Raw genomic sequence first — 230,686 nt, 5'->3', positions numbered from 1 at the left:
ACGAAACGGGCATACAATATTTTAATCAGGCTAAAGCATTAAATATCGAACTAAATGATAGTTTACGTTTAGCCAATGTTGATTTTAATATTGCTGAGTGTTATATTCAATTAAACAACAATGATAAAGCCTTACAAATATTGAAAGAGCTTCGTAATTATTATCTAAATGTTCGAATGTTCGAAGATGTTGCCCAAGTAAATATTCAGATTTCCAATATATATCGATTTGGCAACCACAATAATCAGGCGCTGACATATGCCCTTGAAGGATTAACATATTCCGATACCACTACTTTTTCGCCTGAGAATCAAACTTTATATAGGGCACTCTCAAGCTGCTATGAAATTAATGGCAATTATAAACAAGCTTTATATTATTCAAAAAAACGTCAGCAAACTGCAGATAGTTTAGATATTCAAAACGTACTTTATCAGGTTAAACAAAGCGAATTGCAAATGCAGTTTAACAATCTTCATATAACCGATAGTGTTACCGCAGCAAATAAAATACAATTACAAGGGGCAAAACTAGAGCAGCGCAAAAAACAAAACTATTTCCTTATCTCCATTATTTCTGTTGTAATTGCTGCTTTGCTTATCATTTATAATCGTTTAAGAATAATCAATAAACAGAAAAAAATTATCGAAGAAAAAGAAAGAATTACAAAAATTCAAAACCGGGAAATTAGTATACAAAAGAAAGTAATTGAAGAAAAACAGCAAGAACTTATTGAGTCTTTACATTATGCACAACGAATACAAAAGGCACAAATGCCCAGTGTAAAAAGAATGATAGCTTTATTTGAAAGAATTAAGCGTTAGATCAAATTTCCAAAGCATTAAAATCATCCCTTTACCCAATGAAATTCTGATAAATATACTTTTTTATCCCAATAATTTTGCTTTAATTTAAGTTTGTAAAAACCCATCCCATGTCAAGTAAAAACAAAAAAAAATCTAAGAGTATTTTGAATTCGAAATCCACTCAATTTTTATATAATTATCTCAATAATTCTTCACCAACCGGCTTTGAAAGTACAGGTCAAAAAATTTGGTTGGACTATTTAAAACCATACATAGATGATTATATGGTTGACACCTATGGTACAGCTGTTGGTATTATTAATCCGAAAGCTAATTATAAAGTAGTTATAGAAGCGCACGCAGACGAAATAAGCTGGTTTGTTCACTATATCACAAAAGACGGTTTTATTTATTTGTGCAGAAATGGCGGAAGCGATCATCAAATCGCTCCATCTAAGCGAGTAAACATTCATACGGATAAGGGCATTGTAAAAGCTGTGTTTGGCTGGCCTGCCATTCACGTTAGAGAGCCGGGCAAAGAGGAAACGCCTACCTTAAAAAATATCTTTTTGGATCTGGGCTGTAAATCTGATAAGGAAGTTGCTGAACTGGGTGTACATGTTGGATGTGTTGTAACTTATGAAGATGAATTGATGGAACTGAATAATCGTTATTACACTGGCCGGGCTCTTGATAACCGTATTGGTGGATTTATGATTGCTGAAGTAGCCCGTTTGTTAAAGGAAAATAAAGATAAATTGCCTTTTGGACTTTATATTGTTAATGCCGTTCAGGAAGAGGTGGGCTTAAACGGAGCTACAATGATTTCACGAACAATAAAACCGAATGTGGCTATTGTAACCGATGTTTGCCATGATACGCAAACACCTATGATGAATAAAATAAGCAGTGGTGATTTAAGTTGTGGTAAAGGTCCGGTTTTAAGTTACGCACCAGCTGTACAAAATAACTTACTCAAATTAATTATTACTGCCGCTAAAAAAAGTAAAATTGATTTTCAGCGCTTAGCTGCCGCACGTGTTACAGGAACAGATACCGACGCTTTTGCTTTTTCGGCTGAAGGAGTAGCCTCTGCATTAATTTCTCTTCCGCTTCGTTATATGCATACCACCGTGGAAAGTGTTGATAAAAACGATGTGGAAAATGTAATTAAACTGATTTATGCCTCCCTCAAAGAAATTAAAAATAATCAGGATTTCAGATACATCAAATAACATTTACTGAAATGGCCATCATCGGTTCCATCATAAAACAAATGATTAACGTAAGGGCAAAAATCCCCTCGCGTAGAAGTGTGTATAAATCTCAAATACGGGAACTGAGAAAGCTGATGTTGAAAGCGCAATTTACTTCGTTTGGAAAAAAATATGAATTCAATGAGCTGGTTCTTTTAGAAGACCCCATTAAAATTTTTCAAAGCAAAGTACCGTTACATGATTATCAAATAATTTTTGATGGTTGGTGGCACCGCGCACTTAAAGGAGAAAAAGATGTGTGTTGGCCCGGTAAAATAAAATACTTTGCTTTAAGCAGCGGCACAGCTGATTCTTCAAGTAAACATATTCCGGTTACCAAAAACTTAATTAAATCCATTCAAAAAGGAACACTTAAACAAATTTTATCTACTAAACATTTAAATTTATCTGAAAAACAGTATGAAACTGAAATTTTATTTGTTGGCGGAAGTACCAACTTAAGTTATAACGGAACTTACTTTTACGGAGATTTAAGCGGAATTACAACAGGCACGCAACCCAGGTGGTTTCAAAATTTTAGTTTGCCCGGACCCAATATCACCGCAATAGCAACTTGGGAAGAAAAAATACAAGAAATTGTTTTAAACGCTAAAAAATGGGACATCGGTTTTATATGTGGTGTTCCGGCCTGGATTCAAATATTATTTGAACGAATTATTAAGCATTATAACTTAAAAAACATTCATGATGTCTGGCCTAACTTGGCTATTTATGTTCATGGCGGAGTAGCTATTCATCCGTATAAAAAAAGCATCGATTCGCTTTGCGGAAAATCTATTATTTATTTAGATACTTACCTTGCGTCTGAAGGTTTTATTGCTTTTCAGGAAAGGCCTAACGAACATCAGGCTATGAAATTACTAACGGATAATAAAATGTTTTTTGAGTTTATTCCATTTAATGATAAATATTTTGATGCTGATGGTAATTTAAAACCGAACGCAACGGCCTTAAATATTACACAGGTTGAATTAAATACAGAATATGCTTTAGTCATAACAAATTGTGCCGGTGCGTGGCGTTATTTAATTGGCGACACCATTAAATTTACCGACTTGCAACGATGTGAAATAATTATTACCGGAAGAACCAAACATTTTTTAAGTCTTTGTGGAGAACATGTTAGCGTTGATAATATGAATCAGGCCATAAAACTAGCTGCCGCAGATTTGAATATTATTATTAATGAATATTGTGTTGCCGGCATACCGTATGAAGGAATGTTTGCGCACCATTGGTATATCGGATCTGATAAAAAAATAGATGCTGAGTTAATTGCCGAAAGTATTGACACGCATCTTAAAAATTTAAATGACGACTATATAACGGAAAGAAAACACGCCCTAAAAAATGTAATTGTAACCGTATTACCCAATCAAACATTTATTGATTTTTTGGCCAGTAAAAACAAATTAGGCGGTCAAAGTAAATTCCCAAGAGTAATTAAAGGAAAACATCTAAACGAATGGTTGGCTTTTTTAGAAAATAATAAAACATTTTAATTTGCTATTAGCTCTTATATATCAAACTTTCCTTATTGTTCTATTTCTGACCTTTTCATTTGGTCCTGCCTTTTTCGCACTTATTAATACCGGCATTAAGCATGGTTACCGAGCGGGTTCATTACTGGCTATTGGTGTTGTAATCAGTGATTTTTTACTTTGCGTTTTAATGATTTTTTTAATTGATTACGGAGCCACCAACTATATTAAAGATGAGAAAACACAACGATTTATGGGCATTATTGCCGGCTTAATTTTAGTCACCTTTGGTGCATTTTATTTTAAAAAAACGGCGCCCGTAAAAAAAGATGCGGAAGTAAACGTATATGTTCCTTCAGGGTTAGCTATGTTGTTTAAAGGTTTTTTCTTAAACATTTTAAACCCGGCCGTTTGGTTTATTTGGCTTGGTAATGTTACGGCTGTAAGCAACACGTTAAAGTATAATACATTTAGTATGATTCTGTATTTCGGAATTACACTAGGCATAGTACTATTAGTAGAATTAGCCAAGGTTTCAGCAGCAGAAAAGCTGAAAAAGTTTTTAACTGAAAAAATAATGCGTGTAATTAATGTTTTAACAGGAATACTTTTAATAACGTTTGGTGTTATTTTGGTATACACACATTACTTTAATTGAAGTGAAAGAAGAAGACTTGGATAAATTTAAACAGCGTTTGGTGGAAACCACCTCTTTCCCTACAATTTATATGTTTAAATTCATTGTAGAAAGCAGCAACAGAAATATTGCTTTAGTTGAAAATTTATTTGATGAAGATGCCGATATACATATCAAAGAAAGCGAAAATGGTAAATATACCAGCATTACCGCCAAACAAGTTACTGTGGCAGTAGATGATATCATAAAAGTTTATCGAAAAGCCATGTTAATTAAAGGCATAATGTTTCTATAATGATTATAAAGTTAATTCCAAATATAATTTTTGTTCTTTGTTTGTTTCTTTATAACCAATCCTTATCGCAAACCAAAGAATTTACTATTACCATACCTGAATCCCGCGATTTTACATCACAGTACAAATCCATAGATTTACTTGACTTAAGATACGACACCCTTGATAACGGCTTTATTCTAAGCAATCGTAAAAAAACAAACATTGTTTTATCATTAAGTTTCAGAAATCAATTGAACAAAGCCCTTTACGCTTCTGACACGGCAAATGCAAAACACAAATTACTACTGGTGTTACGAAAATTTAAACTTGTTGAAAAAAACGATATTGATTTTGAATATGGTTTCTGCTTTATGAGAGCTATTATTTTTGCCAATATAAATGAAAAATATTATCGCTTACAAGATTTTGACACGCTTATTACACTCAATGGAACAGATGTAACAGATACTTTATTTCACGATGCTTCAACTAATTTTGTGCGTTTGATTGAAGCCGGAATCGAAATTAATCCGGTAGACAAAATTGCTTACGCTTATTCGGATATTGTACGAATTGAAAATGATGAAAAAAGAATAATTCCAGTTTATTCAACTGATAAATTCACTGATGGTGTTTATTTGTCGTTTCATTCATTTAAAAATCAAAAACCGGATTATGCAATTGAAAAAATTCAATATAAATGGAACACAAATCCCAGAATTAAAGTAAAAAACAAAGAAGGACGATTAATTACTTTAACCGGAAACGATGTTTTTGGATTTGTAGACAAAGGTGTTCCATACGCTTGTACCGATCATGGATCGTGCATTATCGAAAGAAAAAACAACGAATTGTTTTATGCTGCCAAATCCAAGGTAACAAACGATAATGCGGAGTATGAAATAAGCGTAGCTGTTGCAGAAAAGTTAGGCTCGGCCACAGAAAAGGCGTTATCCGCCGTAAAACCTCCTTACGGAATATTTGTTAGTCGAATAGATTATATCGACGGGAGTTTTATGCGCGTTAAAAAAATAAAATAATGTTTGTTGATCTCCATTCGGAATATTTAACCGTAAAACTAAATCATCAAGGCGCTGAAATTGTTAGCATAAAAAATACCCAACAACATGAATATATTTGGCAAGCCAACCCGGAAATATGGGGAAGGCACGCCCCTGTTTTATTTCCAATTGTTGGGAAATTATTTAATAACCATTACAGCGTTAACAATTGCAACTATACATTACCTCAGCACGGTTTTGCGCGAGATTCAACATTTGTTTTAATTCATTCCAATAATGAAGAATGCTTGTTTCAATTAAATCATTCAGATAAAAGCCTACAATCATTTCCCTTCTTTTTTGAGTTAAATATTAATTATAAGTTAAATAAAAATAAACTTCAAATAACCTATACCGTAGTCAACAAAGACACTCAAACAATCTATTTTTCCATTGGCGCACATCCCGGCTTTAATATACTGGATAAAAATGCAAAAAATTTGCAGAATCATTATTTGGAATTTGAAAAAAACGAACTAGAACTCTCTGAATTAAAAGATGGATTATTGGCTAACAACAAACGCATTCTACAGCTAGACAATCATAAACTTTGGTTAAACACAAATTTATTTGATAACGACGCATTGGTTTTAGAAAACAATCAAATTAATAAAATTAGTTTTGGATCAACAGAATCGGATCGGAAAATAATTATTGAATGTGAGCGCTGGCCTTATTTCGGAATTTGGAGCAAAAAAAACAACGATCAGTTTATTTGCTTAGAACCCTGGTACGGAATTACATCTTCTGTAAATAGAGATAGTGATTTTACAAATAAGAAAGGAATAATAAAATTAGAAATAAATTCATTCTTTGAATGTGTTCATTCCATTTCAATTCTTTAAATAGAATGATATTCCAGATTAACAAACTCCATTAACTCCTTTACATATTCCGGACTAAAATCAAATTTTATTCCGCCGGCAGCATATATATCAGGAATACTAGCCGTATATCCTAATGAAAGTGCTTTTTTATAATTTTCAATTCCTTTAACCGGATTTTCCTTGTACTGTCTCCACATAGCAATTGCTCCTAATTGAGCAAAACCATATTCAATATAATAAAAAGGTACCTCAAACAAGTGTAATTGCATTTGCCATTTCCTTTTTAAATTATTTTCCAAGCCAGAATAATTTACTACACTACTTCCAAACTCCTTCATAATTTCCAACCAGTTTTCATAGCGCTCTTCGGTATTGTGCATTGGATTTAGATAGATCCAATGCTGAAATTTATCTACAGCCGCAATCCAAGGCAATGCATCTATCACACTTTGTAATTGTTGTTGTTTAGCTTTTTTTAAATCGGATTCATTGGTAAAAAAAACATCCCAATGTTCCATACTTATCAGTTCCATGCTCATGCTTGCTAATTCTGCTACTTCACTTGGTGGCGATTTAAACTCCACTAATTCCAAACCTGCATTTAAAAAAGAATGTATGGCATGTCCTCCTTCGTGAACCATGGTTACTAAATCTCTGTGTAGTCCAACTGCATTCATAAAAATAAAAGGCACTTCAGTTTCATAAAGCGGATATTGATACCCTCCCGGGGCTTTACCAATTCTGCTGTCTAAATCAAGCCGTTTCATTTCATGCATTGTTTTAATGCATTCACCAAAAAAAGGATCAATTTTTTCGAAGCACATTATTGTTTTTTCAATCAAATCTAGTGACCCATTAAAGGGTTTCAGAGGAGCTTCTCCATCCTCATCCACCGAGGTATCCCAGGGCCTGTAATCAGATAGTTTTAATTTTTCTTTTCTTCGTAAATCATTTTGTACTATTAATGGCGCTACAAATTTTTTAACTGAATCGTGAAATGCCAAACAATCCTTCACTTGATAATCAAATCGAGCTAAAGCTTTATGTTTATAATCTCGGTAATTTTCGAATCCGGCATTATTTGCAATTTGATGTCTTAACGCAATTAATTTAGTGAATAAATCATTTAAGGCCGATTCATCGTCCATTCTTCTGTTTTGGATAAGGTGATAGACTTCTTCGCGTATATTTCTATTTAAATCTTTTAAATAAATTGAAGCTTTTTGAAGCGTTATTTTTTCGCCCTTATATTCTATACTTTGTTTCCCGGATATTGCTCCAAACTCCTGCTCTAGTTCTTGCATTTGGGTTTGCAAGGGAATATTTTCCGTTCGGAATAATTCTATTGCATTTTTAACGCCACGCAAATAAATAGCGTAGCCCTGTTTGGTTAATTTGCCGGCAAATTCACACTCATATAGTTTTTTATTGAGTTCATTAGATATTGGAGCAATGTTGGGTTCAATATTCTGAATAAAATCGTTAAAGCTATTGCGTAAACTTTCGTTATTGGTATCACAAGTCATCTTAATATAACGCCAGGCCATGTTTTCGCTTACTACTGCTGATAATTCAGAATTATCTTTAAGCCATTGCTCAAGTTCTGAAATTGAATTAATTTTTCTGCCCAACAATTCGTCGTAATAGGGTTTTAGTAATGCCCAGGTTGTAACGGAGAAATCTTTTTGAATGTATTTTCTAATCATAAACTAAATGTGAAAAGTGGATTTATTACCGATGTTATCATAATTTAATTTCACCCATTGATCGCAGGCCTGATATCCCAAATTTTTTAAATGCATTAAAAAATCCCAGTTGGTGTTTAATTTACTGGAAAGATTAAATTCTTCCAGATTTTTGTCTGCGCTTAAACAGTGTAAATTTATTTTTTTGAAATCTCCATCCGGATTAATTCCTTTTTCTATTAAATTATTTATAAAAGTAAGCTGTTTTATTTCGGAAGCTAATGACGAGTTAAAGCTTATTTCGTTTACCCGATCTTTAATTTCTTCCACATTCTCGGGAACTTTATTTATTTTAAAGGGATTAACTTTAACTAACAAGATGTCATCTGTTTCAACAGTTCCTTGTGTTAATGGCCAAAGTGGAGGATTGCCCATATAACCACCATCCCAATAATGCTCTCCATCAATTTCAACGGCTTTAAACAAATACGGTAAACACGCGCTGGCTAATATTGCTTTTGAAGTGATTTCAGTCGGGCCAAAAACTTTAGCTTCGCAAGTTTTTACGTTAGTTGCGCAAACAAAAAGTTTTGGCGGATTTAATTTTTGTAACTCTTCAAAATCTATTAAATCATTTAATATTTTTTCAAGTGGATTATAACCTAACGGATTGAATTGTGAAGGAGATAAAGTTTCGGCTGTTAAATTAAAAAATCGGTACATGGGAGAAAAGTCCATGTTTCCGGGGCTAACCATTTTATCTAACCAGGAAGGTTGTGGGGCGGATAATTTGCCAACTTCTGAAATGCGGTGCCAAAATTTTACCAATATATGCTTCGCTAAATTTTTGCCTCCTTTTTTAATTCCATATACAGTACATACGCCGTTCATTGCGCCAGCGCTAGTTCCGCAAACTCCATCTATTTCGATTCTTTCATCATCCAGCAATCTATCTATCACGCCCCAGGTATACGCACCGTGTGCGCCTCCTCCCTGAAGGGCAAGATCAATTTTTTTCACTTTACTCATTTTTTAAATTTAAGGAAAATACTTTTTTAAGATTAAAAAAACCCGCATCTGCGGGTTCCTTTCTTATTTTTCGACTTGTGTATCGCCAATGTATGCGCCGTTTTTATAAACAGCTATTCTCGTGAGTATGCCATTATCATTATAAAAGTAAGCTTTACCATCCATGAACGTATTATTCACAAAGTTTCCGTCTTTAGTAATCTGTTTGTTTTTATTATATAAGGTGTGCATTCCATTTAATACCATTGGGCCTTTCCCCTTTTTTTCCGCTTCATTTGGGGCTTCATCCTTACCCACCATAATTTTTGGCGCATTATCTAATGGTTTGTCCGTTTTTACTATTGGTTTTTTAGGCTCGTATGTTTTAATGGAAGCAACATCTACATCACCTTCAGCAAAATTCTTTTCCGCTTTTAAATCGCCGTTTTCATGAAATTCCTTAATTAATCCGTTTTCGCGTCCATTCACAAAATTACCTTCAATGGCCATTTGACCATTTTCATAAAAGTATTTTTGATTTCCTTCACGTTTACCGGATTGGTTAAACACAAACTCATGCTGAACTACACCATTTGGGTAATATAATTTATAATTACCTACCCATTTGCTAATTTTCCAATTACCTTCTTCAGAAATTTTTCCGTTTTCATGGTACATGATGGCATAACCATCAGGTCTGCCGTTTGCGAAAGTAAGTTTGTTCTTTAAATTGCCGTTGCAATAATATTCAACCCAAATGCCTGTTTTTCTGTTATCCAAATATTCTCCTTTTTCAATTTCTTGTTCGGGTTTAAAACACGTGGCGGATGGTTTATGTTTGCCTAACAATATCCATTTACCTTGCTTTTTACCGTCGGCATCAATTCTGTTGCATGTATCACCATTAATTATCTCTGATGTTTGTGATTGTGCAAACAAAGCAGACCCAATTAAAGTTATCAATATGCATAAAACTCTTTTCATGACTAATCAAAGTTAAAAATATAATACTCCCTTGATTCTGCTTTTAGATTACTCTTCTGTTTTTGTCGATTAACAGGTAGCCGAAATAGGGCGTATGTAATACTTTTACGCCCAATAAATTGAAAGGTTACACCTAAAGTGCCTTATTATTCGTTAAAATAAATTAAGCCCCTATTTCTTTAAAAACGGGATTTTAACAACTTTGGCCTTTATCGGTTTTTCGCGAATAATAACAAAGATTTCAGTATCAGGCTTTGATAATGAGGTAGTTACATATCCCATGCCTATGGCTTTATTTAAACTTGGAGATTGAGTACCGGAGGTAACTTTACCTATAATATTGCCACTTGCATCAGCGATAGGATAATCATGGCGAGGAATTCCTCTTTCAATCATTTCAAAACCAACCAGTTTTTTACTTACGCCATTCGTTTTTTGTGATTCTATAGCGGCTCTATTCGTGAAGTCCTTGGTAAACTTGGTTATCCAACCTAAACCAGCCTCTATAGGAGATGTGGTATCATCAATATCATTTCCGTACAAGCAAAATCCCATTTCAAGTCTTAGCGTATCTCTTGCTCCAAGCCCGATTGGTTTAATATTAAATTCTTTTCCAGCTTCAAAAATTGCGTCCCACATTTTCTCTGCATCTTTATTCAAAATATAAATTTCAAATCCACCCGCTCCGGTGTAACCGGTATTTGAAATAATAACATCATTTACTCCGGCCATTTGTCCAACTTTAAAAGTGTAATATTCCATTTGCGATAAATCCACTTGGGTTAACTTTTGTAAAGTTTTTATAGCATTTGGACCTTGCACTGCAAGTAAACTCATCTCTTCAGAAAGGTTAGTCATTTCCACACCAAAAGAGTTAAACTTAGAAATCCAGTTCCAATCTTTTTCAATATTAGATGCATTTACTACTAAATAATACTCGTCTTCCTTAAAACGATAAACTAATAAATCATCTACAATGCCGCCATTTTCGTTAGGCAGGCATGAATATTGAACTTTTCCATCCTCTAATTTAGCCGCATCGTTTGACGTTACCTTTTGGATTAAATCCAATGCTTTACTTCCCTTAAGTCGAAATTCTCCCATATGACTAACATCAAACACACCAACACCTCCGCGAACCGTTAGATGTTCTTCATTTAATCCTGCGTAAGAAACCGGCATATTATATCCGGCGAACGGAACCATTTTTGCACCCAATGCAATGTGTTTATTAGTTAGCGCCGTTGTTTTCATTGTTTCTGCTGATGTTGTCATATTTTAATATTTTAATTACATAATTCAATTACCATTGCACTGGCACCACCACCCCCATTGCAAATACCCGCCGCACCATATTTGGCTTTATTTTGTTGAAGAACATGGATTAAAGTTACAATAATTCTGGCACCGCTGGCTCCTAATGGATGACCAAGAGAAACGGCGCCTCCGTTTACATTCACTTTAGCCGCATCGAGTTTCATTAGTTTAGTATTTGCAATACCAACCACACTAAACGCTTCGTTTAATTCAAAATAAGAAATGTCTTCCATCTTTAAACCCGCTTTAGCAACGGCTTTTGGAACAGCAAGACTCGGCGTTGTGGTAAACCATTCAGGGGCTTGTTCAGCATCGGCAAAGCTCTTTATTTTAGCTAAAGGTTTAATGCTTAATGCATCTGCTTTTTCTTTGCTCATAAGAATAACAGCGGCAGCACCATCATTCATTGTACTGGCGTTGGCTGCTGTAACGGTTCCGTCTTTTTGAAACACAGGTTTTAATCCCGGAATTTTTTCAAAGTTTACACTTTTATATTCTTCATCCTCTGCAAAAACAACATCACCTTTTTTTGTTTTAATAGTTACCGGAATTACTTCGTCTTTAAATTTTCCTGCACTCCACGCTGCTGCGGATCTTTTATACGATTCAATGGCAAAAGCATCTTGATCTTCTCTTGAAATTTTATGTTCCTTAGCACACAGTTCAGCGCAGTTTCCCATAGGAACATTACCATATACATCTATTAGTCCATCTTTCGCTAAGCCGTCCGTTAATGTTACATTTCCGTATTTTGCTCCCCATCTTGTGCTATCCGAATAAAAAGGAACCGAACTCATGTTCTCCATTCCTCCTGCAACAACGCAATCATTATCTCCTAACATAATACTTTGTGCCGCTAGCGCAATTGATTTCATACCGCTCGCGCAAACTTTATTTACAGTTGTGCAATTAACATTGTCCGGTAATCCTGCAAATTTAGCAGCTTGCCGGGCCGGGGCCTGACCAAGATTTGCCTGTAAAACCGACCCCATAAATACTTCTGTAACCTCATTTGGGTTTAATTTAATTTTATCGAGAGCGCCTTTAATGGCAGCTGCTCCTAATTGTGTGGCTGAGGTAGCAGCAAGAGTTCCACCAAACGAGCCCATAGCTGTTCTAACAGCTGAAACTATATATACTTCTTTCATATCTTTTCATTTTTGAACGGCCTAATTTAGTATTTTAATTATAAGAACGGCGTTAAATGTTTTAAACAGTTTTTTTTTCGCTTTAACCATTAAAATTACTTTTTATAGAATAAAAATAGAGTTTTTTTGCTATTTTTATGTTATCAAACACTTTTTCTAAAATATTATCATCTTATGTTGTTTCATTTTAGGAAAATAAAATTGATCTTTTTTTTAATTATCCAATTTTCCACAACCCACTATACTATCGCGCAAAAGGGGAAAGATGGGCCCAATGTAATTAATCTCAACGGTGTAATTTATAATAGATATACCAACCTTGCAATCAGTGCTATTAGTGGTGGCACATCTATCGTTATTACAAACGTTAATGATTTAGATGGCGCTGCTATTCCTGGTCCACAAAACAATCCTTATGGCGAAAGTGCTTTGGCGAATTGTGATTTATTAATGATTATCAAATGTCAAGGTGCAGGAATGTCAAGTTTTAATATTAATTCTTACGGAACAATATTTTCTTATAATGGTGTTGGTGATTATGAGTTAATTGAAACAGGATCAATTAACGGCAACACTATAACTTTAGCTAATCAATGCCAACTTGTAAACAATTACATTGTAAGTAACACACAAAGAGTTCAAGTAGTCCGAATTCCAAGATTCACAAATCTTACTATTAATGCAGGAGCATCGCTAACATCAAGGCCATGGGGTCAAGTAGCAAATAATGGGGGTATAGTTGCCATAGAAACATCAGGTACAGTAATAATAAACGGAACTGTTTCTGCAACGGGACAAGGTTTCAGAGGCGGTTCAGCTGTAACAAACTCCTCCCTTTCTTCAGTTTTTAATTTTGTAAGCCCATTTGGAAACAACGGTGGCGAAAAAGGTGAAAGTGTAGTTGGAAATCAATCCGATTATGATTTGTTAGGAGGGAGATATGCGCGGGGTGCGCCTGCAAACGGCGGAGGTGGAGGAAATTCTAATAATTCCGGGGGCGGGGGTGGTTCTAATGCCGGACTACTTTTAGGTTATACTGGCAACGGAATTCCAAATAATGCTATTCCGGCTTGGACAAATTGTTGGAATTTAGAATCGCCTGGTTTTGCAGGAAGTTCATCGCCCGGGGGCGGACGTGGCGGATACTCCCAATCTACAGCAAACGGTGATGCAACAGCACAAGGCCCGGGTAATGTAGCCTGGTTAGGTGATAATAGAAATAATATTGGTGGATATGGGGGAAAACCATTGGACTTCGCCGGGAATTCAAAACTTTTCATGGGTGGCGGAGGTGGTGCCGGACATAGCGACGATGGATTTAGTCAAAATGCAGCTAATGGAGGCGGAATAATTTATTTTACATCAGATGGAGGAATTACGGGAAGTGGCATAATTGAAGCGAACGGCGATAATGGCTTACCTACTATCTCCCCTTTTACAGATGGTGCCGGTGGCGGTGGCGGTGGCGGGTCTGTCATTTTATATTCCGGCGCTTCAATTTCTGGAATAACTGTTAATGCAAATGGAGGAACGGGAGGAAATCATCCTGCAACAGCTGCAGAAACTAACGGTCCTGGTGGTGGTGGTGGTGGTGGATATATTTTAACTACCACAACCGGAGTAAGCAGAAATGTAAATGGTGGAACAAACGGAACAACTACTTCTCCAAGCTTAAGTGAATTCATTCCCAATGGAGCTACGCAAGGCGCAAACGGAACAATAATAAATAATGTTGTTTATCCAAACAATTCAGCTAAAGTAAATTTGGCGTTAAGTATTTCAGGTAATTCGCCGCCAATTTGCTTAGGGGGCTTAAAAACATACACTGTTGTTATTTCAAATATGTCTTGCAATGCGGCTAGTAATGTAAGTGTAAATATTCCCACTCCATCCGGTGTTAATTTCACACTTACTAATCCCAGTTCGGGCACTTTTATTTCTCCTCTTTGGACTATTCCTTCGCTGAATCCTTTTGGAAGCGCAACCCTTACTATATCAGGAATTATTACCTTAACAAACATATCGGCTTTTTCGGGTACTGCTACTTCCCAATCGATGGAATGCGCAATTGCCAATAACACCGCCGCTGCCTCTTCGGCAACCGTTATAGAGGTATTATTAGGCGCAGAGGCAACCCCTTCTGTAATTTGCATAGGAAATACCGCTGTGCTTACAGCAACCGGCGCAAACACTTACACCTGGCAACCCGGAAATTTATTAGGTCCCGTGCAAACCGTTACACCGGGTGCAACTATTGTTTATACTGTTTCAGGTAATATTCAGGTATGTTCTGCGTCAAAAACGGTGATGGTTGTAGTAAATCCATTACCTACACTCACTGCAGTTTCGGGTCCAACGTTAATATGTGCCGGAGGCACCGGAACGGTTAGTGCAAGTGGCGCATTATCTTATACTTGGTTTCCAGGAGGGCTTGTCGGTCCAACACACACCGTTACCCCTTTTGGAACAACTATTTACACCGTTATTGGCACCAATGCTTTTGGCTGTACAAATTCGGTTGTAACCGTACTTTCTGTGTTTATTCCCACAATCACTGCGTTCCCTTCTATTGTTTGTTTAGGCCAAAGCAGTACACTCACCGCATTTGGAGGGGTTTCTTATACATGGACCCCCGGAAATATTGTGAGTCCCACTGTAGCAATTACACCCTCTGTTTCTACATGTTTTAATGTTGCCGGAACGCATATATCCGGTTGTGTCGGTTTCACTAATGTCTGCGTATCAGTGGTTCCTAATCCAACCATTACTGCTATTGCCTCCCCTACAGGCATTTGTCCGGGAAGCGTAAGTACATTAACAGCATTCGGGGCTTCGGGATATTATTGGTTACCTCCTTTAAATATTGCTGACTTTACTGTTACTGTTTCTCCAAGCGTTACCACTATTTACACTGTGGTTGGCTATAATATTGCCGGATGTACTGACACTACAACTGTTCAGGTTACGGTTTATCCTGTACCAACCATTACGGCAGTTGCAAACCCAAGTGCAATTTGTAGAGGAAGTACAAGCACCTTATCAGCCGGAGGTGCCAGCACTTATGTTTGGTTTCCTACGGGTCAATCTGGCTCTACTATTGTTGTTTCACCAAGCGTTACTACACTTTATACAGTTGTTGGTACAAATTCATTTGGTTGTTCAAATTTTACTACTGTATTGGTTCTTGTTGGGCCTGATATAAGTGTTGTAGCTAATCCTTCAGTATTATGTGATGGACAATCTAGCACTCTAACTGCATTGGGTGGGGTCACTTATACTTGGTCACCGGGTGGGCAAAATGGTTCAACACTAGTCGTCAGCCCCCCTGTTGGAAACGCGATTTATACAGTTAGCGGTACTGATGCTATTGGCTGTGTTGGTACAGCTACAGTTGAAATAATTGTTCATCCCAACCCAACAATAACAGCCGGCGCAACACCCAGTGTGATCTGCTCAGGAGCTCCCGTCACATTTACTGCATCTGGAGGAACTACATACAACTGGAGTCCGTTAGTATTAGGTGGAAGTAGCGTGACTGCTTTCATATTGTCTGGCGGAATTTATACAGTTACAGGATACAATATATTTGGTTGTTCAGACTCCAAAACTTTAGAAATTATTGTGAATAATTGTACGCTAACTATACCCGTAGGTTTATCTAAAAAAGCATCAGAACCGCTGATATTGCCCGGTGAAGATTATGCCGTAGATTTTAAATTTACAGTTAAAAACTTTGCCACTTTTAATATTTATAATATTCAAGTTTTTGATACGTTAGATAAAGTCTTTCCACTTCCGTCTACATACACATTAATTTCGCCTCCCATTTGTTTAGCCAATATTCTTACTCCTAATCCGAATTTCAGTGGGAATGGAAACAATACCGAGTTATTAATAAGCTCTACTAGTTCGTTGTTGCCGGGGCAAAGTGATACTATTTCATTACGTATTAAATTTTCTCCAAATGGAATTGAGTCTTACACAAATTCTGCCATTGCCTATGCAACTTCTCAACCTACAGGTGGATTTTCAGGAACAGATATTTCAACAAACGGAGATGATCCGGATCCAGATGGAGATGGCAATCCTCAAGAAATAAATGAAAGTATTCCCACCGTATTTCAAGTATTAATTGATTTCTTCATCCCTCAAGGGTTTTCTCCGAATGCAGATAACGTAAACGACTTGTTTGTGATAAGGGGAATTCAATTTTATCCTGATAATGAATTTATCGTATTAAATCGTTGGGGAAATAAAGTGTATTCAAAAATAAGTTACGATAATTCGTGGGACGGAAAAACAGTTGAAGGAATATTGTTGGGAGGAAACGATTTGCCGGAGGGGACATATTATTACATTTTACACTTGAAAAAAGTAAATAAAACTTTTAAAGGATTTTTATATTTAAATAGGGGTTTAACCAAATGATTAAAAAGTTTATTTTAGTTATTGTTCTTGTTTCATTTCGATTGGTAATGGTTTCACAACAAGACCCCATGTTTACCCATTATATGTTTAATACATTATGGTTAAATCCAGCTTATGCCGGAACAAGAAACAATCTTACATTTACCGGCATACATCGTTCACAGTGGGTAAGCTTTGAAGGGGCGCCAATAGATCAATCGTTTACTTTACATAGCCCAATTCATTCTGAAAAATTGGGTATGGGATTGAGTATTATTAATGATCAAATTGGTCCTACAAAAAGCAGTTGGATTGCTCTTGATGCTGCTTATCATTTAAAACTCAATAAAAAAGCTAAACTTTCCGTAGGACTAAAAGGGATGGTTAACATTTTCAGAAACAATGTCTCTTCACTTAAATTAGATGTTCAAAACGATCAGGCTTTTTCTAATAATGTTCAGTCCATCCTTCCTAATGCCGGTACAGGAATTTATTATTCTACCAAAAAATTCTATGTTGGAATTTCATCTCCACGTTTAATAGAAAACAAATTAGGCACTTCTTCAGCTGTTCTCTCGAAAGAGCAAAGGCATTATTTTCTGATTACAGGATATGTATTAGATATCAATAAAAGTATTTTGCTGAAGCAAACAGCATTTGTAAAAACAACATTTGGCGCACCGGTAGAAGCAGATCTTACCTCTGTATTTATTATAAATGATAAATTGCATTTAGGCTTAATGTACAGAACCGGAGATGCGCTGGGGGCTTTGTTAGGAATTCAGGCTCACAAACAGTTTTTCATTGGCTATTCTTTTGACTGGTCATTTGCAAATACTACCGGCCGATATAATTCCGGAAGTCACGAAATAGTTCTTCGATATGATGTGATAAAAAAACCAGAGGGAAAAATTAAATCTCCAAGATATTTCTAAATTGAAAAGTTTTATTTATATTATTATAATCATTCCATTTTTTTCAGCACACACTGTTGCTCAACCCAATATTAAAAAAGCAAAACGATTTCATACAGAATATGATTATCAATCTGTCATTACAGAGATTACTTCTACTGAAGGACTTGATGCAGATATGCTAAGAAGATTAGGTGAAAGTTATAAAATGTCAAGTGAATTTCAAAAGGCGGAATTGGTTTATTCAGTATTGGCAGAAAACGATAATCGAACAAATGAAGATCTATTTCAGTATACACAATTATTAAAAATGAATAAAAAATTAGATGATTTTGTTGTGCACATGAAAGAATTCAGTAAAACTTATCCAAATGAAATTAGATCACAATTGTTTTTGAATAACCCTCATTATTACAGTGAATTGCAAAAAGATCAAAAACAATTTGTAATCCATAAAATAAAAGGCAATAATTACAATCAAGATTTTGGAGTAGCTTTTTATAAAAACAAACTTGTATTTGCTTCTACTCGCCAACCTTTGGGCCCATTGACTAAACTTTGGATTGGTAACCGTTTGCCCTATTTAGATATATATACGGCAAAAGTAAATCCTAAATATGATTTAAAATCAATTTCCAAATTTCCTGTATTTAATAATAAATATCATGAAGGTCCTGCTTGTTTTAATAAAAAAGGAAAGCATCTGTTTTTCACATCAGACAATTATCATGGAAAAAGTAATGAAGGTATTCGTAAACTTAAAATCTATGAAGCTAAAATAGAAAAGGGCGGAAAATGGGGTTCAAAAACGGAATTGCCTTTTAATAGCGACGAATACTCTTGCGGTCATCCCTCTTTAAGTTCCGATGAGCTAACTCTTTACTTTGTTAGTGATATGCCCGGTGGGTTTGGGGGAACTGATATTTACAAAGTGAGCAAATCTGTAAAAGGTCATTGGGGAGAGCCGGTTAATTTAGGAGAAAAGATTAATACGGAAGGAAATGAAAGCTTTCCGTTTATTCATGAATCCGGTTTGCTTTTTTACGCAAGCGACGGTAAGCCCGGATTAGGAGGATTGGATATTTTTGTAAATAAAATAATTGACGACTTTATAAGTAAGTCCATCAATATTGGGGCACCAATTAATGGTAACGCTGACGATTATAATATGATACTGGATGCTGAACAAAAAAAGGGATACTATTCTTCGAATAATATTTCAGGAGAGGGGAGTGATGATATTTATGCATACGATTTATTAAAACCTTTCCGGTTTGGAAAAATTATTAAAGGCAAAGTTCAAGACGAAAATGGATTGCCTATGCATGATGTTGCTATTTATTTGATGGACAAGCGTGGAAAAATTGGCGATAAGGTTTGCACAAAAAAAGACGGTTCGTATTTACTATTTGTTGATGAAGGAAAACAATTTAAATTATTAGCAAAGACAGAAGATTATTATGATTCCAGAAAATTAGTTAGCACTTCTGTTAATGGAGATGAAATAACGGCTAATATAACCATGGAAAAAGATCCTGGATTTATTTTGTGTGCATTAATTACCAACACAAAGGATAAAAAACCGTTAGCCGGTGTTCAACTAATACTTACTGATAGAACCGGCAAAATAATGAAAACGCACACTCCAATTAATGGAGAATATAGACTTCCACTACCCAATAATAAATTAGGAGATACCTTAAAATATAATATTGAAATAAGTAAACCCGGTTTTGTATCAAAAAGTATTCAATTAAAATGGCCCTTGTTAAAACGTGGAGAACAAAAAATTCATGAAAAGTTGAATATAAGTTTGGGGAAAGTTGAATTAGGGGGGGATTTAGCTAAATTAACTAATTTGCATTCTATTTATTTTGATTTTGGAAAGTCGGCAATTCGTTTAGATGCTGCAATAGAATTAGATAAAATTGTAAAGATTATGAATGAGAATCCGGATATGGTTGTTGAACTTGGTTCTCATACAGATTGCAGAAGCAGCAAAGCCTACAATTTAAAATTATCCGAACAACGAGCAAAAGCAAGTGCCTCATATATTAAAAAAAGAATTAGTAAACCTCAACGGATTACCGGCAAAGGTTACGGTGAAAGTAAATTATTAAATAATTGTGCCTGTGAAGGCAAAAAACAATCCACTTGCACTGAAGAGGAACATCAAAAAAACAGAAGAACAGAATTTATCATTATTAAATTTTAATTTGCAAAATATTTTTCGTGAGCGTAGAACTAAAAGGCCTTGTAATAAAATCAACCGGTAACAATTATAAAGTTAAAACTGATACTGAAATTCTGATATGCAGATTAAAGGGTAAATTACGATTGGAAGGTAGGAAAACCACTAATCCGGTTGCAGTTGGAGATATTGTGGATATTGAAAAAGAAGAAAACGGTGAAGCCTGTATTGTACACATACATCAACGCAAAAATTATATTATCCGCAAATCTATTAATCTTAGCAAACAAGCACATATTTTAGCAAGTAACTTAGATCAAGCGGTATTAATTGCAACATTGGTTGCTCCCAGAACAAGCCTGGGTTTTATTGACCGATTTTTAATTACAGCTGAAGCTTATCAGATTCCTGCTAAAATTATTTTTAATAAATGTGATTTGTTAGTGCCGGAATTATTAGAAATACAAAGTGAAATCATAAAAATTTATACTGACGTTGGATATCCTTGCTATTGTATAAGTGCTCAAAATAAAAATGACGTTGAACAATTAAAAACAATTTTTAAGGACAAGACAACCTTAATTGCCGGACATTCTGGCGTGGGAAAAAGCACTTTTATTAATTCTCTTGAGCCCGGCCTTAACATTAAAACTTCTGAAATTTCAACTGCACATTTAAAAGGAACACATACTACAACTTTTGCAGAATTATTTCCATTAAGTTTTGGTGGAAATATTATTGATAGTCCGGGCATAAAGGAATTAGGATTACTTGAAATGAAAAAAGAAGAAGTGGGCCATTTTTTTCCGGAAATACGAGAGCGAATGAATAACTGCAAGTTTAATAACTGTTTACACATCAACGAGCCCGGTTGTGATGTAAGGCTAGCGGCTGAAAATGGAGAAATTAGTGCAGAGCGTTATGAGAGTTATTTAAAAATACTTGATGGAGAAGAAATGGACTGGAAAGAATGGGAAGTGAACTAATTATTTAAATACGCTAATAATTTATTTACGGCCATAGCACGATGACTGATTTCACTTTTTACTTTCTCTCCTAACTCTGCAAAAGTGCTTCGGTATCCTTGTGGAATAAATAACGGATCATATCCGAAACCGTGTTCTCCTTTAGGCACAAAGGCAATCGTTCCTTTCACCTCACCTTTAAAAATCAATTGCTTGTTTTTTTCAACTAAAGCAATTATCGTAACAAATTTTGCCTTGCGATTTGTTTTATTTTGAAGTTCATCCAATAATTTTTTATTGTTTTCCTTATCGTTTTTTTCTTCGCCGGCATATCTCGCGCTATAAACGCCCGGCTTTCCATCCAACGCCTCTACCTCTAATCCACTGTCATCTGCTATAACTATCGCATCCGAATTATTGATTACACTTTGTAAATAATTTGCTTTTAATAGGGCATTTTCCTCAAGTGTTTTTCCGGTTTCAGGAATGTCTACTTCAATTTCTAAATCTTTTAATCCTTTTAATAAAAAATCAGCAGGCAATATGGATTGTATTTCCTCTAGTTTATGAGCGTTAGTTGAGGCAATATAAATGGTTTTCAAAGAGGACACTATTTTCTTAATTCAAAGTTTTGGCCTAAGTATACCTTTCTAACCTGTTCATCATTTGCTAAATCTTCCGCTGATCCGGATTTAATTACACTTCCCGAATATAAAAGATAAGAACGATCCGTTATACTTAATGTTTCATGTACATTATGATCGGTAATTAATATCCCTATATTTTTATCTTTTAGTTTGCGCACAACAGCCTGTATATCTTCAACAGCAATGGGATCTACGCCGGCAAAGGGCTCATCTAATAAAATAAATTTTGGGTCAGTGGCCAACGCTCTTGCAATTTCAGTTCTTCTTCTCTCACCTCCACTTAATTGATCACCTAAATTTTTTCGTACATGTTGTAATCCAAATTCATCTAAAAGAGTTTCTACTTTATTTTCCTGTTCAGCTTTTGTTAGTTTAGTCATCTCCAGAACTGCGCGTAGGTTATCCTCAATACTTAATTTTCTGAAGACAGAAGCTTCTTGTGGTAAATAACCAACACCAAGTTGCGCTCTCCTATACATAGGTTCCTTAGTGATATCAACATCATCTAAAAATATTTTTCCGCTGTTAGGCTTCACCATGCCAACTATCATATAAAACGAAGTTGTTTTACCCGCACCGTTAGGTCCAAGTAATCCAACAATTTCTCCTTGTTTTACCTGAATAGAAACGTTATTGGCCACAGTTCGGCTTTTATATTTTTTGACCAGGTTTTCGCTTCTTAGTATCATTTACATCAAAGTTAAAGTTTTTTCATGTTTAGCGAATATCATTTTCTGAAAAATAGAAATCAGAATGATAAATAAAGTTAAGGCTATAATTAAATTAAAGGGCCAATTGAAATCCAAACTTGAATCCGAAATTATCAATCGCCCTGGGTAATTGATAATTTAAACGCCAAAATGCATCTACTCTGAAGATTTTAAAAATATTCTCTATACCAACGCTAGCTTCCAAATAAGGTCCTTTATCTAATGATTTTAAGGTGGAGGGGAAAAGCAAGGTTTTTCTGTTGACTTCATTTACTATTCCCCACACTCCTTTAACCGTTGCCACTTCACGCCATTTTAATTTGCGTAATAATGGTATTTTATTCAGAAACAAACCTTCAAAATGATGAAACATAGCTGCAGAAACAAACTGATCGCTGGCAAACTCATAATAGTCCATCATATTAAAGGCCAAATAATCGTAAATATAAGTTTCATTACCGCCATGAAGTTCCATTAACGGATAGGGAACCGCTCCCCAAATTTTCCCGGCCTCAATCGTATAATCTGTATATCCTAAAATTGGGGTGATTCTAAATCTATCACTTATATTCATAACTAATTTATGATAATCATATTCCCCTTTAAACGCGTTGGCTAATGATTTTGCATAAGTCATTTGAATAACCGGATAGGTTGTTCCCAAGTATACTCTGGTAAATCCTGTACCCACATACTTTTCTTTCCAGGCAAAACGGATTTGTTGTCGCACTTCTGTATTGGTGATATTTTCTTTTTCTGACCGCGTGCCGTCTTTTTTTAAATACTCATATTTATTTGTGCCTAATGGAGTGAATTGTCTGCCCGCTAAAAAAGTTTTGGTAATAAGTCCGGGAAACCATTCTCGCTCATAATACGCTTCCGTTTTGTCAACACGGGTTAAATTAGTTAACGGGTTTGCCCGGAAGAATGACGCTAATACGTTGTCTTGTGAAAATCCATTTGAACTTTGCCCTAAAATTTCGTAATCACTTTTATAATTTACACCTATGAGTTGCCGGACGGGTTTTTTGGATAAAAAACTTTTGAAGCCGATATAATACTTCCACTTTTCATCCAGAACGCCATAAGCAACATATCCTGACAACTCATACCATTTACTGAATATTTCGCTGGTTCTTCCTCCGAAACGCAATCGAAGGCCTTCAACTTTATTATAAGATACTAAATTAGAATATGGGCCAATTTCGAAATTGTTGAATTTTTTATACCCCGCCACCAATAAATAAAAAACATCAACCCAAGTGGTATAAATTGGTAAGGATTGAATAGTGTCGATCATTTTAAATATCTTTTTCTCACGTATCGTTAAACTATCGTGTCTGTTTTGCGCCCAAAATTCATCCGAGCGGTTAGAAACGCTATCGTCTACTACTATGCGATCGCCAAACTCATAAAACTTATCCGGTTTAGGTTCATTAAACTTTATTTTTTTGTATGAAGTTGTTTTACGTCCGTAAAATCCAATTGCTTTTTTGGTAGGTGCAAAATCAATAACAAGCCTATCTTTTTGTAAAAACCAAATGCTATCGAAATAATTATACTCTTGTATAACATTAACGCTATTAATAAAATTTATGTTGGCTTCTTTAGGCATACTCATCTCCAAACGTTTGATGCCCCAGGTAGTATCGGCAATCCACATATTTCCGGTAAAACTTAATTCTTGAGTTCGTTTAGGTTTAAACCGAATGTGATAGATGTATTGATTCCCTTCAAAAGCGCTGTCTTCCAAATAATATTTATAATAAAACAAACCGTTATCGCTAATAGGGCTTGGCATTTGTTTATTAAATACAAGAATATTGTTGTCGTAAACATTAATATTCTGATACATGTCTCCGAGAACCTGTGAAACGCTCGAATTTTCCATTCCGGTAATTTTGGAAGCAATTACCACTTCTTTTTTTCGGGTTGGGTTTTTTTTATAATAAAATTGAGAAAGGTTTTCTACGATAAAAAAGGGAAGGGAAGGTTTTTCGCCACTAAATGCACTATCCACATTATCAAAAATAAAACTAATGGGTTTGAGTAATTTTTTCTCTCGCATTTCTTTTGGAATTCTATTTAAATCAAACTCCAGCTTATTATAGGTTTCGTATTCAAAAGATTCCAAACTAGTTCGATTGTTTACATCTTTTCTCTTTACACAGTTTCTCACAATTCGGTGTGCTGGATTTTCACCGGCCTTTACAACAACCTCATCCAACGATAAACCACCCACATCTTCCATTGGAATATTGATAACTTGCTGTTGTAGGTTTTTATTTATTGCCCGCGCTGATCTTTTATAGCCAACGTATGATGCAATGATAGAATCACCCAATTTAGAACAATTGATTACAAAATTTCCGTCAAAATCTGATTGAGCGCCTTGCGTTGTGCCTTTAATAATTACCGGCACAAAGGGTAAAGCTTCTTTATTAGTGTTCGAATAAATTTTACCGGTAATTTTATATTGACCCAATGCTTTGAAACCACCAAATAAAACACACAACAAAAATATTTGTTTTTTAAAAGCCAATAAACATGCGTTAGGTTGGTTATACAAATTATTTGTCATTGGCATTTAAATAAAAAATATGCCGAACGACGTTATTGTTTGGGCTCATCCACTATATCTACTTGCGTAAAATCATAAAAACGCAATGCATTAGTATAAAAATTTTTAATTCGGAAATTAATCAATCGGCAATTACTATCATACCACAACGGAATAAGTGGGGCATCGTCAATTAATATTTGCTCGGCAATTAAAAAATATTTTGTTGCTGAATCGGTATTCACTGCATCTCTCCCCATTTTATAATACCGATCAAACTCTAAGTTTTTATATTTTGTTGTGTTTGGAAATGCCATTTGGCTTGTGTCGTTAGTAACGGGCTCTCCATAAAACACGGAAAGAAAGGATTCCGGGCTAGGATAATCGGCAACCCATCCTTCACGAAACATTTCTGCTTTTCCTTTAACTTCTAAATAAAACTTTTCTGAAATTGGAATAGATTCAAATCCAATATTTACATTTATATTATTCTTAAGTTGCTTTTGAATTTCAACAGCAACTGAATTATTTATTGAGTTTCCTGAATTTACAAGTAATTGAATCTCCGGTAAACCTTTTCCTTCCGGATAACCGGCTTCTTTTAAGAGTGCTTTTGCTTTTTCAACATCAAACGTGTATCCTTTAATGGTATGAGAAGGATAATAAGAAAATGAAGGAGGAACAATTCCGTTTTCAGCCGGACCATGAGCCTGGCCAAACAATACTTTTTCAATGATTCGGTTTCTGTCTATTGCATAATTAAAGGCCTGTCTTAATTTTAAGTTATTAAACGGCTCCTTATTCACATTAAAAGCATAAAAAGAACTAAGCATTTCCGGTTTTTGTTCAATAATATATCTAGGAGATTTACCTTTAAAATCTCCAATATTTTCTTCTACCAAACTTTTTAATTGATTACTTGGAACGGATGTGATTAAATCAAACTTTTCGCTTTTAAATCCTTGTAATGCCTCTTCAGAAGAAGCAACCACATCAATAATTAACGAGTCAATTAAAGGCAACGATTCACCTTTAGCGTTTTTTGCGTAATAATTCTTATTTCTGTATAATACATGTCTTTTTTTGTTTGAAGCTTTATAATCATAAATAAATGGCCCCAAGCCTGTATTTAAACTATCCTTTCTGCGATCATATACTTTTTTATTGATGATTGAAGCCACCGGATTTGCAAGTATCTGTAAAAAGATTTGAGGAGAATTCAATAACTCAACGGAAAAAGTATAATCATCAATTATTTTTAAACCTTTAATTTCATTTTTTTCTGCTTTATCGCTATTTACATAGTAATCATTTGCGCCCACTAGCCTGTCCTTGCATACTGTTTGAAAATGATAATTATCCTTTCTATTTGTACATAATAATTCAAATGTGAACTTTACATCCTTTGATGTAACCTTATAATTCGAGCCTTTTACCTTCTCATCTTCCTGAAATTGAGCGTCTTTCCTTAAAAAGAAGGTGATTGTTTTGCCATCCGGGCCAATTTCCCATTTTTCGGCAATTCCGGGCATAATGCTCAAATCTTTAGGGTTTATTTTAACTAATCCTTCGTGGATTTGAGAGGCAATAAGCGCTTCTACGTTGTTAGTTAACTTATGAGGGAAAATACTTATTGGCGCATTCACTTCAGCAATTCTAAGCACCTTATTGCCACTTAAACGCTCGTTACTCCCCTTGTCCTGATCTCCTCCGCAAGCAGTAATCACCATAATACTAATCGTGGAAACAAGAAATAGACCGAAAATCCTCATAAATACTTAGTTTTTAGTAAACAAAACTATACATTTTACTCTAATATTAGTGAAATATTCATGAAAATATATTTTGATATTCAAAAATAACGTTATAATATTGCAACGCTAACTTCTTTAGTTTAGTCGATGAAAAATTTTGTTTTGTCTCTTCTTTTCCTTTCAGTAGGGTTTCACCAAGCTAAGGCTCAGGGTGGAGTAATAATTCTTGAGGGTAACTATCAGGGAAAGAATTTATATGTTCAAAATCCTTATGCCAGTAGTAGCGGAGTAGGTTTTTGTGTTACTGAAGTAAAGGTAAATGGGAACATTACCACCGATGAGGTGAACTCAAGTGCATTTGAAGTTGACTTTAAACCTTGGAAATTAAACATTGGTGATAAAGTAGAAATTAAACTCATTCATAAAGAAGACTGTAAACCAAAAATATTAAATCCGGAAGTTTTAAAACCAAAAAGTACATATGAAGTAGTAAGTATGACCGCTGATTTAGATGGAACCATTAAGTGGACAACTAAATCAGAAACAGGTAAACTTGCTTTTTCAGTTGAACAGTTTCGCTGGAATAAATGGGTAAAAGTTGGTGAAGTTGACGGAGTAGGTACGCCAACCAGCAATCAATATTCCTTTAAAGTAGTTCCTCATAGCGGAAAAAATCAAGTGCGTGTTCGTCAAACGGATTATAGCGGACAGCCTCGTTTAAGTAAGCCGGTAGATTTTGTAAGTGACGTTTCGGAAATTGAATTTGCTCCGATTAAGGCCAGCAAAAACGTTAACTTCTTTTTGAAAGGTAAATCTGATAAGCCTATGGAAACTTTATATGAAATTTATGATCAATACGGTAATGTGGTTAAAAAAGGATTTGGAAGTATAGTAGAAGTTCAAAATTTACCTAAAGGCGGATACTTTTTGAATTATGATAATAAAATGGGTGAATTTATTAAAAAATAAATTTTTCACTTAATATTTTTTTAAAACCCTCTTCAATTGAAGAGGGTTTTTTGTTTTAATGAATTAAATTTGTAAAACATGTATAATATAATCATTAACAGCCAAACCTCTATTAAAACCAACATCCAAATTAATGGAGATGCTTTTCAAGGAGACATTCAGGATTTATTTTTAAAGGGGTCTTTCATTAAAATAAATAACAATCAATTTCATTTGATTTATAATAACCAATCATTTAATGTTGATTTATTGAAGTTAAATGCTGAAGAAAAAAGCATGGTTTTAAAAATAAACAACACTAAATTCAATATTCAGTTACAAGACAAGTACGATTTATTATTGAAAAATTTAGGGATGGATAATTTATCAACCAAAAAAATAAGTGATATAAAAGCGCCAATGCCCGGAATGGTTCTTAGTATTTTGGTGAAAGAAGGAGAAGAAGTTAAAAAAGGAGATGCTTTAATTATTCTTGAAGCCATGAAAATGGAAAATATACTTAAAAGTCCAAGCGACGGCTTGGTTAAAAAAGTTGTTGCCAACAAAGGGAAAGCTGTTGAAAAAAACGAAGTACTTATTCAATTTTAAAAATGAATAGCAGAAGATTATTTCTTAAAAAAAGTGGGTTATTAACCTTAAGCCTAATTATTTCTAAGACTTGGGGTGCAAAAAACTTTTATGTGGCACATCAAAATGCTAATCTTTCCAATTCCCCATTTCAATTACCCGAATTACCTTATGCGTATGATGCTTTAGAGCCATTTATTGATAAAGAAACTATGCAAATTCATTATACTAAGCACCATCAATCCTACGTAAACAAATTAAATGATACTTCTTCAACAAATATAGATTACCAATCAAGCGACGAAGTAAAATGTACGCATATTGATAAATTCACAAGTCCTGTTATCCGGAATAATTTAGGAGGGCATTATAATCACTCCTTATTTTGGACCTTATTAAAATCAAACCCTGAGAAAAAAGACAATAGTCCTAGCGGGAAAATATTAAAAGGTATCATCGCAAGCTTTGGCAGCTATGAAAATTTTAAAACTGAATTTGCAAAAAATGCATTATCACAATTTGGGAGCGGTTGGTGTTGGTTAATCTTAACGTCCGAAGCGCAATTAAAAATTACAACAACCCCCAATCAGGATAATCCACTTATGAAATTAGAGGGCGTACAGGGCAAACCTTTATTAGCTTTAGATGTTTGGGAACATGCTTATTATTTAAAATATCAGAATAAACGCGCTGAATATATTGAAAACTGGTGGAATGTGGTAAATTGGGATGAGGTCAATACTAGATACTCGAATATTTCTACCCGGTAATTTTTTTTAAACTAAACAATATTCCCCCGGTTAAAAACATGCAACACAAAAACTTCAAAAATATAGATAAGGTAACATACGGAAGAGGTTCTTTCTCACAATTAGCAGAAACCATAGCCCCTGTTAGAAAAGAAAACAAACAATATTTTGTTTACCTAATAGATCATTTTTTTAAAGACAAGCCGTTGTCCGAAAAGCTGCAAAACAAAAAAGAAGATTTAATTTATTTTATTGATGTTGACCCTTATGAACCCACTACGCAGCAAGTTGACAGCTTACGCGATGAAATTTTAAATAAGAAAGGTTTGCCAAGTGGTGTAATTGGAATAGGTGGTGGAAGTATTATGGATATAGCCAAGGCCTTATCTTTAATGTTAACCAATGAAGGATCTTCAGTTTTATATCAGGGTTTGAATTTGATAAAAAAACCAGGTGTTTATCATTTGGGCATCCCTACAATAAGCGGAACAGGGGCTGAAGTTTCAATGACTGCAGTACTCACCGGGCCTGAAAAAAAATTAGGTTTAAAATGCGATTGGACGGTGTTTAATCAGGTTATTTTAGATCCGGAGTTAATAGCCACGGTACCTACTAATTGGTGGTTTTATACAGGAATGGACACTTATATACACTGTATTGAATCCCACGGTGGAATCAGAAATAATGCCTTTAGTATTGCATATGGAGATCAAGCTTTATCCTTATGTCGTGAGGTATATCTGAATGATTCCGCCGGACAAACAGAAGAAAATAATAACAAATTAATGGTGGCTTCATTAATGGGCGGTTTAAGTTTAACATACAGCGAGGTTGGTGTTTGCCATGCCCTAAGTTATGGTCTTTCAAAAATTCATGGTACCAGACATTGTTTTGCTAATTGCGTATTATTTCAACATTTGCAAGACATTTATCCACAAGGTGTAAAAGAATTTAAGGAAATGATCAAAAAACATAAAATAGTTTTGCCACAAAATTTGAGCCAAAATTGGGATGAAAATACTTTAAACAAAATGGTTGACGTTAGCATTAATCTACCATTTATGTGGAATCATGCATTTGGTGACAATTATAAGGAAATTGCAACGCGTGATTTTATTAAAAACCTTTTTCTACGCTTGTAAAATAAGTTGGCTAATCAAATTTGAGAATAGATTTCTTTTATTTCGCCCAAAGTATCCAAAATCTCTTCATGTTTATTTAATGTCACCAATTTCGTTCTCATTTCTTTGAAATTCGGAATCCCTTTAAAGTAGTTTGCATAATGGTTTCGCATTTCCAATACGCCTAACTTGTCACCCTTCCATTCTACCGATTTTAGCAGATGTTGCTGACAAACTTCTACTCTATTTTCAATAGTCGGCTTTGGTAAATTTTGACCAGTTTTATTAAAATGTTTTATTTCATTAAATATCCATGGATATCCAATTGCTGCTCTTCCAATCATTATTCCGTCTACACCGTATTTATTCTTATAAGCAATCGCTTTTTCAGGTGAATCAATATCACCATTGCCAAATATTGGAATTTTTATTTTAGGATTACTTTTTACCTCTGCAATTTTTTCCCAATTCGCTTCGCCCTTATACATTTGTGCCCGGGTCCTTCCGTGAATAGTTAATGCTTTTATGCCTTCGTCTTGCAACCTTTCTGCAACTTCTAAAATATTAATGCTTTTCTCATCCCAGCCTAAACGGGTTTTCACCGTAACCGGCAACGAAGTTGACTTAACAACAGCCCGGGTTAACCTAACCATTAAATCAACATCTTTTAATACCCCGGCGCCGGCGCCTTTACAAACTACTTTTTTTACCGGACAACCAAAATTAATATCCAACAAATCTGGTTGCGTTGCGTCAACAATTTTAGCAGAAAGCGCCATAGCCTCTTCATCTCCTCCAAAAATTTGAATGCCTATTGGTTTTTCATATTCAAAAATATCAAGCTTTTTTCTGCTTTTTATCGCATCGCGTATTAAACCTTCGCTACTGATAAACTCGGTATACATTAAATCAGCGCCATATTTTTTACAAACGTATCGGAAAGGCGGATCGCTAACGTCCTCCATTGGTGCGAGCAATAACGGAAAATCGGGTAGTTGAATATTTCCGATATTAACCAAAATAAAAAAATCAGGAATTTACTTTATCACCATCATAGGCCCATTTCACATAAATGGCACCCCAGGTGAATCCGCCGCCGAAGGCGGAAAATATTAAATTATCACCCTTTCTCAGTTGTTTTTCATAATCCCAGAGAAGTAATGGAATAGTTCCTGCCGTGGTGTTTCCATAACGTTCAATGTTCATCATTACTTTTTCTGAACCTATCCCCATTCTGGAGGCTGTGGCATCAATTATTCGTTTATTGGCCTGATGAGCCACCAGCCAATTCACATCATTGGAAGAAAGTTTGTTTTTCTCCATAATGTTTGCGCTTACTTCTGCCATATTATAAACCGCATGTTTAAATACGGTTTGACCTTCCTGATGTACATAATGCATTTTATTAGTCACCGTGTCCATCGAAGCGGGATTTAAAGATCCTCCGGCCTTCATGTGTAAGTGTACAGCTCCATTTCCATCATTGTGTAATACAAAATCTTGAATGCCGTTATCGTCAACAGATGGTTCTAAAAGTACTCCTCCTGCCCCATCTCCAAAAATTACGCAAGTTGTTCGGTCTTCAAAATCTATAATTCTACTCATCATGTCGGCACCGATTATTAAAACCTTTTTATATCTGCCGGATTCAATAAACTGTGTACCTGTTGCTAATCCGTAAATAAACCCACTACAGGCCGCCGACAAATCGTAGCCCCAGGCTTTTGTTAAACCGGCCTTTGCGCAAACTACATTTGCGGTTGAAGGAAAAACCATATCCGGAGTCACTGTACCGCAAATCAACAAATCAATTTCATCGGGCGTTATTCTTCGCTTCTTACAAATCATTTTTACAACTTCAACACACATATCTGAAGTTGCCTTTTTGGGGTCCTTTTCAATATGTCTTTGCTTTATGCCGGTTCGCGTGGTAATCCACTCATCTGTTGTATCTATAATTTTTTCTAAGTCTGCGTTAGTTACAATATTGTCAGGTAAGTATCCGGCTACGGTGGTAATTGCTGCTCTAATCATTATTGAAAAACTTGCTTTATTTTTTCTTCGAGTTTAGTATTTACCATTTCTTTCGCCAGAATTAACGCGTTTTTTATGGCAACAGGACTTGAATGACCATGACAAATAATTACGTTCGAGTTTATTCCTAAAATTGGCGTGCCGCCATACAATTCATAATTAAATCGATCAAAATACTCATCGCTTCTGTTTCTCTTTTTTATAAGTTTATAAAATGACTCAGCGTTTTTTAATAAAACGTTTCCAACAAAGCCTTCACAAACGATTACATCTGCTTTATCAGAATATACGTCATTCCCTTCAATATTGCCTATAAAATTATACTCTTTTGTATCCTTCATTAAATTGAAAGCTACTTGAGAAACTAAATTTCCCTTTTCAGGTTCTTCTCCGATATTCAACAGTCCAACTTTTGGATTTGGTATTTTATTTATTTCTTTGGCCCAAATAGAACCTAAAAGTCCAAATTGATAAAGCACATCAGGTTTACAGTCAGCATTCGTGCCCACGTCTAATAATATACCGTAACCTCCGTTTTCTTTCGGTACAACACCGGTAATACAAGGCCTAATAACACCCGGTACAGATTTTACGGTAAACATGGAACCAACTAACATTGCGCCTGTATTTCCCGCACTTGTAAATGCATTAATTTTACCTTCCTTCAGGTGTTTAAAGCCTAAAAAAATACTGCTATTCGGTTTTTGAGAAAAAGCTTTTGTGGGATGCTCCCCCATTTCAATATTTTCGGTTGTGTGTACGTAATCAAATAAATCTGCATTTATTCCTTTATTTTTAAAATACGCTTTAGCATATGATTCATCGCCAAATAAAACCAGCTTTACATCATTGGCTAATTCTTTTGATGCAAGAATAACTCCATCCAGGCAATGGTCGGGAGCGTGATCACCGCCTAATATATCAAAGCCTAATCTCATACCTAAAATTCGTTAAAATTCAAGGCTACAATAATACAATTTTAAATTCTGAATAGGTAGCATTATTTGCCTGAATATTTAAATATTTACAGTGAAAATGTTGAAAATAATTTATTAAGAACCGTAGTAAACTCTTAAGGGCAAAGTGTCATTATGCGATTTAATAATTAAAACCACCCCTTTTATCCCTTCAGCCCCCCCAGCGTTTAAATACATATTTTTAGCTATTTTGTTTAGTATTTCGAAGTTCTTGTCTTTTTGACTATTTCCGTTGTTTATTCCAAGAGCATACGCATTCCTTTCAAATACTGTTGCGGCATTAGTAAGTGCCAAAACCGACGATTCTTGGTCAAAAATTAAATTTTTACCAAAGCCGGAAACGTAATAATCATTTAGACTTTCGATTTTTCCGTTAGTTAAAATCAATTTTACTTCATAATTGTTTTTCGGAGGGGGAACAAATAACCTCCAGTATTGGTGAAATAAAGGATATATATAGTTTTGAGATATAGGGTTGGGTCTAAGGTCATACGTTATAATCATTAAAAAATGAAAGGCCAAGCCGCTTAATAAAAAATAAAAAAAAGCTTTTCGCATAACGTTGAATTAGTTTTAAAATTAAAAAAAAATTACTTTTATACGCTTAAGCTTTGCTGAATTATGAAATTAATTGTTATTACCCCTTCTAAAGACAAAGAAAATGAAATTGGTTTTATAATTAAAATGTTTGAGTCGGGGCTTAAAACACTACATATTCGTAAACCTCGTTATTCCACAAATCAACTAAGCAATTACATTAAAGAGATTCCTGAAATTTATCACAACAGAATTGTTATACACTCTCACCATAAATTAGCTTTAAAATTTAATCTTAAAGGTATTCATTTAACAAGTGTGCATTTGGTTAAAAAGTGGAAATATTGGTTTGTTCGACAACGCTTAAAACTAAAATTTCAAACCACGCTTAAGTCTAGATCTTATTCCCGACTTCAATATGTTTATACAGAGGAAGATTACAATTTTAATTATTATTTCTTAGGAACCATGTATAACAGCATTACCGGCGGATTTTACAGTGGTTATTACGAAGAGGGTGTTGTAGCTGCAATAAAAAACAGTAATAAAAAGCTAATTGCCAGAGGAGGAACTACCAGTGATACCGTAACAAAAACATTTGATTTGGGCTTTGATGGTATTGCGTTCAACTCGTATATTTGGGAAAGTGAAAACGCATATGATACTTTTATAAAAATTTTAAGGGTTTTTAAAGAAAACAATATCCCGCTGGATTAAAACAAAAAGAATCATTTTTACTGGTTTCTTAGCACAACTTCATTTTGCTTTTTTATACCTATTTTTTGTTGATTCTTTTTAGCAATCCAAAGTACTAAGCCGGGAAAATAATGTGTTAAGAAAAACATGAATTTACCGGTTATGCCTAAGATCATTTTTGATCTTCGAAATTGAACCATTTTAATTATTGAACCGGCCACTTTTTTCTGTGGCTGTTGAAGAAATTTATTTCGGTTTGGTACAGCCACTTGCATTCCCGTTCCATTAAATGTCGTTTTATTTTTATCATTTTCTATAAAGCCAAGGTAAATTATACCTAAGTGCAGGTCATACATACTTAATTCTGCAGAAATTGACTGATATAAGGATGTAAGTGCCATTTTCCCAACACAATATGCAGAAGCCGTTGGTAAACCATGTAATGCAGCTACTGAACTTATAATGATAAAACTTCCTGATGTTTTTTTAAGGTGGGGTAAAAAAGTAAAAAGTGGCATTATTACGCTATAAATATTACTATCTATTGTTTCTTTAAAGACATGAGGGCTTGAATCTTCAAACCCCGCGTTCATACTATAACTTGCGTTGGCTATAACGATATCAATTTTACCGAATGTATCTAATACGAAATTGGTTAATTTACAACAGTCTTCATATATAGAACAGTTGGCTACAAAATAATTCGCTTCAAATCCGAGCATTTTAAAATCGTTTTGCGCTTTTTTGAGCTTGTTCTCGTTTCTGCCATTAAGGATTACCTTAGCCCCCTTAGCGCAAAATTCCAAAGCCGTTACTTTTCCCAAACCAGCGCTTGACCCAGTTATTAATACTACTTTGTTTTTAAATTTGTCGCCCATTTTTTGATTTTAGTTTTATTTATGATAACACAAACTTCACCATTTCAAAAGGGCTTCATTTATCGAATATTACAATTAAGTTTTTGGCATTGGGATAAAATAATAAAACAATTTTTTTGCCTATTAAAAAACATCTGCTTAAGCCTAATTTACTTTTTTGTGTGGCTAATTTGGTTTTATTGCAAATATTTAATGAATTAGGAATAGAAAAACATAAAAGTATTCCGAATTAAATTAATTAGTACTGATTCATGCATAAAATAAATATTCTGCTTGTTTTTTTACAAGAAGTAATTTTCAAAGATTTGACAGTAAAAGCAGATTGACTAATTTCTAGTTCAGCCTAACAAATAATCCTGTTTTATTCATATTTAGAATACGAATTTATTTAATTCATCAAAGTTATTTTACCACTAAATTCTTTGGCTTTTCCTATAACGCTCATGAGTTTAATGCATAGAAAAAAGATGTAATTCATAATTAAATTGAAAAATCATCAAAAATAAATAACTTCAAGTATAGCACTCAATAACAAAAAACTTGTCGATGTTTTGGCTTAAATTGTCGATTAAAAAGAAAGGGCTTTTTGACAATGACGTTTAAGCTGAAGTATAGCATATTACTTTTACTTAAATTAGTGAAGGTTTGTTATTAAACCGATCGTTATTTTTATTTAAGTAACCAAAACGTTCATTTTTTAAGCCTTGTGCACTGCGCCAGTTCGCAAATTATAGTATATTCCTCAGGAGCAACGTCGCTAACGCTTAATCTTGAAATTTTTACAAGTTTCATGCTTTTTAATAAGGGGTGAGATTTGATTTCGTTTAAACCAATTGGTTTTTTAAAAACACTGTGTGGTTTAAATTCAACAGCAACCCAGGCTTCTTCTAGAGTGGTAGGATCCTGAAAGCTTGCTTTGGTAACTTCCGCTACCCCAACTATATTCAATCCAATGTTACTGTGATAAAACAAAGCCAAGTCGCCCCTTTTCATTGCCTTTAGGTTATTTCTGGCCGCGTAATTTCTGACTCCGTCCCAAACCACTTTTTTATCCTTCACAAAGGTATCCCAGCTATATACATTAGGTTCAGATTTTATTAACCAATAATTCATGTTTTTCCTTATTTAAAGAGTGGTTTTCCGGTTTAAAAATTAGGTAAAAGATTGGAACAGTTTAACTTATAAAAGAGGCGAATTAAACTTAGTTTTCAACAGAACGCGATGATTAATATCACCTGTATTATTCTTTAAAAAATTCTTTTAAAATACTTTAAAATGCATACATTTGCACCCGAAAAAAGTAGCATTGTATAATGAGTTCGATTGGCAGTACATTTTGGAAAATTAAAAGCGTTTATCTGTTAATTCTATGTTTATTAGCAGCGCCTACATTTTCATCTGAGCCGGACGAAGTTGAACACGCCGCTATTGCCCACACCGAACACAATGATGAGGAAAAAGTAAATATAACCAAAGTAGCTTTTGAACACATTTTGGATTCGCACTCTTGGCACTTGTGGGGAGAAGGACACGATGCCGTTGCTATCCCACTTCCGTGTATAATTTATTCTAACACCAAAGGTCTTCAGTTTTTTTCATCTTCGGTTTTTGAGCATGGACATGCAGAATATAACGGTTACCGGTTAGTGGAAGAGGAAATTGTATCAAATGATGAAGCTGAAAAAATTTATGATTTTTCGATTACAAAAAATGCTGCGCAATTACTTATTTCGGCCTTTGTCATGTTTTTACTTTTCACATCCATTGCCCGCGCTTATCAAAAAACCGGCGTTACCTCCGCTCCTAAAGGAAAGCAGTCTTTTTTCGAGCCTTTAATTACTTTTGTTAGAGATGATATTGCGCAAACCAATATTGGTCACGGATATGAAAAATACGTTCCCTACCTGTTAACGGTTTTCTTTTTAATATTGATAAACAACGTATTCGGAATGCTTCCTATTGGCGCCAACTTAACCGGTAATATTGCATTTACTTTCGTGATGGCTTTAATTACTTTATTGGTAACCAATTTAGGGGCCAACAAATATTATTGGGGACATATTTTTATGCCACCTACACCCAAAGCGCTATGGCCCATGATGATCCCTTTAGAAATTGTAGGTATCTTCACAAAGCCCTTTGCTTTAATGATACGTTTATTCGCTAACATGACAGCCGGGCACATCATCATAATTAGTTTAGTTGGCCTGATATTTATTTTTAAAACTTTATGGATTTCTCCTTTGTCCATCGCATTTGGATTGTTTATTGACGTATTAGAATGCTTAGTTGCGCTTTTACAGGCTTATATTTTTACATTATTAACCGCATTATTTATTGGTTCCGCAAGGGTTGAACATCACCATGAAGAATCAGGAGAAAAACATTAACACAAATAAAAACAAATAAAAAACAAAAAAAATGACTGGAAGTATCGCAGCAATCGGTGCAGGTTTATCGGTGATAGGAGCCGGAATCGGTATCGGACAAATCGGAGGTCATGCAGTAGAAGCTATTGCACGTCAACCTGAGATGTACAACAAAATTCAAACAACAATGATTATTGCAGCAGCTCTTATCGAGGGTGTTGCTTTATTCGGTGTAGTTGTAGCCTTAATGCAAGGCGGAAACTAAAAAAATTGCTCCGTGCGGTTGGCGCGGAGCTTTTTTTAAAATTAAATTAAATACTAAAACATGAATAATCTTTTAATACTAAGTTCGCTTACAACTCCCGGAATAGGGTTAATATTTTGGACAACCATTGTATTTATTTTATTGGTTGTATTGTTAAGCAAATATGCATGGAAACCTATATTAAGCGCAATAAAAACGCGCGAAGAAGGAATTGAAAAAGCTTTAGCGAGTGCGCAAAGTGCTTTAAATGACATGCGTGAGTTAAAAGAAAACAATGAAAAGATATTGGCACAGGCCAGAGAAGAGCGTGATAATATGTTGAAAGAGGCCAGAGACACCAAAGAAGCTATTATTGCCGAAGCTAAAACTAAAGCTTCTAAAGAAAGCGAAAGAATAGTAGCAGCTGCAAGAGAACAAATAAATAACGAAAAAAATGCAGCGATTACAGAATTAAAAAATCAAGTGGCTACTTTATCTATTGAAATAGCTGAGAAAATATTAAAGTCAGAACTGTCGAGCGACGAAAAACAAAAAACGTTGGTAAACAGTTTTATGAAAGACATAAATATGAATTAATATGATTGTTGCTTCACGATACGCTAAATCCCTTCTCGATCTTTCCATCGAAAACAAACAACTGGAAGTTGTCAGAAAGGACATGCAAATCATTGACTCTTTATGTAAGTCTAATCGTGAGTTTGTTTTGTTGTTAGAAAGTCCGGTAGTAAATACCGATAAAAAAATAGCCATCTTAAAATCTATCTTTGAAAAAAATATTTCCACCCTTTCTTTAAGTTTTTTAAACCTAATCGCCTCCAAGCGCAGAGAAAATTATATTTCACACATTGCTTCATCATTCGACGCTCAATATAAAATTTATAAAAATATCACAACAGTTAAAATTGAAAGTGCTATTGCTTTGGACGCGAAACTAAAAGAAAGTGTTTTAAGTTTAGTAAAACAAAATGTAAAGGGAGAAATTGAATTAATGGAAAAAGTAAATCCTTCCTTAATTGGCGGCTTTATTTTAACTATTAACGATAAACAAATTGATCAAAGCATTGCAAGCAAATTAAATAAATTAAAAAAAGATTTTTCAGGGAACCTATTTGTTCCTAGTATGAATTAATAATAAAGGATAATTACAATAAAATGGCTGATATAAAACCCGCAGAAGTATCTGCAATACTTAGACAACAATTAAGCGGCTTCAAAAGCGAAGCTGAATTGGAAGAAGTTGGTTCTGTTTTACAAGTAGGAGACGGAATTGCTCGTATTTATGGATTGTCTAAAGTACAGTCCGGTGAATTAATTGAATTTGAAACAGGATTGCAAGCAATTGTATTAAACCTGGAAGAAGATAATATTGGAGCTGTATTATTAGGACCAAGCGAAGGAATTAAAGAAGGAAGTTCTGTAAAAAGAACCGGAAGAATTGCCTCCTTAAATGTGGGTGAAGGTATGTTGGGCCGTGTTGTGGATACATTAGGAAATCCGATTGATGGAAAAGGCCCTATTCAAGGAAAAACATACGAAATGCCTTTGGAAAGAAAAGCCCCGGGTGTAATTTATCGTCAACCGGTTACTGAGCCTCTACAAACCGGAATTAAAGCCATTGATGCCATGATTCCAATTGGTCGCGGACAACGTGAGTTGGTAATTGGCGATCGTCAAACCGGAAAAACAGCAGTTTGTATTGATACCATTATTAATCAAAAAGAGTTTTTTGAAGCGGGTAAGCCGGTATTTTGTATTTATGTTGCCATTGGTCAAAAAGGATCTACCGTTGCAAACATCGTGCGTGTATTAGAAGAAAACGGAGCTATGGCTTATACCGTTGTTGTTGCAGCTAACGCTTCTGACCCTGCACCATTACAATTTTACGCTCCATTTGCCGGCGCTGCTATTGGAGAATTTTTCAGAGATACCGGAAGACCTGCATTAATTGTATTTGATGACCTTTCCAAACAAGCAGTAGCTTATCGTGAGGTTTCCTTATTATTACGCCGACCTCCCGGACGTGAAGCTTATCCCGGTGACGTGTTTTACTTACACAGCCGTTTATTAGAAAGAGCTGCAAAAATTAATGCATCTGATGTAATTGCTAAAAGCATGAATGATTTACCTGAATCTATCAAAGATTTGGTGAAAGGCGGAGGATCATTAACCGCATTACCAATTATTGAAACACAAGCGGGCGACGTATCTGCATATATTCCAACCAACGTAATTTCTATTACCGATGGACAAATATTTTTAGAAGGTAATTTATTTAACTCCGGTGTTAGACCGGCCATTAACGTAGGTATTTCCGTATCTCGTGTAGGTGGAAATGCACAAATCAAATCAATGAAAAAAGTTGCCGGAACTCTTAAATTAGATCAGGCACAATACCGCGAATTAGAAGCCTTTGCTAAATTTGGTTCAGACCTGGATGCGGCTACTAAATCTATCTTAGATAAAGGCGCACGAAATGTTGAAATTTTAAAACAAGGTCAATTTTCGCCTTTGCGCGTAGAACAGCAAATTGCTATTATTTATTTAGGAACTAAAAATTTATTAAGAGCAGTGCCTGTAAATAAAGTGAGAGAGTTTGAAAAAGAATTTTTAGATGTTTTGGAACGTAAGCACAAATCAACTTTAGACGAATTAAAAGCCGGAAAATATACAGACGAAATAACGAATGTATTGGAGGCAGTTGCTAAAGATTTAACAGGTAAATATAATTAATATTGAATATCCGGTTTTAAAATGCCAAGTTTAAAGGAAGTCCGAAATAGAATTGTCTCAGTTGGTAGCACCATGCAAATTACCAGCGCCATGAAAATGGTTAGTGCTGCTAAACTTAAGAGAGCCCAGGATGCGGTTACTCAAATGCGTCCTTATGCAAATAAATTAAAAGAGATTCTAGAAAACGTAAGCGGCAATTCTGATAATAATGAAAATGTTTATTCTTCATCTAGAACCGGGAAAAACACGTTAATCATTGCGCTCTCATCCAATAGAGGATTAGCCGGTGCATTTAATTCCAATATTATTAAACGCGTAAATTCATTAATTAAAAATGAATTAAACGGTCATACTATAACAGTTCTTCCGGTTGGTAAAAAAGTAAACGATGCTTTTCGAAAAACCAGTTATATCGTAAACGGCTCTGATATGCCTCACAATGGTAATCATTTGTACGATAAACTAACTTTTGAGGCCGCCTCTGCGGTGATGCAACAAGTAATGGATGCTTACAAAAACAATCAGTTTGATAAAGTGATATTGGTTTACAACCAATTTAAAAATGCGGCTGTTCAATCTACAATTGAGGAAACGATGCTTCCTATTCAACCGGGTAATGCTGAACAAAAAATCGCAGATTATATTTTTGAACCCAGTGAAGCCGAAATATTAAATAACTTAATTCCCCTAAGTTTAAAAACTCAATTTTATAAAGCTTTATTAGATAGTGTGGCTAGTGAACACGGCGCACGTATGACAGCCATGCACAAAGCAACCGATAATGCTATGGCCATGCAAAAAGAATTAAAAATTACTTATAACAAAGCCCGCCAAGCTTCCATTACCAAAGAAATATTGGAAATTGTGGGTGGTGCCGAAGCTTTAAAAAATTAAAATAAATTTTTAAAAATAAATAAAGGAGGGCGATTGCTCTCCTTTTTTTTATTTGGGCGGCTTACGGGCTCTCACTACTCGCCCCGCTGAAAAAGCGGGGGCTCAAACAAACCGTTCGATCCCTGCCGCGAATCCTCAATTCTCTTTTAGCTCCCTTAACATCTCGCCAAAATTTTGTTTTTTATACATGGCATTTATCACATTTACTAATCTGTTTGCTTTGGTATCGGCACCTTTCGCCGAATAAATATATCGGTGAAAATAATTTCGATGCGATAAGGGTAAACTTTCAAATTGCTTTTGTGCCACTTTATCTTCCTTCAAACAATCTAATAATTCCGGAGATTGTAATGCAGCACTTTTATCTAAAGTAAATTTAATACTTACCTGATCCCCTTCACTCTTTTTTATTTTTTTTCTAACTTCCGCATTTAACGCAATGATGTAGGTTCCGTTTTTAACCGGGTAACAAACTAATCTTTTAATTTGCGCATCATCAATCCAGCCTTTTATTTTAAATTCTCTTCTGTTTTTTAATTTCAATTGGCTGATAATATCCAAAGGCATTTCAACAAATGTCCAACCGGTTTTATCTCCCTTTTTACCGTATTTGTATACTGTAGCAATAAATTGAGGCATTGATCTATACTTCTTTTCGCATTCTGCCAACCGGTATATCCAGTTGTTCGCGGTATTTAGCAACGGTTCGGCGGGCAATGGAATACCCTTTCTCTTTTAATTTATCGCACAATTCATCATCCGTTAAGGGCTTACTTTTATCTTCGGCCGCTACAATATCCTGCAAAATCTTTTTAATCTCTCGTGTACTAACTTCTTCTCCACTATCGGTACTCATGCTTTCGCTAAAAAATGTTTTGAGTAAAAAGGTACCATAAGGAGTTTGCACATATTTGCTGTTGGCCACCCGTGAAATGGTAGAGAGATCGAGTCCAACACGATTAGAAATATCTTTTAAAATCATAGGTCTGATTTTGCTTTCGTCACCGGTTAAAAAATATTCCTCCTGATATTCCATAATGCATTGCATGGTTAATAACAAGGTTGTATAGCGTTGCTGAAGCGCTTCAATAAACCAGCTTGCATTTTCAATTTTACCTTTAATAAATCCGGTTGCTTCTTTGCCACTTTTGTCTTTGCTTTTTGAATATTCTTTGAGCATTTCAATATACTCTTTGCTGATTTTTAAATCAGGCATATTTCTGCTGTTTAAATTGAGCTCTACTTTTCCGTCGCTTACCGAAACGATGAAATCAGGAACCACTTCACTTACCCCTAAATCTTTTGAATCGGAATTTCCTGGACGAGGATTTAAATGTTTGATTACATCAATAATTTCTTTCAGTTCTTCATTATCAATTTGTAGTTTCTTTAAAATTTTATCGTAATGTTTTTTTGAAAACTCTTCCATGTAGTTTTTAACTACATCTATTGCCTGTAAAACATCCTTCGTTTTTTCAGGTTTTCTTTCCAGTTGAATTAATAGACATTCTTGTAAATTGGTGGCCGCAATTCCGGGAGGATCTAATTCCTGAAGAATACCCAATACTTTTTTAACTTCAGTAATGTCGGTTTTTACATTGTAATTAAATGCAATATCATCACTTATTAATTCTACTTCTCTTCTAATATATCCATCCTCATCAATACACCCAATTAAATAATTACCTATAATAAATTCCTGGTCGCTTAAGTTCCGCATAGCTAATTGTTGTTCCATCAACTCTCTGAATCCCGGACCTTCAACAACTACGTATTCTCTTTGGTCATCATCTTTTCCTTTGTTAACCACCTCATATTTATACGAATCTAACTCTTCAGCATCCATATAATCTTCCATCTCCACATCATTTACTTGTTCCTGTTCCTTTAAATCTCCGTTTTCATCAAATTCCTCTTCTGCTACTTCTTCGTTATCAAATTCTTCTGATTCTACCTGTTCAGCTTCTTCCTCCAGGGCCGGATTTGTTTCGAGCTCTTCTTTAATTCGTTCTTCTAAGGCTATAGTAGGTAATTGCAATAATTTCATCAGCAAAATTTGTTGCGGTAACAGCTTTTGAGAAAGCTTTAATTGCTGTGAATGTTTAAGTGCCATTGCTAATTTATATTACACAAATAATAATTTTTTTTACCTTTTTGGATTAACAAATATTTATTCTTTATTAATGATTTTGCGTTCACTATGTGTTCAGGCGCGTTTATTTTTTCCTTATTAATACTTACCCCGCCTCCTTGTATCATTTTTCGGGCTTCTCCTTTACTGCTAAATATATTTGTTTTTTCAGCTAATAAATCTAATACACCAATTCCGTTTTCCAATTCAGATATAGAAATATTGAAAACCGGCACACCTTCAAGCACATCATTAAATGTTTCTTCATCTAAGTTACTTAAATCAACAATTGTGCCATTAAATAAAATCTGGCTGGCTGCAAGGGCTGAATTGTAATCCGCCTCAGAATGAACCATTACCGTTAACTCCTTAGCCAGGGCTTTTTGCAAAACTCTTTTTCCGGGGTCAGTATTGTGGTCCTGAATCAATTTTTCAATTTCAGTTTGGCTTAAAAAAGTAAAAGTTTTAATAAAATTTGCGGCATCATCGTCTGCGGTATTAATCCAGAATTGATAAAATTTAAAAGGCGAGGTTTTTGATTTATCCAACCAAATATTTCCGCTTTCGGATTTTCCGAATTTACTCCCATCTGCCTTTTTTATTAATTGCGTAGTGAGCGCATAGGCTTCTCCCCCACACTTTCTACGAATTAATTCAGTGCCTCCGGTTATATTTCCCCATTGATCTGAGCCGCCTAATTGTAATTTACAATTTTGATTTTCATACAAATAAAAAAAATCATAGGCCTGTAACAATTGGTAACTAAATTCAGTGAAGCTCATTCCGTTTTCAAGTCGGTTTTTTACAGAGTCTTTGGCAAGCATATAACTAACGGTTAAGTGTTTGCCTGCATCTCGTATAAAATCCAGAAAAGAATAATTTTTCATCCAATCGAAATTATTCACAAAAACTACACTGTTTTTTTCGTTTCCTGATTTTAAAAAATGTTTTAGTTGCTTTTGAATGCCTTCAATATTTTTTGATAAAGTAGTCGAGTCTAATAAATTTCTTTCTGCCGATTTTCCGCTTGGGTCGCCAACCATACCTGTAGCCCCGCCAATGAGGGCAATGGGTTTGTGCCCGGCATTTTGTAATCGAATTAATGTAATGATTTGTGTAAGGCTTCCCACATGCAAGGAATCAGCGGTAGGGTCAAAGCCAATATAACCGGTAACCATTTCTTGAGCCAGTAATTCTTCCGTGCCCGGCATGATATCGTGTATTACTCCGCGCCAGCGAAGTTCATTAACAAAAGTGCTGTACATATAGCCTTAAAGTTACAAATATTCTTTATTTAATATTACTAATTAGGCCTTTAAGCCGAAGGAACATGCAAGTAATTATTTATAATTTTTTACTTTAGTCGAATGTTTATTTACAATGTAACCATCAATATTACCCATGATGTGCATGAAGATTGGCTTGACTGGATGAAGCATGTGCACATACCCGATGTTTTAAAAACCGGTTGTTTTATTGAGGCTAAAATTCATGAAGTAATGTATGTTGAAGATGAGGGTAAAACCTATTCCGTACAGTATAAATTTCAAAGTATTGAGGATATAGAAAAATATCAAAAGGATTTTGCGCCCGGTTTACAAAAAGAACACTCGGAGCGTTATAAGGATAAATATGCCACATTTCGCACTTTACTGCGGCAGGTAGATTAATACCACAAAAAATGCCGGTAATTAACCGGCATTTTCTGAACCAAAGCAAACAATTGCTAACCCTTAATTAATCAATTGAAGCTTACTATTTTTAATTCATTTTGAAAGGAGGGATTTTACCATCTTTCATCATTTGAACACTCTTTTTCTTATGCTCTTCAAAACTTCCAAACGCTAAAGCGTCTAACATTTCCTGACGAGTCATATCCGGATTTCCGAATTGCTTTTTTATATCCTCTCCGCAACGATCAACGTATTTTTCAAAATTTAAAGGCGCCCAAACATATTCCTTTTTGGTAACATCTTTTTTTATGGCAAACTCTTTAGGTAATTGACCTTCGATTTTTGCTTTAATTTCTAAACCCTCATAGGTTTTAGGAAGCTGTCGATTGTCAAACATAAATGGCTTACTAACCATGATTACGTGTTTTTTTCTTTTCGGATCAATCATTGATAATCCTTCAATGCGCAAACCTTTCTTTTTCAGGCTTCCGTACTTACTTTCAAAGTGTTTTAAAATTTCGAACATGGTTAAAAAATTGGGACTATAAAGGTACTGAGAAATCTGTTAATAACTTTATTTTTTTCGACGAACAGAAAAGCTTAAATGCCCAGAACTGGATTTATTTCAAATAAGGCCGGTTAATAATCTAGTTGAAATAGCGTTAATTAATTGTTAACTTTATACGCTTCAGATAGTTATAGGAGTGCCGGATTGTTCATTTAGTCGGAAATAAATGAACGTTAAAATTTGATTTTAATCGTCTAAATTATTCGGCCTTATATACCAATACATTAAAAATGTATGGGTTCATTCGTTTAAGCTGCTCGGCTCTTTTAATGCCTTTTAATCCGGATTTTTTTATTGAATTTATAATGATAGTATCTGCGCTTAATTCACGAATAGACTGCAAAATTTTTGCTGATTTAATGGCAAAACTTGTTCCTTCCGCGCCGGTAATTTTACCACGAATAACACCAACTATATTTCCATTCTCATCACATAGTGGCCCACCACTATTACCCGGATTCACCGGAATAGAAACCTGATACATACACGTATCGTTATTATAACCCGAATTTGAGCTTAATGATCCCTCGCCATACACAATGTCTTTACGAGGGAAACCAAGTGTAAATACTTTTTCACCTACTTCAATGTTTTTTTCCGAAAAATTAAATGGCACTTGCCAATTAGCAAAAACCTCGGGCCTTTCAATTTTTAAAACGGCCAAATCTAATTTTGCGTCGGTAAATAAAACTTTAGTATTAGTTCTAGATATTAATTTGTTTTCTACAAAAACACTATCTGCCCCTTTAATCATGTGCAGGCTGGTAACAATGTAACCGGAGTTATTTAAAGCAAATGCACTTCCTTCTAAGTTAGCAGGTGCATAAGTGGTTTTTTGTGTGTTACGCGTAAGGCCCTCAACAATTCCCTCGTTAGTAGCTTTAAGCTTTAATCCCAGCTCTGTAATTTGATTACTTTGCTGCTTAAAAAAATAACCACCTGTACTCAATATTGTTATGGTACTTAAAACTGCAATTATTGCGGCACTGGCCGCCACCATAGCCGTACGACCTGCTCTTTTTCCAAATGTTTCAGGCTGATGATGAATTGAAATTATTTTTGCTTGACCGGCATACTCCTTTTCGTGAATAGACTTTAAAAGTGATTTAAAGATTTTTGATTTGCCGTGACTTTTTAAAGTGTTGATTAATGATGCGTGCTCGCGAAAAGCCTTAGAAAATATTTCATCATGCTGTAATCTTTCTTCAAACTGTTCTTGTTCTTCGGAGTTGAGTTTTCCCTGCAGATACTTATCAAATATGTTGCTATTTCTCATTAATTTTCTTTCTCTTCGTTTTCAAAAAAATATTTTTTTAACCGCTGTAAACATTTATATTTTTGATTTTTAGCATTATCGGCATTGGTATAACCAAACTTTTCCGCAATTTCTTCCATAGTTAATTGATCAATATAAAAATCTTTAATTAAGGTGGCGCATGGTTCTCCTAATGCCTCAAGACTTTTTTCAATTCGCATAAAATCATTTTCCTTTTTTATATGAAGGGATATATCCTCATTTACATCTACAATGTTATTTTCATCGTTTTCCTTCATTAAAAATGATTTTCCTTTTTTCTTCAGTTGTTTTAACCAAAGTCGTTTAGCAACGGAATAGATATAGGTTTGCAGCTGGCATTTAAGTTCAAAGTCCGGTTTACAGGCATTTTCATATAAAACGATAATGCTTTCCTGATAAATATCCGCGGCTTCATCAGAAGATCCGCTATTGTTTACAACAAGTTTAAGAACGATATTATAATGTTTCTTATACAAAGCGCTCAATACTTCACTATCTCCCTCCCGCATTCCAACTAAAATTTGCTGGTCGGTTAATAGGGAGTAAGCTTTTGATGTTTGCCCTTTGTTGCTGTTAATACTCATGTACAACAAAGGTAACCTCTTTAATACAATAATTTCCTACACTGCAACGATTATATGGGTTTTTTATAAAAATAATTCAAATTTAATGTACTGATAATCATGTAGTTAGTTCGTGGTTTTTGTTTTTCTAAGAAAAAAGGGGGTTACATTTTTAAGGAAGCGGTATAAACGTAAAATTAAAACAAACCTACAATGAAAAAAGTTATGTCAATTATCGCAGTAGCATTATTTGCTGTTGCAACTGTTGCTTGCGGACCATCTGCTGAAGAAAAAGCTAAAATGGAAGAGCGTGCAAAACAAGTTACTGATTCAATTGCAAATGCAATTTCTGAATCTATGGCTGCTCCAACTGAAGAAGCTGCTCCTGCAACTGATTCTGCTGCTGCATCTACAGAAGCTGCTCCTGCTGCTGAAGCGGGACACTAAAAAAATTGTGTTTAGTTAGCTGATTAGCCCCATTACCTTTGGTATGGGGCTTTTCTGTTTTTTATGTACTTTAGCTATCTGATTAATTCGTTATGAAAAAAAGTTCATTTATTTTTTTAGTTATTATAGCTATAATTTTTTCTTTTTGTGGTCCGCCCGCTGAAAGCAGAGAGGTGATGCATTCCCGAGCAAAAACTATTGCCGACTCTATGGCTAATCTTATTCGCACAGCATTGGATGAGGCTAAAATGCCAGTTACAACCCAAACCATGATGTTGGGTGAGCCGGCATCGACACCCTCAAACAACCCTGCACCTCCGCAGCAAGGTGCCGGAACTTCAAGTATTAAATAATTTACAAAACAAATTCGAATGGCTATTACTTCTGAACAGGTTATTGATGCGCTGAGATATGTTGATGATCCGGATTTGAAAAAAGATCTGGTAACTCTTAACATGATTAAAGATGTTGTTGTGAATGGAAAAGAAGTTTCCTTTACTGTGGTTTTAACTACACCTGCATGTCCATTAAAAGAAATGATACACAATGCCTGTGTAAATGCGATTTTACATTATGTAGATAAAGAAGCAAAGGTTAAAATAAACATGACCGCTAATGTTACTACCAAAAAAGGAAAAGATGAAACTACGCTGAAAGATGTAAAAAATATTATTGCGGTAGCCAGCGGAAAAGGTGGTGTGGGTAAAAGTACGGTTGCTGCAAATTTAGCTTTAGCACTTACAAAACAAGGCGCAAAAGTAGGAATTGTGGATGCCGATATTTATGGCCCCTCGCAACACATCATGTTTGGAGTTGAAAATGATGCGCCCGGACCCGGAGAATTTAATGGGCAAAAAAAGATGGCGCCGGTTGAAAGCTACGGGGTAAAAATAAATTCTATTGGATTTTTAGCTGGCCCTAATCAAGCCGTTGCGTTAAGAGGCCCTATGGCCACCAAAGCGCTTACCCAATTATTTTACGATACAGTTTGGGGAGAATTAGATTATTTAATAGTTGACCTGCCGCCCGGTACAGGTGACATTCAAATTAGCCTGTGTAGCCAGATTCCATTAACCGGCGCATTGATTGTCTGCACTCCGCAGAACGTTGCCATATCCGACGCAAGAAAAGGAATTGCCTTATTTCAATTAGAATCATTAAACATTCCTATTTTAGGATTGGTAGAAAACATGGCTTGGTTTACGCCGGAGGAACTTCCTCAAAACAAATATTATATTTTTGGAAAAGATGGGGTAAAAAAATTAGCCGAAGAGTTAGATTTACCTTTGTTAGGTCAGTTGCCTTTAGTTCAAAGCATACGCGAATCTTCAGATGAAGGAAAACCCAGTGTGTTGAATGAAAATACCGAAGAGGCGGCGCGATTTACAGAATTAGCACAAAATGTAGCACAACAAATAGCCATTAAAAACGCAAAAGAGGTTTTGGTTAGTTAAACTTAATTTTATTAAAATGAAAAAGCCGTGAACAATAATTTACGGCTTTTTGTTTTTATATTTTATTTTTAAGATTGCTCAACATGTTATCGGTTAGCCCGGCTAAATCATATTTTTCTTTCCATCCCCAATCCTTCCTGGCTTGTTCGTCGTTTATACTCTTGGGCCAGCTATCAGCTATTGCTTGCCTGAAGTCGGGCTTATAAGTGATATTAAACGAAGGTAGGTGTTTTTTTATCTCCAGTGCAATTTCTTTCGGGCTAAAACTAATGCCTGAAAGGTTATAACTACCCCTAATTTTAATATTTTCTGAGGGGGCATGCATTATTTCAATTGTTGCGCGGATGGCATCATCCATATGCATCATGGGTAAAGTGGTATTCTCAGATAAGAAACACTCATAGGTTCCGTTTTTTAATGCTTCATGAAAAATATGTACTGCATAATCAGTTGTTCCTCCTCCCGGTGCGCTTTTCCACCCTATTAATCCCGGATATCGTAAGCTTCTGACATCAACCCCGTACTTTTTATTGTACCACTCACACCAACGTTCTCCGGCTTGTTTACTGATTCCATACACTGTTGAAGGTTCCATAACCGTATATTGAGGCGTGTTGATCACAGGCGTTGTTGGACCAAACACAGCTATTGAACTTGGCCAATATATTTTTGAAATGTATTTTTCTTTGGCCAAATCTAAAACATGAAATAAACTTTCCATGTTCAGTTTCCAAGCAAACATCGGATTCTGCTCACCGGTTGCAGATAAAAGAGCGGCCAAGTGATAAATTTGAGTAATGCCATGCTTTTTAACAATATCAAAAAGTTTGTTTCTATCCAACACATCCAGTTCCTCAAAAGGGTTATTCATAAAAGCGTTTGAATTTTTTAAATCCGAAGCAATTACATTGCTGCTTCCATATAATTCAGAAAGTTTAGCAGTTAGTTCTACGCCAATTTGGCCCCCTGCCCCGATAATCAAAATTTTTTGATTTTCTTCTTGCATAATACCTTAATTTGAATGCTAATTTGTACCTTTGCAAACGTAAACAATATTTTTGAGTTGTTGTATGATTACCCCGGTAATTCAAAACTTAACTCAAAAGATAAATAGTATAACCTGCAATTATAACTATTATGTCATTATTAGTAAATCGTATAGACAAAAACGTTTTAAAACAGCGTTTAAAAGAAGAAAAAACTGAGCGTAAAACCATTTCGTTTTATCGTTACGTTAACATTGAAATGCCTCAGAAACTGCGGGATGAATTATTTATTGCCTGGACAACTTTAGGTTGCTTCGGGCGAATTTATTTGGCCGACGAGGGGATTAACGCTCAAATGAGTGTGCCGGCCCAGCATTGGGATAATTTTGTTAAACACCTATATGCTATTCCGTATTTTACTGACGTGCCTTTTAAACACGCAGTTGACGGTAACGGTAAATCGTTTTACAAATTAATTGTAAAGGTTCGTCCAAAAATTGTTGCCGATGGCATAAACGATCCAACATTTAATCCATCAAACACCGGAAACTATTTAAACGCAATAGAATTTAACAAAGCCTTAGAGGATGAAAACACCATAGTAATTGATATGAGAAATCATTATGAGAGTGAAGTGGGTAGATTTGAAAAAGCTTTTTGTCCCGATGCCGACACTTTCAGAGAGGAGTTGCCCTTGGTAATTGAGCATTTAAAAGGTAAAGAAGATAAAAAGGTGTTAATGTATTGCACCGGAGGAATACGTTGTGAAAAGGCCAGCGCTTATTTTAAACACAAAGGATTTAAGGATGTAAATCATTTAAAAGGCGGAATCATTCAATATGCCAAAGAAGTAAAAGAGCAAAACCTGGAAAGTAAATTCAAGGGGATAAATTTTGTATTTGATGAGCGTATTGGCGAAAGGATTACTTCCGATGTTTTATCTAAATGTCATCAGTGCGGCCAAAATTGTGATACGCATGTTAATTGTAAAAACGACGACTGTCATTTATTATTTATTCAATGCGACCAGTGCGCTGAAAAAATGAAAGGCTGTTGCACACCCGAATGCGTTCGCATTTCACAACTCCCTATTGAAGAACAAAGAAAATTAAGAAAAGGAAGAATTAAAAATGGTCCCGAATGTTTATCCGTTTATAAAAGTCGATTAAGGCCGAATTTAGCGGAAATATTAAAAAATGACTTATCTTTATTTACAAAAAATGAATAAAACCTTAACCATATGTTTCTTGACTCTTGTCCTTTTTGTTTTTAATGGTTGTAAAAAAACAAAAGAAGAGGTTGATGAAATAACTGAATTTGACATCAATTATTCTAGTAGTGTATCCGTACCATCTAACACCATTAGTTTAAACACGCCTGTAAATTTCACAACTCCTGAAATTCCAACTGCATCGGCCGGTCATCTGGCAACCAACAAAACAACGCAAAGTTTGGTAGAATCCATTAAACTAACCCTGTTTAATGTTTCGGTTGGAACAGACAATCTTGATTTTTTAAAATCTCTTACTATATATATAAAAGCATCGGGAATGAGCGAAACGTTAGTTGCATCAAAAAACAACATCCCTTCCGGCATTACCTCAATTGCGCTTGATTTAAACGATGTGAACATTAAAGAATATATTTTTCAACCCGGCATTCAATTTAGAGTTGCACTCGAAATTGACGCCAGTACTTTAAACGGACAAACTTTAATTTTAGATCAAACGGTGCATGTTAAAGCCACCATAATAAAATAAAAACTATGCCTATCTACCATAAACTTGGAAAATTCCCGCAAAAAAGACATGTTGTTTTTCAAAGCGATAATAAACAACATTACTATGAACAGCTTTTTGGCACCGAAGGTTTTAGTGGCATGTCGTCTTTATTGTATCATGTGCACCGACCAACTCAGGTAAAAGAAATTATCAAAAGTTACTCCCTAGCTCCGGAAGTAGCTATTGAAAATAATATTAAATCTTTGCTGTTAAAGGGTTTTGAATTAAAACCTACTGATGATGTATTAGAGAGTCGTAAAATATTATTATTCAATAATGACTGTAACATTGCGCTTGCGGCTCCTAAAAAAAGTCAAACCGAATACTTTTATAAAAACGCCGATGCCGACGAGATGATTTTTGTTCATAAAGGAAGTGGCACGCTTAAAACCTTTATGGGAAATATTTCATTTGTGAGTGGTGATTATTTAATTATTCCGCGCGGCATGATTTATCAGATGCACTTTGATAACAGCGATAATAGATTATTATACTGTGAAAGTTATGCACCTTATTATACGCCAAAGCGATATAAAAATTCACAAGGACAATTGCTTGAACATTCACCTTTTTGTGAGCGTGATTTTAAATTGCCCACCGAATTAGAAACACATGATAAAAAAGGAGACTTTCTGATTAAAATTAAAAAAGAAGGCATCTTGCATGAAATCATTTATGCTACACACCCTTTTGATGTGATTGGCTGGGACGGATATAATTTCCCTTGGGGCTTCTCTATTCATAACTTTGAGCCCATAACGGGCCGCGTACATCAGCCCCCTCCGGTACATCAAACTTTTGAAACTTCAACTTTTGTAGTTTGTAGTTTTTGTCCGCGCTTATATGATTATCACCCACAGGCCGTGCCGGCACCTTATAACCACAGCAACATAGACAGTGATGAAGTATTATATTACGTTGACGGAGATTTTATGAGCCGCAATAATATCAAGCCCGGACACATAACTTTACATCCAAAAGGCATACCTCACGGTCCTGCTCCCGGCGCCATGGAAAGAAGCATAGGACAAAAAGAAACCGTTGAGTTGGCTGTAATGATAGATACATTTAGGCCACTTAAGGTTACTAAAGAGGCCATGCAAATTGATGATGGGGTATATTATAAAAGCTGGGTAGAGTAATTAATAAGCTGAATAAATCAATCCTCCTTTAGTTTTTTATAAACTTTATCTGACGGATTGATTCATTTCCCTGGAGCCTAACAAAATAAAGTCCTTTGTTAAGTGTGGTTAAATCAAGTTCGTGAAAATTATTTCCCGAAACAATTTCAATTTCCTTTTTAAACACAAGTTTATTAAGTATATCATATACTTCTAAAATAGAAATCAAATTGTTATTTGAATTAAAAGTAACAGCAATTTTATCCTCAGCCGGATTAGGCATAACGTTTAATTCTAATAGCGCTTCGTCTGAATTTACTGCCTGAATATTAGAATAAGAAAATGAATTATTAAAATCGGTTTGTTTTAATCTATAATAAGAAACGCCTTTGTGCGGGTTAATATCCGATGTTTGATAGGACTGATTAAATTTGCCTTTGGAGTTTATTGTGTTTAGCTTTTCGAAATTAATTCCATCAATTGATCGCTCAACCGTAAAAAAATTATTATCTGTTTCAGATGCGGTTGTCCAATTTAGGTTAACAATATCATTCGAAAATACGGCGGAAAAATTCAACAAATGAATTGGTAAAATAACTGGACAAGTTGTGCTATTCGGAGCACAGGTTGGGGGTAGGCCTGCAGCCACAGGGGCAATCCAAACATTATCTACCAAATAATAAGCTGCAGCGTTTGCTAAAGCACAGCTACTTGCAGAGCTACCAAAATTAAATATGGTTAAACTGGCATTATTATAGTTTACGCCAATAGTTACATAATTTTCTCCGCCGGCGGCAACAAATGTTCCGCTAACCTGAGTCCAGTTTACTTTGTCAGTTATTAAACCGGCTTCTATTTGAGGCGTGACAAGGATGGGTTGATTAGAACTGGGTTGCGCTAAAGAGGTAGTTGCAACATGCATCCCCATTCTATTTACCCCATAACGCGCATAAGGTGCCAACTTGGTATGAAATGATAAAAAATAAGTTGTACCCGCTACCAATGGTGAAACTAATTGTCGCCTTAAATATTCTCTGCAATTTGTACATGCAGTATAATACGCAATTTGGCCGGTATACTTATCTCCTGTACAGGGGTTGGAGCAGCCGGCCATACTTCCTGCTGTATTAAAATTTGAACAAGTTACTCCTGTACTGGCGCAAGGAGTATATAAGTCTGCAATGGTAATTCCGCCAGGAGGCGCACTCCACCCGGTGGCTTGTGGCATTTGTCCATTACCCCCACAACCTGATGTTGTTTCAAAACTTGGATTACCCACTAAATTTTGAGCATTGGTAAACGAATACAGAAAAAACAAGAATATAACAATAAGCTTTTTCACTATAAAAATCTTACTTAAAATTACGATAAAAGAAGATTAAATGAATAGTTTCCTAAAAATATTCCCAACTAAATGATAAAAAATATGAAAGGCAAGAAGTTGATTTAAGCGGAGCCGCTTAGTATCCAATTAAACTTCTAATTAGTTTTAGTTTGGCGTTTGCTATATCATTAGCTTTTTGTTCACCAATTAAAAGCGCATTTTCTAAAAGTTCCGTTTTACTCATTAAGCGATTATACTCTTCTCTTTCTTTAGAAAACTTATTTAAAATTAATTCGAAAAGCGCTGTTTTTGCATGACCGTAACCATATCCGCCCTTTAAATAATTTTCTCGCATTTCACTGGTTTGTTCCTTTGTTGCTAAAAGCGAAAACAATTTAAAAGTATTATCTGTATCCGGATCTTTAGGGTCCTCCAAACTTTTACTATCGCTAACAACGCTCATAATAATTTTTTTAAGTTCCTTTTCCGGAAGGAAGATATTAATAAAATTATTGTAAGATTTACTCATTTTCTGACCGTCTGTTCCGGGCACAACCATTACGCGTTCATCTGTTTTAGCCTGAGGAATAACAAATACTTCAGTGCCTACTTTTCTGTTAAAGGCCCCGGCTATATCGGCTGTCATTTCCAAATGTTGTACCTGGTCTTTTCCCACGGGAACAAAGTGAGCATCATACAACAAAATGTCAGCGGCCATCAATACGGGATAAGTAAATAATCCGGCATTCACATCTGACAGCTTTGAACTTTTGTCTTTAAACGAATGAGCGTTTGCTAACATGGGGTACGGCGTAAAACAGTTTAAATACCAAGTTAGTTCTGTTACTTGCGGAACTTTGCTTTGCCTATAGAAAACAGTTTTGGAAACATCCAGACCACAGGCCAACCAAACAGCCGCTGTAGCGTAAGTACTGTTTCTAATAAACTGAGGATCTTTTTGAGATGTGAGTGTATGCAAATCCGCAATAAATAAAAAACTTTCCGTTTCTTTTTCGTTGCTCATTGCTATTGCAGGAAGTATTGCGCCCAACACATTTCCCAAATGCGGCACGTTGGTGCTTTGAATTCCCGTAAGTACTCTTTTCATAATTTCAAACAAAAATACAAAATAAAAAGATGTGGCCGCAATAACAAAAAAAGCCCGACTCAACCAACCGCAAGAAGCGCGCTGTTTAAGTCGGACTTTAATAACATTAAAAAACTATTGTAAAATTAATGTATTTACTATTCCTAATGCTCACCCTATATACGTGAAAAAATCATTAAATGTATTTGCTTTTTTTAGCCTTTTCGATGGCTTCTGCCTTTGAGTGTACTTCCAGTTTTAAATAAATATTTTTAATGTGTGACTTAATAGTTTCTTTATCTACAAAAAGTTGATCGGCAATTGTTGAATAACTTTTTCCGCTGGACAATAATTCCAGCACTTCCAACTCTCGATTGGAAAGAGGCGATTGGCGATTTTTATGAAAAGACTGTACCACCATACGGGCCACGTTAGTGCTCATGGGGGCGCCACCGTTTTCTAATTCCTGCAATGAATCTATTAATTTATTAAGCGGCATGTTTTTTGTTAGATAGCCCGAAGCCCCTTCGCAAAGTGCCTTAAAAACTAAATCGTCATTTTCATATACAGTTACTACCACTACTTGCGTTTGTGGCCGTATAGCTTTAATTTTAGAAATAGCTACTATTCCATTCATGCCGGGAAGCTCAATATCCATCAAACAAATATCCGGCTCGTCGGTTTTAATATTCTTAATAGCAGACTCAGCGTCTGAATACGCGTTAATTACCTCGTATTTCTTATCTTGTTTAATTAAGGTGACAAAAGCATTTCTAATAATGCTATCGTCTTCTACTATTGTAATTCGTTTAGTCATGGCTTTCGTTATTTGTTGCGTTAATATTAATAATTACTGTTGTTTTTGTTCCTTTTGTTAGTACAGAATCTATTTTAAGTTCGGCTGATGATCTCATGGCTCTTTGATACATATTGCTTATACCGAAACTATTTTTATAATCTTTCATTTCAAAGCCCACCCCATTATCTTCTAAAATTAGTTTTACGCGATCGCTTTCTTTTTGAATACTAAATGAAATTTCGTTTGCCTTTGCGTGTTTTAAAATGTTTGAAAGACATTCCTTAAAAATCATGGTAATGTTTCTACCGGCTGTGGGAGTTTGCCTAATATTTTTATATTCATCAAGCAAGCCTTCCTGTTTAAAATTAATATTTGTGCCGTACAAAACCTCATCGGCATAATCTTTTATACGGATTACAATTTCATAAATATTATCTTTTCCCGGGTTAATCGACCAAATAAAATCTTTAGTGCCCTGATATAATCTTCCGGTGTTTTGAGAAATAACTTCTAAAAGTTTATTTGCTTCGCCGTTTTCTTTATTCATTTGAAGCTTTATCATTTCAATAAGCATGGATATTCTGGTAAGACCGTTTCCAAACTCATCATGCAAATCCAGCGCGGCGGCTTTTCTTACTTTTTCGCTTTCCTCTTTTCGTATAATTTCTATTTGTTGAATATATTCTATTTTACGACGTAATCTTGTTCGGTAAATAAGCCAACTTAATATAACGGTGAATGCTACCAGTATCAAATAAAACCACCAGGTTGACCAAAAGGGCTCTGAAACCGAAAAACTATAATTAAAAGGAGCAGACTTGGCGCCCTCTTTGTTTATGGCAATAACTTCGAGGTTATAACTTCCGGGCGCTATGTTAATAAAAGAAAGTGTAAATAATTTAGAAGTATTGACCTTAATTAAATTTGTATCTCTATTTTTAAATCGATAGTACAAATCAATATTATTTTCGCCTGAAAAATCAGGTATAGAAAATTCAAAATAAATATCATTTTGCCAATAGGGAATATTCAATTTAACACCGGGATCAACGTTTTGAAATGCCGGAGTGCTAATTCTTCTTAAAATGATTGATGAAACATTTTTATTTAATACCTGTTTTTGAGGATAAACACTTACTATCCCGCCTAATCCGCCGAACAACAATTCTCCATCTTCTGCCTTATAAAATCCATTAGAGTTAAATTCGTTAATAAAAATACCATCGGACGCGGAATAACTTTTAAATTTTTCAGTTGTTGGGTTGTAAACAGAAAGTCCGTAGTTTGTGCTCAGCCAAAATTTTCCGGAATCATCATTTAAAATCCCGTAAATAAAATTATTGCTCAGGTTTTTATCCGAAAATATGTTTTTAATTTTTTCCCCTTTAGAATTAATTACACTTAACCCTTTTGTTGTAGCTAAAACTATATTTCCATCAGCAGATTCTTTTATATCTAAAACCCGATTTGAAAGAATGCTATTTGAGTCGCTATTATTATGGCGTAAAATAAATGTGCCACCGTCTTTTCTTATGCAATAAACGCCTGCTGCTCCTCCGAACCACCAATTTTCTTTTGAATCAGATAAAAAAGAAATCACGTTTTCGATTTTTACCGGATTATCGGCAACAATTACTTCGTCAGTTATTTTTGTTTCATTGGATTTAATATTATACTTAACCAATCCTTTTGCAGTACAAATTAACAGCTCGTTTTCATTGAGCACGCTAATTTTAGAAACCTGATTATTTTTGCCAGGAATAAGTTGTTCTATTTTTTGAATATAAATATTATTCTGTTTGTCCATCAAATACAAACTATTACCATAGCCAAACCAAACTCTATTTTCTTTATCGGTACACAATGCTTCTACCGGCCTGTTTAATCTTTTGAGTGGCTCTGATAACGAAATAAGTGAGTAGGCCTTCTTTTCTCGGTTAAGCTTTAATATCCCTGAATTATATCCGGCCCAAATTATTCCATCTTTATCTTTGGTTATTCCAAAAAAGTTTGGGTCGGACGTGTTTACAAATGATGTTGGAATGGAGAATGAATTTTTTGAATAGCTGTAATTAAAAGCGCCGGCGTCTCTGGTTCCAATCCACACCACATCGCTGTTATTTTTGCTATTTTGATATAAGCTTGTAATTTGATTGCTTTGTAGGCCAAACCTTGAGTTTGTTTTACTAAAATGTCGGTCAATGCTTAATGAGTCATTTAATCCGTCCTTAATAAGAAAAAGGCCGTGGAGTGAAGTTCCCAACCAAATATTATTTCTTTTATCAACCGTAATGCAAGAAATAGAGTTGTACGCTTCCAGGCTTAAGCTGGTGATTGAATTTTTAGTTTCGTTTAAACAGAATAATTGTTTTGCGTTGGCAAAAAGTATTTTATTTTGGGAAGAAGTAAGACAGGAGTAAATTTCGTCGTGTGAAGCTTTAGGTAATAAGGGATTTGCTATTTTCTTAAACAACTTTGTTCCTTTCTTATTAATAAATAATCCACGGTTGGTTGAGGCGTAGGTGTTTCCGCTTTCAGTTTGACAAATGGAAAGCACAAATGGATGTACTATTTCAACTGAATCTTTAAACTCCAGCGGCTTAGTAATAAAAGTGGTGTCTTTTATTTCGCAGGTAAATAAACCTTCGCGATTGGATAAATAGATTTGATCATTAATATTCCATATCCTAAAATAAACCGGCTGGTTATTGATTTGAGAATTTTTGTAATTTATTATTTTAAGATTTATTTGGTTAATAGCATCCAGCCCCTTATCATTTAATAAAAACAATTGGTCTCCTCTTTGACACATTGAAAAAACATCGTCGCCGGAAATAGATTCTTTTGCAAAAGGTTTAAAGTTGAAATGATCGATAACCCTTCCATCGTATCGATTTAAACCATCTTGTGTGGCGAACCATACAAAACCATTTTTATCCTGAAGTATAGAATTTATACTACTTTGAGAAAGGCCCTCCTCAAGCCAAACTTGATTAAAAAATCCATGATCTTGGGCTTGTGTACCATTATAGTATAACAAGAATAATATATACAGCCAGAATCTATTAATCATCTTACTCACCATCTAATACAAAGTTCTAATAATTTCATGGATTAACTTAACGTAAATTGGGGTATTTTTTTTTGTAATAGTTTATAAACTCAGGTTTTAATAACGGCTCGATGTTAAAGTTTACTAAGGCTTTTACATATTCAAATTCGTTTTCTTCTTTTAAAACGATTAATTGATTTATATCACGTATATTCTTTTTGGATAGCTTATTTAAGTTTATACAGAAATAAATGAGTGAAGACCATTGAGCATAAGCATTCTTGTTTCCTCTTTGGTTAATACCCGCTTGATTTAGTTTTGTGTTAATTTCAGCACTTGCATTTTGTCTGTCTCCTTTAAACTGAGATGTAATTTGCATTGTAATATAATTACTAAACACAATTGGATTTAATGTAATTTGATCGTTCTTTAATTGAACATAAATATTGGACTTAGTAAATGCTTTTAATGTACTTTTTGAAGATCTATATCCTTTTACTGTAAAAATTTTATTTGCTTCTTCTTCGGCCAATTTTTTTAGTTGGAGATTAACGGGTTTAAAGCCGAATTTATAATAGAACCAAAACGCTCCGGAATTTATTCCTTCGGGGTTTCCTTTTCCAAACTGATAAGGTTCAACCTCAAAATAGCTTGCGCCAAAAACCTGATGATAGGACCGAATTAACTGAGCAAATAAGAATGCCGACTCGCCCCCACGAAACCATTCAAAAATATTAATTCCAATTAAGGCTCTTTTTCCAAACAACCAAGCGCCACCATATGAAATCGGATAACCATTTTTATACATCATAAATCCGATGTAAGATTCATAGGGCAGCCTTCTTGAGGGCTCAGCGCTGAAAAAAGCAATACTCAAACCCCGATTTAATTCCACAAGTTGGAGTTGGTGTTTTTCATTAGTATCACAATATGTTATTGGATCTGTTTCTCTGTTTAATAATAGTAAAATAGCCCTTGATACATTTACAACATGCCATTTTTCCTTATCGTTTAGGGTTTTGCTGTGCTTTATTTTTTCTTTAATAATCTTATTAAAATCTATTTTTTTCAGCAATTCCTCTTTGTGATAAAAAAATTTTTTTTTGTTTAATTTGCAGCCGGCCAAAGAAAAAAGCGGATTTGAAGATTTTACTTCAATAAAGAGCTGCATGGATTCAAACAAATTATCGCGGATTAAGGAAGTACATTTTAACGCGTTAAAATTTGATATTAACCACTGTATCTGTTCGCTTTTGTTCTTTTTTCCACTTGCCACTTCAATCCATTTTTCTGCAGTTAGTTTTTCATTTAAGCTTAATTCAAATTCAGTTGGAAAAAGATTGTTCTTTATAATTTCTCTTGGATGAACTCCATTACCGAAAGAATATAAATAAATGTCGTCAGGAAAATTATTTAATAACCAGCACACCAAAGTATAACTAAACGCACCCCTAACCGGGCTGTTTAAAATACCCGAACCGCTTACTTTTTCAAGAAAACCTTCTTTTTCGGCTATTGCTATTTCAATTCTGTTTATTTCTGCAACTGCTTCTTTATGTGCTTTATCATTGTTGGCGTGCGCCGCCATAAAAATTAAAGTTTCATAATACAGTTTTGCGTCTGTTTTCAGAAGTATTTTAGACTTAGCAATTCTCTTCAGTAATGCCGATTTCTTTTTAATGGACTCTTCGGTAAAAACCGAAAGGGTTGATTTAAGTTCTGATATAGCTTGACTTACATTCATTTTTTTATTTCAAAATTTAATATTGCATCAGCACATCTTTCCCCGTCCATTGCAGCACTAACTATTCCGCCTGCAAACCCGGCGCCTTCCCCACATGGATATAAATTTCTAATCTGAGGGTGTGCGCACAGTTCTTTATCGCGTGGAATTCGAACCGGAGTTGAAGTGCGTGACTCAACGCCAACAATTACAGCCTCATTGGTTACGTAATTTCTCATTTTTTTATCAAAACTTTTAAATCCAAGCTTAAGCGCATTGCTTAGTTCTTTTTCTAACAATTCGTGCATGTCAACACTTTTTACTCCCGGCACGTAGCTGCATGTAGGCAAAACTGAACTTTGTTTTTGCTGAACAAAATCCGCCAAAGCTTGTGCGGGAGCAGTTTGTGTTTTACCCCCAAATATCCAGGCCTTGTGTTCAAAATATTTTTGAAATTCTAATCCCGCAAGCGCACCGTATTCTTTATAGGGTTCAAAATCTTTTTCATTTACCCCAACTACAATACCGCTATTGGCATAGGGATTGTTTCTTTTACTGGGACTCCATCCGTTTGTAACAATTTCTTCTTGAGCTGTTGCGCAGGGTGCAATAATACCGCCGGGACACATACAAAAGGAATACACCCCTCTTCCATTTACCTGCTCCACTAACGAGTAAGAAGCGGCAGGCAAATATTCACGAATATCTTTAAGTTCATTTTCTGAATTACAGTGGTATTGTATCGCGTCTACATAAGATTGACTATGTTCTACCCGCACGCCAATGGCAAAAGGCTTCATTTCCAACAAAACTCCTTTTTTATTTAATAGCTCATAAATGTCTCTAGCCGAATGACCGGTGGCTAAAATTAATTGTTGGATGGCATGTTGTTTTATTTCAAATTGATCCTTTATCTGTATAGCGTGTATGATATTATTTTTAATCTCAATATCCTCGAGTTTGGAATTAAAATAAATTTCTCCACCAAAATCTAAAATAGTTTTTCTGATATTCTCAATTAGTGCAGGAAGTTTATTGGTTCCGATGTGGGGATGTGCATCTATTAATATTTCTTGACTTGCTCCGTGATAAACAAATAATTTTAATATTTTCTCTATACTTCCCCTTTTGCCTGAACGCGTGTAAAGTTTACCATCGCTGTAAGTTCCGGCACCGCCCTCTCCAAAACAATAATTACTTTCAGGATTAATAAGATGTTCCTTATTGATGGCCGCTAAATCTCTTCTTCGATCTTTTACCGTTTTCCCTCTTTCGAATAATATAGGTTTTATGCCGTTTTCTAAACAACGTAAAGCCGCAAATAATCCGGCGGGCCCTGCCCCAATTATGTGACAGTTTTTTTTAGCACTAGAAACATCTTTAAAAATTGGCGTGAATTCGAATTCCGAAAGCGCCTCATCCACCGCCGCTTCAATGCTCAAATTAATTTTTATTTTCCTCCCTCTTGCGTCAACACTTCGTTTAGAAATTTTGATGGATAAATCAATTTCTTCATCAAGTCCCAATTCATTTCTGACTTGTTGTTTGATTAAACTTTCGTTAATTGCGTTTTGCGGTGAAGTTTGTATTTGAATTTTATGAATCATACGGGCGGAAGATTTTTATTCTTCAATGGTTTGAATTTACAAAATAATCTCTTTGGTTTTTAACCCTCAAAAGTTATGGTAAAAGCTACCATGCGAGAGCGTACTTTTTCCAGACTATTTGAAAAAACGCTGTTTTCGGGCCTCAGTAAGTTTTTAGTCCCAATGAGTAATTTAATTTCAAGTCCTAATTTAAAATATTCCAGATAAAAATCAACGCCAGCGCCAGCGCTATAAAAAAAGTCATCTCTTTTTAGTTTTACATTATTATCTAACTGATTAGCCCCGCCTGTAGTTCCGGCCGTTTTCTTTTTCGCATTTAAATCGAGCATATATCCTCCGCCGCCAATTGCATACGCGCTAAAATTATCTAATCGTTTAGATTGAACTTTTACTTCCAGCGGGAAAATTAAAAAAGTGGATTCTACAGTTTTTTGATATTTACGGATCGTATCGCGGGTTTTGTTAGCCAGAGTATATTCAATTTTACGAGAGCCAAAACTTATGCTGGGTGTAAATCGCAGCCGAATATATTCGTGCAAGCGAAAATCGCTAACTAAGCCAATAGCAAAACCCGGTGCCGGATCAGAAAAAACAGTTATTACTTTTAAACGCGTAGTATCTTTATTACTGATGAGTACCGTATCCGGAAATTGTGAAGTAGGAACGGGATTAAGTCGGAAATCGGTACTATTACCCGCAATGGTAAAACCAAAATGTAATTTAGATTTATAAAATTTGGGCAAATTAACTCCATAACCTTCGCCTTGCTGCGAAAAGCAACCGGAATAAATCAGGATAAAAAAGAGTATGAAATTGTACCTAATCAGGAGTATATAAATAACGTAAAATTTGGTTTAAAATTGCCTAAAGTTATTTATTTTTAACGGCATTTGTACTCGTAAGTAACAATAAAAAAGGCTAAATTTGCCCCGCTATGGAAATTCAAGTAATGAAATCTAAACTTCATGGTGTAACCGTAACTCAGGCTGAGTTAGATTACATTGGAAGTATTACGATTGACGAAGATTTAATGGACGCAGTTAACTTGATTGAAAATGAAATGGTTCATGTATTAGACAAAAATAACGGTGAGCGCTTAGTAACTTATGTACTAAAGGGGGAAAGAGGAAGTGGTGTAATTTGCATGAATGGACCCGCGGCGTTAAAAGTTAAACCTGGGCATGTTGTTATTGTTATTTCTTATGCAAACATGGCTTTTGAAAAAGCTAAAACTTTTAAGCCCTGGGTTGTTTTTCCGGATGTAACTACCAATAAATTAAAATAAGTGCAGGGCAGTAAAACCAAGTCGGTTATACAATTTATTATTCTGCTTTCAATAGGAGTTTTATTGATTTGGCTTTCGTTAAGGCAAGTTGCTCCTGAAAAAGACAATATCCTTAAAGCATTTTCAGAGGCTAATTACTTTTGGGTTTTTGTTTCTCTCTTGATTGCTTTTTTTAGTCATTTTTTAAGAGCTTATCGGTGGAATTATTTATTGGAGCCTTTAGGATATAAAACCAAATTACTAAATGCTAATTGCCATGTTATGGTGGGTTATTTTGCTAATTACGGCATTCCCCGCATGGGAGAAATTACACGCTGTACGTTGGCTGCAAAATATGATAAGGTGCCTTTTGAAGTGGCCTTGGGTACGGTTATTACTGAGCGAATTGTAGATTTTTTCATTTTCATTATCATTTTTGTAGTCACCCTATTTGTTCAGTTTAATGAGTTAATAGGTTTAGCCAATGAACTAATTTTTGATAAAATATCTTCATCGTTTTCCGGGCTAATGAATAAGCCCATTTTATTAGGCTTAATTTTATTTTTTGGAATTGGGCTTGTGGCTGTTTTCTTTTTATTTCGAAAAAAAATTGCAGCTAAGTTGAAAGGAAAATTTGGCAAAGTAATTTTAGGTATGCTAAACGGATTGAGCTCCGTACGTAAAACTAAAAACCCAATTCAATTTATTATTTTGAGTTTACTCATTTGGGCCAGTTATTTTTATTCGCTTTACTTTTGTTTTTTTGCGATTGACGGCACTTCTCACCTCGGGCAAAAAGAATGTTTATCGCTTTTATTATTTGGAACGCTGGGTGTAATTTTTGCGCCGGGAGGATTAGGAGCATATCCCTTTATTTTGTATACCATACTTTCCGGAACCTACGGCGTAGAAGACGCGCCTGCGTTTGCCTTACCTTGGCTTTCGTGGACCGGTCAATTCGTATTAATTTTGGTGTTAGGAATTCTAAGTTTATTAATTTTACCTTTATATAACAAAAATAAAGATGTCGTTCAATAAACGTTTAAAAACTAAAATTCAAGACCTGGATAATGCGGTAAGAATTATAAACGGACTTCGATTAAAAGGTAAAAAAATTGTTTTTACCAATGGTTGTTTTGATATTTTGCACAAAGGGCATGTAACACTTTTGGCAAAGGCGCGGGATTTGGGAGATATTTTAGTTTTAGGATTGAATACTGACGAATCTGTGAAAAAGCAAGGTAAAGGAGAAAACAGACCGGTAAATGATCAAAATGCGAGAGCATGTGTTTTGGCCTCATTGGAGTTTGTTGATTACATAGTGTTGTTTAACGAAGATACGCCCCTGGAATTAATCAAAACATTAAGACCGAATGTTCTTGTGAAAGGCGGTGATTACGAGAAAGAAATTGTAGTTGGCTATTCGGAAGTTAAAAGTTTTGGTGGTGAAACGGTGATCATTCCTCTAGTGGAAGGTTATTCAACAACTTCTACCATTGAGAAAATGAAAAAATAATCTTTTAACTTGTATTTGTTTTTTTGAACATGAAAAAAACCCTTTTTTCCGAAGGGATTTGCGCCATTTGAATTCGCCGCGCATAATGAATTGAATCTAGTATTTCATTTTGTTTCACTTCAACCAAATGTTTTTGCTTTTCCACTTCAGATTTTTGGAGCTCTATAATCTTACGTTGTCTCTGGCTTGTTTTATACCTTTTGAAAAGCAATACAGAAAAAAACATCACAAGTATAAGTACAGTGCAAACTGAACCTATGATAATATTTTGTCGTTTTTTTTCAGCCATAGACTTTTCCGTTTGAAGTAATAGATCGGAAGCATACTTTTCTTGTGCTATGGCCTGTTTTTTTTCATAAATAAGTTTTTCTTGTTGTTGAATGCTTGATTTTTGAACATCAATATTACTTAGACTATCACGCATCTTTATGTAAATTTTAAAATATTCAAAAGCCTTTTTGGAATTGCCTTTGAATTCATATAAATCAGACAACAACTGGGCAGAATTTCTTATATTTTCAGGATATCCAAGTTCCTTAGCTATTTCAAGAGATTTAATTGTGTATGTAATGGCCTTATCAAACTCCTTTTGTTCTTTATATAAACCTCCAATATTGCTATAAGAGAAAGTTAGTCCGTTCTTGTCCTGAATCTTTAATTGAATATCCATACTCTTGTGGTAATACTCTAACGCCTTTAGTTTGTTTCCGATTAATCTATTTAGTTGTCCTAGGTTATTATATGTAACCGCTAAGTTTGGAAGATCATTAATTTTTTTTTGGATTTCCAACGCTTTATTATAATAGCTAAATGCTTTATCATAGTCAGATTTTTTTTTCATAACCTTACCAAGAGCTATGTAGCTTTCACCAAGCCCAAATTGGTCGTTAAACTTTATTCTATTAGTCAAAGCGCGCTGATAATACTCCTCTGCTCTTTCAAGATCATTCAGAGCTTCATAAACCGCACCAATATTGTGTGTTACCCCTGCAAGAAGCCTTAAATTATTTGATTTTTCACTGTATCTTAAAGCCTCAAAGTAAATTTCTAACGCCTTAGCATAGTTGCCTTGATAATCATATGTTACTGCCAAAATATTATATGATACTGTCAGATAATAATTACTATTTATCTTCTTGAAAAGCAAAATGGCTTTTTTTAAATAATAATTTGTGCTGTCTGCTTTGCCGATCATTTGAAACAACTGAGCTTTGTTAGAGTATGCCACGCCAATTCCTTGATCGTCATTTAATTTAGAAAGCACCCCTAATCCTTCATTTGTCCTCTTAAAGGCCTCATCAATTTCGCCCTTATACATGCTAACATAGCCTAAAGAAATAAGTAGGTTCCCGGTGTACTTTTTAAAAACATTTTTCACTTGTAGATTTGAATTATTCTTATTTGATTCTTTTTCACAAATTTGAGCGCCAATCATTAAAGTTCGTTCAGCGGAATCTGGGTTCTGATAAATCAGATGTTCTGTTATATTCAACAATAAACGAACTCGAATGGAGTCATGATTAACAGTGTAAAACAAATTAGTTAACGAATCTATGTTTTGTGAATTAAGAGAATAATTAAATAAAAACAAGAAAAAAATTGATAAATACATTTGAAGATCTCTTTTCGTCATAAAGTAAATATACCAAATTAAATTTTATTCGTTTTTGGATAAAAAAATTTTGTTTGATGAGGACGCGCCTATTGAATTAATTAAAAAAATCAAGCCAGACTTTTTGGTTAAGGGCGGAGACTATAAAGCAGAAAACGTGATTGGATATAATGAAGTAAAATCTTATGGCGGAAAAACTGTAATTATTCCCTTAGTCCCAAATTTTTCTACAACAGCCTTGCTCAAAAAAATCAATTCTTAGTTTGCTTTGATATATTCATGAGAGAAATTAATTGTTTATCGTTGGGCAGTTGCGCTTTTTGTATTCGTTGTGCGTAATGAATGCTTGCTAAAATTTCCTTTTGTTTTTCTTCAACTATTGTTTTTTGGTGTTGCGCTTCTTTTTCCTTTGATTCAATTATTCCCTTTTGCTTTTTAATAATTAAAAGACGGTTAAAAATAATTATTGAAAAAACCACAACTAAAAGCAACCCGATAAACAGAGCCTTTTGTTGGTTTTTCTTTACTTGAATTTCTGCTTTTTGTTTATTTAATTCTGCATTTTTTATTTTGGTGGCGTTTACATAAGCGACGCTATCTGCTGCTGCCTTTTTTTCGTATTCAAATTTTACGGCAGCCTGCATGGCTGCTTTTTGAGTTGACAAGCTTTGTAAGCTGTCTCTCAAATTAAAATACAGTTTATACATTTTTAGTGCCTCCATTCCCTTGTTTTGTTTCTCATATATACTTCCAAGTAATTTAGATGCGTTTTTAATTTGTTCGGGATATTTTATTTCTTGGGCTTTTTTAAATAATAAGTTTGCTGTTTTTAATGCGTCTTCCGTTTTACCGGTTACTAAATAGATTTGCCCAATGTTTTGTAGGGCATTATTAGAACCTACTATGTCATTCACTTGTTTTTTTAAATCAAAACTTTTTAGAAAATATTTTAGAGCTTCCGTATATTGCTTTTTAGAATAATATACTCCACCCAAATTATTAATGGTTGAAGACTGACCCTTTAAATCATTAATTTCTTCCTGAATTTTTAATGCCTCTTCAAAAAATGACACGCTTTTATCGGTTAAGTCATTTCTGTAATTCAATAAACCAATATTATTTAAACTTCTGGCCTCGCCCACTCTGTTCTTCATTTTTTTATAAAGGGATAGTGCCTTCGTATAAAACTCCAAGGCTCTTTTAATATCGTGCTGACCTTCATAAATTATTCCTACGTCATTATAAATGTTAGCTAACTCTCCACTTTCGCCGAAACCCTCTCTTATTTTTAATGCTGCGTGATAATAGATTAAACCTTTCTCTACATAACCCAAATTATAATACATGCTTCCCGCATTTCTTAGGGCCGAGGACTCTAAAAATTTTTCGTCAGCTTGCTTATGATATTTGTGACTTTTAAGATAGTGAGCTAATGCGTCGTTGGCTTTGCCTTCATTTTCTTTCAGAAAACCAAAATTATTTTCGGCTTCACCTAAAAATTTATAATAATACTTTTTTTGTTTGTCGGTTTTTGCATCTTTTATTTTTTCAGATGCCAAGGAATACATTTGACTATTAAATTCCGGCCATTCAGCTTCAGAAGCGTTCATGGACAATTGATACAATGTCTCACACTTTATAGAATCATTTTTTATAATGGATAGAACTTTTTTTAAAGAATCAATGTTAATTGAATTTACAGCAAGACAATTTATTAATATTAAAATAAAAAATAATAGTTTCTTCATTTAGTCCAGTTTAATTCCAATTAAACAAACATCGTCTGTTTGTTCATGATTGCCCTTCCAGTTAGCAAAATCTTGTTTTAGTATTTCGTGTTGTTGATCCATTGATATATCTGACAAGGCTTCTAATACCGTTTTAAGCTGACTTGTTTTGTATTTTTTAGTTTCGGGTCCACCGAACTGATCAGGAAATCCATCACTCGTTAAATAAATCGTATCTCCTTTTTGTAATTGAATAGTTTGTCCTACAAATGGAACCCGGTCGTTAATGTGTGTGCCAATTGGTATTTTATTTCCTGCATAAGCCTGAACTTTAGCATTTCGCATTAATAATAAACCGTTGTTAGCACCGGCAAAGTCCAATGAGTTATCCATTTTGTTCCAAACACATAATGCGATATCCATTCCATCATGTGTATCACCAATCCCTTTCTGCTCAAGAGATTTTATAACTTTTTCTCTTAGCTTATTTAAAATAATTGCCGCATTAAATATTTTATTTTCAACAACAATTTCATTTAAAAAACTATTCCCCAGCATGCTCATTAATCCACCAGGCACTCCGTGTCCCGTACAATCGGCAACTGCAAACACAGCTCTTCCATTTTGTAAAACATGGGCCCAATAAAAATCTCCGCTAATAATATCTTTAGGCTGATAAAAAATAAAGTAACTTTTTGAGATTCTTTTCCAAACTTCTTCGCCGGTTAATATTGCCGATTGAATTCTTTGCGCATAGTTTATGCTTGAAATCATTTCGTTTTGTTTTTCAACCACTAATTTTTTTTGTCTTTGTATTTCATTGTTTTTAATACTCAATTGCCTTCTTGCTTTTTGAGAATTTTTTAGGTTAATATAAATTAAAATGGATAATATGAGCAGAAATGCAGAACCGGCAATTAAAAAGTTTTTAATGAATTTTTGATTGTTTATCTCCGTTTCGTGTTGCGCTTGTTTTAAAAGGTATTCTGCCTCTTTTTTATCAAAATCAAGTTGAAGTTCTAAATTTAAAAGAGAATTATTTAATTGGCTTTTGTATAAATTTTCTTTTAAATCGAAAAGCTTTTGTAAATATTTGTTACTGTTTTTATAGTCGTTTAAGCTATCACAATTCACTTTCATGAGTTCAACAGTAGTGCGCAATCCTTGTAAATCATTTATTGAATCAAAAATCTGATAAGAGCGATTAAAATAGTTTGAGGCCAATTTATAATCTCCTTTTTTGTGTTGCATATAACCATAAGCATAATAGCCTGACGCTAAAATTGGAAAATTGTTTTGGCTCAGTGCTAATTGAATTGTTTTGTCAATGTAAACAGATGCGCTGTCTGGATTGTTTGTGTTGATAAAAACCAGCCCAATTGCATCATAAGCGTCTAATTTTTTATGCTCTAAATTTGTTGAATCAGCCAGCAACAAGGCCTTTCTAATATAATAAATTGCGTTCTTGTTGTTTTTTGAGTTGTAATAGGAAGTGCTTAGATTAATATACGTTGAAAACAGCGCTTCCGGATTATTAATTTCTTCGTAGCATTTTATAGATTTTTCATAATATTCAAGTGCTTTTTTAGAATTTGAAAGGTTATCATAAATGGTTGCTAAATTATTTAATATAACAGCTCTCACTTCAGGATTCGGAAATCGATCTTCTTCCTTTATGGCTAATAAATAATTATCTATTGCCTTATTCAGTCTCCCTAGATTCTCCATGGCGGCCCCTGCGTTTGAATAGATGTCGGCTAGTCCTTTATGAATATTATATTCTTTTCTGATTTCAATAGCATTTTTAAAAATGTTATTCGCTTCATATATTTTATTTTCTTGTAATAAAATATATCCCTCGTTGTTAAGTGCTTTTGCATAAATATCAGCCACAATCGCAATGCTTTGTGTTCTGTTGTTTTTTAATAATTTTTCGCTTTCGCTTAGTGCCAAAGCATTGTATTTTTTCCACTCTGCATCATCGGCGCTGTTTTCGGCAATAAATAAATAAAGACTTGCCCGCTCGATTTCGGACTTAGTATTGTGAATTTGTGAAATAGCCGAATCAATGTTTGCTTGCGAAAAAATAATTAAGGGTAAAAATATTATACTAAAAACAAGCCTAATCATTTTTTATCCAAACAATAAATTAAACGCTTCTTCTATTTTGGTAACAGGTAAAACTTTTATTTTACTGTTTTTTAAATTCAAGCCCTTCATGTTAAAAGAACTGATAATAATTTTTTCAAATCCAAGTTTTTCCGCTTCACTAATTCGCTGATCTATTTTATTCACCGGCCTTATTTCCCCGGTAAGTCCAACTTCAGCAGCAAAACAAGTGTTTTGTGGAATTGGTAAATCTTCATTGCTGCTTAGCACCGCGCACATTAATGCTAAATCTATTCCGGGATCTTCTACCCGAATTCCACCTGCAATATTTATAAATACGTCTTTAATACCAATTCTAAACCCACAACGCTTTTCAAGCACAGCCAGCAGCATATTCAGTCGGCGTAAATCATATCCTGTGGAGCTTCTTTGTGGTGTGCCATATGCAGCAGTACTAACCAGCGCCTGCGTTTCAATTAACATTGCTCTATTGCCTTCTAAAGTGGATGCAATAGCTACTCCGCTTGTAGGGTTCTCGCGATTCGTAATTAATATTTCTGACGGGTTGTTAACTTCTCTCAACCCCTCGCCTTGCATTTCATAGATTCCAATTTCATTAGTACTTCCAAATCTATTTTTAGTGGCGCGTAGCAAACGGTAAATGTGATTTCGGTCTCCTTCAAACTGAAGTACGGTATCTACCATATGCTCTAATACTTTTGGTCCGGCTAAACTTCCCTCTTTGGTAATGTGTCCTATCATAAAAACAGGCGTGTTAGTTTCCTTTGCAAACCGCAAAAATTCTGCGGCACATTCGCGCACTTGGCTTACCGAGCCGGGGCTACTTTCAATAAAGTTTGAATGAATAGTTTGAATAGAATCGATTATAACCAAATTTGGTTGAATTTCTTTAATCTGAAGAAAAATATTCTGCGTGTTTGTTTCTTGCAATATAAAACAGGATTCGGTTGTAATTCCGAGCCGGTCGGCGCGCATTTTTATTTGTTGTTCACTTTCTTCGCCACTGACATATAATACTTTTAAATTTTTTAAACGAAGCGCTAATTGCAGCATTAGTGTTGATTTACCTATTCCGGGCTCCCCGCCAAACAAAACGATGCTGCCCGGAACAATACCACCTCCTAAAACCCTTGCCAGCTCTTTACCCGGCACTTGAATTCGCGGATAATCCTGCGTACCCACTTCTTGCAATAATATTGGCTTATTGGATTCTCCTTTTTTGTTTGCTGAAAAAATATGAAGTTTATCGTTTTTCCCTTCTTTATGCACAACTTCCTCCACATAAGTGTTCCATTCGCCACACGAGGAGCACTTGCCCACCCACTTTGCAGATTGCGCTCCACAATTTTGACAAAAAAAAGTTGTTTTAGTTTTAGCCATAAGAAGTAGTGCTAAAATAAACCTTAAGCTCGAGAAACGCTAATGAGAAAAATAAAACAAATGAATAATTTTCAAATAAAACGGAGGGATAAAATTAAAGTAAATTTAATTTTGCCATCAACTCTTCTCTATATGAACCTCCAACAGGAATAGTTTTCTTTTCATTTTCGAGAACAACATTTTGTGAATCTATGCTTTGAATTTTATCCAAACGGGCAATAAAAGAGCGATGTACTCGAGCGAAATCAGTATTTCCCAATTTCTTTTCTATATCTTTCATTGTACTATGTACTGTATAGCGGGCGTATTGTGTATTGATGATCACATAATCTTTTAAGGCCTCAACATAATAAATATCCTTAAGTAAAACTTTTACCAAACGGCTGTTTGCCTTTACAAACAATATATCTTTAGAAGCATCGTCTTTAGATTCAACCAAAGAATATAAAAAATCGCGTTCTTTTTGAAGGGCCGCGTCTTTTTTGTGTTTATACACCGCCATTTCAATAGTAGAGTGTAAATCAATTTCTTTAAACGGCTTTAATATATATCCATATGGTTCTGTAATCTTTGCTTTAGCTAAAGTTCCCTCATCGGCGTAGGCTGTTAAAAATATTACCGGTGCAGATACGGTTTCTCTAATTTTTTCACTTACATCTATACCTGTTAAATCGCCCTTAATCATGATGTCCATTAAAATCAAATCGGGCTGCAATTCTGTTATTTTTTCTATAGCTTCTTTTCCGTTGTTTGCAATTCCTAAAACATTATAACCTAATTTAATTAGGCTGTTTTGAATGTCTTTAGCCACAATACTTTCGTCTTCAACAATAAAAATATTCAATTTTTCCATGTATACACTTACATTTTAAATACAACAACAACGCTGGTTCCCTTGCCCGGTACTGAATTAAATTTTATAGATGCACTCATTTGATCAACCAGTGCATTTACAAGCTGCAACCCCAACGAATTAGTGTTGCTTAAATCCAATTTAGGATCAATCCCTTTGCCGTCGTCTTTAACTTCTAAATATACAGTGTTATTTTCAGATTTCAAACTTATAATTATAAGCCCTTTTTGGGCGTTTTTAAACCCATGTTTCAGTGAGTTTGTAACCAGTTCATTAATAATTAATCCTGCAGGAATTGAGTTATCTAGACTTAAGTTGATTTTTTCAATATTTAATTCCAGCTTTATTCTTTCCCGATCAGCCACATAAGACTGAATAATATTATTAGTAAGCGTAGTTATATAGGATGAAAAATTTACGGAAGTAAATGATTTATTTTGATATAAACTTTCGTGAATATAAGCCATTGTTTTAATGCGATTTTGACTTTCTTTTAATAGTGCCAGCGTATATTCGTCGGTTACATAAGAGGATTGTAGGTTTAAAATGCTACTGATTACCTGCATGTTATTTTTTACCCGGTGGTGTACTTCTTTGAGCAGAACTTCTTTTTCTTTTAAAGACTGCTCCATTCGTTGTTGCGCCGTTTTCTTTTCTGTAATGTCATGGGCTATTCCGCTCACTTCTATAACCCGGTTTTCTTCCATAATCGGATTTAAAAAAACATCCAAATAAATTCTGTTATAATTTTTATCTACTGTTTCTAATTCAAAATTGGCGGGTTTACCGGCAAAAGCTTTTGCGTAATTTATTTGTAAAATATCATTATAATTCGCATCGTTTGACAGCACCCCTCTGTTAAGTTCAAGCCCAACATGAGGCTGTGTGTTGTATAACATAGCCACCAAATCACTATAATTTTTATTGAAAGAGGTTAATTTTTGTTTTAAATCAACCGCCCAAATATAATGGTGACTGCTCTCAAAAATAGCGTTTAGTTTTGCTGATTGAGCCTGTAGCTTTTGCTCATATACTTTAGCTGCCGTAATGTTGTGCCCAATACATGAAGCTTCGGTAACCACGCCCTTTGCATCATATATTGGATTTATAAAAATTTGACGATAGGTGGTGTTTTTTTTGGAAGTTTCTACTCGTTCAAACTCTAAACTTTCACCATTAAACGCTTTTTCATACTGTAATTTCCAAAATTTCATTAATCCCTTATCCATTAATTTCATTATGTCGTTAAGACTATCGCCCTCCTTAATTTTTGTTTTATACTTTTTTAAAATTTGATTTTGATAGTTTTTATTAAAAGACACAATTTTTCTTTCGCGATTAACGGACCATATGAGGTGATTTGAGTTTTCAAGAATTGCAGTAAGTTGTGCGGTTTTAGTTAACAATGTTTTTTCGGCAATTTCTTTTTCTTTAATTTCTTTTTGTAATAATGCATTGGTTTGTTCGGTAATTTCATTGCGAACCCTGTCTCTTTCCATTTGTCTTTGATGGCCAACATTAATTACAGAAGACAGAATGCACAAGGTGTTGTTGTATTTTGTAAGAGAAGAGCGTATTTCAACCTCGGCCTTTTTACCGTTACTTTTCAGTAAAAAATAAGTATTGGGCTCGTTTAATTTTTTTCTATTGTAAACATCTTTTATCCGATTAATTACTTTTTTCCTTTGTTCCGGAATAAAAAAGTCGACGGCAAATTTACCCAGGACGCTTTTTTTATCCTTATACCCTAATATTTTTAATAATTCGTCATTACAGTGAATGATTATTCCCTGGTTGTGAATAACGTATGCAATTTGTGCGTTATCTATCAGGTTTTCATAGTTTTCGTTTTGTGTTTGAATTAATAACTCCTTTTCTTTTCTTTCTGTAATATCTTTAATTACGTTTAAGATAAACTCTACTTTACCTTCTTTATTCGCAATAGGCGTTAAGTTATTTTCAAGCCAAATTTCTTCCTTTTTCTTTTTTAAAATTTTAAATGTATAGGAGTAATTTTCGGTGCTGTTTCTTTTTTGAATATCTTTAATTACGCCGTCTAATTTTAAAAATTCTCTTTTATTAAAAATAACTCTTTTATTAAAGAAATTATGATCGCGCAGAAGTTCTTCCGGTTTAAAACCTAATATTCTTTCAATATTTGGACTAACATATAAATAACGCTCGGGTTCAATATAGCTATAAAAGCATATAATTTCATTTGTGTTGTTTGTAATTAATTCAAACTTGGTTTTAATTTCGTTTAAAAACTGAAATTCGTTATTCAATTCTGTTTGATTAATAAATGTAGCCTGAATTGCTTTTTTTTCGTTATGAAAAACTATTGAATAAATAACCTTAACAAATAGTTTTTTGCTTTTTTTAATTTGGAAAAAATAATTCTGTTCGGTTGTTTTTTCGCTTTGAATTATTTTTTTATGAAGGCTTGTGGCCTTTTTTTTATCACTCTCTGATAAATACTTAAATACATTAAATAGTTTGGTCGATTTATTTTTTACTATAGGTAAATTAAATAATGTCGCCGCCTCTTTATTAATTAGGTATATATTTTTTAAATCAAAAACTATTGTAGCTAGAGGTAAAGCGGATAGTGTATTAAAATCCACATTTGTTTGTTTTATTTTTTTACTAAACATTGCCTCTATTCCAAACTATACGGCTCTAAGGTATTATTTTCTGATGGTTTGTGTTCTGTTTTCGTCGATTTTGATATTATACGTCCGTAAACTTTCTTCGTAGGTGGGTTTAATTTTTACACCTTGCCATTTTATTTCAATATCGTTTTTATAAAATATCGTTAAATAATTCATGCCATATTCGTCGTAATATTTCCAATCCCCTTCTTTCATGCCGCTTACATATTCGCCTGATTCCATTTTTTTTCCATTGGGATAATACATCGTGTGGATCCCAACCGGATCTCCTGCGCTATATTTTCCTTCATATCTTTTTATTTTAGAGGGCATGTACCAACTTCTCCACAGGCTGTCTCTTTGATCGTTACTGTATTTCCCTTTTTCCATATAATCCGGTGTTTCATATATCCAAATACCTTCTTTATTGTTATCTACAAAATTTCCTTGTAAAATAATTTTTCCTGATTCATCTTTATCCGTTAATAAACCTTCCCTTCTTCCATTTATATAATTTTCTTCACGCATAATGGTACCTGATTCATAATACCATTTCCAAACACCTTGCGCTCTTCCTTTTTTATCGTACTTACCTTTTTGTTCAAGCTTGCCCGATGAGTAATAAAACTCCCACTCCCCTATTCTATGATCATTTTTGTAAACTCCTTTCCCTTTAAATTCACCGGTATAATGAAACTCATTCCAAAAACCAATTCTGTTTCTGGCGCTATCACACGCGCCTTTAGCCACAATAACACCATCAAAATATTCAATACAACTATCTGGCACAGGTACGTTTCGGCAAACCAAGCGGTTTATATATACCGGTATTTTACTGGTATCATCTCTTAAAAATAAACTGCTATCGCATTCATATTTTTGTTTGTATTTATAGTGAGAACCAATTGCAACACCGTCGCTATAAACACCTTCATATTTTAAAGTACCATCTTGAAAAACCTCTCGATACACTTCCACTTGTGCAATTTCGGGAGCATTTAATATTTGTTTTCCGTTGTTGTATTTTTTGGTCGCAATTAAATTTCCTTTTTTATCATATTCTTTCACATACCCATCCAAAGAATCATCGTAAAATTTCATTTCTTTTTTAACTTCTAAGTTATCATGAAACTCTTTCCATATACCTTGCTTTTTATTATTTAGATCCTTTTGATTTATACGTTCATAACTTTGTAAAATTCCTCCTTTATACAGCATAAATGCTGTAATTAATGAGTCGTTGCTATATTCATATCCTGCGCCTTCTTGTAAACCTCTATCGTATAAAACAAAAGATTTTGTTTTTCCGTTTGAATGAAATGTTTTTGCAAACCCTTGTTTAATGTCATTACTATATGATTCAATACTTGTTATTTTTTGTGCCGTATCATAAATAACAATTAATCCATTTTTCTTTCCTTCTCTGTATTCAATCGTACGAGTAATTTTTCCGCGTTGATCATAAAATTTCCAAACACTATCTAATAAATAATTTTTTCGGTTTCCTTCTATTTTTAATTTTCCGTTCTCGTAATAATTTTTCCAATATCCATCTGCTTTACCGTTTTTCATTGTTCCTTCACTACTTATCTTTCCGTTTTCATAATAAAATTTATTATAGCCGTTTTGATTTATGGTTTGAGAAAAACCTAAATTAACTGAAAATAAAAAAAATAATATTTTTAAAAAGTATTTCAAATTATAATCCAAATTTAGCACTTAATTCCATCATTTTAAGAATAGGGTTTTTTGCTTTGTTTAATAAATCATCACTCATATGTAGTTCGGGTTGTTCATGTTTTAAGGTTAAATATATTTTTTCGAGTGTATTCAATTTCATGTGCGGACAATCATTGCACGCACAGTTGTTTTCGGGTGGAGCGGGTATAAATGTTTTATTAGGACTATTCTTTTGCATTTGATGCAATATTCCGGTTTCCGTTAAAACGATAAATTCATTAGCCTTATTGCTTTTGGTATAATTTAATAATGCAGTAGTACTTCCAATAAAATCAGCATAATTTAAAATTTCTTCTTCACATTCCGGGTGAGCAATAATTTGAGCATTGGGATTATTTAATTTTAACTCCAATAATTTTTTTAAGCTAAATATTTCATGAACCATACATGCTCCGTCCCATAAAACCATATTTCTTCCGGTTTTTTTATTGATATATGCTCCCAAATTTTTATCAGGAGCAAATATTATTTTTTGATCTTTTGGAAATGATTCAACAATTTGAACCGCATTAGTTGAAGTTACAATTACATCTGATAATGCTTTTATTTCGGCAGTACAGTTAATATAAGTGATAACAATATGATCAGGATGAGCTTTTTTGAATTCACTAAAAATTGTTGGCGGACAAGAATCTGCTAAACTGCAACCTGCATTTAAATCAGGAATAAGAACTTTTTTTTTAGGGTTTAAAATTTTTGCGGTTTCTGCCATAAAATGTACCCCGGCAAATAAAATTATTTCTGCATTAGTTTTTGCTGCTTGTTGCGCTAAGCCTAAACTATCACCAATATAATCTGCTATATCCTGGATATCTGCATTCTGGTAGTAATGCGCTAAAATCACCGCATTTTTTTCTTTTTTCAGTAAATTTACTTCATTAAATAGATTAATCGAAGGGTTAATTTCAGCTTCAACGTATCCGTTCTTTAATAACATATAATATTTTTAAATTTTTAAATATTTTATTTGTATTATATATATAGCTTGTTAGTTCTGTTCATTAACCAGCCTAAATAAATTAGGTTTTAAAGCAACACACACATCATTAACAGCCTATTAACAAATGTAAGGCTTTAATTAATTGAATTTGATGTATATAATTACTATTAACAATTGTTAGAATTAATGAGTATGGATAAAAAGTTTGTTATTTTACTTGTCAATAATTCAGTATGGATGTATAAAATTAAATGTAAAATTAAGGAATAAGGCTTGTTTCTTAGTTAAAGAGGCTGGTATATGAATTTATTTGAATTAATCTTAAAAAAACTATAGAAACAAATGAGTAGGATAAATTCTAAAATACTCAAAACATGTTTATAAGTTGACTTTTAATATTGTTCATTTACAGTTAGTTAATTTTTGAGTGTTAATTAACGAGTATTACTATTTTTGAACAATGACTTTAAACCCTCAAGCCTTACTTATTGCCATTGGAAGTGATCATGCCGGATATGATTTAAAAGCACACTTAGTTGGCTATATAAATGAACTAGATATTAAGTGTATTGATAAGGGGTGTTTTAGTTCTGAAAGAGCCGATTATTCGGATTACGGTCACGCGGTTTCATTGGGAATATTAAATAAAGAGGCAGATTTAGGCATATTAATTTGTGGTAGTGGTAATGGAATAGCAATGACCGCAAACAAACATAAAGGAATAAGAGCAGCCGTATGTTGGAATAATGAAGTGGCGGCTTTAGCGAAACAACACAACAATGCTAATATATTAGTATTACCGGCCAGGTTTATAAGCTTAGAAGAGGCCCAAAAATGTGTTGACCGCTTTTTGAACGAAACGTTTGAAGGAGGAAGACACGAACAAAGGGTACAAAAAATAGACATAAAATAAACACATATGAAAAATATATTATTAATCGCAGGGCTTTTAATTTCAGGAATTATTTCAGCACAAAAAGGAAAAATGTTTCCCCCTATTGAGGGCGTAGATTTAAATGGTAAAACCATTAAAATTCCTATTCCAAACGGAAAAGAAACTGTTGTGGCTATGGTATTTCAAAGAAGCGCGGAAGACGATCAAAAAAAGTGGTTAAACCCACTTCATTCCACTTTTAGCGCACCGGATAAAAAAAGCTCACAATTTGATATGACTAATTCATACGACGTTAATTTTGTTTACATTCCTGTAATAGGGGGAATAAAAAAGGTAAAATCTGAATATATGGAAAGTACGGATAAGGGCTTTTGGCCATTTATTATGGATACGGATAAAACAGATATGAAGCTATTAGCAAAAAATATGGGAATAAGCGATCGCGAGCAGCCTTATATTTTTGTTTTAGATAAATCAGGTAAAATTCTGGAAGTTCAAAGCGGAAAATTTTCTGAAGATAAAATGGACAAGATTGAAGAAGCTTGCGGAGGAGATTAATTATAGTTTAAAAGCAAGGAAAGTAACGTCATCGGTTTGTTTTAACCGACCCCTCCAACCCTCAAAAGAGGAAATAATTTGTTTTTTAATTACACTCGTCTCTTCTGAAGCGTTAGTTTTTAAACATTGTTCTAATCTACCGGAAAGAAACTTTTTATTTTGTGGTCCGCCAAATTGATCACTAATCCCGTCGCTAAATAAAAAGAAAGTGAGGTCTTTTTGATAGGGTATAATTTCAGGAGTAATAATTTCGTTAGGTAATAAATCAAATACACCATTAATGGAATTAATTTGCGGTTCTATTTTGTTTAATTCACCATTATTATTTAACACGTATAGCGCTTGATTAACACCAATAAAATGTAACTCTTTATTGGGTAAAATACAGCAAATAGAAATTTCCATGCCATCTGTATAAAAACCATCGTCGTTTTTTTTGAAGGCTGTTTTTAGATTGTTTGAAAAGGAAAGTAAAATTTGTTTAATGTCAGCTGTTTTTTTATACAACACTATTTCATTAATTATACTAATTCCAATCATACTTAATAATGCACCAGGCACGCCGTGGCCGGTACAGTCTGCTAATAACACAACGACTGTGCCATCTTCGAGTTTATGAAACCAATAAAAATCGCCGCTAATAATATCTTTTGGTTTAAAATATAAAACCGAATCAGGCAAAATATTTTTAAAATCAGCTTCGTCTTTAATTAAAGAACGTTGAATGTTTTGGGCATAATTCATGCCATCAATCAACTGCTGTTGTTTTTGCTCAATAATAAGTGCCTGCTTTTCAGCGTTTAATTTTTGATCAACTATAATTTTCATGGCGCGTTTTTTCTGACGCAACGCCTTGTAAATAAAAAAAGCTCCTGTGGTTACTAAAACAAAACCTAAAATAAAAAAGTTCTTAAAAATTTTTTGTTTTTCCAGGTCTTTTGTTTTTTCTTTTTCTTTTTGGTGCATGAGCTGTTTTTGCTCAAGGGTTTTTTTATCAAACTCGTATTTTAGAATAGAGTTTGCTCCTGATAAACTTGTTCCATTTAATAAGGTGTCGTTATATTTATCATAAATGAGGTAATAATCATAGGCGCCTTTATAATTTCCTTTTATTCTTTCCAATTCAGAGAAGCCAAAGTTGGCCCTTTTTAAAACAGCCCGCTTATTATAAATTTTTCCAACATGTTCCACATTTTTATATTGTGCATAAGACAAGTCTAGGTATTTATTTTTTTGTGCCGGCGATTTTTCTGATTGTGCTTTTTTCAAATATATTTCCGCCATGATAATATCTTCAAGTGCCGGATTATCTAAGTCTACTATTCCCCCACTAAGGTCTTTAGCCATTCGGGCGTAACTTAAAGATTGGTCAATATTAATATTTTGATAATAGATTGCCAGGTTAGCGTAAGCAGCCCTCAATCCATTATTATGATTTATTTTTTTAAAGCAGCCCGCGGCACTTAAACAATAAGCTATTGCCGATTTATTATCACCAAGCGCCGAGTGGATTCCATACAAGTTTAAATAACTTGCGCCAATTAAAAGCGTGTCGCCCGTTTGTTCCGTCTCTTTATGTCCCCGGCTATAAAAAGTTAATGATTGTTCATAATTATTAAATGAGTAATAAATAAATGCTATTTCATTTAAAATTACAGCTAAACGCCTATGATCACCGTGTTTTTCTTCTTCTTTTAGTAGCGCAAACGACAGCGCCAAAGCATCGTTGTAATTTTCGTTTCGCTCTAAAATGTATATTCTGTTTAATACTGTGTTATAATTCGCATTTCTTAAGTAAATACTGTCTTTACTGTATTGTTTTATTTTTAAATAATATAAATTTTGAATTTTATTATAATGCAACGCTTTCGCAATTTTATTTTCTTCTAAAAACGCTTTACTTGCTTTAGCGCTTAAATTAAACATAAGCGTGTCGGCACCTAAACCTTCTCTTTTTAATTCGTATTGTCTTTTGTGTTCAAGCGCTAATGAATCAGGATTGTGTGCTTGAATAGTTTGTAGAAGGAAAACGAATAAGTATATAAAGTAAGGTTTTACCACTGTAACTACCCTCTAAGTTACTGAAATTTGTTATAGATAGTACTTTATGTTTCTATTCGGGAGTTAGTCTAACTTTTAATTATCTTTGTTCTTCGTGAATGAAGTGTACGATATTATAGTAGTTGGGGCAGGTCATGCGGGTTGTGAAGCCGCCGCTGCCGCAGCCAATATGGGATCTAAAGTCCTACTGGTTACCATGAACATGCAAACCATTGCACAAATGAGTTGTAATCCGGCTATGGGCGGTATTGCTAAAGGACAAATTGTAAGGGAGATTGATGCGATGGGAGGATATAGCGGAATTGTTTCTGATAAATCAAGCATTCAGTTCAGAATGCTTAATCGCAGTAAAGGACCCGCTATGTGGAGCCCGCGTAGTCAAAACGATAGGGCTTTGTTTGCCGCGTTGTGGAGAGAAATGTTAGAAAAAACGAGTAATGTAGATTTTTGGCAAGATGCGGTAAAGGAATTGATATTATCGGAAGACGGCGGTTCTGTTGTTGGTGTAATTACCGGGCTTGGATCTAAATTCTATTCCAAGGCCGTGGTTCTTACAAACGGCACATTTTTAAATGGAGTTATTCATATTGGTGAAAAACAATTGGGCGGCGGAAGAACCGGCGAGCCGGCCGCAAAAGGAATTACAGAACAATTAGTGCAACTTGGTTTTATAAGCGGAAGAATGAAAACCGGAACTCCCCCGCGAATTGATGGAAGAAGTTTGGATTATTCAAAAATGGAAGTTCAGGAAGGAGATGAGGTTGTAGATAAATTTTCTTACTTAGCAAATACCTCCCCTTTTATTGGAGAAAATGCTAAAAAACAAATTCCATGTCATGTTAGTTATACCAACGATAAAGTTCATGATATATTAAGGACGGGCTTTGAAAAATCACCCATGTTTCAAGGAAGAATTCAGGGACTTGGCCCAAGATATTGTCCAAGTATTGAAGATAAAATTACCAGGTTTAGTGAAAGAGAAAGACATCAACTTTTTGTGGAACCCGAAGGGTGGAATACCGTAGAAATATACGTGAATGGATTTTCAACCTCTTTGCCCGAGGACGTTCAGCTGAAAGCATTGCGATTAATTCCCGGATTTGACAAAGCCAAAATGTTCAGGCCAGGTTATGCAATCGAGTATGATTATTTCCCGCCAACGCAATTAAAATTAACTTTAGAAACACAACTTATTCAAGGATTGTATTTTGCCGGCCAAATAAACGGAACTACCGGATACGAAGAGGCGGCATGTCAAGGCTTAATGGCAGGTATAAATGCGCATTTGAAAGTGCAGGAAAAAAATCCGCTCATTTTAAATCGCTTTGATGCTTATATAGGAGTTTTAATTGATGATTTAGTGATGAAGGGTACTGATGAACCTTATAGAATGTTTACTTCCAGGGCGGAATATAGATTGCTTTTGAGACAAGATAATTGCGACGTGCGTTTAACCAACCTTTCAAATAAAATAGGATTAGCAAATCAAGAAAGGGTTGATGCGGTAGACCAAAAAGTTAAAAATTATAATCAAATTATCGATTATTTTAGAGCCACTAGCGTTTCACCCGAAAGCGTAAATCCATTTTTAGAAAGCATTGGCTCTGCCCCCATTTCGCAAAAAGTAAAATACGCATCAATAATTTCAAGGCCTAATATCGGCATAATAGATTTATATAGGAACGAACGTTCCGTTTCGGAATTTCTATCACGTTTTACAAAAGAAGAAATAGAGCAAGCTGAAATTTTAATGAAGTATGAAGGCTATATTGAAAAGGAAAAAGATAATGCCTCAAAACTTCAAAGGCTTGAAGAGTTAAAAATACATGATGCTTTCAATTATGATGAAATTGCTAGTTTAGGATTGGAGGCCAAAGAAAAGCTTAAAAAGTTCCGTCCGGGTACAATAGGCCAAGCTAGTCGAATTTCAGGTATTAATCCGGCTGATATTTCAGTATTGTTAGTTAGTTTGGGTAGATGAGAAAAGTTGTTTTTTTAAAATTGTTGTTAGCTTGTTTTATTGCGTTCGGTCAAGTTCGAAGCACCGAAGAATTAAGAGAAATTCTTAACGCGGAGCCAAAAGACTCGATTAAATGTCTTTTACTAATTGAGCTAATTGAGGGAGAATCAAACGATAATATCTGGCCCAAATACAATCAACAACTGTTTGATATTTCTTCAAAGTATATACACGATAAAAATAATATTACACGTTTATATTATTTAAAGGTTTATTCTGATGCAATAGTGAACACGGGCTTTCACATGCAAAGAAACAACAAGGCACAAGAAGCATTAAAAAAGTATCACGAAGCCTTAAGCATTAAATTAGATATAGGCGACCGCCGCGGCGTTTCTACTTCTTTAATTAATATTGGTTTTCTCTTTCAAGACGCACAAAATTTCAAGAAAGCAATTTATTATTATAATCGCGCTTTAAGCGTTCAAAATGAAATTGGAGATAGTTCAAGCGCGGCCATAACTATGATTAACATTGCCAATATTGCCATTCGACAAAAAGATACCACCACATTTAAATCCTTAACCAAAAAATCGTTGGAGTATAGGATCGCGATTAATGATGAAAGAGGGGTTGCTAAATGCTATAATGGATTAGGCGTTTTAGCGCTTAGAGAAGGTAATTTTAAAATGGCTAAAGATTATTTGCAAATGGCAATTCAACTTTCAAAGAAATCACAGGACCAAGAGGGCTTAGGTAATTCTTATAATAATTTTGGCGGTTTGTTTGTTAAACAAAATCTATACGATTCAGCTATTCATTATTTTAATATGGCCCTAACCTTAAACAGTAGTTTAGGACACCTAAGAAAGGAGAGTGTAACTTATAATTTAATGGCCGGGTGTTATAACGCAATGGGTGATTATAAAAACGGCTTGAGCTGCGCAAATAAATCATACCAATCGGCCATTAGTAATGGTAATTTAGAAGAACAAAATAATGCCGCCGTTTCTTTAATTGAAGCATATCGCGGACTTGGTGATCAAAAGAAAGCAGACTTATATGGTGATATTGTAAAGAAGATAAAGGATAGTTTAGGGTCTTTTGTGCCTGTTAGACTTGAGGATATTTCACTAGATACCGTTGCCGCTTCTAAGCCTACACTTATAGCGGAGGCCTCAGATCCGTCCACAGAATCGCCGGTTATTAAGTACACGCTTGGACTTTTAGCCCTTTTGATCATTGTTGTAGTTTGGTTTTTATTGAAGTTAAAGAGAAAATAGTTCCACGTGAAACATTAGTTTATATGCATTCTATACAAAGCTGTCCTGTTTGTCATAATAATGACTTTAAAGAAGTAATCACCTGTAAGGATTATACCGTATCCGGTGAGTTATTTAATATCGTTGCTTGTGCTAAATGTGATTTCAGATTTACTAACCCGCGACCGGAAAATGAAGTGCTGGGGGAATATTATAAATCGGAAGATTATATTTCTCATTCCGATACTAAGAAGGGAATTGTATCGAAGCTATATCATCTCGTAAGGGATTATACCTTAAAAAAGAAAGAAGGCCTTTTAAGAGAGTATGTTTCACGTGGAACTTTATTAGACTATGGCTGTGGTACAGGAATGTTTTTACAAACTTGTAAAAAAATGTCGTGGAAAGTTTATGGGTTGGAGCCTGACTCCGGGGCCCGAAAATTGGCCGAAAAACATGGTCTGGAAATAAAACAAAACCTTAATGAATTAAACCAAACTATACCGGAAAGAAGTTTGAATGCAATTACATTATGGCACGTTTTAGAACATGTTACCGAGCTTGATCAAACCTTATCCTTCTTTCACAAAAGCTTAAACTCGGACGGGGTATTGGTTATTGCCGTGCCCAATTACTGTAGTTACGATGCGAAATATTATGGAGAATATTGGGCGGCATATGATGTGCCACGACACCTTTATCATTTCAATTTAAACTCTATTTCAAACCTACTTGCTAATCACGGCTTCAAATTGCTTCAAACAAAACCCATGAAGTTTGATAGTTATTACGTAAGTCTTTTATCTGAGAAATATAAGTCAGGAAGGCCCTCGCTTATAAAGGCTTTTTTAAGGGGCTTTATTTCCAATCTAAAAGCAAAATCAGCCTCAGACTACTCTAGTGTAATTTACACCTTCAAAAAGGCTTAGATTGCCTCAATTTCTATAAATATTTTATAGAATAACTATGCTTATTCACTAGGAGTATCTCTTCTATTATTATTTATTCCACAAATAACTTAAGGTTTCCCGATTTTGTCATGGCAGTTATGCAATTACTAATTGTAAAAGCTTATTAGCTCATCAAATTCAAAAACAATGTAGTGTTACTATATCTTTAGTTATATTATTGATTCTACTGCATCAACAGATTAATAATGTTACAAATTGTAAATTCAATAATATTGAATATTTGCGATACTAAGCAAAAGCTTTCCGGGCCTAAGCAAGGAAGTTTTAGTAAATCCTTAACTTAAGTGTTGATTAAATCGTGGAATTAAAACTAAATAACCAATGCTTTTATTCCAGAAACGTGTTTCAAAACAAAACAAGCGCATCATAAAAGCGATTTAAGGCGGTTTAATATAATAGAATGATGAAAAGCACTTACTAAACTTAATGCGCGTTAAAAGCGCGGTTTAATGAAGTATAAGAAGCTTTAATTGGCGCTGAGTTTGGCCTTCGACTATTTTAAGAAAATAAATTCCCGGCTGAATATCAGATGTTGAAATAGAGTCAAACGGACCCGCAATAAATTTGACAACCTTTCCGTTTAGATCTATAATTTCTAAAAAAGAAGGGTTGGCTCCCAATATGCAAAAATGCTCATTTGCCGGATTCGGGTAAATGTTAACCTGATTATTGCGGAATGAGCGTTCCAAATAAGAAGTGGTTAGGTAATTATTGAGAAAATTATTCAGGTTTAGCTTATGAATTTTTTGGGATGTATTAATTGGGCCATTAACGAATTTTTCGTTAGTAACAATAAATCTTTCTCCACCTGTATAAGCAATTCCTTCAATTTGGTGGAAGGGTAAGTTGAGGTTTAATTTTCTTTTGTTTCCGCTGCCAAAATTATTTCCAGTATAATCGTATAATAAAAAAAGAAATGGTTGTAAGGTATTGTTATATCCGCAAAGCACAATAGCAGATTTGTTTTCTATTTGAACCGCACCCGTGATTAGCCCCTGAACATTGATTGTTCCCCTCAAATTAGCCGTATAAGTTCCCGGATTTTTTGATAAAGAATAAAAAGAGGTGTTGTTGCTTCCCCACTGTTTGGTAAATAGATAAATGCTGTCGGAGCCCACTATAAATGCTTCGCAATCAAAATCGGTGCTGTTAGGAGGTGGATTAAAGTTTACTTGATTACTATAAGAAAATTGAATGCTGTCAACAATAATATTGTTCTGCAAAAGAGCCGCCTTATTAAACCGAAAAATTTTTAAATTGGTTCGATTGCCAGCATTATTACCAAAATCACCAACGTAAATATAATTTGCATCCTGCGAAACTTCTTCCCAATCAATATTTCTTACCGTTAAGTTTATTGTGTTTATTTTAACACCACTAAGCGTATCTAATTGATAAAGTAGCTTATCGGTATTGTCATTATGGGTAAATAAATTTCCGTTCCAAAAGATTAAACCCGATGTCTCAATAATACTATCGCTAATGCTATACGAAGAATATGGTGTAATTGAACTTGCTGAATAAAGGCAGCTGCCATCATTTAAAGTTGCCAGTGAATTAAAGTTGGTTGCCAAGGGATCGGTGCAACCGCTTATTTGTGCATAAAAAGAAAAATGAAAAAAAAAGCAAAAGGGCGGAAGTATTTTTTTAAAAAACCTCAAGAGCAATTTAAAGTTTTGCCTTTATTTCGACCATATCATAACCTTCAATAATATCTCCAACTTCAATATTATCAAAACCATCAATATTTAATCCGCACTCATAGCCCGTAGCCACTTCTTTTACATCATCTTTAAATCGCTTAAGCGACCCTAAAGTTCCTGTATGAATTACAATTCCATTTCGAATAACTCTTACTTTGGTATTGCGGCCAACTTTTCCGTCAAGCACATAACAACCGGCAACGGTTCCAACCTTAGTAATTTTAAACACCTCTCTAATTTCAATATTACATACAATTTTTTCTTCAAATTCAGGAGCCAACATGCCTTCCATGGCCGCTTTAATTTCATTAATTGCATCATAAATGATAGAGTAGAGGCGTATATCAATTTCTTCCGACTCAGCTAATTTTCTGGCACTGGTTGTAGGTCTAACCTGGAAGCCAATAATGATAGCGTTGGATGCTGAGGCTAATAAAACATCGCTTTCGCTAATTGCACCAACTGATTTGTGAATGATATTAATCGCAATTTTTTCAGTAGACAATTTTAATAAGGAATCAGAAAGAGCCTCGATCGATCCGTCCACATCACCTTTTACAATTACGTTTAATTCTTTAAAATCACCAATAGCCAGTCTTCTTCCAATTTCATCAAGGGTGATGTGTTTATGTGTACGAATACCTTGTTCACGTTGTAACTGAAGACGTTTATTGGCAATTTCTCTGGCCTCTCGTTCATCTTCCATCACATTAAATTTGTCGCCGGCGGTAGGGGCACCACTTAAACCTAAAACTTTTACCGGATGAGAAGGTTCGGCAAAATCTACTTTTTGACCGCGCTCATTAAACATGGCTCTTACTCTTCCGCTAAATGAACCCGCCAAAATTATGTCACCAATTTTTAAGGTTCCTGTTTGTACTAAAATAGTAGAAACATAACCTCTTCCTTCTTCCATACTGGCTTCAATCACACTACCCTGAGCTTTTCTTTTTGGATTTGCTTTTAAATCCATCATTTCTGCTTCGAGAAGAACTTTTTCCAATAATAAATCAATGTTTAATCCTTTTTTAGCAGACACTTCCTGACATTGAAATTTGCCGCCCCACTCTTCCACTAAAATATTCATAGCCGATAAGCCTTCACGTATTTTATCGGGATTTGCACCGGGCTTATCAATTTTATTAATTGCAAAAATCATGGGTACTCCGGCAGCCTGTGCGTGATTTATGGCTTCTTTAGTTTGAGGCATTATCGAATCATCGGCAGCCACAACAATAATAGCAATGTCGGTAACCTTAGCTCCACGCGCACGCATTGCGGTAAACGCTTCGTGACCTGGAGTATCTAAAAAGGTTAAACTTTTTCCATTCGGAAGACCAACATTATAAGCCCCGATGTGTTGGGTAATTCCTCCAGCCTCACCGGCAACTACATTGGCTTTACGTATAAAGTCAAGCAAAGAAGTTTTACCATGATCAACGTGACCCATTACGGTTACAATAGGAGGACGAGAAATTAAGTCTTCGGGTTTATCCGTTTCTTCTATTACTGTTTCAACATCTTCTGCCGAAGCAAATTCTACTTTATAACCAAACTCTTCAGCCACAATAGCTATTGTTTCAGCATCTAATCGCTGATTAATAGACACAAATAAGCCCAATGACATACAAGCTGAAATAATTTGTGTTACAGGCACACTCATCATTTGAGCCATTTGATTAGCGCTTACAAATTCAGCCACGCGAAGTACTTTTTTGTCAGCCTCCATCATTTCGGCTTCTTTATCTAAACGCTCTCTTACCTCATCTCTTTTTTCTCTTCTGTATTTAGAGGTTTTAGATTTTGAACCTTTTTCGCTTAAGCGCGCTAAAGTATCTTTAATTTGTTTTTGAATTTCTTCGTCAGTTAATTCGTGTCGCGGTTTATTTTGATTTTGATTTGTTCCGCTGCCACTATTACTTTTTTGTCTTGCCCTTGGGTCACCGTATTTTTCTTTAGCTCTTTCTTTGGCAATTTTTGCTTGTTCGGTACCTACTTTTTTAATTTCCTCTTCTGATAAACCGCCCTTACGAATACGCTTACGTTTTTTCTTCTCGGCCGAGTCATCTCCTCCTTTTTTAGCCGGCTCTTTAGCCACAGGTAATTCAACCTTTCCTAAAATTTTTGGCCCTTCTAGTTTTTCAAATTTTGTCTCGATGTGTTCGGGCGCTATTTCTTCCGTAGTTTCAACTACACGCTCTTCTTTTATATCCTGAATTTTATTTATTTCTTTTTCATCTTCTTTTTTAGAAACGGCGTCTTCTTTCTTCTTTTTTGATGATTTAGAGTTAATAGAATCAAGATTAACCTTACCTACAACTTTAGGGCCATCTAAGTTTTCAATATCTTGCTTAATGAGTTCGGGCTCCGCTTTTTCCTTAATTGCAGGTTCTGATTCTGTTTTTGGTATAGTCAGATCTTTAATTACCACTTCGTCGGCAATTTCTTCTTCCTTAGTTTTCTTCGCTTTTATTTCATCTAAAATAATAGTTTCGCGTTTAACTTTGCTGATGTTTTGAGAAACACTTTCTGCCTCTTCTTTAGCAGACTTATCGCCCGAAAACTCTTTTAATAAAAGTTTATACTCATCATCGCCAATTTTTGCATTGGGATTACTTTCAATTTCGCGACCCTTCGAGGCCAAAAATTCCACAATCTTACCTAACGAAAGATTGAATTCTTTAGCCACTTTGCTTAATCGAAGTGTTTTACCTGCTTCTGACATATTTTATTATTCTCTTGTTATAAAGTTGACGGCAAGTGCCGCCAACAAAATTTTATCTGTACAAATTAATCTTCAAATTCCGATTGAAGAATTTCTCTAACGCTTGCTAAAGTGTCTTCATTAATTCCTGTTCTGCGAACTAATTCTTCATCACTTAATTCAAGAACCGCTTTTGCAGTATCACAGCCAATTGACTTTAACTGATCAATTACAGCACTTTCAATCTCGTCTGAAAACTCATCCAGATCTACGTCTTCGGTTTCAACTTCAGCGCCTGTATCTCTAAACACATCGATTTCATACCCGGTTAATTTGCCGGCTAATTTTATATTATACCCGCCTTTTCCAATAGCTAAACTAATTTGATCAGGTTTTAAAAACACTTCGGCGCGCTTAGTATCTTCATCAATTTTAATAGAAGTAATTTTGGCCGGACTCAAAGCGCGTTGAATTAACAGCGTTGAGTTTGCGGTAAAATTAATTACATCAATATTTTCATTTTTTAATTCACGCACAATGCCATGTATACGAGAGCCCTTCATTCCTACACAAGCGCCTACAGGATCAATTCGATCATCATAGCTTTCTACTGCTACTTTAGCTCGCTCACCGGGCTCTCGAACAATTTTTTTAATGGTGATGAGTCCATCAAAAATTTCAGGAACTTCATTTTCGAATAATCTTTCTAAGAAAACAGGAGAGGTACGGGAAACAATAATGCTTGGTGTTCCGTTTTTTAGATCTACTTTAGAAACAACAGCTTTAACCGTATCGCCTTTTTTAAAGAAGTCAGAAGGAATTTGTTCGGTTTTAGGCAACAACAATTCGTTACCCTCATCATCAACCAACATGATTTCTTTTTTCCAAACCTGATATACTTCGGCGGTGATTACATCGCCAACTTTTTCTTTGTATTTATTATAAATTTCGCTCTTTTCAAGCTCAAGAATTTTTTGTACTAAATTCTGACGCACAGAAAGCACGGCTCTTCTGCCGAAATCTTCTAATTTAACTTTTTCAGAAACCTCTTCGCCAATTTCAAAATCCGGCTCAATTTTTTGAGCGTCGGTATAGCTAATGTGTTTGTTTTCGTCAAAATCAAATGAGTCCTCAGCAAACTCATCATCTACTATTTTTCTGTTTTTATATATTTCAACATCTCCTTTATCGGGGTTAACAATGATATCAAAATTTTTATCGCTGCCAAATCTTTTAATCAGCATGCTTCTGAAAACATCTTCAATAATACTCATCAACGTAGCGCGGTCGATGTTTTTGATGTCTTTAAATTCTGAAAACGATTCAATAAGGTTTACGCTTTCCATGTTTTTTAGTTTTAAAATTTAAGTTTAATTTTTGATTCTTTTATTTGTTCGAATTTTAATTGTATTTCTTTTTCTACTGTAATTTTACCTTTTCCAATGGGCTTATTTTCGCGAACGCTGTATTTTAAGTGTAACCCCTCCTCGTTGCAATTGACAAGCTCTGCAGAAATTTTTGACCCGTCGTTTAATTTAATATCAAACTCCCTGCCCACGTGCCGTTTATATTGACGAGGAAATATTAGCGGTGCGCTTGCCCCATGTGAACTCACATCAATGCTATAATTTTCATCATCTCCCAGTTCGGATTCAATATAACGGCTCAAAGCCACGCAATCGGCAATTTTTACGCCCTCGTCTCCATCTAAAAAAACGGTAATATTGTTGTTATCGGAAATTCTGATTCCGGTTACATAAATTACCTTATCTTTCAGATACTCTGTAGTTATAGCTTCTATTTTATCTGTTGTTATCAAAAAAATTTCAATAAAATAGGGGACTCTTGTCCCCTTCCTTAATTTCTATTTTACCCCACAAAGGTAGATATTTATTTTGAAAGAAAAAAATTATTTCAAATGAAAAAATAAGTTAAAACGCCAACCTTAGGCACGGTTATTGCGTTCTAGTAATAAACAAGCATTAATTAATTCGTAAAACCTAAATACTATGAAAACATTATTAAACAATAAAGCAGTTTTGTTCCTGGTGGGAACAATGCTTTTATCGACACAAAGAGCAAGCGCAGGGATAGTTGAAAAATTTCAAACCTTTATAGGTAATGAATTTTCAAGCTTTGAAGGTTTGTATATTATGGCAGGAGTGATAATTGGCGGTTTGGTTTTCTATATCGTTTCAAATCACTTTGTAAAAGAAGAGAAAAAAGAGAGCAGGCCCAACTTGAGCGTAGCCCGCGAACGCCGAAACCACCACCAAAGAGTCATTAAAAAGACCGCCTAAGCTTTTAATACGGCAGTAAAAAAGCGTCTAGCCCTAATAATCAGTGGGTTAGGCGCTTTTTGCGTTTATTCTGATGGTATTATTCACTTTTGAAAAAGAAAATTGCTCTAAAAATTTTGATTTAGCTATGATTTATTATTTTTGTGCCAAATTTAAATTAAACTATAATGTCTGACATTGCAAACAAAGTAAAATCGATCATCGTTGATAAATTAGGAGTTGACGAAAAAGAAGTATCTGCTACGGCTAGTTTTACAAACGACTTAGGAGCTGACTCTTTAGATACTGTTGAGTTAATTATGGAATTCGAAAAGGAATTCAACATTGCTATACCTGATGAGCAGGCTGAAAAAATTAGCACTGTAGGTGATGCAATTGCTTATATCGAAGCAAACGCTAAAAAGTAAAATTCAATGCAATTAAAACGTGTAGTAGTTACCGGACTTGGTGCCGTAACCCCATTAGGCAATAATGTAAACGATTATTGGAATAATCTAATTGTAGGGGTTAGCGGTGCGGCGCCTATTACACGTTTTGATGCGTCTAAATTTAAAACCCGATTTGCCTGTGAAGTAAAGGGGTTTAATCCTGAAGAATATTTTGACCGTAAGGAAGCAAGAAAACTTGATACCTATACTTGGTATGGCATTGCCGCAAGCGTGCAAGCTATTGCTGATAGCGGAATAGATTCTGAAAAAGTGGACAAAAATGAAGTTGGTGTAATTTGGGGCAGTGGAATTGGCGGTTTAGATACATTTCAAACGGAAACCTTTGCATTCGCAAAGGGCGACGGAACACCTAGATTTAATCCTTTTTTTATTCCTAAAATGATTGCGGATATATGTAGTGGCCATATATCCATGCGATTTGGATTACGCGGCCCAAATTTTACAACGGTTTCGGCTTGTGCTTCGTCAACAAACGCTTTAATTGATGCTTTCAATTATATTCGAATGGGAAAAGCAGTAGCCATTGTTAGTGGCGGAAGTGAAGCTGCAATTAATGAAAGCGGAATTGGTGGATTTAATGCCTGCCAGGCCATGAGTACTAGAAACGACAATCCAACTAAAGCATCACGCCCATATGATAAAGACCGAGATGGTTTTGTTTTAGGTGAAGGTGGAGCAGCCATAATACTTGAAGAACTTGAACACGCTCTGGCACGAGGTGCAAAAATTTATGCTGAAATTATTGGTGGAGGAATGAGCGCAGATGCTCATCATATTACAGCACCTCACCCGGAAGGATTAGGCGCAACTTTAGTAATGACAAGAGCCTTAAAAGATGCCGGAATTACTCCGGATCAAATTGACTATATCAACACACATGGAACTAGCACACCGTTAGGCGACTTAGCAGAATTAAAAGCAATTAAAAATGTTTTTGGAGAAAGCGCATATAAAATGAACATAAGCTCAACCAAAAGTATGACCGGCCACTTATTAGGAGCGGCAGGGGCCATTGAAGGTATTGCTACTATTCTCGCCATAAAAAACGGAATTATTCCTCCAACTATTAATAATGAAAACCCCGATCCAGAACTGGATCCAAAATTAAATCTTACGTTTAATACAAAACAAACCAGAGAAGTAAGAGCTGCTATCAGTAACACTTTTGGTTTTGGCGGACATAATGCCGCAGTGGTTTTCAAAAAATACAACTAACATTGGCATTAAAAAGTTTTTTGTCGCGACTGAACTTTAAAAATTCTGCAAGCGATAAGGAATTTAAAAGTTGGATAAAAAACACTTGCGGTTTTGTTCCTAAAAATCTTAGTTTATATGTGCAAGCCTTATCACACAGTAGTGTAACAACAAAAAAAGGCAATTATCAAACCAGTAACGAGCGTTTAGAGTTTTTAGGTGATGCGGTACTAGGTGCAATTATAGCAGAACATTTATTTAAAAAGTATCCATATAAAGATGAAGGGTTTTTAACGCAATTGCGCAGTAAAATTGTTAATGGGCAAAACCTTAAAAACCTGGCCTTAAAATTTGGCTTTAATAAATTTTTAAAAACCAGCTTGAATAAAGAGGAAAAAACAAAATCAAGCGCGTATGGCGATGCATTTGAGGCTTTTATTGGAGCGGTTTATTTAGACAAAGGGTATAATGCAACTAAAAAGTTTGTACTTGAAAAAATTATTAAGTTTCACATAGATTTAGATGAGCTTGTAAATACAAATGAGGATTATAAAAGCCAGTTGCAAATATGGTGTCAAAAAAATAAGGTTTCACTGGAATATAAATTAGTTAGTGAAAAGAGAGTGGGGGCAAATAAAATTTATGCAGTTCAGGTTTACGTTGACAATAAAGCCGGGGTGATTTTTGAAAATCACAGTAAAAAAAATGCAGAACAAAGGGCCGCACAATTAACATTGGAAGATATTGAAAATGGCAAAATACGTATTAAATAATAGTGAGGAGAATTTTAATTTTTTGCTTTTTGGAATAATCAGCGAAGAGAATCAGTATAGCATTGTTTCAAAAATTAACAGGACTTTGGTAATTGATTTGGCGCTGAGTGATAATATTTCTTACAATTTAAAACCGGGTAACGTTTTTAGTTTTTCGCTGTTCAAATATTTTGATGAGGAATTAGGCTTGGAAATTAATTTAATAGCTAACGTTAGTAATTTAGAAACTCAAAAATCACAAGAGGGAAAAGCAGATGATTTATTTTCAGGAACCGCTGTGGAAGAAAGTGCTAAATTAATTAAAGAGTTACCTAAAATAAATTATTTTATTTTAATTAAGGGAGAAGATTTGCATTTGTATAAGTTTAAAATAGCAGATAAGTTAAAGTCAATCAAAGAAATTTTACAAATTCAGCACATTGAACCACAGCAATTAAGCAGCCGCTCAAATCTTGTTTTTTAGTATTTATCACTACCTTTACTTGCTATGTTAATTAGTACTAGGTCGATAATATTATTTATATGTGGTTTAATTCAAACCCTTACCTTTTTGATTAACGCACAAACAAAATTTGAATTGGAAGGAACCTGGCTAATTACCGATAAAAACATTTGTGTAAACCTGATAAAAAGTGGCAATGATTATTTAGTAAAAGGTTGTGAAGATAAAGAAGCACAAAACAAGTATAATCATATAGCTAAAAATAAATACAAAAAAGACGAATTCGAATTTGTGGCAACAAGCGAATCGCAAATTATTTTTATAAATGGATCAAAAGAAGTTTGGACAAGACAAAGCCAAATTAAACCTGTGCGCCGCGCACCTCCAATTTTAAGTATTGAAGAAATCACACTTTCTAAAAATAGATTACAAGGAGGAGAAACTATTCAGTTGTCGGTGAAAGTGAAAAATTCGGGAGAAGGAGACGCAACGGATGCGCAATTGAATTTATATTCAGTAACCAAAGAAATTGAATTTATATCGCCAACAAAATTTAAGAATATTAAAAAAAGCGGAGGGGTTGAAATACTTACCGTTGATATTAATGGCGGACTGCTTTTAAAGGCCGGAGAAGCAGAGTTAAAATTGGAAGTGACAGAATTAACGCATAAAATCAAAATCATAGGCCAATCGGTTAAAATAAAAACAGATGAGTACGTTAAACCCGAATTGCTATTGGCAAAATTTGCAGTTCTTGAAAACTTATCGCCAAACCCAAATAATAGAATTGATTTAAATGAACAGATAGATGTTTTGTTTATAGTACAAAATGTGGGGGCGGGGAGAGCTGAGAATATTCAAATTAAAGTAGACAACAATCAAAAAGGTGTTGTTTTGCTGGGAGCTATTGATGAAGAGGGAAAATTAATAAGAACAGATAAACGAATTAGCGAATTAAATTCAGGCAAACATCAAACCGTTGCCTACCGTTATTTTATTAATAGCGAGCTTCAAAGTAGTAAATTATCATTTAGTATTACTGCAAAAGAAAAGCATGGTAAATTCGGATTCTCTCAAGCCAAAACGGTTGACATAAACAGTAAATTAACGGAAGAAGGATATATACGAACGCTTGAAAATGTTCAACCAAACCTGGTTAAGAAGTCTGAAAAAGAAAAATTGCCCGACCTTGTTTCTGATGTGGATGTAGAAATTCCGATCACCGGAAAATCAAATGAAAAAACCTTTGCACTGATTATAGGCAATGAAAAATATTTGAATGAAACACAAGTTGAGTTTGCTTTAAATGATGCTTTAATATTCAATTCTTACCTTGAAAAAACGATGGGGATTCCAGCCAAAAATATACGGCTTTTGAAAAATGCAACCTATGGGCAGATGCTGGATGGTATTAAGTGGCTAAGCGACGTTGCTAAAGCTTTTGATCAAGACGCTAAATTTATAGTATACTATGCGGGACATGGATTACCTGATGAACAAAGCAAACAATCTTTTATCTTGCCCACAGACGGAAACGCGGAAAATATTTTAACCGCAATTAATTTATCAGATTATTTGAATTCAATTCAAAAAGCAACAGAGCAACCTATATTTGTTTTTATTGATGCATGCTTTAGTGGCAACGCGAGATCTGAAGGAGCCGACATGTTAGTTCAAGCAAGGGGAGTAAAGATAAAACCCAAAGGACTTGCTGTTTTTGGAAAAACAGTTTTGTTTAGTGCCAGTACAGGCGACGAAACTGCCTTTCCTTTTTCTGAAAAAAAACATGGCATGTTCACTTATTTTTTACTTAAAAAAATTAAAGAATCAAAAGGGGAGTTTAGGATAGGGGAGTTGTCGGATTATATTCAAACTAATGTTTCGCAACAATCCATTTTGATTAATAAAAAATCTCAGTCGCCGCAAACCCTTGTTGGAAAAGATATTATTGATAACTGGAAAGATATGGGACTATAGGCTTAATTTGGAATTACTTTAACCTAGTTCTTTTTAATTGAAGTTCCACTCTGTTTTCATTAGGAATTTGAGCCATTTGAATTCTTCGAGCGTACTGCATAGAATCTAATATCTCCTTTTGTTTTTCTTCAATTATTTTATTTTTATGTTCGAGTTCGGCTTTCTTTTTCTTTACAAGCATTAATGATCGATAAATGAACAAAACAAAAATGGAGATTAAGGCAAGAACAATGATTACACCCGTTAGGATAATTTGCTGTTTTTGAAGTGCGGCATTGTGTTTTTCTTTGGCTGCAATTTCTTCCAATTCTTTTAACTTTTCATTTTTTTGTTTTTCATAAAATAATTTTAGTTCTGAAATTTTATTTAAATTATAAGCACTATTTAAAGAATCATTTAATGAATGATAGGCTTTATTGAAATGATAAGCCTTTTCAATATTTCCGGTAGCTTTGTATAAAAGTTCCTGAACCATATAACAAGTCTTGAGAAGTTCGGTCCAGTTGTCTTTGGTTGCGAAGGTGTATACCGTGTCAATAAATCTTTCAGCGTTATTATAGTTTTTTTGATGAACCAAGATTTCGGCTAGGCCGGCATAATGCCATATAACACCACCTCTTGAATGATTTTCTCTAAACAAATCAATAGCCTTTTTTCGATATTTTAATGATTCGTTATATTCACCTATGTTGGTATATATTTCAGAAATATTTCCATAGACACGTGCAAGCTTGGACCAATTATTTTCTTGCAAAGCAAGTGCTGCGGCCATTTTATAACATTTTATACTTTTAGAGTAATCTTTTAAGGATGAATAGATACCGCCTAAATTATTATAGCAATTACTTTTTACTTTATCTATTCTGTTTTTTTCAGCCAGATCAAGCGCTTTTAAGGTATAAACAAGGGCTTCTTCATTGTTTCCGGAAAGATGATAAAACCAGCCCATCAACTGATAGGAAGTCGAAATTCCTTTTATGTCTTTTAGCTCCTCATAGCATGCAAGCGCCTTGTAACCCATTTCAATTCCTTCGTAAGGATTAGGACTTTCAGAGTTTAAAATGTGTTTGCCTTTTAGCAAGTATAAAAAACCTTTACCTTTTAAGTTATTGGTACTATCGGCGTAGTGAATGGCCAAGTCATTTAACACATGCGCTTCTTCATCGCTAATTTTTATAGATTGATGAGCAATAAGACGACCAATCATTTCAAAGCGCAGCGAATCGTTTTTTTCATTGTAAAATACGCGAAAAAGTGAATCAATCCGATTACTCCATATATTTAATGTTAGAAGAAGGAAAGATATAAAAAGTAACGGCCTATTCATTTTTGTATGGAACAATATTACATTATTTATTTAGGGTAAAAAAGTATAACGTGCATTTTAAGAAATTAAAATTTCGCTAATGCCTCGATGTGGTTTTGTTTAAGTGTGCTAAAACTCTTTTTTCACTTGGTATTTGCGCCATTTGAATTCTGCGAGCATAGTGAATGGAATCTAAAATCTCTTTTTGTTTTTCTTCCACTAATATTTTTTGTTGTTCTACTATTTCTTTCTGTTTTGAAATTATATCATTGTCTTTTTTCTTATTAGTATAACTTTTGTAGGATACAAGTCCAAGTACAAAGAGCAGCAACATGCCACTGTAAAGGGCATATTTTTGTACACGATCTTTCTCTAATTGCGCTTGTTGCTCATTAATTTTCATGGCACTTAGCGCATTTTTTTGTGCAAATTCCAAACTATCTTTTAGCTTGGCTTTTGTAAAATTAAAATTCATTATTTTTCGTACAGCTTCTTTTTTGTTTTCTTCATTGGAAATAGAATCTCTTAATAAAATGGACTTTTTATGAAAATGCAAAGCTTTTTCAAAATCTTTAGTGTTTTCGTAAGCAGCACTTAAACACTCACAATTGAATCTTTGCCCATCTAATTGGCCGGTGCTTAAGGAAACTTCAAGGCCTTCCGAACAAAGTTTAATGGCTTCTTTGTTATTTTGTTTTCTAATATGCAATTTGCCATAGGCCCCCAGAAATCTTGCCAAACCATATTTATATCCCGCCTCTTTGGCAGTTTCTATTCCTAATTTATAATATTCTTCTGCCGTATCAAATTTTCTCATCGTTAAGTAAATTGTACCTAAACTAGAGTACGTAATGGCCAAATTGGATGTATTCTTGTATTTTTTGTAAACTTCTAGGGAATTTTTTAATAAGGAAATTGCGGTATCAAACTTTCTTTCAGTTTCAAAATAATTTGAAAGATTACTTTGACAAATGGCTATTCCCAATTCATCCTTCAATTTTATTTTAATAAAATAAGCTCTTTCATAATACTCTTTCGACATATCTATATCTCCTAAGTCTTCATAACAACCGGCAATGTTAATGTATGAAACAGAAATGCCTTTCTGGTTGTTTGTTGATTCAAATACTTTTAGCGCTTTAAAATAATAGTCGAGGGCTAACATAATGTTGCCTTCTTCCTGATTAATTAAGGCCAATTGATTAAGCGAACGGCCTATATTTTCTTTGTCGCTCTTTTTTTCAAAATAATCTAAGGCCAAGTTGTAAAAGTATTTTGCCGAATCATATTTAGCTATTTTATAATAACCAAAAGCAATATTATTTAAAGCATTAGCGTAATTACCTTTTTTCCTTATACTATAAAGTGTAAGTGCTTTTTTGTAGCTTTTGATCGCCTCTTGGTGATTGTCTTTCATTATTTGAGTGAAACCGTGATTAAAAAAAGAATAAGCAATCCAAGAAGTGTCTTTACTTGAAAGCGCAAGTTCAACTTGTTGCTCTGATAACCAAACGGCTGTATCTATTTTATATGTATTTTGGTAATGTCTAAGCAACACTTCATTGGCTAAAAGTCTAGTGGTATCGGTCAAGTGTAAGTTGTTATGAACTTTCCATAAACTATCCAAATTTTGTGAAAAACAACTGAATGGCAAAGAAACTTGAGCAATTAAAAATGTGAGCAAAATATTTTTCATATTGTTTACTATGGTAAAAGCTAAATAGAGATTAATATTAATCATAATTAGAGGAAATACCATAGAAAATGTTAGTTTTAACGGCATCAGTTTCAGTTTTTAGACAAATTAGAGAATATCTAAAAAGGAAAAAACAATTTTGAAGGATGCTTTGAATAAAAAAATTATTTAAGCGGAATTAATATATGCTTCAAGATTTTAATTTGGCTAATATCCTCTCTACTACTTTTTCACTTGGTATCTGCGCCATTTGAATTCTTCGCGCATAATGTATGGAATCCAACACTTCCTTTTGCTTTTCTTCCACTATTTTCTTTTGACTTTCTACTTCTGACTTTTGACTTTCAATTATTCCTTTTTGTTTTTGAGTTACTTTAAAGCGATTGAACATGACTCCAGCGAAAATTAACACTAAGCCCAAACCGCTAAACAATGCGTATTGCTGATTTTTTTTGGCTTTAATCTCGGCTGTTTGTTTGGCAAGTTCGGCATTTTTTATTTCAGAGTCTTTGGCGTGCGCAACAGAATCGGCGGCGGCCTGTTTATCGTACTCGTATTTAAGCTGGTTTTTTATACTCGCTTTGCGAGTTGATTCGTTGTTAATGCTATCACGCATTTTTATGTAAAGTTCGTAATTTTCTAAAGCGAGTTTGTAATTGCCGGTGGCTTTGTAGATTTGATTGAGTCGTTCGGATGCGTCTCTAATATATTGAGGAAAACCAATTTCTCTGCTGGCCTTCATGGATCGTGTACAAAAATCAAGAGCTTTACTGTATTTCTTTTGTTTTATGTAAATAACCCCTATGTTATTTAAAGTAGCAGCTATTGCTTCTTTATCTCCGATTTCCTCTCGTATTTTTAAACTCTTACCGTAATACTCCAAAGCTTTAGTGAAACCGGCACTAAGCGCATCTTCCTTAGAAGATGTAACCGAAGGATCACCATGCTCGGAGTAAATAACTCCAATGTTGTTTAACAAATTAGCGGTTCCTAATTTATCACCAATCTCTTCCTTAATTTTTAAACTCCTGTCAAAATACTCCAAAGCCTTAGTGAAACCAGCACTGAGCGCATCTTGCTTAAAAGATGTATTCAAAGGATCACCTTGATCATAGTAAATAGCCCCTATGTTGTTTAAAACAGTGGCTATTCCTTTTTTATCTCCAATTTCCTCTCGCATTTTTAAACTCATACTAAAGTATTTCAAGGCATTTGGGATATCGTCTTGTTTTTGGTAAATAAACGCAAGATTATTTAAAGAAAAAGCGATTCCGCTCTTATCTCCTATCTCTTCTCTTATTTTTAAACTTCTGGCATATTGTTCTAAAGCTTTTTGGATATCACCTTGATAAAAGTAAATAACTCCCAAGTTGTTTAATAAAGTGGCGATTTCTTTTTTATCTCCTATCTCTTCACATATTTTTAAACTATTATTGAAATTTTCTAAAGCCTTTGGAATATCACCTTGACTTTTGTATGTATGCCCGATTCTATGAAGAGCTACGGCCAAATGCTTATTAAAAATTTTGTACACCGGGTGGGTTTGTGGAGTTTTTTTGAGATTTGTTTCTGCAATTCCCTTTAATTGATCATTGTATTTAGGCCACACCGCATCATCATTTTCTGATTCAATTATTGCGTTTAGAATATTGCAACGCGTTGTATCATGCTTAGCATTTTGAAGAGCGAGTTTTAAAGAATCAATTACATGGTCTTGCGCATTAACTTGTAGATGCTGAAACAAGTTCAGCATGACCATCAATAAAAATATTAATCGGAAATGTTTCAAAACATAAAGCTATAAGAAAAATTCAATTCCTCAAACGATTCAAGGTACTTTCTACCCTCTTTTCAGACGGTATCTGCGCCATTTGAATTCTTCGCGCATAATGTATGGAATCCAACACTTCCTTTTGCTTTTCTTCCACTATTTTCTTTTGACTTTCTACTTCTAACTTTTGACTTTCAATTATTCCTTTTTGTTTTTGAGTTACTTTAAAGCGATTGAACATGACTCCCGCGAAAATTAACACTAAGCCCAAACCGCCAAACAATGCGTATTGCTGATTTTTTTTGGCTTTGATCTCGGCTGTTTGTTTGGCTATTTCAGCGTTTTTAACTTCTGATTCTTTTGCGTGTGCCACTGAATCGGCTGCAGCTTGTTTTTCGTATTCGTATTTGAGTTGATTTTTTATACTCGCTTTACGGGTTGATTCGCTGTTTATTGAATCGCGCATTTTTATTTCTAATTCATACATCTGCAAAGCTTCTTTGTATTTGTTTTGTTTTCGGAAAATTGATTTTAGGAGCTCAGACGAATTTTGAATATTTTTCGGAAATCCCAATTCCATGGCTAATCGCATACTTTTATTGGCATAAGTAAGTCCATCTTTTAGATTGCCTTGACTATAATAAATATTCCCAATATTGTGTAAAGAACTTGCGATTCCATTTTTATCTCCAATTTGCTCTTGAATTTTCAAACTTTTATGAAAATACTCTAAAGCTTTAATGTTTTCGCCTTGGCGCTTATAAAGTATTCCGATGTTGTTTAATGAAGCTGCCAATTCATGTTTATTCCCGACCTCTTCTCTAATCTTTAAACTTCTTTGAAAATAAACCATTGCGTTGGAAGTGTCGCGATTAGAATAATAAACTCCTCCAATGTTGTTCAAACAAATTGCTACTCCACTTTTTTCCCCGATCTCCTCCATAAAAATTAAACTCTTCTGATAATATTCTATTGCTTTAGAATGATCGCCCTGATCTTTATAAATATTCCCGATGTTGTTTAAAGAACCTGCTATTCCTATTTTATCCATAATCAGCTCATGCATCTTTAAACTCTTGTGGTAATAATCCAATGCTTTTGGGATATCGCCTTGCATAAAATAAACAGTCCCAATGTTATTTAAAGAAATTGATATTCCAATTTTATTCCCAATCTCCTCAGAAACCTTTAAGCTCTTGTGATGATAGTTTAAAGCCTTAGATATATCGCCTTGTTCTTTATAAATAAGTCCAAATTGGTTAAAGCAGGCACCTTTTTGTTTTAGAAAAAAGTTATGGTCTGTATTGTTATTCTTAGCAAGATTTAATTCTGCAATCTGTAACCTTTCTTTGGTCAGTTCCATTTTAACTTTGTTATCACTCTCTGCATAATACAAGGACTTAAGTATTAAGCATTTTGTACTATCATGCTTTGCATTATTAAGAGCGAGTTTAAGGGAGTCGATGTTCTGCCCAATTGTATTGAGTTGAAACTGAAGAATTAATAATAGCGCAAAGTTTCTCATCCCCCTTTCAACAATTTATTGAACATAAAAGAAACCCTCTTTTCAGAAGGTATCTGCGCCATTTGAATTCTTCTTGCGTAATGGCCAACTTCAATGAGTCAATCGTTTTGTTCTGCGAAAAGAGATTGCTCCAAATGAAAAAAAGAACTACAAAAGTTTTTAAAAATAAAATTTTTATTTGTGAAATCAGTGGCATTTACCTTCACAAAATACCAAAATTTATACAATAAAAAAACCCCGCCCTAAAGCGAGGTTTTTAAAATGTCATTCCGACGTAAGGAGGAATCGGAGCTATATAATTCTAAAGAACAGATGCTTCGTTCCCATCGACAAGCTCAGGGTTTCACCTCAGCATGACATTTGAAATTTAGTATCTATAAGCATCCGTCTTATACGGACCCTCTACTTTTACACCAATATAATCGGCTTGTTCTTTGTTTAAGGTATCTAATTCCACACCAATTTTTGCTAAATGTAAACGAGCAACTTTCTCATCTAATATTTTTGGCAATACGTATACTTTTTTCTCGTAAGCTGCTGTATTAGTCCACAATTCTAATTGTGCTAAAGTTTGATTTGTAAATGAATTACTCATTACAAAACTTGGATGTCCGGTTGCGCAACCCAAGTTCACTAAACGACCTTCTGCCAATACAATAATATCCTTTCCGTTAATAGTGTATTTATCCACCTGAGGTTTAATGGTGTCTTTGGTTTTACCGTATTTACTATTTAACCAAGCCATATCAATTTCAGTATCGAAGTGACCAATGTTACAAACAATAGCACCGTGCTTCATGGATTCAAAATGACGACCAACAACGATGTCTTTATTTCCTGTTGTAGTTACAATGATATCTGCATTCTTCACAGCATCATCCATCTTCTTCACCTCATATCCATCCATTGCAGCTTGTAATGCACAAATAGGATCAATTTCAGTTACTGTAACACGAACACCTTGTGATGATAATGATTCAGCACTTCCTTTACCAACATCACCATATCCGGCAACAACAGCAATTTTACCTGCCATCATTACATCGGTAGCACGACGAATAGCATCCACTAAACTTTCTCTGCAACCGTATTTGTTATCGAATTTTGATTTGGTTACAGAGTCGTTGATGTTGATAGCCGGAACCAACAAAGTTCCCTTAGCCATACGCTCATGTAAACGATGTACACCTGTTGTAGTTTCTTCTGAAAGTCCTTTTATGCCTGCGGCTAATTCAGGGTATTTATCAAATACCATATTAGTTAAATCTCCACCGTCATCTAAAATCATATTTAAAGGTTTACGATCTTCCCCAAACCATAATGTTTGTTCTATACACCAGTCAAATTCTTCAGCAGTCATACCTTTCCAGGCATAAACCTGAATTCCTGCAGCGGCGATTGCGGCGGCAGCATGATCTTGCGTAGAGAAAATATTACATGAGCTCCAGGTAACTTCTGCACCTAAAGCAGTAAGTGTCTCAATAAGTACCGCTGTTTGTATGGTCATGTGTAAGCAACCTGCAATACGTGCACCTTTTAATGGTTTGCTCGCTCCGTATTCTTTACGAAGACTCATTAATCCAGGCATTTCTTCCTCGGCTAATTTTATTTCTTTTCTACCCCATTCTGCAAGGCTCATGTCTTTAACCTTACTTTTGATAAATTTTGTTGCTGTTACTGCCATTTTATTTTAGTTTAATTATTTTATTTTTAAAGGATTACAAAGATATTCATAAGTTTGTAATCAACAAAGCATACATTGGTTAAAATTGACAAAATAAATGAAAAATTAAGTTTAGGAATACTTGATTTGCAGCAATTTATAGAGGAGGGGAAAATATTAACGAAAAGGGAGGCTGAAAAAAAGGGGGTACAGTTTTTATTGAGTAAAATGCTTGATAATCGACTTTTTGAACTGTGTTATACGCCGGAGAAAAAACCGTATTTGGCAGGAGAAAATATTCATATTTCTATTTCACACTCACACGATAAGTTAGTTATTTTAACAAATAATAATGAAAGTACGGGCGTGGATATTGAATTACTGAGAGATAAAGTGATTAATATTCAATCCAAATTTTTAAATGAAGAAGAGTTGGCTTGCTGTAAAAATAACATTGAAATGTTAACCTTGTTTTGGTCAGTGAAAGAATCAGTTTATAAGGCTTATGGAAGAAAAATGCTTGACTTTATCAGACATATCCGTGTAAAAAAACCAATGCCTGAAAAAAATCAAATTGAGGCTGCTTTAATTTTACCCAATTACCACAAGGAATATTTGTTACATTACGAAAAGAGAGAAAATTATATCTTGACCTATATTTTGAATGAAATTTAAAAAATTCATAACGCAATTAAATTTTAAAAAAGCACAGTTGGCCGTGTTAATTGATCCGGATAAATTTAATCCGCAATTAATCAAAATGGCTGAACTAAACAGCGCCTCTTGCTTTTTGGTGGGAGGAAGTAAACTGAAGTCAGATAATTTTAAATCTACTATTCAAAAAATTAAAAAAATAACAAAGTTGCCGGTTATTATTTTTCCCGGCGACGAAAAGCAATTATGTAAAGAAGCCGACGGAATTTTTATTTTAAGTTTAATTTCAGGCAGAAATCCGGAGTACTTAATAAATAAGCATATTAAAGCTGCACCTTATATTTTAAAATATAAATTACCTTCTATTCCGGTAGCGTATGTGATGATTGATGGGGGCAACAAAAGCACCACGTCTAAAGTGACGAAAACAAATCCTTTAAAAAACAATCAAATAAATTTAATAAAAAACACCTGTATTGCGGGAGAGCTATTAGGTTTTAAGGCTATATATTTGGAAGCCGGAAGCGGCGCGAAAAACACAATTAAAGCCCAAACAATAAAAAAAATTAAAAAAAATATAAATATTCCTTTAATTGTAGGCGGAGGCATCAGCTCATTCAACTCTGCAAAGCAAATAATAAAAGCCGGCGCCAATTTGGTGGTGGTGGGTAACGCACTTGAAAAAAATAGTAATTTAATAATTGAAATAGGTAAAGCATTTAATTAATATGAAAAAAACAGCATTATTAATATTTTTAGTATTAAACGCCTCCGTTTTTTTGGCACAACAGAAGTTATTGACAGTGAAAGAAGCGGTATTGAAAGGCAGAACAAGTTTAGCTCCGGCCCGATTAAAAAATTTTCAATTTATACCGGGCACTCAACAATATGCTTACGTTGAAAACACTTCACTTTCCATCTATGATAATGGTTCGGCCAAAAAAGTAAATGAAATTAAATTGAATGATATCAATGCTGCACTAAAAGGAAAGTCAGATTCATTAAGTGATTTTCCTAATATAGCTTGGATAGACGCAACCCGGTTTTTTTTCCCGAATAATAAAGGAGAATTTTTTACCTACAACATAAAATCAAAACAAACCGGCATTAAAGAGTTTCCGTTTTTTTCAGAAGAGAATAGGGAAGAATCACCGGATAAAAAACAAGTGGCTTTTACCAGAGAGAATAATTTGTTCATAGGGAAAGAAAAGGAAGAAATCCAAATCACAAAGGATGGTAGCTATAATGTAGTTTATGGAACTAGTGTGCACCGAGACGAGTTTGGCATTCACAAAGGAACCTATTGGTCGCCTAAAAGTAATTTTCTGGCTTTTTACCGAATGGATCAATCAGACGTAACAGATTATCCCATTATAGATTGGACCACTTACCCCGCTCAGAATAAAAACATGAAATACCCCATGGCCGGTAATAAAAGTCATTACGTAACCTTAGGTGTTTATAATCTTACCACTAAAACTACAATTTACCTGCAAACAGAAGGCCCTAAAGACCAGTATTTAACTAACGTTTCTTGGAGTCCCGATGAAACAAAAATATATATCGCTGTTTTAAATCGAGAACAAAATCATTTTAAATTAAATGAGTATAATGTGAGCGACGGCAAATATGTTAAAACCCTATTTGAAGAAAAGGATGATAAATACGTTGAGCCACAAAAACCTATGTTTTTTTTAAAGAATAATTCCTCACAATTTATATGGCATAGCCGGAAAGATGGGTACAACCACTTATATTTATACGACAGAAATGGAAAGGAGTTAAAACAACTTACCAAAGGAAACTGGGAAGTAAAAGAATTTAATGGTTTCGATGAGAAAGGTGAATGGGCCTTTTTTCACGCAAATGAACAATCGCCGGTGAATCAAGATTTTTACAGCGTAAATATTAAAAGCGGACAAGTAAAACGCCTTACCTCAGGAAACGGCTTTCATTCATGTTTTTTAAACGAAAACAAAACTTTTATAATTGACAACTTCACGTCGTGTAATATTCCACGCGAATACAATGTAATTCAGGTAAAAAACGCAAGCTCAAAAAATATTTTTAAGGCAGATAATCCGGTAAACGAGTATCAATTGGGCAAGTGGAAAATGTTTACCTTAAAGAATAAAGAAAACGTAGATTTATACAGTAGAATGTTTTGGCCGGTCAATTTTGACAGCACAAAAAAATATCCGGTTTTAGTGTATTTGTATAATGGTCCCCATTCACAACAGGTAACCAATACCTGGATGGCGGGAGGAGAATTATGGTATCAATACATGGCGCAAAAAGGATTTATAGTTTTTACTTTAGATGGAAGAGGAACTTCTTATAGAGGTAAAGCTTGGGAGCAGGCAATTCACCGACAAATTGGAACTTGCGAAATGGAAGACCAGTTAAAAGGAGTTGAATATCTCAAATCGTTACCCTATGTTGATGCAAACAGAATTGGCGTGCATGGCTGGAGTTATGGGGGGTTTATGACCACTTCGTTAATGACCCGTAATCCGGGAGTATATAAAGTAGGCGTGGCCGGCGGTCCGGTGATCGACTGGAGTTATTATGAAATCATGTATGGAGAACGTTATATGGATACGCCGCAGGAGAATAAAGAGGGCTATGAAAAAAATAATTTATTAAATCATGTTCAAAACCTGAAAGGTAAATTATTAATGATTCACGGTGCCCAAGATAATGTGGTAGTTTGGCAACACAGCATTTTATATCAGAAAAAGGCAGTTGAAAAGGGGGTACAACTTGATTATTATGTTTATCCCGGCCATGAGCATAATGTGCTTGGCAAGGACAGGGTACATTTAATGGAAAAAGTTTGCAATTATTTTATTGATAATTTGTAAATAAATGATCATAGTAAGATTACAAGGAGGATTAGGGAATCAAATGTTTCAATATGCGTTTGGTAAAACACTTGCACTCAAAAACAACACTGTTTTAAAATTAGACCTTACCTTATTAAACTCTTCCAATAATGCTGACAATGCCATAAAAAGAGATTTTGAACTGGATATTTTCAATTTTAAATATGAATTAGCTAATGAAAATGAAATTGCTTTTTATAATGGGTATCCTAATGGTAATATTTTTCAAAGATTACTTTACAAATTTCAAAAATTCGTTCATCCCAGAAATTTGATTATTCAAGAGGGGAATCTTTTTAATCCAGTCTATTTAGAAACTTCAGATAATGCCTGTGTTGTTGGGCGTTGGCAAAGCGAAAAGTATTTTGAAGCATGTAGAGGAGAAATTATAAATGAATTGACTATAAAGGAAGAATTGCTTACTAATTCTAATTACGAACGGGAAATTTTAAATAGTAATTATGCGGTTTCTTTGCATGTTCGCAGGGAAGACGTTGTATTGGACAATCAAAAAAAGGTTAAGCGAGTGCATTTGGGTTATAATACACTGAGTATTGAATATTATCAAAAAGCGATTAATTATTTTATTAACGAAAATAAAAATTGTAAATTTTTTATTTTTTCAGAAGATTTAGATTGGTGTAAAAAGAATTTGGACTTCATTACTAATGCCGTTTTTGTTGAAACCGAAAAATCTAAAAAAGGAATGGCTGCTGATTTGCATTTAATGAGTATATGTAAAAGTTATATTACCTCAAACAGCACTTTTTCTTGGTGGGGGGCGTATTTAGGAAAGCACCAAGACAAAAAAATAATAGCTCCAATAGAATGGGTTAATTCTACTTTCGAATTGTCACCTCGAAATATATTCCCGGAAAGCTGGATTAAAATTTAAAGATTCAAATTTCAAAACGAATCCTCATTACTTTACACCAATTAATCGGGCGTTACCAAATCCTAAAATTTTATCTATAAATTCGTAAGGTTTGTATTGGTTGATTGCTGCCTGATGAAAGATGCAGGTTGCAGGCGTCATGCCGGGTAAAGAATTTACTTCAATAAAAATTACTTCTGTTTTGCAGTTTTCAAAAATTCTTACAAAAGCATCAATTCTGCAATAACCCGTTACACCAAGTACTTTTGCGGCAGCACCAAGTTGTTTTTTAACTTCATCACTGATTTTCTGACGCTCAAAAGAGTTTTTTGAATAACGTGCCGGAGTAATATTTTGTCCTTGTCCGGCTAAAAACTTTTCTTCCAAACTTAAAACATCTCCGTCAGCCAATGCTTCTGAAGCTTCAAAAACTTCATATTCAATTTGATGTTTCTCGTTAAATCTCGTTAGCATTCCGCCGGTAATTTCTAAAAAGTGTGTGGCGTCTTTTTTGCTAATTAATTCTTCAACCAGTATTACATTTTTTTGAGGGAATTCTTCTTTTGCTTTTATGTGTAGGAGCTCAGAAGCTGCCGCATCCAACAAATCATCACTTCGAAATATAAGTTTACAAAATGCCTCAAACTCAGCAAAGGTTTTAATTTTTTTCACCGCGCTACTACACCCATCATCAACAGGTTTGGCGATAAAAGGATATTTAATGGTGTTATTTAAAAGAGTTTCTACTTCTGTTTTATTTTTCTCCCACATTACTTTACTTACCAGGGCGTGTTCGGCGACCAAAAATCCATTTGCTTTTAAAATTTCGTTTGTTTTATATTTATCAATGGTTAATGATGAACTTTCCCTGTCAGATCCGTTGTAAGGCAGGCCAATTACTTCAAGCTTTTCCTGCACGGCTCCGTCTTCTCCCGGCCTGCCATGTAGGGCAATAAATACTTGTTGAGCTTTATCTTTTAGGTTTTGATAGGTTATTTTTTCAGGTGCTGATATTAAATTAGCGGCCGCATATTTTTGAGTAATGGATTCACATTGCTTTCGGATATTTTCTATCACAGGATGAATTTTGAAGTTTTCTACTTTTTCTTTTATGTCATCTGCGTTGTCTTTTAATAATAAATTGATAGGGAGCTGATACATTTGATGGTCTTCCGCATTTCCCGTAAGAAAAACCGGGATTGGAAAATATTTTTCGGAAGAAGCTAATTTCTCAAATACATTTCTTCCGCTTTCAACAGAAATATGTCGTTCAGATGAATAACCACCTAAAATTACCGCAACATTAATTTTATTAGATAAGGCGTTTTTATCACTAAAAATTAAAGCATCCAGCTGTGATAACAGATTCTGAAAGTGCGTATTACCTTTAGACTGTAAAAATCTTTTAGCTAAAGAAGTTCGAATAATGAAGGTTAAAAACTGTGAAGGATTTAATCCTATTTCGGCAGCCTGATGAAAAAAGAAAGAGGACGGCATCATTCCGCTGGTGGTGTTTGGATCATTTAAAAATATTTTACCCGATTTACTTAGAAATCCATCAATTCGGGCATATACATCAAAATGCAATTCACCAAATAGTTTTTCGCACTCCATTCGTATAGCTTCAATCTGCGTATCCGGTAAATCAATTGGAGTTATTTTTCGGGATAATCCCGGTAAGTATTTACTGCGGTAATCAAATAATTCTTTTCCTTTTCTGATTTCTGTTGGTGGTAGTGCTATGGCCTTTCCCTCTTCATTTTCCAATACAATACAACTAAACTCTTTTCCATCTATAAACTCTTCAATTAGCACCGTACTTTCTCCGTCTAAACTTTCCAGCACAAATCCATTTTCTTTTGTGGGAAGTAATTCAGCTTTTAGATGAGCATCTAAATACTCTATTAATTTATTGGGATCATACAGTACAGGTGAATTTAATTCTTTTGGAAATGTAATTTGAATGGGCATTCCAATTCCCTCTCTGATATCACTCAGCGTTTTAATAAAATTTATTTTCTGCTCAGATGTTAATGTTTCCCACGCTTTGGCGTCCATCCATTTAGTGAACAAAGCTTTTTCGATGGCGCTCATTAATTCTAGCTCATTGGGATTATTTAAAATACTTACCCCAATACTGGAACCCTGATTAGCCGGTTTTATCACACATGGAAAACCCACTTTGCTTTTAACCAGCTCTACAATATTTTTTATTTTTCCTTCAATCCAATCTTTTTTAGCAATGGTTAAATATTTAGGGCTATTAAATCCCTTGTTTACCATTAATTCTTTTTGTACACTTTTATCAATTCCTATAGCAGAGGCTAATATTCCGGAGCCGCTGTAGGGTATTTGTACATATTCAAACAAACCTTGTATTCTTCCGTCTTCACCGTAAGGCCCGTGTAAACACAAAAATGCGAAGTCAATTTTTTGTTTTAATTCTACTATAGAAAGTCTTTTTCCGATTTTAGAAATGAGTGCATTTTGTTGTTCTTGACTCAGAGCACCTAAATTTTCAGCATAAAGTTGAAATGGCGAACCGCCGGGTAAAAAATCTACCGGGGGGTAAAAGTCACGAATAGTACCTTTATAAACAAACTCCCAGTTTAATTCTATAAAATTTCCGAAGCTGTCAATAAAAATAGGGGTTGCCTCAAATATAGATTTATTGAGATTGTCGTAAACAGTTCTTCCACCGGCAAATGAAATTTCACGTTCCTTACTTTGCCCACCAAATACAATGCCTACTTTAAGTTTTTTGCTCATACAATCAAAGGTCTATAATCATTCAAAGATAAAAGAATGCCCGGTGTTGAAACAGGGCTATTTTGGAAATAATTAACATTGGTTTGTAGAATAAGAATGTTTGTAAAAAAAGGAATAATTACATTTGTTTTCCTATCATGTTTGGGAGTAGTATACTTATATTTTTAGTTGTAGCCGTAATAGAATTTTACTTTTTACAGGCCGTGAAAACCTTTGTTATTGACCTAACGGGGATTAAAAGGGACCTTATTTTATATACCGCCTATGGGTTTACGGCCCTGAGTTTTTTAATTGGAATTGCGGCCTTTATTTACCCCCCTCCCAATTGGAATGGTTTTTTTAGAATGGTAATGGCCATTAGCCTTATTTTATTTGTTTGTAAGCTGATAGGATGTAATTTTTTATTGATAGATGACATCATTCGTTTTTTCAGGTGGTTGTTTAAATTGATAACAGTTAAAAAGGAAGTGGTAGAAGAAGGTGTTTATAAAATTTCCCGATTAAAGTTTATGAGTCAGTTGGCTGTTACATTTACGGTTATACCCGCTGTTGGTTTTTTATATGGAATTTTTAAAGGAGCCTATAAATATAAAATTCATCAGGTAAAGGTGCCCTCTTCAAAAATTCCTGATTCTTTCGATGGATTTAAAATTGTACAGATTTCCGATATTCACACGGGTTCTTTCTTAAATAATTCAGCGCTTCAAGAAGCATTTGATATTGTTATGAAGCAAGGGGCTGATTTGATTTTATTTACCGGGGATTTAGTTAATAATAAAGCGGAGGAGACGCAAGGATTTGAAGAGATTTATGCGAAATTAAAAGCTCCGCATGGGGTGTTTTCGGTACTTGGCAATCACGATTATGGAGATTATGTACAATGGGAGAGTGCTGAAGCGAAGCGTAAAAATCTGGAAAACTTAATGGCTGTTCACGCTAATGCAGGCTGGAAATTATTAATGAATGAACATGTGGCCTTAGAGAAGAATGGTGAAAAAATAGCTTTGTTAGGTATTGAGAACTGGGGAGGAAACATGCACTTTCCTAAATACGGGAAAATGGAAGATGCGCACAAAGGAACAGAATCGTACCCGTTTAAAATTTTGATGAGTCATGACCCAAGCCATTGGGAAAAACAGGTACAAGCCGATTACCGCGATGTTGATTTGACTTTAAGCGGACATACTCACGGTATGCAATTTGGCATAGAAATTCCGGGATTTAAATGGAGTCCCGTAAAATATTTTTATAAGCAATGGGCCGGTTTATACAAAAGTGGGGAGCAGTTTTTATATGTAAACCGAGGTTTGGGATTTTTGGGTTACCCGGGGAGATTGGGTATTTGGCCCGAGATTACCGTTATGGAATTAAAAAAAGTTTAATCTTTTTCTTTAGTTTTATCTATCATTTTTTCAACTCTTTTTTCAGAAGGGATTTGTGCTAGTTGAATTCGACGTGCGTAATAGATAGAGTCAGTTATCTCTTTGTTTTTAACTTCAAGTGTGTTTTTTTGTTTTTCGTTTTCAATATTTTTTTCTTCTATAATTTTTTTAGCCTTTTTATTTTGCATTAAACTTCTAAAAATTAACATGGATAAAAAAAGAATTAAAACAAATCCAATTGTGAATATATTTTTTATTTTCTTTTGTAAACTAATTTCTAACGCTTGTTTATTTTTATCATTTTCAAGCTGTTCTTTATTTAATTCAAGCTCCATTGAAGCAAAGGCCTCCAATTGTTCTTTTTTGTGAATATCGTTTTGTACGGCAGTAAATTGTTCAAACCAATAAAGGGCGTTTTTGGTATCTCCGATTTCTTTATAATAATAATATTTTAACTGATGCGATTTACTTATTTCGCTTTCTCTATTAATTTTATTGCTAATTTTTTCATGAAGAGTAATATATTTTAATGCACTGTCTTTATTTTTTAAATGAATGTAAAATTTAGCAATGGAGTATTGACTGGAAATAACATGAAATGCTAAATTTCTTTTTTTTGCGAAGGCCAACGATTGGTTAAAATATTCGATAGCACTATCCTGTAAATTCATTTTAAGATATAATTCAGCTATATTTTGTAATCCCATGCTGATTCGTAAATCAATGCCGGTTTTATTAGCAATAGCTATTGATCGCCGGATGTATTCCAAGGCCATTGGATAATCATTTTCCATCCTGTAGACTTTAGAAAGCTGCGAATAGCAATAAGATTCGTATCCAAGATTTTTTGCTTTAATAGCATTTACCAAAGCACTATCATAGTTTATTTTAGCCGGTTTGGGTTCATTCCTTTCCATTTGAATATCGGCCAGCGCAAAAAGTGCAAAGGCAATGGTGTTATAGTCACCAACCTGCCTGCTTAAATCCAGGGCTTCCTGAAAATTTTTATAAGCCTTGCCGTGTGTTTGAAGTCCTTGTAAAAGGTTTCCATAAAATGCCAAGGTTTGTGCTTTTTGCTTTTTCAAACCGAATTCGTCCGCTACCTTAATGCTCTCTTTAAAATATTCAAACGATTCGGTTGTTTTTCCCATGCGATGTGCGGCTGTACCCATTCTGCAAAGCGCTTCACTTTCGCCAGAGGCAAAACCAATTTTTTTGCTTTGTAAATAAGCTTGCTCTCCTAAATATAAACTGGACTCATTTAACCAACGAAAAGAAAGCTCAATGGCAATTTTTATGGCGCTTGAGTCCGTTTTTGCGGAAAGGAATTCTTTTTTTAGAGAATCAACAAGTGGGTTTACCTTGGAGGTGTCTTTTAGGAGTTGCATAAATTTTTCTTCCCAGATGAGCACCTTTTCGTTTTTATTATTATTAATTTCATTATTACATTGTAACAAGAAAATGCAAGCACTTAGAAGAAAAGTTTTTATGTAGTATTTAAAATGCAAAATTTATTTTTTTATGCAACGATTGATACTTAATTCTACTTGGAGGTTATTAGGAATTTGTGCCATTTGAATTTTACGCGCGTAATGGATAGAATCCAATACTTCTTTTTGTTTTTCTTCAACTAGTTTCTTTTGTTCTTCAACAATTTCTTTTTGATTTTCTATAATTTCCTTTTGTTTTTGTGTTACTTTAAAACGGTTAAACATAAAGCCCGCAAAAACCATAACTAATCCCAGGCCTCCGAACAAAGCATACTGTTGATTTTTTTTGGCTTTTATTTCTGCACTTTGTTTCGCCAGTTCTGCATTTTTAACCTCACTTTCTTTGGCATGAGATACTGAATCAGCTGCAGCCTGTTTTTCGTATTCGTATTTGAGTTGTGATTTAATAGAAGCTTTGCGACTTGCTTCATTAATTAAACTATCATTCATTTTGACCTCTAACTCATACATTTCTAATGCCAATTTGTAATTTTTTTCTCTTTTATAAATTTCTTTAAGCGTATAAGCTGCGCTTTTAATATTGTAAGGGTATCCTAATTTATAGGACATCTCAAGACTTTCATTGATGAAAGAAAAAGCTTTATCTTTTTGCCCAAGTTTATAATAAGAAGCGCCAAGGTTTAATAATGTTATCGGTAAGTCTTCAATAAGATTATTTTCCCGTTTTATTTCTAGGCTTTTTAAATAGTATTCTATGGCTGTTTTTTGATCTTGCTTAATAACGGAATCTTTATTCTTTATTGTAGGATCGCCATAATTTCCGTAAAGAAAACCAAGGTTATTGTATAAATTGGCCATTACTTTTTTATCGTTAATTTGAATGGCTATATTTAAGGCTTCATTGAAATATTTATAGGAGTTAAAATAATCTTTTAAGCTGGAATAAATTAATCCGATATTAATTAAGGTAGCGGTATAAAAAGGCTTTGTTTTGTAACTTTCTTCAACGTCTATTGATTTTAAAAAGTATTCAAGGCCCTTGGAGTTTTCTCCTTGTCTAACATAAACACTGCCAATATTATTTAAGCAGTTATTTCGACCTTCTATGTGATTTGTTTTTTCATAAATAACCAAAGAAGCATGAAAGTTTTGAATAGCTAATTCAAGATTTCCCTGGTTAAGCATAACGCCACCAATATTGTTGTACGATAAGGCCATTCCCAATTGATCGTTTGTTTTTTCTTGAATATTCAAGGATAACTTCCAATACTTTAAAGCCTCTGTCATTTTTCCTTCCTGAAGCATAATAAAGGCCAAATTGTTTAATAAAGTTCCTTTTTGCTTTAAGAATTTTTCTTCTTGGGATTTCTCTTCTAAGTTTTTATCTACAATCCGCAGTGATTCTTCCCAAATTGTTTTTGCTTTTTTTGGATTTTGATTAAGGATTAATTCGCCATAAAGAATAGCTGCATTTACCTTAGAAGTATCATTGTGAGCTTGCGTAATCTCTTTGTACAGGGAATCAATGGAATTTGATTGCCCATGTATTTGAACGAATGGCAAAGCTAAAGTAATAAGTAGAATAAAAAATTTAATATTCATATACTCTATTAATGAGCATCCAGCCAGTTTTTACCTACACCCATTCCTACTTCTATAGGCACATTTAAGGGTAACGCGGTTTTCATTAAATCTTCAACTATTGGTTTTATTGTATTTAATTCGGGTTTATACACATCAAAAATTAATTCATCGTGTACTTGTAATATCATTTTTGATTTAAAGTTTTCCTTTTTAAATCGATTGTGGATATTAATCATAGCTACTTTGATCATGTCTGCTGCCGAACCTTGAATAGGTGTATTAATTGCATTTCTTTCGGCAAAACTGCGTACGTTAGCGTTTTGAGAATTAATGTCTCTTAACCAGCGTTTTCTTCCTAAAAGAGTTTTAACATAACCATTTTCTCTAGCGAAATTAATTTCATTATCCATATAATTTTTAATTCCGCCGTATTCTTTAAAATAATTCTGAATGAGTTCCTGCGCTTCAGCACGTGAAATGTTTAAATTATCTGCCAGGCCAAAGGGCCCTTGACCATAAATAATCCCAAAGTTTACACTTTTTGCTTTGTAGCGCATTTCTTTAGTGACTTCACATTCGGGAATTCCATAAACTTTAGCTGCAGTTGCTGTATGAATATCTTTATTAGAATTGAATGCTTCGCACATATTTGGATCTCCACTTATACTGGCTACAATGCGTAATTCAATTTGTGAATAATCGGCGCTTAATAAAGTGTATTCTTCATTTCTAGGAATAAATGCTTTTCTAATTTGTCTACCTCGTTCTGTACGAATGGGTATGTTTTGTAAATTGGGGTGATCACTGCTCAATCTTCCGGTAACAGCTACCACTTGATTGTAGGAAGTATGTATATGTTTGGTTTGTGCATTAACTAATTCAGGCAAAGTATCTACATAGGTGTTTTTGAGTTTTACCAATTCCCGATAATCTAATATTTTGGACACAATGGGATGAACATTTTCCAACTTATTCAATATTTCCTCGCCGGTTGCATACTGTCCGGTTTTTGTTTTTTTAGGTTTGTCTACAATTTTTAAATATTCAAATAAAATTTCACCTACTTGTTTTGGGGAAGAAATGTTAAACTTTGTTCCTGCTAAATTTTGTATTTCAGCATCCACACTATTTATGTCGGTTTCAAGCTGAACAGAAAACTCTTTTAAGCCATCAACATCAAGTCGAATTCCCTCACGTTCCATATCTGCTAAAACTTTTACAAGAGGAACCTCTACCGTGTTGAAAAGGTCAAGCACTTCTTTTTCCTTTAACTCGGGAGCAAATTTTTCTTTTAGTTGTAAAGTGATATCTGCATCCTCAGCGGCATATTCTTTAATTTCATCAATTGCTACATCACGCATACTTCTTTGTTCTTTTCCTTTTTTACCAATTAGCGTTTCAATACTCACCGGAGCGTAATTCAAATAAGTTTCGGCAAGCACATCCATATTATGTCGCATATCGGGCATAATTAAAAAGTGTGCAATCATGGTGTCGAATAATTTATTTTTTATTTCGATGCCGTAATTTTGAAGTATGTGATAATCGTATTTAATATTTTGACCGATTAATGTTTTATTTTCATTCTGTAATATGTGTTTAAATACATTAACTTGTTCTAATGCTTTTGATTTGTCGGCATCAATGGGTACATACCAAGCCTGATGTTTTTGAATAGAAAATGACAGGCCCACTAACTCCGCAAGTAAGGAATCTAACCCGGTTGTTTCGGTATCAAAACAAAACTCATTAGCAGATTCCAGAGATTTTATTAAGTCTTGCATTTTCTCGGGCGAGTCCACCAGTTCATAATGGTGGGTGGTATTTTGAATGTTTTGAAACGAAATGTTTTCTTCAACAAAAACATCTGGCTGAGATTCTGTTGCCGTTTTGGCATTACCGTTTTTTCCGTTAAAAAATTCAGCAGTACTGAATAATCCCATTTGCCCTTCAGCGGATTTAGCTTTATAATTTTCTTCGGCTAATTTTTCCGTGCCACCAATATCTTCACCTAAAATATTTTGAGCAATTCTTCTGAATTCAAGTTCTTTAAATAATTCTCGAAGGGCTTCTTTGTTATAATCTTTAACGGCCAGTAAATTTTCATCCAGTTCTATTGGACAATCCAGAATGATAGTTGCCAGTTTTTTAGATTGAATTGCAAGGTCTTTATTGGCCTCCACTTTTTCTTTCATTTTACCTTTTAACTTATCCGTGTTTTGTAAAAGATTTTCTACACTTCCAAATTCTTTAATAAACTTAATGGCGGTTTTTTCACCTACGCCGGGAATACCCGGAATATTATCAGAAGCATCTCCCATTAGGCCTAAAATATCTACTAATTCTGAAACACTTCTAATGTCCCATTTTTTACAAATTTCTTCTTGGCCCAATATTTCTACACCATTTCCGAGTCGAGCTGGTTTATAAATAAAAGTATTAGCATCTACCAACTGACCATAATCCTTGTCGGGAGTCATCATATAAGTAGTAAAGCCGGCTAATTCGGCTTTACGCGCTAAAGTTCCAATAACATCATCGGCTTCAAATCCGGGAATACCAATAACTTCTATATTGAACGCATGAATTAAGTCAATAATTAAAGGGATAGAAACCCTTAAGTCTTCGGGCATTTCATCTCGATTGGCTTTGTAAGCTTCAAATTCGATATGACGTTGAGTAGGAGCATCGGTGTCAAAAACTACAGCGATATGCGTAGGCTTTTCTTTTTTTAATATTTCTACAAGCGTATTAGTAAAACCGAAAATGGCTGAAGTATTAAAACCTTTGGAGTTGATTCGAGGGCTACTGCTAAAGGCAAAATAAGATCTATAAATTAATGCAAAGGCATCTAATAAGAATAATTTTTTGGGCGTGTCTTTTGTAATCATGGTTTAATTTTGGCTTTTCCACTCATTGTATTTGTTAATAATTTCAATTGCAGAAGCTTCATTAAACTTTTTTCCATCTTCATAATCATTAGCTAAACCGGCAGAGCCGCTCATCCATTCCATAATTTGTTTTTTAAATTTACTTTCTTTTACTTCTGTTAGTTTTTTATCTCCGTCTTTGTACAAGTAGTAAATTAATTCTTTAGTAGTTTCGCCGGCACTTCCGGCTTCAAAAGAAGATTTATACAATATGATAGCACCACTGGTTAATCTTTCACAGAACATGGACTCATCTTTTTCTGTATAAGAAACGAAATGTCGGCCGTTAAAACCATAACCTTTTACTTTGTTTGGTTTATAATTTTTTTGAATATTGTTGGCGTCTTTAAAAAAGATTTTCGAATAATTATCGATGTCTTTTTTTGGATTAATTTTAACTTCTCCCTGTAAAGTGTCGCCTTTTGCGTTAATTAAATAACCCACAGTAAAGGTTACTTGTGCCTTAACTGTACCACAAAACAAGGCGAATAGAATTAAATAGGTATACTTTTTCATATAGAACGATTGAACTTTAAAGATGATGAAATAAAAGGGAAATTAAAAGGGAAATAATGAATTTTCCCAATAAATTTAGCAATTTGTTAATGCGGAAAATTGATTTGATATAGAGTGGGCCACATTTTACCGGTAATCAATATTTTATCAGTAATAGAATCATAAGCAATTCCATTCATTTCCAGGGAGCCTTTATATCTTTTTTTGGCTTCAGCTGCAAAACTTCCTAAATCCATCTGACCCACAACATTTCCCGTTTCCGGGTCAATTTTCACTATTCGAGTGGTCATCCAAATATTAGCATACAAATAGCCCTTGATGTATTCTAATTCATTTAAATAATCAACCGCATAATTATTTTCGGATACAAGTAATGTTTTTGTGATTTGAAATGTTTCCGGATCAATAAAGGTTAAAGTGTTTGTTCCATCGCTCATAATTAATTCTTTTCCATTTGTGGTTAAACCCCAACCTTCTTTACTCATGTACGAGAAAGTGCCTAATTTTTTAAAATTATCAGCATTATAAATAAACCCTGTTTGTCCTTGCCAGGTTAACTGATATAATTTATTATTTAGCGCTACAATACCTTCACCAAAATATTTATTTCTATCCAGCTCACCTTTCACTGCTATTTTTCCGGTTTGTATATCAACAATTCCAAAGAGCGATCGGGTAGTGGGGATATTATCCGGCGCTCCTGAACTTTCAAATAATTTACCCTGGTGAAAAAATAATCCTTCAGTGAAACATGTACTGTCGTGGGGGTAAGTGCTAATTAAGGAATATGAAATTGCTGGTGTTTTAGGAACTGCCAGTGAAATTACACGGTTGTTTTGTTCATTTGGTTTTGGCTTTTCTTCATCACATGAAAATAATAAAATTGCTACGCAACATAAATAAATGAGACGCAGCGTATTTAAGAAAAGTATTTTCTTTAAACTTTCCAAGTAGTTCCTTCCTTGCTATCTTTCATTTGTATCCCGGCTTCGGTAAGTTTATTTCTGATTTGGTCACTCAATTCAAAGTTTTTTTCGATTTTGGCTTTATTTCTGATTTCGATTAGAATATTCATAACCGTGTCTAACGCATTATTTAATTTAGAAGAGCCTTCTTCGGGTTTTAAACCCAATACACCAAATACAAAATTGGAATACAGTTTATTTAAAAGTAAAACATCATCAGCTGTTAATTTTGTTTTATTGTCATGAGCAGAATTTATAATTCTAACGGCGTCGAAAAGTTGTGCGATTAAAACGGGCGTGTTAAAATCATCGTTCATAGCGCTAAAACAGTTTTTTTCAAGTTCTGCTATATTTTCACTGGAGGATGGTGAAGGTGAAATGGATTGTAGTGTTTTATAGGCATCCATTAATCTTTCAAATCCTTTTTCGCTGGCCTGTAAAGCTTCATTACTAAAATCAAGCGTGCTGCGGTAATGCGTTTGTAGCATAAAGAATCTAACCGGCATTGCACCATAAGCTTTTTCAAGCAATGGATGATTTCCACTTAATAATTCTTTCGGAAGAAAACTATTTCCCAAACTCTTGCTCATTTTTTGACCACTAACGGTTAGCATATTGGTATGTATCCAATAATTACATGGCGCTTTTCCGCAAAACGCAATATTTTGAGCTATTTCATTGGTGTGATGTGTAGGTTGCAGATCCATTCCGCCGCCATGTATGTCAAATTGTTCTCCAAGATATTTTGTGCTCATGGCGCTGCATTCAATATGCCAGCCGGGAAAACCTGTACCCCACGGACTTTGCCACTTCATTAAGTGTTCGGGTTTTGCTTTAATCCAAAGAGCAAAATCTAATCGCCCTCTTTTTTCATCCTGCCCATCTAATTCTCTTGTGTTTTCTAATAATTCTTCAAGCTTTCTACCTGTTAATTGGGTATAGTTATATTCTTTCGCATATTTTTCAACGTCAAAATACACAGTGCCATTTACCTCGTAGGCATACCCTTTGCGAATAATTTCTTGTGCAATTTGTTGTTGCTCGATGATGTGCCCTGTTGCTGTTGGTTCAATATTAGGAGGAAGTACATTAAACAAGCGCATTACTTCTTTAAAATCTACGGTATATGTTTGCACAATTTCCATAGGTTCTAATTGTTGTAATTTTGCTTTTTTAGATATTTTATCTTCTCCCGTATCCGCATCGCTTTCTAAATGTCCCGCATCCGTTATATTACGCACATAGCGTACTTTATACCCCAGTAAGGTTAAATAGCGATAAATTATATCGAAGGAAATAAATGTTCGGCAATTGCCTAAATGTACATCACTATAAACGGTAGGTCCGCAAACATACATACCTACATAAGGAGGATTAATCGGTTTAAAAACTTCTTTTGTTCGGGTTAAGGTATTGTATATCTGAAGTGATTCCATAGGAACCCAAAATTAAGGATAAAAAAAAGACGGAATAAAAAATTCCGTCTTAAAATAGTGAAATAAAAAAAATTATTTCTCAATAACGCCATCACCTACATAAACACCGTTTTTGTAAATGAGTACTCGTTTTAAAATACCATTTTCGTTATATAAATAGGCTTTACCATCCATAAATGTATTGTTACTGAAAATGCCATCTTTAGTTACGTTTTTATTTTTATCGTACAAGGTATGTTTTCCGTTTAAGACTGTTGGTTTAACCTCTGTTACCGCCTCGTTTGGTTTTTCGTCGGCTTTCACTGTTAGTTTAGGAACAACTGCATCTGGCGGAACATCGGTTTTTACAGGGGTTTCTTTAACTGAAAAAGTTTTTATTGAGGCCACGTCTACAACTCCATTGTTAAAAGTTTTCTCAGCCTTTAATTGACCATTTTCGGCATATTCTTTTATTACACCTGTTTCCTTACCATTTGCGAAATTACCTTGTATGGCCACTTGTCCGTTTTCGTATTTATAAACTTGTTCACCTTCGCGTTTTCCGGCTTCGTTGTATTTAAAATCGTGCTGCACTTCTCCATTTTCATAATATTGTTTTAATGCACCAACCCAACGATTATTTTTCCATTCTCCTTCTTCCTGAATTTTTCCATTATCATAATATAAAACAGCATGGCCGTTAGCACGTCCATTCATAAAAGTTACTTTGCTTTTAGTTTGACCGTTGCAATAATATTCCTGCCAAATACCCGTTTTTCTATTTTCGGCGTAATCTCCTTCTTCTACTTTTTGTGCAATAGTATAACACGTATTAGGTTTATGCTTACCATACAAAATCCAATGTTTTTGTTTTTTACCGGCAACATCAACATAATTTATTGTGTCCTTGGTTCCTGGGGCAAACTCAAAAGTTTGTGCTACTGTTTGCGAAAACAGAGAACTACATCCTACGAAACCTGCTGTTATGAATAATCTACAATTCATATTTGTGTGTGTTTAAAGGTAATTATACCATATTACTTATACTAATTTAAGAAAAGAAAATAATTTTTGAAATTTCTCATGACCCTTATTACCAACAATTTAAGGATTTTAGACCAGCGAAACTTTTTAAGCGACGAAGTACAACAAAAAAAAGGCAGTCATCTTATAACTGCCTTTTATTAACAAGTAATTAAGATTATTTTCCGCCTGTTTTGGCCGGAGGGCTTGATTTTACAGGGCTTTTAGGCTCTTTAGTGGTATTATTTGCGCCTGGAATTGCAGCCTGAGGCATAGAATCTAACTTTTTCTTTACTGCATTAAAAATGTCGTCAGAAGGCTCAAAATATAAAACATTGCCAACGCTGGTATCAAAAACATATTTATAACCGGCCTCTTTAGCCACGGCTTCAATTCCTTTTTTCGCTTTATCCATTATTGGCGCAGTTAACTCACCATATTTACGCTGGTAGTCCTGACTAGCCTGATTACGAAAATCTTCTATGCGTTTATTTAGTTGTTGTAAATCCTGTTGTTTATTTTGCTTAATGGTTTCGCTCATTGTTGCTTCTTTTTCCAAAAAATCCTTGTATTTGCTTTCAAATTCAGACTGCATGGTTAGCATTTCCTGATCAAGTGATTTCAGATAGTTTTGAGCAACTTCTTTAGCAATATTTGTTTCCGGCATTACGGTAACCAGAGAGTCTAGACTAATATGAGCTATTTTTTGTGCGTGGGAGTAAGAAATGAACGCAAGGCAAATTGCAAATGCCATTAATTTTTGAATAGAAAGTTTTTTCATTTTTTTATTTATTTACAAAGTTAAATTATTTTTTGTAACCCAAGTGAATAAGTACATCATCACTAATATCATATTTATGGTTCGCATACAGAATGGATACTTGACCACTTTTATCCAATATAAAACCTATTCCTTTTTTTTCTGCTACCACTTTAATTGCGTTATAAACTTTATCCTGAAGAGGTTTCACCAATTCCTGCCTTTTTTTAAATAACTCACCATCTACACCAAATTTTTGTTTTTGCAAATCCTTAGCCTCTTTCTCTTTATTTAATATTTCATTTTCTCTTTTTTTCTTCATGTCATCGGTTAATAAAATGGCATCAGCCTGATAAGCCTTATACAATTTATCAATTTCGCCAAACCGACCTTCAATTTCTTTTTGCCATTGAATACTTGTTTTATCCAATTCGCTTTGCGCAGCTTTGTATTCCGGAATTTGGTCGAGAATATAATCTGTATCAACATATCCAAATTTGGCTGCAGCCTGAGAAAAACCATTGATGGAGAAAAGAATAAAAAGCGGAATAATGAATTTTTTAATCATAATAAACCTCTAAAATTACTTATAAAACGTTATTTATTAAATTATAATACACAATTAACAAAATTTATTCCATTTTTTATAATTCTCCCAGTTGTCCACCAATGGTGAAGTGAAATTGGCCCTTTCCGTTTCCAATTGATGGATTTCCGGGAATATTATCAAAGCCCCACCCATAATCTATTCCTAATAATCCAAACATAGGTAAAAACACCCTTAATCCTACGCCTGCACTTCTTTTAACCTGAAATGGATTGAATTTTTTATAATCGGTCCATGTGTTTCCGGCTTCGGCAAAACCCAATACAAAGATTGTTGCCTGCGGATTCAAACTGATAGGATAGCGTACCTCCATTGTATATCGTGCACAAATAGGATCGCCGAAATTAGAAGATAATGAATTATCCGGATAACCGCGAAGCGCAATAATCTCTCTAGCTACAAAGTTCTGAAATCCGCTAATACCACTTCCGCCCATATAAAATCTTTCAAAGGGTGAAAAGCCTACATCTTTATTATAATAAGCTAAAAATCCGTAACCCACCTTGGTACGTAACACTAAATTTCTGGCATCTTTTCCCTCAGCCGCTTTTTTGTTAGTTAACTGAGTAAACCATTCAGCCGTAATTTTGAACTTTTGATATTCGATGTATTTATAGCGTTCTGTCAGAGTAAGATCGGCATAGTTTTTATTGTTATATAATGAATATGGGGGGGTAAATTGAGAATGAAAAACAAAATTTGAACCCGATTTTGGATAAATGGGCTGATCAGTTGAATTACGAGAAATGTTTAATCCTAAATTTAAATCGTTAGCAAAACCGGTTCCAAAAATAAATGCCCCATATTTATATAAATCATAATAGTTGTAACTGATGTTTGAATACATACTAAAATAATTATCAGGCCATTTTAATCTTTTACCAAATCCAACAGAACCTCCAATTATACTCATGCTGTTTCGGTTGGTGTTATAAATTTTTTGACCATCTTGTTCAACATATTTTTTTAATCCATTACTGAATAAAGAATGGAAGGCACTAACGGTTAGCGAGTTTGGCTTTTTGCCTCCAAACCAGGGTTCGGTAAATGAAAAATTATAAGATTGATAATAAATTCCATTGGTTTGCGCTCTTAAACTAAGCCTCTGGCCATCTCCACTTGGCAACGGACGCCAAGCATCTTTTTTAAAAAAGTTTTTAGTGGAAAAATTATTGAAAGTAACGCCAAGAGTTCCTATTACCCCTAAACCGCCATTGCTGGTTGCCCTGTTTCTTCCGCCCCAGCCACCGCTTAATTCAATTTGATCGCTCGGTTTTTCCTCAACTATGTATTCAATATCTACTGTTCCGTCTGCAGGATTTGGATTAGGTTTTACGTCTAATTTTTCCGGATCAAAATAACCTAATTGAGCCAATTCTCTTTGCGTACGAATAATGTCTGACCTTCTAAATAATTGACCGGGTTTGGTCATAATTTCCCTATAAACCACATGATCATTGGTTTTATCATTTCCTTTTAATGTTACTTTGTTAATGGTGGCCTGCTTGCCTTCATAAATCAAAATGTCAAAGTCAATGGTGTCGTTATGTACATTATTTTCCTGTTGATTAACCTGGAAAAATAAATATCCGTCGTCCATATATAAACTTGAAATATCGAATCCGTTTGGATTCATAAATAATTTTTGTTCTAATTTACTTTGATCGTAAATATCTCCTGGATGAATATTTAATATGGTATCTAACTGTCCGCTTCGGTATTTGCTATTACCAAACCATTTAAACTTACCAAAATAATATTTATTTCCTTCGTCAACTGTTATGTCAATATTTACCCGATTTGGTGAAACAAAGTAAACCGTGTCTTTGGCAATCCGTGCATCTCTATATCCTTTTGCGTTGTATTTTTCTACAATGGCAGGTAAATCTTTTTCTAAATTATCTTCAAGATATTTGGCTGAATTAAAAATGTTATACCAGCGATATCTTTTCGAGTCTTCCAATTTTCTGCGCAACTTCCAGCTCTGAAGTACTGTATTGCCGGTTATATTTACTTCTTTAATTCTAACTTTTTTACCTTTATCTACTTTAATGGTTAGTAAGATATGCGGGGTTTTAGCGGTGGTATCTTTCTTTTGAATTATTTCTACTTTATTAAAATAAAAACCCTTATTTAAATAATGATCGCGTACCGTATTCTTAATTGATCCAATCATATAATCAGTCACCACACGTTCTTTCAGGAGTCTTATTCTTGCACGAATATCATCGGCGTCACTTTTTCTTACATCGCCTTCAAATTTAAATTTCGAAAGCCTTGGGCGTTCAACCACTTTTATTACTATAAAAGCGTCGTTACCTACCGTTTTTTCTAATGCAATATCAATATTTTCGAAAATACCTTGTTTCCATAGTTTTTTGATAGCGTCGGTAATTTGTTCGCCCGGCATTGGAATTTCTTCCCCCTCACTAATTCCGGAAAGTAATTTTACAACACTAGGGTCGGTATATTTTGCCCCTTCAATACGAATGGAGGCGACACGATATTTTTTAGCATTTCTAAAGCTTTCTAAAAGTAAACTGTCTTTGTTTTGTCCTTTTGATAGGCCGCAAATAAAAATGAATGATATGTAAATGAAATATCTGATAATATTAGTTTTTCGAAATTTGCTCGCTGGTTTTCCCAAACCTTCTTTCGCGATTTTGATAGGATAATATAGCTTGAAAGAATTGTGGTTTTCTAAAATCAGGCCAAAGGATGTCGGTAAAATAAAATTCAGCGTAAGCTAATTGCCACAATAAAAAATTACTGATTCGATGTTCTCCGCTTGTACGAATCATTAATTCCGGTTCCGGATAATCTTTTGTAGCAAGAAAGGAATCTATAAGTTTAGCGTTAATTTCATCTGGGTTTAGTTTCCCTTCTTTTACCTTATTTGAAATAATTTTAACAGCATTGGTAATTTCCCATCTGCTCGAATAACTTAAGGCGAGAATCAAAGTAACAGTAGAGTTATTTTCGGTCATTTTGATTGATTCTGCCAGTTCTTTCTGACAAGAGTCGGGTAAGCTGGCAATATCTCCTATTACTTGCAGCCGAACGCCTTTTTTATGAAGGGATTCTGTCTCTAAACTAATTGTTGATACCAATAGCTCCATAAGCGCATCAACTTCTTCTTTCGGTCGGTTCCAGTTTTCAGTGCTGAACGCATAAAGCGTTAAGAATTTAACTCCTATTTCTCCGCAAGCCTCAACTATTTCGCGTACTGAGTTAACACCCTCATGATGACCAAAAATTCGATCTTCCCCATGTTTTTTTGCCCATCTTCCATTGCCATCCATAATAATGGCTATGTGTTTTGGAACGTTGTTTGGGTTTATGGCCGATTTATAATCCATTTACAATGCGGACAAAGATAACAAAATAGAAACAAGCGCTTTTTGGCTTTAGCTTTAATTAAGGGCTTTTAATATTTTTAACACGAGCATAATAAGTCGTTTAATTTAAACCCATGCCGTGGCACTCTCTGTTTTTTGAGGGGAGGCGCATTTGCAAGGTAAATCCATAATAGAAATACCAATCTTTTGATCGTGGATTACCACGTATAGTGCCGGGATCACCGGTACCAAAAGAATGTGCATTATTTCCACTACCCGAAAGCGGGAATGTTGAACTTACATCATCCAAGTAATCTGTAAATAATTTTCTTGGCCCCCACTCAAATCCAAATCCAAAAATATCCGTAGCATTCCATTTAATGCCTATACCAAATGGCAAACAAATTTGATATTTGGAGTAGGATTTGCCTTGAGCTTCGGTATTTAATTCGCTCAAATTAACCGTGCCGTAACCCAAATCAGCTCTGGGATTCATGTAATAACCACCAATTCCACCAAATAAAAAAACAGAGAAATAATATTTATCCTTTCCAATTCGATAATCTAAAAAGTTAAATTCATAAAGCGCATGTCCTTCGTATATATCAGAGCTAAAATGTAAGTTTCTTTCAATCTGATTAGCCTCGCCACTTTTATTATCATTACCCCATACACTTCCATAATTGAAACCAAATCTAAATGCGTAACGATAAGTCATTGCAACGCGGTAAAGAACACCAAACGCCGGTTTTGAAAAAATAAAGTGTTTTCGAGGATTAATATCTCCTAAATAGTAACTGGCACCTCCAAATACACCAATTTCATGCTGCGTGTAAGTTCGCTTCTTTGTTTGCGAACTGGCTATTAATGAGGATATTACAAATATGAAAAGAAGTTTTTTGTGCACGGTTTTATATAACGCTAAAGCTAGGTTTTTATTGTATAAATTAATTTATCTATTTTCCGCATATTCAGCAAGATGCTGTTCATTTCTTAAAGTAGGGAGAATGAATAATGAACAAAAATTCGCACTTTTGCTCTAATGTTGCGATTAGTAATAATATTATTTTTAGGAGCTCAGTTTGCAACATATGCACAAGAAAAAGAATCAAACACATTAATTCCTAAAGTGATTGTGGGCGCCGATTCAAATACCATATTTGAAACCAAAAAGGGCGTACATGAAGCCAATCAAGATTATGCCATATTAAAAATTGGCGCATACGTTAGCGCGTATTATGCCTATTATGATGATGAAACTGTAAATAACGGATATGTTCAAATTCCAACAATGGCCGCGCGAAATAAGGAATTGGGTTTGAATATGGCTCAAATGAGCATGAAGTATACCGCAAAAAATTTGCGTGGAAACTTAGGACTACATTTTGGAGATATACCTTCAACTGTTTGGCCTCAGCAATACAACATGATTCAAGAAGCTAATGCAGGCGTGAAACTTTTTAAAAAACTCTGGCTTGATGCCGGTTTTTTTAAATCACATGTAGGTGTAGAAAGCACAGAACCCAGAGAAAATATTACATCAAGCATGGCTTTGGCTGATAATTTTGAACCGTACTTTTTTGCCGGTGCCAAATTAACCTATGAATTCAATGAAAAACTATTGGTTCAATTAAACACCTTTAATAGTTATGCCTCATTTGTAGATAATAATAAAAATAAATTAGTTGGTTTAAGCATTGTTTACAATCCAAATGAAAAGTGGAGCTTTACTTATAATTTTTTAAATGGAACAGAAAGTCCTGATTCTATTACTAAAAAACAAATGCGGAACTACAATAATTTTTATTTTACCTACACCCATAAAAAATGGATTTTGGCATTAGAGGGAAATTACGGATGGCAAACAAATTCATTGTTAGTCGATTCATCAAAAAGTGCCATTGTTTATAGTGGATTAATTGTGGCACGGTATCAGGTTTTGCAAAGCACCGGACTTTATGCAAGGCAAGAGTTTTTAAGTGATGAGAATAGAATTTTAACCGGTGATGTTGATTTTGGTAAATCAGTATATGGAACAACATTTGGTTTGGAATATAAACCTATAAAAAATGCAGCCCTTAATTTGCAATGGAGAAATTTAAATTGCGAAAAATTGATTTTCAAACAAGGCAATAAAATTGTAAATCAAAGAAATGAATTTATTATTTGTTTAGACGTTTGGTTTTGAGTAAAGAAAAAAAACATATGCCCATTGGGGTTTTTGACAGCGGTTTTGGAGGATTAACCGTATTGAAAGAAATAGTTAAAGAACTTCCGCAATATGATTTTATTTATTTGGGCGATAATGCTAGGGCACCTTACGGTTCAAGAAGTTTTGAAACGGTTTATGAATATACGCTGGAATGTGTAAAGGAATTACTGAGTAAGGGATGTCATTTAGTTATTTTAGCTTGCAACACAGCATCTGCTAAAGCACTAAGGACAATACAACAAAAGGATTTACCGGTTTTAGCCCCAAACAAACGGGTGTTGGGCGTTATTCGGCCTACCGCTGAAATAGTTGGCGCCTTAAGTAAAACCAAGCATGTTGGTATATTAGGTACTACCGGAACCGTTAGTTCGGGATCTTACAAAACCGAAATTTTAAATTTTTTTTCTGACATTCATGTTTTTCAGGAAGCGTGCCCGATGTGGGTGCCCTTAATAGAAAATGGTGAATTTGAAAGCGAAGCTGCATCTATGTTTATTGAAAAGAATGTAAAAGCGCTGATGCAACAGTCAAATAAAATTGACACCATCATTTTAGGATGTACGCATTATCCATTAATTGAGAAACAAATTAAAAAGTTTATTCCTGAGCAAGTAAGATTGCTTTCGCAGGGAGAAATTGTTGCCAAGAGTTTAAAAAACTATTTATTCAGACACCCCGAAATTGATGAGGTGTGTTCGAAAAACGCCACAATCACATTTTATACAACTGATTTGCCTGAATCATTTGATGCGCAAGCTACTCGTTTTTACGGTAAGGCCATTAAATCAGAACATTTGAACTTGTAAATTATTTTTCTAAAATCTTAAATTCTGTTCTTCTGTTATTTTGACGGCCCTCATCGCTATCGTTTGTATCAATAGGTTTGGTTTCACCATAACCCTTTGCCACTAATCTGGCTGCTGAAATACCTTTGCCAATTAAATATTCCACAACAGACTTTGAGCGATTATCGCTTAATTTCATGTTGTACTCATCTGAGCCCTTACTATCTGTGTGACTTCCTAATTCAATTTTAATAGAAGGATTATCGTTCAATAATTTAATTAATCGCTCTAACTCATTTGCTGATTCTTTTCGAATTGTAGCTTTATCAAAATCAAAGAAAATATTTTTTAATACAATAACACTTCCAACCTCTATTTTCTTTAACGCAATGTTTTTTTCTACTTCTTGATAATCGGAACCATCCGGTAAATTGAAATTTTCAGAATGGAATAAATAACCATCACATTTAACGGCAATACCATAATTTTTTCCGCTTGGAAGTGTCACTAAATATTTTCCGGTTGCGCTATTTGATTTAAAAGTAGCCAACACAATGTTGAGGTCGTTATCAATTAATTCTAAAGTAGCCGAAAGTGGTTCAAAGGTTTTGGCTGAAGTGATTAATCCTTTTAAAATGGCAACTTTAGCTAAACGCACATCTGCGGCGCTTTCGGTTTTTAAGTTACTTACCGGATTCGCTCTTACAGCCAATAGCTGATCGGATGTGTTTAATAAAGGTTGTTTTTCGGGACCCAAAAAAGTTATTTTATAAATATCTTTTTCTCCAAAGCCTCCGGTTTTCGCAGATGCAAAATATCCGCGACTTCCACTTCCGTTTACCACAAAAAACACATCGTCATCAGGGCCATTAATGGGGTAACCTAAATTTTCAGGCTCAGACCATATCCCGTTTTTAAGCGTGGTTTTAAAAATATCATATCCGCCCATGGTTTTGTGACCCTTGCTGCTAAAATACATGGTAACTCCGTCAGGGTGCATAAATACAGCTTCTTCGGCATATTTGGTATTGATAACCGGACCAATGTTTTTTGCAGGTCCCCATTCTCCTTTTACATCCAAATCACTGTAATAAATATCTCTGTCGCCTAAGCCGTGTTCTTTGTCGCTTACAAAATAAATTCGCTTGCCATCATAACTTAAACTCACACTAGATTCATGATATCTGGTATTAATATTTTTGTTCATGTGCACAGGAGCTTCCCAATCCGCACCAAACAAGGTGCTTTCGTATAAGTCGCCTCCATCTCTACCGGAGTGCCTGTAAACATATAGTTTAGACCCATCAGGGGCTAAACCTGCTGCGGCATCGTGCCCTTCGGTGTTCACATTTTTACTTAATTGAACCGATGGGCCCCATTTGCCGGCTTTTTTGGCCGACACATATACATCTTCAAACCAACCATTGTCGTTTTGATCACGCTTAGCACCGGTAGAATTATCTCTACGGGCTGTAAAAATTATAGTTTCTTCGTCTGTAGTAATAGAGGGTCCATATTCCGGAAAAGAAGTATTGATTGAAGACCCTAAATTATCCACAAAAACTCTCACCGGATTTGCACTCAGCTCTTTTCCTACTGTACACTCACTTATTTTTTTCTTGGTATCTTCTATTTCAGCTAAGTGCCCCTTTTTTTGTCCGGCTTTCGTAAGAAATTCATTATAGTATTTAATAGCCATATCCCACTTATCATGCATTTGTTCACACCATCCCAGCCAAAACAAGATATCAAATTCAACTTCCGGATCTAAGGAATGAGCAATTTCAAAATGTTTCAAAGCTTCAGCACTTTCCGCATCAGAGATAAACCAAACAAACCCGAGCATGTAATTTAAACGAGCGTTTTTCGGATTAAATTTATTGGCTTCGTTAAGAGGAGCCAATGCTTTTTTAAAACTTTCAATACCTGTTTTTTGATAATCAAAAATGCTTACCGGCATATATTTTTTTTCAGAGTAATACCCGCGCTTATATTCATCGAACTCTTTTCTTCCAATCATGAAATTTTCTATTCCGATTTCTAATTTTCTGCGGGCTTCGCGCAATTCATCTTTTCTTCCCGGAAAATTGTCTTTTTCAAATTCAACGGATTGAGAATAACTAGAAAGAGATAAAATAACTGATAATGTAAAAAATAATTTTTTCATACAAAATAACTTCATAGAATGATTTAATCGCAAGACATATTTAAGAAAGTTTTAGCTCCGGTAACGCCAAGCTCTAGGGCTTTTTTCCAATCCGAACAGCAACCGTTTTCATCGTGTAGCATTTGGCAGGCTATCCCCCGGTTATAATAAGCAGGCCCGTTTTTTGCATCCAATTCGATGGATTTGGAGGACATTGATTTAGCCTTATTATAATCTTTGTTCTTGAGGGCAATAGAAGCTAAATTATTATATGCCGATGTGTTTTTAGGATCGCGTTTTAATACTTCTTCAAAATCTTTTTGGGCAGCCGTTAAGTTGTTATTCTCAAAATGAGCGGAACCCCGATTGTTTACCGCTATGAAATACGAAGGGTTAACTTCTATTGCCTTAGAATAAGCCTCAATCGCTTTGGAATAATTTTTATTGGCCCGATGCGCAGAACCCAAATTATTATAAATAAAAAATTGTTTATTATCAATGGAAACAGCCTTTTCATAATCCGCTATTGCGCCCGCCAAATCATTTTTTTTTCTTTTCACGCTTCCTCTGTCATTGTAAGCATAAGCATAATTTGGATTGGATTGGATTGCCAAGCTGTAATATTCGAGTGCCTTATCTGGATCATTTTTTTCATAATACATTAAACCGAGATAATATGCTGCTTCAGCATGATCTTTTTTTAAACTTAAACATCTTTCTAACGAAACCTGTTCACTATCACTTTTATTCATCTGAAAATAAATCATACTCTTATTAAAGTACGATTCAGCATTTTGCCCATTTAAACGAATTGCATTATTGATGTCGGCAATAGCCTCGTTGTATTTTTTTAATGAAGTGTAGGCAACTGCACGATTAGTTAAGGCCTTATCATAATTTGGATTTACGCCTAAACTTTTGGTAAAAAAATCTACAGCAGTTTGGTGGTCATTTTTTTTAAGCGCTTCTAAACCGCTGTTGTAATCCAATTCCACCATTTGTTCTGGGGTTAAATTGGTTGCTACTTTCACGGTGTCCTGCGCCTTAGTTAAAAAACTTCCGGAAAGCAAAAAAATAAAACTTAATTTTTTCATCAATAGAAATGTTAAGAGTTTAAATATATAAAAATTTGATTAAAAGGTATTCCCTTATTACAAATTGTTCACAATATAAATAAACAAATTATGCATTTGTGCATATAAATTAATTTAGAAATTCTCCAAAATATAAAAAACCCTAAATAATTAAAACAGAGTAGACTTATGATTCAGATAATCAGTTCCGAATTTTTTAATACTAAACTTTAAATCGTCAATATAACACGCTTGGTTTTTAGGGTTCCATAGAAAAAAGGTGGCTTCGGTTGAATCTGTTAATTTACAAGGCTCGTTAAAAGTAAATACATAGTGAAGTTTATTCCAGCCGTTTTTGTTTGGAATTAAATTTCCATGGTTGGTTTGATAAATTTCGCCACATTTTTTTCCAACGGTGGAAAGAATAACCTGACAGTCTTCTCCTTTTTGCCAAGCGCTTACTTCTATTAGATCTCCTTGTGTAATATTTTTAAATTTATAAGTAAAACAAAAAGGTGAAGCCGGCGAAAGTTTAGCACAGTATTTACCGCTAAATGATATTGAGTCGCAGCGTGAAGGAGTTCCTTGCACAAAAACACTATCATCACTAGTAGCTAATAAATCGTTAGAAGTTTTTTCTAGATCACAAATCCACTCTAAATTACTTATAAATGTTTTTTTCACATAACGATTATAAATGATTTTGAATGAAGAAAGGTTTATTAAAAGAACAAACAATAAAATAGGGATGAAAAAGAGACGAGTTTCATTTTTTCTTACCCCACTTATAAAAATAAAAATGGCCGGAAATAATGGAATTAAGTAGCGTCCCTGCAATACATCTACTATTCCTTCACCAACACAATCCCAGGTTAAGTGTTGTGATAAGAGTAGCGTGAGAAAGGAGGCAAGGCTTGCCCCAATCAATATCAGTTTTTGCTTTATACTTAATTTAAACTCATTTTGCTCTTTATAGGCAACCCATAAAATAAACAAGTATGCAAAATAAAATATACCTCTTGGCAATGGAATATCGTTATTCCCAAAAGTACCGATGTATCCGGCAAGGTAGGTATAAGGGTGCTTAAACAAACTGCGGTAAACCACTTTTGGAAAGTAAGTGACATCAGATAATATTATTTCTTTTTGGGCTTCAAAATTTGCGCAATGCGAAAGGCAGCAATTGTCTTTGTAAGCCGCGTTATAATCTGCATACGCTATCAGATTAGATTTCACGTGCAATGACCACAAGGCGCTGGCCATTAAACAAACAATGAGTATAAAAAGAAACAGACTTATTTTTTGCCTGATATTATTAAATCGTTCAACAGGAATAATTAAGAAGGATACAATCAACCAAACATAAACTACTTTGGCTAAAGCCAATCCTAATCCAATAAAAAGTAAAATGTAAAGACGCTTTGCGGTAAATTTTCTTCCGTCGAAGGCATAATTTAAACTTAGTCCAAGAAATGAAAAGGAAAATAAGTTTGTCATTGTGTCCGCGCTAAACGAGTTGCTCAAATACAAATTCATGGGTAATAAAAGCAAAACGCTAAATAACCATTTACAAACCGGCAGTTTTTTGATTAACATAAACATGCAAACTGTCCATACCAGATAACTAAAAATTCTTCCGAACTCATATAAAATCCAAGGTTTTGCATTAAGATTTTTCCCAATGAAAAGAGCAATGGTTTGTGGTAGATAAGAAACAACATTATAGTTAGACGTATTTGGGAAATCATCAAAGGCCATTTCGTCTTTATAAAGTGAAGCAGCTTTGGCTTGTTTGTAATGCGTGTTATCTAAAGTATATTTTAAATTGGTGGCCGCAAACCGAAACGGTTGAACATATTCTTTAAATGAAATGGGCATTTTTCCGCCTAATCTGTTATTTTCTTTTTGAGGAAGAAAATGCCCATCGGCTAAATGATATGCCCTTCTAAAATGATCATGCTCATCCGGTACCTGTAAAGGAGGTACAAAGTATAAATAGAATCCGCCAAATAAAAGGGCCGAGATCAGGAAAAAATAATGCGGAGTTATTTTTTGAAGAAATGTTTTCAATTAATATTTATATTTTGAGAGAAATTTGTCCAATATATTGTGTTGGCGGACGAACATCTCCGGGTCTTGATTGATACTCAACATTAGTGATGTTATTTACTATGAACGAAAACTTTAATTGTTTGTTGAGGTTAAATGAAATACGCGCATCATGTATCCATACGTCTTTTTGAAAGTCATTTAAATTCTCCCGCAATCCGGGTAAAATATAAGTTGAAGGGATTTCATCCCAATTAACCCCATTGGCAATATCATTATATTCATGTAAAACACTTATTACAAATCTTCTATCTATATTTTCAATCTTACTTTGATAACGTACGCTATAACCAATTGAAATAAATTTATAATCTAATTGAATATCATTTTTCAATAAATGTCGGTTTCGGTATTTTAAAGTTTTAATGCCTGGCAAACCTAAGGTGTCGGTTAAAGGATTGTAATTTGGAGAAACGGGATTGATAAAGGTATAACCTCCGAAAAGCGTTAGATTAACGGGGCCAATTTTTCCTGTTCCCGTTAAGCTTATTTCGCCACCGCTAATAACTGCTTTTCCAATGTTTTGAGATTTAAATCCCGCAAAGGGCTGATCGAGATAAAAAATTCCTGTTTTTCCTCCGGGTTTATAGATATCAAAAACAAATTCAATCATATCACTATATTCTGTATAGAATCCGGCCAAATCTAAAAAGCCTTTAAAATTGGATATTTTGAAACCCTGTTTTATTCCTAATTCTGCACTAAAAGCTCTTTCGGGTTGTAGCGAAGCGTTAGGATATATTTTTAAAGCACTTACCGCAGTACTGATATACTTTTCGGCTACACTCGGAAACCGGTACCCTTGTCCAAACGAAGTCCGTATAAAAGTATATTCAAAAAGTTGATAATTTAAACCTAAACGGGCCACGGGCTGAAATGGTAAACTTACTTTACTCGTTTTAGGCAATAAATAACCGTTTGTTTTTGCCGTATCCACTTTATAAAATTCTCCTCGTAAACCAAATGAAATATTTAGTTTTTGAAAGATCTTTTTATCAGCTTGTACGTAGGCTGCAATATTTTGGCCGGTGTGTTTTCCATACAAGGAGTCGCCTAAAATCATTTGTTCCATATAAACAGCACCGGAAGTTATATTAAGTTGTTTGGTAAAGTGAACCTGGTGTTGGAATTCTGAATAATACAATTCGGCCGTGCTTCCCTGTCCTTTATCATTTGTGTTTTCAGTTTTAAAATAGCGGTTTCTCAATGAAAACTTATTTGCTCCTTTATAGTATGTGATGTACGGGTCTACATTAATTCTATTGTTATTATATCTTTGAATATCTCTGCCTTGCGGAACATAGGCCGAATCATAATTTTGCCAAAGAAAAAACAGTCCGCCCTTGGTGTTCATCATATTGGTATTTAATCCCAAGGACAAACCGGCCACTTTTTTAAAGTTATAGCGCAAATTCACATTAAATCGTTCTCTTTCTTCGGTTTCCAGCATTCGGAAGCCATCGTCGCTGAATTTATGACCGGCAAAAACCAAATCCAGATTATTTATTTTTTGACAATGCGAAAAATTAACTCCTCTTTGTGCTTGAGAACTTCCTTTCCACCATTTGTAAGTTTTACGGGGGGCATCAAAACTTCCGTAAAACATTGTCAATTTTGTAATGGGTTTATCCCGGGCGTATAAGGTTCGTAAATTCACAACGCCATTTAAAGCACTGGAACCAAACAGGGCAGAGGATGCACCCTTTATTACTTCAACTTGTTCTAAATTCTCTAGTGGCAAATAGTTCCATTTAATATCTCCTGCATCAGCACTTATCATGGGCATTTCATCAACCAGCATTAAAACTCTGCTTCCGGCCCCATAACTAAAACCGCTTCCTCCTCTTATACTGGCTTGTCCATCGGCCATAGTAACACCTGAAACTTGACCTAAAATTTGATCAAGCGATGTCACATTTTTATTTTCAATTAAAGTTGGTTTTAATATTTCCATACTCACCGAAACATCACTTAATTTTTGTTCGTATTTACCGGCGCTTATCACCACTTCATCTAACGCTGTATTGGCATCACTTAAATAAAAATCGTATGTGGCGGCGTCACCCTCTTTAAAATTTACATTAATGGTTTTGGTTGAGTAGCCAAACATTTGACAAGAAATAGTGTGACTTCCCGGAATGGTGTATCCTTCATAATATCCACCACCGTTACTAACCGCAAACATTTTACCGTCAATATTAATTATTGCCCCTTCTAACGAGTCATTGGTTTTTTCCTCATATACATGGCCTTTTAAGAAATAAGTATTCTGTGCATTCAAAATGCTACAAAACAGAGCAATCAATAGCGTAGAGATATACGTAAATTTGACCAAGGCCTTTAATAAAATTACAAGGTAATGATAGTTGTTTAAAATTGAAAAAAGAAATGGATGGCGAGGATTTAATTTATCAAATAGGTTTAACACTTATTGATGGGGTTGGCGATATAAATGCCAAGAATTTACTGGCTTATTGTGGAAGTCCCAGGGAAGTGTTTAAGCAGAAAAAGACTAGTTTAACCAAAGTGCCGGGGATAGGGGAGCGCTTGGCCTTATCTATATCAAATCACAAAAAACTTTTAAAGAGAGCCGAAGAAGAAGTAAGATTTATTGAAAAATATAAAATTAAACCATTGTTTTTTACCGATGAAGAGTATCCAAATCGTTTAAAATATTGCAGCGATAGTCCTATTATGCTATTTTATAAAGGGAATGCTAATTTAAATAAATCTAAAGTTATAAGTGTGGTTGGGAGCCGTAAACCTAGTGAATATGGTAGGCAGATGACTCAAAATTTCATTCAGGAATTGCAAGGCAGCGATGTGTTGGTGGTGAGCGGCCTGGCTTACGGTATTGATATTTGTGCCCATAGAGCTTCATTGGACAATCAATTACAAACCGTGGGCGTTTTGGCTCACGGCTTAGACCGTATTTATCCGCAAACCCACGATAAGACTGCCAAAAAAATGATAAGTAATGGGGGCTTATTGACTGATTTTATGAGCGGAACAAATCCGGATGCTGTTAATTTTCCGAAAAGAAACCGGATAGTGGCGGGAATGTGCGATGCGTTAGTTGTGGTGGAAAGTAAAAGACAAGGCGGAAGTTTAATAACGGCCACCATTGCTAACAGTTATAATAAGGATGTTTTTGCTTTTCCCGGAAGAGCGGGTGAAGCTTTAGCAGAAGGGGGAAACGGACTCATTAAACAAAATAAAGCTGTATTGATTGAAAACGCAGCTGATTTATTTTATGCCATGCAGTGGGAAGAAAAAGAAAGCAAGAAAAAAGCCGGACAAATTCCGCTTTTATTAAACCTAACTGATGAAGAAAAAAGAATTATCAATGCCTTTGGCTCTAAAAAGGAAATGCACATGGATGAAATCTGTTATATCAGCGGAATGACCATAAGTAAAGTAGCCGCACTATTATTACAAATGGAATTTAATTATATCATCAAAAGTAAACCGGGTAAAATGTTTGAAGTACTTTAGAGTAAATTAAAATTTTTCTCTTAGATTTATATTGTGAGAAAAAGGTTTTTTTGTGGGATATTAATTTTTTGTGCTTTGGGAGGCATTGGAACTTTAATGGCTCAAAAAGCCTTGGTGGATTCACTTAAACTTTCTTTAATAAACGCAAAACACGACACAACGCGTTTTAACATCAGGTTCATGATTGGAGAGTTAACGCCAATTCATCGAATGGGATACTGGGATTCGTTGAAAAACGATTGTGAAACGGCACTTAAGGTTTTTGACGGAAAATCAAATTCAAAAATGAGTCCGGAGCAAAAAGTATTTTATACACTCGAAGCCGGTGCTATTGGAAATATGGCTTTTATTGCGCAGCGTACAGGTGATGTTGCTCAGTCGCTCATTTTGCAGGAACGTAGTTTGCGTATGAGGGAACTAATTGGAGACAAGTTAGGCCAGGCTAATTCCCTTCATAACATAATTCAAATTTATAAAGGTCAGGGACAATGGCCCATGGCGCTTGAATATTCAAAGAAGGTGCTGAAAATTGGGGAGGAAACAAAAAACAAATTTATATTGGGAGTTGCCTATAATGGTATTGGCCATATTTATTTAAAAACGGAAATAACAGATAGTGCAATGAAATATTTTGATCAAAGTTTAACAGTACGTAAGGAAATTAATGATATATCCGGTATTGCAGACTGTTATTATTGTATGGGCTTGCTTTATCAAAAGAGAGGTGATATTAATCAAGCATTGAAAAATTTTAATGAAACTGTACACATTTATGAAAAAATGGGCGACGAAGGCTCGAAAGCGGCCACACTTTGTCATGTTGGAAAAATGCACCTTCAGTTAAAAAACTATTCAATGGCTTTTAAGTGCTTAAACGAAAGTTCAGATATCAGCAACAAATTGGGATATCCCGAATTAATAAGAAACTCTTCCTCTATGCTGGCTAAAACTTATAAAGCTACCGGAAATTATAAATTGGCTTTACAAAATTATGAGATTTATATTCGATTTCGCGATAGCATAAGTAGTATGGCAAACAAAAAAGCCGCTATAAAAAATCAACTCAAATACGAATACGAAAAACAAGCTGCGGCTGATTCTGTTGCACACGCTAAAGAAAGTGAAGTAAAAAATGCGGAGCTGGCCAAACAAAACGCAGAAATAAAGGCAAAGAAAAATCAACAATATGCTTTATTTGGAGGGTTGGGATTAGTAATGATCTTTGCGGGATTTATGTTTAACCGCTTTAAGGTTACCCAAAAACAAAAGGAAATTATTGAACATCAAAAAGAAATTGTTGAAGAGCAAAAGAAACTCGTTGAAGAAAAACAAAAAGAAATTCTAGATTCGATTCATTATGCGCGAAGGATACAGATGGCGCAGATACCATCGGAAAAACGTGTGATCGGGATGCTTCATAAGGTTAAAAAGCGGGAATAAATCACTATCTTCAAATCATGTTCCGATTTTGGTTCATATTCCTTTTACCACTTTCCTTTTTAGGACAGAACAAAACCATCGATTCACTTCAGTTGATATTAAAGAACGCTAAGCATGATACAACCCGTTGTATATTGTTATCCAAAATGATTGAATTGGAAAATGATGATGCTGTTTGGCCGGTTTGGAACGAACAGATTTTCCACATTTCTGAAAATGAACTTAAAGCAAATTCGCCATATCGCCATTTTTATTTAAAATACCATTCTTCTTCAGTGCGGAACAAAGCTTATTTATCCTTTAACAATGGTCATGCACAGGAGGCAATATCACTTTATCTAAGTACCATAAAAGCATTCGAAGAGCTTAAAGACAAAGGGGAAATAGCTGAGACTTACAAGAATATTGGAACAATACACGAGCGTTTATCGCAAATGAAAGAGGCTGTGATGTATTGGGAAAAATCGCTGAAAATATTTGAAGAGCTTTATGATAAGGGAGGAATTGCAACAATATTTGGAAGTTTAGGGGTTGTATACGACAAGCAAGGTAACATTCCCAAAGCCATTCATTATTATGAACTCAGTTTACGGATGCTGGAAGAATTGAACGATAATGTAGGTGTGGCAAATGCCTTGCTCAACTTGGGCTTTGTTTACCAATCGCAAGGCGATGTTGAATCTGCTTTAAACTACTACCAAAAAGCTTTACTCTTACAGAAAGAGGTAAAAGACAGAAGAGGCGAAGCATATTCATTGCATGGTATTGCAAAACTCCTTGCAAAAAAGGGAGAGCAAATAAAAGCCCTGGAGTATTATGAAGAAAGTCTAAGGATCAGAAGAAATATAAATGATAAGCAGGGAGAGGCGCAAACGCTTAATAACATGGCCGTTATTTTTAATGAAGAAGGGATGACCGAAAAAGCGCTGGAATATCATCAACTTGCCAAGAACTTACAGGAAAAGACCGGTGAAAAAAAAGGGCTGATTGGTACGCTCATTAACATGGGAAGGATTTATCTTAAAAAAGACCGGATGCCACAAGCTTTAGATAATTTTAGTAAAAGTTGGAGTCTTAGTAATGAGTTAGGCTTTCCGGAAGATATTCGCAATTCAGCGTTTCAACTAACAACCTATTATAAAAAGTCAGGAGAATACAATAGGGCGCTGCAATTTTACGAGACATATATTCAAATGCGCGATAGCATCAATAATGAATCAACCCGCAAAGCAAGTATCAAATCCCAACTCAAATACGAATACGAAAAACAAGCGGCGGCTGATTCTGTTGCACATGCTAAAGAAAGTGAAGTAAAAAATGCGGAACTGGCTAAACAAAGCGCAGAAATAAAGGCAAAGAAAAATCAACAGTACGCATTGTTCGGTGGATTAGTGTTAGTCATGATTTTTGCCGGGTTTATGTTTAACCGTTTTAAAGTAACCCAAAAACAAAAGGAAATTATTGAACATCAAAAAGAAATTGTTGAAGAGCAAAAGAAACTCGTTGAAGAAAAACAAAAAGAAATTCTAGATTCTATTCATTATGCTCGGCGAATTCAAATGGCGCAGATACCTAGCGAGAAAAGAGTAGCCGCATTAGTGAAACGATTGCGATAATAATGTTTACTTTAATCTACTTTAAATACATCTAAATTCTGAAAATCAAAACTGAAATCTGTCAGGGGCGAAAATGCTTCCACTTTAAATCCGGTAACCTTGCCAGCGTTATCAACAATAAAATGTACAAATGCATCAGCATCAAAACTACGCTCGTTCCATTTCACAATAAATGTATTTGTATTATAAAAGAACATTTCACCTTTCATTCTAATTGATTTTGAGGAATTAAAAAACATCCGTCCGTTTTTTAGACTTATTTGAATGTCTCCATACCAGCTATCGCGAAACTTACCACTATATTTCTTAAGATTTTCTTCAGATAATTTTACAGGGTTTGTCTTCAAATTGGTATTTATTGAGTCACAAATTCTTGAAGCGTATAAATTTGCTTTTTTTACTCGCTCGGCATTTTCAGTAATCCAATCTTTTTTAGTTAAGCCAATGTATCCATCCTTAATGCAATTAGTGATTGATGTAAAGGCAGCACCTACTTGCTGATTGGTTAGCACAATGATTCCTAAATTTAATTCAGGAATCAAAGTAACCTGTGTAACCATGCCCGCCAATCCGCCTGTATGACCCACTTGTTTAAATCCATTCACATCATTAATTACCCAACCCAAACCATATCCGGAAAATTTAGTATTGTAAGGTGTGGCGGTTCGCACAGCAATTGGAGTTTGAATAGACCACATTTGTTGTTGCGATTTTTCGCTGAATAATTGTGAAGAATTGTTATCACCGTATTTTCCTTGGTTCAATTGAGCAATTACCCATTTACTTAATTCAACAATATTTGTTTGAATTCCGCCGGCGGCGTTAGCTGTTTCACTCCAGCCAACGGGTACAACTTTCATTTTTCCATCTACTATTGCGTGTGGTCGAGCAACGTTCTTTTTTTCTTTTAATTTACTTAAACAAGGAGCACTATTATTCATGCCTAAAGGAATCATAATTTTTTGTTCAATAAAATCATCCCAGCTTTTTCCGCTAATTCTTTTTATAACTTCGCCTGCAATAATGAAAAGGTTATTGTTATAGTCGTATTTGCTTCTGAAACTGCTTACCGGCTTTAAGTATCGCATTCCATGAATAATATCCTCTATACTATGTAAATTAGAATCGGGCCACATCATCAAATCTCCGGCGCCAAGCCCTAAACCACTGCGATGACATACTAAATCACGAACTGTAAACTCCTCACTTACATATGGGTCGTACAAGGTAAATTCTGGAATATATTTTCTGACTTTATCATCCCAAATAAGTTTTTTTTCTTCAATTAATATAGATAGTGCGGCTGTTGTAAAGGCTTTGCTATTGGATGCAATTCCGAAAAACGTATTTTCATCTACTTTTTCATTTGTTTCAATATTTTTCACGCCATAACCTTTTGCATGTATGAGTTTACCATCTTTTATAATGCCTATGGCAATGCCAGGAACCTCAAATGCTTCAATAGCTTTATTAGCTAATGCATCAATTTCAGATGCGGTAAGGGGTTGTGCCTTGTAAAAAGTAAAAGAGGTAAGTAAAAAGATAAAGCTGGTATAAATACGAATCATAATCTCGGCTATTAATTTAATTAGTTCTGCTATTTACGAAAATTGTTTCAAAAAACAGCATTATGATTAGTAAATCGATAGGTTTATATTGTGATTGTATCCTGTTAAATTTAAAAGAAATTCCGCAATTCATGAAGGAGAGGAATGAGGTTGGTTTTCCTGAAAATACTAGTGCGGGCCATTAAACCCGGAAATATTATCACAGAAAAACAAAAGGAAATTCAAGATACTATTCATTATGCGCGAAGAATTCAAATGGCGCAAATTCCGAATGAGAATGAAACCTTTTATTTAAAAACACAATTTGAGAAATTAAAACTTCTTAAAATTTAATATTTGAATATGACTTTATCCAATTATATTAGTATTGTTTATGCTTCATAAAACTTTTATTATTCTCTTTTTCTCCTTTAGGTTAAGTTCACAGATTAATTATGCAGATTCATTGGGAAAAGTACTTTCTCAAGCAAAGAATGATTCTACCAGGGTTAAAACCTCCTTAATGCTTGGAGAGCAAATTTATGGTGAATTTCCAGATTCTGCCTGTAAACTATTTAAAAGTGCACTTGAGAAATGCATTTCCAAACTAAATAATGAAACTTCATCAAAAAATGCATTAACAAAAGTTGAAAAAAAATTCTATACTTATAGATATGCCATGTCATTAAATAATTGTGGATTTTGTCTGTCTGTTCGAGGGCAGTCTGATTCAGCTCTAAAGCATTATAACATGTGCTTAAAAATTCAAAGAGAAATTCATGACTCAACCGGAATTGCTTATTCGCTTAACAATATAACTTATATTTATAAAGATAGAGGATTGCATAGTAAAGCACTACCAATGGATCTCGAAGCATTAAAAATTCGCGAACTACTCAAAGACACTTCTGCCATTAGTCAATCGCTTAACAATATTGCATATTTATATGAAAATCAAGGTCAAATCAATTTAGCTCTTGAATATTATCAAAAAGCACTAAAATTAAATGAATTGATTAAGGATCAGGATGGAATTATAACGAACCTAATTAACTTAGGCATGGTGTACAAAGGACAAGGGGATCTAGATGCTGCATTTAAATATTGGGAACGTGGATTATCGGTAGTTGAGAAATCTGGCCATAAGGAGTCGAAAGCTACTTTATTAAACAATCTAGCAAGTGCGCATTCAACATTGGGACGTTATGATCTCGCATTAGAAATGCTATATTCTTCATTGGAACTTTATAAGATAGTTGGGTTTAAAAACGGAGTAGCCTTTGCTTTCATGAATATTGGTTATGTATACGAAAACAAGAAAATGAGTAAGGAAGCCTTGCAATATTATGATTCAGCACTAGTAATCAGTAAAAGCACTAACGATCAAAGCGGTCTTTCTTCTGCATTAATTAAAATTGCATCAGTGCATATCAATAATGGTGAGTATAAATTGGCACAGCAAAAAGCGAGCGATGCTTTGGTAATTGCCAAGAAAGCGGGATTTGTTAAAACAATTATGGGAGCAGCAGAACATCTCTGGATTATAAACAAACATATTAAAGATTATAAAAGCGCAGTTGATAACTACGAACTTTATATTCAAATGCGCGATTCAATAAACAATGAATCAACCCGTAAAGCCAGTATTAAAAATCAACTTAAATACGAATATGAAAAACAAGCTGCAGCAGATTCTGTAGCGCATGCTAAAGAAAGTGAAGTAAAAAACGCAGAGCTGGCCAAACAAAGCGCAGAAATTAAAGCTAAGAAAAATCAGCAGTACGCTTTATTTGGAGGGTTGGGATTAGTAATGATCTTTGCAGGCTTTATGTTCAATCGATTTAAAGTAACACAAAAACAAAAGGGAATTATTGAAAAACAAAAGTTACTTGTTGAAAATCAAAAGAAAATTGTGGAGGAAAAGCAGAGAGAAATTCTAGATTCTATTCATTATGCGCGAAGAATTCAAATGGCGCAAATTCCGAATAATAGTCGCATTCTGGCAATGCTTAATCGCACGATAAAAAAAAGTAAAAACTAATCACTTTTATTTTTCAAATAAATTTTATTTTTACTAAATGTTAAAACTGAATAAAGTTAATGTAGTTTTTTTGTTTGTTGTTTTTACTTATACCTCTCTTTCTGCTCAGGTAAAAGACAGCATTTATTTTGGTCTACTTGGGCAGAAATGTAAATCCCACCTCAATGGCAATTTAGATTCAGCTTCATTTTATGCAAACAAAATGTTAATCGAGTCTAAAAATTTTGACAATCCCCGAGTTAAGGGTTTTGCCAATAATTTAAAAGCAGTTTGTTTTATTTACAAGGGTAAATATGACTCGGCAATTTTTTATTTAAAAAACGCTATTCACTTTTATGGTAATGGATCCACTAAAACAGTATGCGATGCCAATTCAAACTTGGGAATTTGCTATGACTATTTAGGGAATTATTCAGAAGCAATTAAACATTATTTACGATCAATGCAGATAGCTGAATTCAATAAAGATAGTGTTGCAATAGCCCGAGGCGGAAATAATTTGGGAACAATTTATTTTCAACAACACGATTATAAAACAGCTATAAGTTATTTTCTCAAATCATTAGAAATTCGCGAACGACAGAAAGATGATTATGGAATTGCCTCTTGTTGTATAAATTTAGGTTCTTGTTACGATGAGCTGAAATTAAACAAAGAATCAGAAATGATGTTCCGGCGATCATTGAAGCACGCTTTAATTATTGGTGATTCTACTTTAATAGCCGAAAATTATACAGCCATGGGCCAGCTGTTATCTGAAGCAAATAAATATAATGAGGCGATTGAAGCGTATAATAAAGTATTGCCAATATATCATCATTTAGGCGACCCTAGATTATTAAGTGAAATTTATTGGCGCATCGGCGACACTTATGGAAAACTAAAGCAAATGAATAAGTCACATCAGTTTTTGCTGATGTCTAAGTCTTATGCCAATTCAGCTTCTTATTTAATTGGGATAAAATCAGCCTGTGAACGTTTGGTTGTTACTTCCGCTGCATTAGGTAATATTGACAGCACAGGATATTACTTACAACAAGTAAACAATATACAGGATACACTGTATTCGGAAGCGAATGCAAAAGAGATTGCAGCAATGACGGAGAAATACGAATCAGATAAAAAAGATGCACAAATTGCGCTTAAAAATGCACAGTTGGAAAAGCAAAAGGTAGAATCTGATAAAAAAGCAACACAACGAAATGTATTATTTGGCGCTTTGGCACTAAGTATTTCACTGGCTTTTATTTTCTATCGTAACTTTAAAAGTAAAAGTAAGGCAAATCTTGAAATTCAAAAACAAAAAGAGGTGATAAGTGAGCAAAATATTATTTTAGAAGAAAAACAAAAAGAAATACTAGACTCTATAAAATATGCCAAAAGAATACAAATGGCGCAAATTCCTAGTGAAAATAGAGTGAAAAATATTATTGAAAAGCTACACGTTAAAAATGAAAATTAAACTGTCAATTCTTTTTATAAGGCAAATTATTTTAATTGGTGTTCTTGCATCCTTAAATTTACAGGCTCAAAATAGTTTTCGGGATTCGCTTAAAATACTTTTAAAAAAAAGCATTCCAGACTCAATTAGAATTAATGCGCTTAACGAATTAATCAACGATGAAAAGGATAGGGATTTGTGGGATATTTATAATGAAGAAATAATAAAAGTATGTGAACGAAATTTAACATGTGAAAATGAATCTTTGAAAAATTATTATAAGGAAAGTTTAGCCTCTGCATATAATAATAAAGGATATATGGAAAACCTGGCAGGAAATAATTTCGCTGCATTAGAATTATTTAAAAAAGGAGTTATTTATAGTTTACAAGTAAATGATAGTTTAACTGCCGCCTATTCTTTAATTAATATTGGCGCTGGTTATGATATTCAAGGGAATTTATTAAAAGCGCTGGAACAATATCATTTAAGTTTAACCTGGCTTGAAAAATTAAAAGATAAGCGTGGGATGGCGGCATGTTTAATTAATATTGGGAATATTCATAAAAAGCAAAACGAATTGCAAACAGCCTTAACGTATTACGAAAGGAGTCTAAAGTTAAATTTAGAACTAAATGATTCGAGTCGAATTGCATCGTCTTATAATTATTTAGGCATGATTAATTCCGATTTAGGTTTAATGGATAAGGCTTTTTATTATCACATAAATGCATTAAGAATCAGACAAGATGTTCAAGATTTAGACGGGCTATCAAAAAGCAATAATAATATTGGTTTTTTGCATAAAATGGCAAAGAATTATGATTCTGCTTTGTATTATTTTAATGAAGGATTAAAGTATGCAAAGTTAGTTCGAGATAAAAAATCTATTTCAAATACTTTAGATATTATAGCACAAGCATATTTCGAAATGGATAAATTTAGTGAAGCAATGTTATCAGCTCAGGAGAGTATGAAAATGGCTAAAGAAACACAGAGTCCAATAGTTATAAGAAATTCAGCACGTACATTAAGGTTTATCTATTTAAAACAGAAAAAGTATAAAGAGGCTTATGATATGTTTGAACTGCAAATTAAAATGAAAGACAGTCTTAGTAATGATGAAACAAGAAAAGCTTCCGTAAAAAAAGACATGCAGTATCAATTTGATAAAAAGGAACTCACGATGTTGGCCGAACAAGACAAATTAAATGCATTAGCTAATGAAGAAATCAGGCAAAAGAAAAGGGAAAGAGTGTTTTTCAGTATTGGTTTGTTATTTATGCTGGTTATTATTGTGCTTGTATTTATTAGTTACAGTCAAAAGAGAAAAACGAACAAATTAATAGTTGAGCAAAAAGCACAAGTGGAACAAAAGCAAAAGGAAATTTTAGATTCTATTCATTATGCCCGCAGAATTCAAATGGCAATGATGCCAAGAGAAAAGAACATTTCAGTAACTTTAGAAAAAATTCAAACCAGATCTTGAGAAAAATTATTTATTCTGTGCTAACGTAGCACCAAGATACTCTCTGTTTAATCTCGCAATATTTTCTAAGGAAATTGATTTTGGACATTCGGCTTCACAAGCACCGGTATTGGTGCAATTACCAAATCCTTCTTCGTCCATTTGCTTTACCATGTTTAATACACGGTCTTGTTTTTCAATTTGTCCTTGTGGCAATAAAGCTAATTGTGAAACTTTAGCGGATACAAATAACATCGCGCTTGAATTTTTGCACGCAGCCACACAGGCTCCGCAGCCAATACATGCGGCTGCATTAAAGGCACTATCTGCATCATCTTTATTTATTAATATATTATTTGCATCCTTTGCGTTTCCGGTATTAACACTCACGAATCCGCCGGCAGACATAATTCTATCGAATGAACTTCTATCTACTGCTAGGTCTTTTATAACCGGAAATGCTGCACTTCTCCAGGGTTCTACCACAATAGTATCGCCATCTTTAAAACTTCGCATATGCAGTTGGCAGGTAGTAATTCCTTCTTTGGGACCATGTGGACGGCCATTAATATACATACTGCAAGCACCACAAATTCCTTCTCTACAATCATGATCAAAGGCAATGGGTTCTTTTCCTGTTCCTATTAATTGTTCATTAACAACATCAAACATTTCAAGAAACGACATGTCCGGAGATATGCCTTTTGCATCGTAAGTTTCAAAACGACCTTTTTCGTTTTTGTTTTTTTGTTTCCAGACTTTTAAAGTCAAATTCATGTTTCCGCTCATATTCTATTTATTATGCGTAATTTCTTTGGGCCAATTTAATATTTTCGAATTTTAATTCTTCTTTATGTAATTCGTAATTACTTTCTCCTTTATATTCCCAGGCAGCAACATAAGTGTAGTTATCATCATCACGCTTAGCCTCTCCGTCAGGAGTTTGATATTCTTCTCTGAAATGTCCACCACAACTTTCATTTCTGTTTAAAGCATCAATACACATTAATTCACCTAACTCTAAAAAGTCGGCAACACGATGGGCTTTTTCTAGTTCCGGATTAAATTCTTCATTAGATCCTGGCACACGAACGTCTTTCCAAAATTCAGCACGTAAAGCTTTTATTTCTTCGATAGCCTGTGTTAATCCTTCTTTATTTCTGGCCATACCACATTTATCCCACATTATTTTTCCTAACCGCTTATGAAAATGGTCAACGGTTTTACTCCCTTTAATAGAAAACAATTTATTAATTCTTTCCTGCACCTCAGCTTCTGCTTTAACAAAGGCTTCATGATCGGTAGGAATAGACTTGGTACGAATCTCTTCAGATAAATAATCACCAATAGTGTATGGAATAACAAAGTAACCATCAGCTAAACCTTGCATTAAAGCAGATGCCCCAAGACGGTTAGCTCCATGGTCACTGAAGTTAGCTTCACCTAAAGCATATAAGCCCGGCACCGTGGTCATTAAATTATAATCAACCCACAAACCACCCATGGTATAATGCACTGCCGGATAAATTCGCATTGGCATTTCATATGGATTTTCATCGGTTATTTGTTTGTACATATCAAACAAGTTCCCGTATTTTTCTTTAATTACATCTTTACCCAGCTGGATAATTTCTGCTTTGCTAGGATTATGCAAACCTAGTTTATTTGCTTGAATTTTTCCGTATCGCTCAGTGTTTGCTGCAAAATCAAGATAAACCGCCATTTTGCTTGCGCCAACCCCATAACCTGCATCACAACGTTCTTTTGCCGCACGGCTGGCCACATCTCTGGGAACTAAATTTCCAAATGCCGGATATCTGCGCTCTAAATAATAGTCTCTTTCTTCTTCCGGAATATCTACCGCTTTTCGTTTATCATCTTTGTTTTTTGGCACCCATATTCTTCCGTCGTTTCTCAATGACTCCGACATCAAGGTTAATTTAGATTGATGATCGCCAGATACAGGAATACAAGTTGGATGAATTTGTGTGTAACAAGGGTTGCCAAAAAAAGCACCTTTTTTATGCGCTTTCCAGGCAGCTGTTACATTACACCCCATGGCATTTGTAGATAAATAAAATACATTACCATAACCTCCGGTGCAAAGTAAAACAGCGTGACCAAAATATCTTTCCAACTTTCCGCTAACTAAATTTCTTACAATAACGCCACGGCATTTTCCGTCAATGGTTACGGTATCCATCATTTCATGTCGGGTCATCATTTTTACGGCACCCATCCCCACTTGTCTTTGTAAAGCACTATACGCTCCTAATAAAAGTTGTTGTCCGGTTTGTCCGGCTGCATAAAAAGTTCGTTGCACCTGTGTTCCACCAAATGAACGATTACTTAAAGTTCCGCCATATTCCCGCGCAAAAGGTACGCCCTGTGCTACGCACTGGTCAATAATATTACCCGATACTTCGGCAAGTCGGTGAACGTTAGCTTCTCTGGCCCGATAGTCGCCACCTTTAATAGTGTCGTAAAATAAACGATAAACACTATCACCATCATTTTGATAATTTTTTGCCGCATTAATTCCACCTTGAGCAGCGATGCTATGCGCTCTGCGGGCAGAATCCTGATAACAAAATACGGTAACTTTGTACCCCATTTCTGCTAATGAAGCAGCGGCCGATGATCCGGCTAAACCCGATCCGATTACCAATACTTCTAAACTGCGTTTGTTTGCCGGATTTACTAAATGAACCGTGGAACGGTATTTAGTCCATTTATTCTCTAATGATCCTTCCGGAATTTTGGCATTTAATTTTGACGAAGTTGCCATAGTTGAATTAATTTTTTAAAAATAAATTAAAGGTCTTGTTTAATTAAGCCCAAGTAAATAACCAAAGGCATGGCGGCAAATATGGCCGGTATTACAATTGAAAAAATTACACCGGTCATTTTAATTAACGGAGTATATTTTTTGTGATTCATTCCTAGCGTTTGAAATGCACTTTGAAAACCATGTAGTAAATGATAAGCTAAAGAAATCATGGCTAAGCAATATACAACAACAACTAATGGATTAGAAAACACTTCAAACATTTCATTATACATAGTTTCTTTTCCGGTTTCCATGGCTTCAGCATTGGTATGTACTAAGTGATCCGTAAATCGACTTACCACCCAAAAATGTTTCAAATGAATAACCAAAAACATTAAAATTAATGTTCCTAATAAACCCATCCAGCGACTGTACCAAGTGCTGCTAACATTTCCGCCAACAACTTGATATCCTATTGGCCTAGCTTTTTTATTGGCAAGTGTTAAAACTAACGCTTGAACAATATGTAAAATTATACCTGCAAATAGTACAATTTCCATGGCTCGAATAATCCAATTGGTTCCCATAAACTCGCAACCCAAATTAAATGTCTCGCCACCGTCATTTAAAAATATTAAACTGTTCACAAAACAATGAACTAATAAAAAGCTTATTAAGAAGAGCCCGGTAATGCCCATAATGAATTTCTTGCCAAGCGAAGAACTAAGAAAACCAGATTTTTTATCCATAAAAGTCAAAAATTATTTAAATACTTTGCGTTTTTCGAAATGCGAATATGACGCGCACAAATGTATTAAGCAAATGATACAACAACAAGTTTTAGTTTACTCTATTTATGAAACAACTTCAAATTTGACATTTATTTAGAATTGTTTTAAATAGTAAAATTATGTAAGATTTCCCACTTCTTATCCAAGCATAACAAACTAAAACCCTGATAGTTGAACTGGTCCTCAAAGGTTTTTTTCTCAAATTTTTCCCACATCTTATAAAACTGCTGTTTTTTTAAATCTCTGAAAGCAATTGTGATATGCGGATAAAAACCCCTCAAATCATTGAGCTCATTAAACAAACCCAATTCACGCTTGGCAAATCCCATAAATAAGTAATGCAAATCTGTTAATTCATTGCTTTTTTTTACATCTACATAAATAACTCTTGGTGAGAAAGTATTGAAATTATAGAGTTGAATAAGAAATTTCTTATTAAAATGAAATGTACCCAACTTTTCAATCAACTCGTTTTCTCTATCAGATTTCCATGAAAATGGGCGGTGAAGGGTAATGTGCGACGGCGATCGCAAAGCCCCTTTAAGCTTATATTCATTAAAAATTTCTAATTTAATATTTTCAATTTTTTCGAATACAGAATCAGGAGGAATGATAGCCACAAAGTATTTTTTATTCCTCTCCATTGTCAATGCAAACATGCATAAATTATATTAAATTTGCATGTACCTATTTAAAATTATGCAGATTATTATTCCTATGGCCGGCAAAGGAAAGCGGATGCGGCCCCATACTTTAACAACCGCTAAACCACTTATCCCGGTTGGGGGTAAACCCATTGTGCAGCGCTTAGTTGAAGATATAACCAAAGTATGCGGCGAAAAAGTGGAAGAAATTGCCTTTGTGATTGCTCCTGATTTTGGCAAAGATGTAGAAAATGATCTAATTTCTGTGGCTAAATCACAAGGCGCTAAAGGAAGTATACATTATCAAAGCGAAGCATTAGGTACAGCTCATGCTATAATGTGTGCTAAAGAAGCGATTAAAGGAAAAACCGTGGTAGCTTTTGCCGACACGCTTTTTAAAGCAGATTTTGTAATGGATACTAAACAAGAAGGTGTGATTTGGGTTCAGCAAATAAAAGATCCAAGACAATTTGGAGTTGTGAAGTTAGATACTCAAGGCGTTATAACGGACTTTATAGAAAAACCGCAGGAGTTTGTGAGTGATTTGGCCATTATTGGAATATATTATTTTAAAGATGGTGATAATTTAAAAAAGGAATTACAATTTTTGTTGGACAACAAAATTACTGAGAAAGGAGAATATCAGTTAACCAACGCATTAGATAACATGAGAAAGAAAGGAGTTAAGTTTACTCCCGGTCAAGTAACCGAATGGTTGGATTGTGGTAATAAAGATGCCACAGTGTATACGAATCAACGTGTACTTGAATTTGATGCCAATAAAAAGGAACTGAAAGGAAAAGGAATAAAAATTACAAATTCTACTATTGTTGAACCTTGTTATATTGGCGATGAAGTGGAAATTGTAAACTCCGTGATTGGCCCACATGTTAGTATTGGCGCAAACTCAAATATAAATAATAGTTTAATCAGTAATTCCATTTTGCAAAAAGCAACAAAAATAAATAACAGCAATATTACAAACAGTATGATAGGCACCGGCGCTCAGGTTAACGGAAAAAGCGCTGATTTAAGTTTAAGTGATTACACACAAATAATTGTATAATAAATTAAGTCATATTTTTATTTTACTTACGGTTTTCATCGGTGTGTTATTTTCATGTAAAAGTAAAAAGGAAGCGGTTGGCATAAAAGAAAAGGATAGCAGAGGAAGCAATGCAGATCCGTCAGGTGAAATACGTTTTGGTTTAATGTTTATTGACGGATGTGCATACCGGATGAAGGGTAATTTGGAAGAAGCTAAAAAACTTTTTCTGGAGTGCAACAAGATGGATCCAAAAAATGCGGCAGTAAATTATGAACTGGCTACGCTTTATAAATTGCTGGGGGTGAATGACCAAGCCCTAATTTATTCTAAGGCCTGTGCTAATGCTGAGCCCAACAATGTTTGGTATCAGTTGAGTTTAATCGAATCCTATCGTACATTAAAACTATATAAGCAATCGGCTAAAATTTTGGAAACTTTGGTCAAAGAAAATCCATCAAAAATGGAATTTAAAGAAGACCTGGCTATCGAGTACCAACGATTGGAAATGTATGACAAAGCTTTTAAAGTATATGAAGATTTAGAAAAAAATCTTGGAATAATTGAAGAACTAAGCTTAAGAAAATCAAAACTTTTACGGAGCCTGGGTAAGAAAAAAGATGCCGAAATAGAATTAATAAAGCTGTCGCAAAGTAATGCTAACGAAACAAGGTATTACTCACACCTGGCCGACTATTACATAGAATATGGAGAACTGGAAAAAGCAAAAACCATGTACGATAAAATTTTGTCTATCGATCCAAGAAATCCGGTAGTAAATTTAGCATTGCATGATTATTATAGTGCACAAGGGGAAACCGAAGCCGCTTTTGATCATTTAAAAAAAGCATTTTTAAATCCGGATTTAGATATTTATACAAAAGCTAGCATCACTAGTTCTATTTTTGATAAAAAAATGGATTTGCCATATTACCGTGAACACGCAAAGGAATTAGCAGAAATTTTTATACAAGTACATCCCGAAGCTTCTGAATCAAATGCCATTATGGGAGATTTTATGATGCGCGAAGGAAATCTTGAAAAAGCAAATGAATTTTATTTTAAAGCTACAATTAAAGAAAAGGGGAATTATTTATTATGGGAAAAGTTAATTAATACAGATGTTAAATTGGGAAAATACGATTCGCTTCAAAGCCATAGTTTCGATGCGATGGAATATTTTCCGAATATGCCTTTATTCTATTATTATAATGGTTATGCCAATATTCAATTGAAAGCATTTAAAAAAGCTTCGCAAGCTTTAAAAGACGGCCTAGAATTTGTAATTGATAATAAAGTGCTAATGATTGATTTTTATAAAAATTTAGGAGAAGCCTATTATTATTCAGGAAACAAAACAGAAGCATTTGATGCATTTGATAATGTATTAAAAATTGATGCAGATAACACTTTTGTGTTAAATCAATACGCATATTACTTATGCGAAATGGACGAAAACCTTGAAAAAGCAGAAAAACTGGCACGTAAAGCGAACGAACTTTCTTTGGAAAACGCAGCTTATATGGATACCTACGGATTGATATTGTATAAACAAAAGAAATTTATTGAATCGGAGAAATGGCTAAATAACGCATTAAAACTTAATAAAAGAAACCCAACTATACTTGAACATTTGGGAGATTTGAATTACAAATTAAATAAGAAAGTAGAAGCATTACAGTATTGGCAGGAAGCAGCAAGTGCAGGCGGCAATTCAGCAGAATTATTTAAAAAAATAAAGGATAAGAAGCTAGATGAGTAAACCAATAAAAATTCTTCTTGTTGGTTTTGTGTTTATGCTTGTATTAATAGCGTGCAAACATAAAAAAAGCATTCAAAAAACAGTGCCGGTTGTTACAGCGGACACAGCAAATTCTAAATGCAAAATCGATTATAAAAATTCCAAGGCGTTAATCCGTTTAATTAAAGAAAATGAATTTAATTTTGATTGGATAAACGCAAAGGCTAAAGTTGAAACTTTAATTGATGGGAAAGAAGAAGGATTTGACATTAAATTGAAAATCAGAAAAGACAGCGCTATGCTGGTGCAAATAGAGGTGGTAGGGGGATTGGTGAATGTAGCTAAATTATTAATTACAAAAGATTCTGTAAAAATGGTGGACTATATTCATAAGCAGTATTTTAAAGGAGATTTTGTATTTATTAATGAACAATTAAACGCAGATTTGGATTTTGAGGTTGTACAGGCTGTTTTATTTGGTAATAGTGCAGAATTTCATGATGATGAAGAGAAATTAAAGCCCGTAACCGATAGGCAGAATTGCCATTATATATTAAGTACAGAAAGAAAAAGGAAACTGAGAAGAATACAACAAGGTGAAAGAGATTTAAAAAAAGCGCTGCAAGCGATTACGCTTAACCCCGAAAATTATAAAATCATTAATAATGAATTTATAGATCCGGGGACAAATCGGAAATTTATCGCTGATTATAAGAATTTCATCCTAAAAGACAGTGTTTTTGCACCATACCTTGTTGATATTGACATACAGGCAGAGAAGAAAGCGCGTATTAATATTGAGTATGTTCGTATTGAGAAAAATAAACCTCAAAAGCTAAATTTAAATATACCTGAAAAGTATGACCCAATTCAATTTCAAAAAAACAATAAATAGCTCTTGGCTATTGTTTGCTTTTTTTGTTATTGCTTTTAGTGTAAATGCCCAGCACCATTCAAACGGTAAATCAGAGCTCGAATCAAAAAAGAAAAAAATAACGGAAGAAATTCACGAAATAAATAATATTCTTCGTGAAACAAAAGCCAACAAAAAAGTTACACTCGGCGCGCTTCTGAACTTAAACATGAAGCTTGAAAAACGTCAGGAGCTCATAAATACAATCCTGGCACAAATCAACATACTGAATAAGGATATAGAGATCACTGAAAGTAAAGTGGATGCGCTCAAAAAATCCTTGAATAAATTAAAAAATGAATACGCCAGAATGATTATTACCGCACAACGGAATCAAGACTCTTACAGTAAACTCATGTTTATTTTTGCTTCCAACGATTTTAATCAAGCCTACGCCAGACTAAAATATTTTCAACAATACAGTGAATACAGAAAAAAACAAGCAGTAGAAATTGTGGAAACGCAAACTCAGTTAATTGCAAGTTTGAATGAATTAAAGCAGCAACGTAGCGAAAAAAATATATTGCTTGGTAACGAGGAAACAGAAAAAAACATATTGAATACGGAAAAAGCGGAACAGGAAACGGTTATTTCGGCGCTGCAATCAAAAGAAAATGAATTGAAACGCGAATTAGAAAAAAAGAAAAGAGAAACCTATGAGTTACAATTGGCCATTAAAAAAATAATTGCTGAAGAAATTAAGCGGAAGGCCGAAGAAGTTGCCAAGAAAAGGGCCGAAGAATTAGCAAGGAAAAAAGCAGAGGCCGCAAAAAATAAAACTAATAAAGCAACCAATAAAAGTAACGAAACCAAAGTAGCCAACACTACTTCGGAAACAAAAAGTTTACCTGAACTGGATGCGGAGGATATTGCGCTAAGTGCAGATTTTGCGGATAACAGGGGTAAACTTCCGTGGCCGGTTGGAAAAGGAGTTATATGCGAGCCATATGGCGAACACGAGCATCCCGCTATCAAAGGGTTTATGATTGTGAATAACGGTTTGGAAATATGTTCCGGTAATGGAGCGGAAGCACGTGCTGTTTTTGCCGGTGAAGTGAGAAGTATTGCAGTTTCACCCACGGGAGGGAAGTTAGTGATTGTAAAGCACGGAGAATATATGAGTGTTTATTGTAATTTATCCGACGTGCATGTAAAAATGGGACAAAAAGTAGAAAGTAAACAGGCAATCGGGAAAGTGATGTATAATGATGATGAAGGAAAAACTTCCATGAACTTCCAAATTTGGAAAGGACAAAAAACCATGGATCCGGGAGGTTGGCTCTATAAAGGAAGGTAAGTCACAAAAAAACCCCCAATTTTCATTGGGGGGTTATTTTAATTATTTTTGAAAAACTCGTCGTAACTAACTTCTTTCGGTTCTAACGTGCAAGTACTTTTTATTAAATCCAAAACTTTTTTGCTATAAAGATTTTCGAAAATCTTTTGAGCTTCTTTTTCTCTGCTCAATAAATCTTTTGCAATTTTATTTAAATCATCTTCTGTTGGCTCTTGTCCATATCGACGATATTCGCCACGAATAAACATTTTTGCCTCTTCAATAGCTTCTTCTCCTTCTACTTTTATTTCATTATCCTTAATGATTTTATTTTCAATCAACTTCCATTGCATGGCTTTGGCATAATTAGGATAATCTTTTTCCAATTCTTCCTGAGTAATAGGTTTTTCGTTTGCGGCCATTAACCAGCGTTTTAAAAAGGAATCGGGCAATTGAATATTTAATTTTTCAACCAATTTTTTCTCAACTTCCGTTTTCAAAAAACGATCCGCATCGGCACTAAACATTAATCCTAATTCTTCACGAATTTTATTTTTGAATTCTTCTTCTGTAGCAACTTTTCCTTCACCATACACTTTATCAAACAATTCTTGATTTAATTCCGCATCTTCCATTCTTGAAATGTTTTTAACAGTAAGTTGTAAATTGCAATGTGTGTTTTCTGCAATCTCCTTATCTATTCCTAACGAAACACTTTTATCTAATGCGGTTTCGTATAAATCATCTGCATTAATGATGAGTTTGTCTTCTTTTTTAGCGCCAATGATTTTACTTTTTGCATTTTCATTTTTTAGTCTTTCTGCGCTTATGCTGCTGCTTTTAAAAATACCGCCTGCTTTTATTTCGCCATTCTCATCTAATTCATTGATGTCCACAAAAACAACATCTTTTTCTTCGGCTACTTCCGGGTTGCCCGGTTTGCCATAATTTCTTTTGATGTCTTTAATATATTTGTTCACCAAATCGTCATCCACTTTCACGGTTTTTAAAGTAAATTTTTGATTGTTGTCTAATTTTACATCAAACTGCGGGCTTAGGCCTAACTCATAAGTAAATTCAAAATCTTTTTGTTTTTCAAAATCAACCGGAGTTGTTTCTTTGGGTAAAGGATTTCCTAAAATTTCTATTTTATTTTCATCAATGTATTTGTAGATGCTGTCTTGCAATAATTTGTTTATTTCATCAGCTAAAATCTGAGTGCCGTATTGCTTTTTAATTAATCCGGCAGGTACTTTTCCGGGTCTGAATCCCGGCATGGACGCCTGACGTTGCACTTTTTTTAATGCTTCATTTACTTTGGGTTCATAATCCTGAGCGCTTAATGAAATTTTAATTTCGGCATTTAAAGCGTCAATATCGTTCTTCTTAATATCCATCATTTTATTTTTTTACGAGGGGCAAAAATACAAATTTTTTGTCATCCGATTGTAAATAAGTAATTGAAAAGCAGAATTTTAAGAAATGCTGAAATTATTAAAATGTTGATAAACAAACCTTTGAGGTTTTATTAAGCGCGGCCATTTTTAGGGGCCATAAAACTAATAAAAAAAGCGGCCATAAAAGCCGCTTTAACAGGTATTGATGTTTAGTCAATTATCTATTTCCTTTTACTAAAAACCACCATAAAGCCACGTAAACGGCCTCTTCTTTTGCGCCTTTAATATCGTTTGTTACATCACGCATGCTGGCAATGGTACTGTTACTGGAGTTGCGAATATTATTTCCGTCGATTTTTAAAACTGTGGAATTGCTAGAATTGCGAATTGTTTTACCATCGCTATCTACTTTACCAACTGTTGAATTACTTGAGTTGCGAATTGTTTTACCATCGCTGTCAATTTTACCAACGGAAGAATTGCTTGAATTGCGCAACGTTTTACCATCGCTATCCATTTTGTATTGCGCACTTGCTATTCCGGATACAAGTACAAACGCGGCTATTGCCAATAATTTTTTCATAATTAAAATTTTTATAGACTAAATGTATAGATATCTTATTTACGAATCAAGTAAAAGAATAAATATTTTTGAATTGTTAAGAGGAAAATTTTATTTGTTCTGATTTCTTAATCGCTCAAGACTTTTACTCACTTGTTTGTCTGAAGGGAATTGTGCCATTTGTATTCTATTGGCATACTTAATGCTGTCCACCATTTCTTTCTGCTTAAATTCTACCAATTGTTTTTGCCTTTCAATTTCGGCTTTTTGATTCTCAACTTTTTCCTTCTGTTCTTCAATGATTCTTTTTTGTTTTTGCGAAATCTTGAAACGGTTGTACATGAAAAGACCAAATATAAGTACAGCAAATAATCCTGCAAAAAGTGCATATTGTTGATTCTTTTTTACCTTAAGTTCAGCAACACGTTTTGCTAATTCAGCATTCTTAACTACTCTTTCTTTTAATCGGGATACAGAATCAGCAGTAGCTTTTATTTCGTACTCATTCTTTACATGTTGTCGTATGGCCTCTTTTCGGTTTCCTTCATTTTGAATACTATCTTTCATTTTATTGTGTAACTCTAAATACGCTAGCGCTTGATCTTTATTACCAATCTTTTTATACAAACTATACAGCGCTTCACTTGAATGACTAATTAATTCAGGTGCGCCAAATTTGAGATTCATGCGGTGCGCTTGTTCTGAGAATTGAATGGCTTTTTTATAATTTAACCTTGCACTAAACACATTACTTATGCTACTTAATGTATTGGAAAGCGAAAAATAATTTTTCTCCCTTTCCTGAATTTCTTTTGACTTGTTAAAATATTCATAAGCTTGGTCGTAATTTGTTTTATCATAATTCATCACGCCCATGGTATAATAAAGTCTTGACTTAAGATTTTCATCTGATAGTTCATTGGCTAATTGCATTCCGCGTTCTAAGCAAACAAGGGCCGCATTGTAATCTTTTTCTCTAACCAAAACTCCGGCAAGGTTAGCAATTGCTCCTCCTTCATTCTCTTTCATTCCCTCTTTTCTAGAGAGTTCTATTGCCTCTCTATAATATTTAATACAGTTCTCTATTTCGCCGGTATTACTGAAAATAACAGCTTGATTGATAAGGATAGTCACTATACCTGACTTGTTATCCAATTCTGAATATATTTTTCTGGCCTGTTCGTAATTCCAAAGGGCTTCTTTTATATTTCCTTGATACGTTTTGATTATAGCAACTCCATTATATGCACTCGCTGTTAATTTTTTGTCATTTATTTGCTTACAAATTGCCAGACAAGAATCAGCTGCATGCATTGCCTGTCCCAAATTTCCATTGTTTTGATGAAGCATGGCTGCTTTCATGAGGCAAACAGCCGAAAAACGATTAAACCTATTGCGTGTAAACAAACTCGCTTTATCGGTTTCATTTCCTAAAAGGAATATATTAGCTGTAGCGATTGATTTTCCAAGGTACATCCAATAGAGTACAGAATCTGTGTTATCTCCGGCGAGAATGCGAGCCTTGTCTATATAAAATTTAACTCTTTCGGTGTCGTGTTTCGCGTTCTTTATGTCAAGTAATATTTGTTCACGTGTAGGCGCCTGCTTTTGAGAAAAACCAATAAATGCTTGGAATAAAATAGTTAGTAGAAGAAGAGTGCTTGGGATGGAGATACGAAACATTCCCTAAAGCTAAAGGAAATTTTCATTTTTTCAAACGGGTTAAAATTCCGGACACAATTTTATCATTTGGAATTTGCGCCATTTGTATTCTTTTAGCATAATGAATAGAATCCAATATCTCTTTTTGTTTTTCTTCCACTAGAATTTTTTGTTCTTCAACAGTTTCTTTTTGATGTTCAATAATTTCCTTTTGTTTTTGCGTGACTTTAAATCGATTAAACATAAAGCCTGCAAAGATCATTACTAATCCCAACCCTCCAAATAAAGCATACTGTTGATTTTTTTTAGCTTTAATTTCTGCACTTTGTTTGGCCAACTCCGCATTTTTTACTTCTGACTCTTTAGCATGCGCTACTGAATCGGCCGCGGCTTGTTTTTCATATTCGTATTTGAGTTGAGATTTGATGGATGCCTTGCGGGTTGATTCGTTATTAATAGAGTCACGCATTTGAATAAAAAGTTCGTAATTCTCTATTGCTAATTTATAATTGCCCATAGATTTATAAACTTCACAAAGCAAACCGGCTGCGTTTTTCAAATATTGGGGAAAACCAAGTGCCTTGCTCATTTGCTTACTGTTTTCACAAAGTTCTAAAGCCTTTGAATAATTTTTTTGACTGAAATAGACCGAACTGATATTTGTTAATGACTCTGCTATTCCGGCTTTGTCGTTTATTTCTTCTCTAATTTTAAGGCTTTTGTTATGGTGTTCCAATGCTTTTATGAAATTGCCTTTTGACTTATAAGTTTGTCCTATATTGTTGTGTAACTGTGCCGTCCCTTTTTTGTCACCTATTTCCTCATAAATTTTTGCACTCTGTTCATATTTCATTAACGCTTTATCAGAAAAGCCCTGTGTGTTTAGAATTGATCCGATATTATTCAATGATTGAGCTATGCCGGCTTTGTCACCTAATTCTTGTCTGATTTTTAAACCCTTTTCAAAATACGGTAAAGCATTTTCATATTGATTTTGGAAAAAATAAAGCGCTGCGATATTATTCATTGTTCCGGCCAACACCAAATTATCTTTTAACTCTTCACTTATTTTTAAACTTTTACCAAAAAATTCCAGAGCTTTTGGAATGTCGCCTTGTGATAAATAAATGGAAGCAATGTTATTTAGAGAGATGCTTACACCCTTTTTATCGCCCAGACTATAACGTAGAACCAAACTTTTATTATAATATTTTAAAGCTTTTGAGATATTGCCCTGTGTTTGATAAATTCCAGCTAAATTGTTTAATGAAATGTTGATAGCTTGATCATCACCCAACTCTTCCCTTATTTTTAAGCTGCGTAAGTTAAATTCAATTGCCGTATTGTATTCACCCATATTAGAATAAACATGCCCTATATTATTAAAAGCAGAAGCAATACCACTTTTATTCATCACTTCTTTTTGTAGTATAAGGCTCTTTTCATAATATATCAAAGCTTTATTATACTCTGATTGACTTTCATACAAGAACCCTATGTTGTTTAAGGCCTCTGCATTAAATTTTTTGTAAAAGGTTAATTCGGAATTATTGCTGCCATCAGAAAATAATTTAATCTTCTCTTCTGAAATTTGATGTAATTGCTCGTTAAATTTCGGCCACTCTTCATCGGATGCGGTTTCTGCCAGTTTGGATAGTATCTTGCAGCGCACAGTGTCATGCCTGGCGGTTTTAAGTGCAAGCTTCAATGAGTCTAGTTGAGAAGTTTGCGAAAAAAGATTTAATACAAAGCCACAAAAAAATGCGCAAAGTACACAAAGAAATATTTTATTCCTTTCTTTCACTTTTTTAATTTGCTTAACATAGATTGAACTCTCTTCTCATTCGGCACCTGCGCCATCTGAATTCGTTTGGCGTAATGAATAGAATCCAGGATCTCCTTTTGTTTTTCTTCTACGAGTTTTTTCTGTTCTTCCACTATTTCTTTTTGATTTTCAATGATTCCTTTTTGCTTTTGGGTAACCTTAAAGCGGTTGTACATAAACCCTGCAAAAATCATAACTAATGCTAATCCACCGAACAATGCGTACTGTTGATTTTTCTTAGCTTTAATTTCTGCACTTTGTTTGGCCAACTCCGCATTTTTTACTTCTGACTCTTTAGCATGCGCTACTGAATCGGCCGCGGCCATTTTCTCAAACTCATGATGAAGCTGTGACCTAATAAGCGCTTTTTTATTGCTTTCACTTTTAAGTGTATCATTTATCTGAATGAACATTGAATAATTTTCTATGGCTTGCTTAAACTGACCTATAGCTTTGTAAGCTTTATAAAGAATATTCCTAGATCTTAATTCGGCTTTAATATTCTTTGATTTCAAAGAAGCATCAAGTGCTTTTTGGGAAAAATAGATAACTTTTTCATAATTCTTCTCGATCATGTAAGTAATGGCAAGATTATTCAATACCACGGCTGAACCGGCTACATCTCCGCCTTTTAGATGTAAGTCCAGTGACTTTTTGAAATACTCTCTTGGCTTTTCCATTGACACACCTTGCTTTTCCGCTAATTTCATAAGAGAATAAGCCATGTTGCTTAAAAAGACCGGATAACTCTTAGTTGATCCCAACAATTTGAAAATAGAATCGCATTCCGAATAATATTTCCAACCTTTATCCAGACTTCCATTTTGCATATGGATGGCCCCTAAGTTGTTTAATGAATTCGCAATTGATTTTAAGTCGCCAGTTTTTCTGCGAATTTCTAATGCTTCTAAATGCAATTTAATGGCTTCATTATCATCTCCCATGGCTGAGTAAAGATTTGCCAAATTTCCTAGTGATTGTGCAACTGCCTTGTTATTGCCAATTTCTCGTCTCAACTTTAGACTCCCTTTTTGAAAAGATAAGGCAAGCTTATAATTACCATTGAATCCTTCATACTCGGATTTATTATTTAAAGCAATTGCCTTATATTTCTTAAAAATGCGCTGTGAATTCGAATCTTTATAAATACCTAATAAATCATCGCTAAGTTTAAAAAGCGTGTCATTATATCTTTCCCAAACTCCATCAGGCGATATTTCAGAAAGAGAAGAATAAATATTACATTTTATGGAATCAATTACTTCGTTATTTCCCTTTAAGGAATATAATTTTTTCGTTAATGAGTCAATCTGTTTGCTTTGAGCGTAACACTTCTCGATGAGGCTCGAAGTGACAAGAAAAAGGATAGCGAATAACAGAGGCCTAAGCATCCGTTAAAAATAACAGAAAATTGTGGTTCTGCAAACAAAGGGGAAGAAAGTACGAAGGACAAATTACGAATGACAAATTACGAATGAGGAAGTACGAATGACGAGGCGCGAATGTGAAAGACCAATAGACTCGTCGTTAGTCATTCTAAATTCATAATTTAAAAGGATTTTATAAAAGTTTGATTCGGGCTATCCTCTCCTCAACGTTCAAATCTATCTTCAGCTCTGGGGCATGATGCGGTTTTTTTCTGGCATCGATGATTATTGGCCCGGTGCAACCCCAGTGCTTGTGTTCGATGTTTTCGTTTACACCATAAATATCAGCACTAGGGTTACTACGGGTGTACGTTATCCAAACGTAATCATTTAGGCTTTTATTGTGCGGGGTAAAATTAAAATCGTTGTAAATAATTATTTGTACTATGCCATTAAACTCGCTTAGGTGTTTATTTATAAATTCACTTAAATTTTTTATTTCGAGTTTAGTATTTTGGTAGTTTACAAATTCTCCAATTTGCAGGGCAATTACACCGGGCATTAACATTACCGGTTTCGAGATAAAATCACAATTTAATAAACAGACAGGTAAATTATTTTCAAGCTCCCGTACTTTTTCTCCGTAAGCAGCTACCACTAATTTACTGCCTTCGTTAATTGATTCTCCACTGTAATCTAAAGTATCAATACTTGTTTTAGTATAAAAATGCAAGTCGCGCCTTAAATCAATTCTTTCAAAAACAAATTTGAAAAATTCAAAAGTGTCATGACAGTTAATTTCTTTTTCATTATCAGCACCAATAAATAAATATTTTGCCAAACTTAATTGTCCGGTTCCTAAAATGCGATTGGCTTGCGTTAAAATTTCGGCCGGTCTTTTTGTTTTTAAATAGGGCGTATATCTTTCGCTTCCAACAGCAAGTAGTAAAGGATGAACACCCGCTGCATCCACCGCATGTACTTCTTTTACTCCCGGAATTTCATGTGGAATGGCAGTGCCACTTATTTCGTGAATCAATGCTCCAAAGGCAGTGTCTTCTTGAGGCGGTCTTCCAACAACCGTAAAAGGCCAAATGGCATTTTCTTTTGCATAAACTTTATGCACACGCATTAAAGGAAAATCGTGCTTTAAACTGTAGTAACCTAAATGGTCGCCAAACGGGCCTTCGGGTTTATTTTCATTTGGATAAACTTCTCCGGTAATTACAAAATCGGCATCCAACGAAATACAAAATCCATCAACATAATCATACCTGAATCTTTTTCCGCCTAAGGCACCGGCAAAAGTTAGTTCGCTAATTCCTTCGGGTAAAGGCATTACTGCAGCCAACGTGTGTGATGGCGGACCACCTACAAAAACACTTACTTTAAGCGGTACATTTTTTTTATTGGTTTTGTTTTGATGAATGCCAATGCCACGATGCAATTGATAATGTAATCCAATTTCTTTATTTAACACATATTCGTTGCCGCTTAATTGTATGCGATACATTCCTAAATTAGAAGCCATTACTCCGGGTTTATCAATATCCTCTGTATAAACTTGCGGTAATGTTACAAACGCACCACCATCCATTGGCCAGTGTTTTATTAATGGTAGCTCGCTAATTTTTATTTCATTAAAACCGGCAGAAGAAAAACTTCCTTTTTTTGGTAATGCTTTGAGCGCGGCAAAGCCTAATGTTAAATTTTTAAATGGATTTTTAATTGCCTTTATTGGGTCGTTTCGCAATTGCACAAGCTCTTGCATTTTTTCAAGATTGTGTCTGAAAATAAATTTACTGCGCTCAAGTGTGCCAAATAAATTACTAACGGCCTGGTACTTGCTTCCTTTTATTTTTTCAAATAAAATTGCTTTTCCGCCGGCGGCATGAACTTTTAAGTGAATGGCTGCCATTTCCAATTGCGGATCTACTTCCTCTTTTATTCGAATGAGGTGTCCGTTCTTTTCCAGATCTTCAATGCATTCTTTAAGATTCTTGTAAGCCATTGAAACAAAAGTACGGAATATAAGTATACTAAGGATTTGATTTCTTTTGTGTTCCTTTCACACTATAAACTTCCTCTCCGTTTATAAATGTATTGAGCACTTTGGTGTTCATAATTTCTTTTTCTTTGCAAAGCATAAGGTCTTGATCCAGAATGATAAAATCGGCAAATTTTCCGACTTCCAAACTTCCCTTTTCTTTTTCCTCAAAATTGGAATAAGCCGCCCAAATGGTCATGCCTTTCAAAGTTTCAACTCGCGTAAGCGCATCTACAGTCTGAAATCCGTTCTTCGGATAATTTTGAGCATCTTTTCGAACCACAGCGGCATAAAAAGTTTTGAATGGAGATATGTGCTCAACGGGAAAGTCTGTACCCAATGCAATAATCCCCGCAGATTGCAATAATTTTTTATAAGCGTAAGCTCCGGCCATTCGTTCTTTTCCAATTCTGTTTTCGGCCCAATACATGTCACTCGTGGCATGTGTGGGCTGCACAGAGGGAATAATATCTTTATTAAATTTTTTAAACTCCGTTTCATCTATGATTTGCGCATGTTCAATTCTCCATCTTTTATTGCTGCTTTTGCAGTACATGGAATAAATATCTAAAATTATTTTACCGGCTGAATCGCCAATACAATGTGTATTCATTTGAAATTTTGTTGGCGCCAGCATTTCTGCAAATTTTTTAAAATAAGAAATGTCATTCAGTAAAAATCCCTGCCAGTCTTTTTTATCGTTGTATACTTTTTTAAGACAAGCTCCTCTTGATCCTAATGCCCCATCGGCATAAAATTTAAACGAACAAATGTTTAAACGCTCGGTTTTATATACACCGTTTTTTAAATAATAATGGATGTTTTCAGGTGTTGGACTGAGCATAGCGTATATTTTTATTTTTAGCTTATGGCTTTGTTGTAATTCATCTATGGCATCTATTATGTTTTTTTCTAGTCCTGCATCATCTATAGTTGTCAACCCAACTTTAATGCAAGAATCCTGAGCACGTAAAAGAGCTTTAATTACTATTTCTTTAGCAGATTTAGGAATAAATTTTTCAAGCGAGTCTCCGGCATTATCAATGAGAATTCCACTTAATTTTCCGTTTTTAATAATTAATTCACCGCCGTTAATTTTAGTTTGTTCACTAAATCCTGCAATGTTTAAAGCTTTTTGATTAACCAAAATGGCGTGCCCATCTATTCGCTTTAATAAAACCGGCGTATTCGGGAATAATGAATCTAATTTTGTTTTGTCGGGAAATTCTTTGTTCCCCCAATCGTTTTGATCCCATCCACGGCCAATAATCCAATTGGCTTCGTTTAATTTTATGGCAGAGTTTTCGGGAAAAAGATTGTTTTCTTTGGCATAACTGATTAATAATTGAATGATTTCCTGATACGATTTACTGTTTACAAAATTTAATTCATTCAAACCTTTTCCATAACCATAAAAATGACAATGTGCATCTATAAATCCGGGAAAAACAACTTTTTGTTCTAAATTAATGATACTGCCGGCCTCGTATTTATCTAAAGCAGTTTCTGAATTGCCGCAATAAATAATTTTACCATTTTCAATCACCAGTGCTTCCTGGATACTAAATGCAGAATCAACAGTATAAATTTTTCCATTAAATAAAATGCTATCCGCCTTTGTTTTTGGCCCTGAACATGAAACCAATAAAAGAAAAACAACAGCAATTGTAATAAATTTTTTCATCCGAATAATTTGTAAAGCCGGGTTTGCTGAAATTTCCTGTAAAACCCTATAGGTTCGCCCGAATTAAAACGCCAACCCAGGGTGAGGTTGTGTGTTATAGCTTCTGATTTAATTTTTATTATTTTCTTACTGTTGTATAAATTGTAATCGTTGTTAATGGATACCAGGAAATAAAATTTATTTAAGTTAAGCCCCATTGAAAATCGGCCAATACCACTTGCTCCTATATAACTAATTCTTCGCGAATGTGTTGTGAAGTCATAATTCCTGTTTTGGATTTCCGGCCCAAAAGAGAAGTGTCCGTTAATAAACCAGGCTTTAAATACTACTATTGTTGCCGCGGCTCCAAATGTTCCGCCAATGTTAAATGATTTAAGCCCTCTCATCTGTGCATAATCATTGAATAAATGTCGGGCTTGAATTGGAATAACTGAACTATCATTAAGCATAGTATATGCACTGTAATTAACGCCAATAATCCAGGTGAATGCACTTTTTAACTGACGAAAATTTGAACCAAACCCCGATTTGTAAGAAAAGTTTTCGTAATTGGAAAAATACAATAAACGCGACATAAATAAACTGCTACTCATGTTGGGTTGTAAATAATACGCATTGGTGTGTTTATAATTGGTATCAAAATTCGGGGTGCTTTTATTATAAAAGCCTTTAAATCTTCGGTAATAATTTTCTGACACCCATCTATTATCACCAAAATTAAATCCTATATTAAACATTTTGGTATAACCTTTGCCTTGTTGATCTTCTCGGGGTTTGGTTCTAGTGCCTAAATTAATCTGAAATTTATCATAACTGATAGAAAGGCCACCGGTTACATTCGATTCAGCAACATAAGTTTGATTGGAAAGGTGCAAAGAATCTTTATTGATTTCTTGAATTATTTCATTATTAAAATCGCGGTATTGATTAAATACGCCCACAATAAAAACGTAATTGTACTTGCGATATTTTGTAGTGTCCCATTTTACGGTTTTAATTTTTTTAAAACGCAGGCTATCTTGGGCTACTTTTACCTCAACATCTTGTGCGTCAAGAAAAGTTGAAAAGAAGACAGCGATTAATACAAAGTATTTGTACATGTTTGTTAGTTTTGTGAAGGTAAAAAAAAAAAATCATGTTTTGGTTATTCAAAATACAAGAGAATTCAGGAGGTATAATTCCCAATGTAAAGGAGAAGTTATTGAATGAAAAAGATAGAGTAGGGGAATTTATGGATATGATTATTCAAAAAGTGCAGGATTTTATCCCTGTGTTGCTTGAAGCTATTTTAGTATTACTTATTGGTTTGTGGGTTATTAAACGCATTGCCATTATTACTGAAAAAGCCATGACTAAAAAAGACATGGAAATTAGTTTAAAAACTTTCTTAAAAAGTTTGGTAAGTATAGGTTTAAAAATTATTCTTATTGTTTCAGTTGCAGGAATTTTAGGAATTGGCACTACGAGTTTTGTCACCATTTTAGGCGCAGCCGGCTTAGCCATAGGTTTTGCATTGCAGGGTTCGCTAGCCAATTTTGCCGGAGGGGTTTTAATTTTAATTTTCAAGCCATTTAAGGTTGGAGATCAAATAGAGGCTCAAGGTATAACCGGAACAGTTACGGAGATTCAAATTTTTAATACATTGGTTACAACTTTTGATCAAAAGATTGTGATTTTACCTAATGGTGTATTATCAAATAATATTATTACCAATGTTTCGAGATCAGGAATATTACGCGCGGATATAACACTTACTTTGCAACCTGAAAATGATCCGGCAAAAGTTGTAGAAATAGTAACCGGAGTATTAAAGCATTATGAAAAAATTTTAAAATCTCCCGAGCCTGTAGTGTTAATTGGAAAAATTGCTGATGGAAGTATGACTGTTTTAGTAAGGCCTTTTTGCGAAACAAATAATAAGAACATGGTTATTTCAGAGTTACATACTTTACTTAAAAAAGAATTAGATAAAAATGGGATAAGCCAGTTTATTCCTAAATTTTAAAAGATGAAAATTAGCGAAGCGCAAAAAACTGTTGATCAATGGATAAAAAAATACGGTGTAAGGTATTTTTCTGAACTAACCAATATGGCTATTTTAATGGAAGAGGTAGGAGAAGTTGCAAGGATAATGGCCCGCCAATATGGTGAACAAAGTCATAAAAAGAGTGATTTAAAAAAGGAACTGGCCGATGAACTGGCCGATGTTTTATTTGTATTAATTTGTTTGGCTAACCAAACCGGAATTGATTTAGAAAAATCATTGATTAAAAATCTGGAGAAAAAAAGTAAGAGAGATAAAACACGACATAAAAAAAACGTAAAGCTTCAGAAAAAATCAATAAAATAAATTCGAATTAGTGCTTAATCCCCAATAAGGTTTTACTTTTTTGATTTTTTGTTCTGGTTTGTATAAATACTGTTTTCCCTCACTATCCAACATGGGAATATGACAATTGTAACGTTTAAACCAGGATTTAGGAAGCCAACACACATCATGTATGATTCTATTTTGAACTGCATTGCGAATTTGTTCAGCATCTACACCAATATTAGCCTGAATGATTTGAGAAACCACAAAATGGTACTTGGCTTGCAAACTCAGCAGGCCATGTGATTTATTTCCATGTACACTTCCGGTGGTATCCATATATCCGGGTCCGGGAAATCCTTCCACATTCCTTAATGTTTTACCCATCTGTCCGGTCCACATCGTACAATTAATTCCGGCCTGAATAGTGGTGTCGTGTTGATATTGAATTAAAAAAGCACCTGTTCTAAATCGGTCGAGTAAGGGCCGGGCTAAAATATCATTTTCGGTAATAAAACTAATTTGATTAAACTGAATTGAAATTATTCCGGTTTGCTGTGTTGTTTTTATTTTTTTTGGAGTAAACCATAAATGATAAGCATATCCCAAAGAATTTTGATATTTAGTTTGATTGGAAACGGTTGATAAAAACGGGTTAGCATAAGGAGCCGGTGCACCATAGGCAAATAAAACGCCTTGGGATAACACAAATTCGGGATGATAGCCAGAGGGCCCCAGATTTTTTAAATTAAACTGTAACCGGGCTTCGGAGTTCATTTGAAAACGATCATTCACATAAAAAAAATTAAAAGTTAAGCCTAATCTTTGCACATGTGAACCAACTGAAAAAACTCCGCCAAAATTAAAACCAATGGGGCTTTCATGATAAATCAATTCCTGAGAAAATGTATTTAGCTTGAGCATTAAAAAAACGAAAAGTAAAAATGGACTATTTCTTTTCATTGTGTTTTTTAAATTGGAGAATGGCGTTATTTAAATCTGTTGCGGTTAGGTTGATGCCTTCAATAGTAAGATGAGCTTGTGTATAATACAGTTGCCGGTCTTTTAATTTTTGTTCAATGAAGTTATTAATTTCATCGGGATGTATATTTTTTAAAAGAGGCCTGTTTTGTTTAGATTTTTTTAAGCGTTCGCTTAATGCAGCAGCGGTCATATTTATATAAATTAATATTCCACTACTTTTTATAAATTCAATATTATTGTTAAAGCAAACAGTACCTCCGCCCAAGGAAAATATTTTAGGATTTTTTTCCTGAACAAGTTCTTTTAAGTATTTAGTTTCTAAATCGCGAAAATGTTTTTCGCCTAAAGTTTCAAATATGGATTCTATGGTTTTGTTTTCAAGTTTCTGAATGTGTTTGTCTAAATCAATATAACGCATGCGCAATAAACTCGCTAGTTTTTTGCCTTGTGTAGATTTACCGCTACCCATGAATCCGCAAAGGAATATATGATGGCTTGCATGCATTATTGATTGCATAAATTTAACTAAATACATTAGAAATTAAGCCTATCCTTTGAAAAACAGGAATGGAATGGGGAGTGCTATTATTTTTTGGATTGGGCAAACTCCTTGGCGAAATACGAAAGGATAACGCTGGCTCCGGCTCTTTTGATGCTTAATAAAATTTCATCTCGCACTTTATTTCCATCAATCCAACCTTTTGCTGAAGCGGCTTTTACCATGGCGTATTCACCACTCACATTATAAGCAGCAATTGGTAAATTAAATTGGTCGTGCAATGTTTTAATCACATCTAAATAACTTAATGCGGGTTTTACCATTAAAAAGTCGGCTCCTTCATTTGTGTCTAAATCAGCTTCGGTTATGGCTTCTCTTACGTTAGCAGGATTCATTTGGTAGGTTTTTTTATCCCCGAATTTAGGAGCGCTTTCTAAGGCATCTCTAAATGGACCATAAAATGCACTGGCATATTTGGCTGTATAACTCATGATAGATACGTCAGTAAAATCATTTTCATCCAGATAATCACGTATGGCGCCAACCCGACCATCCATCATATCACTAGGGCCGATAATATCTGCACCTGCCTGAGCTTGAATTAGGGCCATTTCTTTTAACAGCTCTATGGTTTCATCATTTAATATTTTTCCGTCTCGAACAAGTCCATCGTGTCCGTCGCTGCTGTATGGATCCAGTGCCACATCAGTCATGATTACGGATTCGGGGAAAGTGCTTTTTATTTTTCGTAAAACGTTTGGGTATAAACCTTTTTCATTTAATGCTTCAGATGCTTTTTTGTTTTTTAATTTATCAGAGATGGCCGGAAAAATGCAAAATGAATTTAAGCCTAATTTTAGGCAAGATTCAATTTCTTTCAATAACAAATCAGTACTATACCGATAAATACCGGGCATTGATTTAATTTCGCTTTTTGTACTTTTTCCTTCGCAAACAAACAATGGAAATATTAAATTGTTTACTGAAACATTATTTTCCTGAATCATGTTTCGTATGGTTTCGTTTTTCCTGTTTCTTCTGGGTCTGATAGGTTGCATAAATTAAGATAAGGATAAAATAGCTTGAAATAAACCTAAGTCATTAAATGAAGTTGGTTTTAAATGAGTTTTTATTTTCTTTTTTCGAAGTGCATTTTCTGTTGCATCACCCATCGCTACTACTTTTTGATGAGCTTGAATTTTATTTTTTTCTAGAAAAGCCTCAACGTTACTGGGGCTAGTAAAAACCAAAATTTCGTTTTCCGGATTTATCTCCAGGCTGTGTTTAAGAGTAGCATAAACATTTAAATTGATTACATTATCTTTTTTAGCCATTTGCCATTGTATGCTTTGTAAACTATCTTTTGCAATAGGAAATAAAACTTTTCCGCTTCCTACTTTTGCGGCAAACTGCTTTCCAACCAATTTCACATCTGTACTTTGGCCAATAAAATCAGCCCGTAACCCAAACTGACGAAGTTCAGCGCTGGTAGAAGTTCCTACACAACCAAATTTTACATTTTCAAGTTTAGGTTTTTGATTTAAGAAGTAGCGTACCGCGTGTTTACTGCTAAAAAATACCCAATCCGTTTTCGGGAGTTCTTTTATTTTAATTTCTTTAAATTCAATTAAACTTTTTCCTTCAACGGTAAATCCTAAATTAGTAAGCGCACGATGTAAGTACTCCGATTCGTTGGAGTTGCGGGAAATAAAAACTTTTCTAGGCTTTAAGTTTTGAATTTTTTCTACTATTTCATCAGCAAACCCATCCGTATTAGTGGTATTAAAATACAATTGTTTGGGTTGTTTATCCCAGGCTTGGGCCATGCTGGTCCATACTTTAAATCGTAAGCGACCATCGTCTGTTTCTTCTGTATCACAATAGGCGCCTAAGGGAAGTTGGCAACCTCCGTCAAATAAATTTAAAATGCGACGTTCAATATTAATTTTTACCATCACGTCAAAATCACTGATTTGATCAATAAGACTTAAAATGTCATCATCATCTTCACGGGTTTGCCAGGCTAAAACGCCTTGAGCTGGAGCAGGGACAAACTCGGTGGGGTCTAAGGTTTCAACATGAAAATCATCCAAATCCGGTTTTAATCTTTCTAAACCTGCAGCGGCTATTAAAATTGCATCGTATTCACCTTTGCGAAGTTTTTCAATTCGGGTAGGTACGTTTCCTCTCAGATCATTTACTTTTACATCCGGACGGAATGCTAACATTTGCGATTTACGTCGAGCAGAAGAAGTCCCAACCTTAGAATTTTTTTGAAGATTCCACTTTTGTTTTTTATCGATGGCCCTTTCATGAATTAAAAGCACATCTGATGGATCTTCTCTTTTAGATACACCGGCTACTAACAAGCCGTAGGGCATTTCGGTTGGTAAATCCTTATGCGAATGAACGGCAACGTCGATTTCCTTATTTAATAAAGCTTCTTCAAGTTCTTTGGTGAAAAATCCTTTTCCTTCCAATTTATCAAATGAAGTATTCCATTGTTGGCTTTTATCACCTTGCGTTTGAATAACTTTAATTTCGGCTTCAATACCTTTTTCCTTAAAAAGATCAAGCGTAAAATTAGCTTGCCACAGAGCAAGATCGCTTCCCCTAGTGCCTATAATGATTTTTCTGTTCAAAATATTATTTTAATTCAGGACTCTGTAAAACGTTTTTAGCCGTTTTAATAGCAACGGCATTATATTTTTTTTCAACGTACGATAAAACTTTTTCTAACAATACTTTACTTTCGGGGTTCAACTGATTTATTTCTTTGGCAAACACTTCAGAAATGGCGGTTTCTTTAATTGCTTTTACCTGTTTGGGTATTTCTCCGAAAGCCAGCTCAATTCTTCTCTCATTTTGAAGTCGATTAAATAAAATTATTTTATCCTGGATAATATTTTCGCATTTGGCTATTTCGCCTTTACGTAGTTGAAGATTAGCATTTGCTTTTTCTTTTAGCGACTGGATATTTATGTAATGAATTTTATCATTATTATAAAACACTTCATCTTCAACATTTGCCGGAATGCCTAAATCAATAATAATTTTTTTATGCTTATCTGAACCAATAAGTTGCTTGTACAATTTATTGGTAATAATGGGGCTTGATGCGGAGGTACAAACTACAAGTACATCAAATCCTGCTTTATAGTTTTGAAGTTCCTCTAGTGAATAGGCCTGACCATTTAAAGTTTTGGCAAGTATTTTTGCGTTTTCTAGTGTTCGGTTAAAAACAGAGAAATTGGCGAATTTATGTTTTTGTAAATAACTGGCCATAGTGGAGTTTGTTTCCCCACTTCCCACAAAAATGAGTTTAGCGTTATTTTTAATTCCATGTTCTTTCAGCTGACGATAAGCCAATGACACAATTGAAACCGGGTTTTTTGCAATATCCGTTTTAGTATATACTTCCTTAGCTGTTTCAATAGTATGTCTAACAAGCAGGCGTAAAGTATCGCCTGTTAACCCAAGGCTGTTGCAATTATCATAAGCCTTTCGAACTTGCGTGATAATTTCGCGTTCACCAACTACCATTGAGTCTAAAGAAGAAGCAACGCGAAGTAAATGATCAACGGCTAATTCGCCAATAAAAACTTCAGCCCCTATGGCTATTTGCTCACATTCGGCCAAATTCAAACGGCTATTAATAAAATTGCAAATTTCCTGGATAAACTTGTTGTCGAGAAGAATTTCTGTTTTTAAGATTAACTCCACTCGGTTGCAAGTGCTTAAGTATAAAAGTTCTTCAAATCCGTAATTAATTTTTAAAGCACCTAAAACGGCAGATTGATTTTCCGCATCCAAATGCAGTTTTCCAATAAGTTCAAAAGGAAGTGTTTTGTGCGTAAAAGCTATGACTTTGAGACTTTCCAAGATACCCGTCAAATTTCGGGTATTTTGCGAATTATTCTGTCATATTATTGTCATTGACATTAGTCATCTGATGGGTCGGGCGCAACACTTGGCTTTGCTTTTTTGGCCTTGATTTTAGAAGGCCAAAGCACATTCAGTAGCTCTCCATGAGCGGTGATTAAGCTTTTGCTCATGCCATTGGCAATAGTTACATTTTCGTTGGATTTGTTTTTCCATGTTCTTTTTACCTCTTCATGACTTCCGTCACTTAATAAAATATAAAAGCGAACGATCATTCCTTCTTTTACGATTACTTTTCCATTATAGCAGTGCGCTTTACCGTTTAAACGACTGGTAATAATAACATCATCATACATGCCATCTGCTACATTTTCAGCACCTCTTTCGTCAAACTTCGCAGCCCATTTATTAAAACAATCTAGCTCAGCGGAAGCCTCTTTATTTTGAGCGAAAAATCCGGTAAAAGAAAGGATCAGTACAGCAAAAAGGAAATTTTTCATTTTAAATTTATTTAGACCAAACCTACAAAAAAAAACAGATATCAAAAAATTAATAATTGAATATGTTAATTAGCATAAAATGTATAAATTCGGGTAATTGTTAATTTATAAAATACGATTCACATGAGAACAAAACAAATTATTTTTAGCTTTTGTGCGTTATTAATTTTTACATTTTTATTTCAATCTTGCAAGAAAAAAGAAAAAGATCCGGTTCCGGAACCCGTAACTTTTACACCAACTCCGGATAAAAAGATTGTTATTTTCGATATAAAAAATAAATATGGTCTAAATCCGAATCAAAATTACAAGTTCACCGATGATAGTTTGTTATACTGTACCGTTATTGCGGATGAGGTTAGCGGCAATTTTTTCAAGGAGTTATTTGTAAAGGATGGTGCAGGTGCTATTCGCATAAAATTAACAAGTAATACAAATTTAATTATTGGCGATAGTATAAAAATAAATTTAAAGGGAGCTTATTTGAATGACGAGTTTGATCTGATACAATTAGACTCAGTTAACCCGGCCACTATGATTACCAAAATTGCAAGTGGAAAATTTGTACAACCGGAGGTAATGACAATTGTTGATTTAATATCCAATTCAAATCCGGTTTATAATTCGCAATCGAGATTGGTAAGAATTGAGAACGTGGAATTCGTGAACTTAAGCTTTCCAACTTTTGCCGATCCGGTATTATTTACGGCTAAAAATCACAGCATACAAGCTTGCGGCTCTTTCCCAAAATTAGCCGTTCGAACAAGTGGATATGCAAATTTTGCAGGAACAACACCACCAACCGGAAACGGAAGCATGATAGCTATTGTTAGTCAATTTGGAAGTGAAGTTCAATTAAGGATTCGGAAACTCTCAGAGGTTTCTATGACCGGAACCTTATGTAATACAGTATATCTTAGCAAAAATTTTGAAGACCTTTCACTTACTTCAGGTGGCTGGACACAGCAGGCCGTTTCGGGTTCCGTTCCTTGGAAAACCGGCACATTTAATTCATTAAATTTTGCTTCATGTAACAATTATTCAGCCGGCGTTAATTCGGCTTGCGAAAGTTGGTTAATTTCACCGGCAATTAATTTATCAGCTTCTTCAAGCCCAAATTTATACTTTCAAAACGCCTGTAAATTTAATGGGCCGGCAGTTGAGGTTTACGTTTCTACAAACTATAATACCGGTTTGCCTAATACAGCAAGTTGGACGCAGGTTTTCCCAACTTTATCAACCGGTAATTTTGTTTATGTAAATTCCGGTTCTATTTCATTAAGTGCATATAAAACTACAAACACACGTATAGGTTTTAAATATATTGGTTCTAATGTTGATGGTCGCGAATGGCAGATAGATGACATTACGGTTAAAGAGAATTAAGGAGCCTCAGGCTTTTAAAACCGGAACAGTTTTGCATAGAAAAAATATTTTTACGATATTTGACCTGTCTTAAGGGGTAAAACGATTATTTAATACAATCGTTTCAATTTAAAAAACACATCAGGGGCTTTGAAATAAAGTTCTTATCGAAAAAAAATCACCCGCAAGCATCAAATTTATTTAAGGAAGTATTATGCTAGTTAAAACATTTGGCTATGCTGTGCATGGCATTAATGCAACAAAAATTACCATTGAGGTAAGTGTGGGAACAGGAATTAATTATTATTTGGTGGGATTGCCGGATAATGCTGTGAAAGAAAGTCAGCATAGATTGCAAAGTGCATTAAAACAAAACGGATATAAAATTCCGGGCAAACAAATAACAATTAATATGGCTCCGGCAGATATCCGTAAAGAAGGTTCTGCTTATGATTTACCAATTGCCATTGGAATATTAGCTGCAAGCGAACAAATTTCCGGTGAACGGGTAAGTGAATATGTTATCATGGGAGAAGTCGCTTTGGATGGACAGTTAAGGCCAATCCGTGGAATTTTACCCATTACGGTTCAGGCCCGGGCAGATGGGTTTAAAGGCATAATTGTTCCGGAAGAAAACTGTGAAGAAGCAGCTGTTGTTTCCGGCATCGAAGTTTTGTCGGCTAAAAATATTAGTGAAGTTATTCGATTTTTTAATGAGAGCGAGCAATTGCCAATTAAAGAATTGGATTTATTAAGCACTTTTGCCGAAGAAGATTTTAATATTGAAAATGACTTTAATGACGTAAAAGGACAAGAAAATATAAAACGCTCATTAGAGATTGCAGCTGCAGGGGGACATAATGTAATTTTAATTGGTCCGCCGGGCGCAGGAAAAACTATGTTAAGTAAAAGGCTACCCGGAATTTTACCGCCGTTAACATTGGATGAAGCACTGGAGACCACAAAAATTCACAGCGTGGCCGGTAAAACTGCTAAAGGAGGAAAAGGATTAATCACCCGACGTCCATTCAGAAATCCCCATCATACTATTTCCGATGTTGCGTTAGTGGGCGGAGGTAATCATCCGCAGCCGGGAGAAATAAGTTTAGCCCACAACGGTGTTTTATTTTTAGATGAGTTGCCTGAATTTAAAAGAACGGTGTTAGAAGTTATGAGGCAGCCTTTGGAAGAAAGGGTTGTAAATATCAGCAGAGCAAAATTCAGCGTGGATTATCCAGCAAGTTTTATGTTGGTAGCAAGTATGAATCCCTGTCCTTGTGGATTTTATAATCATCCGGAAAAGGAATGCGTATGTTCTCCGGGCGTAGTTCAAAAGTATCTAAATAAAATCAGTGGCCCCTTGTTAGATAGAATTGATATTCATGTAGAAGTTACTCCTGTCCCATTTTCCGAACTAAGTGATGTAAAAAAATCGGAGGATAGTAAAAGTATAAGGACTCGAGTAATACATGCGAGAGAAATTCAAAGCAAAAGATTCAGGGAGTCCGGAAAAATATACTGTAATGCACAAATGTCGAGCAAAGATTTAATTAAATACTGCGCGCTTAAGCCCGAAGGAATGGCATTAATAAAAAACGCCATGGAACGTTTAGGATTAAGCGCTAGAGCATATGATCGGATTTTGAAAGTAGCCAGAACTATTGCAGATTTAGATAACCATGAAAAAATTGAAACAGTACATTTAGCCGAAGCAATTCAATACAGAAGTTTGGATAGAGAGAACTGGGCCGGTTGATTTACTTACATTCAATTTTATAGGGTAATTCAAGTAAAATTTCAATATTTTCAGACATGTATTTATCTTCAATATAAAGCGGAATAAGCACACCGGAGTCCGGTAATTTTTGTACAGTTAGTTTCCCTTGCAAATTTGTTTTTTTTGCATCAATTAAAGTATGTAAAAGATTATCATATGCATTTGCATACTGCTTGCATATATTAAATTGTACCGTTGTGGTATACACAAGAAGCGAAACTATCAATATAAGATAACTTAAGTACAGAAATTGAAAAGTAGTATTCGATTTCATCCAATTTTTATAGCCTAAAGCAAAAAACAATAAACAAAAATTAAGAGTTAGTAAAAATGAAGTTAATGTATATGCCCTTATAGGAATTGACATAGTATTAAATAAAATGTTTTCAAGTATAAACGGAACAAGCATTGAAATAAAGGTAGCTGAGAATACGAGGAGTGTAATTTTTTTAAATGCGGGTTTTGGAATTGTGTTTAATTTTTTAGATGATAAATGACGGCCCAGAAAAAACCAAGCAAAACTCAAAGCTAAAGCAACAATATATTTTTTATTTGAAAGAAATATATTTGCCATTTCGTTTTTATCTTGAGCAACAACAATTTGTTTTGATGAAACAATATTTTTTTCTTCTGATTTTAATCGTGCATAATTCCCCGGAGCGCTTAAACAAATCATTCCGCTTATACAAAAACTTAAAACGGCAATAGAAACAGCTTTGAAAGATCCGGATTTTTTTATTAAGGCGATGGGTTTTAATTTTTTAATTTTAGAAAACAAGAACAGGAAAAGCAGTAAACTTAAAATGATTATTGTATAAATTTCACTTCCACTTCCGGCATAGGCAAAACAAAAGCTAATGAGTAAATAATGGTATATTTTTTTGTTTGAGCTAAGCACTAAAGAAACACCAAACAGTAAAAAAACTATACTTTGTAAGTATACAAAACTGGAACAAAACCACCACCAAACCTCGCTACTTTGAAAAGTAAAAAAGTAAAATGAACCAATAAACAAAATAGAATACGCTATACATTGCATTTTTCCAAAATCAAACTGAAAATATTTTTTTAAAATAAACCTGATTATTTTGGAAACTGAATAAACTAAAAGGGACAAGGTAAAAGCGTAATTGAATAACATCAGGTTATGAAAATCAGGCAGTGAGTGGTATAATTTCAGGTAAAATGTAAAATAAATTAAGGAACTTAATCTTCCACTCCAGGTTAGGTAATAATGACTAATTAAATCAACACTTCCCCATTCTTTATGAAGCATCATAGAATATATATCATCTGAAGCGGCCCTGTTGTAATAACTGATAATAATAAAATACAACAATAAGAGTCCTGAGACTAGGATAAGCGAACTTGTATAAAAGTGTTTAAGGAGGATTTTCAAAACTCTTAATATATGGCGATATATGAAAAAATGAAATTTTGCATAACGCTTAAAGATACAACCTTTTAGCCAGTAGAAATTAATCTAATACTTGTTTTATTATGAAAGAACGCCCTTTCAATAAAGTGTTCTAAAATATTTTAGTAGAGTTAAATCTTTTTATAAGATTCCTTATTTTCTTTTGAATTAATCTGTAAATTTCTTTTCTGTTTTAGACAATACTGTACTTGTTAATTTCTGATCACATATTCAATTTGTTAGCCGCGCGTATTTCCGTTTAGGATGTCCAAATTATCATGAAACTAAAAGCAATATTCTACTTAACTATTTTTTCGATTGGGTTTTCAAAAGCACAGTCTGATAAAAAAGAATTTTGCGATAAATTTTATGCTGCTGATTTTAAAAATCGAATTACGCTAACATCTAAATTATCGCCATCAAAATTGTATGAGGTTTACCCTTTAATTAAGGATACATTGGAGTTGGCCAAAAAGTTAATACGTGAAAAAAGTGAGAGTAAAGAGGCGAAACTGTTGGTAGAATTAATTGAGGCAAAACTTGAGCTTTCCAGAAAAAACTACACCAAGGCGGTTTTTGCTTTAGAGCAAGGCTTAAATAGTTATGCTTTAAATGTTAACGATTCTTTATTGTGTTATTCGTTACTGAAAACCTGTTTTGTTGGAATTCGCAATTATATAAAAGCTTATGAAGTGAATTCCCGAATGGAATTAATGCGATTGAGAAAAAGTGATTCAGTAATTATTGATTACGGAATTCCTAAAAGTAAGTTGTATGCTTCACTTAATTTTTTTGATAAAGCCATTGCCGAAAGGAGAAATGAATTTAATAAATCATTTACAGTAAATGATACAGATGCTTTGGCGAGTTTGTATAATGATGTTGGGGTTTATTTTAATCGCCAGAAAAATTCAGACAGTGCTGAGGCCAGTTTTTTGAAAGCAAAACAGGTATTAGAATCCATGAACATTCCAGAAGAAAAAGCGATACACTATAGTTTTTTTAAAGCATTAATTGGGGGAAATTTAGGATTTAGTTATTTCAACAAAGGAAAAATAAAAGAGGCAATTCCCCTCTTAAAAGAAGATATATATTACAGTTTAAAAGACAATGATTTTGGTAGTGCCTTTAACAGTTATAATTTAATGGTGGAGTGTTATCTGCAATTAAATAATAAGGAACTGGCAAAAAAATATTTGGATTCTTCAGAACACCTGTTAAGTAAAGGATTTAGCGACATCAGTCAAAGTTTAAAATACTTGTATTTAAAAGCTACCTTTTTTCAGGCGCAAAAACAATATGATAACGCAATCCTTTATTTTAACAGGTATTTTAATATCAAGGACAGTTTGAATACGGCTGAAAAAATGCAAAATTTAAATAATGCCGAAATAGCATTTCAGATTGAACAAAAAGAATTTGAACTGCAGGAAAAAAATAAGATGCTGATTCAGCAAAAGCTGGAAGATGAACAAATAAAATCACAAAGGGCTTACCAATTTATAGGAATTTTAGTACTAACTGCCCTAATTATAGTTTTACTATGGCGAAATAGGTATGTAAAGAAAAGGCAGATAGAATTACAGGAAAAAACCTCTAAAATTATTGTACAAAACCAACAAATTGAACAATCACTAAAAGAAAAAGACATTTTATTAAGAGAAGTACATCATCGCGTAAAAAACAATCTGCAAATAATTAACAGCTTGCTTGGATTGCATATTTCTAAATTAGAGGGTACGGGAAATGAAGTGGCATTGGAAGAAGTAAAACAACGAATTGCTTCAATTGCCTTAACTCACCAATTGCTGTATCAAAACACCAATTTGTCGAATATTTCATTAAATGATTTTGTGCATAATATCGTTTGGCAAATAGAAAGGAGTTTTTCAGATTCTCAAATTAATTTGGATACTCAACTTGAAGCTAATGGTTTAAAGTTAAATATAGATTATGCCGTTCCTTTAGGATTACTTATAAATGAACTTTTATCTAACGCATATAATCATGCATTTCCTAAAAATAAAAAGGGAAGCATAGTGGTTTCTGTTAAAATTGAGAATGATAAATGTGTAATTGCTGTTTTAGATAACGGCGTTGGAATGTCGGAAACCATGAACGTTTCGGATAAAACAACAATGGGAATGGATTTAATAAATATTTTAGCAGAGCAAATCGATTCTGAAATTAAGATTAAAACAGACGCTAATGGTACAGCGTTTTATTTTGAAATGGACTCCAGCAAATTTCCAAGTTGAAAGAAGTAGACAAAATAATCACAGATCTCAAAAGAAAAATATTTAAACCTGTATATTTTTTATCAGGCGAAGAAACTTATTATATTGATTTAATAAGTAATTATATTGAAGAAAACACATTAGAAGAAAGCGAAAGAGAATTCAATCAACATGTGGTTTATGGGAAAGATGTTGATTTAAGTGCTGTTGTAGGATTGTGTAAACAATTTCCGATGATGAGCGAATATCAGGTGATAATAGTTAAAGAGGCACAAGGTATAAAGGAATTTTCTAAAACTAGTGCAGGTGACGAAGAGGGCCAAGAGGAAATCAAAAGTCAGAAATTAAATGGAGCGCAGCTATTCACTTCTTATATTAGTAACCCTTTATCAAGTACAATTCTTGTTATTTGCTACAAACATAAAACAATAGATAAACGCAGTGCTTTGGCAAAAGCAATTCAAAAAAACGCAGTGTTTTTTGAAACCAAAAAAATGTATGATAGCGCCTTGCAAGGATGGATTACAGATTATATCAAGAGATTAGGCTTTGCCATATCGCCTAAGGGAGCATTTTTATTAGCTGAATTTTTAGGCAATGATTTGAGTAAAATTACAAATGAAGTTGGAAAATTGATTATTAATTTAAAACCGGGAGTAGAAATCACACCTGAAATAATTCAAAATCAAATAGGAATTAGCAAAGATTTTAATGTTTTTGAATTTCAGGATGCTTTAGGGGCCAAAGATGTTTTAAAAGCTAATCGCATTGCAAATTATTTCGCTGAAAATTTAAAAGACAATCCAAATGTTTTAACCCTGGCAACATTATTTGCCTACTTCAGTAAAATTTTAAAGTATCATTTTTTAAAGGACAAAAGTAAGTTTGCCGCAGCCGGTGCATTAGGTGTTAATCCATTCTTTGTTGACGCTATTGCAAAGGGTGCATCTTATTACGGAACCGCAAAGCTTAAAAATATATTTTCTCTGCTAAAGGAATATGACTTAAAATCTAAAGGTGTAAATAATAATGGATTTGATCAAGGCGCCTTATTGAAGGAACTTACTTTTAAAATTTTACATTAAATATCTTTATTTTGATTTTTGAAGGTATTGTTTGATTTCCGAGAGAAGAATTCTAGCTTCTTCAGTATTAATCTGCATCCCAAAGCGAATAAATTTATCCAAATATTTGAATTCTATTCTTTCCCCTCCTTTTACCCAAAAACTTTGATTGAAAAAATCAGAAAAACTTCCGGTACTTATTTCAATTAATTTTAACTCATCCAATAAATTTAATTCGTATTCATTTATTTTCCCTTTTTGATTGACCTCTCGTTGATAATTAAGTTTCCCACTCTTAAGCCAAATTTTTTCTTTGCCCCATTTCTTCCAAATAAAAGCCCGGGCTATTTTAAATTCATAATATAACCAAAACGCTAAATAAACAATCACAAAAATTTTAGCGTCTTGTTGCACAAGTTGCTTATAATTAAAAAGTACGATAACACCGCAAACCGACCAGGCAAATAACCACAAAAATAAAAGAAATGTCTTTTTCTGATCAGTAGTTGGCAATATAACTATGCTCAGCAAATCATCTTTTTTAAGAATACTTATTCTATCGCTTACAACTTTCATTTTGCCTTCAAATTTAATTATCTTTAACCCAATTGAAGCATAAAATTAGTACTTTAATTTTTTTTCTTGAACATGTCAAACCCGGTTAAAAGTTTAAATCTTACGGACGCCGTAATGATCGTTTCAGGAAGCATGATTGGTTCCGGAATATTTATTGTAAGTGCTGACATGACTCGAGTGTTGGGTTCTCCTTTTTGGGTTTTAATGTGTTGGTTATTGAGTGGAGTAATAACCTTATTTGCGGCATTAAGCTACGGTGAGTTAGCCGGCATGATGCCGGAAGCCGGCGGCCAATTCATCTATATTAAAAAAGCATATGGCAAATTGGTTGCTTTTGTGTATGGTTGGACAGTATTTGCCGTTATACAAACCGGTGTTATCGCAGCAGTTGCTGTGGCTTTTGCGAAATTTATGGGCGTACTCTTTCCCATTTTCGATGAAGGAAATATTATTTTTTCAATTGGGAATTTTAACTTATCAACCACAAAATTACTAGCCGTTTTATCTATAGTTTTACTTACATTTTTGAATTCAAGGGGGATAAATAATGGTAAAATTATTCAACGTGTTTTTACAAGTACAAAAATCTTAGCATTAATTTTTTTAATTATTTTAGGCTTGTTTGCCGCCAGTCATAATTCATATTGGTCCGAAAATCTAAGTATTCCGTTTAATTTTCCGGATTCTGAAAATGGATTTAAGGCAATTGCATCGGCAATGGGAGTTGCTTTAATTGGCGCATTATTTAGTAGCGACGCTTGGAATAATGTTACGTTTATAGCCGGAGAGATTAAAGAGCCGCAACGCAATATTCCCTTAGGATTGTTAATTGGCGTTTTAATGGTTACGGTTTTATATATACTTGCTAACGTGGCTTACTTTATTTTGTTACCGGCTTTAGGGAGTGAAAACGGCACTACTGTATTGGAAAAAGGAATAGCTTTTGCCCAAAATGATAGAGTTGGAACAGCAGCGCTTAGTGTTGTTTTCGGAAATTGGAGTGCAACAATTATGGCCGTTTTTATTGTTATTTCAACTTTTGGATGTAATAATGGGTTGATTCTTTCCGGAGCACGATTGTTTAGTGCTATGGCTAACGATGGGTTATTTTTTAAGAAAGCAAGTTATTTAAATAAACACAATTCTCCTTCGGCTTCGCTTTGGATACAGGCTGCTTGGGCTTCTGTTCTTTGCTTTAGCGGGTCGTATGGTCAATTGTTGGATTATTGCACATTTGCCTCTTTGATTTTTTATATGATCACCATTTCAACTTTGTTTTATTTCAGAAAAACAAAACCACTTGAACCCCGGCCTTACAAAGCTTTTGGTTATCCGGTTATTCCTATTCTTTATATCGGAATTACACTTTTTATTTGCATAGATCTGCTTATCTTTAAACCACAAAATACGGTTGCCGGTTTAGTAATTATGTTTATTGGCATACCCGTTTATTTTATTTTTAAACGCACATTAAAAAAATAATAAATAGTTATTTTGGTTTTAATAGGCAGCAACGCAACGGCTTGTTTTTTCTTTGCTTGCTATGTGTAATCTTACTTTTAATTCGTATTTCAGTTCCCTATTTTATTACGCCTGACGATATACGCATCGAAAATATTATTTCATCTGATTCTAATATTATTAACCGGCAGGTGTTGCAGAATGAAACAATTAACAAGAACCAACGGAATATAAAAAGAAAACCTTTTAATCCAAATCAGATCTCTTTTGAAGGTTTAATTCAGTTGGGTTTCCCCGAGAAAACCGCGCGAATATTTTTAAAATTCAGATCAAAAGGATTTGTTTTTCGAAAAAAAGAAGATTTGAAAAAAGTATATGGCGTAACCGATCAATTGTATAAGGAGGTTAGCCCTTATGTTATTTTGGAGCCTAAACATAAAGTTGAAAATGCCAAATATAGTTCTGCTTCAACAAAAAATAAATTAAGTGTAGAATTAAACTTAGCTGATAGTTTAGCTTTGTTGGAATTAAATGGGGTAGGCCCATCTTATGCCAAAAGGATTTTAAAGTATAGAAATTTGTTAGGGGGATTTACATCTATAAATCAATTAAAAGAAGTATATGGTTTTACAGACGAGTTGTATGAAAAGCTAAAGCCAAATGTTACAGTTAATGCAAGCTTAATCAAAAAACTGGATATTAATAATGCTTCATTTAAAGAGATAAACAAGCATCCCTATATCAGTTACGAATTAACAAAATCAATTTTTAATAGGAGCAGAAAAGAAAGTATAACGCCAACCATATTGTTGGAGCTTACCGCCAATCAAGAATTATTTGAAAAATTAAACCCTTATATTTTATACTAAGGTTCTTTTTTTCCAAACACTTTTTTCAATAAATCTGTTACCCGAGCCATTGGGTCTTTTCTTATTTTCACCTCTTCGTCGGATATTAAAATCATCAATCCATTAATGGCTTTATTGGTAACATATTTATCTAAGTCCGGATTTTGTTTTTTAACGCCCGGTAATTTGTTATAGGTTGTCACTAAAGGATTCCAATACGAAGTAACTTTCACCGTATTAATAGCCTCTTTAACAATGGGTAAAAATTCTGTCTCTAATGGCGAATAGGTTGTCTTTCTCAAATAGTTTGTAGCTGCAGTATCGCTTCCTTTTAAAATAGCAAATCCATCAGATACGCTCATTTTTACAATTGCATTAGTAAAAACAGGCGCTGCTTTTTTAGCCGCTTCTTCGGCTGCCCGATTTAAGCTGGTTTCAAACTCTTTAATTTTTTTCTCCATACCCATTTTCAATAGTTTAGCCCTCATGTCTTTGGCTTCTTCCGGCCAGGGAATAAATAAGCGCGGATTTTTATAATAACCATCTACTTTACTCGCTAAGGAAGAAGAATTATTTGTTCCAATACTTAATGCTTCTTTCAAACCATTTATAACATCTTCGTTAGTGAGTTTAGGCGTATCATCTTTTTTTAATATCGTTTTTGTTTTTTTCTCCAGACTATCTTTTTTAAGTTTTAATTTATCTTTTAAACTCTGTGAGTAAATGCTAAAAGTGCACAAAAGGCTAAGTAAAAAAATTAATTTTTTCATTTTTTCGATTTTATAACTACAAATATAAATTACCTCTTTATCTTTATTGTCACACTTTTTTGTTAATTTAATTATGAAAGCAGAAATAGTTAGTATAGGCGATGAGATTTTAATCGGACAAATTCACAATACCAACAGTGTATGGATAGCGGAGCAATTGAATCTTATGGGGATTCAAGTAGTGCAAATGAGTACGATTAGCGACGATCAAGAAGTAATATTATCGTGTTTAGAAAGTGCAACAAAACGTGCAGATATAGTTTTTATTACCGGAGGATTAGGTCCTACTAAGGATGATGTAACTAAAATGGCTTTTTCAACTTTTTTCAATGCCGAGTTGATTATGGATAACAATACACTGGAGCAAGTACAATCATTTTTTAAATTACGAGGAAGAGCAATGAGTAAGGTGAATGAGATGCAGGCTTTGGTTCCAAGCGGATGTGTTGTTATTCCGAATAAAAACGGAACCGCACCGGGCATGTGGATGTTAAAAAATAAAGTGGTGTTTATTAGTATGCCCGGAGTTCCCTATGAAATGAAAGCAATGATGGAAGAAGTAATTTTGCCAAAAATTAAAAACGAATTTTCATTAGCTGTAAATTTTCATAAAACAGTGCACACCATTGGAATTCCTGAAAGTGTTTTGGCAGAAAAGTTAAATGACTGGGAAGATGCATTGGCCGAAAAAAATATTAAACTGGCTTATTTACCTCAGCCCGGAATTGTTAGGTTAAGAATTTCGTCATCCGGAAAGGATATAAGTTCAATTCAACCAAAAATTGAAAACGAAATAAATGATTTGCAGAAATTGATTGGCGAAAATATTTTCGGAATAGAAGAATTCGGACAATCAAATTTGAAAATGGAACATGTAATTATTGATTTATTGAAAAAACATAATGCAACTGTTGCCTTGGCTGAAAGTTGTACCGGTGGTTACCTGGCTTCATTATTTACGGCCGTTCCCGGAGTTTCAGAAGTTTTGAAGGGTGGAATAGTTCCATATTGTAATGAAGCAAAAATGGAGATTGTTGGTGTTTCTTCCGATGTTATATCTCAACACGGAGCAGTAAGTAAGGAATGTGTTGAACAATTATCTATAAATACTTTGCAAAAATTTAAAAGTGATTATGCTATCTCAATTTCAGGTGTTGCGGGACCGGATGGAGGAAGTGAGGAAAAACCGGTGGGGTTTGTATGGATTTCGGTGGCTTCCAAAAATAAGCTTGTCTCAAAATCGTTTAGGTTTGGAGATAATCGATCAAGAAATATAGTCATGTTCGCAAACACTGCCTTAAATATGCTTCGTATTTTTATTCTGAAAAACGAGCTTGAATAATCACGATTAATGGCCTCTTCTTATCTAAATCGAGTTTAGAGAAACTAAATTCATTTAGCGCGGATAAATATCTGTATAAACGGTAGCTCAATATGTCGATAAATAGACTACTTTTGTCGACAAATTGGAGGATATTATGAAAAACACGTTTTTACTTATTTTGTTGAATTTCTTTGCTTTAAGTGTAATGAAATCTCAAAATCCGTCAGAAATCAAAATTGCAGATCGTAATGAAGCAGCAACAAATGTAAATTTAAAAACAACAACTGCAGAACAAAGTGAATATTTTGGTTACGACAATCAAATCAAAAAAATTTGCGTGAATGAGGCGATTCCTTCGGGTTTACCTTCCAAGCAAGGTTATGCCGATAAAAGTTTATATAAAAAAGCAATTAATGAGTGGTTTAAGGCACACAATGTTTTTGTAAAACCTGAATTTCAAAACACTTTAATTCAAGATTAAAATGAAAAGTTTAAAAATAATTTTTGCAATTGCATTTACAATTTTAGCAAGTAAATCTTTTGCGCAATCTCTTACTTGTTTGTCTCCAACATTAATTTTGAAAGATGCATCACAAAATGGCTGGCCATTAATTGGCACAAATACCATTAACTGTAATTTTGGTGGATTAATAGCGGTAGAAACAGATCCTAAAACTAATTTTCCAACCCTAACCCAAGGTAATTCACCTTGTATTAGAATGCAAACCAGTTTAACTAACACCAACGCAACTACAAACAATTCAATTGCTTTGTTTCAAGGTACGGTTGCACAAGGCGCAGTTTGCGGTACATGTGCGGTAAGTATTCCCAATAATTCACTTTTTACTTTGTATTGGTCAGGATTAGTTCCGTCCATGTCTCATAGTTATGTTTTATGCAATACACTTATCGCACCAAACATGACCTATTCTTTTTACAGCTGTTACGATGATAATTTAATTACCTCAGGAACTTGGAATAACGGTATTGCTAACAATTGTAGTACAGTAACGATTCCGGCAAATACTCCCATAGGAACCGCATCTTTTGTTATTTCACCAACAGTTGTTCCGGCAGCAGTTGTCTTAAACAATGGAGCTGGGTATATTGTATACAATCCGGCTTTAATGGCTCCCGGAATATATTCGGTTACCTATACATTCAATAGCCAAAATTCATGTACAACTAGTGCAACTCGAACTTTTGAAATAGTTAACCCATATGCGGGCCCCGGGTCTGCATGGACAGTACCCTCTCCTTTATGTCCTTATAATTCTTGCGTAAGTTTAAATGCTCAATTAAGTCTTGGTTCTTATACAGGCGGATCATGGAGCGGAACCGGTGTTTCATCTTCCTCGTTTTGCCCTTCTATTTCAGGTAGCGGATCTTTTGCAGTTACTTATTCAGTTGGAATTTCTTCAGTTTGTAGCGCAACAAATACCAATACCATTGTGGTTACTCAACAACCAACTGCGAATGCCGGACCAACAAAATCTTTAACCTGTATTGCTAACCCAACAATACTAACCGGTGGTGGCGGCGGTACTTATTCCTGGTCAGGTCCTGGAGGATTTACTTCTTCAGCACAAAATCCTACGGCTGGAATTTCAGGAACTTATTCTTTAACGGTAAATAATGGAACTTGTGTTTCTCCTCCATCAACCGTTCAGATTGTAACCAACACCACACCGCCAACTTTACCAACAAATACTGTTTCGAACATATTAACCTGTTTAAATCCCAACGCCATAATTAATACAACAGGTTCGGGTGTAACTTATACCTGGTCGGGCCCGGGCATTGTTGCAGGAAGTGCCTCTGCCAACCCAACTGTTAATTTACCGGGAAGTTATGGTTATACGGTAACGAGTACAACCAATGGCTGTACAAGTATTGGATCGGCGTCAGTTTCTCAAAACAATACGGTAAGTGTTTCATTAAGTACGGTGGGAGTTATCACCTGCGTTAATAATTCAGTAACCATTTCTGGAAATCAGCCTACATTCAGTTACACCTGGTCAGCTCCGGGTGGTGGAATAATATTATCCGGCCAATCAACACCTACCGTGAATGTACAAGGCGCTGGAGCCTATACGGCAACCGTTATGAATCCGGCAAATGGATGTACTGCTTCTGCAGTAATGAGCACCAGTGTTAGTACGGTACAAGCAGCGCCAAATGCAGTCGCGTCCGGTACTGTAAATTGCATTGGTAATTCATTTACGCTTTCCTCATCAACTAGTGGAGTTACTTACACCTGGGTTGCTCCTGGTGGAGGTACTGTTACAAGCCCCAATACGGCATCCACAGGAGCTAACGGTTCGGGGGTGTATACTTTAAATGTGACAAATACTTCTAACGGCTGTACTAATACGCGTACCGTATCTCCGGTTACTCAGACAAATTCTCCAACTGCTTCTATTGCGAATAATCCTACAGTTACCTGTACGAACTCTTTCGTTACTATAAACGGAAATCCAGGAGCAGGAGTTACCTATAGCTGGAGTGGTCCGGGAATAGTTGGATCAAATACTGTTCAAAATATTGGCGCAAACGCAGGAGGAATTTATTCCTTAGTGGTAACTAGTAATAGCAACGGATGTACGTCTGCTGTTACCGTAAATATCCCTACTAATTTTGCAACATCTACAATTTCTGCGCTTTCACAAACAGCATCATTAATTTGCGCTACACCTACTGTGGCTCTATCAGGAACAGCAGCTCCTGCGGGAAGTACATATACATGGACTTCTGTTGGAGGAGGTTTTGCCAGTGGAATAAACGGGCAAACTGTTGCAGTTACTACAGCTACTAATTATTATTTAGTGAGTACGCATCCGGTTTCAGGTTGCACCACTTCTTTAACGTATAGTGTTATACCAGATATTAATGCACCAACTTTTACTGTAAGTAATAGTTCGCCAAGCATAACGTGCTTCGGAGCACCTTCTGTTTCAGTTACCATTACCTCAACTATTCCAATTTCATCTTATTCATGGAGTCCAAGCATTGGAATATCAGGCCCTACTAATACCTCAACAGCAACATTTACCTTAGATGGTACTTATACCGCGGTGATTACGGCAACTAATGGTTGTTCCTCTAATGTGGTTATACCGGTAGCTACTGCTACTGATGCACCGGCAATGGTTGCCGGATCAGGAACTGCTCAGGCATTATCTTGTACAAATAGCGTCGTATTAATAGCTCCTGTATTTAGCCCTTCAGCTAATTTAACTTTTACCTGGAGCGGACCTGGAATTGTAGGTTCGGCCAATAACAATAATGTTTTGGTTAATTTACCGGGAAGTTATAGTGTGATAGTTACAAACTCATTAACCGGATGTAGTACAACATCCATTATTGTACCGGTTTCAGGCAACAATACCGCACCTAGTCTAACGGTTGCCAGCAGTTCTTCGCTCGGTATTACTTGTTCTCCTAGCTCAAGCACGGTAAATATCAGCGCAAGTTCTTCCGGAGCGGTAAGTTATAGTTGGAGTACGGGTTCTACTAATTCATCCATTACCACTTCTGTTTCGGGAATATACACTGTTACAGTAACGGATATAGTTTCGGGCTGTGCAACTACAGAAACCATCAACGTACAAAATAATACAACAGCACCTACTTTAACGGCTGATGCCAATGGGAATTTACCTTGTAGTTTGCCGGCATCAACTACCTTAAATGCGGTAAGTTCTAATACCTCAAATACCTACTCGTGGAATGGACCGTTAAACGGAATTCAGTCCGGATCTAATACAGCTAATCCTGTAGTTAGTTTACCGGGCGCATACACAGTGATTGTTACAGATGCGGTAACCGGTTGTACAACTTCAGCTCTGGTGAATGTAAGTCAGGTTACTGTTAATGCTTTAGCTGTTCCTAACGTAACGGTTGGCGATTTACCGTTAACTATAACTTTTTCAAATGCCAGTACCGGCGCAACCACCTATTCCTGGAATTTAGGGGATGGAAGTACCACCAGTTCATCTGATCCGTCTAATACCTATTCTACTTCCGGTTCTTATACCATTATTTTATATGCCATGAACGGTTCTTGCATGAGTTCTGATACCATTGTCATTAAAGTAAATACCGGACTTGAAATTCCGCAGGTATTCACGCCGAACGGTGATAATAAAAACGATGTATTCTTTATTAAAGGCTTGGATGTTTATCCGAAGAATATTTTAAAGATTTTTAATCGTTGGGGTAATCCTGTTTATTCGGCTGAACCGTATTTAAATGATTGGGATGGCGTTCCGAATGAAGCCGGAAAAACAGGTTCAGGAAAATTACCATCAGCTACCTACTATTATATTCTGGATTTACAAGATGGTAAAACCGAAGTGTTCAAAGGCTACGTACAAATTCAGTATTAATTAATTGATTAATATTTTTAAAATGAAAATAAATAAAATAACTTTCGCGATTCTGTTCATGTTATCCTTGAGCCAATTAAAAGCTCAGCAGGAAATTCAGAATTCATTTTACATGTTTAACAGCTCTGTTTTAAATCCGGCCTATGCGGGTAGCAGAGATGCATTAAGTTTGGTTTTAGATTATCGAAATCAATGGACCGGATGGGAAGGTGCTCCTCAAACGGCAAACTTTATTGCGCATACGCCATTGGTACGCGAATCAATTGGCGTGGGATTAAATGTGATGAGTGATAAAGTTGGTCCGACAGAAAAAACTTCTGCCTTTGCGGATTTTGCATATCGCATCAAATTAAATTCTAAAAATGACAGATTATGTTTTGGATTAAGAAGCGGTGTTGATATGATACGAAATGCCTTTACCGATTTGAAAATAAATGATGAAACGGATCCGTTTAGAAGCAACAATGTCAATTTTAATACCAACGCTTTTAATTTTGGAGCTGGCATTTATTATTACGGTAAGCGTCATTTTTTAGGATTCACAGCGCCAAAGGTTATTCCATCACAAATGACTAAGGATGCCCTGTTCTCTGGTTCTAAGCAAGTATTACATTACTATTTAATTGGCGGCTATGTTTTCAAATTAAATAGCTTATGGGATTTAAAACCCGGTTTCGCTTTAAAATACACGCAAAATGCCCCTCTTTCCATTGACGGAAATATTTCTTTATTATTTAACGATAAAATCTGGTTTGGTTTAATGTATCGTCACGGCGCAGCTGCCGGCGCCAATGTAGTTTATAATATCAATAAGCAATTTAGAATCGGATATGCTTACGATTATACTTTAACTAACATGAGCAGTTATAGCCCGAGCACGCATGAAGTATTATTAGGTTTTGATTTTATTCCTCGTCAAAAAGCTTTGAAGTCACCTCGTTATTTTTAATTGTACAATAAAGTAAAATGAAAAAGAATATAGTATACGCTTTATTGGTTGTCTCAATTCAAGTGAGCGCCCAGTCGTTTAAAGAAAAAATTGCTGATAAAAAGTTTGATAATTTAGAATACGCTTCTGCATCGGATATGTATGAAGAATTATCCAGAAGTAAACACCCTAAAATAAAGTATTACGTGAGAGCAGGCGAATGTAATTTAAATGCAGGAAATTACACCGATGCGCAAACTTATTACGATAAAGCCTATTCCAATACCGGAATGACTGATCATGATTTATATAATTACTATCAGGTATTAAAGTACAATTCACATTATGATAAGGCCAATGAGGTTTTTTCTAAAATAAATGATAATCAATACAAATTAATTCGCGATAACATCAATAAACACAAAGCTTTTAAAGCGGAATTAATGAAAGATTCGGGCAATTATGAAATAAAACTTTTAGATATCAATTCAGATGAAAGCGATTTTTGTCCTTACGTGATAAAAAACGAATTGTATTTTTTATCCTCGCGTCGTAACACGGCTTTTAAAGGAGCTAAATATGGTTGGGATAATTCTTACTACCTAGATGTATATAAAGGATATATTGATGGAGAAAAAGTAAAAGGAGAAGAACATGTTAAGGAAGGACTAAAAACAAAAGTACACGAAGGTCCTTTATGCTTTACAAAGGATGGAAATACGCAATTCATCACCAGAAATAATTTCTTTCATAAAAAAATGAAAGAAGGAAAAGAACACAAAGTCAATTTAAAAATATACATCCGGAAAAAGGAAAATGAAAAGTGGAGTGACTGGTCGGAATTTCCATATAATAGCGATGATTACTCTTGCGGACATCCTGCTGTGAGTAGCGATGGAAAAACTTTATTTTTTGTTTCTGATATGCCGGGCACTTTGGGGATGTCGGATATTTGGGTAAGTCACTTAGGAAATAACAATGAATGGAGTAAACCCGAAAATTTAGGCCAACATGTAAATTCTGAAGGAAGAGAAATGTTCCCTACTTTTTTTGAAGATGAGGTTTTGTTTTTTGCCAGTGATGGTAAAATAGGATTGGGCGGTTTAGATTTATTTTATACCGTGCCCGGGGGCGATGGTTATTTTGAAGCACAGAACTTAGGATACCCGATTAATTCATCCCATGATGATTTTGGAATTTATGCAATGACATCAACCGGAGGCTATTTATCCAGTAACCGTGGAAATGCAAAAGATGATATTTATAGCTTCAATGCTAAACGACCTATCATCAGCAGTATTATCAACTTAATTGTGTTAGATAAAGAAAGTAAACAGATTTTACCCGGGGCTGATGTGGCTTTAATTGGAGAAGACGGAAAACAATTAGGACATTTTATTGCCGATGAAAAGGGCGAAGTAAAAATGAATGTATTGCCCGGAAAAAATTACAAGCTAAAAACACAAAAAGACGAGTATAAAGAAAGTGTAGCTGTAATTCATGAAAAAGATTTGGCCGCATTAGCGAATAGCAAAAAGGAAATTTTCATTGAAAAGAAGATTTACGGTTTATTGGGTATTATTGCCGATGCCGAAACCTTTGCGCCAATAGATGGCGTGAAAGTAACTTTAACTGATGCCTATAACAAATCAAATGTGTTGACTTTTACTACGGATAAGGAAGGAGATTTTAAACATATTTACAAGGACAAGAAAAAAGGAGATGACGTTTCCTATATTGTAAAATTGGAAAAACCGGGCTATGTAACCAAAACACAGCCTGTAGATTTTATCTTTAAAAAAGAAGGATATATTTTATTGCATGATTTTTTAAATACTAAAATGTATAAAATTAAGTTAGGGGCTGATTTAGGAAAAATGGTTGATCTTAAACCCATTTATTTTGATTTAGGAAAATGGACCATCAGACAAGATGCAAGTTTTGAGTTAGATAAAATTGTGAATTTGATGATGGAAAATCCTTCCATGACTATAGAATTAGGCTCTCATACAGATTGCAGGGGTTCGGCCGCAAGTAATAGAGCGCTTTCTGATAAGCGTGCCAAATCAAGCGCGGCTTATATTGTTTCAAAGGGAATTGATAAATCCAGAATTTACGGAAAAGGATATGGGGAGTCTAAACTCATTAACGGTTGTAAGTGCGAAGGAAAAGTAGTTTCTAAATGTGATGAAGATACACATGCTCAAAACCGAAGAACAGAATTTAAAATCGTAAAGATTAAAAACTAAGTCAAAAGAAAGGGGGAGTATTTACTCCTCTTTTTTATTTACACAATCGTATAAATTTTCGCAAGGCTTTATGGCTTACTAAGGGTGATTCTAAAAAACCAAAATGCCCATCGTGTTCTAAATATAAAACGCTGCCTTTTTTTAGTTTTTTAGATTGTGCGAGTAATTGATCGGCGGGTAAAACATTATCGTGTTCACCAATTACCATCATCACCGGATATTTCACCAGATTTAAAATAATATCACGTGCAACTCTGTCACGCATGCCGTGAAGAGCAGCCACTATTCCTTCCTTGCTTGTTTTTTTGGCAATACTGTTAGCAAATGAAATTTCTTTTTTTAAATACTTCAGGTTTTTTGCGGCAAATAAATTTTTAATAGTATTGCGTGTATACAAACCCCGGTTCGCTTTTACAGCGGTAATGGCTCTTAATCTATCGGTCTTTTTTTCTTTAGTATCGGCATAAGCTGTACTATGATATAAGCATAACCCTAAAAGGTAATCCGGAAAAAGATCGGCAAAAGCCAGTGCCACATAACCTCCCATACTGTGACCTATGATAACAGCACGTTTAATTTTTAAATGATCCAATACGGCTTTTACGCATTTGGCCATTAACTCCATATTGTGTGCATAACCAAAACAAGGTGTTGCCCCGTGTCCCGGAAGATCAATGGAAATTACTCTGTAAGTTTTAGAAAGATTATTTTGAGTTTGCTCCCAAATTTTATGCGAGCCTAAAAAACCATGCAACAAAACAATTGCTTTGCCTTTACCTGTATCAGAAAAATAAACCTTCTCTTTTTTATAGAGACCGTGCTTAAGCATGAATTGTTTTACTCATCAAATCCTCAATCTCTTCTGCTTCTATAGGTATATTTTTCATTAAATCCATTTGTCCACCTGTGGTAATGAGAATATTATTTTCTAATCGTATGCCTAAATTTTCTTCTCGAATGTAAATGCCGGGTTCAACCGTAAATACCATACCGGCCTGCATAGGTTCTGTAAAAAACCCTACATCATGCACATCTAATCCTAAAAAGTGAGAAGTGCCATGCATAAAATATTTTTTATAAGCCGGCCAAGATGGATTCTGACGTTTTACCTCATCGGATTTTATTAATCCCAATTGCAATAACTCCTCGGTCATTAATTCTCCTACGGCTTTATTGTATTTATCAAAGGTTTGTCCGGGTAATAACATTTTAGTGGCTGCTCTTTTTACACGTAAAACAGCATTGTAAACTTCTTTTTGTCTTTTCGTAAATTTCCCGCTCACCGGTAAACATCGTGTCATATCACTGGCGTAGTTGGCGTATTCTGCAGCAACATCCAATAAAATTACATCTCCGGCTTTACATTGTTTATTATTATCAATATAATGCAAAACACATGCACTTAATCCGCTGGCAATAATGGGTGTATATGCAAAACCGTTAGAGCGATTGCTTATAAATTCATGAATTAATTCGGCTTCAATTTCATATTCCCACACGCCGGGTTTAATAAAGTTCAATAATCTTCTGAATCCTTTTTCCGTAATATCACAGGCTTGTTGAATTAGTTCAAGTTCCTCTGTACTTTTTACCGAACGTATTTTATGCATAATAGGGGCACTGCGCTCAATTTTATGTAAAGGGTATTTAGCCAGGATGGAGGCATTAAAACGCATTTCGGCCGTTTCTACTTTAATGTATTGTCGGGCGTGTTCGTTACTGTTTAAATATAAATTTTCAGCCTGAAAAAAGAAGGGCTGCATCACTTTATCGAATTCGTGTATCCAATACACGTGTTCAATGCCGCTCACCAAAGTGGCTTGCTCCTTGGTTAGTTTTGCACCTTCCCATATGGCAATTAATTCACTGGTTTCTCTTACAAAAAGTATTTCTTTATGTTTTCCATCTTTTACGTCCGGAAAAATAACTAAAATGGTATCTTCTTGGTCAACGCCGGTTAAATAAAATAAATCGCTATTTTGTTTAAATCCCATTCCGCCGTCGGCATTGGTGGGCATGATGTCATTACTCACAAATACAGCCATTGAATTAGGCTTTAAATAATTTTTAAATTTATTGCGATTTCCAATAAATAAGTCGTTGCTGATGGCGTGGTATTTCATGATATTAGATTGGTTGGACTAAATTAGCATAAAGCATACGATTATCAAAATGAAAATGAGTCCAATAAAAGGGCATTACGGAAAAAAAAATTTAGATAAAAAATAGAAAAAATGTTGATTTTTTTGAGAATTAATAAACTATATTTGTGTGATTAGATTTAAAAATTATGATTGATTTAACAGGAATTATTTCCATTTCAGGACAACCGGGATTGTTTAAAATTATTGCGCAAAGCAAAAATGGAATAATAGTTGAAGGTTTAGCTGATAAAAAGCGAGTAAATATAGTATCCACAACTAAGGTTTCTACCCTAACAGACATCAGTATGTTTACTACCGGTGAAGACAAACCCATTGAGGAAATTGTTACATCCATTTTTGAAAAAGAAAAAGGTGGCGTTGCTGTAGATAGTAAAGCGGATGATAAAACCATTGAAAAATATTTCAGTGAGATATTAGCCGATTACGATAAAGAACGTGTATATATCAGTAATATGAGAAAATTATTCAGCTGGTATAATATTTTACAGGCTACCGGTAATCTCAAAAAGAAGGAAGAAAACGCAGAGGCTGACGAAAAAACAATTGCCGCGACCAAAGCTTTAGAAGAAAAAAATAAAGCTACGCACAAAGCGGGAGGAAAAGACACGACGAATGTAAAAACAAGCGCCGGCGTTAAAAAAACAACCGGAGTAAGAAAAACAGGCACAGCCTAATAATACTAAAATTTGAAAAAAGCCGTTTATAATGAATAGACGGCTTTTTTGTTGCTAAATAAATTAAGCCAAAATTCTTTCCTGAACATTGCCGATTAACTCACAGCTTTTTACTTTGCCTGCAATTTTCATTCTTCTTTTGGCAATAAAATCATACACCGGATTTCTTAAAAAAGGAGGAATGATGAGAAAAATACTCAATAAGGGCCAAAGACCTTTCATGTACCAGGTTAAACGCAAAGCAGCGCAGGATTTTATGTAGGCGGAATAATCTCTGATTAAAACCATGCTGTTGATGTTCGGGTCAATTTCGAAATATTTTAAGAGCTCTTTACCTGCATCGGAAAATTGCGGCGAAAAGTAAAGCTTATTATTTTTTTCGCGGCGAGTAACAAACAAAACACTCTTATTGCAAAAACCGCATTCCCCATCAAATATTAAGATGTGTTGCTTTTCCAGATGTTCATTCAGTTGACTCATTTTCGATACGAAATAAAATAAGGATCAACGCTCAATTCAAATCTTTTATTGAGTATTGAAAAAGTAGGCAAGCTGATAAAACTTACAAAACCGTTTCGCCCGGCGCATTGACTGGAATGATGAGGTGCAGGGCCTGTAGTTTGAATATTTCTGGATAAAACATACAGCAATTTTTTCTTTTCGTCAACTGCCAATCCATGAGGCATAGCGCCTACCGGAAAATTACTTTTAAGTGTATAGTTGGCGCCATTAATTCGGGCAACTGTACCGTTTGTGCCCGGAGTAGAATTATCGTACATACAAGTAACCAGATATTCGTTGGTTACATTAGAGTAAACTATTTCCTGAGGATATATTCCCACGTTTACAACAGCAGTAACGGAGGAGCTATTGGTATTAAATACTCGTACTTCATTTGTTTTCTGACAGGTGATTACTAAATCTACACCGTTAGGCGAAAGAATCATATCATGTATATCTAATGAAGAATTTGCGTTAGGAGGATTAGCATCAATTGAAATTTGATTAATGCCACTAAAATCACTGGGTATTTCGTTTAAATAATTTCCGGTTTGTGCACCTACATAAATTTTTGTTTCGTCATTACTTAAGGCAATGGCATGAGGATTATTAGCAACGGCTATATAATTCAACAGGCTGTGATTTTCTAAATCAACGCAGGCCACTTTACCTAATGAGGTCCAGGATACCGCGTAAGCTTTTTTACTATCTTTTGTTATTACAAATGTGTTCCAGTCATAAGCGTCGTTTGTTCCTGTACCGGCAGCTAAAGGGGTTAGTGGGATATTAGCTACAAAAGCATCATCACTGCATCTGTATTTCTGCATCACATTATCGGCAATAAAAATTACATACCAATATTGTCCGTCCGGGGAAACGCGAACCATGTGCGGTGTGTCCGGAGCTCCACCTTTAGTGCCAACTTCTATATAACGAATTGGTAATTGCGTTTCGCTGTCAAAAACAGTTACCACATCACAGCCTTGGTTAACTGCGTACAATTTACTTCTTAACGGATTATCCGCCCATTTTACATTTCCATTCACATCAGGAGCCCCTTGGTCAATCCAATCAAATATTGTTTTTACATCTTGGTAACTCAGTGGTTTTTTATTCAAAGGCATTACGGGTTCGTTTTTTATTCCGAGTTCATCAAAAGTATTTATGAAATAACATAAGGAAGAAAATTTTGAATTGAATGGAATAACCGGAGATCCGCTTCCGCTTCCTTTAAACATACTGTTCCATGAACTTAAGTCGTATTTAGCTGCGGCCTCATAACTTTTACTGTCGTGACAACCGCTAACGGCACAATTATAATTTATTATGCTTCCTATTTCTTTTGGGAAATCGCCGTAATTTACATAGCCTACATCTTTTTTGCAGGAACAAAAAATAAGTAAACTGAATGTAAAAATCAATAGAGGCCGAATCATTCTATAATAATTTTTTTCAATACTTTGTTTGGATATTGAGCTGTGAAAGAATTAAACTGCACAAAATAAATTCCCTTTTCTAAAGTTGAAACCGGTATGGTAAACCCATTGGTTGAAAAAACAGAATTGTATTTTTCTGAACCCAGGATATCAAATATCTTTATTTCTCCTTGTGAAAACTCAAAGTCTGAAATCTGAACATGAATAAAATCTTGCGCAGGATTTGGATAAATGGTGATATTTTTTTCAAGTAAAATATTTTCTTTTACACTTACTCCGGGGCCCATAGAAGAAAAAAAGGCTAAACCTCCCGATCCGTTTCCTACTAATAAATCACGTTTTGTATCGCCGTTAATGTCTTCAAACCAAACCGTACTTTGACTTCCTTCATTCATGGAATTAATGTTAGCGTTAATTAAATTACAAGCAGCGGTAACAGAAGGTACGGTGTAATAATAAACTTGTCCGCTAATGGAACCAACTAAAAGTTTGGTAACTCCTGCTTCCGAATAAAAAAACGGAGCCGCGTATCCGTCTATACTAAAAAAGTTAGGATCTCCTTTTACATCAACCCCGCCAAAAAATCCGGTAACCAATGTCCAGCTTGGAGAACTAACGGTTCCTATGTTGTTGTAATAAAAAATCCTGCCGTTTTTGCATCCAATCATTAAATCTAATTTTCCGTCAGAATTAATATCAAATAACTGTGGCGCAGCAATGGCTGAACTGGTAGTGAAAAGAGCAACCGGATTAAAAGTGTAATTGCAGGGCGCTAAAGAACCTGCGGTATTGGTAAGCAAATAAATTTGTCCGGTCATATTTCCAACTACCATATCTAAATCATTATCTCCGTCAACATCTCCTACACTTGGCATGGCTCCGTTCAAACTAAAAGTGCTGAGTGAGGCGTAATCTCTGGTTATTAGTGAATAGGAAGGTTGCGCATTTGTTCCGATGTTTCGGTATAAAGTAAGTCGACCTCTTGTAGCATTATTGATATAATAGCCATGTGTGCCAATTAATAAATCTTTAAGCCCATCGGCATTTTCATCAAATAAAATGGGGAAAGATCCTTGTCCCACTTCTATCATTTCATCCTGAAATAAATTTTTCTTTACAAATTGAAAATCTACTGTATTTGTTGCGCTTGCATTTCGGTAATACCAAACACTGGATGTATTTTCTCCGCCATTAACATTGGGTGCAGCCACCAAATCTTTTTTATTATCCCCGTCAACATCTACATAATAGGTACATGGAAAATTACTGATATTGATAGTTAAGGTGTTTGAGTTGGCCGGAAAATTAGGATAAGCGTTTGTGGTTTGTGTAATGAGTGCAGTTGCAGTGGTTCCGGCATTATGCCCATATAAAGCAATGTTGCAACTGATATCGCCAAATATTAAATCTTTATCACCATCCCCATCCCCATCGATGCACGTTAAACAAGAACCGGAGTGTAAATTTTTTTGATGATAATCACTAATAGATTTTATCATTCCAATAGGTGTGCAGGTTTGATTGGTACTAATGCTACAATTATTTTCTACTATATCTCCCCAACATAAAGTAACCGCTTCAAATTTATTTAAACTGTCGTTATGTCCATAAGTTTCAACACTCATGTTTTTATGGTACTCCACTATTACTCCTGCAGGACTAAAAGTGAGAATATCTAAATCACTATCCCCGTCAATATCACTTATGCCCGGTATACCGTTGGAAGCGGCATATAAATTTGAGGAAGTAGGGCCATATTTCGTATAAATAAGTGATTTAAATAATGTAAACTGCAATCCGGTGCCTATACTTCCGGTATTGCGATAAACTTTTATACCTGCGCTGGTAGAGCAAAAAATATCTTCTTTTGAATCTCCGTCAAAATCAAAACAAACAGCCCAATGGGTAAGTGGAGGAAAAGAGTAAGATAGGTTGGTATTGGCAGAATAAGTTCCGGGAGCGGTTTGAATAAAACATCGAAATTTTCCAACCCCGAATAAATTAATTCTATCAAATGCCACTATATCTAACAGGCCATCATAATTGAGATCAATGTTTGAAATATTCGCGTGATTTATGCCATTACCCCAGGCCATTTTCAGCGACTTTCCGTTTTCGATAACATTTATGGTATCTCTGGCAACCAATAATTGTGATTTATAGGATGTATAAATCCCTAAAAAAAGGAACAAAAAAGCAATTTTACGCATATTAACAAAGTTACTAAATAAATTCATCGCTTTATGGTCAAAAACAACCACTTTTTGGCTTAAGTTAACCACTTGTAAAAGGGCTTTAAAATGAGCTATTTTTTTAGTAATTTAATGCTTGAAATTTGAGGAGTGAAAAAAATTTACTTCATATTGTTATTATTGTCCTTTTTTAACGGACAGCTCAATGCTAAACATATTGTTGGCGGCGAAATTATATATGATGATTTAGGGGGAAGTAATTATCGGATTACCTTAAAAGTTTACCGAGATTGTTTTAGCGATGGTGCTTTGTTAGATGGGGTTGGAGGCAATATGCCACCCGCAATTATTACGGTATATGACTCCAACAATAATTTAATTACCACTTTTGACATTGGGGCACCTGTTATTAAAAACATTCCGCCAACATTAAATAATCCTTGTATTGAAATTCCAACCAATGTTTGCGTAGAAGAGGGGGTTTATACCACCACCGTAAATCTACAACCTTTGGCGGGTGGATATTATTTGGTGTATCAGCGCTGTTGTCGAAACAACACTATTATTAATTTAACTACGCCGGGCTCACAAGGCTCAAGCTATTTTACGTATATACCCGGGCCCGAAAAGGCAATTACAAACAGTTCGCCTAGATTTTCAAAATTTCCACCCATTTTCTTATGCGCCAATGTTCCTTTTTCATTTGATCATGTTGCAACCGATCCGGATGGGGATGAATTAACTTATGCTTTTTATACTCCTCATCAAGGACTTGATGTAAATTGCCCGTCTTTGAACGGACAAAATGGTTGCCCTACTGTTGCACCACCGCCACCGTATCCTAATGTTAATTATTCGGGAAGTTTTAATGGAACAAATCCATTGCCGGCTAATCCGGCATTTGCCATTAATCCTATTACCGGACTTTTAACCGGTCGTCCAACACAGGTTGGCCAGTATGTAGTTGGCATTTGCGTATATGAAAAGAGAAACGGTGTTCTTATCAATATTCATTTCAGAGATTTTCAATTTAATATTACGCCTTGTGTAGTAAATGTGGCCAGTGTTTTTGAAGAGCCGGTAAAAAAATGTCAGGGAAATACAATCGAATTTTCAAATCAAAGTTTTGGCAGTATACCGTTAACCTATCATTGGAATTTTGGAGTTCCGGGAACTTTGGCTGACACTTCAAATGTGTTTAATCCAACGTATACCTATGCAGATACCGGAATGTATGTAGTAACACTCATTGCTAATCCCGGAAAAGCTTGCAGTGATACCATGAAAAAAACATTTTATATCTATCCTGATTTAACCTTGAGCATGCCTAAACAAGCTCCTAAATGTTTAAGATTAAATTCATACAATTTTTCGAATAACAGCCAACATCATTCGAGTGCAGTATTTAACTGGCGATTTACGGCTGCCGCCACGCCAAGTGTTTCTAGTTTTAAAGAACCAGCCGGAATTGTTTTTAACCAACCCGGAAAAATACCGGTAACCCTGTGGGCTAAACAATTTCAGTGTGTAGATTCAATTGTGGATACAGTTAAAATATTTGATAAACCAAAAGCTAAAATAAATAATTTACCCGATGCACTTTGTGATCCGGCACTGTTTGGGTTTAGTAATGGAAGTTCCAGCGAATTACCGGTTAATTATCAATGGCAGTTCAGTAACGGAAAATCATCAACGGAATTTGAGCCCTTAATAACTTTATCGCCTGCCGGAGTGTACAGTGCAACATTAACCGTTACAAGTACGAGTATTTGTGCCGATACCGGAAAAGCTGTGATAAAAAATATTGTGGTAAATCCAAGGCCTGTGGCAGACTTTACATTAACACCCGAAGTAACTACTATTTTTGACCCATTAATTAAAATTAATAATTTGGCAAGTGATGACGTTGTTTCTTGGAATTATTCTTTGGGCGATGGAGCAAATAATAATTTTGCAAACTTTTTTCATGAGTATACGCAAGTAGGAAATTACATCGTGAAACAAACGGTGACTAACGTTTACAATTGTGCCGACACCATTTCAAAAATAGTAAAAATTGAGCCGGAATACCGATTCTGGATTCCAAATACATTTACACCAAATAATGACGGATTAAACGATGTTTTTATGCCAAAGGGCATTGGCTGGTTAAATTATCAATTTGATATTTATGATAAGTGGGGAGAAAAAATATTTTCAACTACCGAAGCCGTAAAAGGATGGGATGGAACCTATAAAGGAAAAATTTGTACGCAAGATGTTTATGTTTATCGTATCACTTTCACCAATGAGGTAACTCAACAATATGAAACGCATTACGGGAATGTGAATCTTCTTCCTTAATGAACGTATGACTTTATTATTATTTATTAAAAGCATTCGCTCGCATTTAGCTTGTTTAGTTTAAAAAATATTTACATTTATTTTGGCTTTAACCGTTTGCTGCAAAAAAACGCAAACTATTTTAAAAAAATAATTTATCTCTTTATAATTATTAAGTCAGCATACTGGCTTTTAAATTATAATTTACTTTTTGGTACTAATAGTATTGTTACTATAAAAAAATTCAGCGACTTAGGTTTTATATCTGATCTAGCGTTTTATTTATATGGTTCAGCACAAGTTAACGCTGCATATTGGTTTTTGAGTATTGCCCTTTTGCTTGGCTTCTTAGGTGTTTTTAAAAAACAAATCTATATATTGAATGATTTTTTGTTGTGGTTGATTGTAATAAATATTCACAATAGAATTTATCCCGTGTTATCAGGCGGTGATTTCCTGCTTAATCAGCTCTTATTTTTCAATATATTTATTGGATATAGCCATAAAAAAACAGACCCTTCTTATTCAGTTATTACACATAATTTTGGAGTAGCCGGTATTATTCTGCAGCTATGTTGGGTATATTTTATTGCGGGTTGGGCGAAGCTACAAAGCGAAGACTGGATGAATGGTAACGCTATACTACTAACGTTTAAAACTACTCATTTTAGTAATGACTTTTTTATTTCTTTAATTGAAAAAACACCCTTTCTATTTATTTTTGCAAACTATTTTTTAATAGCGTATCAATTACTTTTTCCTCTATTAATTTGGTTCAAAAAAATAAAAAAGCCCATGTTGTTTGTTGGCATTGTTATTCATCTGCTTATTGCATTTGGTATGGGTTTAGTAACTTTTGGTCTTGTAATGCTAATTCCATATATATTTTTATGGCCATTAAAACAGGATGAGCAATTAAATTAGTACCTTTACCGTATGTTTACATTAGAACAATTAAAAGCACTCAATGATCGCCGTAAGGCTTTAAGGGGGTTTCTTTGACTACGATAGAAAGAAATCTGATCTGGAGCAGTTAGAAGAAAAAACGCTGGATCCTGCATTTTGGAATGACCCGAAAAACGCAGAAAAAATATTAAATCAGGTAAAGCAACTGAAAAGTTGGACTAATTCCTATGAAGAGGTTAATCGTGAAACGGACGATTTACTTACGCTATATGATTTTTTTAAAAGTGGTGATGCTACTGAAGCGGAAACGGAGTTGGAGTATAATAAATGCCTGAAAAAAATTGAAGACGTTGAATTTAAAAACATGCTTAGTGCTCCGGAAGACCGACTTAAATGCGTGTTACAAATTAACTCCGGTGCCGGCGGAACAGAAAGCTGCGATTGGGCCGGAATGCTCATGCGCATGTATATGATGTGGGCCGAAAAACAAGGATTTAAGATTAGTGAATTGGATTTTAATGCAGGTGACGTTGCGGGAATAAAATCGGTTTCTTTACAAATAGAAGGGGAATTTGCATATGGCTTTTTAAAGGGAGAAAATGGTGTGCATCGATTGGTAAGAATTAGTCCGTTTGATTCCAATGCAAAAAGGCACACTAGTTTTGCATCTGTGTATGTTTATCCCATAGTTGATGATAGCATTGAGATTGACATTAAACCTGCTGATTTAGAAGTTACAACTTCACGTAGCGGGGGTGCAGGCGGACAAAATGTAAATAAGGTAGAAACTAAAGTTCAGATGTTACACAAACCAACCGGAATTGTGGTTGTTTGCCAAATAGAAAGATCGCAACATGGGAATAGAGAAAGAGCCTTGCAGATGTTACGCTCTCAATTGTATGAATTGGAATTGAGGAAACGTAATGAAGCGCGACAGGCAGTGGAAGACAGTAAAATGAAAATTGAATGGGGGTCTCAGATTCGCAGTTACGTTTTACACCCTTATAAAATGGTAAATGATGTGAGAACAGAATTGAAAATTACCGATGCAGAATCAGTATTGGATGGAAATTTGGACGAATTAATTAAAGCGTACCTGATGCAATTAGGCGGTAAAAAAAGTTCAACTACTTCGTAAAATGGCTTCACCGGTAAGAGCAAAAAAACATTTAGGTCAGCATTTTCTGTGCGATGAAAATATTGCTAAAAAAATTGTGGATTCAATTCCGCAAAACGATGTTCCATTGGTTGAAATTGGTCCCGGTACCGGTGTGTTAACGAAGTATCTAATTAATAGCCGTAAGCATTTTTATGCCTTAGATGTAGATATAGAATCTATTGATTATCTACATCAACTTTTTCCTGAAAAAAAGAATCAGATTATTTTTAGCGATTTTTTAAAGGCCGACTTGAAACAAATAGCAGGCGATAAGTTTATGGTTATTGGTAATTTTCCGTATAATATTTCGAGTCAAATTATGTTTAAGGTATTGGAATGCCGAAATAATATTCCGGTAGTTGTGGGTATGTTTCAAAAAGAAGTAGCGCAGCGCATGGCGGAAAAGCCAGGAACAAAAGTGTATGGAATTTTAAGCGTGTTATTGCAAGCGTATTTTAAAATTGAGTATTTATTTACGGTACATGAAAATGTTTTCAATCCTCACCCAAAAGTAAAAAGCGCTGTTGTTAGATTTACCAGAAATGAAACGGAAAAATTAAGTTGTGATGAAACTTTATTTTTTCAGGTTGTGAAAACTGCCTTTAATCAACGTAGAAAACAATTGAAAAATTCATTGAAATCATTATTACCGGAAAATAATTTTGAAAACGTGATTTTAAATAAACGGCCCGAACAATTATCTGTATCGGAGTTTGTTGAATTAACTCATTTAATTGAAAAGAAGAGTAGCTGAAGTAGTATTACTCTAAATTGATGGTAACACCCATTAAAAACAAAGAAAATTTATCATCAATGGCTTTAAATTCAGGTGCAAGTTTATTCCCACTCTTCATGCCAATAGTAATGAATCCTAAGCCGGCGCCTCCTTTATCACTTAATTCATTATTTTCCAAATGATCTAAATAATATTGTTTTAAATCTGCCGGATTTTCAAAAGAATTAATTTTGGTTAAATCTTTTTCTAATTTTTCTATGGAGCTGTTATTGATCAGATTGGCAACTGTAATTTTTACAGCAGTAGGAGTAGAATGAAGTAAGAAAAAATTATGCTGATCACCACTATCATCGCGATGTCCGTGAATTAACATGTTTTGTAACGATTCAACACAAATAAAAAACACTTTTTTAACTACGGATTTCGGAAAGCCTTTTTCCATAATTTTGCTTTCAATTTCGGCTTCCAACTTGGCAATGGTTTCGGTATTTAATACGCCATCATAAGCTAAAATTAATTCGCCGTTTTGTTTGGATGAATTTACTTGAGTCGCGAACTGCAAATCAAAAAACTCTTCTTTATTTGTAGTAGAACTCACTATTTAAATAATCCGTTTAATTGTGCATCAATCATTCTTATTACTTTTCCTAAATCCTCTTTGCTTTCACTAAAATTTATATCATCTACATCTACAACCAATATTTTTCCGGCTTCATAAGAAGTGCTCCAGGCTTCATATCTTTCATTCAGTCTTTTTAAATAATCCAAACGAATGCTATTCTCATAATCGCGTCCTCTTTTTTGAATTTGCTTAACTAAAGTTGGAACTCCTGCACGCAAATAAATAATCAAATCAGGAGCTTTGATTAAGCCCTCCATTAATTTAAAAAGTTGAAAATAATTATCGTAATCACGGGTAGTCATTAATCCCATTGCATGCAAATTGGGAGCAAAAATATACGCGTCTTCGTATATGGTTCTGTCTTGAACTACTGTGTGTTTTCCTTTACGGATATCTAAAATTTGATTGAATCGATTATTTAAAAAGTAGACCTGCAAATTAAATGACCAACGTTGCATATCTTCATAAAAATCATTTAAATATGGGTTGTCATCTGCATCTTCATAGTGAGCATGCCATTTGTAGTGTTTAGCTAAAAGTGAGGTCAAAGTTGTCTTTCCGGAACCGATGTTACCAGCAATGGCGATGTGCATACGAATTTCTTAAAATAATAGACTAAGATATATAAATAACTCACAAAAAACAAAATAAAGTTAAATCGGGGGAAATTTAAATACTTGATGAGCAATTAATTAAGCCCTAGAAGGGTGCTCTTTTCGGTAAATTTTGCAAATGCGTTCAATTTCGCCTGAAATAGCGGTAAAATTATAGTTAAGCTCCGCCGAAATTTTTTTATTGGAGAATTTTTGCTGATTATAAAGTGATCGAATAGCCGATTTACTTAAACGAGCCTTTTTTAAACGAAAGAATGCCATTATTTTTTCCAAACGATAGAATAATGTAATTGTAAAAGGTCCAATTTCTTTTAGAGCTGTTGATTTATCCAAATGAGTTGAAATTAGTTGAAGTACATTTTTATAACTGTAATTGTTTTCTATTAGAATATAACGGTTTGCATATTTCCTTTTGTTCATCAACTCAATCATAATTTTGGAAGTGTCGTCAGCAGTAATATATGCACTAATTCCAGAAGTATAATATTTTAATCCCTTATCACACAAGCCAAATAATTGAGAGCTACTTTGTTCCCAGAATCCCGGCGATAATACAATGCCCGGATTTACAATAACAGCATTTAATCCTTCTTCAATTCCTCTCCAAACTTCCAACTCCCCTTTGTATTTACTAATGGCATAATCACTTTCATTTCCACTTTTTTTCCAAAAAACATCTTCATTTAATTCATTTTTATAATCGGCATTATTTAAGGTAGCTATTGAACTTACATGACACAGTGGAATATTCATGGTAAGGCAAGCATTAACTAAATTAGCCGTTCCGTATTCATTTATTTCATATAATTTTTTTCGGTCTTTTGAATTAAATGAAACAATTCCGGCGCAATGATAAACAGCTCTCACATTTTCTAACGCTGTTTCTATAGAATAAATATCATTGAATAGCATTTCGCGCCAGATCACCAGCGAATACAAACTTTCTTGCTGATAATAGCCCAATAGTTTTTTTAGTTTTATTTTATTGATTTCATTTCCGGTACAGGCGATAACTTTTTCACCTTTCAAAAGTAAATTCATTACTACATGCGAACCAATAATACCTGTTGCTCCACTAACTAAAATCACAGTTATAAGAATTTAATTTTTTCACTTATTAAAAATAATCCAATTTGTACAAATAAACCCAATAGAAATCCACTATAAAGTTGTGGCGGGTTATGTTCTTTTAAAAATAACCGTGCGCTTGCTAAAATGCCACTCAAAAAAATGATGCCTATGTAATAAAAGGTCATGTCAAATTTTAATAAATAGGATAATGCAATTAATGCCCCAAGCAGTCCTCCGATTCCTACCATATGCGCACTGATTTTATACTTTAAATTAATGAGGGCAACTAATAAAATGGCTAATCCCCCTCCTAAAACAAAAAGCTTTACGGTTGGCCAAATATTTAAATCGAATAATAAATAAAATAATCCAAAATAAAACGCAGCTGTCATAATATAGGGGAACGTACGTTCTGATTGTTCAGAAAGTGTAAAACTTGGAATGCGCTTAAGTTTGTACAAAATAAAAATATTTAAAATTGGGAAAAGAAACGAAAAAATAAATACAATTAATGATATACGCCATTTTAATCCAAAAGGGGTGAGGTAATCAAAAATAGTATTTTGTATAATGAAAAATATGAAAAGACAACCGTATGAGGCCATTAAAAGTGGGTGCAGAATAACCGAAATCCAAAAGGCAAGTGACTTCATGTATTAAGAAATTTGTTTCGACAAAACTTCAATTTCCTTGGCCACATTTTTAAATTCGTAAACAATATTATATACGGCATTAGTTATAGGCATATGAACTTTATACTTTTTATTTATTTCATAAACGCACTTCACAGCATAGTAGCCTTCAGCCACCATATTCATTTCCAATTGCGCATTTTTTACACTGTGTCCTTTTCCTATCATAGTTCCAAAGGTTCGGTTTCTGCTGAATTGCGAATAGGCAGTAACTAGTAAATCTCCTAAATAGGCGGAGGCTTTAATATCTCTATCAATTGGATGTACTGCATCAACAAATCTTTTAATTTCCTGAATGGCATTGCTTACTAAAACGGCAAGAAAATTATCACCGTAACCTAAGCCGTGACAAATTCCACCGGCTACAGCAATTACATTTTTTAGAACTGCTGCATATTCGGTTCCGTATATATCATCACTTACGGTAGTTTGTAAATAACGGCAGTTTAGCGACTGAGCTAAGCTATTAGCAGTTTGTGTATTTTGGGAAGCAATTGTTAAATAACTCAGTTTCTCCATGGCGACTTCTTCAGCGTGACAGGGTCCCGTAATTACGCCGATATCCTGAAAAGAAACCTGATGAACTTTGTTTAAGTATTCGCCTACAATTAAATTGAATTCGGGAATAATTCCTTTTACAGCTGAAAAAAAGAATTTATTTTTTAAATCTGATTGTTGAATGTTTTTTAATGTATTGTGAAGAAAAGCAGATGGAATCGCAAGAATAATAAGGTCTGAATTTTTAACGCACTCGTTAACTTGAGCTGTGAATTCAATTTTTGAAACATCAAAATCTACTGAAGTTAAATATCGCGGATTATTAGTGTGTTCTTTAAAAAAAGCAATATCACTCTCTTTGCGAATATACCAGTTTATTTTTTCGCAGTTGTTGAGAAGGAGTTTTGCCAACGCAGTGGCCCAACTTCCTCCTCCAATTATTCCAATTGCAGGGGCTTTCATTACTTTGTGAAATTACACAAAAATAATGTCTTTGTCTTCTAATTTTCTAAGATTAGTAAAGCGACCAAATACCCGGGCTAGTGTAATTACATCTTTCATGCAGTATTCGGCAATTTTATCGAGCGCATTTTTCTCATAAAAAGCTGAAGCCACCATGCTGCCATCCATTTCATCTTTAGGTGATGGGATTTGAAATACGTGCGCCAATAAATTAAGCGAAGTGTAATTTTTATAGTCTCCGAATTTCCACATTTCCATCGTATCTAAATGATTTATTTCCCAGGGTTTTTTACCCTGAATATTTAATATTTTCGGAAGCGGAATGGAGTTAATGACAAATCGTCGGCAAAGAAATGGAAAATCAAATTCCTTGCCGTTGTGAGCACATAAAACTGCCGTAGGAGAATTAAAATGCTGTTCAAGTAATTCGGCAAATTGGGTTAATACATTTTTTTCATCTGTGCTTTGCAAACACTTCACTCTGAACTTACCGGAATGGTAATAACCTAGCCCTATACAAACTACTTTTGCAAACTCGGCATAAATGCCTGATTTTTCGTATTGTTTTTCAGAACTTACATCTTTATTGTATTGCCATTTTTTATCCCACAATTCTTTACTTTCTTTATCCAATTTACTGTATTGATACACTAAAGGCACCGTTTCAATATCTAAAAAAAGTATGTTTTCTAAATTCTGAGTATTCATAAATTTGTGTTTGGATTATTTTACGCGTTCGTAAGATTGTTGCAATGATTTAATTGTTTCTGAAATATCCTGTTTTGATTTTTCAAGAACAGTTGCATCTTTGCTTTCCTTTTTAGCAGATTCAATTTGTTCGATAATTTTTTTCTCTTTGGTTTCCCAAATCGAAAGTAAATCTTTAATTCCTTTCACTGCACCAAATCTTGTGAATCGAGAACCTCCTCTGGCAATCCATTCAAAATCTGTTGCCGCCATTAATACGGCTTCCGACCCGGATGCCCGTTTGGCTACTTTCGTATAATCATTTAAATAAGTCATGAGTTCAAATCCATTAATGTATTTCATATTTGTGTTGAAAAAATGAATTTGTTCATCAGCTCCTTGTGTTGCATATAAAGATGCTATAGTAAAAATTAAGCTTTTACCGGATTCTGTTTCCAAACTTTTTGCTTTCTCCATTGCGGCTTTTGGGTTTTTAGCTATTAAATGTTCAAGGGCAACTGTGTTAATGGCGTAAGATGCTTCTTCAAAAGCTTTTTCATTTAATTCATCAATATTTTTATCGTCAGTAAATAATTTATTCAAGGCTTCCAGCGCTCTTGCTCGTGTTGTGGTTTTTTTATCTGCTTTATAAATTTGAGTAAACAAGGGTTTTAGATCTTCTTTTTTATCGGAAAACGATTGTAATTTGGAAATGGCATAATTTCTCAGCGGTGCAAAAGGATCGTATTGTGCGGCGTGTTTAAACATATCATATACTAAGGCATCTTGTAATTGATTTTCATTTTCTTTTAAAGATTCGTGACGATCGCCGTACAAAGGCGCGTTTTTATATTGAAAAAGCAGTTCTTCTTTTGTTTTTGTATAATTTAAATCGCAAAGTAATTGTCTTTCCGCATCAAAATTAACCAAGTCCGGTTGCTTGATACAAGGAATTTTAAAAGTTTCCTTTTGTTTGGTAATCCATATTCTGGTTCTTTGCTTTTTCCCATCGGCATAAACATCAATATCAACCGGTAATTTATACAAAGGAGCAATTTTAAAGTCTTGTTTCTGTTCAATTTCAATTTCAATTTTTTGCGCTGAAGCATTATAATTTTTAGATACATTAAGCGTAGGTCTTCCTTTGTTTAAGAACCACTGGTTAAAAAACCAGTTGAGGTCTTGGCCTGTTGTTTCTTCAAACGCTAAACGTAAATGATGTATTTCAGCTGTTTTGTATTTATTGGTTTCCAGATAGTTTTTTAATGAGGCAAAAAAAGCATCATCACCTACTACTTTACGTAACATGTGAAGTACTTGCCCGCCTTTGGCATAGCTGAATCCGTCAAACATATCTTCTCTGTGCTTATAATCAAAGCGAATTAAATCTACTTCCTTTCCTGAAAACATATAACTTGCTTTGCTGGCCACATGATGTTGATCGGCTGCATCACGTCCATATTTATATTCTTCCCATAAATATTCACCGTAAGTAGCAAAACTTTCATTTAACGGTAAGTTGCTCCAGCTTTCGCAGGTAACCAAATCGCCAAACCATTGATGAAAAAGTTCATGTGCAATAATATCTGTTCCTCTTTTGCCGTCAATCATATCCCGAGTGGTTTGATAAACAGCGAAGTCTCCATGCAGGGTTGCGCTGGTATTTTCCATTGCCCCGCTTACATAATCACGAACTGCAATTTGTGCGTATTTAGGCCAGGCATAATCTACACCTAATTTTGAAGAATAAAATTCTATCATTTCTTTGGTGTCGCCAAATATGGCTTTAGCGTGTGGCTCGTATTCCCGTTCTACATAATAAGATATTTCTTTACCCTTCCAGGGTTCATCGGTTACTTTTACAAATTGTCCAACAGCCATCATGGTTAAATAAGGAGAATGCGGTTGTTCTAATTTCCAATGATCGGTACGTGTACCATCTTTATTGGTAGTGGATTTTATTAATAATCCGTTTGAAAGTGTGGTGTATTTATTATCAACGGTCATTAAAATTTCCTGCGACATTTTTTCTACCGGATTATCTATAGTTGGGTACCAAGCCGAATTGGATTGCGTTTCGCCCTGTGTCCATATTTGTGGCATTTTTAATGGATTTTCTCCGGTTGGATTAATAAAATATAATCCTTTATCATCACTAATTGCAGCACTTCCTCCTTTTTTTAATTCATTGGGCTTGGCAATATATTTAATTACAATTTTATAAATCTGATTTGAACTAAAAGTGTCATTTAAATCAATAATTAATTCATCGTTTTCATAAACATATTTTAATGGATAGGCTGTTGCCTTTTTTTTTTCGGAAGCACAAAAACATTTTGCTTCTTCTGAATTAATATCCTGTATTTCAATATTTAATATTTCCATCCCTCTTGCATTCAGTGTTAATTGTTTGGTTGGATAAAAGTGAGGTTTAATATAATGTGTGGCAATACCATTTAATCTGCTCTTATTCCAATCAAAATTAACTTCCAGTCTGGTGTGTAATATGTCGTTTATTCGCGTTGGTGTTTCATTGTATATTTTATTTTCAACCACTGCAGGTTGAACCTGTATAGTGTCTAATTGTATAACAGGAATATCTTCCGTTTTAATTTGAACGGTTTGTTTTTTGGTATGGCAAAATGTGAATACTACAAGCAGAACTGCACATTTTAAAAGCATCGAAGTTTTCATAGGAATGTATATAAATACAAAAATGTAATTAATTATACAATATCGCAAAACCTCAATTGGGGGATTTTACAATTAAGAAAGCAGCTGATAAGCGATTAAGGCCGAAAAATAGGCTAATGCGCTCATATATAAAAACTGAATGCCGGTCCATTTCCAGCTCTTGGTTTCTCTTTTAACAATAGCTATAGTACTCATACACTGCAAGGCAAAGGAGTAAAAAAGTAATAAGGACCAACAAACTGCCGGCGTATATATTTTTTTGCCGCTGCTGTCGGTTTCATTCATTAGTTTATCTCGGATGCTACCTTCGTTCCCTGCGCTATAAATAGTGGCCATACTACCTACAAATACTTCACGGGCGGCAAAAGAAGTAATTAAGGCAATGCCAATTTTCCAATCAAAGCCCATGGGTTTAATGAGAGGTTCTATTTTTCTACCAATAGAACCTACAAAGGAATGTTCGAGTTTTTGAGCTTGTAGATAAGTGAGGGAATCCGTTTGATTTATGGCTAGGGCTTTTGTTAAGGCCAAGTCTGTTTGTCTGAATTTTTCGCTATACCCATATGAACTTAAAAACCACAATATGATCGAAATGGCCATAATTATTTTACCGGCCTCAAAAACAAATACTTTCACTTTATTGTAAACGAGGAAAAGGAGATTTTTGATATGTGGAAAGCGGTAAATCGGCAACTCCATAATAAATACAGAAGATTCTTTATTCGGAATTAATTTATTAAGAAAAAATGCGGTTAAAAAGGTGGCGGTAAAACCAATTAAATAAAGTAAAAGAAGAACAAGTCCTTTGGAATGAAAGAAGCCTTGATCGGAGTCGTTGGGATACAATAGGGATACGATTAAAATATAAACCGGTAGGCGAGCAGAACAACTCACTAACGGGATAATGAAAACCGTAATTAATCGTTCTTTAAAATTACTGATAGAACGAGTGGCCATGATGGATGGAACTGCGCAGGCTGTACCACTAATTAATGGGATAACCGAACGCCCGTTTAAACCAAATCTTCTCATAATTTTATCCATGATAAAACCGGCCCGAGCCATATAACCGGTATCTTCTAAAATACCTACGAATAAAAACAACAGGGCAATTTGAGGGATAAAGATGAATACTCCGCTTAATCCGGAAACGATTCCATTTACCAATAAATCACTTAAAGCACCTTGCGGCAGGGTATCCTGAAGCCAAGATTGAATTTTAATAAAAGCGCTTTCAATCCATTCCATGGGATATTCCGCAATGAAAAAGATGGATTGAAAAATTAAGAAGAGTATAAAAATTAAAAAAAGATAACCAAAAATTTTATGTGTAATTACGCTATCGATTTTTTTCGAAAACTCACGCATGAACAATTTTGTTGGTGCCTGCACGAATGAGTTTATTAAGTATCGGATTAAATTTATTCGGTACATCTGATCTTGGTTATGAAAAGTTCTGTTGTTCTTTTCACTGATTAATAAATCAGAATAGGTTTTTGATTTTAGGTTAGCCATATCATAAAAGTGACTATGGCTTACAGTGGCATTTAGAATCGCTGTTTTAACGCCTTCAATTCCTTCCCCGGTTCTTGAATTCACTGCCACAACAGGTACGCCTAGTTTTTCTTGAAGACCGTTTATATTGATGCTGATGTTTTGTTTTTCCGCCTCATCCATCATATTCAAAACAACAACTGTTTTATATTTTAAATCAATTACCTGAGTAGCCAGCAATAAATTTCTTTTCAAATTTCCCGCATCCACCACCACTACCACCACATCCGGTTTATTTTTTTCAGAAACTAAATTATCAAATGCAACATGCTCATCAATAGTTTTTGGATTTAAACTATAAATACCGGGTAAATCAATTAGGTTAACCGAATAGTTTTTATCTTGATGATTAATTCTAAAAAAGCCTTCGTATTTATCAACAGTTACTCCGGCATAATTACCGGTTTTTTGAGATAAGCCGGTTAATGCATTAAATAAACTAGATTTGCCGGCATTTGGATTACCGGCTAATAAAACTTGTAATGGAATATTTTGAAGTGCAGACAAACTTAAATGGGTTCAACTAGAATAGTTATAGCTTCTTCTTTTCTTAAACTTAATTCATCGGAACCCAATTGAATAGCTATTGGGCACCCGAGCGGAGCAATTTTACTTACAGTAATCAATTCTCCGGGAATACAACCCAATTCAATTAACTTAATGGCTATTTCAACATCACTTATTTCTTGAACAATGCCCGACTCGCCACTTTTTAATTCAATTAAAGACTTCATGAGGATTCTTTAAAAGTAGGAAATTAAGAGTTAAAAATTATACCCTTTTTGTGGTAGAAGAAAGATTAAAAAGGAATAAAAGTTAAACCAAACATAAAATTAAATCGTTGCGTTGGGTAATTTTCCCATCTGTAATAACGCTGATTGGCAATGTTATTAGCTCTTATGAAAAAGCTCATCATTTTACTATATCTGTACTCCAATTCGAGAGAGGCATCTAACCATCCTTTAATCTGAACATCTTTTAATACAGAAGAGGTGTCGCTTTTTGGAACAGATAAGGCCCATTGCTGACCCATTACAAATAAATCAGCTTTTAAAATAAATTTACTTTTTAAATTATATATACCGGATAAGGTAACGTCAAAATCAGGTTTATGATACGCTTTACTTAAATTTTCAGGGGAATAAATGTAATAATTACCCTTACCTATAATATTTATTTTTTCTTTGTGTTTGTAAGACAATGAGCCGTGAATATTTAATAGGGAAGCGTGATCATATATAACCTGAAACTGATTATATAACTGAATATTGCTTTTGTAGTTTATAGAATAGAAGTGCAGATTATCATATTGACCATAAGTTACCCGCGCATCATATGAGGTGTTACTGGATAAATTTCCTTTTAAACCTATTGCAAAATTGTATTTATTATTTGTGTTTTTATAATTGAGTGTAGTATCCACAAACGGATTTTCATTCGTTAAACTACGCATACTGTTTTTAATTAATCCGCCGGTGATTGAAGCGTAAGGAATAATGATGTGTTCAAACACATCATACTGAACATTTAATTTAGGATACACATAAAATTTAGTGGTGTCTCTAAACGCATCTAATGTGGCAATTAAACCTACTTCCGCATTCCACTTTTTACCGGCTGCTTCAAAAGAGGGACTAAGGTTTACAATTAAATCATTGATGGTGTCGTTACTTTGTTTATGGTTATAATAGTTTGTATTTAAACCAACATTTAGTTTTTCTTTATTTAAAAAGGTACTCGCCAGAATTCCTGCCTGAATATTATTTTCTGATTCCCGGTGAAGATTGCTTAGGTTATAGTAACTCAAACCAATATCGTGATTCAGGCGTGTGCTGTCGGTATAATGACTTTGTACCCTGATTTTTGGTTCAAAAAGCTGATAACGTTGTTTCGTATAATCATTATCAGTAATTTGATGTAAAGAAGAATCATATCCGTAATAATGAATTACGTTTCTGCTATAATTCAATGTTCCGCCTAAAGTATGTTTGCGATAAAAATTTTTGCCGAAAACTTCTGCATTGTTATCGCTGAATCCTCCGTAGCCATGATCCTGTAAGTGGGTGTTACTTGAAAAATGTTTTAGATGTGCTCCAAAACTTTGATCTCGGTTTCGTGTATTCCCTGCCCAGAATTCTCCGTACGGCATGCTGTAAAAGGGGCCATAACCAACTTTTAAAAGTGAGTGATATAATTTGGGCAATGGTTCGTTTTGCATTTTTGCGGCGTCGATTGTTTCAACTTGGTATTTTGGAAACATCGGTTCGCTTTGTATGCCGTAATTGATGTTGCTTATTTTTTTTACGCTGTCTTTTATTTCAGGCATATCATTGTACTTTACCGCATCTTTTATGGTTGGCACAAAACTACTGGTGGCAACATAATTAATGTCGTGTAAATTAGTTTGAGCGCTTGAAGCCAAAGCAAATAAGAACGATAACACAAATATTAACCAAAAATTAATAAGCGATTTATCATTTTCAGATATTTGCTGAGCAGCTTTAGTATTCCACATAAGTATATGTTCCAATTTTGCTTTCATCATTTAGGCTCTTCAGGATTAGTATTTTCCGGCACTACATTTGTTGGAGGAATTACTTGATTTTGAACATCTTTATCTTTTTGCGATTGTTCAAATTCAATATTCATACTTTTGTTTTCGAGAGGTTCTTCATTTTTTCGAGTCTTGGCTTTTAATTCTTCCAATTTTTTATTGGCTTCATCCACATACTCTTGTTTTACTTTTCCTTCTATGATACTTTCTAAAACTACTTGCGCATCTGCAAATTCATTATTGGCCATATAAGCATCTGCTAATAACAACATGGCTTTATTATTCCATTCATCATTGGTGTATTCGTAACCAATCAATTTATTAACCTGCTTCACCACATCTTTGTAATCCTGTTTGCTATAACTTATTTTTGCCAGGTAATAATAGCTTTCAGCTCCTTTTAGGTTTTTAGCCGTTTTTACTATTGATTTAAATTCCATGGCTGCGTCATCCAGCCTGTTGGTTTCATATAATGACCTGGCTTTAATGTATACGGCTTCACTATTTTGTTGAGGAGTTAATTTTTCGGTGTTTAATACTTTGGTGCATTCCGTTAATGCTGTTTCATATTCATTTAAATAAAAAGCGGCGCGCATGGCACCAAATTTGCCGGCACTTTTATTGGAAGGAGTTTCAGCAACTTCTTGCAATTGTATAAATAACGGCAAGGCTTCTTTGTAATTTTTGTCTTTGTTATAGATATATGAAGCTTTTGATAAAGCTACCTCACTGTACAATCCTCGGGGTTTATTAATTACATGTAAATACCCGTTAAGAGCACTTTCATAATTGTTTTTACCGTAATTACATTCTGCTACAACAAAATGGGCTTCTGTAATGTATTTGCCATTTGGAAAGCGCTGAATATATGATTCCCATTTTGGTAATGCCAAATCACAATTTTTTTGATTGTAAAATGCATCATAGGCCGAAGCATATGCGGCTTTTTCAATCTGGTTTTCTGAAAGGGGATTACCCATGTTGGCAAAGTATTTTTCCATTTCATCAATCTGCCCTTTTTCAGTAAATATTTTTTTGATGGTTTCTAAAATTTCTTTGGCTTCATCGCTTTTTGCATCTAGTTTCACAAATTTGTCGAAATACTCAAATGCCTGATCGTCTTCTTTTTTGGCATAATAAATATTGCCCAATTGAGCATAGCAATTACGGGTGAAAGAAGAATTAGGGTAATTTTTTAAAATTTTGTTGTAATATAAAATCGCGTTTTCATTTTCTTTCAAATTTTGGAGGTAGGTATCTGCAATTTCATTTAAAGCTGCACTTAAATAATGGGAAGCCGGAAAACCGGTTTCAATTTTCTTAAGTTCTGTTATTTTACTTTCATATTTACGTTGTAAACCATCACACAATCCTTTTTGAAATAAGGCATAATCTACATCCACTTTTCCTGCATCAATTGTTTTTTTGTAATAATCGGAAGCCTGAAAATAATCGGTATTCATAAAATAGCTATCGGCTATTCGGGTATGTGCATCATTCACTTTTTTCTCATCTAGGGTATTATTCGTCATCAAGAATTTCCGGAAAGATACATGTGCGTTGGTATAGTCGTCTTTGTTTTTTCTTAAAAAATAGGCATATCCTAATGCGTAATTACTTAATTCATATTCTTTCAATTGCACCGCGCCTTCCATCAACTGAAAAGTTTTCCAACTTTCAATAGCTGTAGAGTAATCTTTCCGCAAATAAGAAATTTCACCCAGCCAATATTGACTTAAAGCGCTAAATTTCAAATCTGCTTTGTGTTGCAATGATTTTTTAAATTCTTTTTCTGCGTTGTTCAAGTCGCCATTATTAAAATACTCAACACCATTGAAGTAAATTAATTTTTGATAAGTTACATTTAAAATAGGATCAACTTTATCCATGCTCTCTATGCTTTTGATAGCCTGGCTGTAATTGCGAGTGGTTGAATACACATTAATTAGATAATTATAACATTCATTTTTTCTGGGTGAGCCGGGGTATTCTTTTAAATACCTACTAAAACTTCTTACCGCATCGTTGTACGGGCTAAAATCCAATTCATAACTTAATTTAGCATAACTAAAAAGCGCATCTTCGGTAATGAGATGATTGTAATTATTTTGATAAGCTTTGTAATAGGCGTTTTTGGCTTTTATTTTATCTTTAAGTTGAATATAACAATCGGCCATATGATACCAGGCATTTTGCGATAATGAATCATTTTTTTCAGTGGCTTCATATAAATGCCTTACTGCATTTTTATAATCACCGGTTTTATAATAACAATACCCTATGGCATAATTCCCGGTTGGACTATAGCCTAAATCTGTTTTTTTCAAAAAAGGTAAAGCTGCGCTGTAATTTTTTAAATTAAAATGACTCTCGCCAATCATTCGATTAATATCACGCGAGCGTTGCACGTGATTACTATCTCTCAATAAATCCGGACCCTCGGCCACAACTTGTTCAAATTTACCTTCGCTAAAATAAATTTGCGTAATGTAGTATGGTACCACTGTGCCAAAAGTTTGATTGCCAATTAATTTTTTAAAACCTACCAAAGCAATTTCATAATTTTTTTCTTCGTAGGCCAAATGTGAAAAATAATATAAAGCAGGGTGTTGGTATTTATTGTCTACATCTTTTATTTCGGCAAAGTCAACTTTCGCTTTACTGTTATTGTCAAGTACCATGTAACTATATCCTCTTTTAAAATATAATTCGGCCAGTTGATCTTTATCTACGGAATAAATATCAACCTTTTCCATATTCTCAATGGTTTCCTTGTATTTTTTTCGTCTGAATGATGATTTTCCTAAATAAAACCAAGCGCTATTGATTTTTAGACTTTCCGGATTTTTTTCTATGAATTGCCGCATTAGCCATTCACCGTCTTTATTAAACAATTCTATGCCACATGCTGCCGCGTAAAAAACAGCATCGGTTTTTTGAATTCCGTTTTTATTTTTTTGAATGTATTCATTAAATTCTTTTTGGGCATTGGTGTACAACTTTTTATCAAAAAGATCAATTCCCAGCTTGTATTGAGCATCTTTATCAAAGTACGCGGCTGTTTTTTGTGCTTTGCCAAGGGCAAAAGTCAAAACAAATAAAACAAGAAAATAACATCTCAAAATTCGAATCATCCTAAAAAAATCGGGTATATTTTATCTCAATAAAAATACTTTGCTTAAATAGGTGAAAATTGTTCTTCTGAAGCAGTTATTAACCCATTCATGTTGATATTGATATAATACTATTGCCTGGAATAGATACAGGGTAGTTAATTTTATAAACTGATGTCGGCTTTAATAAAATTTGATAATGTAACCATTTTTCAAGACCAAAGACCTGTGATTGGTAACTTAAGTGTTGAGGTTAAACAGGGAGAGTTTGTGTATTTAATTGGAAAAACCGGTAGCGGAAAAAGTAGTTTTTTAAAAACGCTGTATGGCGATCTTCCATTAATAAACGGCAGTGGTACGGTTTGCGGAATTAATTTGGAGAATTTAAAATCGCGACAAATACCGTATTTAAGGAGAAAACTAGGGATAGTTTTTCAGGATTTTCAATTGTTAAGTGACAGAACAGTTTATGAAAATTTGCGTTTTGTAATGAAAGCAACTGGTTGGAAAGTGGAATCGGAGATTAAAAATAAAATTCAGGATGTATTAAAAAAAGTTTCATTGGAGGGACGTGACCAAAAAATGCCACACGAACTTTCAGGTGGCGAACAACAAAGGGTTAGTATTGCGCGAGCGCTGGTTAATGATCCGGAAATTATTTTAGCCGATGAGCCTACCGGAAATTTAGACCCTGAAACTTCGGAAGAAATTTTAAAATTATTAAAGCAATTGTGTGAAAGTGGTAGGGCAGTCTTATTAGCCACGCACGATATGATTATATATAACAAGTATAAATCGAGAACTTTATCCTTTGAAAATGGTAGGGTGATTGAATCTTAGAGAATCCATCCAATTTAGTATCTTTATTTTCGTGAAACTTCACATGATAATTAAATTTAATTGGCTATATGCGCTTGCCATTATATTAAGCATGCGATCTGGATATAGCCAATCAACAAAATTAGACAGCCTACAAAAAATAATTTTTAACCAGCCTTCAGATACAACGATTATTTCAACAAATAAGTTAATTGCAGAGTATTATTACAGAAAAAGTCCCGACTCCTGTAAAAAATATTTAGAATTGGCTTTTAAGCAATTAAAAAATATTGATTCCCTCAAAAATAGTTCCTATCAAAAATTCTATAGTAACAAGCAAATCGAATTATTAACTAATATGGGGTTAATTGAAAGTCATATTGGAAATAACTCTATTGCGATAGCGCGTTTCAAAAAAGCTATAGAATTGCAAAAAAAAAGTGGCAATAGTAAGCTGCTTTATTCAATATATAATAATATAGGATTTCATTTTAATTCTATTGGTGATATAAAAAATGCAATTGAATATTTTGAAAAAAGTTTATCAGTTGTTAATGATTCAATGAGAAAAACAGATAGAGCTCGATCTTTAACTAATTTGGCAAATTTATATTTGAATTTAGGAGAAAATGAAAAAGCCTATCAATTTGTAATTGAAGCAATAAATATTAATGTTAATCCCACAAATAAAAAGGTTAAAGGGAGTTCCATTTCAACATTAGGAAGGATTCTTTTTTTTAAGAAAGATTATTATGCTGCTTTGCCTTGTTTTAAAGAGGCTTTTAAAATATTTCAAGAATTAGATAGTAAAATGGATCAAGCCAATACCCTAAACAGTATGGCGGTTGTTTATTCAAAAATGAAAAACAATGAATTAGCCTTAACTTATTTGAACAAAACGGTACAGATTCAAAAAGAGGCGAATGATTTTAATGGCATGTCAATTTCTTTAAGCAATTTGTCACAAATGTTTTATGTGCAAAAAAATTATCCAAAAGCTTTAAAATATGCCAAAGAATCGTATGACTTAGCGCTCTTAAGTAGCAGGCCAGATGCAATAATGGGCGCCAGCAATAAGTTATATTTCATTTATAAAAAAATGGGAGATTATAAAAATGCATTAACATATTATGAATTAGATATTAAAATGAGGGATAGTTTAAACAACGAATCAGTTCGAAAGGCCTCAATCAAATCCCAACTCAAATACGAATACGAAAAGCAAGCCGCCGCCGATTCGGTTGCTCATGCCAAAGAAAGTGAAGTAAAAAATGCAGAGTTAGCAAAACAAAGCGCGGAAATTAAAGCCAAAAAAAATCAACAGTATGCTTTGTTCGGAGGGCTTGGATTAGTTATGATTTTTGCTGGTTTCATGTACAACCGTTTTAAACTAACCCAAAAACAAAAAGCAATTATAGAAATTCAAAAAGAAATTGTAGAAGAACAAAAGAAACTCGTTGAAGAAAAACAAAAAGAAATTTTAGATTCCATTCATTATGCTCGGCGAATTCAAATGGCACAAATTCCTTCAAATACTTCTATTGAAAAACTTTTGAGAAAGTTGAAAGGAATCTCCTAATCAAAAATCTTATGCTTTATATCTGATAGGCAAATTATAATAACTTTTTACCGATTTACCGTTTATTTTTGCCGGATTCCAGGTAGGCATCATTTCAATCACACGTACAGCTTCCTTATCACAGGCTGCGCAATTAGGCACACCTTTAAGTGTTTGTACGTTGTTCACTTTGCCATCTTCAGCTACAATAAATTTAATGAAGCAGGTTCCGCCTATTTTATTCTTCTTAGCTTCTTCCGGATATTTTAAATTTGTTTGTAAATATTTCATCAGTTCGGCATTGCCACCTTTAAATTCCGCCACATCATCAACTACAGTAAAAACCTCATCCTTGTTGGCATTTGTTTTTTCGGTATTTTCTTGTGATTGTACATTTAAACTTAAAATAAGTAGTAGTCCGCTTAAAATGGTAGTTTTCATAATGATTAGTTTAAATTATTATTTAATTAATTTTATTTTCAAATTAACAACAAAAGAGTTCAATAAACCAGGCGTTTCTAATAAGTGGAATGTATTTTTGTATAAGTGGTTTGATAGGGTCATTTAATAAAGTTTATATTTTTGAGAAGCTAAAATTTTCTATTAGCTTTATCTTCTGAATCGCTTCAAGTCTATATTTTTCTTAATTGTCATCCTGAGCATGGCGAAGGTTTTAAACCTTCATGCTCAAAACGAGGGCAAGGCTACCATTGATTCTCTCAAAAATGTTATAAATAATTCGAAACATGATACAAGTGCTATTCAAAGCTTATTGCATTTAGGAGAATTGGTTTATTTACAAAACATGGATAGCGCTTTAATACTGTGGCAAAAGGCATACAACATAGCTAACACAAATATTAATAAATCAAAAATAAATCATGAGGAACAAAAGCTTTTCAAATCTTTTATGGCCACTTCGCTAAACAATATTGGTTTTTTTTATAAAAGTAATGGAAACATTACAGCGGCATTGGAGTATTATAATAAAAGTTTGAAAATTCACGAAGAGCTTGGCGAAAAATTCGGAATAGCGTATACGCTTAATAACATAGGTACAATTTATCAAAGCAAGGGTGAAATTCCAAGAGCCTTGATTTACTATGATAAATGTTTGAAATTACGAGAAGAGATAGGAGACTCTATAGGCATAACTATGTCACTTAACAATATAAGCCAAGTTTATCAATCTCAAGGTGATGTTCAGAATGCCATTATTTATCTCAAAAGGGGCTTAAAATTAGCTGAAGAAATGGGCGACAAAAAAGGCACTGCTGCTATTTTAAGTAATATGGGTGTTTTTTATCATAAACAAAACGATGTTGCCGCCGCTAAGGAGTATTATATTAAAAGTTTAAAGGTAAAAGAAGAAATAGGCGATAAGCGTGGTGTGGCAACTGCTTTTAATAATTTGGGCGGAATATTGAATGGACAAGACAGTCTTTCCAAAGCGCTTGAATTCTTTAACAAGAGCTTAAGAATTCGAGAGGAGTTAGGAGATAAAGAGGGCGTTGCACACTCTTTAACCAATATTGGGCGGGTTTATTTGAAACAAAAAAATTACAACATGGCAACAAAACTAGTTTTAAAAGCTATGGAAATTAGTAAAGAGCTCGGTTATCCTGAAAATATTCGAATCTCCGCCGGCTTATTAAAAAAAATATACGTAACAACGGGCAATTATAAATTAGCCTTGGAGAACTATGAGTTATTTATTAAAATGAGAGATAGCATTAATAATGAAACTACTCGTAAAGCTTCAATCAAATCTCAATTAAAATACGAATATGAAAAACAAGCGGCAGCGGATTCTGTAGCACACGCCAAAGATTCTGAAATTAAAAATGCAGAGTTGGCAAAACAAAAAGCTGAAATCTCTGCCAAACAAAATCAACAATACGCTTTGTTTGGAGGATTAGCTTTAGTCATGATCTTCACTGGTTTTATGTACAATCGTTTTAAAGTAACTCAAAAACAAAAAGGTATTATAGAAAGGCAAAAGTTAGAAGTAGAAAGTCAAAAGCATTTAGTGGAGGAAAAACAAAGAGAGATTTTAGATTCTATTCATTACGCTCGCCGCATTCAAATGGCACAAATTCCAAGCGAAAAAAGGGTAGAAACTACCTTAAATCGTTTGAAAAAATAATTTTTTGTCTTAGCTTTAGAATGTGGTTCGTCAACTTATTTATTTATGGCTATTCTTTGTCACTTCGAGCGTAGTGGAAAATTGTTTTGCCCAAACCCCTCAATCAGACTCTCTCAAACTCGCACTTAAAAACACAGATCATGATACCATGCGTTGCAAAATAATAAGTGCGATGATAGAAGCCGAAGAAAACGACTCCATTTGGATAGGGTATAATCGCAAATTATTAAATATTGCCGAAACTCATTTGAATTCAGAATCGATCTCTAATAAGCAATCTAATTTTTATAAAATGTATTTTGGCGAATCGCTTTATAATAAAGGATTCTATTTAAGTGAGCGGGGCGACTATTCTGCCGCCATAAAGTATTATACCGAGAGCTTAGCTATTTATAAAGAGCTTAATGACAATTTTAAAATTATTGCAAGCATTCACGATCTGGCTCTTACATATCAAAAATTAAATAATTTTGAAAAAGCGCTTCAGTATTTCAAAGAAAATTTAGAAAGACGGGAATTCATTGACGATAAAATCGGAATGATTTCTACGTTATTAATTATTGGAAATATTTTAGAAAGGCAAGGGTTGTCCTCAAAAGCATT

At 34.4% G+C, this 230,686-nt stretch carries 187 protein-coding genes (2 of these 187 cut by a window edge); 84 read left to right on the top strand and 103 right to left on the bottom strand.

Features of this window, described 5'->3' with window-relative positions; genetic code table 11:
* From IPM51_14470 to IPM51_14440, 7 genes are all read left to right on the top strand, one after another.
* Nucleotides 1-824, top strand: the 3' portion of a protein-coding gene (locus IPM51_14470) for a tetratricopeptide repeat protein (GenBank protein ID MBK9285505.1). Its footprint begins 622 nt before the window's first position; only the last 824 of its 1,446 coding nucleotides appear in the window; the start codon falls outside the window, past its left edge; it ends in the stop codon at nucleotides 822-824.
* A gap of 110 nt (nucleotides 825-934) precedes the next feature.
* Nucleotides 935-2,041 (top strand): M20/M25/M40 family metallo-hydrolase, encoded by a 1,107-nt coding sequence (locus tag IPM51_14465; GenBank protein ID MBK9285504.1) that lies wholly within the window; start codon nucleotides 935-937, stop codon nucleotides 2,039-2,041.
* Nucleotides 2,042-2,052: 11 nt separating this feature from the next.
* A complete protein-coding gene (locus tag IPM51_14460; protein MBK9285503.1) occupies nucleotides 2,053-3,585 on the top strand; it encodes a GH3 auxin-responsive promoter family protein in 1,533 nt (510 codons plus the stop codon).
* Between the two features lies 1 nt (nucleotide 3,586).
* Complete coding sequence (locus IPM51_14455) at nucleotides 3,587-4,222, top strand: LysE family transporter (GenBank protein ID MBK9285502.1); 636 nt, start codon at nucleotides 3,587-3,589, stop codon at nucleotides 4,220-4,222.
* 1 nt (nucleotide 4,223) lies between these two features.
* A complete protein-coding gene (locus tag IPM51_14450; protein ID MBK9285501.1) occupies nucleotides 4,224-4,496 on the top strand; it encodes a DUF493 family protein in 273 nt (90 codons plus the stop codon).
* Nucleotides 4,496-5,518, top strand: a complete 1,023-nt coding sequence (locus tag IPM51_14445; GenBank protein MBK9285500.1) for a hypothetical protein — start codon at nucleotides 4,496-4,498, stop codon at nucleotides 5,516-5,518. Before IPM51_14450 ends, IPM51_14445 begins: the two co-directional genes overlap by 1 nt.
* On the top strand, nucleotides 5,518-6,384 hold the full coding sequence (locus IPM51_14440) for an aldose 1-epimerase family protein (GenBank protein ID MBK9285499.1): 867 nt from the start codon (nucleotides 5,518-5,520) through the stop codon (nucleotides 6,382-6,384). Before IPM51_14445 ends, IPM51_14440 begins: the two co-directional genes overlap by 1 nt.
* Here IPM51_14440 and IPM51_14435 read toward each other — a convergent pair.
* From IPM51_14435 to IPM51_14415, 5 genes are all read right to left on the bottom strand, one after another.
* Complete coding sequence (locus IPM51_14435; protein ID MBK9285498.1) at nucleotides 6,381-8,072, bottom strand: M3 family oligoendopeptidase; 1,692 nt, start codon at nucleotides 8,070-8,072, stop codon at nucleotides 6,381-6,383. The two genes, IPM51_14440 and IPM51_14435, sit on opposite strands and share 4 nt — an antisense overlap.
* Nucleotides 8,073-8,075: 3 nt before the next feature.
* The gene (locus IPM51_14430; protein ID MBK9285497.1) at nucleotides 8,076-9,080 is read right to left on the bottom strand and encodes a patatin-like phospholipase family protein; all 1,005 of its coding nucleotides are present in this window, start codon (nucleotides 9,078-9,080) and stop codon (nucleotides 8,076-8,078) included.
* Nucleotides 9,081-9,143: 63 nt separating this feature from the next.
* On the bottom strand, nucleotides 9,144-10,043 hold the full coding sequence (locus IPM51_14425) for a toxin-antitoxin system YwqK family antitoxin (GenBank protein MBK9285496.1): 900 nt from the start codon (nucleotides 10,041-10,043) through the stop codon (nucleotides 9,144-9,146).
* A gap of 171 nt (nucleotides 10,044-10,214) precedes the next feature.
* Nucleotides 10,215-11,297 carry a glycine cleavage system aminomethyltransferase GcvT gene (gcvT, locus tag IPM51_14420; protein ID MBK9285495.1) on the bottom strand — a complete coding sequence of 361 codons (1,083 nt, stop codon included), beginning with the start codon at nucleotides 11,295-11,297 and terminating at the stop codon, nucleotides 10,215-10,217.
* A gap of 32 nt (nucleotides 11,298-11,329) precedes the next feature.
* Nucleotides 11,330-12,508, bottom strand: a complete 1,179-nt coding sequence (locus IPM51_14415; GenBank protein ID MBK9285494.1) for an acetyl-CoA C-acyltransferase — start codon at nucleotides 12,506-12,508, stop codon at nucleotides 11,330-11,332.
* A gap of 201 nt (nucleotides 12,509-12,709) precedes the next feature.
* Between IPM51_14415 and IPM51_14410 the strand changes: the two genes are divergently transcribed.
* Genes IPM51_14410 through rsgA form a run of 4 tightly spaced genes read left to right on the top strand, consistent with a single transcriptional unit; the run spans nucleotide 12,710 to nucleotide 21,006 of the window.
* Nucleotides 12,710-16,936 carry a gliding motility-associated C-terminal domain-containing protein gene (locus IPM51_14410; protein ID MBK9285493.1) on the top strand — a complete coding sequence of 1,409 codons (4,227 nt, stop codon included), beginning with the start codon at nucleotides 12,710-12,712 and terminating at the stop codon, nucleotides 16,934-16,936.
* Nucleotides 16,933-17,850, top strand: coding sequence for a type IX secretion system membrane protein PorP/SprF (locus IPM51_14405; GenBank protein MBK9285492.1), 918 nt, complete (start codon nucleotides 16,933-16,935; stop codon nucleotides 17,848-17,850). Before IPM51_14410 ends, IPM51_14405 begins: the two co-directional genes overlap by 4 nt.
* 1 nt (nucleotide 17,851) lies before the next feature.
* Nucleotides 17,852-20,044: an OmpA family protein gene (locus tag IPM51_14400; protein ID MBK9285491.1), complete on the top strand. Its 2,193-nt coding sequence runs from the start codon at nucleotides 17,852-17,854 to the stop codon at nucleotides 20,042-20,044.
* 17 nt (nucleotides 20,045-20,061) lie between these two features.
* Nucleotides 20,062-21,006 carry a ribosome small subunit-dependent GTPase A gene (rsgA, locus tag IPM51_14395; protein MBK9285490.1) on the top strand — a complete coding sequence of 315 codons (945 nt, stop codon included), beginning with the start codon at nucleotides 20,062-20,064 and terminating at the stop codon, nucleotides 21,004-21,006.
* Here the strand turns inward: rsgA and rdgB are convergent.
* The 4 genes from rdgB to IPM51_14375 all read right to left on the bottom strand — a co-directional run bounded on the left by rdgB (nucleotide 21,003) and on the right by IPM51_14375 (nucleotide 26,674).
* Entirely contained in the window at nucleotides 21,003-21,587 is a 585-nt protein-coding gene (gene rdgB, locus IPM51_14390; GenBank protein ID MBK9285489.1) for an RdgB/HAM1 family non-canonical purine NTP pyrophosphatase, read from the bottom strand. The genes rsgA and rdgB overlap by 4 nt on opposite strands.
* A gap of 8 nt (nucleotides 21,588-21,595) precedes the next feature.
* Nucleotides 21,596-22,321, bottom strand: coding sequence for an LPS export ABC transporter ATP-binding protein (gene lptB / locus IPM51_14385; GenBank protein ID MBK9285488.1), 726 nt, complete (start codon nucleotides 22,319-22,321; stop codon nucleotides 21,596-21,598).
* A 94-nt stretch (nucleotides 22,322-22,415) separates the two neighbouring features.
* Entirely contained in the window at nucleotides 22,416-24,923 is a 2,508-nt protein-coding gene (locus IPM51_14380; GenBank protein ID MBK9285487.1) for a carboxypeptidase-like regulatory domain-containing protein, read from the bottom strand.
* A gap of 32 nt (nucleotides 24,924-24,955) precedes the next feature.
* Nucleotides 24,956-26,674, bottom strand: coding sequence for an ABC transporter substrate-binding protein (locus IPM51_14375; protein ID MBK9285486.1), 1,719 nt, complete (start codon nucleotides 26,672-26,674; stop codon nucleotides 24,956-24,958).
* A 144-nt stretch (nucleotides 26,675-26,818) separates the two neighbouring features.
* Here IPM51_14375 and IPM51_14370 point away from each other — a divergent pair, with 144 nt between their 5' ends.
* The 4 genes from IPM51_14370 to IPM51_14355 all read left to right on the top strand — a co-directional run bounded on the left by IPM51_14370 (nucleotide 26,819) and on the right by IPM51_14355 (nucleotide 30,083).
* A complete protein-coding gene (locus IPM51_14370; GenBank protein ID MBK9285485.1) occupies nucleotides 26,819-27,625 on the top strand; it encodes a hypothetical protein in 807 nt (268 codons plus the stop codon).
* 78 nt (nucleotides 27,626-27,703) lie between these two features.
* Nucleotides 27,704-28,213 (top strand): acetyl-CoA carboxylase biotin carboxyl carrier protein subunit, encoded by a 510-nt coding sequence (locus IPM51_14365; GenBank protein ID MBK9285484.1) that lies wholly within the window; start codon nucleotides 27,704-27,706, stop codon nucleotides 28,211-28,213.
* 2 nt (nucleotides 28,214-28,215) lie between these two features.
* Nucleotides 28,216-28,962 (top strand): superoxide dismutase, encoded by a 747-nt coding sequence (locus IPM51_14360; protein MBK9285483.1) that lies wholly within the window; start codon nucleotides 28,216-28,218, stop codon nucleotides 28,960-28,962.
* A 38-nt stretch (nucleotides 28,963-29,000) separates the two neighbouring features.
* Entirely contained in the window at nucleotides 29,001-30,083 is a 1,083-nt protein-coding gene (locus tag IPM51_14355) for an iron-containing alcohol dehydrogenase (GenBank protein MBK9285482.1), read from the top strand.
* A 14-nt stretch (nucleotides 30,084-30,097) separates the two neighbouring features.
* Here IPM51_14355 and dusB read toward each other — a convergent pair whose 3' ends face one another.
* The 4 genes from dusB to IPM51_14335 all read right to left on the bottom strand — a co-directional run bounded on the left by dusB (nucleotide 30,098) and on the right by IPM51_14335 (nucleotide 33,631).
* On the bottom strand, nucleotides 30,098-31,081 hold the full coding sequence (gene dusB, locus IPM51_14350) for a tRNA dihydrouridine synthase DusB (protein ID MBK9285481.1): 984 nt from the start codon (nucleotides 31,079-31,081) through the stop codon (nucleotides 30,098-30,100).
* Nucleotides 31,082-31,091: 10 nt separating this feature from the next.
* Nucleotides 31,092-32,096, bottom strand: coding sequence for a ketoacyl-ACP synthase III (locus IPM51_14345; GenBank protein MBK9285480.1), 1,005 nt, complete (start codon nucleotides 32,094-32,096; stop codon nucleotides 31,092-31,094).
* Nucleotides 32,096-33,034, bottom strand: a complete 939-nt coding sequence (locus IPM51_14340) for a phosphate acyltransferase (GenBank protein MBK9285479.1) — start codon at nucleotides 33,032-33,034, stop codon at nucleotides 32,096-32,098. Before IPM51_14340 ends, IPM51_14345 begins: the two co-directional genes overlap by 1 nt.
* A 114-nt stretch (nucleotides 33,035-33,148) precedes the next feature.
* A complete protein-coding gene (locus tag IPM51_14335) occupies nucleotides 33,149-33,631 on the bottom strand; it encodes a hypothetical protein (GenBank protein ID MBK9285478.1) in 483 nt (160 codons plus the stop codon).
* Nucleotides 33,632-33,694: 63 nt separating this feature from the next.
* On the opposite strand from IPM51_14335, the gene IPM51_14330 reads away from it, so the two are divergent.
* Nucleotides 33,695-34,327 carry a thiamine phosphate synthase gene (locus tag IPM51_14330; GenBank protein ID MBK9285477.1) on the top strand — a complete coding sequence of 211 codons (633 nt, stop codon included), beginning with the start codon at nucleotides 33,695-33,697 and terminating at the stop codon, nucleotides 34,325-34,327.
* A gap of 17 nt (nucleotides 34,328-34,344) precedes the next feature.
* Here IPM51_14330 and IPM51_14325 read toward each other — a convergent pair whose 3' ends face one another.
* Together IPM51_14325 and IPM51_14320 are read right to left on the bottom strand one after the other, a co-directional pair.
* Entirely contained in the window at nucleotides 34,345-35,184 is an 840-nt protein-coding gene (locus IPM51_14325) for an SDR family NAD(P)-dependent oxidoreductase (protein MBK9285476.1), read from the bottom strand.
* Nucleotides 35,185-35,874: 690 nt separating this feature from the next.
* Entirely contained in the window at nucleotides 35,875-36,297 is a 423-nt protein-coding gene (locus IPM51_14320) for an EVE domain-containing protein (GenBank protein MBK9285475.1), read from the bottom strand.
* 200 nt (nucleotides 36,298-36,497) lie between these two features.
* Here IPM51_14320 and atpB point away from each other — a divergent pair, with 200 nt between their 5' ends.
* The 6 genes from atpB to atpG are packed head-to-tail and all read left to right on the top strand — an operon-like array spanning nucleotide 36,498 to nucleotide 41,442.
* Complete coding sequence (atpB, locus tag IPM51_14315) at nucleotides 36,498-37,574, top strand: F0F1 ATP synthase subunit A (GenBank protein ID MBK9285474.1); 1,077 nt, start codon at nucleotides 36,498-36,500, stop codon at nucleotides 37,572-37,574.
* Between the two features lie 31 nt (nucleotides 37,575-37,605).
* Nucleotides 37,606-37,818: an ATP synthase F0 subunit C gene (gene atpE, locus IPM51_14310; protein ID MBK9285473.1), complete on the top strand. Its 213-nt coding sequence runs from the start codon at nucleotides 37,606-37,608 to the stop codon at nucleotides 37,816-37,818.
* Between the two features lie 60 nt (nucleotides 37,819-37,878).
* Nucleotides 37,879-38,394: a F0F1 ATP synthase subunit B gene (locus tag IPM51_14305; GenBank protein ID MBK9285472.1), complete on the top strand. Its 516-nt coding sequence runs from the start codon at nucleotides 37,879-37,881 to the stop codon at nucleotides 38,392-38,394.
* Between the two features lies 1 nt (nucleotide 38,395).
* Nucleotides 38,396-38,947, top strand: a complete 552-nt coding sequence (atpH, locus tag IPM51_14300) for an ATP synthase F1 subunit delta (protein ID MBK9285471.1) — start codon at nucleotides 38,396-38,398, stop codon at nucleotides 38,945-38,947.
* 23 nt (nucleotides 38,948-38,970) lie between these two features.
* The gene (locus tag IPM51_14295; protein MBK9285470.1) at nucleotides 38,971-40,548 is read left to right on the top strand and encodes a F0F1 ATP synthase subunit alpha; all 1,578 of its coding nucleotides are present in this window, start codon (nucleotides 38,971-38,973) and stop codon (nucleotides 40,546-40,548) included.
* A gap of 21 nt (nucleotides 40,549-40,569) precedes the next feature.
* Complete coding sequence (gene atpG, locus IPM51_14290; GenBank protein ID MBK9285469.1) at nucleotides 40,570-41,442, top strand: ATP synthase F1 subunit gamma; 873 nt, start codon at nucleotides 40,570-40,572, stop codon at nucleotides 41,440-41,442.
* 135 nt (nucleotides 41,443-41,577) lie between these two features.
* On the opposite strand, the gene IPM51_14285 is transcribed toward atpG, so the two are convergent.
* From IPM51_14285 to IPM51_14275, 3 genes are read right to left on the bottom strand one after another with little or no spacing between them, the layout of a single operon-like run.
* Nucleotides 41,578-42,081: a DUF1905 domain-containing protein gene (locus IPM51_14285; protein MBK9285468.1), complete on the bottom strand. Its 504-nt coding sequence runs from the start codon at nucleotides 42,079-42,081 to the stop codon at nucleotides 41,578-41,580.
* Between the two features lie 4 nt (nucleotides 42,082-42,085).
* Nucleotides 42,086-43,555: an RNA polymerase factor sigma-54 gene (gene rpoN, locus IPM51_14280; protein ID MBK9285467.1), complete on the bottom strand. Its 1,470-nt coding sequence runs from the start codon at nucleotides 43,553-43,555 to the stop codon at nucleotides 42,086-42,088.
* Nucleotides 43,556-43,557: 2 nt separating this feature from the next.
* Complete coding sequence (locus IPM51_14275) at nucleotides 43,558-44,838, bottom strand: tyrosine--tRNA ligase (protein MBK9285466.1); 1,281 nt, start codon at nucleotides 44,836-44,838, stop codon at nucleotides 43,558-43,560.
* A gap of 102 nt (nucleotides 44,839-44,940) precedes the next feature.
* On the opposite strand from IPM51_14275, the gene IPM51_14270 reads away from it, so the two are divergent.
* Nucleotides 44,941-45,243, top strand: a complete 303-nt coding sequence (locus tag IPM51_14270) for a DUF4286 family protein (protein MBK9285465.1) — start codon at nucleotides 44,941-44,943, stop codon at nucleotides 45,241-45,243.
* A gap of 91 nt (nucleotides 45,244-45,334) precedes the next feature.
* On the opposite strand, the gene IPM51_14265 is transcribed toward IPM51_14270, so the two are convergent.
* The 3 genes from IPM51_14265 to IPM51_14255 form a co-directional block, all read right to left on the bottom strand.
* Complete coding sequence (locus tag IPM51_14265) at nucleotides 45,335-45,772, bottom strand: hypothetical protein (protein ID MBK9285464.1); 438 nt, start codon at nucleotides 45,770-45,772, stop codon at nucleotides 45,335-45,337.
* 241 nt (nucleotides 45,773-46,013) lie between these two features.
* Nucleotides 46,014-47,090 (bottom strand): trypsin-like peptidase domain-containing protein, encoded by a 1,077-nt coding sequence (locus IPM51_14260; protein MBK9285463.1) that lies wholly within the window; start codon nucleotides 47,088-47,090, stop codon nucleotides 46,014-46,016.
* Nucleotides 47,090-47,695: a sigma-70 family RNA polymerase sigma factor gene (locus IPM51_14255; protein ID MBK9285462.1), complete on the bottom strand. Its 606-nt coding sequence runs from the start codon at nucleotides 47,693-47,695 to the stop codon at nucleotides 47,090-47,092. Before IPM51_14255 ends, IPM51_14260 begins: the two co-directional genes overlap by 1 nt.
* A gap of 192 nt (nucleotides 47,696-47,887) precedes the next feature.
* Between IPM51_14255 and IPM51_14250 the strand changes: the two genes are divergently transcribed.
* From IPM51_14250 to IPM51_14240, 3 genes are all read left to right on the top strand, one after another.
* Entirely contained in the window at nucleotides 47,888-48,121 is a 234-nt protein-coding gene (locus IPM51_14250) for a hypothetical protein (GenBank protein ID MBK9285461.1), read from the top strand.
* A 92-nt stretch (nucleotides 48,122-48,213) separates the two neighbouring features.
* Complete coding sequence (locus tag IPM51_14245; protein MBK9285460.1) at nucleotides 48,214-48,474, top strand: hypothetical protein; 261 nt, start codon at nucleotides 48,214-48,216, stop codon at nucleotides 48,472-48,474.
* 18 nt (nucleotides 48,475-48,492) lie between these two features.
* Entirely contained in the window at nucleotides 48,493-49,575 is a 1,083-nt protein-coding gene (locus tag IPM51_14240; protein MBK9285459.1) for an Mrp/NBP35 family ATP-binding protein, read from the top strand.
* A 55-nt stretch (nucleotides 49,576-49,630) separates the two neighbouring features.
* Here IPM51_14240 and IPM51_14235 read toward each other — a convergent pair whose 3' ends face one another.
* On the bottom strand, nucleotides 49,631-50,581 hold the full coding sequence (locus IPM51_14235; GenBank protein MBK9285458.1) for an NAD-dependent epimerase/dehydratase family protein: 951 nt from the start codon (nucleotides 50,579-50,581) through the stop codon (nucleotides 49,631-49,633).
* Nucleotides 50,582-50,712: 131 nt separating this feature from the next.
* On the opposite strand from IPM51_14235, the gene IPM51_14230 reads away from it, so the two are divergent.
* Genes IPM51_14230 through IPM51_14220 form a run of 3 tightly spaced genes read left to right on the top strand, consistent with a single transcriptional unit; the run spans nucleotide 50,713 to nucleotide 53,484 of the window.
* Nucleotides 50,713-51,789 carry a rhodanese-related sulfurtransferase gene (locus IPM51_14230; GenBank protein ID MBK9285457.1) on the top strand — a complete coding sequence of 359 codons (1,077 nt, stop codon included), beginning with the start codon at nucleotides 50,713-50,715 and terminating at the stop codon, nucleotides 51,787-51,789.
* Nucleotides 51,782-52,321 carry a hypothetical protein gene (locus tag IPM51_14225; protein MBK9285456.1) on the top strand — a complete coding sequence of 180 codons (540 nt, stop codon included), beginning with the start codon at nucleotides 51,782-51,784 and terminating at the stop codon, nucleotides 52,319-52,321. The genes IPM51_14230 and IPM51_14225 overlap by 8 nt, the downstream gene beginning before the upstream one ends.
* Nucleotides 52,322-52,326: 5 nt before the next feature.
* The gene (locus IPM51_14220) at nucleotides 52,327-53,484 is read left to right on the top strand and encodes a homogentisate 1,2-dioxygenase (GenBank protein ID MBK9285455.1); all 1,158 of its coding nucleotides are present in this window, start codon (nucleotides 52,327-52,329) and stop codon (nucleotides 53,482-53,484) included.
* Nucleotides 53,485-53,512: 28 nt separating this feature from the next.
* On the opposite strand, the gene IPM51_14215 is transcribed toward IPM51_14220, so the two are convergent.
* The 7 genes from IPM51_14215 to IPM51_14185 form a co-directional block, all read right to left on the bottom strand.
* Nucleotides 53,513-54,805: a T9SS type A sorting domain-containing protein gene (locus tag IPM51_14215; GenBank protein MBK9285454.1), complete on the bottom strand. Its 1,293-nt coding sequence runs from the start codon at nucleotides 54,803-54,805 to the stop codon at nucleotides 53,513-53,515.
* Between the two features lie 118 nt (nucleotides 54,806-54,923).
* A complete protein-coding gene (gene trpS, locus IPM51_14210; GenBank protein ID MBK9285453.1) occupies nucleotides 54,924-55,895 on the bottom strand; it encodes a tryptophan--tRNA ligase in 972 nt (323 codons plus the stop codon).
* 175 nt (nucleotides 55,896-56,070) lie between these two features.
* Complete coding sequence (locus IPM51_14205) at nucleotides 56,071-56,691, bottom strand: response regulator transcription factor (GenBank protein ID MBK9285452.1); 621 nt, start codon at nucleotides 56,689-56,691, stop codon at nucleotides 56,071-56,073.
* Nucleotides 56,684-59,746, bottom strand: a complete 3,063-nt coding sequence (locus tag IPM51_14200) for a hypothetical protein (protein MBK9285451.1) — start codon at nucleotides 59,744-59,746, stop codon at nucleotides 56,684-56,686. Before IPM51_14200 ends, IPM51_14205 begins: the two co-directional genes overlap by 8 nt.
* Nucleotides 59,747-59,792: 46 nt before the next feature.
* The gene (locus tag IPM51_14195; GenBank protein ID MBK9285450.1) at nucleotides 59,793-61,469 is read right to left on the bottom strand and encodes a hypothetical protein; all 1,677 of its coding nucleotides are present in this window, start codon (nucleotides 61,467-61,469) and stop codon (nucleotides 59,793-59,795) included.
* Nucleotides 61,466-63,055, bottom strand: a complete 1,590-nt coding sequence (locus IPM51_14190) for an FAD-binding protein (GenBank protein MBK9285449.1) — start codon at nucleotides 63,053-63,055, stop codon at nucleotides 61,466-61,468. The genes IPM51_14195 and IPM51_14190 overlap by 4 nt, the downstream gene beginning before the upstream one ends.
* A gap of 59 nt (nucleotides 63,056-63,114) precedes the next feature.
* The gene (locus tag IPM51_14185; protein ID MBK9285448.1) at nucleotides 63,115-63,798 is read right to left on the bottom strand and encodes a PorT family protein; all 684 of its coding nucleotides are present in this window, start codon (nucleotides 63,796-63,798) and stop codon (nucleotides 63,115-63,117) included.
* A gap of 191 nt (nucleotides 63,799-63,989) precedes the next feature.
* Here IPM51_14185 and IPM51_14180 point away from each other — a divergent pair, with 191 nt between their 5' ends.
* From IPM51_14180 to rfaE2, 3 genes are read left to right on the top strand one after another with little or no spacing between them, the layout of a single operon-like run.
* Nucleotides 63,990-64,340, top strand: a complete 351-nt coding sequence (locus IPM51_14180) for an aspartate 1-decarboxylase (protein ID MBK9285447.1) — start codon at nucleotides 63,990-63,992, stop codon at nucleotides 64,338-64,340.
* Nucleotides 64,341-65,357 carry a flippase-like domain-containing protein gene (locus IPM51_14175; GenBank protein ID MBK9285446.1) on the top strand — a complete coding sequence of 339 codons (1,017 nt, stop codon included), beginning with the start codon at nucleotides 64,341-64,343 and terminating at the stop codon, nucleotides 65,355-65,357.
* Nucleotides 65,344-65,835, top strand: coding sequence for a D-glycero-beta-D-manno-heptose 1-phosphate adenylyltransferase (rfaE2, locus tag IPM51_14170; GenBank protein MBK9285445.1), 492 nt, complete (start codon nucleotides 65,344-65,346; stop codon nucleotides 65,833-65,835). The genes IPM51_14175 and rfaE2 overlap by 14 nt, the downstream gene beginning before the upstream one ends.
* A 4-nt stretch (nucleotides 65,836-65,839) precedes the next feature.
* On the opposite strand, the gene IPM51_14165 is transcribed toward rfaE2, so the two are convergent.
* Nucleotides 65,840-67,468, bottom strand: coding sequence for a tetratricopeptide repeat protein (locus IPM51_14165; protein MBK9285444.1), 1,629 nt, complete (start codon nucleotides 67,466-67,468; stop codon nucleotides 65,840-65,842).
* Nucleotides 67,469-67,502: 34 nt separating this feature from the next.
* On the opposite strand from IPM51_14165, the gene IPM51_14160 reads away from it, so the two are divergent.
* Entirely contained in the window at nucleotides 67,503-67,709 is a 207-nt protein-coding gene (locus IPM51_14160) for a hypothetical protein (protein ID MBK9285443.1), read from the top strand.
* Here IPM51_14160 and IPM51_14155 read toward each other — a convergent pair.
* From IPM51_14155 to nadA, 7 genes are all read right to left on the bottom strand, one after another.
* Complete coding sequence (locus IPM51_14155) at nucleotides 67,699-69,195, bottom strand: tetratricopeptide repeat protein (GenBank protein ID MBK9285442.1); 1,497 nt, start codon at nucleotides 69,193-69,195, stop codon at nucleotides 67,699-67,701. The two genes, IPM51_14160 and IPM51_14155, sit on opposite strands and share 11 nt — an antisense overlap.
* Nucleotides 69,196-71,304 (bottom strand): tetratricopeptide repeat protein, encoded by a 2,109-nt coding sequence (locus IPM51_14150; GenBank protein ID MBK9285441.1) that lies wholly within the window; start codon nucleotides 71,302-71,304, stop codon nucleotides 69,196-69,198.
* 3 nt (nucleotides 71,305-71,307) lie between these two features.
* Nucleotides 71,308-72,684, bottom strand: coding sequence for a DNA repair protein RadA (gene radA / locus IPM51_14145; protein MBK9285440.1), 1,377 nt, complete (start codon nucleotides 72,682-72,684; stop codon nucleotides 71,308-71,310).
* Nucleotides 72,685-72,778: 94 nt separating this feature from the next.
* On the bottom strand, nucleotides 72,779-73,537 hold the full coding sequence (locus tag IPM51_14140) for a response regulator (protein MBK9285439.1): 759 nt from the start codon (nucleotides 73,535-73,537) through the stop codon (nucleotides 72,779-72,781).
* A gap of 8 nt (nucleotides 73,538-73,545) precedes the next feature.
* A complete protein-coding gene (locus tag IPM51_14135) occupies nucleotides 73,546-76,191 on the bottom strand; it encodes a PAS domain S-box protein (GenBank protein MBK9285438.1) in 2,646 nt (881 codons plus the stop codon).
* A gap of 33 nt (nucleotides 76,192-76,224) precedes the next feature.
* Nucleotides 76,225-77,886: a hypothetical protein gene (locus IPM51_14130; protein ID MBK9285437.1), complete on the bottom strand. Its 1,662-nt coding sequence runs from the start codon at nucleotides 77,884-77,886 to the stop codon at nucleotides 76,225-76,227.
* 1 nt (nucleotide 77,887) lies between these two features.
* Entirely contained in the window at nucleotides 77,888-78,865 is a 978-nt protein-coding gene (gene nadA / locus IPM51_14125; protein MBK9285436.1) for a quinolinate synthase NadA, read from the bottom strand.
* Between the two features lie 463 nt (nucleotides 78,866-79,328).
* Between nadA and rpiB the strand changes: the two genes are divergently transcribed.
* Nucleotides 79,329-79,781 carry a ribose 5-phosphate isomerase B gene (rpiB, locus tag IPM51_14120; GenBank protein ID MBK9285435.1) on the top strand — a complete coding sequence of 151 codons (453 nt, stop codon included), beginning with the start codon at nucleotides 79,329-79,331 and terminating at the stop codon, nucleotides 79,779-79,781.
* Nucleotides 79,782-79,787: 6 nt separating this feature from the next.
* Entirely contained in the window at nucleotides 79,788-80,321 is a 534-nt protein-coding gene (locus IPM51_14115) for a hypothetical protein (protein ID MBK9285434.1), read from the top strand.
* On the opposite strand, the gene IPM51_14110 is transcribed toward IPM51_14115, so the two are convergent.
* Nucleotides 80,322-82,382 carry a SpoIIE family protein phosphatase gene (locus IPM51_14110; GenBank protein MBK9285433.1) on the bottom strand — a complete coding sequence of 687 codons (2,061 nt, stop codon included), beginning with the start codon at nucleotides 82,380-82,382 and terminating at the stop codon, nucleotides 80,322-80,324.
* A 94-nt stretch (nucleotides 82,383-82,476) separates the two neighbouring features.
* Between IPM51_14110 and mnmG the strand changes: the two genes are divergently transcribed.
* From mnmG to IPM51_14095, 3 genes are read left to right on the top strand one after another with little or no spacing between them, the layout of a single operon-like run.
* Entirely contained in the window at nucleotides 82,477-84,363 is a 1,887-nt protein-coding gene (gene mnmG, locus IPM51_14105) for a tRNA uridine-5-carboxymethylaminomethyl(34) synthesis enzyme MnmG (GenBank protein ID MBK9285432.1), read from the top strand.
* A complete protein-coding gene (locus tag IPM51_14100) occupies nucleotides 84,360-85,625 on the top strand; it encodes a tetratricopeptide repeat protein (protein MBK9285431.1) in 1,266 nt (421 codons plus the stop codon). Before mnmG ends, IPM51_14100 begins: the two co-directional genes overlap by 4 nt.
* Nucleotides 85,626-85,648: 23 nt before the next feature.
* Nucleotides 85,649-86,533 (top strand): class I SAM-dependent methyltransferase, encoded by an 885-nt coding sequence (locus IPM51_14095; protein MBK9285430.1) that lies wholly within the window; start codon nucleotides 85,649-85,651, stop codon nucleotides 86,531-86,533.
* Nucleotides 86,534-87,021: 488 nt separating this feature from the next.
* Here the strand turns inward: IPM51_14095 and IPM51_14090 are convergent, their stop codons facing one another.
* From IPM51_14090 to rimP, 4 genes are all read right to left on the bottom strand, one after another.
* Nucleotides 87,022-88,236, bottom strand: coding sequence for a T9SS type A sorting domain-containing protein (locus tag IPM51_14090; GenBank protein ID MBK9285429.1), 1,215 nt, complete (start codon nucleotides 88,234-88,236; stop codon nucleotides 87,022-87,024).
* A 7-nt stretch (nucleotides 88,237-88,243) separates the two neighbouring features.
* Entirely contained in the window at nucleotides 88,244-91,003 is a 2,760-nt protein-coding gene (gene infB / locus IPM51_14085; protein ID MBK9285428.1) for a translation initiation factor IF-2, read from the bottom strand.
* Between the two features lie 65 nt (nucleotides 91,004-91,068).
* Nucleotides 91,069-92,328 (bottom strand): transcription termination/antitermination protein NusA, encoded by a 1,260-nt coding sequence (gene nusA, locus IPM51_14080; GenBank protein MBK9285427.1) that lies wholly within the window; start codon nucleotides 92,326-92,328, stop codon nucleotides 91,069-91,071.
* Nucleotides 92,329-92,339: 11 nt separating this feature from the next.
* Nucleotides 92,340-92,801 carry a ribosome assembly cofactor RimP gene (gene rimP / locus IPM51_14075; GenBank protein MBK9285426.1) on the bottom strand — a complete coding sequence of 154 codons (462 nt, stop codon included), beginning with the start codon at nucleotides 92,799-92,801 and terminating at the stop codon, nucleotides 92,340-92,342.
* A gap of 190 nt (nucleotides 92,802-92,991) precedes the next feature.
* On the opposite strand from rimP, the gene IPM51_14070 reads away from it, so the two are divergent.
* The 6 genes from IPM51_14070 to IPM51_14045 all read left to right on the top strand — a co-directional run bounded on the left by IPM51_14070 (nucleotide 92,992) and on the right by IPM51_14045 (nucleotide 98,117).
* Nucleotides 92,992-93,282, top strand: a complete 291-nt coding sequence (locus IPM51_14070; protein ID MBK9285425.1) for a hypothetical protein — start codon at nucleotides 92,992-92,994, stop codon at nucleotides 93,280-93,282.
* A 167-nt stretch (nucleotides 93,283-93,449) separates the two neighbouring features.
* The gene (locus IPM51_14065) at nucleotides 93,450-93,689 is read left to right on the top strand and encodes an acyl carrier protein (protein ID MBK9285424.1); all 240 of its coding nucleotides are present in this window, start codon (nucleotides 93,450-93,452) and stop codon (nucleotides 93,687-93,689) included.
* A 6-nt stretch (nucleotides 93,690-93,695) separates the two neighbouring features.
* On the top strand, nucleotides 93,696-94,946 hold the full coding sequence (fabF, locus tag IPM51_14060) for a beta-ketoacyl-ACP synthase II (protein ID MBK9285423.1): 1,251 nt from the start codon (nucleotides 93,696-93,698) through the stop codon (nucleotides 94,944-94,946).
* Nucleotides 94,947-94,966: 20 nt separating this feature from the next.
* The gene (gene rnc / locus IPM51_14055) at nucleotides 94,967-95,698 is read left to right on the top strand and encodes a ribonuclease III (GenBank protein MBK9285422.1); all 732 of its coding nucleotides are present in this window, start codon (nucleotides 94,967-94,969) and stop codon (nucleotides 95,696-95,698) included.
* Nucleotides 95,676-96,161 carry an IPExxxVDY family protein gene (locus IPM51_14050; protein MBK9285421.1) on the top strand — a complete coding sequence of 162 codons (486 nt, stop codon included), beginning with the start codon at nucleotides 95,676-95,678 and terminating at the stop codon, nucleotides 96,159-96,161. Before rnc ends, IPM51_14050 begins: the two co-directional genes overlap by 23 nt.
* Before the next feature lie 87 nt (nucleotides 96,162-96,248).
* A complete protein-coding gene (locus IPM51_14045) occupies nucleotides 96,249-98,117 on the top strand; it encodes a caspase family protein (GenBank protein ID MBK9285420.1) in 1,869 nt (622 codons plus the stop codon).
* A 13-nt stretch (nucleotides 98,118-98,130) separates the two neighbouring features.
* On the opposite strand, the gene IPM51_14040 is transcribed toward IPM51_14045, so the two are convergent.
* The 5 genes from IPM51_14040 to IPM51_14020 all read right to left on the bottom strand — a co-directional run bounded on the left by IPM51_14040 (nucleotide 98,131) and on the right by IPM51_14020 (nucleotide 106,099).
* A complete protein-coding gene (locus IPM51_14040) occupies nucleotides 98,131-99,444 on the bottom strand; it encodes a tetratricopeptide repeat protein (GenBank protein MBK9285419.1) in 1,314 nt (437 codons plus the stop codon).
* 76 nt (nucleotides 99,445-99,520) lie between these two features.
* The gene (locus IPM51_14035; GenBank protein MBK9285418.1) at nucleotides 99,521-101,119 is read right to left on the bottom strand and encodes a tetratricopeptide repeat protein; all 1,599 of its coding nucleotides are present in this window, start codon (nucleotides 101,117-101,119) and stop codon (nucleotides 99,521-99,523) included.
* A gap of 190 nt (nucleotides 101,120-101,309) precedes the next feature.
* A complete protein-coding gene (locus IPM51_14030) occupies nucleotides 101,310-102,863 on the bottom strand; it encodes a tetratricopeptide repeat protein (protein ID MBK9285417.1) in 1,554 nt (517 codons plus the stop codon).
* Nucleotides 102,864-102,930: 67 nt separating this feature from the next.
* The gene (locus IPM51_14025) at nucleotides 102,931-104,415 is read right to left on the bottom strand and encodes a tetratricopeptide repeat protein (GenBank protein ID MBK9285416.1); all 1,485 of its coding nucleotides are present in this window, start codon (nucleotides 104,413-104,415) and stop codon (nucleotides 102,931-102,933) included.
* A gap of 367 nt (nucleotides 104,416-104,782) precedes the next feature.
* Entirely contained in the window at nucleotides 104,783-106,099 is a 1,317-nt protein-coding gene (locus IPM51_14020; protein ID MBK9285415.1) for an adenosylhomocysteinase, read from the bottom strand.
* A 75-nt stretch (nucleotides 106,100-106,174) separates the two neighbouring features.
* On the opposite strand from IPM51_14020, the gene IPM51_14015 reads away from it, so the two are divergent.
* The 4 genes from IPM51_14015 to IPM51_14000 are packed head-to-tail and all read left to right on the top strand — an operon-like array spanning nucleotide 106,175 to nucleotide 110,512.
* The gene (locus IPM51_14015; GenBank protein MBK9285414.1) at nucleotides 106,175-106,753 is read left to right on the top strand and encodes a 4'-phosphopantetheinyl transferase superfamily protein; all 579 of its coding nucleotides are present in this window, start codon (nucleotides 106,175-106,177) and stop codon (nucleotides 106,751-106,753) included.
* Nucleotides 106,743-107,459 carry a phosphoglycerol geranylgeranyltransferase gene (locus IPM51_14010; GenBank protein MBK9285413.1) on the top strand — a complete coding sequence of 239 codons (717 nt, stop codon included), beginning with the start codon at nucleotides 106,743-106,745 and terminating at the stop codon, nucleotides 107,457-107,459. The genes IPM51_14015 and IPM51_14010 overlap by 11 nt, the downstream gene beginning before the upstream one ends.
* A gap of 1 nt (nucleotide 107,460) precedes the next feature.
* A complete protein-coding gene (locus tag IPM51_14005; GenBank protein MBK9285412.1) occupies nucleotides 107,461-109,596 on the top strand; it encodes a S9 family peptidase in 2,136 nt (711 codons plus the stop codon).
* A gap of 4 nt (nucleotides 109,597-109,600) precedes the next feature.
* Complete coding sequence (locus IPM51_14000) at nucleotides 109,601-110,512, top strand: alpha-1,2-fucosyltransferase (GenBank protein ID MBK9285411.1); 912 nt, start codon at nucleotides 109,601-109,603, stop codon at nucleotides 110,510-110,512.
* Between the two features lie 27 nt (nucleotides 110,513-110,539).
* On the opposite strand, the gene IPM51_13995 is transcribed toward IPM51_14000, so the two are convergent.
* Entirely contained in the window at nucleotides 110,540-113,260 is a 2,721-nt protein-coding gene (locus IPM51_13995) for a D-alanine--D-alanine ligase (GenBank protein MBK9285410.1), read from the bottom strand.
* A gap of 137 nt (nucleotides 113,261-113,397) precedes the next feature.
* Between IPM51_13995 and IPM51_13990 the strand changes: the two genes are divergently transcribed.
* Nucleotides 113,398-114,642, top strand: coding sequence for a metallophosphoesterase (locus IPM51_13990; GenBank protein ID MBK9285409.1), 1,245 nt, complete (start codon nucleotides 113,398-113,400; stop codon nucleotides 114,640-114,642).
* On the opposite strand, the gene IPM51_13985 is transcribed toward IPM51_13990, so the two are convergent.
* From IPM51_13985 to IPM51_13930, 12 genes are all read right to left on the bottom strand, one after another.
* Complete coding sequence (locus IPM51_13985) at nucleotides 114,639-116,150, bottom strand: tetratricopeptide repeat protein (protein MBK9285408.1); 1,512 nt, start codon at nucleotides 116,148-116,150, stop codon at nucleotides 114,639-114,641. The two genes, IPM51_13990 and IPM51_13985, sit on opposite strands and share 4 nt — an antisense overlap.
* Before the next feature lie 3 nt (nucleotides 116,151-116,153).
* The gene (locus IPM51_13980; protein MBK9285407.1) at nucleotides 116,154-117,695 is read right to left on the bottom strand and encodes a tetratricopeptide repeat protein; all 1,542 of its coding nucleotides are present in this window, start codon (nucleotides 117,693-117,695) and stop codon (nucleotides 116,154-116,156) included.
* Nucleotides 117,696-117,703: 8 nt separating this feature from the next.
* On the bottom strand, nucleotides 117,704-120,568 hold the full coding sequence (gene polA, locus IPM51_13975) for a DNA polymerase I (protein MBK9285406.1): 2,865 nt from the start codon (nucleotides 120,566-120,568) through the stop codon (nucleotides 117,704-117,706).
* Between the two features lie 3 nt (nucleotides 120,569-120,571).
* A complete protein-coding gene (locus IPM51_13970; protein ID MBK9285405.1) occupies nucleotides 120,572-121,123 on the bottom strand; it encodes a hypothetical protein in 552 nt (183 codons plus the stop codon).
* 86 nt (nucleotides 121,124-121,209) lie between these two features.
* A complete protein-coding gene (locus IPM51_13965) occupies nucleotides 121,210-122,073 on the bottom strand; it encodes a glutaminyl-peptide cyclotransferase (GenBank protein MBK9285404.1) in 864 nt (287 codons plus the stop codon).
* On the bottom strand, nucleotides 122,061-123,524 hold the full coding sequence (locus IPM51_13960) for a cysteine--tRNA ligase (GenBank protein ID MBK9285403.1): 1,464 nt from the start codon (nucleotides 123,522-123,524) through the stop codon (nucleotides 122,061-122,063). Before IPM51_13960 ends, IPM51_13965 begins: the two co-directional genes overlap by 13 nt.
* A gap of 72 nt (nucleotides 123,525-123,596) precedes the next feature.
* Nucleotides 123,597-124,508, bottom strand: coding sequence for a toxin-antitoxin system YwqK family antitoxin (locus IPM51_13955; protein MBK9285402.1), 912 nt, complete (start codon nucleotides 124,506-124,508; stop codon nucleotides 123,597-123,599).
* Between the two features lie 196 nt (nucleotides 124,509-124,704).
* Complete coding sequence (locus IPM51_13950; GenBank protein ID MBK9285401.1) at nucleotides 124,705-125,307, bottom strand: OmpH family outer membrane protein; 603 nt, start codon at nucleotides 125,305-125,307, stop codon at nucleotides 124,705-124,707.
* A 25-nt stretch (nucleotides 125,308-125,332) separates the two neighbouring features.
* Nucleotides 125,333-125,851 carry an OmpH family outer membrane protein gene (locus IPM51_13945; GenBank protein ID MBK9285400.1) on the bottom strand — a complete coding sequence of 173 codons (519 nt, stop codon included), beginning with the start codon at nucleotides 125,849-125,851 and terminating at the stop codon, nucleotides 125,333-125,335.
* Nucleotides 125,852-125,930: 79 nt separating this feature from the next.
* A complete protein-coding gene (gene bamA, locus IPM51_13940) occupies nucleotides 125,931-128,540 on the bottom strand; it encodes an outer membrane protein assembly factor BamA (protein MBK9285399.1) in 2,610 nt (869 codons plus the stop codon).
* A complete protein-coding gene (locus tag IPM51_13935; protein MBK9285398.1) occupies nucleotides 128,506-129,252 on the bottom strand; it encodes an isoprenyl transferase in 747 nt (248 codons plus the stop codon). Before IPM51_13935 ends, bamA begins: the two co-directional genes overlap by 35 nt.
* A gap of 100 nt (nucleotides 129,253-129,352) precedes the next feature.
* Nucleotides 129,353-130,138 carry a hypothetical protein gene (locus IPM51_13930; protein MBK9285397.1) on the bottom strand — a complete coding sequence of 262 codons (786 nt, stop codon included), beginning with the start codon at nucleotides 130,136-130,138 and terminating at the stop codon, nucleotides 129,353-129,355.
* 135 nt (nucleotides 130,139-130,273) lie between these two features.
* Between IPM51_13930 and IPM51_13925 the strand changes: the two genes are divergently transcribed.
* Both IPM51_13925 and murI read left to right on the top strand, forming a co-directional pair.
* Nucleotides 130,274-131,419, top strand: coding sequence for an outer membrane beta-barrel protein (locus tag IPM51_13925; GenBank protein MBK9285396.1), 1,146 nt, complete (start codon nucleotides 130,274-130,276; stop codon nucleotides 131,417-131,419).
* Nucleotides 131,420-131,436: 17 nt separating this feature from the next.
* Nucleotides 131,437-132,249, top strand: a complete 813-nt coding sequence (murI, locus tag IPM51_13920; GenBank protein ID MBK9285395.1) for a glutamate racemase — start codon at nucleotides 131,437-131,439, stop codon at nucleotides 132,247-132,249.
* A gap of 1 nt (nucleotide 132,250) precedes the next feature.
* Here the strand turns inward: murI and IPM51_13915 are convergent, their stop codons facing one another.
* The 4 genes from IPM51_13915 to IPM51_13900 form a co-directional block, all read right to left on the bottom strand.
* Nucleotides 132,251-134,395, bottom strand: coding sequence for an OmpA family protein (locus IPM51_13915; protein MBK9285394.1), 2,145 nt, complete (start codon nucleotides 134,393-134,395; stop codon nucleotides 132,251-132,253).
* 23 nt (nucleotides 134,396-134,418) lie between these two features.
* Entirely contained in the window at nucleotides 134,419-135,468 is a 1,050-nt protein-coding gene (locus IPM51_13910) for a tetratricopeptide repeat protein (protein ID MBK9285393.1), read from the bottom strand.
* A 150-nt stretch (nucleotides 135,469-135,618) separates the two neighbouring features.
* Nucleotides 135,619-137,517, bottom strand: a complete 1,899-nt coding sequence (locus IPM51_13905) for a DUF2142 domain-containing protein (GenBank protein MBK9285392.1) — start codon at nucleotides 137,515-137,517, stop codon at nucleotides 135,619-135,621.
* 7 nt (nucleotides 137,518-137,524) lie between these two features.
* Nucleotides 137,525-139,837, bottom strand: coding sequence for a TonB-dependent receptor (locus IPM51_13900; protein MBK9285391.1), 2,313 nt, complete (start codon nucleotides 139,835-139,837; stop codon nucleotides 137,525-137,527).
* Nucleotides 139,838-139,944: 107 nt separating this feature from the next.
* Between IPM51_13900 and dprA the strand changes: the two genes are divergently transcribed.
* The 3 genes from dprA to IPM51_13885 all read left to right on the top strand — a co-directional run bounded on the left by dprA (nucleotide 139,945) and on the right by IPM51_13885 (nucleotide 144,107).
* Complete coding sequence (gene dprA, locus IPM51_13895; protein ID MBK9285390.1) at nucleotides 139,945-141,051, top strand: DNA-protecting protein DprA; 1,107 nt, start codon at nucleotides 139,945-139,947, stop codon at nucleotides 141,049-141,051.
* A 75-nt stretch (nucleotides 141,052-141,126) separates the two neighbouring features.
* Nucleotides 141,127-142,491, top strand: coding sequence for a tetratricopeptide repeat protein (locus IPM51_13890; GenBank protein ID MBK9285389.1), 1,365 nt, complete (start codon nucleotides 141,127-141,129; stop codon nucleotides 142,489-142,491).
* Nucleotides 142,492-142,508: 17 nt separating this feature from the next.
* On the top strand, nucleotides 142,509-144,107 hold the full coding sequence (locus tag IPM51_13885; GenBank protein ID MBK9285388.1) for a tetratricopeptide repeat protein: 1,599 nt from the start codon (nucleotides 142,509-142,511) through the stop codon (nucleotides 144,105-144,107).
* Between the two features lie 11 nt (nucleotides 144,108-144,118).
* Here IPM51_13885 and IPM51_13880 read toward each other — a convergent pair whose 3' ends face one another.
* Complete coding sequence (locus IPM51_13880) at nucleotides 144,119-145,675, bottom strand: serine hydrolase (protein ID MBK9285387.1); 1,557 nt, start codon at nucleotides 145,673-145,675, stop codon at nucleotides 144,119-144,121.
* Between the two features lie 144 nt (nucleotides 145,676-145,819).
* Between IPM51_13880 and IPM51_13875 the strand changes: the two genes are divergently transcribed.
* The 4 genes from IPM51_13875 to IPM51_13860 all read left to right on the top strand — a co-directional run bounded on the left by IPM51_13875 (nucleotide 145,820) and on the right by IPM51_13860 (nucleotide 150,625).
* Complete coding sequence (locus IPM51_13875) at nucleotides 145,820-146,008, top strand: hypothetical protein (protein MBK9285386.1); 189 nt, start codon at nucleotides 145,820-145,822, stop codon at nucleotides 146,006-146,008.
* Nucleotides 146,009-146,120: 112 nt separating this feature from the next.
* A complete protein-coding gene (locus IPM51_13870) occupies nucleotides 146,121-147,695 on the top strand; it encodes a tetratricopeptide repeat protein (GenBank protein ID MBK9285385.1) in 1,575 nt (524 codons plus the stop codon).
* Between the two features lie 37 nt (nucleotides 147,696-147,732).
* Complete coding sequence (locus IPM51_13865) at nucleotides 147,733-149,157, top strand: tetratricopeptide repeat protein (GenBank protein ID MBK9285384.1); 1,425 nt, start codon at nucleotides 147,733-147,735, stop codon at nucleotides 149,155-149,157.
* Nucleotides 149,147-150,625 carry a tetratricopeptide repeat protein gene (locus tag IPM51_13860; GenBank protein ID MBK9285383.1) on the top strand — a complete coding sequence of 493 codons (1,479 nt, stop codon included), beginning with the start codon at nucleotides 149,147-149,149 and terminating at the stop codon, nucleotides 150,623-150,625. Before IPM51_13865 ends, IPM51_13860 begins: the two co-directional genes overlap by 11 nt.
* Nucleotides 150,626-150,631: 6 nt before the next feature.
* On the opposite strand, the gene IPM51_13855 is transcribed toward IPM51_13860, so the two are convergent.
* The 4 genes from IPM51_13855 to IPM51_13840 all read right to left on the bottom strand — a co-directional run bounded on the left by IPM51_13855 (nucleotide 150,632) and on the right by IPM51_13840 (nucleotide 154,809).
* On the bottom strand, nucleotides 150,632-151,393 hold the full coding sequence (locus tag IPM51_13855; GenBank protein MBK9285382.1) for a succinate dehydrogenase/fumarate reductase iron-sulfur subunit: 762 nt from the start codon (nucleotides 151,391-151,393) through the stop codon (nucleotides 150,632-150,634).
* Between the two features lie 10 nt (nucleotides 151,394-151,403).
* A complete protein-coding gene (locus IPM51_13850; GenBank protein ID MBK9285381.1) occupies nucleotides 151,404-153,392 on the bottom strand; it encodes a fumarate reductase/succinate dehydrogenase flavoprotein subunit in 1,989 nt (662 codons plus the stop codon).
* A 26-nt stretch (nucleotides 153,393-153,418) separates the two neighbouring features.
* Nucleotides 153,419-154,123 carry a succinate dehydrogenase cytochrome b subunit gene (locus IPM51_13845; GenBank protein ID MBK9285380.1) on the bottom strand — a complete coding sequence of 235 codons (705 nt, stop codon included), beginning with the start codon at nucleotides 154,121-154,123 and terminating at the stop codon, nucleotides 153,419-153,421.
* A gap of 146 nt (nucleotides 154,124-154,269) precedes the next feature.
* Nucleotides 154,270-154,809, bottom strand: a complete 540-nt coding sequence (locus IPM51_13840; GenBank protein ID MBK9285379.1) for a 2'-5' RNA ligase family protein — start codon at nucleotides 154,807-154,809, stop codon at nucleotides 154,270-154,272.
* A 55-nt stretch (nucleotides 154,810-154,864) separates the two neighbouring features.
* Between IPM51_13840 and IPM51_13835 the strand changes: the two genes are divergently transcribed.
* Genes IPM51_13835 through IPM51_13820 form a run of 4 tightly spaced genes read left to right on the top strand, consistent with a single transcriptional unit; the run spans nucleotide 154,865 to nucleotide 159,805 of the window.
* Nucleotides 154,865-155,875 (top strand): nucleotidyltransferase, encoded by a 1,011-nt coding sequence (locus tag IPM51_13835; protein ID MBK9285378.1) that lies wholly within the window; start codon nucleotides 154,865-154,867, stop codon nucleotides 155,873-155,875.
* Nucleotides 155,868-157,616 (top strand): hypothetical protein, encoded by a 1,749-nt coding sequence (locus IPM51_13830; protein MBK9285377.1) that lies wholly within the window; start codon nucleotides 155,868-155,870, stop codon nucleotides 157,614-157,616. The genes IPM51_13835 and IPM51_13830 overlap by 8 nt, the downstream gene beginning before the upstream one ends.
* Nucleotides 157,609-158,490, top strand: a complete 882-nt coding sequence (locus tag IPM51_13825; protein ID MBK9285376.1) for a DUF4292 domain-containing protein — start codon at nucleotides 157,609-157,611, stop codon at nucleotides 158,488-158,490. The genes IPM51_13830 and IPM51_13825 overlap by 8 nt, the downstream gene beginning before the upstream one ends.
* The gene (locus IPM51_13820) at nucleotides 158,456-159,805 is read left to right on the top strand and encodes a peptidoglycan DD-metalloendopeptidase family protein (protein MBK9285375.1); all 1,350 of its coding nucleotides are present in this window, start codon (nucleotides 158,456-158,458) and stop codon (nucleotides 159,803-159,805) included. Before IPM51_13825 ends, IPM51_13820 begins: the two co-directional genes overlap by 35 nt.
* Nucleotides 159,806-159,843: 38 nt before the next feature.
* On the opposite strand, the gene tig is transcribed toward IPM51_13820, so the two are convergent.
* The 8 genes from tig to IPM51_13780 all read right to left on the bottom strand — a co-directional run bounded on the left by tig (nucleotide 159,844) and on the right by IPM51_13780 (nucleotide 171,428).
* Nucleotides 159,844-161,184: a trigger factor gene (gene tig, locus IPM51_13815; protein MBK9285374.1), complete on the bottom strand. Its 1,341-nt coding sequence runs from the start codon at nucleotides 161,182-161,184 to the stop codon at nucleotides 159,844-159,846.
* 214 nt (nucleotides 161,185-161,398) lie between these two features.
* Nucleotides 161,399-161,764 carry a hypothetical protein gene (locus IPM51_13810; GenBank protein ID MBK9285373.1) on the bottom strand — a complete coding sequence of 122 codons (366 nt, stop codon included), beginning with the start codon at nucleotides 161,762-161,764 and terminating at the stop codon, nucleotides 161,399-161,401.
* Nucleotides 161,765-161,854: 90 nt separating this feature from the next.
* Complete coding sequence (locus tag IPM51_13805; protein MBK9285372.1) at nucleotides 161,855-163,426, bottom strand: tetratricopeptide repeat protein; 1,572 nt, start codon at nucleotides 163,424-163,426, stop codon at nucleotides 161,855-161,857.
* A gap of 22 nt (nucleotides 163,427-163,448) precedes the next feature.
* Nucleotides 163,449-165,113: a tetratricopeptide repeat protein gene (locus tag IPM51_13800; protein MBK9285371.1), complete on the bottom strand. Its 1,665-nt coding sequence runs from the start codon at nucleotides 165,111-165,113 to the stop codon at nucleotides 163,449-163,451.
* A gap of 92 nt (nucleotides 165,114-165,205) precedes the next feature.
* Nucleotides 165,206-166,621, bottom strand: a complete 1,416-nt coding sequence (locus tag IPM51_13795; protein MBK9285370.1) for a tetratricopeptide repeat protein — start codon at nucleotides 166,619-166,621, stop codon at nucleotides 165,206-165,208.
* A gap of 169 nt (nucleotides 166,622-166,790) precedes the next feature.
* On the bottom strand, nucleotides 166,791-168,608 hold the full coding sequence (locus tag IPM51_13790) for a UbiD family decarboxylase (GenBank protein ID MBK9285369.1): 1,818 nt from the start codon (nucleotides 168,606-168,608) through the stop codon (nucleotides 166,791-166,793).
* Between the two features lie 28 nt (nucleotides 168,609-168,636).
* Nucleotides 168,637-170,328 carry an amidohydrolase gene (locus tag IPM51_13785; GenBank protein ID MBK9285368.1) on the bottom strand — a complete coding sequence of 564 codons (1,692 nt, stop codon included), beginning with the start codon at nucleotides 170,326-170,328 and terminating at the stop codon, nucleotides 168,637-168,639.
* A complete protein-coding gene (locus IPM51_13780) occupies nucleotides 170,325-171,428 on the bottom strand; it encodes a DUF4421 family protein (protein MBK9285367.1) in 1,104 nt (367 codons plus the stop codon). Before IPM51_13780 ends, IPM51_13785 begins: the two co-directional genes overlap by 4 nt.
* A 35-nt stretch (nucleotides 171,429-171,463) precedes the next feature.
* Here IPM51_13780 and IPM51_13775 point away from each other — a divergent pair, with 35 nt between their 5' ends.
* The gene (locus tag IPM51_13775; GenBank protein MBK9285366.1) at nucleotides 171,464-172,333 is read left to right on the top strand and encodes a mechanosensitive ion channel; all 870 of its coding nucleotides are present in this window, start codon (nucleotides 171,464-171,466) and stop codon (nucleotides 172,331-172,333) included.
* A 3-nt stretch (nucleotides 172,334-172,336) separates the two neighbouring features.
* Entirely contained in the window at nucleotides 172,337-172,678 is a 342-nt protein-coding gene (locus IPM51_13770; protein ID MBK9285365.1) for a nucleotide pyrophosphohydrolase, read from the top strand.
* Here the strand turns inward: IPM51_13770 and IPM51_13765 are convergent.
* The 6 genes from IPM51_13765 to IPM51_13740 form a co-directional block, all read right to left on the bottom strand.
* On the bottom strand, nucleotides 172,667-173,602 hold the full coding sequence (locus tag IPM51_13765) for a hypothetical protein (GenBank protein MBK9285364.1): 936 nt from the start codon (nucleotides 173,600-173,602) through the stop codon (nucleotides 172,667-172,669). The genes IPM51_13770 and IPM51_13765 overlap by 12 nt on opposite strands.
* Nucleotides 173,589-174,140 carry a shikimate kinase gene (locus IPM51_13760; protein MBK9285363.1) on the bottom strand — a complete coding sequence of 184 codons (552 nt, stop codon included), beginning with the start codon at nucleotides 174,138-174,140 and terminating at the stop codon, nucleotides 173,589-173,591. Before IPM51_13760 ends, IPM51_13765 begins: the two co-directional genes overlap by 14 nt.
* Before the next feature lie 68 nt (nucleotides 174,141-174,208).
* Nucleotides 174,209-175,180: a porphobilinogen synthase gene (gene hemB, locus IPM51_13755; protein MBK9285362.1), complete on the bottom strand. Its 972-nt coding sequence runs from the start codon at nucleotides 175,178-175,180 to the stop codon at nucleotides 174,209-174,211.
* A gap of 3 nt (nucleotides 175,181-175,183) precedes the next feature.
* Entirely contained in the window at nucleotides 175,184-176,764 is a 1,581-nt protein-coding gene (gene hemC / locus IPM51_13750) for a hydroxymethylbilane synthase (GenBank protein MBK9285361.1), read from the bottom strand.
* Nucleotides 176,765-176,768: 4 nt separating this feature from the next.
* A complete protein-coding gene (gene hemA, locus IPM51_13745) occupies nucleotides 176,769-178,004 on the bottom strand; it encodes a glutamyl-tRNA reductase (protein MBK9285360.1) in 1,236 nt (411 codons plus the stop codon).
* Nucleotides 178,005-178,063: 59 nt separating this feature from the next.
* Nucleotides 178,064-178,504 carry a hypothetical protein gene (locus tag IPM51_13740; protein ID MBK9285359.1) on the bottom strand — a complete coding sequence of 147 codons (441 nt, stop codon included), beginning with the start codon at nucleotides 178,502-178,504 and terminating at the stop codon, nucleotides 178,064-178,066.
* Between the two features lie 123 nt (nucleotides 178,505-178,627).
* Between IPM51_13740 and IPM51_13735 the strand changes: the two genes are divergently transcribed.
* On the top strand, nucleotides 178,628-179,890 hold the full coding sequence (locus IPM51_13735) for a choice-of-anchor J domain-containing protein (GenBank protein MBK9285358.1): 1,263 nt from the start codon (nucleotides 178,628-178,630) through the stop codon (nucleotides 179,888-179,890).
* 193 nt (nucleotides 179,891-180,083) lie between these two features.
* A complete protein-coding gene (locus tag IPM51_13730; GenBank protein ID MBK9285357.1) occupies nucleotides 180,084-181,625 on the top strand; it encodes a YifB family Mg chelatase-like AAA ATPase in 1,542 nt (513 codons plus the stop codon).
* A gap of 1 nt (nucleotide 181,626) precedes the next feature.
* Here IPM51_13730 and IPM51_13725 read toward each other — a convergent pair whose 3' ends face one another.
* Nucleotides 181,627-182,925, bottom strand: coding sequence for a hypothetical protein (locus IPM51_13725; protein MBK9285356.1), 1,299 nt, complete (start codon nucleotides 182,923-182,925; stop codon nucleotides 181,627-181,629).
* 416 nt (nucleotides 182,926-183,341) lie between these two features.
* Here IPM51_13725 and IPM51_13720 point away from each other — a divergent pair, with 416 nt between their 5' ends.
* Both IPM51_13720 and holA read left to right on the top strand, forming a co-directional pair.
* The gene (locus IPM51_13720; GenBank protein ID MBK9285355.1) at nucleotides 183,342-185,321 is read left to right on the top strand and encodes a sensor histidine kinase; all 1,980 of its coding nucleotides are present in this window, start codon (nucleotides 183,342-183,344) and stop codon (nucleotides 185,319-185,321) included.
* Nucleotides 185,318-186,385: a DNA polymerase III subunit delta gene (gene holA, locus IPM51_13715; protein ID MBK9285354.1), complete on the top strand. Its 1,068-nt coding sequence runs from the start codon at nucleotides 185,318-185,320 to the stop codon at nucleotides 186,383-186,385. The genes IPM51_13720 and holA overlap by 4 nt, the downstream gene beginning before the upstream one ends.
* A 6-nt stretch (nucleotides 186,386-186,391) precedes the next feature.
* Here holA and IPM51_13710 read toward each other — a convergent pair whose 3' ends face one another.
* Nucleotides 186,392-186,940, bottom strand: coding sequence for a hypothetical protein (locus tag IPM51_13710; protein ID MBK9285353.1), 549 nt, complete (start codon nucleotides 186,938-186,940; stop codon nucleotides 186,392-186,394).
* 72 nt (nucleotides 186,941-187,012) lie between these two features.
* On the opposite strand from IPM51_13710, the gene IPM51_13705 reads away from it, so the two are divergent.
* Together IPM51_13705 and IPM51_13700 are read left to right on the top strand one after the other, a co-directional pair.
* Nucleotides 187,013-188,422 carry an amino acid permease gene (locus IPM51_13705; protein MBK9285352.1) on the top strand — a complete coding sequence of 470 codons (1,410 nt, stop codon included), beginning with the start codon at nucleotides 187,013-187,015 and terminating at the stop codon, nucleotides 188,420-188,422.
* Between the two features lie 56 nt (nucleotides 188,423-188,478).
* Complete coding sequence (locus IPM51_13700; protein ID MBK9285351.1) at nucleotides 188,479-189,270, top strand: helix-hairpin-helix domain-containing protein; 792 nt, start codon at nucleotides 188,479-188,481, stop codon at nucleotides 189,268-189,270.
* On the opposite strand, the gene IPM51_13695 is transcribed toward IPM51_13700, so the two are convergent.
* Entirely contained in the window at nucleotides 189,267-190,019 is a 753-nt protein-coding gene (locus IPM51_13695) for a DUF4197 domain-containing protein (protein ID MBK9285350.1), read from the bottom strand. The two genes, IPM51_13700 and IPM51_13695, sit on opposite strands and share 4 nt — an antisense overlap.
* Before the next feature lie 73 nt (nucleotides 190,020-190,092).
* Here IPM51_13695 and IPM51_13690 point away from each other — a divergent pair, with 73 nt between their 5' ends.
* From IPM51_13690 to IPM51_13670, 5 genes are all read left to right on the top strand, one after another.
* Nucleotides 190,093-191,361 carry a competence/damage-inducible protein A gene (locus IPM51_13690; protein ID MBK9285349.1) on the top strand — a complete coding sequence of 423 codons (1,269 nt, stop codon included), beginning with the start codon at nucleotides 190,093-190,095 and terminating at the stop codon, nucleotides 191,359-191,361.
* A 187-nt stretch (nucleotides 191,362-191,548) separates the two neighbouring features.
* Entirely contained in the window at nucleotides 191,549-191,824 is a 276-nt protein-coding gene (locus tag IPM51_13685; protein MBK9285348.1) for a hypothetical protein, read from the top strand.
* Nucleotide 191,825: 1 nt separating this feature from the next.
* Nucleotides 191,826-195,731: a gliding motility-associated C-terminal domain-containing protein gene (locus IPM51_13680; protein MBK9285347.1), complete on the top strand. Its 3,906-nt coding sequence runs from the start codon at nucleotides 191,826-191,828 to the stop codon at nucleotides 195,729-195,731.
* A 22-nt stretch (nucleotides 195,732-195,753) separates the two neighbouring features.
* Nucleotides 195,754-196,680: a type IX secretion system membrane protein PorP/SprF gene (locus IPM51_13675; protein MBK9285346.1), complete on the top strand. Its 927-nt coding sequence runs from the start codon at nucleotides 195,754-195,756 to the stop codon at nucleotides 196,678-196,680.
* 17 nt (nucleotides 196,681-196,697) lie between these two features.
* On the top strand, nucleotides 196,698-198,908 hold the full coding sequence (locus IPM51_13670) for an OmpA family protein (protein ID MBK9285345.1): 2,211 nt from the start codon (nucleotides 196,698-196,700) through the stop codon (nucleotides 198,906-198,908).
* A 34-nt stretch (nucleotides 198,909-198,942) separates the two neighbouring features.
* On the opposite strand, the gene IPM51_13665 is transcribed toward IPM51_13670, so the two are convergent.
* Nucleotides 198,943-199,737, bottom strand: a complete 795-nt coding sequence (locus tag IPM51_13665) for an alpha/beta hydrolase (GenBank protein MBK9285344.1) — start codon at nucleotides 199,735-199,737, stop codon at nucleotides 198,943-198,945.
* Complete coding sequence (locus IPM51_13660) at nucleotides 199,730-201,031, bottom strand: aminopeptidase P family protein (protein MBK9285343.1); 1,302 nt, start codon at nucleotides 201,029-201,031, stop codon at nucleotides 199,730-199,732. Before IPM51_13660 ends, IPM51_13665 begins: the two co-directional genes overlap by 8 nt.
* A 170-nt stretch (nucleotides 201,032-201,201) precedes the next feature.
* Here IPM51_13660 and IPM51_13655 point away from each other — a divergent pair, with 170 nt between their 5' ends.
* The gene (locus IPM51_13655) at nucleotides 201,202-201,747 is read left to right on the top strand and encodes a DUF5606 domain-containing protein (protein MBK9285342.1); all 546 of its coding nucleotides are present in this window, start codon (nucleotides 201,202-201,204) and stop codon (nucleotides 201,745-201,747) included.
* Nucleotides 201,748-201,810: 63 nt separating this feature from the next.
* Here IPM51_13655 and IPM51_13650 read toward each other — a convergent pair whose 3' ends face one another.
* Genes IPM51_13650 through IPM51_13640 form a run of 3 tightly spaced genes read right to left on the bottom strand, consistent with a single transcriptional unit; the run spans nucleotide 201,811 to nucleotide 205,894 of the window.
* On the bottom strand, nucleotides 201,811-202,227 hold the full coding sequence (locus IPM51_13650) for a DUF393 domain-containing protein (GenBank protein MBK9285341.1): 417 nt from the start codon (nucleotides 202,225-202,227) through the stop codon (nucleotides 201,811-201,813).
* A complete protein-coding gene (locus tag IPM51_13645) occupies nucleotides 202,224-203,684 on the bottom strand; it encodes a hypothetical protein (protein ID MBK9285340.1) in 1,461 nt (486 codons plus the stop codon). Before IPM51_13645 ends, IPM51_13650 begins: the two co-directional genes overlap by 4 nt.
* On the bottom strand, nucleotides 203,681-205,894 hold the full coding sequence (locus tag IPM51_13640; GenBank protein MBK9285339.1) for a T9SS type A sorting domain-containing protein: 2,214 nt from the start codon (nucleotides 205,892-205,894) through the stop codon (nucleotides 203,681-203,683). Before IPM51_13640 ends, IPM51_13645 begins: the two co-directional genes overlap by 4 nt.
* A 132-nt stretch (nucleotides 205,895-206,026) precedes the next feature.
* Between IPM51_13640 and IPM51_13635 the strand changes: the two genes are divergently transcribed.
* The 4 genes from IPM51_13635 (at nucleotide 206,027) to rsmA (ending at nucleotide 211,017) form a co-directional block, all read left to right on the top strand.
* Entirely contained in the window at nucleotides 206,027-208,219 is a 2,193-nt protein-coding gene (locus IPM51_13635; protein ID MBK9285338.1) for a gliding motility-associated C-terminal domain-containing protein, read from the top strand.
* 51 nt (nucleotides 208,220-208,270) lie between these two features.
* Nucleotides 208,271-209,122 (top strand): hypothetical protein, encoded by an 852-nt coding sequence (locus IPM51_13630; protein MBK9285337.1) that lies wholly within the window; start codon nucleotides 208,271-208,273, stop codon nucleotides 209,120-209,122.
* A gap of 12 nt (nucleotides 209,123-209,134) precedes the next feature.
* Nucleotides 209,135-210,242 (top strand): peptide chain release factor 2 gene (gene prfB, locus IPM51_13625; protein ID MBK9285336.1). Its coding sequence is split into 2 segments (ribosomal slippage): nucleotides 209,135-209,197 and nucleotides 209,199-210,242, totalling 1,107 coding nucleotides; the frame shifts between segments, so codons are not numbered across the junction.
* Between the two features lies 1 nt (nucleotide 210,243).
* Complete coding sequence (gene rsmA, locus IPM51_13620) at nucleotides 210,244-211,017, top strand: 16S rRNA (adenine(1518)-N(6)/adenine(1519)-N(6))-dimethyltransferase RsmA (protein MBK9285335.1); 774 nt, start codon at nucleotides 210,244-210,246, stop codon at nucleotides 211,015-211,017.
* Nucleotides 211,018-211,024: 7 nt separating this feature from the next.
* Here rsmA and IPM51_13615 read toward each other — a convergent pair whose 3' ends face one another.
* The 11 genes from IPM51_13615 to IPM51_13565 form a co-directional block, all read right to left on the bottom strand.
* Complete coding sequence (locus tag IPM51_13615) at nucleotides 211,025-211,597, bottom strand: hypothetical protein (protein MBK9285334.1); 573 nt, start codon at nucleotides 211,595-211,597, stop codon at nucleotides 211,025-211,027.
* Nucleotides 211,597-212,214, bottom strand: coding sequence for a deoxynucleoside kinase (locus tag IPM51_13610; GenBank protein MBK9285333.1), 618 nt, complete (start codon nucleotides 212,212-212,214; stop codon nucleotides 211,597-211,599). The genes IPM51_13615 and IPM51_13610 overlap by 1 nt, the downstream gene beginning before the upstream one ends.
* Before the next feature lie 99 nt (nucleotides 212,215-212,313).
* On the bottom strand, nucleotides 212,314-213,324 hold the full coding sequence (locus IPM51_13605) for an NAD-dependent epimerase/dehydratase family protein (protein MBK9285332.1): 1,011 nt from the start codon (nucleotides 213,322-213,324) through the stop codon (nucleotides 212,314-212,316).
* Nucleotides 213,325-213,326: 2 nt separating this feature from the next.
* Entirely contained in the window at nucleotides 213,327-213,959 is a 633-nt protein-coding gene (locus IPM51_13600; protein MBK9285331.1) for a hypothetical protein, read from the bottom strand.
* A gap of 3 nt (nucleotides 213,960-213,962) precedes the next feature.
* Nucleotides 213,963-214,958 (bottom strand): NAD(P)H-dependent glycerol-3-phosphate dehydrogenase, encoded by a 996-nt coding sequence (locus IPM51_13595; protein ID MBK9285330.1) that lies wholly within the window; start codon nucleotides 214,956-214,958, stop codon nucleotides 213,963-213,965.
* A gap of 12 nt (nucleotides 214,959-214,970) precedes the next feature.
* Nucleotides 214,971-215,666 carry a 3'-5' exonuclease gene (locus tag IPM51_13590; protein ID MBK9285329.1) on the bottom strand — a complete coding sequence of 232 codons (696 nt, stop codon included), beginning with the start codon at nucleotides 215,664-215,666 and terminating at the stop codon, nucleotides 214,971-214,973.
* A gap of 15 nt (nucleotides 215,667-215,681) precedes the next feature.
* Complete coding sequence (locus IPM51_13585; protein MBK9285328.1) at nucleotides 215,682-218,339, bottom strand: M1 family metallopeptidase; 2,658 nt, start codon at nucleotides 218,337-218,339, stop codon at nucleotides 215,682-215,684.
* 72 nt (nucleotides 218,340-218,411) lie between these two features.
* Nucleotides 218,412-220,382 carry a ferrous iron transport protein B gene (feoB, locus tag IPM51_13580; protein ID MBK9285327.1) on the bottom strand — a complete coding sequence of 657 codons (1,971 nt, stop codon included), beginning with the start codon at nucleotides 220,380-220,382 and terminating at the stop codon, nucleotides 218,412-218,414.
* Nucleotides 220,383-220,402: 20 nt separating this feature from the next.
* Entirely contained in the window at nucleotides 220,403-220,627 is a 225-nt protein-coding gene (locus IPM51_13575; protein MBK9285326.1) for a ferrous iron transport protein A, read from the bottom strand.
* Between the two features lie 65 nt (nucleotides 220,628-220,692).
* Nucleotides 220,693-222,435 carry a hypothetical protein gene (locus IPM51_13570; GenBank protein ID MBK9285325.1) on the bottom strand — a complete coding sequence of 581 codons (1,743 nt, stop codon included), beginning with the start codon at nucleotides 222,433-222,435 and terminating at the stop codon, nucleotides 220,693-220,695.
* Nucleotides 222,435-225,539, bottom strand: a complete 3,105-nt coding sequence (locus IPM51_13565; GenBank protein MBK9285324.1) for a tetratricopeptide repeat protein — start codon at nucleotides 225,537-225,539, stop codon at nucleotides 222,435-222,437. The genes IPM51_13570 and IPM51_13565 overlap by 1 nt, the downstream gene beginning before the upstream one ends.
* 195 nt (nucleotides 225,540-225,734) lie before the next feature.
* Between IPM51_13565 and IPM51_13560 the strand changes: the two genes are divergently transcribed.
* A complete protein-coding gene (locus IPM51_13560) occupies nucleotides 225,735-226,400 on the top strand; it encodes an ATP-binding cassette domain-containing protein (GenBank protein MBK9285323.1) in 666 nt (221 codons plus the stop codon).
* A 91-nt stretch (nucleotides 226,401-226,491) separates the two neighbouring features.
* Nucleotides 226,492-227,958 carry a tetratricopeptide repeat protein gene (locus IPM51_13555; GenBank protein ID MBK9285322.1) on the top strand — a complete coding sequence of 489 codons (1,467 nt, stop codon included), beginning with the start codon at nucleotides 226,492-226,494 and terminating at the stop codon, nucleotides 227,956-227,958.
* 9 nt (nucleotides 227,959-227,967) lie between these two features.
* Here the strand turns inward: IPM51_13555 and IPM51_13550 are convergent, their stop codons facing one another.
* A complete protein-coding gene (locus IPM51_13550; protein ID MBK9285321.1) occupies nucleotides 227,968-228,378 on the bottom strand; it encodes an energy transducer TonB in 411 nt (136 codons plus the stop codon).
* Nucleotides 228,379-228,598: 220 nt separating this feature from the next.
* Here IPM51_13550 and IPM51_13545 point away from each other — a divergent pair, with 220 nt between their 5' ends.
* Together IPM51_13545 and IPM51_13540 are read left to right on the top strand one after the other, a co-directional pair.
* Nucleotides 228,599-230,083: a tetratricopeptide repeat protein gene (locus IPM51_13545; GenBank protein MBK9285320.1), complete on the top strand. Its 1,485-nt coding sequence runs from the start codon at nucleotides 228,599-228,601 to the stop codon at nucleotides 230,081-230,083.
* Nucleotides 230,084-230,105: 22 nt separating this feature from the next.
* On the top strand, nucleotides 230,106-230,686 hold the 5' end (the start) of the coding sequence (locus tag IPM51_13540; protein ID MBK9285319.1) for a tetratricopeptide repeat protein. It continues 1,171 nt past the right edge of the window; the window shows 581 of its 1,752 coding nt (coding positions 1-581); its start codon is at nucleotides 230,106-230,108; its stop codon lies beyond the right edge, outside the window.

It is taken from the genome of Sphingobacteriaceae bacterium (assembly GCA_016715905.1).
GTDB lineage: Bacteria > Bacteroidota > Bacteroidia > B-17B0 > Aurantibacillaceae > Aurantibacillus.
Note: the sequence above shows the minus strand (reverse complement) of the source record. Positions and strands in the feature narration are given on the sequence as shown.

Bases quoted from the DNA above. Each gene is read 5' to 3' on its own strand.
- IPM51_13720 (MBK9285355.1), top strand. From the start codon at position 183,342: ATGAAACTAAAAGCAATATTCTACTTAACTATTTTTTCGATTGGGTTT.
- IPM51_13785 (MBK9285368.1), bottom strand. From the start codon at position 170,328: ATGAAAAAATTTATTACAATTGCTGTTGTTTTTCTTTTATTGGTTTCA.
- IPM51_13555 (MBK9285322.1), top strand. From the start codon at position 226,492: ATGCGATCTGGATATAGCCAATCAACAAAATTAGACAGCCTACAAAAA.
- IPM51_14405 (MBK9285492.1), top strand. From the start codon at position 16,933: ATGATTAAAAAGTTTATTTTAGTTATTGTTCTTGTTTCATTTCGATTG.
- IPM51_13820 (MBK9285375.1), top strand. From the start codon at position 158,456: ATGACCCAATTCAATTTCAAAAAAACAATAAATAGCTCTTGGCTATTG.
- IPM51_14255 (MBK9285462.1), bottom strand. From the start codon at position 47,695: ATGAGTATTAACAGCAACAAAGGGCAAACATCAAAAGCTTACTCCCTA.
- IPM51_14265 (MBK9285464.1), bottom strand. From the start codon at position 45,772: ATGTTCGAAATTTTAAAACACTTTGAAAGTAAGTACGGAAGCCTGAAA.
- IPM51_13675 (MBK9285346.1), top strand. From the start codon at position 195,754: ATGAAAATAAATAAAATAACTTTCGCGATTCTGTTCATGTTATCCTTG.
- IPM51_14240 (MBK9285459.1), top strand. From the start codon at position 48,493: ATGGCTATTACTTCTGAACAGGTTATTGATGCGCTGAGATATGTTGAT.
- IPM51_13705 (MBK9285352.1), top strand. From the start codon at position 187,013: ATGTCAAACCCGGTTAAAAGTTTAAATCTTACGGACGCCGTAATGATC.
- rfaE2 (MBK9285445.1), top strand. From the start codon at position 65,344: ATGTCGTTCAATAAACGTTTAAAAACTAAAATTCAAGACCTGGATAAT.
- IPM51_13850 (MBK9285381.1), bottom strand. From the start codon at position 153,392: ATGGCAACTTCGTCAAAATTAAATGCCAAAATTCCGGAAGGATCATTA.
- IPM51_14180 (MBK9285447.1), top strand. From the start codon at position 63,990: ATGGAAATTCAAGTAATGAAATCTAAACTTCATGGTGTAACCGTAACT.
- IPM51_14065 (MBK9285424.1), top strand. From the start codon at position 93,450: ATGTCTGACATTGCAAACAAAGTAAAATCGATCATCGTTGATAAATTA.
- IPM51_14150 (MBK9285441.1), bottom strand. From the start codon at position 71,304: ATGATTAGGCTTGTTTTTAGTATAATATTTTTACCCTTAATTATTTTT.
- IPM51_13685 (MBK9285348.1), top strand. From the start codon at position 191,549: ATGAAATCTCAAAATCCGTCAGAAATCAAAATTGCAGATCGTAATGAA.
- IPM51_14340 (MBK9285479.1), bottom strand. From the start codon at position 33,034: ATGAGATTAGGCTTTGATATATTAGGCGGTGATCACGCTCCCGACCAT.
- IPM51_13545 (MBK9285320.1), top strand. From the start codon at position 228,599: ATGGCGAAGGTTTTAAACCTTCATGCTCAAAACGAGGGCAAGGCTACC.
- IPM51_13600 (MBK9285331.1), bottom strand. From the start codon at position 213,959: ATGAAGTCACTTGCCTTTTGGATTTCGGTTATTCTGCACCCACTTTTA.
- IPM51_13865 (MBK9285384.1), top strand. From the start codon at position 147,733: ATGTTAAAACTGAATAAAGTTAATGTAGTTTTTTTGTTTGTTGTTTTT.
- IPM51_13585 (MBK9285328.1), bottom strand. From the start codon at position 218,339: ATGAAAACTTCGATGCTTTTAAAATGTGCAGTTCTGCTTGTAGTATTC.
- rpoN (MBK9285467.1), bottom strand. From the start codon at position 43,555: ATGGCACTTAAACATTCACAGCAATTAAAGCTTTCTCAAAAGCTGTTA.
- IPM51_13770 (MBK9285365.1), top strand. From the start codon at position 172,337: ATGAAAATTAGCGAAGCGCAAAAAACTGTTGATCAATGGATAAAAAAA.
- IPM51_13825 (MBK9285376.1), top strand. From the start codon at position 157,609: ATGAGTAAACCAATAAAAATTCTTCTTGTTGGTTTTGTGTTTATGCTT.
- IPM51_14445 (MBK9285500.1), top strand. From the start codon at position 4,496: ATGATTATAAAGTTAATTCCAAATATAATTTTTGTTCTTTGTTTGTTT.
- IPM51_14335 (MBK9285478.1), bottom strand. From the start codon at position 33,631: ATGCGAAAAGCTTTTTTTTATTTTTTATTAAGCGGCTTGGCCTTTCAT.
- IPM51_14010 (MBK9285413.1), top strand. From the start codon at position 106,743: ATGAAATTTAAAAAATTCATAACGCAATTAAATTTTAAAAAAGCACAG.
- IPM51_13665 (MBK9285344.1), bottom strand. From the start codon at position 199,737: ATGCTTAAGCACGGTCTCTATAAAAAAGAGAAGGTTTATTTTTCTGAT.
- IPM51_14100 (MBK9285431.1), top strand. From the start codon at position 84,360: ATGAGAAAAGTTGTTTTTTTAAAATTGTTGTTAGCTTGTTTTATTGCG.
- IPM51_13910 (MBK9285393.1), bottom strand. From the start codon at position 135,468: ATGAAAAAATTAAGTTTTATTTTTTTGCTTTCCGGAAGTTTTTTAACT.
- IPM51_14345 (MBK9285480.1), bottom strand. From the start codon at position 32,096: ATGATTAGAGCAGCAATTACCACCGTAGCCGGATACTTACCTGACAAT.
- IPM51_14415 (MBK9285494.1), bottom strand. From the start codon at position 12,508: ATGAAAGAAGTATATATAGTTTCAGCTGTTAGAACAGCTATGGGCTCG.
- IPM51_14425 (MBK9285496.1), bottom strand. From the start codon at position 10,043: ATGAAAAGAGTTTTATGCATATTGATAACTTTAATTGGGTCTGCTTTG.
- IPM51_13925 (MBK9285396.1), top strand. From the start codon at position 130,274: ATGTTGCGATTAGTAATAATATTATTTTTAGGAGCTCAGTTTGCAACA.
- IPM51_14140 (MBK9285439.1), bottom strand. From the start codon at position 73,537: ATGGAAAAATTGAATATTTTTATTGTTGAAGACGAAAGTATTGTGGCT.
- IPM51_13670 (MBK9285345.1), top strand. From the start codon at position 196,698: ATGAAAAAGAATATAGTATACGCTTTATTGGTTGTCTCAATTCAAGTG.
- IPM51_14115 (MBK9285434.1), top strand. From the start codon at position 79,788: ATGAAAAATATATTATTAATCGCAGGGCTTTTAATTTCAGGAATTATT.
- IPM51_14320 (MBK9285475.1), bottom strand. From the start codon at position 36,297: ATGAATTATTGGTTAATAAAATCTGAACCTAATGTATATAGCTGGGAT.
- IPM51_13795 (MBK9285370.1), bottom strand. From the start codon at position 166,621: ATGCTTAGGCCTCTGTTATTCGCTATCCTTTTTCTTGTCACTTCGAGC.
- IPM51_14355 (MBK9285482.1), top strand. From the start codon at position 29,001: ATGCAACACAAAAACTTCAAAAATATAGATAAGGTAACATACGGAAGA.
- IPM51_14285 (MBK9285468.1), bottom strand. From the start codon at position 42,081: ATGCCTCAATTTATTGCTACAGTATACAAATACGGTAAAAAGGGAGAT.
- rsmA (MBK9285335.1), top strand. From the start codon at position 210,244: ATGGCTTCACCGGTAAGAGCAAAAAAACATTTAGGTCAGCATTTTCTG.
- dprA (MBK9285390.1), top strand. From the start codon at position 139,945: ATGGATGGCGAGGATTTAATTTATCAAATAGGTTTAACACTTATTGAT.
- IPM51_13660 (MBK9285343.1), bottom strand. From the start codon at position 201,031: ATGAAATACCACGCCATCAGCAACGACTTATTTATTGGAAATCGCAAT.
- IPM51_13765 (MBK9285364.1), bottom strand. From the start codon at position 173,602: ATGAAAAGAAATAGTCCATTTTTACTTTTCGTTTTTTTAATGCTCAAG.
- IPM51_13690 (MBK9285349.1), top strand. From the start codon at position 190,093: ATGAAAGCAGAAATAGTTAGTATAGGCGATGAGATTTTAATCGGACAA.
- IPM51_13760 (MBK9285363.1), bottom strand. From the start codon at position 174,140: ATGCAATCAATAATGCATGCAAGCCATCATATATTCCTTTGCGGATTC.
- nusA (MBK9285427.1), bottom strand. From the start codon at position 92,328: ATGGAAAGCGTAAACCTTATTGAATCGTTTTCAGAATTTAAAGACATC.
- IPM51_14200 (MBK9285451.1), bottom strand. From the start codon at position 59,746: ATGATTAATAGATTCTGGCTGTATATATTATTCTTGTTATACTATAAT.
- IPM51_14375 (MBK9285486.1), bottom strand. From the start codon at position 26,674: ATGAGGATTTTCGGTCTATTTCTTGTTTCCACGATTAGTATTATGGTG.
- IPM51_14250 (MBK9285461.1), top strand. From the start codon at position 47,888: ATGAAAAAAGTTATGTCAATTATCGCAGTAGCATTATTTGCTGTTGCA.
- IPM51_13790 (MBK9285369.1), bottom strand. From the start codon at position 168,608: ATGGCTTACAAGAATCTTAAAGAATGCATTGAAGATCTGGAAAAGAAC.
- IPM51_14275 (MBK9285466.1), bottom strand. From the start codon at position 44,838: ATGTACAGCACTTTTGTTAATGAACTTCGCTGGCGCGGAGTAATACAC.
- IPM51_13610 (MBK9285333.1), bottom strand. From the start codon at position 212,214: ATGCACATCGCCATTGCTGGTAACATCGGTTCCGGAAAGACAACTTTG.
- IPM51_14325 (MBK9285476.1), bottom strand. From the start codon at position 35,184: ATGGGCGACAAATTTAAAAACAAAGTAGTATTAATAACTGGGTCAAGC.
- IPM51_13810 (MBK9285373.1), bottom strand. From the start codon at position 161,764: ATGAAAAAATTATTGGCAATAGCCGCGTTTGTACTTGTATCCGGAATA.
- IPM51_13860 (MBK9285383.1), top strand. From the start codon at position 149,147: ATGAAAATTAAACTGTCAATTCTTTTTATAAGGCAAATTATTTTAATT.
- polA (MBK9285406.1), bottom strand. From the start codon at position 120,568: ATGATTACAAAAGACACGCCCAAAAAATTATTCTTATTAGATGCCTTT.
- rpiB (MBK9285435.1), top strand. From the start codon at position 79,329: ATGACTTTAAACCCTCAAGCCTTACTTATTGCCATTGGAAGTGATCAT.
- IPM51_13915 (MBK9285394.1), bottom strand. From the start codon at position 134,395: ATGAAAAAATTATTTTTTACATTATCAGTTATTTTATCTCTTTCTAGT.
- IPM51_13980 (MBK9285407.1), bottom strand. From the start codon at position 117,695: ATGAATATTAAATTTTTTATTCTACTTATTACTTTAGCTTTGCCATTC.
- IPM51_14165 (MBK9285444.1), bottom strand. From the start codon at position 67,468: ATGACGAAAAGAGATCTTCAAATGTATTTATCAATTTTTTTCTTGTTT.
- atpE (MBK9285473.1), top strand. From the start codon at position 37,606: ATGACTGGAAGTATCGCAGCAATCGGTGCAGGTTTATCGGTGATAGGA.
- IPM51_14155 (MBK9285442.1), bottom strand. From the start codon at position 69,195: ATGAAGAAACTATTATTTTTTATTTTAATATTAATAAATTGTCTTGCT.
- IPM51_13645 (MBK9285340.1), bottom strand. From the start codon at position 203,684: ATGATTCGGCCTCTATTGATTTTTACATTCAGTTTACTTATTTTTTGT.
- IPM51_14025 (MBK9285416.1), bottom strand. From the start codon at position 104,415: ATGAGAAACTTTGCGCTATTATTAATTCTTCAGTTTCAACTCAATACA.
- IPM51_14220 (MBK9285455.1), top strand. From the start codon at position 52,327: ATGCCTATCTACCATAAACTTGGAAAATTCCCGCAAAAAAGACATGTT.
- IPM51_13880 (MBK9285387.1), bottom strand. From the start codon at position 145,675: ATGATTCGTATTTATACCAGCTTTATCTTTTTACTTACCTCTTTTACT.
- IPM51_13805 (MBK9285372.1), bottom strand. From the start codon at position 163,426: ATGTTTCGTATCTCCATCCCAAGCACTCTTCTTCTACTAACTATTTTA.
- IPM51_13710 (MBK9285353.1), bottom strand. From the start codon at position 186,940: ATGAAAGTTGTAAGCGATAGAATAAGTATTCTTAAAAAAGATGATTTG.
- radA (MBK9285440.1), bottom strand. From the start codon at position 72,684: ATGGCTAAAACTAAAACAACTTTTTTTTGTCAAAATTGTGGAGCGCAA.
- IPM51_14190 (MBK9285449.1), bottom strand. From the start codon at position 63,055: ATGATTCATAAAATTCAAATACAAACTTCACCGCAAAACGCAATTAAC.
- IPM51_14430 (MBK9285497.1), bottom strand. From the start codon at position 9,080: ATGAGTAAAGTGAAAAAAATTGATCTTGCCCTTCAGGGAGGAGGCGCA.
- IPM51_14270 (MBK9285465.1), top strand. From the start codon at position 44,941: ATGTTTATTTACAATGTAACCATCAATATTACCCATGATGTGCATGAA.
- IPM51_13970 (MBK9285405.1), bottom strand. From the start codon at position 121,123: ATGAAAAAGTATACCTATTTAATTCTATTCGCCTTGTTTTGTGGTACA.
- IPM51_13590 (MBK9285329.1), bottom strand. From the start codon at position 215,666: ATGAATACTCAGAATTTAGAAAACATACTTTTTTTAGATATTGAAACG.
- IPM51_13775 (MBK9285366.1), top strand. From the start codon at position 171,464: ATGTTTTGGTTATTCAAAATACAAGAGAATTCAGGAGGTATAATTCCC.
- IPM51_14040 (MBK9285419.1), bottom strand. From the start codon at position 99,444: ATGAATAGGCCGTTACTTTTTATATCTTTCCTTCTTCTAACATTAAAT.
- IPM51_14205 (MBK9285452.1), bottom strand. From the start codon at position 56,691: ATGACTAAACGAATTACAATAGTAGAAGACGATAGCATTATTAGAAAT.
- gcvT (MBK9285495.1), bottom strand. From the start codon at position 11,297: ATGAAAACAACGGCGCTAACTAATAAACACATTGCATTGGGTGCAAAA.
- atpB (MBK9285474.1), top strand. From the start codon at position 36,498: ATGAGTTCGATTGGCAGTACATTTTGGAAAATTAAAAGCGTTTATCTG.
- IPM51_13855 (MBK9285382.1), bottom strand. From the start codon at position 151,393: ATGAGCGGAAACATGAATTTGACTTTAAAAGTCTGGAAACAAAAAAAC.
- IPM51_13680 (MBK9285347.1), top strand. From the start codon at position 191,826: ATGAAAAGTTTAAAAATAATTTTTGCAATTGCATTTACAATTTTAGCA.
- IPM51_13780 (MBK9285367.1), bottom strand. From the start codon at position 171,428: ATGTACAAATACTTTGTATTAATCGCTGTCTTCTTTTCAACTTTTCTT.
- IPM51_13650 (MBK9285341.1), bottom strand. From the start codon at position 202,227: ATGAGTCAACTGAATGAACATCTGGAAAAGCAACACATCTTAATATTT.
- IPM51_14440 (MBK9285499.1), top strand. From the start codon at position 5,518: ATGTTTGTTGATCTCCATTCGGAATATTTAACCGTAAAACTAAATCAT.
- IPM51_13885 (MBK9285388.1), top strand. From the start codon at position 142,509: ATGTTCCGATTTTGGTTCATATTCCTTTTACCACTTTCCTTTTTAGGA.
- IPM51_13735 (MBK9285358.1), top strand. From the start codon at position 178,628: ATGAGAACAAAACAAATTATTTTTAGCTTTTGTGCGTTATTAATTTTT.
- IPM51_14070 (MBK9285425.1), top strand. From the start codon at position 92,992: ATGAAAACATTATTAAACAATAAAGCAGTTTTGTTCCTGGTGGGAACA.
- IPM51_14435 (MBK9285498.1), bottom strand. From the start codon at position 8,072: ATGATTAGAAAATACATTCAAAAAGATTTCTCCGTTACAACCTGGGCA.
- IPM51_14305 (MBK9285472.1), top strand. From the start codon at position 37,879: ATGAATAATCTTTTAATACTAAGTTCGCTTACAACTCCCGGAATAGGG.
- atpH (MBK9285471.1), top strand. From the start codon at position 38,396: ATGATTGTTGCTTCACGATACGCTAAATCCCTTCTCGATCTTTCCATC.
- IPM51_13990 (MBK9285409.1), top strand. From the start codon at position 113,398: ATGTTTGGGAGTAGTATACTTATATTTTTAGTTGTAGCCGTAATAGAA.
- murI (MBK9285395.1), top strand. From the start codon at position 131,437: ATGCCCATTGGGGTTTTTGACAGCGGTTTTGGAGGATTAACCGTATTG.
- IPM51_14050 (MBK9285421.1), top strand. From the start codon at position 95,676: ATGGCAAAATACGTATTAAATAATAGTGAGGAGAATTTTAATTTTTTG.
- IPM51_14095 (MBK9285430.1), top strand. From the start codon at position 85,649: ATGCATTCTATACAAAGCTGTCCTGTTTGTCATAATAATGACTTTAAA.
- atpG (MBK9285469.1), top strand. From the start codon at position 40,570: ATGCCAAGTTTAAAGGAAGTCCGAAATAGAATTGTCTCAGTTGGTAGC.
- IPM51_14330 (MBK9285477.1), top strand. From the start codon at position 33,695: ATGAAATTAATTGTTATTACCCCTTCTAAAGACAAAGAAAATGAAATT.
- IPM51_13640 (MBK9285339.1), bottom strand. From the start codon at position 205,894: ATGCGTAAAATTGCTTTTTTGTTCCTTTTTTTAGGGATTTATACATCC.
- IPM51_14360 (MBK9285483.1), top strand. From the start codon at position 28,216: ATGAATAGCAGAAGATTATTTCTTAAAAAAAGTGGGTTATTAACCTTA.
- IPM51_13835 (MBK9285378.1), top strand. From the start codon at position 154,865: ATGCAGATTATTATTCCTATGGCCGGCAAAGGAAAGCGGATGCGGCCC.
- IPM51_13875 (MBK9285386.1), top strand. From the start codon at position 145,820: ATGAGGTTGGTTTTCCTGAAAATACTAGTGCGGGCCATTAAACCCGGA.
- IPM51_14365 (MBK9285484.1), top strand. From the start codon at position 27,704: ATGTATAATATAATCATTAACAGCCAAACCTCTATTAAAACCAACATC.
- IPM51_13595 (MBK9285330.1), bottom strand. From the start codon at position 214,958: ATGAAAGCCCCTGCAATTGGAATAATTGGAGGAGGAAGTTGGGCCACT.
- IPM51_13955 (MBK9285402.1), bottom strand. From the start codon at position 124,508: ATGAATTGTAGATTATTCATAACAGCAGGTTTCGTAGGATGTAGTTCT.
- tig (MBK9285374.1), bottom strand. From the start codon at position 161,184: ATGATGGATATTAAGAAGAACGATATTGACGCTTTAAATGCCGAAATT.
- fabF (MBK9285423.1), top strand. From the start codon at position 93,696: ATGCAATTAAAACGTGTAGTAGTTACCGGACTTGGTGCCGTAACCCCA.
- lptB (MBK9285488.1), bottom strand. From the start codon at position 22,321: ATGATACTAAGAAGCGAAAACCTGGTCAAAAAATATAAAAGCCGAACT.
- infB (MBK9285428.1), bottom strand. From the start codon at position 91,003: ATGTCAGAAGCAGGTAAAACACTTCGATTAAGCAAAGTGGCTAAAGAA.
- IPM51_13695 (MBK9285350.1), bottom strand. From the start codon at position 190,019: ATGAAAAAATTAATTTTTTTACTTAGCCTTTTGTGCACTTTTAGCATT.
- IPM51_14380 (MBK9285487.1), bottom strand. From the start codon at position 24,923: ATGACAAATAATTTGTATAACCAACCTAACGCATGTTTATTGGCTTTT.
- IPM51_13845 (MBK9285380.1), bottom strand. From the start codon at position 154,123: ATGGATAAAAAATCTGGTTTTCTTAGTTCTTCGCTTGGCAAGAAATTC.
- IPM51_14245 (MBK9285460.1), top strand. From the start codon at position 48,214: ATGAAAAAAAGTTCATTTATTTTTTTAGTTATTATAGCTATAATTTTT.
- IPM51_14460 (MBK9285503.1), top strand. From the start codon at position 2,053: ATGGCCATCATCGGTTCCATCATAAAACAAATGATTAACGTAAGGGCA.
- IPM51_14225 (MBK9285456.1), top strand. From the start codon at position 51,782: ATGAATAAAACCTTAACCATATGTTTCTTGACTCTTGTCCTTTTTGTT.
- IPM51_13935 (MBK9285398.1), bottom strand. From the start codon at position 129,252: ATGGATTATAAATCGGCCATAAACCCAAACAACGTTCCAAAACACATA.
- IPM51_13725 (MBK9285356.1), bottom strand. From the start codon at position 182,925: ATGATGCTTCATAAAGAATGGGGAAGTGTTGATTTAATTAGTCATTAT.
- IPM51_13570 (MBK9285325.1), bottom strand. From the start codon at position 222,435: ATGAAAGCAAAATTGGAACATATACTTATGTGGAATACTAAAGCTGCT.
- IPM51_14195 (MBK9285450.1), bottom strand. From the start codon at position 61,469: ATGAATGTAAGTCAAGCTATATCAGAACTTAAATCAACCCTTTCGGTT.
- trpS (MBK9285453.1), bottom strand. From the start codon at position 55,895: ATGAAAAGAGTACTTACGGGAATTCAAAGCACCAACGTGCCGCATTTG.
- IPM51_13740 (MBK9285359.1), bottom strand. From the start codon at position 178,504: ATGAAAAATTTCCTTTTTGCTGTACTGATCCTTTCTTTTACCGGATTT.
- IPM51_13950 (MBK9285401.1), bottom strand. From the start codon at position 125,307: ATGAAAAAACTTTCTATTCAAAAATTAATGGCATTTGCAATTTGCCTT.
- IPM51_14005 (MBK9285412.1), top strand. From the start codon at position 107,461: ATGAAAAAAACAGCATTATTAATATTTTTAGTATTAAACGCCTCCGTT.
- IPM51_13960 (MBK9285403.1), bottom strand. From the start codon at position 123,524: ATGGAATCACTTCAGATATACAATACCTTAACCCGAACAAAAGAAGTT.
- IPM51_13730 (MBK9285357.1), top strand. From the start codon at position 180,084: ATGCTAGTTAAAACATTTGGCTATGCTGTGCATGGCATTAATGCAACA.
- IPM51_14020 (MBK9285415.1), bottom strand. From the start codon at position 106,099: ATGGCAGTAACAGCAACAAAATTTATCAAAAGTAAGGTTAAAGACATG.
- IPM51_14235 (MBK9285458.1), bottom strand. From the start codon at position 50,581: ATGCAAGAAGAAAATCAAAAAATTTTGATTATCGGGGCAGGGGGCCAA.
- IPM51_13995 (MBK9285410.1), bottom strand. From the start codon at position 113,260: ATGAGCAAAAAACTTAAAGTAGGCATTGTATTTGGTGGGCAAAGTAAG.
- IPM51_14230 (MBK9285457.1), top strand. From the start codon at position 50,713: ATGTCATTATTAGTAAATCGTATAGACAAAAACGTTTTAAAACAGCGT.
- IPM51_13560 (MBK9285323.1), top strand. From the start codon at position 225,735: ATGTCGGCTTTAATAAAATTTGATAATGTAACCATTTTTCAAGACCAA.
- IPM51_13550 (MBK9285321.1), bottom strand. From the start codon at position 228,378: ATGAAAACTACCATTTTAAGCGGACTACTACTTATTTTAAGTTTAAAT.
- IPM51_14000 (MBK9285411.1), top strand. From the start codon at position 109,601: ATGATCATAGTAAGATTACAAGGAGGATTAGGGAATCAAATGTTTCAA.
- hemB (MBK9285362.1), bottom strand. From the start codon at position 175,180: ATGCAACCTATCAGACCCAGAAGAAACAGGAAAAACGAAACCATACGA.
- IPM51_14260 (MBK9285463.1), bottom strand. From the start codon at position 47,090: ATGAGAAATAGCAACATATTTGATAAGTATCTGCAGGGAAAACTCAAC.
- IPM51_13840 (MBK9285379.1), bottom strand. From the start codon at position 154,809: ATGGAGAGGAATAAAAAATACTTTGTGGCTATCATTCCTCCTGATTCT.
- nadA (MBK9285436.1), bottom strand. From the start codon at position 78,865: ATGTTATTAAAGAACGGATACGTTGAAGCTGAAATTAACCCTTCGATT.
- IPM51_14465 (MBK9285504.1), top strand. From the start codon at position 935: ATGTCAAGTAAAAACAAAAAAAAATCTAAGAGTATTTTGAATTCGAAA.
- IPM51_14135 (MBK9285438.1), bottom strand. From the start codon at position 76,191: ATGTTTAGTAAAAAAATAAAACAAACAAATGTGGATTTTAATACACTA.
- IPM51_13575 (MBK9285326.1), bottom strand. From the start codon at position 220,627: ATGAAGTCTTTAATTGAATTAAAAAGTGGCGAGTCGGGCATTGTTCAA.
- IPM51_14035 (MBK9285418.1), bottom strand. From the start codon at position 101,119: ATGAAAAATATTTTGCTCACATTTTTAATTGCTCAAGTTTCTTTGCCA.
- IPM51_14295 (MBK9285470.1), top strand. From the start codon at position 38,971: ATGGCTGATATAAAACCCGCAGAAGTATCTGCAATACTTAGACAACAA.